The sequence below is a fragment of the Isoptericola sp. NPDC057559 genome, from assembly GCF_042801555.1.
In the GTDB taxonomy this organism is placed as follows: Bacteria; Actinomycetota; Actinomycetes; order Actinomycetales; family Cellulomonadaceae; genus Isoptericola.
The window spans coordinates 256,149-444,461 of sequence record NZ_JBHVFQ010000002.1 but is presented as its reverse complement, the minus strand read 5'-3'; the positions used below and the strand labels follow the sequence as shown (position 1 = coordinate 444,461).

Below are 188,313 nucleotides of genomic sequence, written 5' to 3'. Positions count from 1 at the left end.
CGGTGCTGGTCGACGACGCGGCGGCCTCGCGGCTGCAGCTGGGCGACTACTACCGCCAGACCTTCGCCTCCAAGCCGGACTGGCAGGGCCTGTGACCCGGAGGGCCCGGCCGCACGGCCGGGCCCTCCGTCGTCCGGCCGCCCCTCCGTCGTGAGGCCGGCCGCGGCGCACCCCGCCGCCGCGGCCGCGCGACTCCTTGACCCCGTCGCGACCTGCGGCTACGTTCAGGACGTCAGACATCTGACATCACTTCTCTAGCCCGGCAGTGCCGCCGACGCGACCGCTCGCACCGGTCCGGCGGCCCGCACCCGGGCCCCACCGGAAGGAACGGCATGCTCGGACACCTCCGCAGACCCGGCGCCCTCACGGTCGCCGCCACGCTGGCCCTCGCGATCGGGGGCACCGTCGTCCCCGCGACCACCGCCACGGCACACCACGCGACCCTCGCCCCCGACCACGACGTCGCCGACCCCACGGGCGGCCCCGGCAGCTACCGCGAGGAGCAGCTCGCCACCAACGGCGAGGGCGGCTTCCCCAACTACCGCATCCCCGCGCTGACCGTGACCCCCGGCGGCGACGTCCTCGCCTCGTACGACGGCCGCCCGACGGCGATCGACGCCCCCGGTCCGAACTCGATCCTCCAGCGGCGCTCCACCGACGGCGGCGCCACCTGGGGCGAGCAGGAGGTGGTCGCCGCGGGCCGCACGTCGGCCCCGGTCGAGGGCTTCTCCGACCCGAGCTACGTCGTCGACCGCGAGACCGGCGACGTCTTCAACTTCCACGTGAAGTCGTACGACCAGGGCTTCGGCGGGTCGCGCCCCGGCACCGACCCGGACGACCGCGGCGTGCTGCACGCGAACGTCTCGACCTCCACCGACGACGGGCACACCTGGAGCCACCGCACCATCACCGCGGACGTCACCGCCGACCTCGGCTGGCGCTCCCGCTTCGCCGCGTCGGGCCAGGGCATCCAGCTGCGCTACGGCGAGCACGCCGGGCGGCTGCTGCAGCAGTACACGATCATCGACGCCGCCGGCCAGTTCCGTGCGGTGACCGTCTACTCGGACGACCACGGCGACACCTGGCAGGTCGGCACCCCCGTGGGGACGGGGATGGACGAGAACAAGACCGTCGAGCTGTCCGACGGCCGCGTCATGCTCAACTCGCGCGACTCCGCCCGCTCCGGCTTCCGCAAGGTCGCGTACTCCACGGACGGCGGCGTCACGTACGGCGAGGTGACCGTCGACCGCGAGCTGCCCGACCCCGCCAACAACGCCTCGATCGTCCGCGCCTACCCGAACGCCCCGCAGGGCTCCGACAAGGCCAAGGTGCTGCTGTTCTCGAACGCCGCCTCGCAGAGCTCGCGCTCCAACGGCACGGTCCGCATCAGCCACGACGACGGCGAGACCTGGCCCGAGGCCCGCACGTTCCGGGCCGGCAGCATGTCGTACTCGACCCTCGCGACCCTGCCCGACGGCACCGTGGGGCTGCTCTACGAGCCCGGGGACGGGATCCGGTTCGCCACGTTCGACCTCGACTGGGTGCTGTCGGCGCCGGTCGTCACCCCCGGGGAGATCGACGTCACCGGCGGCACGCTGACGAACCCCCAGGACACCTGGGCCGTGGGCGACACGCTCCGGTTCACCTACACCGTCCGGAACGTGTCCGGGGCGACCACCACCGTGGTGCCGACCGGCAACCTCGCCGGGCTCGACCCCGCCGACGGGGCCCCGAACTGCCGGTGGCGCGGCCTCAGCGGCAACGACCGCTACACCTGCACGTCCGCGCACCACGTGGTCACCGCCGAGGACCTCGCGGCGGGCGGGTTCACGCCCACCACCACGTGGACGTCGACGTCCGGCGAGACCGTCACCACCGTCGACCTCGACGGGCCGCGCGTCGCCTTCCCCGCCCCGGCCTGGGACGCGTCCCGCGCGTACGGCGCGGGCGACGAGGTCGGGTTCGGCGGCTCCACGTGGCGCGCGTCCTGGTGGACGCGCGCCGAGGAGCCGGGCAGCACCACGACCGGCTCGTGGCAGGAGATCGTCGTCGACGACGCCGGCCGCACCGTCTGGACGCCGAGCCGCGTGTTCCACCAGGGCGACGTCGTCACCCACGACGGCGCGGCGTACACCGCGCGCTGGTGGACGCGCGACCAGGAGCCGGGCCGCTCCGGCAGCGGCCCCTGGCAGGCCGCGGACTGACCGGCCACGCGCACGACGAGGGCCCCGGATCCTGGTGGATCCGGGGCCCTCGTCGTCGACCGTCAGGTCAGGGGGTCAGCGCGTCACTCCGCGCCGGCCTGCATCTGGCCCGTCGGGGGCAGGTCGTGCACCGACACGCCGGCCGGGGCGTCGAGCGCCGCCGTCGCGCCGACCGAGACCGGCCCGCGCTCGTGCTCGCTCTTCGGGACCCCGCGGAAGGTGAACTCCCCGAGGATGCCCTCGCCCACGCCGTCGACCAGCACGAGCTCGCCCGACTTGATCTCGCCGAACAGGATCTTCTCGGACAGGGTGTCCTCGATCTCCCGCTGGATCGCCCGCTTGAGCGGACGGGCGCCGAGCACCGGGTCGTAGCCCTTCTCCGCCAGCAGGTGCTTCGCCGCGGGCGTGAGCTCGATGCCCATGTCCCGGTCGCGCATCCGCTTGTTGAGCTTGGCGATCTCCAGGTCGACGATCTCGATGATCTCGTTCTGCGAGAGCTGCGGGAACACCACCACGTCGTCGACGCGGTTGAGGAACTCCGGCCGGAAGTGCTGCTTGAGCTCCTCGTTGACCTTCGCCTTCATGCGCTCGTAGGAGGTCACCAGGTCGCCGCCGGCGTTGAAGCCGGTCTGGACGCCCTTGGCGATGTCCCGCGTGCCGAGGTTCGTGGTCATGATGATCACGGTGTTCTTGAAGTCGACCACCCGGCCCTGCGAGTCGGTCAGGCGACCGTCCTCGAGGACCTGCAGCAGCGAGTTGAAGATGTCCGCGTGGGCCTTCTCGACCTCGTCGAACAGGACCACCGAGAACGGCTTGCGACGCACCTTCTCCGTGAGCTGGCCACCCTCGTCGTAGCCGACGTACCCGGGGGGCGAGCCGAACAGCCGCGACACGGTGTGCTTCTCCGAGAACTCGGACATGTCGAGCTGGATCAGCGCGTCCTCGTCCCCGAAGAGGAACTCGGCGAGCGCCTTGGCCAGCTCGGTCTTACCGACGCCCGTGGGGCCGGCGAAGATGAACGAGCCACCGGGACGCTTCGGGTCCTTGAGGCCGGCACGCGTGCGGCGGATCGCCTGGGACAGCGCCTTGATGGCGGTGTCCTGGCCGATGACGCGCTTGTGCAGCTCGTCCTCCATGTGCAGGAGCTTGGTGGACTCCTCCTCGGTGAGCTTGACGACCGGGATGCCGGTCGACATCGCCAGCACCTCGGCGATGAGCTCGTCGTCGACCTCCGCGACGGAGTCGAGGTCGCCCGACTTCCAGGCCTTCTCCTTGTCGGCGCGCTGGGCGGTGAGCTGCTTCTCCTTGTCCCGCAGCCCGGCGGCCTTCTCGAAGTCCTGCTCGTCGATCGCCGACTCCTTGTCGCGGCGCGCCTCGGCGATCTGCTCGTCGAGGGCCTTGAGCTCCGGCGGCGCCGTCATGCGGCGGATCCGCAGGCGCGCGCCCGCCTCGTCGATCAGGTCGATCGCCTTGTCCGGCAGGTACCGGTCGTTGATGTACCGGTCGGCGAGCTGCGCGGCGGAGACCAGCGCGGAGTCCGTGATGGACACGCGGTGGTGCGCCTCGTAGCGGTCGCGCAGGCCCTTGAGGATCTCGATGGCGTGCTCGAGCGACGGCTCGTTGACCTGGATCGGCTGGAAGCGGCGCTCCAGGGCCGGGTCCTTCTCGACGTACTTGCGGTACTCGTCGAGCGTGGTCGCGCCGATGGTCTGCAGCTCGCCGCGGGCCAGCATCGGCTTGAGGATGCTCGCCGCGTCGATCGCGCCCTCGGCGGCACCCGCCCCGACGAGGGTGTGGATCTCGTCGATGAACAGGATGATGTCGCCGCGCGTGCGGATCTCCTTGAGCACCTTCTTGAGGCGCTCCTCGAAGTCGCCGCGGTAGCGGGAGCCCGCCACCAGGGCGCCGAGGTCCAGCGTGTAGAGCTGCTTGTCCTTCAGCGTCTCGGGCACGTCGCCGCGCACGATGTCCTGGGCGAGGCCCTCGACGACGGCCGTCTTGCCGACGCCCGGCTCGCCGATCAGCACGGGGTTGTTCTTGGTGCGGCGGCTCAGCACCTGCATGACGCGCTCGATCTCCGTCGAGCGGCCGATGACCGGGTCGAGCTTGCCCTCGCGCGCGGCCTGGGTGAGGTTGCGGCCGAACTGGTCGAGGACGGCGGAGCCGGACGGCTGCCCCTCCTGCGGGCCGCCGGCGGCCACGGGCTCCTTGCCCTGGTAGCCGCTCAGCAGCTGGATGACCTGCTGGCGCACCTTGTTCAGGTCGGCGCCCATCTTGGTGAGCACCTGGGCGGCGACACCCTCGCCCTCGCGGATGAGGCCGAGCAGGATGTGCTCGGTGCCGATGTAGTTGTGCCCGAGCTGCAGCGCCTCGCGGAGCGACAGCTCCAGCACCTTCTTGGCGCGCGGCGTGAACGGGATGTGCCCGCTCGGGGCCTGCTGGCCCTCGCCGATGATCTCGGTGACCTGGGTGCGGACGCCGTCGAGCGAGATCCCCAGCGACTCCAGGGCCTTCGCGGCGACGCCCTCACCCTCGTGGATGAGACCGAGCAGGATGTGCTCGGTACCGATGTAGTTGTGGTTGAGCATCCTTGCCTCTTCCTGAGCAAGGACGACCACCCGACGGGCTCGGTCGGTGAATCTCTCGAACATGTGCTGCTCCCTCACGAGCGGCGTTACCTGCACCCCGTCGGAATGACGGCTACAGCCTGACCGCTACGACTCTATGCGCTCCCAACTCGCCGAAGCCCCTCGGTAAGCCCATGTTCGCCAGGGGCGTGACGGCGTGCCACGTTGCCAGCCGCGGGGGGAGCGGTCCACGCTCGGGGAGAGGCGGTCGTCGCCAACCAGGGGGTACCGATGGACGAGATCGAGCAGCAGCCGGGGACGTCGGGGGGCGGGAGCCCGCGGGCCTGGAACGGGGACGACGCCCGCCTGGCGCAGTTCTCCGGGGTCGTGGCCGAGGTCCGCGACCCCCTCACCTGGGGACTCGACCTGGAGGACGAGTCCCTCACCGGGCACGCGGACTCCGACGACCCGACGTGCGAGCGGTTCGTGCGCGCCTACCGGTCCTTCACCGGGGAGGCGCTCGAGGTCGAGACGCTCCGTACCCGGGTGCCGGAGGACGACGTCGAGGACGTCGTGCGCGCGGCGTGCAGCGGCGCCCTCGCGGCCCCGCTGCACGCGGACATCGCCGCACCCGTCGAACCCGACCCGTCGGGCGCCGCGGGCGGCCCCGTCGGCGGGACGCCCGACTTCGCCGACTCCTTCCAGGACTACCGCAGCGCCATGCGCGCCCTGGTCGCCGAGGTCGACGAGGCGCCCCTCGGCACCGGCACGTTCGCCGTCGACGGCGAGGACACCCCGTGCGTGCGCGTCACCGCCCGCGACACCACCGCCGTGTACGTGGCCGCGGCCGACCGCGCCCTCGTGGTCACCGGCCCGGCGGACCTGGTCGACCAGGTGCAGGTCGTGACGCAGCCGGTGGACGACCTGCTCACGGGCGGGCCCGGCCGCGGCCGCGGCAACCAGGACGCGCCGCCGCCCGCGGACGACTGAACCGCGGGCCGACCCGCGGGCCTGCGGCGGCGGCCCTCACGGCGGCCCCCTGCAGGCCCGGGCGGCCGGCCCGGCGGGCGTCACGACGCGGGCGCGTGATCGATGTCCCGGCGCCCCGCCCTGACGTGCGGCGGGGCCCGCCCTATCCTGCAGACGAGGGCGCGTCGTCCGCGACGGGCGGCGCCACGCGACGAGAGAGTCGGGGTGACCGATGCGCGGCATCGTGGTCGGGGTGAACGGGTCGGCCGAGTCGGACGAGGCCCTGGACTGGGCGATGGGCGAGGCCGCGTCGGCCGCCGTGCCCCTGACGGTGGTCATGGTCACCGCGGGCGCGGGCAAGGGCGCCGACGACGCCGCGCACGAGGTGGCGCTCGCGCCGGCGCGCGAGGAGGCGCAGGGGCTGCTCGACGCCGCCCGCGGCCGCACGGGCCTGGAGGTCGACGGGTCCGTCGTCGCCCGGCCGGGGCCCGCGGCCGACGCGCTGCTCGAGCTCGGCGCCGACGCCGACATGCTGGTCCTCGGTCGGCGACGGCGCGGCCGCCTGGGCCGCGCGGTGCTGGGCTCGGTGTCCACGACGGTCGTCGAGCACGCCCGCGTGCCCGTCACCGTGGTGCGGCACGGCGACCCGGCCGGGGAGCCCGAGGACGACGCGGCCGCGGACGGCGGGTCGCCGCGCATCGTCGTGGGCGTCGACACGTCGGCCCCGAGCGTGGCCGCGCTGCGGCACGCGTGCGAGGTCGCAGGGCGCACGGGCGCGTCCGTCGAGGCGATCTTCGCCTGGCAGATCACCACGCTGGCCCCGCTGCCCGGGTCGTGGGGCTGGGCGCCGCCCATCGAGGACTACGAGAAGTTCGCCACCGACTCCCTCGCCGAGGCGGTCCGCGCCGCCGGGGCGACCCTGCCGCCCGAGCGCCTGGTGCGGCGCATCGTGCACGGGCAGGCCGCCAAGCAGCTCGTGCTCGCGGCGCAGGGCGCCGAGCGGCTGGTCGTCGGGGCGCGCGGCCTCGGCGGCTTCGACCGCCTGCTGCTCGGCTCGGTGAGCCGCCAGGTGCTCGACTTCGGCCCCTGCCCCGTCACCGTGGTGCGCGGCTGACGCCCGCCGCCGTCAGGCGAGCGCCTGGTCGAGGTCCGCGACCAGGTCCTCCACGTCCTCGATCCCGACCGAGAGGCGCACGAGGTCGTCCGGGACCTCGAGCGACGTCCCGGCGACCGAGCCGTGCGTCATCCGGCCGGGGTGCTCGACGAGGGACTCCACGCCGCCGAGCGACTCGGCGAGCGTGAAGACCCGCGTCCGCGCGCACACGTCGAGCGCCCTCGCCTCGCTGCCCGCCCGGAACGAGACCATGCCGCCGAAGCCGCGCATCTGCCGGGCGGCGACCTCGTGCCCCGGGTGGGACGCGAGGCCCGGGTAGATCACCGCGGCCACCGCGGGGTGCCCGGCGAGGAAGTCCGCGACCGCGGCCGCGTTCGCCTGGTGGCGGTCCATGCGCACGGCGAGCGTCTTGAGCCCGCGCAGCGTGAGCCAGGCGTCGAACGGGCCCGCGACGGCGCCCGAGGAGTTCTGGTGGAAGCCGACGGCGCCGGCGACGTCCGTGCCCCCCGCGGGCGACTCGAGGCCGCCCGGCAGCACCGCGCCCGCCCCGACGACGAGCGCCCCCCCGACGACGTCGCTGTGCCCGCCGATGTACTTGGTCGTCGAGTGCACGACGACGTCGGCGCCGAGCGCGAGCGGCTGCTGCAGGTACGGGGTGGCGAACGTGTTGTCGACGACGAGGAGCGCGCCCGCCTCCCGCGCGACGCCGGCGAGCGCCGCGAGGTCGCTGACGCCGAGCAGCGGGTTGGTGGGCGTCTCGACCCACAGCACCCGGGTCTCGGGCCGCACCGCGGCGCGGACGGCGGCGACGTCGGTGAGGTCGACAGGCGTGTGCTCGATCCCCCACGGGCCGAAGACCCGGGCGATCAGCCGGTAGGTGCCGCCGTACGCGTCGTCGGGCACGACCACGTGGTCGCCCGGGCGCAGCACCGCGCGCAGGAGCGTGTCCTCGGCGGCCAGGCCCGAGGCGAACGCGAACCCGCGGGCGGGCGCGTCGAGCCCGCCCGACTCCGCCGCGGCGAGCGCCTCCTCGAGCGCGGTCCGCGTGGGGTTGGCCGACCGGGAGTACTCGTACCCGCCGCGCAGGCCGCCCACGCCGTCCTGCTTGTACGTGGAGACCTGGTGGATCGGCGGCACCACGGCGCCCGTGGTCGGGTCCGGGTCCTGGCCGGCGTGGATCGCGCGCGTCGAGAAGCCCGTCGCGGTCCAGTCGGGGTGCTCGCCGCCGTGCTCGCTGCTCGTCGTGGTCACCCGGCCAGCGTACGCACGAGCGTGGTCACCGGCCCGCGACGAACCCGAGGAGGTCGTGCCGCGTGAGGACGCCGACCGGGTCGCCGTCCTCGACGACCAGCAGCGCGTCGTCGTCGTGCAGCGCGGCGCGCACGGCCTCGACCCCCTCGCCGGCGCCGATGAGCGGGAAGCGCGGCTGCATGTGCGCGTCGACGCGGTCCGCGAGGCCCGCGCGGCCGGCGAACACGGCGTCGAGCAGCGCGCGCTCGCTCACGGCGCCCGCGACCTCGCCGATCTTCACCGGCGGCTCGGCCCCGACGACCGGCATCTGCGAGACGCCGTACTCGCGCAGGATCTCGATCGCGTCGCGCACCGTCTCGCTCGGGTGCGTGTGCACGAGGTCGGGCAGGCGCCCGTCCTTCGCGCGCAGGATGTCGCCCGCGGTGACGCCCTGCTCGTCGGGCAGGAAGCCGTACGAGCGCATCCACGTGTCGGAGAAGATCTTCGAGAGGTACCCGCGCCCCCCGTCCGGCAGCAGCACGACGATCACGGCGCGCGCCGCCGCGGCCGCGTCCTCGTCCTCGAGCCGACGCGCGAGGCGCAGCGCCGCCTGGACCGCCATCCCGCACGACCCGCCGACCAGCAGGCCCTCCTCGCGGGCCAGCCGCCGGGTCATGGCGAACGAGTCCGCGTCGGTCACGGCGATGACCTCGTCCGGCACCCGCGGGTCGTAGGCCGCGGGCCAGAAGTCCTCCCCCACGCCCTCGACGAGGTACGGGCGGCCGTCGCCGCCGGAGTAGACCGAGCCGGCGGGGTCCGCTCCGACCACGCGCACCCGGCCGCCGTCGGCCGCCGCGCGGTCCGTCGAGACCTCCTTGAGGTAGCGGCCCGTGCCCGTGATCGTGCCGCCGGTGCCGACGCCCGCGACGAAGTGCGTCACGCGGCCGTCCGTGTCGGCCCACACCTCGGGGCCGGTGGACTCGTAGTGCGACAGGGGCCCGTTCGGGTTGGCGTACTGGTCGGGCTTCCACGCGCCGGGGATCTCCGCGACCAGCCGGTCGGAGACCGAGTAGTAGGAGTCGGGGTGGTCGGGCGGCACGGCGGTGGGCGTCACGACGACGCGCGCGCCGTACGCGCGCAGCACGTCCCGCTTGTCCTCGCTGACCTTGTCCGGGCAGACGAACACGCAGTCGTAGCCCTTGAGCTGCGCGACGAGGGCGAGGCCCACGCCCGTGTTGCCCGACGTCGGCTCGACGATCGTGCCGCCCGGCCGCAGCGCGCCCGAGGCCTCCGCGGCCTCGATCATCTTCAGCGCGATGCGGTCCTTGACGGAGCCGCCGGGGTTCACGTACTCGACCTTGGCGAGGATCGTCGCGCTCAGGCCCTCCGTGACACGGGTCAGCCGGACGAGCGGGGTGTGCCCGACGAGCTCGGAGATGTGCTCCGCGTATCTCATGACCCGATCATGCCCCGGTCCGACGGCTCCGTCACCGCCGGGCGCTCACCAGCGGTCGCGGGCCGTCCCACGGAACGCTGACACCAGCACCCGCACCGCGAGCACGGTCCCGACGAACGCCAGGGCCGCGCCGAGCACGGTGAACCACGACAGCTCGGGCGCGAGCATCGGGCCGCCGTCGGCGACGAGGAGCACGACGGCGCCGACCACCGCGCCCACGGCGACGAGCGTCATGATCACCTGCTGCACGAGCCCGGAGAGGAAGGCGCGGTCGGCGGGGTCGGAGAACGCGCGGACGGTGACCGTGAAGCGCCCCTCCTCGAGGTCGCGGAGCAGGCCGGTCACCCGCCGGGGCAGGCGCTCCAGCTCGGGCGCGAACCCGAGGAGCTGCTGGGTGGCCTTGCGCCGGACGGCCTCGGGCGTCACCAGGCGGGACAGCAGCGGCCGCCCCTGGGTGCGGGCCGCGGCCACGAGGTCGTAGCCGGGGCACAGCAGGTCGAGGGTGCCCTCCAGCGAGGCGAAGGTGCGGAACGCGGCCGCGACCTGCGGCGGCACCGCGATGCCCGCCGACGTCACCAGGCGCACGAGGGCGGCGAAGACGGCCCCGGCGCCGGCCCCCGCGCGGAACCGGAGCACCAGCTGCCCCACGTCCCGCTCCAGCCGACGCGCGTCGAGCCCGGCGGGCGCGTCGAGCAGCTCCAGCAGGGCGTCGGTCGCGGCGATGGCGTCGTCGCCCTCGATCGCCAGCAGCAGCGCGCCGAGGGCGATCCGCTCGGGCTCGCCGAGGCGGCCCACCGAGCCCATGTCGAGCAGCGCCAGTCCGCCGTCGGCCGTGACGAGCACGTTGCCGGGGTGGAGGTCGGCGTGGAAGGTGCCGGCCACCAGGAGCTGCTCGAGCGCGGCGCGCAGCATCCGGTCGGCCAGGTCCGCGCGGGTCGCGTCGTCGAGCGCGGCGAGGAGGTCCTGGGCGCGGCCGACGGGGACGCCGTCGAGCCGCTCCAGGACGAGCAGCGTGTCCCCCGACGGCCCGTCCACCACCTGCGGCACCACGACCAGCGGGCCCGACGACGCGTCGTCGTGCGTCACCACGTCGAGCGCGGCGCGCAGGGCGCGCGTGTTCTCCGCCTCGACCGCGTAGTCCAGCTCCTCGCGCAGCGAGGCGGCGAACCCGTCCGCCAGCGCGACCACGCCGAGCGCGCGACCCCACGCCGTGTCCCGCTCCACGCGGCGGGCGAGGCGGCCCAGGATCGCGAGGTCCACGGCCACCTGCTCGCGCGCGCCGGGGCGCTGCACCTTGACCACGACCTCGCGCCCGTCGAGCAGCCGCGCCGCGTGCACCTGCCCCACGGACGCGGACGCGAGCGGACGCGGGTCGAACGCGGCGAACACCTCGGCCACGGGCCGGCCGAGTCCCGCCTCGACCAGCGGCTCCACCTGCTCCCACGGGGCGGGCGGCACGTCGCTCTGCAGCGTCGCGAGGGTCTCGGTGATCGCGTCGGGCAGCAGGTCGCGGCGGGTGGAGAGCATCTGCCCGAACTTCACGAAGGTGACGCCCGCGTCGGTGAGCGTGTCCCGCAGCCCGACGGCGAGCCGGTGCACGTCCGACCGCGACGCCGTCCCGACGCCGGCCCCGCGCACCCGTCCGAAGGCTCCCCCGAGCCCGTGCCGCACGGCGATCGCCACGACCTGCGCGTACCGGCGCGTCTCGCGGCGGCCCTGCCGCAGCCGCCGCACCGCGCGCCACGGCGTGGGCAGCGTGCCCGTGGGCACCAGCAGCTCCAGCACGAGGAGCACGCACAGCCCCAGCACGAACGCCCACGCGAACACGACGGCGATCGCGACGAACGCGACCCCCGGGTCCACCGCCAGCACGCCGTCGTCGTCCCACCACCCGGCGGCGCGCAGCCCTCCGGTCAGGGCGGCCGACGCGCCCGTGATGGCGACGAGCGACACGAGCGTCGCGCGGATCCACCCGACGGGCGCCCCCATCACGCGCCGCGCCGTCCAGGCCAGCAGCACGAGCATCGCCACCGTCGACACGAACGCGAAGATCCCGCCGACCACCCCGCCTACCGCGTCCATGCCAGCTCCATGGCGCCCACTCTTCCGGACCCGACCCGCCGCCGTCGTGCCGAACAGGCGGTTGCGCGCGTCCTGAGCTCTCAGAACGTGCGCAACCGCCTGCTCGGCGCTCGTCCGCGGGTCAGGCGCGGGTGGCCCAGGCGGCCAGCGTGAGGGCGACGACGTCCTCGGCGAGCGCGGCCGGGAGGTCGGGCCAGCCGCGCCGGGCGACGGAGGCCCGCCAGGCGGCGCCGGCGCCGGTGCCCACCGCGCCCCCGACGGCGCCGGCCAGCCCGGCCGCGACGGTGGAGGCCGCCGTGGCGTGGTGCCGGACGGCGAGCAGCAGCCCGCCGGCGGCGCCGCTCCCGGCGCGGACGTCGGGCCCGGGCGGGTCGAGGCGGCTGGGCGCGGTGGGGAGCTTGTCCCCGACGAGCTCCCCGGCGACGGCGAGGCCGGCGACCAGCCGCAGCACGCCGGCGGGGCGGCGCAGGCCGTGGGTGGGGAGCCGGTGGGCGGGGGCCGGGCCGAGCAGCGGGGCCGCGACGCCGAGCGTCGAGCGCGACCCGGCGGCCAGACCCAGCGCCAGCGCGCGGACGACGAGCGGTGCGGTCATGCGCCCACTGTGGCACCGGCGGGCACGCACCGCGCGCCCGCCGCCCAAGATGCCGAGCAGGCGCTTGCGCACGTTCTGAGCCTCCAGAACGTGCGCAAGCGCCTGCTCGGCGAGGGTGGGTGTCAGCCGGTGACGGCCTGCGGCACGGGGGGAGCGCCGCTCGGCGGGACGTGGCGACGGTCGTCCCGCATGAGGAACCCGGCGATCACGGTCACGACCACGACGACGCCGCTCATGATGAGGTACGACGTCGAGAAGCCGACGGCCTCGTACGACAGGCCGAAGACCCACGAGAAGATGAAGACGCCGACCTGCTTGGCCGTGTTGAAGCCGATCATGTACGCGGTCGCGGAGATCCGGACGTCGAACATCCGGGTGAGGTACTTCATGACCGACACAAGCATGAGGGGCATCTCGAGCGCGGCGAGCAGCCGCCACACGATGAGCAGCTCGGTCGAGGTGAACAGGGCCGAGCCGACCACGCGGACCACGAGGACGAGCGCGAACAGCTGCAGCCCGCGCTTCGCGCCGATCTTGTTGATGACGAACGGCATCGCCACCATGACGGCCGCCTCGAGCAGGATCTGCACGAACACGACGCGGGAGAACAGCACCTGCGGGTCCATGCCGCCGGTGACGTGCTGCCCGAAGTAGATGGCGTACTGCTGGTCGAAGACGTCATAGAGCGCCGCGGTACCGAACATCAGCACCATGAAGCCGACGAACGACCGGTTGCGCAGCAGAAGCTTGAGGGAGTCCTTGCTGACCTTGGGTCGGGAGTCCGCGCCGTCCGGCTCCGCGGCCGCGGACACGTCGGTCGTCGGCGTGCGGGCGACGAAGAGCAGCGCGCCGAGCACGATCGCGGAGAACGTCCCGACCCACCAGATGTTGTCCGGGTTCGCCGCCCAGATGAAGCCGCCGACGAGGGACGCCGTCGCGCCGGCCAGGGAACCGAAGAGCCGCACGTGCCCGTACTCGAACCCGTTGGCGCGCGACGCGCGCTCGTTGAAGGCCTCGACCACGCCGACGCCGGAGTTCAGCACCAGCGAGAGGAAGATGCCGCCGACGACGGCGCCGACCACCTGGTTGAACGCCACGACCGGCGGCAGGACGAACGCGAAGAACGGGCCCATGAGCGCGCCCATGACCACGACGAACGCGAAGAGGTTCTTGCGGAACCCGAGCCGGTCCTGCACGTACCCGTAGAAGGGCTGCAGGCACAGCGCGGTGAGCGCCATCATCGACTGGAGCAGGCCGATGTTGCCCTCGGTCATGCCGAGCTGATCGTTGAGCCACGGGGCGAGGAACGTGAACACGAGCTGCCAGCTCGCGAAGTAGAAGAAGAACAGACCGCCGTAGTTCCAGAACACGATCTTCTTCAGCGACTCCCTCGCCCGGGGGGTGGCGGTCTCGGGCGCCGCGGTGGTGGTGCTCATCAGAAGGCTCCGTCGGCGGGGAGGACCTCGGTGGAGGTGGGGGTCGGGCGGGTGTCGGCCACGGGCGTGCCCCACACGGGGTGGCCGTCGGCGTCGAAGGGCAGCACCTGCGCGCGGGCGTGCCGGTTGGGGTCGCGCAGCGGGTCGCCGACGATCTCGGTGTAGGTCCGCGCGTGGTAGACGAGGACGGCGTCGCCGTCGGGCGTCTCCGTGAACGAGTTGTGGCCCGGTCCGTACTGGCCGGCGGCGGGGTCGGAGACGAAGACGGGCTCGGGGCTCTTGGCCCACGACGCGGGGTCGAGGAGGTCCGCGCCGGCGTCGGCGGTGAGCAGGCCCATCGCGTAGTCGATGCCCGTGGCGGCGCCGGAGTAGGTGAGGAGGACGCGGCCGCCGCGGACGAGGACGGACGGGCCCTCGTTGACCCAGAAGCCCCGGGTCTCCCAGTCGAACTCGGGGTGCGTGAGCTCGACGGCGGGCGTCGCGAGGGTCCACGGGTTCGCCATGCGCGCGATGTAGAGGTTGGAGTGCCCCTTGACGTCGGGGTGCTGCTGCGCCCACACGAGGTACTGCGCGCCGCCCGTCACGAAGCTGGTGGCGTCCAGCGCGAAGGACTCCCAGCCGGTGTCGACCTGGCCGCGCTCCACCCACTCGCCGTCGAACGGGTCGTCGGCGGCGTTCTCGAGGACGAAGACGCGGTGGTTGAAGGTGTCGTCCGTGCCCGGCACGTCCACGGTGACGGACTCGTCCGGCGCGGCGGCGTAGTAGACGTACCACTTCCCGTCGACGCGGTGGATCTCGGGCGCCCAGATCAGGTGCGACTGCGGACCCTCGGCGTGCCGCTCCCAGATGGTGACCTCGTCGGCCGCCTGCAGGTCCTCGAGCCGCTCGGCGCGGCGCAGCACGATGCGGTCGTACCGCGGGTGGGAGCCGGTGAAGTAATAGGTGCCCTGGTGCCGGAGCACGCACGGGTCGGCGCGCTGCAGCACGATCGGGTTGACCGTGACCTGATCCGTCATTGGGTGTCTCATCCTCCGGTGTCCTGCACTGGTCCGGCGTCGGCTCAGCGGGTGCTGCTCCACAGGCGAATGTAAACGATGTAAACGGGCGGTCGCGGTGACGTCCGAGACACCTGCCGGAGGATCGGCGCCATGACCTGGGCGGGGGCGGCGACGATGTGACGAGGCCCACGCCCCGGGCGCGGCCGAGGACGGGTCAGGGCGTGACGACGAGCCCCAGCGCCTCGGCCAGCACCACCGCCTGGGCGGGGTCGACGACGGCGCCCGCCAGCCGCGCCGCGCGCGGGTCCAGCGCCGACAGGTCGCTGCCGCGCAGGACGGCGCCGCTCAGGTCGACGTCGGTCAGCTCCGCGCCCGACAGGTCGACGCCCAGCACCGTCGCCCCGGACAGGCGCGCGCCGTCGAGGTCGGCCTCGCGCATCCGCAGGTTCTCCAGGTGCACGCCCGCGAGCATCGCCCGCCGCAGCGTCACGAAGGACCAGTCCCCCCGCTCCGCGCGCAGCAGGTCGAAGCGGCAGTCGTCGAAGCGGGAGCCCACCAGCTTGCAGCGCTCGAACCGCGCGTCGAACAGGTTGGCGCGGCTGAACGTGCACCCCGTGAACGCGCACTCCGTCCACGCCGAGGCGTTGAACCGCACCCCGCGGAACGTGCACCGGTCGAACGTCGCGCCGGTGGCCGTCACCTCGGTGAGGTCCACCTCGACCAGCTCCACCTCCTGGAGCACCAGGCCGGACAGGTCCCGCCCGTACCAGTCCTCGCCGCGCACGCTGCTGCCCGGCTCGATGCCGCCCGGCTCGATCTCACCCATCCCCCGGACGCTACCGGCGGCTTGCGACACTGGACCCGTGCCATCCACGACGACGCCCCGAGGCCTGGTGCTCACCCCCGGCGCGGGCGCGAGCCGCGACCACCACACGCTGGTCGCGGTGGAGCGCCGGCTCGCGGACGCCGATCCGCCGCTGCCGGTCGAGCGGGTCGACTTCCCGTACCGGCTGGCGGGCAAGCGGATGCCGGACCGCCCGCCGGTCGCGGTCGCGCACCTGCGTGCGGAGGCGGAGCGGTTCGCCGCCGAGCTGGGCGCGGGCACCGACGCGCTGCTGCTGGGCGGCCGGTCGTACGGCGGCCGGATGTGCTCGATGGCGGTGGCGGAGGGTCTGCCCGCCGCCGGGCTCGTGCTGCTGAGCTATCCCCTGCACCCGCCGGGCAAGCCCGAGCGGCTGCGGGTCGAGCACTTCCCGGGGCTCCACGTGCCGGTGCTGTTCGTGTCCGGCGACCGCGACCCGTTCGGCACGCCCGCGGAGCTGGCCGAGCACGCCGCGGCGATCCCCGGCCCCGTCACGACCGTCACCCTCCCCGGCGCGCACGACGTGCGCGGCAAGGACGACGACGTCGCGGCCGCCGTCGCGGACTGGGTCCGCACGCTCTGACGCGCCCTGCTCGCACCCTTCGCGGGTGGCCGGAGAGCGCCCGGGTCGTGACCCAGGTGTCCACCGAAGCGCGTTTTTGTCCGGTTCCGCTCGACCCGACCTCCCCCCTGCCAGCATCGCGGGTGTCCAGACCGTCGTCCGACGGCACATGTGTGCAAGGAGGCCCTCATGTCCACGAGTACCGACAGCCCGCGCGCGCCGCGGCCGCGCGTCGGCCGCCTGCGTCGCCGCCCGGGCGTCGCGCTCCTCGCCGTCGGCGCCCTGGTGGCGCTCGGCGCCTGCAGCGGTGGCGACGGCTCCGCCGGGGGCGACGACGACGTCACGCTCACGTTCGCGTGGTGGGGCGACGCGTCGCGCGCCGAGCGGTACGAGAAGGCGATCGACCTGTACGAGGAGAAGAACCCCCACGTCACGATCCAGTCGTCGTACGCGTCGTTCGCCGACTACTGGACGTCCCGGAACACGGAGGCCGCGAGCGGCAGCCTCCCGGACGTGTTCCAGATGGACGTGTCCTACCTGTCCCAGTACGGCGGCAGCGGGCAGATCGCGGCGCTCGACGACTTCGCCGAGGACGGCACGATCGACATCTCGACGTTCCCGGAGAACGTCATGCCGGCGGCGAAGGTGGACGGCAGGCTCGTCGGCATCCCGACGAGCACCGGCGGCATCGCCAACTTCTTCAGCACGGGGCTGTTCGACGACCTCGGCGTCGACGTCCCCGCCGGCGACCTCACCTGGGACCAGTACGACGACGTCCTGTCGCAGGTCGGCGCGGCCGGCGCGGACCACGACCCGGAGGTGAACGGCTCCACGCAGTACGTGCAGATCCTCTCGGTGTTCGAGATCTGGCTCGCCCAGCACGGCAAGGCCCTCTACACGCCCGACGGCGCCCTGGGCTTCACCGAGGCGGACCTGGCGGAGTGGTGGCAGCGCGCGACGCCGCTGTTCGCCGACGGCGGGTTCGTCGACCCGAAGCGGGCGGAGCAGCTGAACGGCGCCGACGTGCTCGGGGCGGGGGTCACCGCGAGCGAGCTGAGCTTCTACAACTTCCTGGTGCGGTTCTCCGAGGGCAGCGCGGGCGGGGAGTTCGCGATGCTGCTGCCCCCGGCCGACGACACGGCGAACCGCGGGCTCTACCTCAAGCCGTCGCTGGAGCTGTCGATGTCCGCGACCACGGAGCACCCCGAGGAGGCGGCGAGGTTCATCGACTTCATCGCCAACGACCCCGAGGTGAGCAAGGAGTTCGCCCTGTCCCGCGGCGCCCCGATCTCGCAGCCCGCGCTCGACGCCCTCGAGCCGGAGGGGCTCGACAAGCAGATCCTCGACTACTGGGAGCGGCTCGCCGAGGTGGCGGGCGACACGCCCCCGCCCCCGCCCGAGGGCGCCGGCGCCGTCGAGGTCGAGTTCACGCGCATCGCGCAGGACATCGGGTTCGGCACGACGAGCGTCGACGACGGCGTCAAGGAGTTCTTCTCCACCGCACCGGGGATGCTCGGCTGACGACCCGGGCACGCATCGAGCGTGCTGACCTGTTCCTCAAGAGCGCCGCACGAGGCTCAGGTCAGCACGCTCGATGCGTCGTCTCAGCGGCCGCCCGCGGGCCGGTCGGGGTACTCGGCGGGCCTCTTGCCCAGCTCGACGGCGAGCTCGTGGCGGCCGGCGAGGATGTCCGGCCGCTCCTCGTCGCGCTGGCGCAGGGCGTCCGCCTGCAGGTCGGGCGACAGGTGGTCCCAGTAGAGGGTGCCGTCCAGGTGCTGCGCCTCGTGGATGAAGGCGCGCGCCAGGAACCCGCTGCCCGACAGCTGCACGGGGCCGCCGTGCTGGTCCACGCCGCGGACCGTGGCGGCGCCCGGCCGCTCCAGCGGCTCGTACGCGCCGGGCACGGACAGGCAGCCCTCGTCCTCGGTCTCCGGCTCCGCGTCGAGGTCCGTCTCGAGCACCGGGTTCACGACGTGCCCCACGTGCCGGTCGCCCCGCTCGTCGGTGACGTCGTAGACGAACAGCCGGATGCCGACGCCCACCTGCGGGGCCGCGAGGCCCACGCCCTCGGCGTTCTCCATCGTCGCGAACATGTCGTCGATCAGGCGCGCGAGCTCCGGGGTGGAGAACTCCTCGACCGGCCCGGCCGGGGAGTGCAGCACGGGCTCGCCGATCTCGGTGATCCGCAGCACGCGGCCGCGCGCGGCCTCCGGGGCCTGGGCGGGGTACGGGTCCACCGGCTCGCCCAGCAGGTACGTGGTGGGCCGACGACGACCGAAGCTCCAAGCCATGCCGCCGAGGATACCGGCGGGCCACCAGGCGCCCGGCGCCGTACGGACCGCCGCGACGGTGCCGGACTCGTGGTTCTCCCCCATCGGCGTCATACCGCAGGGGGACCCGGCCCGACGACGGATCCGCTCGTGGTCCGACGCGCCCGCTCCCCGCCCGGAGCGAGGGTGGGTGGCATGACACCTCTGCTGAGCGCGCGCGGCCTGACCATGCAGTACCCCGGCGGGGTCACGCCCGCCCTCGACGCGGTGGACCTCGACATCGGCGTGGGCGAGTCCGTCGCCGTCATGGGTGCCTCCGGCTCCGGGAAGACGACGCTGCTGCACTGTCTCGCCGGCATCCTGCGGCCGACGGCCGGCTCCGTGACCTTCGCATCCGCGGGCGGGCCCGTGCGCGTCGAGTCGCTCGACGACGCCGGCCGGTCGCGGCTGCGGCGCGAGGAGCTCGGGTTCGTCTTCCAGCAGGGCCTGCTGCTCGACGAGCTGACCGCGCTGGAGAACGTCGCCGTGGCGCGCATGCTCGGCGGGGTGCCGCGCGCGCAGGCCGAGGCGGAGGCCGCGCAGTGGCTGCACCACCTCGGCCTCGCCGGCCTGGAGCAGCGCCGGCTCGGCGAGCTGTCCGGCGGCCAGGCGCAGCGCGTCGCCATCGCGCGCGCCCAGGTCACCGGGGCGCGCCTGATCTTCGCCGACGAGCCGACCGGCGCGCTCGACTCCGCCACGTCGGTCGAGGTCCTCGACCTGCTGCTGTCCGCCACGCGCGCCGGCCGCACGCTCGTCGTCGTCACGCACGACGCGGACGTCGCCCGCCGCTGCGCCCGCACCGTCGTCCTGCGGGACGGCCGCGTCGTCTCCGACACCGGCGCGGCGCCTGCGCCCGCGGCCCCCGGTACGGCGGACGCCGCCGAGGTCGTGCGATGACCGCCGCCACCGCCCTCCCGGGCTCCCGCTCGACGGGCCCCGTCTCCACCGCCGTCGCGCTCGCGCCGCTGTTCGCGCGGCGCCGCGACGGCGACCGGCTCGCCACCGCCCTCCCCGTGGTGAGCTTCGCCGTCGTCACCGCGCTGCTGCTCCTCGTGCTGGGCGGCGCGCAGGCCTTCTTCGGGTGGGACGACGACCTCGCCTCCACCTACGCCACGCTCGCCGTCATCGCCGTCGTCCTGCTGCTCGTGCCCCTGGCCACCGTCGGCGCGTCCGCGGCGCGGCTCGCCGCCCGCCGGCGCGACGAGCGCCTCGCGTCGCTGCGCCTCCTCGGCGCCACGACCGGCACCATCACGGTCCTCACGGTGCTGGAGGCGGCCGTGACCGCGCTGGTCGGCGCCGTGCTCGGCGTCGTGGTCTACGCCGTGACCGCGCCCCTGGTCGGCCTGCTGCACTTCCGCGGCGAGGCGCTCGGGTCGCAGATGTGGGTGCCCTGGTGGTGGCTCCCCCTGGCCGTGCTCGGCGTCGCGCTGCTGGCCGCCGGGAGCGCCGTCGTCGGCCTGCGGGCGGTCGTCGTGACGCCGCTCGGCGTGCGGACCCGGCAGCGCGCCGGCACCGCGCACTGGGTGCGCGTCGTCGTCGCCGTCGGCGTGCTGCTCATCGGCCTCGTCCTCATGCAGCTCCTCGGCGTGCTCGGCGAGCTGGGCGGCATCGTCGCGGTCGTCGGCACGATGGCGGCGATCTTCGCCGGCATGCTGCTCGCCCTCGACGCCCTCGGGCCGTGGTTCGTGCGGGTGCGAGCCCGCCGGCAGGCCCGCAAGGCCGGCACCGTGCCCCGCCTCCTCGCCGCGCGCATGATCCTCGAGGACCCCAAGGCCGCCTGGCGGCAGGTCAGCGGCGTCGCCATGACGAGCTTCGTGGGCGTGTTCGGCGCCGTCGGCCTGGCCCTCTCGACCATGACCGCCACCGACGAGATGGACGCCGACGAGCGCTGGCTCATGCACGACATCTCGACCGGCGTCCTGGTCACCGTGGCCGGGTCGTTCCTCATGGTGGCGTGCTCGGTGGCCATCAACCAGGCCGCGGCCACGCTCGACCGCGGCGCCGTGCACGTGTCGCTCGACCGGCTCGGCGTGCCGCGCTCCGTGATGAGCGAGGCCTCCCGGCGGGCCGTGATGTCGGCCCTGTGGATGGTGGCGGGCGGCTCCGCCCTCGTCGCGGGCGTGCTGATCTTCCCCCTCGTCGGGATGGCGGTGTTCATCCAGCCGGTCGCCGTGATCACCGCGCTCGCGGTCTTCGCCCTCGGCTTCCTCGCCGTCCGAGGAGCCGCCGCGCTCAGCGCCCGCCTCGTGCCGGGCATCCTCGCCCGGCCCGAGCGCGTGCTCTGACCCGGCCGGGCCTGCGCGGCCGTCAGCCGTCGTGGCCGACGCTCTCCGGCCGCGGCGCGACGCCGGCCGTCTCCGCGCCGTCCTGCAGCGCGAGCGCGAGGATCTCGAGGTCGAGCCACTGCCCGAACTTCGTGCCCACCTCCGGCAGCCGTCCGACGGAACCGAAGCCGAGGGACTCGTGCAGCCGGACGGAGGCGACGTTCCCGGCCTCGATGTCCGCGAGCATCGTGCGGTGGCCCGCGGCGCGGGCGCGGGCCACGAGCTCGACCAGGAGCGCGCGGCCCAGGCCACGCCCCCGGTACCCGTCGGCCACGTAGATCGAGTCCTCGACGGTGTGCCGGTAGCCGGACTTGGCCCGCCACTGCGCGTACGTGGCGTAGCCGGCGACCTCGCCGCCGTCGTCCGCGACGACGACCGGGTTGCCGGCAGCGCGCTGCGCGGCGAACCACGCCGCCCGCTCGCTGCGCGGAACCTCGTCGTCCGTCCAGATCGCGGTGGAGGTGCGGATGGCGTCGTTGTGGATCGTCAGGATGCCGTCCAGGTCGGAGTCGGCGGCGTCACGGAGCAACATGGGCCTATAGTAGCCACCATGTCTACTATCGTATACAGCGACGTCCGATGACGGACGACCTGAGCGGAGCCCTCGCCGGCACGGTGCAGGCCGCCCGCGCCGACCGCGGGCTGACGGTCGCCGCGCTCGCGGAGGCGTCGGGGGTCTCACGCGCGATGATCTCGCGCATCGAGCGCGGCGACGCCCAGCCCACCGCCGCCCTGCTGGGCCGCCTCTCCGCGGCGCTGGGGATGACGCTCTCGGAGCTGGTCGCCCGCGCCGAGGGCGACCCGAGGCGCGTGGCCCGCCGGGCCGAGCAGCCGCGCTGGACGGACTCCGAGACGGGGTACACGCGTCGCGCCGTCTCCCCGCCCGCGAGCACCTCGCTCGAGCTCGTCGAGGTCGACCTGCCCCCCGGTGCGGAGGTGACCTACCCCGCCGAGGCGTTCCGGTTCGTCGACCAGCAGATCTGGGTGCTGGACGGCGCTCTGCGGTTCGTCGAGGGCGACCTGGTGCACGAGCTCGAGGCCGGCGACTGCCTCCAGCTGGGCACGCCGGCCGACTGCACCTTCGTCAACGCGACCCGGAGCCCCTGCCGCTACCTCGTGGTCCTCGCCAAGCTCGCGGCCCCACGACCCCGCTGACGACGGCTCAGGCGGTCTCGCCCGTCTTCTTCCCCGTCTCCCGCTCCCAGGCGTCGAGCTGCTGCGTGAGCGCCCGCGCCAGCTCGAACACCTGCTGCGGGGGGATGCGCACGCGCGACACCACGCGACCCGGCACCACGCGGCCGGTGACCGCCCCCGTGTCCGGGTCGGTCACCGGCTGCGGCGGCTTCGTAGCCGCGACGAAGTCGATGACGAACGACGTCGACGTGTGCCACAGGGACGCGAAGTCCGCGGGGACGCCGCCCTCCAGCTCCGTCGGGACGTCGATCTGGAACTTCACCTCGTTGGCGGCCATGCGGCCACTGTGACCCACGGCGGGGCCCCGGCACCAGCGCCGCCCGGGTCTCGACCCGAGCACGGGACCCCACGGCACAGGTCCTTCGGTCGGCGCGGACCGCCACGAGGCGTCGTTCAGATGGCCGGTTCCGGTTCCGCCGGCAGCGACCAGTGTGCGGCGACCCAGTCCTGCAGGGTGGTCAGCGAGGCGTGCGCCGCGCGCAGCGCGCGGACGTCCGCGCGGAACCCGATCGTGTTGAACCAGTCGAACATCGCACCCACCTCCTCGCTGTGAGCGCGGACCTGCTCGACCGGCTGGGCGACGAAGCGCACCGAGCGACCGGCGGCGCGGGCGAAGACGTCGGCGATCTGCGGGCCGGTGAGCTCGTCACCGGCGATCTCGATGGCGCGGCCCAGGTGGTCGGACGGGGCGTCGAAGGCGTCGGCCGCCAGGGTCCCGATGTCGTCCGGGGTGATCATCTGCAGTCGGGTCCGAGGGTCGAGCGCCATGGTGAAGACGAGCTCTCCGTCGACCCATCGCGGGCCGAGGTGCTCGAAGTTGGTGATGAAGAACGTCGGTCGCAGGATCGTCGCGGGCAGCCCGAGAGCCTCGATGTGGCGTTCGACCTCGCCCTTGGTCGCGAAGTGCTGCACCCGGCCGGGGCGATCGGCGCCGTCGACGGAGCTGAAGACGAGGTGGGCGATCCCGGCGCAAGCAGCCGCCTGCGCGACCGCCTTGCCCTGACGCACCTCGCCGACGAACCCGTCCGGGCCGGTGAACGTCTGCACGCTGAACACGCCGTAGGCCCCGGCCAGGGCCGCGTCCAACGAGGCGTCGTCGTCCAGGTCCCCCCGCACCAGCATCGCCCCGGCCTCCTTCAGCGCGAGCGCCTGCGGCGTGTCCGGGTCGCGGACCAGGGCCCGCACCTCCCAGCCGCGGGAGAGCAGGGCGCGTGCGACGGCACCCCCTTGCCGCCCGGTCGCCCCGGTGACCACCACGACGCGGTTCTCGTGCATGACAGGCTCCTCAACAGCGCAGTCCGGGACTGCCCTCGATGGCCGTCCCCTGAGGCACCCAGCCTGCAACCTCAACTTATCTTCAGGTCCACTCGTCGTGATCGAGATCACGCCGACACGTCGCTGAGCGACGCCGGAGCGGGTGAACTCTCGGTGGTGGCGTCCGACCGGTTCCATCGGTTGACCGGGGCCTACGCAGGTTCGTCGCGCCATCGTCCATCGCTGTTCGGTTGCCGTGGGCTGCCGTACCGCCCAGCCTGGACCAGTACCCATTCTGCGCGGCAGTCGCCGCGCTTGCGCGTGCCTGGGCACAGGGGCCCGGGCACGTTCACGTGCCTCGGACAGGGTCGTTCGGGGCATCGGCACTCACGTGTGATGGGGAGTCACCATGAGATCGGTACGAAGGATGATCGCCGGCGTCGCAGCCGGCGGAACGCTCGCCGCGGCGGGCCTGCTCGCCACGGCCCTACCGGCGCAGGCGGACGAGATCGTGATCGAAGGTTCAGGGCTGTCCGTCGTGATCAGCGACGACGTGCTGGAGCCGGGCCAGACGTTCACCGTCGACGTGACCTACACGAACGACACCGGAGGACCTTTGCGCCTCGGCACCGCCTTCAGCGGCGACCCGACCGACCTGGCGTCGGAGTTCGCCTTCGTGTCGTGCACCGCCTCGGCCGGCGCGACCTGCTCGGGCGGGGCCTCCAACCCCGGAGGCGTGGGCTTCGACCTGGACTTCCCGACCCCCCTGGCGGCCGGTGCGGTGGTCACCGGGTCGTTCGTGTTCGTCGTGGACGACGACGCCCCGGGTGGCCACACGGACACGTTCAGCACCACGGTCCAGAGATGCCCCGCCAACGGGCCGTGCGAGTTCGTGAGCCCCGGCCAAGCGGTCCTCACGATCGCCGAGGCGGAGGCGGACGTCGCCGTGTCCCTCGACGCCACGGCGAGCCTGCTCTCCTCGCGCATCACCTATGACGTGGTGGCCGCCAACACGGGACCGGGCGACGTGGGGTCTGCGACGGTCGTCGTGGACCTGCCGACACAGGTGAGCTCGGTGTCGGGCCTCCCGGCCGGATGCACCTACGCCTCGGCCACGGACGAGGTGACGTGCGCGACCGGTGCGATCGCCGACGGCGACGAGTTCGCCGGATCGTTCAGCGCGACCCTCGGCCTGCTGTCGATCGGCCAGCTGCCGGCCACGGCGACCCGTACCGCGTCGACGCCCACGGATCCGAACCCGGGCAACGACACGGCCGCCGCCGACTGCAGCGTCCTGACCAGCCTGTTGGTCTCCTGCCCCTGACCCGCACGATGGTGCTCGCCCGAGGGCATGACGAAGGCCCCGGATCGTCGAGATCCGGGGCCTTCCGTGTCGGAGCCGCCTATCAGAATCGAACTGATGACCTATTCATTACGAGTGAATCGCTCTACCGACTGAGCTAAGGCGGCGTCGCTGTCGCCCGGCTGCAACCGGATCAACGAGCGCGCCCACAGTACCCGACGCGCCGCGCGCTCTCCAAACCGGTGGGCGGGAAGCGATCTCCCTTCCGCGCGACAGAGTGCGCTGACCTCCGCATACTCGTGCTCAGCAGCCCCGCAGCACCCGTACAGCACCCCTGCCGCACCGCGCGCGCCCGGCGCCGGTCGCCTGGCCGAACATCTGGAGGACGACCATGCACCCCACCCCCGCGCCGCAGACGGTCTCCGTGCCGACAGGCCGAGGCTGGTGGTGGAAGTCGCTGATCCTGGGCGTACTGCTGTGGGCGGTCACCGCGGCCGTCACGTTCAGCACGCAGAACTCCAACCTCATCCCGACGGTCATCCTGCTCGGCAGCTTCCTGGTGCCGTTCACCGTGGTGCTGTTCGTGGTCGAGAAGGCGCACGGGTCGATCGACATCATGCTGCTGCTGGCGGCGTTCTTCTTCGGCGGCATCTTCGGTGTGCTGGGCGCGTCGATCCTGGAGTCGCACCTGTCGCCGTCGTGGTGGATCTACGTGGGTGTCGGCGCGATCGAGGAGGCCGTGAAGATCGCCGTGTTCCTCGTGGTCGGCGCGCGGGTCGCCCAGAAGACCGGCCTCAAGGGCGCGTTCCTCGGCGCGGTGGTCGGCGCCGGGTTCGCGGCGTTCGAGTCGGCGGGCTACGCGTTCAACGCCAGCCTCACCCGCCTGGGCCAGATCGACCTGGACTCCCTGCTCCAGACGGAGGCCGTGCGCGGCCTGCTCACCCCGGTCGGGCACGTGCTGTGGACGGCCATCCTGGGCGCCGCGATCTTCGGCGCCGCCTCCGCGGCGGGGAAGTACCGGTTCACGGGGGGCGTGCTGCTCGCCTACCTGACCGTCGTCGGCCTGCACGCGCTGTGGGACTCGATGGGCTTCCTGTCCGCCTGGCTGGCGATCAAGGTCACCGGCGGCCTGCACTACGAGCTCGCCTACGGCCAGCTGCTGCCGGCGACGGCGGACAGCGCGTCGACGTGGTCCACCGTCTTCTACGTGGTGGGGCTGGTGGTCATCTCCGTGCTCGGCGTCCTCGCCCTGCGGCACTGGGCCCGCAGCCACCAGCCGGCGGCCGTGGAGCACGAGCTCGCCTGACGGCGGCGCCCGCGGGCGTCAGCAAGTCGTGCCGTCCTTCGGGACGTCGCCGTCCACGAGGTACGACTCGACGACGTCCGCCACGCACGGGCGCGACGGCGAGTACGCGGTGTGCCCCTCGCCCTCGTAGGTGACGAGGACGCCGGAGTCCAGCGTCTTCGCCAGGCCCTCCGCCCACGCGTACGGGGTGGCGGGGTCGTTGGTGGTGCCGATGACGACGATCGGCGCCGCGCCCTTCGCGTGGACGTCGAACTCCTTCTTCGCCAGCGGGGCCGGCCAGTCGGCGCACGTCGTGCCGCCGTAGGCGAAGAACTCGCCGACGGTGGGCGCCTTCTTCTCGATCTCCGCCGCCTCGGCACGCATCTCGCCGACGTCCGTGGTGCCGCGGTCGTCGAGGCAGCCGACGGCGCGGAACGCCTCGGAGGAGTTCGACGAGTAGGTGCCGTCCGCGTTCCGGTCGTTGTAGGCGTCGGCGAGGTAGAGCAGCGTGTCGCCCGTCCCGCTGGTGATCGCCTCCGTGAGCGCCTGCGTGAGGACGGGCCAGTTCGCCTGGTTGTACAGGGTCAGGGCGACGCCGTAGAACGCGAGCGTGCGGGTCACGGGGCGGTCGGCGTCGGAGGTGGGCAGCGGGCGCTCGTACGCCTGGTCGAAGAGGGCCTTGATCCGCTGCATGCCGTCGTCCACCGACCCGGGCAGGGGGCAGCCCTTGCCGGCCTGACAGTCGGCCACGTACGCGCGCAGGGCGTTCTCGAAGCCGACGGACTGCCCGGCGGAGATCTCGTCCGAGGAGAGCGTCGTGTCGATGGCGCCGTCCAGCACCAGGCGGCCGGCGCGCCCCGGGAACAGGCCCGCGTAGGTGGCGCCGAGCTGCGTGCCGTACGAGTACCCGAGGTAGTGCAGCTGGTCGTCGCCGAGGACGGCGCGGAGCATGTCCATGTCCCGGGCGGCGCTCTGCGTGTCGACCTGGCCGAGGACGTCACCGGTGTGCTCCGCGCACGCCTCGCCCCACGCGCGGGACTCCGCCTCCATGGCGGCCAGCCCGTCGTCGGTGCTCGGGTCGAAGTCCTTGGCCAGCGACTCGTCCTTGCGCGCGTCGTCGAAGCACGTCACGGGCGTCGAGTCCTGCACGCCCCGCGGGTCGAACCCGACGATGTCGAACGCGTCGCGCAGCTTCTTGCCGAACGTGGAGCCGTCGTTCTCGGCGTCGCTGCGCACGAAGTCGACCCCCGAGGCGCCCGGGCCACCGGGGTTGACCAGCAGCGAGCCCTGCGGGTCCTTGCCGTCGGCGGGGTTGCGCACCAACGCCAGCTCGATGCTGCCCGCGCCCGCGTCGTGCCAGGACAGCGGCGCCGCGGCCGTCGCGCACTGCAGCCCGTTCTTGCAGTCGGTCCACTCGAGCGCCTGCCCGTAGAACTTCTCGAACCCGTCCGGTGCCTGCGACGCCGCGGGGCCCGACGCCGAGCCCGCCGGCGCCTGTTCCTTGGCGGGCGCCGTGCACCCGGCGAGGAGCAGCACCCCCGCCACGAGAGCGGCGGACGCGCGCCGACCGGTCGTGCGGGGTGTGGTCGTGCGGCGGGCGGTCGGGCGGCGCTCGTCGAGGTTCACCCGCCCAACCTACCGTCGCCCCTCGCGTGGTCCGTGCAGGGGTCGGGTCACCCCTTCGGGGCCACCCAGGCGATCGGCCCCGTCTCCCCCTCGGCACCCCGCGGCGCCACCTCGACGGTGCCCCGGTCGCCCAGCCGGACGGTCAGCGGGTCGCCCGCGTCGGCGCCCTCCGGGAGCGCGACGGCGCTGGTCGTGGGCATGTAGTCCATCGTGCACGGCCCGTCGGGCAGCTTCTCGAACGTCACGACGGCCGTCCCGCCGGACGAGTCCCGCTCGCCCTCGGGCTGCGCCAGCAGCGGGCAGGTGCTCGACCCGTAGGTCACGACCAGCAGCACGCCGGGCGTGGGCGACCAGCCGGCGCCGGCCGGGCTGTCCATCGTGCCCTCGGCGCCCTCGGGCAGACCCCGCGCGTGCTCGCCCGGGGCCAGGGCCGCCGGGTCCTCCCCCTGCTCAGGAGACGACTCGGACGCCGACGGCGACGGCTCCGGGGACGACGGCGAGGCCGAGGTCGCCGCGCCGCCCGCGCCCTCGCCGGACGCGCACGCCGTGACGAGGAGGGCGAGCACCCCCGCGGCTCCGGCCAGCAGGAGGCCGCGGGCGGCGCGGCGCGCGAGGGTCGTCATCGGGCGACGGTCTCGCGGGCGTCCTCGAACCGCAACCGCTCCGGCGTCACGGCGGGCGCGGACTTGCGCAGGAAGTCCCGCCGCTTGGCCGCGAACCCGCGGCGGTCGTCGAACAGGTCGCGCGCCATCTCGGCGAGCTCCACCGTGCGGTAGTACGACAGCGGGCGGCGCGGCGCGCGCAGCTGGGCCGTGGCGGCCGCCTCGGCGTGCCCCTCCGGCGTCGCCAGGGCCGCGGCGCGGTCGGCGAGCCAGGCGGCGAACAGGCCGGGGTCGCGCGGCCCGACGGCGTCGACCAGCCCGACGCGCGCGGCCTCCGCGACCGACACGGGCAGCTTGGCGCCGAGCAGCCGGTCGGCGTCGACCTCGCCGAGCCGCGACGCCACGGTCCAGGTGTGCAGCTCGGAGCCGAAGATGCCCATGTCGTAGTACGGGTTGAGCACCACGCCGTCGCGGGCCAGCACGACGTCGGCGCACAGGCCGGCCATCACGCCGCCGGCGCCGGCGTTCGCGGTGAACGCGGCGACGGTGAGCTGGTCGGCGCGGGCGATCGCCTCGCACAGGTCGTCGATGGCCTGGATGTTGGCCCACGCCTCCGCGGCCGGGTCCTCGGCGGCCTCGATGGCGCCCAGGTGGATGCCGTTGGAGAACGCGTGCTCGGTGCCGCGCACCACCAGCACCCGCGTGTCCTCCGTGAGGGCCTTCTCGACCGCGGTGGTCAGGCGGCGGCACTGCTGCGTGTGCATGGCCCCGCTGTACGAGCGGATCGTCAGGTACCCGACGTCGCCGTCGCGCTCGTAGAGGGACTCGGCGAGCGCCTCGGGCGCCGGGTGGAACGGGACGCCGGCGACGTCGAGCACCCAGGCGGCGGGCAGCTTGGTGCCCCGCTTCCGGTCGAGCGTGGCGGCGTACCCGACCCACAGCGTGCCGTCGCCGGTCGCGAGGGCCACCGCGTCCTCGTCGCGGCCCACGACCGTGCCGGGCTCCGCGTCCGGGGAGATCGTCTCCGGGGTCGCGACCGCGTCGAACAGGCAGACCCGCGCGCCGCGCACGGTCGCGGGCGCGCCGGGCGCCCCGTCGGCGGCCGCGACCGTGCGCGCGAGCTCGGCGGCGGGGCGCGTCAGGTCGAGCTCGAACGCGGCGCGGCGCAGCAGGGGCAGCTCGCCCGTGCCGGGCACCTCGGGGTCGAGCTCGGCGGCGGGGACCGGCGGCTCGCCCGCGGCGACCTTCCGCAGCACCTCGTCGACGCACGCCATCGCGGCGTCCGCGACCAGCCCGTTGTAGAGCGCGCTCTTGGCGACCGGCGGCGACGGCATCGCGAAGGTCGACGTCGCCCACACGGGGCCGGCGTCCATCTCCTCCACCGTGGACAGGGCGGTCACGCCCCAGCGCTCGCGCCCCTCGAGGATCGCGTGGTCCAGCGAGGACGGCCCGCGGTCGCCGACCGGCCCGGGGTGGACGACGACGGTGGTCCAGCGCCGCCACACGTCCTCGGGCACGCGGTGCTTGAGGAACGGCGCCAGGATCAGGTCCGGGCCGATCTCCTCGACGCGCGCGACCAGGTCCTCCGGCGCGGAGAAGGCCGGCGCGAGCTCGACGCCGACGTCGTGCCCCCGGTCCGCCAGATGCCCCCACACGCGCTGCGTGAGCCCGTTGAACGCCGAGACGAGCAGCAGGATCCTCATGCCAACCCCCAGTCAGATCGCGGAGGCCACCATGGCCCCCGCCGCGGAACACCTCACAGCATCGGGGGGCGATCAGGCAACTATCGGCCTCGCGCCGAGGCGCCACCGACCGCCCCCGGAGCCGCTCGGGCGGCCTGGGATCAGCCCTGCGGGCGGAGCGCGACGGTCATCGCCTCGAGGGCGAGCAGCGGCGCCACGTTGCCCTCGAGGCGCTCCCGCGCGGTGCCGATCGCGTCCATCCGGCGGATGGTCTGCTCCGGCGTCGAGTCGGCGGCGAGCGCGCGGACGGTCGCGTCGTGCTCGGCGTTCACCAGGTCGACCGCGGCGCCGAGCTGCACCACGAGCACGTCGCGGTACAGGGACAGCAGGTCCACCATCGACCGGTCGAGGACGTCGCGCTGGCGCCGCGTGGCGCGCCGCTTCTGGTCGTCCTCGAGCTGCTTGAGCTGCGAGCGCAGGCGGGGCGGCAGCGTGTCGCCCTCGTGCACGCCGAGCGCGCGCAGCAGCTCCGCCTTCTCGACGGCGTCCCGCTCCGTCGTCGCCGCGACGGCCTCGGCCTTGGCGACGTCCACCAGCTCGCCCGCCGCGAGGACGGCGTCGCCCACCCCGCGGATGCGGCGCGCCACCTCGAGCACGGCGTCGCGGCGCCGGCGGGCGTCCCCGTCGCGCGCGAGCCGGCGCGCCAGCCCGACGTGCGACTGCGCGGCCCGCGCCGCCGTCAGCGCGACCGCCGGGTCGACGCCGTCGCGGCGCACCAGCAGGTCCGCCACGTCCTGGGCGGGCGGCACCCGCAGCACGACGCCCCGGCAGCGGGACCGGATGGTCGGCAGCACGTCCTGGGCGCTCGGGGCGCACAGCACCCAGACGGTGTGCGGCGGCGGCTCCTCGATGGCCTTGAGCAGCACGTTCGTGGTGCGCTCCGCCATGCGGTCCGCGTCCTCGACGACGATGACGCGGTAGCGGCCCGAGGACGGCGTGCGCGACGCCGTCATGATGAGGTCGCGCACCTCGTCGATGGTGATGACCACCTTGTCGGTGGCCACGACGGTGAGGTCCGGGTGCGTGCCGGCGAGCGTCGTCGTGCAGGCGTGGCAGCGGCCGCAGCCGCCGGTCTCGCCGTCGCTGCCCGTGCACTGGAGCGCCGCGGCGAAGGCGCGCGCCGCCACGGAACGGCCGGAGCCGGGCGGCCCGGTGAGCAGCCACGCGTGCGTCATCGCGGACGGGTCGGTGGCGGCGCGGCGCAGCAGGGCGACCGCGTCGGGCTGCCCGACGACGTCGTCCCACACGCTCATGCGCGTCCCTCCCCCGGCTCGGCCGCCTCGTCGGCCTCGGCGACCGCGTCGGAGACGGCCTCCTCGACCACCGGCGTGAGGTCGAGGCGTGCGGCGACGTCCACGCGCACCTGCGCCTGCACGTCGTCGAGCGGCGCGGCCGCGTCCACCACCACCCAGCGCTCGGGGTCGGCCGCCGCGCGGCGCAGGAACGTCTCGCGCGTGCGCCGGTGGAACTCGTCGCCGGCGCGCTCCAGGCGGTCCGGCGCCCCGGACAGGCGGGCGGCGCCGACGACCGGGTCGAGGTCGAGCAGCACGGTGACGTCGGGGAGCAGGTCGCGGGTGGCCCACAGCGACAGCGCCTCGATCTCCTCCTCGGAGAGCTCGCGGCCACCCGCCTGGTACGCCACCGACGAGTCGAGGTATCGGTCGGTCACGACCACCGCGCCGCGCTCCAGCGCCGGCCGCACGACCGTCGCGACGTGGTGGGCGCGGTCCGCCGCGTACAGCAGCGCCTCGCTGCGGGCGTCCATGTCGCCGCCGTGCAGGACGTGCCTGCGCAGCTCGAGGCCGAGCGCCGTGCCGCCCGGCTCGCGCGTCACGACGACCTCCCGGCCCGTCACCTCGTGCAGCCAGTCGCCCAGCAGCCGGACGTGCGTGGTCTTGCCGACGCCGTCGCCGCCCTCGAACGAGACGAAGTACCCGGGTGCGCTGCTCACGCAGACACGGTAGTCGGTGGCGGCGACAACGCGTCGCGCGGGCACCGCGTGACCCACTCCATCCCGGCCCGCCGCGCGACACGGCCGTCGGGGCGCGACGATGGGAGCGACACCGCCCGTCGTACCAGGAGGTCGCATGCCTGCCGAGTCGTCGTCCAGCCAGCCCGTCACCCTCCTCACGGAGGACGCCTGCTGGGACTTCCTGCGCACGCAGAGCCTCGGCCGGCTCGCCACGGCCGTCGGCGGCGAGGCGGAGATCTTCCCCGTGTCCTTCGCCGCGGCGGACGGCGTCGTGTACTTCCGCACCCACCCGGGGACGAAGCTCGTCGAGCTCACGGTGAACTCGCGGGTGGCGTTCGAGGCCGACGAGTGGGGCGAGAGCGTCGCGACGAGCGTCGTGGTGAAGGGCACGGCGCGGATCCTCGAGACCGACGCGGAGCTCGACGCCGCGCGCGCCACCGGCCTGGTCAGCTACCAGGACGACGGCAAGAACGTGTGGGTGAGCATCACGCCGACCGACGTCAGCGGCCGGCGCCTCACGCGCTGAGGCGGCTCACTCGCCCGGGTAGACGACCCCCACCTGGCGGCGCACCTCGTCGAGGGTGTCCATGACCTCCAGCGTGCCGTCCCACGACATGCGCGGGCTCTGGGTCTCCCCCGCCGTGACGCGGCGCGCGACCTCGGCGGCCTGGTACTGCTTGCCCTCGCCGCGGAACCCGTCGTAGGCCCAGGTGGCGCCGTCGTGCCGCTCGACCGTGAACGACGTCGGCGCGTAGAAGGTGCGCGCCACCTCGATGCGCCCCTCGGTCCCGGAGATCACAGCCGTGTTCGCGGTGCGCGACCACAGCGTAGTCGAGAGCGTGGCCTGCACGCCGTCCGGGTAGCCGAGCACCATGCCGACCTGCCCGTCCACGCCGGTCTCGGCGAGCGCCCCGACCGCCGTGACGGTCGTGGGGGCGCCCAGCAGGTCCTGGGCGAACGACACGGGGTAGACGCCGAGGTCCAGCAGCGCTCCGCCGGCCAGGCCGGGGGCGTAGAGGCGGTGCTCGGGCGTGAACGGGAAGTGCTGTCCGTGGTCGGCGATGACGCTCACGACGCGCCCGATCTCGCCGCGTGCGAGGACGCCCCGCAGCGCGGCCACGTGCGGAAGGAAGCGGGTCCACATCGCCTCCATGACGAAGACGCCGGCGTCGCGGGCGGCGTCGAGCACCTCCCGCGCCTGGGCGGCGTCCTGCGTGAACGCCTTCTCCACGAGCACGTGCTTGCCGGCGCGGACCGCGAGCAGCGCGTGCTCGTGGTGGTGGCTGTGCGGCGTCGCCACGTAGACGACGTCGACCTCCGGGTCGGACACGAGCGCCGCGTAGTCGCCGTGCGTCCGCGCGCCGGGCGCGTGCGCGGCGGCGAACGCCTCCGCCTTGGCCACGTCGCGCGACCCCACCGCGACGACCGACGACGCCGTGTGCTGCCGGACCCCGTCGGAGAACGACCCGGCGATGTTGCCGGCGCCCAGCACGCCCCAGCGCACGGCCGGCGCGGTGCGCGGGTCGGGCACCGTCCCCGCGAGGTCGTCGGGGGTGAGGCCGGGCGCGAACGAGGCGGGTGTGACGTCGGTCATGAGCGTCACCGTACCTGCCTCGCCGCGAGGTCGAGGCGAGAGCCCGAGATCGATGTTCCGGACCTCGAGCTCGAACCGCTCACCTCGACCTCGGCCCCGTCGCGGGCTGCGCGCCCTGCGAGGCGGCGACCACCCGGTCGGCGACGTCGCGCACCTGCTCCAGCTCGGGCAGGCTCAGCCCGCTGGCGGCGACGACGGCGGCGGGGACCTGCTCCGCCCGCGCCCGCAGCGCGCGGCCGGCGTCGGTGAGGTGCAGCTCGACGACGCGCGCGTCGCCGCTGGCCCGGCGCCGTTCGAGGAGGCCCTGCCGCTCCAGCCGCTTGAGCAGCGGCGAGAGGGTGCCCGGGTCGAGCAGCAGCCGGGCGGACAGCCCGGTGACGGTGGTGGGGGTGCCCGCTCGGTCGTCCTGCCACAGGCCCAGCATCACCAGGTACTGCGGGTGCGTGAGCCCCATCGGCTCGAGGATCGGCCGGTAGATCGACACCATCGCGCGCGCGGCCGCCGAGAGGGAGAAGCACACCTGGGCCTCGAGGCGCAGGGGGTCGGCGGGCAGGTCCATGCGCACAGCCTACGAGGCGTTTATAGTTGGTGCACCAACAGTTGGACCACCAAGTGATTTCTCGAGGAGTCTCATGGCACGGCGCGCACGTCGCGAGGACGACCGGACCTGGGGGATGAAGGTCACCGAGTTCTTCCTGCCCTTCTTCGGGCCGGCGTCGATCCGGAAGTCCCCACCGGTGCCCCCGACGGAGGAGGACATCGCCCGGGACACCCGGTTGCGGCAGACCCTCGAGCGCGTCACCCGGCCCGACGGGCACGTCTACCTCGTCGAGCGCGAGGACTGAGCGCGAGGACTGAGCGCCAGGAGTGCGCGCCGGCCCCGAGGGCCGCTCATGACGGAGGGGACCGTCCGTGACCGGACGGTCCCCTCTGTCGCGCCGCGGCCGCGCGCTACTTCTTGGCGGTCGACTTCTTCGCCGCGGGCTTCTTCGCCGCGGTCGACTTGGTGGCCGTCGTGCGACGCTTCTTGGCCGGGCCCGCGGCACGCTTCTCGGCCAGCAGCTCGATCGCCCGCTCGGGCGTGATGCTCTCCGGCGTGAGGTCCCGCGGCAGCGTCCGGTTCGTCTCGCCGTCGGTGACGTAGGCGCCGAACCGGCCGTCCTTGACGACGATCGGCTTGCCGCTGGTCGGGTCGTCGCCCAGCTCGCGCAGCGGCGGGGTCGCCGCACGGGCCCCGCGGCCCCGCTTGGGCTCGGCGTAGATCTTCAGCGCCTCGTCCAGCGTGATCGTGAAGAGCTGCTCCTCCGACGCGATGGTCCGCGAGTCCGTGCCCTTCTTGAGGTACGGCCCGTAGCGGCCGTTCTGCGCGGTGATCTCGTCGCCCGACTCCGGGTCGGTGCCCACCACACGCGGCAGCGACAGCAGCTTGAGCGCGTCGTCGAGGGTCACCGTCTCCAGGGACATGTCCTTGAACAGCGACGCCGTCCGGGGCTTCGGCTGCGCCGCCTTCGCGCGCTTCTGGGCCGCGGCCGACAGGCTCGGGTCGATCTCCGGCAGGTCCAGCACCTCGGTGACGAACGGCCCGTACCGGCCCGACTTGGCGATGATCGCGTTGCCCGACACCGGGTCGGTGCCGAGCTGCTTGCCGTCGTCGGCGCCCGCGGCCAGCAGCTCGCGCGCCATGGCGACCGTCAGCTCGTCGGGGGCCACGTCCTCCGGGATCGACGCGCGCGGCGGGCTCTGGCCCTCCTCGACCTCGGCGCCCAGGTCCTCGACGTACGGGCCGTACCGGCCGACGCGCACGCGGATGCCCTCGCCGATCTCGACGGAGTTGATCGCCACCGGGTCGATCTCGCCGAGGTTCTCCACCAGCTCGTGCAGGCCCCAGCCGGTGCTCTCGCCCGAGCCGTCGCCGAAGTAGAAGCGCGTCAGCCAGGCCACGCGGTCCCGGCTGCCCGACGCGATCTGGTCGAGGTCGGCCTCCATCTCGGCCGTGAAGTCGTAGTCCACCAGCCAGCGGAAGTGCTCCTCGAGCAGCTTCACGACGGCGAACGCGAGCCACGTCGGCACCAGCGCCTGGCCCTTGGTGCGCACGTAGCCGCGGTCCTGGACGGTCGAGATCGTCGCGGCGTACGTCGACGGCCGGCCGATGCCCAGCTCCTCGAGCGCCTTGATCAGCGACGCCTCGGTGAAGCGGGCGGGCGGCGTGGTCGAGTGCCCGTCCGCGGCGAGGTCGTCGCCGCGCAGCGCGTCGCCCTCGGCCATGCGGGGCAGGCGCGCGTCCTTGGCCGACGCGGCGCCCTGGTCGCCCTCGGCGACGTCCGTCCCCTCCTCGTACGCGGCGAGGAAGCCGCGGAACGTGATGACGGTGCCCGACGCCGAGAAGACCGCGTCGCGGCCCGCGAGCTCGCCCGCGGCGTCGGCCAGCGGCGCCGCGACGCGCACGGACGCCGTCGACCCCTTGGCGTCGGCCATCTGCGAGGCCACGGTGCGCTTCCAGATCAGCTCGTACAGCTTGAACTGGTCGCCGGAGATCTCGCGGGCCACCTGCGCGGGCGTGCGGAACGAGTCGCCCGCCGGGCGGATCGCCTCGTGCGCCTCCTGGGCGCCCTTGTTCTTGGGGGCGTACAGCCGCGGCGGGCCCGGCACGTACTCCGGGCCGTACAGCTCCGCCGCCTGCCGGCGCGCGGCGTCCGTCGCCTCCGCGGACAGCGACGGCGAGTCGGTCCGCATATAGGTGATGTAGCCGTTCTCGTACAGCCCCTGCGCGGTGCGCATCGTCTGCCGCGAGCTCATGCGCAGCTTGCGGCCCGCCTCCTGCTGCAGCGTCGAGGTGGTGAACGGTGCCGCCGGCTTGCGCGAGTACGGCTTGGTCTCCAGCGAGCGGACCGCGAACGCGGCGTCCGCGAGCCCGGCGACGACGGCGTTCGCCGACGCCTCGTCGAGCTGGACGACGCCGGTGCGGACCTTGAGCCGCCCGCGGTCGTCGAAGTCGCGGCCCGCGGCGACCCGGTCGGCCCCGAGGCCGGTGAGGCGGGCGCGGAACGCCTGCCCCGCGTCGTCGCCCCCGGTGGGCGCGAACTGCCCGGTGACGTCCCAGTAGTCGGCGGGGACGAACGCCATGCGCTCGCGCTCGCGCTCCACGACGAGGCGCGTGGCGACCGACTGCACCCGGCCCGCCGAGAGGCCCTGGCGCACCTTGCGCCACAGCACCGGCGAGACCTCGTAGCCGTACAGGCGGTCGAGGATGCGGCGGGTCTCCTGCGCGTCGACGAGGTCCTCGTCGAGCTCGCGGGTGTTCTCCAGCGCCCGCAGGATCGCCTCGCGGGTGATCTCGTGGAAGACCATCCGCTTGACCGGGACCTTGGGCTTGAGCTCCTGGATGAGGTGCCAGGCGATGGCCTCGCCCTCGCGGTCCTCATCGGTGGCGAGGTAGAGCTCGTCCGCCTCCTTGAGGGCCTTCTTCAGCTCGCGGACCTTCTGCTTCTTGTCCGCGTGGACCTCGTAGTAGGGGTCGAACCCGTTGTCGACGTCGACGGCGAACTTGCCGTACGGGCCCTTCTTCATCTCCGCGGGCAGGTCCCGCGGCTGGGGCAGGTCACGGATGTGCCCGACGCTCGCCTCGACCTCGAAGTCGTCGCCGAGGTAGCCCTGGATCTTGCGAGCCTTGGTGGGCGACTCGACGATCACGAGCTTGCGTGGCTGGGGCATCCGTTCCTGCTTTCCCTGGTGCTGCGGTGCTGGCGGCGATGCTGGGCGGCGGCCCGCCGACCGGTCATGTCACGGTACGACATCCGCTCGTCACTTCCCCGACACGGGCCGTCGGGCGGCACTCTACCGAGACGTGCGGCGAGGCTGCGCGGTGAGCTGGCGCAGCAGGAGGAGCGCGGCGAACGCCGCGGCGGTCACGGCGAGGGCGCCCAGGGCGCCCGCCGCGTAGGCGGTGAGGTCGGGCGAGAGGGGCACCGGGTCCCCGCTGCGCACGAGGCCGACGAGCGTCGCGCCGGAGATCAGGGCCCCGGCCAGCGACCCGAGCAGCAGCAGCCCCGCGACGACGTACGAACCCGGCGCCGAGTACGACTCTCCCCTGCGGCGCAGCTCGTCGGTGGACGACGCCGGCGTGAGGGCGCACACCAGCGCGCCCCACGCGAGCACGACGAGCACCGCGGCCACGACGTCGGACGGGCGGTGCCACTGGCCGACGAGCGTCGAGACGCCCGTCGCCCCCGTGTACGCCGCGCCCAGCAGGGCGACGACGGCACGCCACGCGCGCGGCGTGACGAGCAGCAGCGCGACGGACACCGACGCGGCGACCGTGGTGTGCCCGCTGGGCAGCGTGTTGGGCCCGGTCCAGCCGTCGAGCAGCTCGGGCCGGCCGAGGATCCCGTGCTTGAGCACCTGCGTGGTGATGTTGGCGCCCGCCACGAGGACGACGACCTGCAGCGCGAGCACCCACCGCTTGCGGAGCACGGCGACCAGCACCGCGACCCCGACGCCCGCGACGACGAACGCCACGGACACGACGTCGAGCACGGGCTCGGCCACCTGCCAGAGCCGGCCCTGGCCGTGGGTGGCGCCGAAGAACGCGAGCTCGTCCACCCGCTGCCCCGCCGCCGTGCCGACGAAGAACCGCCACACGAGCCAGACGCCGACCGCCGCGAGCAGCGCGACGACGGCGGCCACGACGCGCGGCGCCGTCCGCGTCCTCGGCTTGGGCCGCTCCCCGCGCCACGCGCCGACCCGGAGGATCGGCGCGCCGACTCCCGCCGTCCCCTGCGAGGGGGTCGGCGGCGTCTGGGGGCGCGTCGCGGTGAGCACGGGACCACGCTACCCACTGCGGTGTGTCGGAAACGTATGCGCGACGTGGGGAGCTCTCCCCGCTCCCGCGCAGGCCTGCACCGCCGGGCCTCCGCGTGAGCGCGTGATCGGTCGGGTTCCTACGGCGCGTGGTGCCTCAGGGTGATCGTGTTGGAGAAGACCGACCGGACGTTGGGGTCCCTGGGGATGTACTCGAGCTTGACGTAGGTCTTTCCCGAAACGGCGTCCGTGATCCCCAGGACGTGCCCGGGCACGCGGATCGTCCGTTTCCCGTCCGTGACCCGCCACGTCCAGTTGGACCAGCAGCCGATCCACCGGTCATCGAAGAGGTGCGAGTCACGCGACCAGACGCACAGTCTGCCCCGCTCCGGAAGCCCCGCGGTGCGGACGGTGACCGTCGCCCCGACCGAGCGGGTCGCGGACCAGTCGTTCGGGAACGAGGTGCGGTTCATGCGGAACGTGACCCGGGGCCGCGCCTGGGCGACCTTCTGAGTCCAGCCGCGCTGCGACCTCTCGAACATGGACGGCCCGACGTACTTGACCACCATGCGGTGCTTCCCCGCGGAGGCCCTCGTCGCCGGGACGTACAGGGACGCCCTCCCTCTCGCGAGCGTGGCGGAGCGCACCTTGTGATCGTTCCACCACAGCTCGACCCGGCCCGTCGGCGTCGCGTCGGGCGACGAAACCGTCACCGCCACCCGGCGCGCCCTGCCGTACGTCCATGTCTTCGCGGTCGACACGGCGACGGACGTGGCGCGAGGACGCACGACGATCGCAGCCGACCACAGCCTCGCGGCGAACTCCAGGGAGCCATCGAACCTGACGACCAGACGCGCCTGGCCCAGGCCGAGCCTGCTCGCGGGCAACCGGAAGGTCGCCCGTCCGTCGACAAGGACGGCCGACGTCAGGGCCTTCTCGCCGGTGCCGAGCGTGACGAACACCCGCCCCGCGGGCGTTCCCAGCGCGGAGGTGACGCGCACCGGCACGACGACGTCCGACCCGTAGCGGACCGAGGACGGCGCCGACGCCTTGAGCGTGACCGGCTTGCTCCTGGCCGACGCCCACCACGCCCAGCTCGACACGACGGAGCCCGCGACCGTCGTGTGCACGAACCGGAGGCGCCCGTGGACCTGCTCCGTCCCGTCGAGACCGAACGTGGCGACACCGTCCACCAGCGGCGCCGACCGCTCGACGCCCCCGCCGAAGTCGACGGCCACCATGCCCTCCCGCGGCTCGTCGGTGCCGTTGAGGTCGAAGCGGAGCTCGTGATCGTCGCCGTAATACCACGACGTCGCGCTCAGGACGGGGGTCGCGGGGTCGGCGACCTCGATCACGACCGATCCCGTCGACCGGACGGGGTACTGCCCGGTGGCCGGATCGACGGCCGAGGACGTGTCGATGTGCTGGACGACGACCGGTTGCTGGCCGGGCCGAATGCGGTCGCTCGGGATCGTGATCGTGGCCCGCCCGTCCGTCAGGGGGGCTCGCCAAAGGGTCGAGATCTGGCCGTCGTCCGACCAGGACACCTCCCCGACGCCCGGCGCGCCGTCCTGGGTCACGCTCACCTCGAGAGTGATGTCCTGCCCCACCCACCAGCGCTGCTCGGTGGGGGTGACGACGATCGTGTCCTCGCCCGCGTCGTCGGCCGCCGCGGGGACCACGAGCCCCGTCGAGACCAGGGCGAGCGTGAGCGCCGCCCCGACCGCCGCCATCCAACGCCGCACTCCAGCGCCCATGCGCCACCGCCCTCTCCGTCGAGACTGCGTGCAACATAGCGGCTGGTCAGAGCCGGGACCAGACCTCGCGGGCCACGTCGTCCCCTCGACCGCGCACACCGGTCTTCACCAACCCCTTGCATACCCCCCGGGGGTAGGTTACGTTCCCCGTCATACCCCGCCGAGGTATCTAGCCCAGCCCTTCAGGCACGGCCGCCACGGCCCGAGCCGGAAACGGAACCTCATGTCCACCACCGCACGCGGCGGGGCTCTCGCGCTCATCGCCGCCGCGCAGTTCATGGTCATCATGGACACCTCGATCATCGGGGTCGCCCTCCCCCGCATCCAGGACGACCTCGGGTTCTCCCAGGGCAACCTCTCCTGGGTCTTCAACGCGTACGTCGTGGCGTTCGGCGGCCTCCTGCTGCTCGGCGGTCGGCTGTCCGACCTGTTCGGCGCGCGGCGGCTCTTCACGCTCGGCTGGGTGGTGCTGCTCGCGGGCTCGGTCCTCGCGGGCGCGGCCGGGTCGGTCGCCGCCGAGCTCACCGGCCGCGCGGTCCAGGGCGTCGGCGCGGCGATGATCGCGCCCGCCGCGCTCACCCTCCTCATGACCGTCTTCGGGTCCAGCCCGCGCGAGCTCACCAGGGCGCTCGCCGTCTACGGCGCCGCGGCCCCCGCCGGTGGCACCGCCGGCGTCTTCCTCGGCGGCCTGATCACGCAGTACCTCAGCTGGCCGTGGGTGTTCTGGCTCAACGTGCCGGTGGCCCTCGCCGTCCTGCTGCTCACCCCGCGCCTGCTCCCCGCCGCCCGCACGGGCGCCTCCGGCTCCGTCGACCTGGTCGGCGCGCTCACCGTCACCGCAGGTCTCGGCGCCCTCGTCTACGGCGTCGTCCGCGCGCCGGAGGTCGGCTGGGCCGCCCCGCAGACCTGGCTGGTGCTGGGCGGGGCCGCGGTGCTCCTGGTCCTGTTCGTCGTGAGCCAGGCCGTGCGGCGCGAGCCCCTGGTGCCGCTGCGCATCTTCCGCACCCCGCGGCTCGGCGCGGCGAACCTCGCCCAGCTGCTGCTCGGCGCCGCGTGGATCCCGATGTGGTTCTTCCTCAACCTCTACCTGCAGCAGGTGCTCGGGTTCGACGCCTTCGCCTCGGGCGCCGCGCTCGTGCCCATGACGGCGCTGATCATGCTCGGCATGGTGGTGCTGGCGCCGCGCGTCATCGCCCGGTTCGGCACCACCGCCACCACCGTGACCGGCCTCGTCCTGCTGGCCGCCGGGCTCGGCTGGCTGGCGCTGGTGCGCCCCGACGGCAGCTACGTCGTCGACGTCCTGCCCGCGACGCTCGTCGCCGCCCTCGGCATGTCCCTGGCGTTCATCCCGTCGCTCGGCACCGCCATCTCCAGCGCGGCGCCGTCCGAGGGCGGGCTGGCCTCCGGCATCGTCAACACGAGCTACCAGGTGGGCTCGGCCCTCGGCCTCGCGGCGATGACGGCCGTCGGCGCCGCGGCCGGCGCGACCGCCCTCGGCGACGTCGTCGCCCTCACCGACGGGTTCTCCGCCGTGTTCGTCGGCGCGGCCGTGATCGCGCTGGTGGGCGCCGTGCTCAGCGCCGTCCTGCTCGGCCGGGACCCGCAGGCGCCCGCCGCCGGCGGGGCGGACGCCGCCGCCACGACGGTCGGGGCGGAGGCACGCTGAGCGCCGTCCCCTTCAAGCACGGGATCCGTGTCGCCACGAGGTCGTTCGGCGATACGGATCCCGTGCTCGAAGGGGTCAGCGGGCGAGCTCCGGCGGCAGGCCGACGCCCGAGCCCGCGGCGACGAGCCCGGCGTCGTGCAGGTGGCACGCGACGCGCCGCTCCTCGCCCGTGCGGGGCGGGCCCAGCACCGGCCGCACGTCCCGGCACACGTCCATCGCGTGCGGGCAGCGCGGCGCGAACGGGCAGCCCGCGCCGAGCCGCTGCAGGTCCGGCGGGGCGCCGGGGATGCCCGACAGCTCGCGGCGCGGGCCGTGCAGCGGCGGGAAGGAGCTCAGCAGCCCCGCGGAGTACGGGTGCCGCGGGCGGCGGTAGACCTCCTGCGCCGTGGCCTCCTCGACGATCTCCCCCGCGTACATGATCGCGATGCGGTCGGCGACCTCCACCAGCAGGGACACGTCGTGGGTGATGAGCACGACGGAGAACCCCAGCCGGTCGCGCAGCTCCATGATCTGCTCGAGGATCTGGCGCTGCATGACGACGTCGAGCGCCGTCGTCGGCTCGTCCATGAGCAGCACCTGCGGCTCCAGGGCGAGCGCCATCGCGATCATCACGCGCTGGCGCATGCCGCCCGACAGCTGGTGCGGGTACGCCCGGAGCCGGTCCGCGGAGATGCCGACCATCTCCAGCAGCTCCGCGGCGCGCGCGTCCAGGTCCCGCGCCGAGAGGCCGGGCCGGTGGGCGCGGATACCGTCGGTGAGCTGGCGCCCGATCCGGAACACCGGGTTGAGCGAGCTCATCGCGCCCTGGAACACGATGGCGACGTCGCGCCAGCGGGCGGCGCGCAGCTGCGCGTCGGTGAGGCCGAGCACGTCGCTGCGCCGCCCCTCACGGTCGGTGAGCCACACCTCGCCGCCCGTGACGAGGCCGGGCGGGGGCAGCAGCCGGGTCGCGGCGTAGGCGAGGGTCGACTTGCCGCAGCCCGACTCCCCCGCCAGCCCCAGCACCTCGCCGCGGTGCAGGGTGAGGTCGACGCCGCGCAGCACGTGCGTCGGGTCGTCGCCGAAGCCGTAGTCCACGCGCAGGTCGCGGATCTCCAGCACGGGCTCGCTCATCGTTCCTCCTCGGTGTGCGGTGCCTGGTGCAGTGCGGTGCGCTCGACGTCGCGCGCCCCGGCTCCCGTCGGCCTCACCACCGGGGTGAAGCCGACGCGCGGGCGGATGCCGCGGCGGCGCAGGGTGCGCGCGTGCATGCCGGTGCTGCGCAGGCGCGGGTTGACCAGCTCGTCGATGCCGAAGTTGATCAGGGTGAGCGCCATGCCCAGCAGGGCGATGCACAGGCCGGCGGGCACGAACCACCACCAGGCGCCGCGCTGCAGCGCCAGGTTGTTCTGCGCCCAGAACAGGATGGTGCCCCAGTTCCACTCGCTCACCGGCGTGATGCCGATGAACGCGAGCGTCACCTGGCTCAGCACGGCGAACGTCACCGTGCCGACGAAGCCCGCGGCGATGATCGCCGTGAGGTTGGGCAGCACCTCGGCCAGGACGATCCGCCAGGTGCGCTCGCCGGTGGCGCGCGCCGCCTCGACGAAGTCCCGCTTGCGCAGGGACAGGGTCTGGGCGCGCAGCACGCGCGCGCCCCACGCCCACCCCGTGACGCCGATGACGAGCGCCACCGTGATGCCGCCCGCGCTGGGCAGCTGGGCCGCGATGATGATGATCAGCGGCAGCTGCGGGATGACGAGGAAGACGTTCGACAGCGCGGACAGCCCCTCGTCGCCGATCCCGCCGACGAACCCGGCGGTGACCCCGACGAGCACGCCGAGCACGGTGGCCCCGAGCCCGGCGACCAGGCCCACGACCAGCACGCCCCGGGTCCCGACGATGATCTGCGACAGGATGTCCCGCCCGGTGTGGTCGGTGCCGAGCCAGTGCGCGCCGGACGGCGGCTGCAGCAGGGCGGTGCTCACCTGGTTCGGGTCGTAGGGCGCGATCCACGGCCCCACGACCGCGAGGATCCCGAAGAACACGAGGATCGCGATGCCGACCAGCGCCTTGGAGTTGCGCAGGAACAGCAGCCGCGGGCGCCGCCCGGGGCGCGCGACGCCGGGGCCGACGTCGTCCGCCCCGGTCGGGGCCGCGACCTCGATCGCGGTGGTTCCGGTGGCCATGTCAGCCCTCCTGCCGGGTGCGGGGGTCGAGCGCCGCGTACGCCAGGTCGGCCACGAGGTTGGCGACCAGCACGGACAGCGTGATGACGAGGAAGCAGCCCTGCATCAGCGGGTAGTCGTGGGTGGAGACGGCCTGGTAGAGCGTGTAGCCGATGCCCTGGTAGCTGAAGACCATCTCCATGACGAGCGTGCCGCCCACGACGAAGCCGAGGGCGAGGGCGAAGCTCGACACCTGCGGCAGGACGGCGTTGCGCGCGGCGTAGCCCACGACGACCGCCCGGGACGAGAGCCCCTTGGCGTGCGCGACGGTGACGAAGTCCTCGCTGGAGACGGTCACCATCATGTTGCGCATCCCGAGGATCCAGCCGGAGACCGACGACACGACGATCGTCAGGGCCGGCAGGGTGCCGTAGTAGATCACCGAGCCGACGAAGTCCCAGCTCAGCGACGGCACCATGCCGCGGTCGTAGCTGCCGTTGGACGGGAACCAGCCGAGGTTGACGGCGAACACGGCGATGGCGATGAGGCCCAGCCAGAAGTACGGCACCGCCGAGAAGAAGGTGGTGATCGGCAGCAGCGAGTCCGCCCAGGTGCCGCGCCGCCAGCCGATGCCGGTGCCCACGGCCGTGCCGAGGAGGAACGCGATGATCGTGGCGATGCCCACCAGGCCGACGGTCCACGGCAGCGCCTGCACGACGATCTCGGAGACCGGGGTCGGGAAGTGGGTGAAGCTCAGCCCCAGGTCGCCGTGCAGCAGCATCTGCCAGTAGTGCACGTACTGGTCCCACAGGGACATGTCCTGGTCGAGCCCGAACAGCACCCGCAGGGACTCCTCCGCGTTCGAGTCGATGCGGCCCTGCATGCGTCCCATGAGGGCGGTGACCGGGTCGCCCGGCAGCAGGCGCGGCACGAAGAAGTTGATGGTGATGGCGGCCCAGGCGGTGAACAGGTAGAAGAGCGCGCGGCGCAGCACGAACCTCATGCGTCCACCCCCGTCGACGTCAGTGCCGGGGCGTCGCCGCGGTCGGCGTACCCCCAGCAGGCGGCCTGCCGCGGCTCGCCCGCCGGCCCGCGGCCGACGTCGAGCAGGGGCGGCGCCTCGGTGCGGCACAGGTCGGTGGCGAACGGGCAGCGCGGGTGGAACCGGCAGCCGCTCGGCGGGGTCACGAGGCTGGGCGGCTCGCCGCGCGCGGCGCCGGCGGGCCGCTCGGTCAGGTCCTCCGGGTCGGGGGCGGACGCCAGGAGCAGCCGCGTGTACGGGTGCTTCGGGTCCTGCGTGACGGACTCGCTGTCCCCCGACTCCACGACCCGCCCGGCGTACATCACCAGCGTGGTGTCGGCGAAGTACCGCGCGGACGCGATGTCGTGGGTGATGTAGAGGATCGCCAGGTGCAGCCGGTCGCGCAGGTCGGCGAGCAGGTTGAGGATCCCGAGCCGGATGGACACGTCGAGCATCGAGATGGGCTCGTCGGCCAGCAGCACCTCGGGGTCCGCCGCGAGCGCCCGGGCGATGGCGATGCGCTGGCGCTGCCCGCCCGACAGCTCGTGCGGGTACTTGTCGACGTACCGCTCGGCGGGCGTGAGGTGCACGCGCTCGAGCAGCTCGGCGAGCGCCTGCTCCAGCTCGGGCCCCCGCAGCCGGCCGCGGTGGATCCGCAGGGCGCGCGTGAGCGTGTACCGCACGGGGTGCACGGGGTTCAGGGACGCGAAGGGGTCCTGGAAGATCATCTGGACCCGGTTGACGTAGCGCCGGAACGCGCGCCGGCCGCGGGCGCGCGCGTCGGCGCCGCCGAGCAGCAGGCGGCCGGCGGTGACGGGCTGCAGCTGGGCGAGCAGGCGCGCGACGGTCGACTTGCCGGAGCCGGACTCGCCGACGAGGGCGACGACGCGGCCGCGGTGCAGCGCGAGGTCCACGCCGTCGACGGCGTGCACGACGGCGCCGCGGCGGGTGCCGCCGCCCTTGACCGGGTAGTGCTTGGTGATCCCGACGGCCTCCAGCGCGGGCGCCCCGGGGTCGGGCTGGGGGGCCTCCCCCGGGGCGCCGGCGGGCGCCCCGGGGGAGGTGGTCTGGGCGGGCATCAGGACGCGGGCTCCAGGTTCATGACGATCTGCGCGGCCTGCACGCCGGTGGGCTGCGGCTGGTTGTACGGGTCGTCCTCGGACGGCCAGCCGGTGTAGTTCAGCGACGAGTACTGCGCGGTGGCCGGGCGCGACCAGATCGGGATGGCCGGCACCTGCTCGACGTAGACCTTCTGGATGGTCTCCAGCGCGGCGGCGCGGGCGGCGTCATCGGTGGCGGCGGCGTAGTCGGCGAACGCCTTCGTCGCGGCGTCGTCCTTGAACCGGCCGAAGTTCCACGTGGCCGGCTCGCCGAGCTTCTTGTACTGCGCGCCGTCGAACTGGTCGGCGTACATGTCCCACGGCGTCGCGCCGCCGTCGGTCCAGTGCAGGGAGGCCTGGAAGTCGCCCGGCGGGATGACGTCGGCGAACCAGCCGTCCTGGTTGACGGGCTTGACGGTGGCGTCGACGCCGAGCTTCGCGGCGGCGTTCTTGATGAGGTCGAGCGCGGTGAGGTAGTCGTTCCAGCCGGCCGGGTTGGTGAGCTCGAAGGTCACCTTCTCGCCGTCGGGGTCGACGAGCTTCTCGCCCTCCCACGTGTAGCCCGCGTCGGTGAGGACGGCCTTGGCGCCGTCCACGTCCACCGTGAGGTCCGTGTCCTTGTAGGTGTCGGAGAGGAACTCCTCGCCGGCGGGCAGCGGCAGGCCGGTGGCGTTCGTCAGCGGCGGGTTCACGCCGGAGGTGGCGACGTCCACCAGCTCCTGGCGGTCGACGACCATGTTGAGCGCCTTGCGGAACGCGACGTCGTCGAACGGCTTCTTCTCGTTGTTGAGGAAGAGCGCGTCGATGCCGAGGCCCGCGGCGGCGTACTGGTGGTAGTGCTCCGGGTCCTGGGCGATGTAGACGTTCTCGTAGTCGGCGATGAACGTCCAGCCCCACTGGGCCTCGCCGGTGGTGAGGGCCGTGGTGAGCGCGTTGTTGTCGTTGTACGACGAGTACCGGATCTCCGGCACCTTGGGCTGGCCGCCCCAGTAGTCGTCGCGCGCGACGACGGTCGCGGCCTGCGGCGTCCACGACTTCAGCGTGTAGGGGCCGGTGCCGACGGGCTCGGTGTTGGTGAACGTCGTCGGGTCGTCGACGTCCTTCCACAGGTGCTCGGGGACCATGAGCAGGTCGTACAGCTTGGACTGGTTGACGTACTGCGGGGCGGTGAACGACACGGTCACGGTGGACCCGTCGGTCTCGACCTTGTCGTACGGCAGCGCGGCGGCGTTGAGGCCGTCGTTGTCGATGCGCAGCTGGATCGAGAAGGCGACGTCCTTCGCGGTGAAGTCCTCGCCGTCGGACCAGGTCACGCCCGAGCGCGGCGTGATGACCGCCTGCGTGTAGTCCTCGTTCCACTCGATCTTGTCGGCCAGCCAGGGCTTCGGCTCCTCCGAGGGCTTGGCCTGGTTGCGCATCATGAGCGGCTCGTAGATGACGAACGCGTAGCCGAGCGAGAGCGCCGACGAGCCGGTGGCGAACGGCGACTGGTTCTCCGTCTGGACGCCGTTGGGCATGCCGACGGTGAGGGTCTCGGTGCCGACCCCGCCGGCCGAGGCGGAGGGGCTTCCGTCGCCGGTGCCGCCGCCGCCGCAGGCTGCGGCCAGCAGGGCGACGACCGCCGCGCCCGCGACCGCCGTGCTGAGCTTGCGGATTCTCACGGTGTGCCTCCTTGCACGTGCCCCGGCGAAGCGGGGCGGTTGGGAATGGGACAGCTGGGTGGGACGTCAGGGGGTGGTGGGGAGCGGCCCGGGCGGGACGTCGACCTCGACGTCCAGCCGCGGGTCGCGCACCGACCGGCTCACGACGAGCCGGTAGGTGCCGGGCGGGGTGGTCCAGCCGCCGGTAGCGGTGTCCCACGTCTGGAGGGCGCGCCGGGGCACGCGCACGTCGGCGGTGGCCCGCTCGCCGGGCGCCGCGTCGACGACGGCGAACCCGCCGAGCCAGCGCACGGGCCGCGCGGGGTCTGCCGCCGCCGTGCCCGCGGGCGGCACGACGTAGACCTGCACGACCTCGCGGCCCGCGCGGACGCCCGTGTTGCGGACGGTCACGCGCACGACGACCTCGCCGGTCCCGCGGTCGTCGTCGGCCGGGACCGGCACGGCGGACTCGTGCTCCCACGTGGTCCAGCCGAGGCCGTGCCCGAACGGGGCGGCCGGCGCGGGCGCGGGGCCGGCGTCGGACCGGCGCTCCCAGGCGCGGTAGCCGACGTCGAGGCGCTCGGCGTAGTCGACGACGCCGCCGACGGGGACGGCGTGCGGCACGGGCACGTCCTCGGCGCTCGCGGGCAGCGTCCACGGGAGGCGGCCGGACGGCTCGGTGGCGCCGGTGAGCACGTCGGCGAGCCCGGTGCCGGCCTCCTGGCCGGGCAGCCAGGCCCACAGCACCGCGGGGGCGTCGTCGTACCAGGGCAGCAGCACGGGGGCGCCGGCGTTGACGACCACCACGGTGCGCGGGTTGGCGGCGAGCACCCGGCGCACCAGCTCGTCCTGGGTGCCGGGCAGCGCCAGGTCGACGCGGTCGTAGCCCTCGGACTCGACCTCGGGCGTGGTGCCCACCACGACCACCGCGACGTCGGCCGCGCGGGCCGCCGTCGCGGCGGCGGCGAGCTCGTCCTCGGCGGACGGGCCGGGCAGCCGGTGCACCAGGGCGCCGCGCACGAAGCGGTCGTAGCCGACGGGGTGCACGACCTGCAGCTCCGCCTCGAGGAGCGCGCCGTCGGCGCCGCCCTCGACCGCGAGCGTCGCGGCGACGGGGTGGTTGTGCGCGGAGGCGAGGATGACGTCCTCCCGCGCCACGACGTCCGCGGCGGAGGCGAGGCGGCCGTCCACGCGCACGCGGTGCACGCCGACGGTGCCGACCCCGAGCTCGTGGGTGCCCGGCTCGTCCGTGCGCACGCGGGCGGTGAGGCGCAGGGTCGCGTCGTCGGGGCCGACGTCGGCGCACCAGCCGTCCCAGGCGGTGCGGGTCTCGGCCCGGCGCACCGTGCCGTCGGCGCCGAGCAGCTCGACCCGGACGCCGGGGGCGCCGGTCACGGGGTCGGTGCAGCGGGACAGGTCCAGCGCGGGCGGGTTGCGCAGCACCCGCGACCCGGCGACGACGTCCACGACGGAGCCCGCGGGGAGGGCGTCGCGCAGGGCGTCCGCGGGGTGGGTGAGGCGGTCGGGCACGACGAACGACGAGCCGCCACCCTGGAAGAACGGCTCCACCGCGTGCGCGCCGAGCAGCGCCACGCGCAGCGGCGCGCCGGCGGGCCCGTCGGCGAGCGGCACCAGGCCGGTGTCGTCCTTGAGCACGACGACCGAGCGCGCGACCAGCTCGCGCAGCAGCGGCACGGCGTCCACGGGGGCGTGGGCGGCGGGCGCGGCGTCGACGCCGGGCAGCGGGAGCCGGCCCACGCGGTGCGCGAGGCGCAGCAGCCGGCGCACCTTGTCGTCGAGGTCGGCGGCGTCGACGGCGCCGGAGCGCACGGCGTCGAGCAGCCCGTCGCCCCAGGGCCCGTCCGGGCCGGGCATCTGCAGGTCGAGGCCGCCGCGGACGGCGGGAGCCACGGACCGCGTGGCCACCCAGTCGCTCACGACGAGCCCGTCGAAGCCCCACTCCTCCTTGAGCACGCCGGTGAGCAGCGGCCGGTGCTCGAGCGCGGGCGCGGCCACCCGGCCGTCGTCCACGCCGCTGTAGGCGCCCATGACGCTCCAGGCGCCCGCCGCGACGAGCCGCTCGAACGGCGCGAGGTACAGCTCGCGCAGGGTGCGCTCGTCCACGCGGGCGAGGTAGCGGGTGCGGTCCGTCTCGGAGTCGTTGGCGACGTAGTGCTTGACGCACATGCCGACCCCGCGCTCCTGCGCCGCGGTGACGAGGGCGACGGCGACCTCGGCGGTGAGGTGCGGGTCCTCGGAGTAGCACTCGAAGTGGCGGCCGCCGACGGGCGTGCGCTGCAGGTTGACCTGCGGCGCCAGCACCATGTCCACGCCGTGGCGACGGGCCTCGGCGGCGAACAGGGCGCCCGCGCGGCGGGCCAGGTCGACGTCCCAGGTGGCCGCGAGCGCCGACGGGGCGGGGAGCATCGCGGACGTCCCGCGGCCTTCCGGGTCGCGGACCCCGACGGGCCCGTCGGACATCACGACCGGCTCGAGGCCCAGGCGCTCCACGGGGGCGGTGGCCCACAGGGACGCGCCGACGACGAGGGCGGTCTTCTCCTCGAGGTGCAGGCGGTCGACCAGCGCGTCGATCGCCCGCTCGACCCGCTCGTCGCCCGCGGGGGCGACGGCGCGCGCGGCGGCGTCGGTGCTGGTGGCTGCGGTCTGCGATGACACGCGGTGGTACTCCTTCGTCCCGGTCGGCGGCCTTCGTGGGCACCGACTGGCGTCAGTGAACCACAGTTACTGACAGGTAAGTAAGTAGACCAAGGTCACAGTATGGTGACGCCATGGCAGACGGCAGCTCCCCGCGACGGACCCGCCCCTCGAAGGCCGAGCGGCGCGAGGAGATCCTCGGCGCGGCGACGCGCGTGTTCGGCTCGAAGGGCTACCACGCGGGGTCGCTCGTCGACGTGGCCGAGCAGGTCGGCATCACGCACGCGGGCGTGCTGCACCACTTCGGCAGCAAGGACAAGCTGCTGTGGGCCGTGCTCGAGTACCGCGACCGGGTGGACGTCGAGCACCTCGAGGGCCAGCACATCCCCGGTGGGCTCGACCTGTTCCGCCACCTCATGACCACCGCGCGGATCAACGCCGACCGGCGCGGCATCGTGCAGGCCTACGCCGTGCTCACCGGCGAGTCCGTGACCGACGGGCACCCCGCCGCCGCCTGGGTCACCGAGCGCTTCGCGGTGCTGCGCGGCGAGATCACCCGGGCCCTCCTGCAGGTGGCGCAGGAGCGGGGCGCCGACCTCGACGAGGCCCGCGCACGGCGCGCCGCGAGCGCCGTCATCGGCGTCATGGACGGGCTCCAGGTGCAGTGGCTGCTCGCGCCCGACGCCGTCGACCTCGCCGAGGACACCGCCTTCGCGATCGAGGCCATCCTCGTGGCCGCGCTCGCCGCTCCGGACGCGCAGCGCGTCGTCGACTGACGCCCTGGGCACGCGCGGTGGGGGCCGGCCGCTCCCGGGTGCACACTGATCCTTCGTGCGCCTCACCCCGTGGCCGCGCCCCCACCGGGCGCACACCACCGCCGCCCCCACGTCCCCGGCGAGCCTGCGCCGCCGGCCGGCGCAGGTGGTCACGCTCGCGTTCCTCGCCACGATCGGCGCCGGGACGGCCCTGCTGAGCCTCCCGATCTCCGCGACGGGGCGCAACGCCGGGTTCGTCGAGGCCCTGTTCACCGCCACGTCCGCGACCTGCGTGACCGGGCTCGCCGTCGTGGACACCGAGCACTTCTGGACGCCGTTCGGCCAGGTCGTGATCCTGCTGCTCATCCAGGTGGGCGGGTTCGGCGTCATGACGCTCGCGTCCCTGCTCGGGCTGCTCCTCACGCGGCGCCTCGGCCTGAGCACCCGCCTGGTGGCCACGGAGACGACCCGCTCGGTCGGCATGGGCGACGTGCGGCGCGTGCTGCTGGGCGTGCTGCGCTTCACCGTGGTCAGCGAGCTCGCCGTGGCCGCGGTCCTCACGGTCCGGTTCGCCACCGGCTACGACGAGCCGCTGGGGCACGCCGCCTGGTCCGGGCTGTTCCACGCCGTCTCGGCGTTCAACAACGCCGGCTTCTCGGTCTACAGCCAGAACCTCGTGCCGTTCGTCGCCGACCCGTGGGTCTGCCTGCCGATCTGCGCGGCGATCATCGTGGGCGGCCTCGGCTTCCCCGTGCTGCTGGAGCTGTGGCGGCTGCACCGCACCCGCCGCGCCGCGGACGGCCCCTCCGACCTGCGGCGCCTGTCCCGCTGGAGCGTGCACACGCGGCTCACCCTGCTCATGACGGCGGTGCTGCTCGTCGTGGGCACCGGGTTCTTCCTCGCCGCCGAGTGGCGCAACCCCGGCACCTTCGGCCCCCTCGACCCGCCCGCCAAGGTGCTGGCCGCGTTCACCCAGGCGGTGATGCCGCGGACCGCGGGGTTCAACTCGGTGGACCTGTCGCAGGCGAACAACGGCACCTGGTTCTTCACCGACATGCTGATGTTCGTCGGCGCCGGCTCCGGCGGCACCGCCGGCGGCATCAAGGTCACCACCTTCGCCGTCCTGGCGGTCGCCATCTGGTCCGAGCTGCGCGGCGACCCCGACGCCACCCTCTTCGACCGGCGGCTCACGCCCGGCACCCAGCGGCAGGCGCTCACGGTGGCGCTCATCGGGGTGGCCGCGGTCGTCGTGCCCACGCTGGCGATCACCCTGTCCACCAGCGCCTTCACCCTCGACCAGGTGCTCTACGAGGTGGTCTCCGCGTTCAGCACCACCGGGCTGTCCACGGGCATCACGGGCGACATGCAGGCCTGGCACCAGCTGGTGCTGGTCGCCCTGATGTTCCTCGGGCGCCTCGGCCCGATCACGCTGGGCACCGGCCTCGCGATGCGCGACCGGCAGCGGCTGTACCGGCGGCCGGGGGCGGCCGTCCTCATCGGCTGACGACCACCTCCGCCGGCGGGTCGGGCCGGGGAGCTCCCCGCCGCGCAGGCTCCGGACGGACCACCGCCCGGGCACCCGATCGCGGGTCCCGGGCGGCGGCTGCCTCGGCGAGCGGGGTCAGCAGTTGGTGCCGGCGTACGTGCCGACGGACTGCGCGGCGTCCGTGAACTCCGAGCCGGTCATCGCGGTCATGGCGTCCTGGAGCTTCGTCATCGAGTCGGCGTCCGTCGGGTTCTTCGCCGCGGCGCCGATGCCGTCCGTCGCGGTGCGGAACGACGTGGTGAGGGTCGCCCAGTCGTCGGCGATCTCCGCCGGGGGCTCGCTGACGCCCTCGAGCGTGGTGGTGAGCTCCTCGAGCTTGTCGACCGTGGGCTGCAGGTCGGACGGGTCGACGTCGCTCATCGCGGACGAGGCGTCGGTGAGGGCCTCCACCGCCGAGCAGACGTCGTCGCCGCCGGCGGCGGCCTCCTCCTGGGGCGTCTCCTGCTCCTCGGCGGCGGTCGCGCCGCCGTCCGTGGAGCCGGTGTCCCCGTCACCCGAGCCGCTGCAGGCGGCCAGGCCGAGGGCGATGAGGGCGCTCGCGGCGATGGCCGAGGCACGGGTCATGGTCTGTCGGTTGCGCATGGCCACCATGGTGACGGACGGGGCCGGATCACGCGCCCCCGGTCCACGGGGAGAACTGCCCATGTGGCACAGCCCACGTCCCGCGAGCTCTCAGCGAGCGTCATCCGCGGGGCGCAGGAAGCCGTCGCGGACCAGCCCACGGACGGCGGGCAGCAGCTCGGCCCGCAGGTCGTCGGCGGGGACGTCGAGCAGCGCGCCGAGGGCCCCGACGATCTGTCCGACGGCGAGCTCGCCGTCGCACACCCCGACGAACGCCGCGAGCCCCGTCGAGGCGTGCACGCCCCGCCCGAGCCCGTCGCCCTGCCGCACCACGACCACGTTCGGGTCCGCCTGGCCCGGGGTGTGGAACCGCTCCTCGGTGACGTCGTCCGCCACCACCAGGTGGGCCCGGCCGAGCGCCTCGTCGTCGCGCGCGGCGAGCCAGTCGTGCGCCGCCAGCGAGGCGGCGACGTGCGCGCCCAGCGGCTGGTGCACCGAACCGGTGTGCTCCTCCAGACGGCGCAGCGTGGGTCGCGCGCCGTCCAGCGGGCGGCGCAGCGTGACGATGCCGAACCCGACGGCTTCGACGTCCCGGCCCGCGAAGTCGTCCAGCCACGCCCCGTACGCGGCCTCCCACGCGGCGGGCTCGCGCTCCGCCGTCGTGCCGCCGTCGCGGATCCACGTCTCGGCGTACTCGGCCGGGTCGAGCACCTCGCGCTGGATCACCCAGCCGTCGAGGCCCGACGCGTCGAGCCACTCGCCCACGCGCTCCTCCCACGGCTCGCCGCGGCGGTGCTCCCAGTTGCCGAGCAGCTGCGCCACGCCGCCGGGGGCGAGCACCTGCCCGACGTCGCGCACCAGGTCGCGCACCAGGTCGTCGCCCGACCGGCCGCCGTCGCGGTACTCGTAGTCGCCCAGCGCCTCGGCGACGGCGCGGCCGGCCGCGCCCGCGTGCGGCGTGATGACGAACGGCGGGTTCGAGACCACGAGGTCGAAGCGGTCGCCCGCCACCGGCTCCAGCATCGAGCCGTGCCGCAGCTCGAGCTCGGTGCCCGCCGACGGAGCGTCGGCGGCGAGGTCGCCAGCAAGGTCGCCGGCAAGGTCGCCGGCGAGGTTGAGCGTGAGGTTGAACCGTGCGAATCCGAGCGCGCGGCGCGACAGGTCCGTGCCCACCACCGCGCGGGCGTGGCGCGCGGCGTGCAGCGCCTGGATGCCGCAGCCGGTGCCGAGGTCGAGCACGCGGCCCACGGGGGTGCGCGCGGTGACCTGCGCGAGCGTCGTGGAGGCGCCGCCCGCGCCCAGGACGTGGTCCGTCGCGAGGCGGCCGCCGGTCGCGAGCTCCGCGAGGTCGCTCGACAGCCACCACGACGCCTCTCCCCCGGCGTCCACGGCCGCGTACGGGCGCAGGTCCACGACGGCGCGCACGGCGTCGCCGGGATCCTCGCCCGCGGCGGACACCAGACCGAGCCGGACCGCGCCCGACGCGCCGAGGCCCGGGAGCGCCCGGTCCAGCTCCGCGCGGGGGACGTCGTCGCCGAGCAGGAACAGCCGGGCGAGCGCCGCCCGCGGGTCGGACCCGGGGGCCACCCGCGCGAGCTCCCGGCGCGCCGGCACCGTCTGCTCGCGGTGCAGCGCCGCGGACGCGACGGCCCCCAGCGCCTCCTCGACGCCGTCCACCGTGTAGCCCGCCGCCGTGAGGTCGCCCCGCAGGACGTCGACCAGCGGGGCGGCGTCGGCGGCCGCGCCCGGCACCGGGGCCGAGGCGCCGGCGCTCATCGGCCCGTGCACGACGTCGAGAGGAACGTGGTGATGTCCTTCGCGGCCGCGGTCGCCTCCGCCGTGTCGTCCGCGGTGATCGCGCCCGCCATCGCCGAGCCGACCGCGTTCGCGTCGTCCTCGTCGACGTCCTCGAACGCCGTCACCGCGCTGCCCAGGTAGTCGGCCATGGTGCCCCACGCCGTCGCGACGTCCTCGGGCGGCTCCTGCTCCCCCATCGCCTTGCCGGCCGTGCGGAAGCTCTGCACCAGGGCGCGCGGGTGGTCCGGGCTGAGGTCCACGAGCGCGCGGTTGGTGGTGGACCACGCCTGCTGCAGCTCGGCGCACCTCTCCGCCTGCGCGGCCGCCGCGTCGTCCGCCGCGTCGTCCTTCGTGCTCGGGGAGGGACGCGACGACCCCGAGCGCGCGGCCTCCCCCTCGACGCCCATGCTCAGGTCGCTCGGGATCGACACCGCCGGCGCGGGCTCCGCCGCCGGCTCCGCGCCACCGTCCCCGCCCTGCCCGCACGCCGCGAGCGCGGCCCCCGTGACGAGCATCCCCGCGACGACGAACGGGAGCTGACGGGGCACGAGGCGGGCGCGGCGCATCCCCCTATCGTGAACCACCGCTCGCGCGCGCGGAAATCCCCCGCGGCGCGTGCCGGCCCGTCAGCCGGCGTCGTCGGCCGGCGCGGTCGTGCCGCAGCCGTCCTTGAGGAACGTCGTGACACGGTTCGAGGCCTGCGTCATCGCCGCCGTGTCCAGCTCCGCGATGGCCGACGCGACCGCCGCCGCGACGTCGCCCTCGTCCGCCGCCTCGACGGTGTCGGCGACCGTGCCGACGTAGTCCGTGACGGTCCGCCAGTCCTCCAGGACGTCGTCCGGGGGCCGCACCCCCGCGAGGGCGTCCCGCGCGCCGACGAACCCGTGCCGCAGCGAGGCCGGGTCGTCCACCGACATCCCCACCTGCAGGCTCGCGGACTGCGACCACGCCGCCTGCACCACCGCGCACTCGTCCGCCGGCCCGTCGGGCAGCGCGACGCCGTCCGGCTCCGTGGGGACGAGGCCCGTCGCGAACCCCGCGCCGAGCCCGGTCATCAGCGCCAGCGCCCCGGCCGCGACGAGCGACGACCGCCGGCGCCACGCCCCCGGCACCGGTCGTGCCAGGGCGCGCGGCACGAGTCGGGGCACGGCACGAGACGGCGTGCGCGACCGCCCGCGAGCTCGTGTCCTGCTGGCCCCCATGGTCGCGAAGGCTACCGCCACAGCCGGCGCGCACGGTACGTCGTCGCAGGTGGGAGGCGGCCGCTTGACCCGCGGCTGACGTTCGGCCAGATTACGCGCGTGACCTCTACCACGCCCGGCCTGTGGGTGCATCCTGAGAATGACCCGCGAGCGACGGGCGTCGACCCGGTCGGCGAGAAGGAGACCCTCTGGGAGTACCTCTGCCGGTACCGGATGACGCTGGTCATGAAGTGCGAGGGCCTCGACGCCGGCCAGCTGGCGCGCCGCTCCGTGCCGCCGTCGTCGCTGTCCCTGCTGGGGCTGGTGCGGCACCTCGCGAACGTCGAGCACCACTGGTTCCGCCGCGTGCTGCAGGGCAGCCCCGACCGCGGGCCGTTCGAGCTCCCCGGCTACCCCGACGTCGACTTCGACGGCGCCCTCCCCGACCCGGCGTGCGTGGACGAGGCCTGGGACGCGTGGCACCGCGCCGTCGAGGCCGCCGACGACTGGTTCGCCGGCGAGGACATGAGCCGCGAGGTCCCGTACGACGGCGGCTCCGTCGAGGCGCGCGACGTGCTGCTGCACGTGCTCGAGGAGTACGCCCGCCACATGGGCCACGTGGACCTGCTGCGCGAGTGCATCGACGGTCGCACCGGCCTCTGACCCGCCCGCCCGCGGGGCCGCGTAGCGTGCCCCTCATGCGGAGCTTCCTCAGCGGCGTCCTCGTCGCCCTGGCCGTCCTCGCGGCGGTGGTCACGGTGCCGGCCCGGTACGTCGAGGGCACGCTGCTGGACACCGACGCCTACGTGGCGGCGACCGCGCCGCTGGCGCACGAGATCACCACGCAGGACGCCGTCGCCGAGGCGCTGACGGACACCGTCGTCGGGCAGATCGACTCGGGCGTGCTGGCGGGGGCGCTGAAGCCCGTGGTCGGCGAGGTGGCGGACGCGTTCGTCCGCTCCGACTCCTTCCCGCCCGCCTGGGAGGCGGCCAGCCGGCAGGGGCACGCCTCGACCGTGGCCGTGCTGCGCGACGAGAGCGCCGTGGTCGACGCCGCCGACGGCGTGGTGACGCTGCCGCTCGACCCGTTCCTGGAGTCGGTCGGGCAGGCGCTGCGCGACCGCGGGCTGCCCGTCCCCGAGGGCTTCGCGTCGACCGGCGCGGACGTCGTCCTGTACGCGTCGCGGGACCTGGCCGCCGCGCAGTCGGCGGTCGCGCTCGTGGAACGCTGGGCGCCGTGGACCCTGCCGGTGACGGTGCTCCTCGCCGTCCTGGCCGTGCTCGCCGCCCGGCCGGGCCGGCGCGTGCGCACGGCGGCGGTCATGGGCGGCCTGGTCGCCGCGGCCATGCTGGTGCTCCTGGTGCTGCTGCCCGAGACGGTGCAGGCGGCGTTCGCCCGGCTCGACGTCGGCGCGTCGGGCCGGCAGGTGCTGGACGACACCGTCGACGCGCTCCTGGTGCCGCTGCGCACCCAGCTGTGGTGGGCGGTCGGCGTCGGCGCGGCGGTGGCCGTCGGGTCCGCGGTGGTCGGCGCGGTGCTGCGCCGCCGACCCGCGCCCGCGGCCTGAGCCCGGCGCCGGGAAATCCGGTTGCGGCCCGGGCGGGTCGGGCGGTCGGATGACCGCATGAGCGACGCCGCGCAGAGACAGTTCCCCGACATGTGGGTGGACCCCGAGGACGACCCCCGCGAGCAGTGGGCCGACCCGGTGGGCGAGCTGCAGACCCACTGGTTCTACCTCAAGGCCTACCGCAGCACCCTGGAGATGAAGTGCGAGGGGCTCGACGCCGACCAGCTCGCGCGCCGCTCGGTGCCGCCCTCCACCCTCTCCCTGCTCGGCCTGGTGCGACACCTGGCGAAGGTGGAGCACACCTGGTTCCGCCGGCGGCTGCAGGGTCAGCCCGACCTGGCGCCCCTGTACACCAGCCCCGACGCGCCCGACGCGGACTTCGACGGGGCCGTCGCCGACCCGGCCGTCGTCGAGGAGGCGTGGGCCACGTGGCGACGCGAGACGGCGGCCGCCGACGCCTGGCTCGCCACCCAGACCGACGCCGACATGGGCCGCACCGTGGAGCGCGAGGGCGAGCAGCTCTCGGTGCGGGACGTCCTCGAGCACCTGGTCGAGGAGTACGCCCGTCACGCCGGGCACGCCGACCTGCTGCGCGAGTGCATCGACGGCCGCACCGGCCAGTAGCACCGCCCGGCCGCACGACGACGGCGCGGGGCCCGGGAGCGACCCCGGGACCCGCGCCGTCGCTGTGTGGGAGGACTACGCCGCCGGGACGCTCGCCGCCTCGTCCGCCTGCTCGCGGTCGACGCGCGCGGCGCGCAGGCGGGACATGATCACGGCGCCGAAGGCGACGGCCGCGGCGGCCAGGGCGATGACGATGCGCAGCACCTGGTTCGCGTCCGTCGGCACGCTCATCATGACGACGGCGGGCGCGATGAGCACGGACACCAGGTTCATCACCTTGATGAGCGGGTTGATCGCGGGGCCGGCGGTGTCCTTGAAGGGGTCTCCGACGGTGTCGCCGATGACGGTGGCGGCGTGCGCCTCGGAGCCCTTGCCGCCGAACGCGCCGTCCTCGACGATCTTCTTGGCGTTGTCCCACGCGCCGCCGGAGTTGGCGAGGAACACGGCCATCAGCACGCCCGCGCCGATCGCGCCGGCGAGGAACCCGGCGAGCGGGCCGACGCCCAGGCCGAATCCGACGGCGATGGGCGCGAACGCGGCGAGCAGGCCGGGCGTCGCGAGCTCGCGCAGCGAGTCGCGGGTGCAGATGTCGACGACGCGGCCGTACTCGGGCCGCTCCTCGTACGTCATGATCCCGGGGTGCTCGCGGAACTGGCGGCGCACCTCGAAGACGATGGCGCCGGCGGCGCGGGTCACGGCGTCGATCGCGAGCCCGGAGAACAGGAACACGGTGGCGGCGCCGAGGATCACCCCCACCAGGGTGACCGGCGAGACGATCTCGAAGCTCAGCATCGCGGGCACCAGGCCGGCGCCCATCTCCTTCACGTCGGCGAGCGCGCCCGTCACGGCGTCCGCGTACGAGCCGAACAGCGCGGTGGCGGCGAGGACGGCCGTCGCGATCGCGATGCCCTTCGTGATGGCCTTGGTCGTGTTCCCGACGGCGTCGAGGTCGGTGAGGATCTGCGCGGCCTCCTCGTCGACGTCGCCCGACATCTCGGCGATGCCCTGCGCGTTGTCGCTCACGGGGCCGAAGGTGTCCATCGCGACGATGACGCCCACCGTGGTGAGCAGGCCGCAGCCCGCGAGGGCCACGAGGAAGAGGGAGAGCCAGATCGAGCCGCCGGCGAGGAGGAAGACTCCGCAGATCGCGGCGGCGATGACGCCCGCGGTGTACACGGCCGACTCGAAGCCGACCCCGATGCCCGACAGCACGACCGTGGCCGCGCCGGTGCGCGACGTCGCCGCGACGTGCAGCGTCGGCTTCGACGTCGTGCCCGTGAAGTAGCCCGTGATCCACAGGATGACGCCCGCGAGGACGACGCCGATCGCGACGGCCAGGGACGCGACCACGCGCGGGTCCGCGGTGACGTCGCCGATGTCGGCGGTGCCGGCGAGCTCCGAGAACGACGACGGCAGGTAGACGAACGCGGCGACGGCGGCCAGCAGGGCGCCGACGACGGCGGAGATGTAGAAGCCGCGGTTGATCGCGGCGAGCCCGTTCTCGCTGCCGCGGACTCGGGTGACGAGCACGCCGAGCAGCGCGACGAACGCGCCGATCGCGGTGACGATCAGGGGGAAGACGAGGCCCTGCTCGCCCATCACCGCCTTGCCGAGGATGAGGGCGGCGACGAGCGTCACCGCGTACGACTCGAAGAGGTCCGCGGCCATGCCCGCGCAGTCGCCCACGTTGTCGCCCACGTTGTCGGCGATGGTCGCGGCGTTGCGGGGGTCGTCCTCGGGGATGCCCTGCTCGACCTTGCCCACCAGGTCGGCGCCGACGTCGGCCGCCTTCGTGAAGATGCCGCCGCCGACGCGCATGAACATGGCGAGCAGCGCGGCGCCGAAACCGAAGCCCTCGAGGACCGCCGGAGCCTCGGTGCGGTAGACGAGGACCACGAGCGCGGCACCCAGCAGGCCCAGCCCCACGACGGACATGCCGACGACGCCGCCGGTGCGGAACGCGATCCGGGCCCCGTCGGCCCTCCCGTCCGGGCGCGTCGCGGCGGCCGCGACGCGCACGTTGGCGCGCACGGCGAGCCACATGCCGAGGTAGCCGATGGCGGCGGAGAACCCCGCGCCGACGAGGAACGCGATCGACCTCCCCACCCGGACCCCGCCGTCGCCCGGCAGGAGGAAGAGCAGCGCGAACACCACGACGGCGAACAGCGCGAGGGTGCGGAACTGGCGGTTCAGGTAGGCCGACGCGCCCTCCTGGACGGCCCGCCCGATCTCCTGCATGCCGGACGTCCCCTCGGGGGCGGCGAGCACCTGTCTGCGCAGGGCTGCCGCGCAGACCAGGGCGGCCAGACCGATCACCCCGATCACGGCGACGATGGTGATGCTGCTGGATCCGAACGTGAGCATCCGTCCTCCTTGACGTGCTTCCTCGACCCGACGGGGAGCGGCGGTGACCGCCCGTCGGTAAGGTCCCGCCGTCGCCGTTGACGGCGGGATGCGGGGAGTCTACCCACATGTGACGGCCGTCACGAACCGCCGTGACATCCTGACCCAACGGTTCGCGCCCCCCGACCGTCCGAGTGGGTGAGGACGGCACAAGGAGGGGCCATGAGCCGCTGGGAGGACGAGCTCGCGGAGCTCGCACGGGCACGAGGACGGGCCCTGGTGGGCTACGCGTACGTGCTGTGCGGGGACCAGCGGCTCGCGGAGGACCTGGTGCAGGACGCGCTGGTCAAGGTGTTCGCCCGGCTGCGCCGCGGCGCCGCCGACCGACCCGGGGTGCACGCGCTGGACGGGGGCGGGACCAGCGAGGCGTACGTGCGGCGCGCGATCCTCACCCTCTTCCTCGACGAGCACCGGCGGACGCGGCGCTGGACGTCGGCGCGCCACCTGGTGGCGACCGACGACCGTGTCCGCGGGGCGGCGTCGGGCGCGACGGCGCGGGCCGACGTCGCCGCGGCGCTCGGGCGGCTGACCCCCCGCGAGCGGGCGTGCGTCGTCCTGCGCTACTTCGAGGACCTCACCGTGCCGCAGGTGGCCGACACGCTCGGCCTGGCGCAGGGGACGGTCAAGCGCTACCTCTTCGACGCGACGGCGACCCTCCGCGACGTGCTGCGGGTGGACGCCGACGGCGCGGCCGCGCTCACGGGGACGACGGGGACGGGGGCCGGGCGATGACCACGAACCACGCACGGGACGACTGGGCGGACGGCCGCACCGACGAGGCGCTGCGCCGCGGGCTGGACACGCTGGCGGGCGCCGGGGCGCAGGCGTCGGCCCTGGACGCCGCGCTCGGGGACGTCCGCCGGCGCGTGCGGCGCCGCCGCACCGTCAAGCAGGCCGGGATCGGCGCGACCACGCTCGCCCTCGCCGGCGCGCTGGCGCTCGGCGGGGCGGCGCTGCTGCCCGACCCGCCCCGGCCGTTGCCGGGGCCGGCGACCACCCCGACGCCGACGCCGTCGGCCTCGCCCACGCCGTCCGACGGAGCCGCGCGGGACGCCCGGGGCACCGCCGGTGCCCGCGCCGTCGACACCATCCAGCCCGGGCACCAGCCGGGCTGGCTCGACGGGACGGACCTCTCGTGCGGCATGGCGGAGCGCGACGTCCCCGACAGCCCGGCCGGCTACCGGCTCGTCCTCGACGACCCCGACGACCCCCGGCTCGGCGGCGCGGTAGCGGACGGCGACGGCGCCACCATCACCCTGCCCGCACGGTTCACCCGCGACGCGGGCACCCCCGCGGGCACCGTGCTGCTCGGGCCCAGCCTGGTCTGGGCGCAGGACGGGCGCGTCGTCGACCTGGGGATCGACCGCACGGAGGAGCCGCTCACGCTGTCGACCGGGGAGACCTCGCGGGACGCCGAGGACTACGCGACCTCGACCTGCGACCCGGGCGGGATCGCCGAGGGCACCACGGCCTACCCGAACCGCCTGCCCGACGGCGACTACCACGTGCGGGCCTTCGCGGTGGTGTGGTCGCCGGAGCACGGGTCGACGGTCGTGACGTCGCCCAGGTGGCGGCGCGTCGTCCTCGACGACGACGGCGCGCGGCTCTCCTCGGCCGCGGACCGGGTGTCGGCGGAGGGCGAGTGCTCGGCGACCGGTCTGGACGTCCTGGACCCGGACCTGACGGACGTCCCGGAGCCGGCGCGCACCACCGTCGCCACGATGTTCACGGCGGCGCTGTCCTGCGACGACGAGACGCTCATCGCCCTCGCGGAGGCGTCGGGCCGGGTCGGCGAGAACTGGGACGGACGGTCGCCGCGCGAGCTCCTCGAGCTGCCCGCCGCCGAGCGCGACGAGGACGTCTACGCCGTCCTCGCGCGGCTGCTGTCGGAGACGAGGCCGTGCATCGGGGAGGTCTCGCACCTCGGGGGCCTCGAGGAGCTCTACGCCTGGCCCCGCATGGCCCAGCCCTGCGAGGCCGCGGCACCCGACTGGCAGGACGCGGTCGACGCCGGCGCCCTCACCGCCCAGGAGTCCGCGGACATGCAGGCGGCCGACGGCGGGCCCGCCTACGAGGGCTGGCGGCTCACGGTCGACGGCCAGGGCCGGTGGACGCAGCTCGTCGACGGCTACCTCGGGCCGCCGCGGGACTGACCGGTCCGGGGCGACGGCGGCCGGCGCGCGGCCAGGGGCCGCGTGGGAGGATGACGGTCATGCCCGACGTCGTCCCCGCAGCTGCCCGCGCCCACACCGAGGACCTCGGCGCATTCGTCGCCGCCTCGCCCTCGTCGTACCACGCCGCCGAGGAGGTGGCGCGCCGCGCGGAGGCGGCCGGGTACGTCCGGCTCGACGAGACCGCCGCCTGGGACGTGGCGCCCGGCGGCCGGTACGTCGTCGTCCGCGACGGCTCGGCGATCGCGTTCGCGCTGCCGCCGACGGCCGGCCCGACGACGCCGTTCACCATCCTCGGCACGCACACCGACTCCACGGGGTTCAAGCTCAAGCCGAAGCCCACGACCGGGCGCGACGGCTGGGTGCAGGCCGGCGTCGAGGTCTACGGCGGCCCGCTGCTGAACTCGTGGCTCGACCGCGAGGTGGAGCTCGCCGGCCGCCTCGTCACCGCCGACGGCGCCGAGCACCTGGTGCGCACCGGCCCGGTCGCGCGCATCCCGCAGCTCGCGATCCACCTGGACCGCTCCGCGAACGAGGGCCTGACCCTCGACAAGCAGCGCCACACGCAGCCCGTCGTGGGCCTCGGCGACGTGTCGCAGGCCGACGTGCTGGCCGAGCTCGCCGCGGCCGCGGGCGACGGCGTCGACGCCGCGGACGTGCTGGGCTACGACGTGGTGCTCGCCGAGACGCAGCCGGCGCGCGCCTTCGGCATCGGCGCCACCCTGTGGGCCTCGCCCCGCCTGGACAACCAGCTCTCCACGCACGCCGCGATCACCGCCCTGCTCGGCACCTCCCCGGAGGACCTGGCCGGGATCGGCGTGGTCGCCGCCTTCGACCACGAGGAGATCGGCTCGGGCTCGCGCTCCGGCGCGGCCGGCCCGTTCCTGGAGGACGTGCTGCGACGCGTGTGCGCCGGCCTCGGCGCGTCGGAGGACGAGCGGGCGCGCGCGTTCGCGGCCTCGCTGTGCGTGTCGTCCGACGTCGGGCACGCCGTGCACCCGAACTACCCCGAGCGGCACGACCCGGCCAACCACCCGCACGCCGGCGGCGGCCCGATCCTCAAGATCAACGCCAACCAGCGCTACGCGACGGACGCCCACGGGGCCGCCCGCTGGCAGGCCGCGTGCGCGGCGGCCGAGGTGCCGAGCCAGGAGTTCGTCTCCAACAACACCGTCCCCTGCGGCTCGACGACCGGACCGATCACGGCGACCCGCCTCGGCATCCGCGTGGTCGACGTGGGCGCCGCCATCCTGTCGATGCACTCGGCGCGCGAGCTCACCGCCGTCGTCGACCCGTGGTTCCTGTCGCGGGCCATGGGCGCCGTCCTCGCCGGCTGACCGTGCGCCGGGCGGCGGTCGGCCGCCCGGCGCGAGCGCCGTCAGCGGGCGCGCAGGATCGTCAGCACCCGTGACCTCGACGTGTCCCGGACCGTTGTGGATGTCCCGAGATAGACGGCGCGCACCGTGTGCTTGCCGGGCGCGACGCCCGCGGGAAGCGTCGCCCGCGCCCTGCCGACGTCGCCCGCGGTCAGACGGACCGTCGCCACAGTCCGCCCGTCGACCTGCACCGCCACGCGGCCGCGCACCGTGACGTCGGACGGAGACGCGACGGTGACGACGACCTTCGCGCGGGCCGGCCGACGCACCCGGTCGTCCACGAGCCGCACCGAGGCGGTCGCCACGGCCTTGCGCACCGTCACCGGCCGCTCCACGCGGCGGGAGGCCACGGTGGACGACCCCAGATACCGCACGGACAGGGTCCGCGACCCCACGGGGAGCGACTTCCCGCCGACGCGGACCGTGGCCCAGCCGTCCCTGAGCGTGGCCGAACCGACCTTCGACGAACCGCGGTACACCACCACGGGCCCGGTCGGCGTCACCCCCGACGCGGCGACGTGGACCCGCAGAGAGTGGCCCTGCCCGTACCGCCACGGCGTCCCGACGACGGACACCGAGGCCGTCGGCGTGGCCCTGCCGACCGTGACCGGCAGGGTGGTCGTGCCGGCCGCCACCGTCGACGACCCGAGGTACTTCACGGTGAGCTGGCTCGACCCCACCGGGATCGCGCGGCCACTGACGGACACGCTCGCCACGCCCCGGGACACCGTCGCCGACCCGACCTTCGAGGATCCCCGATAGACCTCGACCACGCCGGCGGTCGTGACGCCCGGCGCCGCGACCCGGACCGCGACCGTGTGCGCACGCCCATAGGTCCATGCACCGCCCGGCGCGGTCGCGGACACCTGGGGAGGGACGACGACGGCGAGCCGCCCGGTCCATGTCTTGCGGTCGAAGTACGGTGGCGCGCCACGGTCGGTGGGGTCGAACCGCACCTCCAGGGCGTGGCTGCCCGGCGACAGCGGGGAGGTCGGCACGACGACGCGCACCGGCCCGTCGCCCGTCGCCCACCCGTCGTCCACGACGCTGCCGTCGACCAGGACGGTGTAGGCACCATCGAGGGGGCCGCCCCGTGACGAGGCGGCCCAGACGACCAGCTCGAGCTCCGTACCCCGGACGACACGCCAGTCGGGGTCCGACGGCGTGACGACGAGGTTCACCGGGATGCCCCGGACCGTCGCCCGCGCACGCAGGCTCGTCGCGGCCGTCGGGTTCTCCTCCCTGGGTTCCCAGGACACCACGTAGTCGTAGTCGCCGGGCGGCAGCGGCGCCGTGTCGATGTCGACGACGGCCTCCCGCACGCCGTCGAGCTCCGCCACGCCCAGCACGACGTCGTCGTCCGTGTACCCGAGCTCGGCGTCGTCCTGCCCGACGATCGCCCGGAGCACGAGCCCTCCCACCGGGACCGTGTCGTCCTCGACCCCCAGCCGCACCGTGAGAGCGGTCCGGTCACCGCGGCGCCACTCGGCGGGCCCGTCGACCTCGAGGGTGGTGACGGCCTTGGGCAGCACCTCGACGTCGACCTCCGCCCAGGACGCCCTCGTGACCGGGCTGACGTACGCCACCAGCAACCGTCGAGGTCCCGGCAAGGTCTGCACCGAGGGGTCGAACGTCGGGAAGTCGACGTGCGCGGCCCCGCCGGAGATCGCCGTCGTGCACGTCGGTTCGGCCCACCCTTCGACCTCCTTGACGCAGAGCCGCCCGTCCGGCGCAGGCTCTCCGCCGAGCGTGACGTGGACGTCGATTCCGATGTCGCTCCCGTGCCGGACGGCGGCTGGTGCCTCTGCGGTGACGTCGGCGGCGGAGAGCGGCCCACGCCAGATGCCATAAGTGCGCCCGTCAGCCTGCTCGGCCACGGCGGCAAATCCCAGGTTCCCTCCCGGGAGGCCCGGGAGCGCGAGCTGTGCGCCCCACTGGAGCACCGTCCCGTCGTCGAGCACGACGACGGCGGTCTCGTCACCGGCGGAGAGCCCGACGACCGTCCGGTCGCCGTGCGGCTGCAGGGGGTCGCCCAGGCCGTCACCGAGGCTGACGACGCGGCCCCGCGCCGTGACGGCGAGCGCGTACCGGCCTCCCGCGTCCGTGCCGACGAACTCGTCCCCCGCCTCCGGGACGATCACCCGGGCGGCGGACTCGCCGTCGTAGCCACAGGTCACGACCGCCCCGTCCGAACGGAGCGCCGACCATGCCGACCCTCGCGCGCTGACCGTCGCGTACGCCGTGCCAGGTTCGGGCTGCCAGGCCGGCGCGCACGCGAGGAGGTCGCCGTGCTCGGGCTTGGCGAAGCCGACGAGGCGACCGTCTCCGCGAACCGCGTACTGCACGTCGTCGCCTGCGGTCACGCCGACGAACCCCGAACCGTCCGGGTCGGCGGGCAGGATCTGGTCCCACTCCCAATAGTTCGACACGAGCGCGCCGGTGCTCGTCACACCGAATGCGCCGCCACGGCGGTTGGCCGCGACCTGCACCAAAGTCGCCTCCTGAGGAACACCGTGCAAGAGGTTGGTCGCCCACGAGGAGCTGCTGTCGAGCTGCGCGACCGTCCCGCTCGCGCGCACAGTCCCGACGTGACCGTACGAGCCGAAGAGGGCGACGTCGTCGTCGCCCTCCGGGGCCTCCGGCATGAACTCCGGGTACGCCGCCGGCTCGGTCGACATCGCGTACGACGGGCCGACGGGGTCGAAGGGGCCGAGCTGGGCGACGCTTCCTCCGCGAGCCACCGGAACCCCGTCGGGGACGAAGCCGGACACCGCCGGTTCGGCATCCGCACCCGCGGCGAGTTTCGGCGTGGCGGTGGCTCCGGGCGCCAGGGTGAGGACGAGCGCGGTCGACACGAGGCCGATGACAAGAGCCCGGGAGCGCCGGCCGTGGAACGGGTGGAGGGACGTGCGCATCGACTCTTGGCTCCTCGGTCATCCGCCAGGACGATCGGAAGATACCGGGCACAGCCGACTCACAGCAATGGTCCCGGGGGCACCCACCGGACCTTCGCCTCGCCCCCCGCGCCAGCGCCGCGCACGACCGGGGCCGCAGGCTCCGCGGTCGGGCTCAGCGGAGGCCGAGCTTGCGCGTGCAGGCGGGCCACTGGCCCCAGCCCGCGCGGTCCTGCAGGATCTGCGCGCGCTTGGTCTGCTCGGCGCGGCCGTGGCGGTGCGGCAGGCCCTTGCCGCCGACGGCGCGCCAGGTGCGGCCCGTGAACTGGTAGAGGCCGTAGTACCCGTTGCCGGTGTTGGCGCGCGGGTTGCCGCCCGACTCGCAGCGGCCGAGCTGGCCCCACACGTTGCGCGTCGTGAGACGGGTGGCGGCGACCCAGCCCGTGCGGCCACCGGGCACGCGCACCTTGACGCGGTTGACGTCGCGGCCGGTGGTGCGGGCCAGGAGCTTCACGGTGGTGCCGAGGCGCACGTGCCTGACCACCTTCGAGCGGCCGCTCATGTCCTTGCGGACGGCGACCAGCTTCTTGGTGTAGCGGGTGCCGGCCACGTCCCGGAGCGGCACCGACGTGAGCGCGGACTTCGCCGCCCAGCCGACGCGCCCCGAGGGGGTGCGGACCTTGAGGCGGTACCGGCCACGCTCGAGGACGCGCACCTTGGTGCCGTCGTCGGGCCGGGCGACCGTGCGGGACCTGCTCGACGGCGTCGTCGTCAACCGCGCCCGGTCCGCCTTGACCCAGCGGGCGCCGAGCCCGCTGGTCGTGGCGGCGGCGGTCGTGGTGGTGGCGGTCGCGGGAGCGGCCGCGGCGGGCACCACGAGGGCGGAGGTGACGAGCGCGCCGGCGACTGCGGCCACGACGGAGCGTCGCGAGGTGGATCGAGGCATGCGTACCAGGGAACGGTGTCACGATCGGATAACAAAGCCGGTCCGGGAATGGTCACACCCTCTTCACCGGATGCCGATGCCATTCCCGATCAAACGTTGAGGTGCCGCGCCTTCCGCGCGAATTCGTCTTTGGCGGACATGCCCGACCCGGCCCCTCCCCGGCCCCGGACCCCCGGCCCTCCGGGCCCTGCCCGCGCGGTGCGAGACTGTCGCCCGTGCCCGCCGACCCCACCCCCGCGTCCGAGCAGCACCCGCTGCTCGACGTGCTCACCGCGCGCGGCGCGCGGGCGGACCGGCTGACGCACGTGCGCACCTTCCCGGCCCGGGAGGGTGTCACCGCCGACTGGCCCACCTGGGCCGACCCGGGCGTGGTCGACGGCTACCGTGCACTCGGCGTCGCGCGGCCGTGGGCGCACCAGGTCGAGGCCGCCGACGCCGCCTGGGCCGGGCGGCACGTCGCGCTCGCCACGTCGACCGGGTCCGGCAAGTCCCTCGCGTTCTGGCTGCCCGCCCTCACGGCGGTGCGCGGACCCGCCCCCGCCACCGTGCTGTACCTCTCCCCCACCAAGGCGCTCGCCGCCGACCAGCTCGTCGGCCTCGAGCGCCTCGTCAGGGCGATGCCCGACGGCGCCCCGCGCCCCCGTGTCGCGACGTGCGACGGCGACACCCCCACCGACGAGCGTCGCTGGGTGACCGAGCACGCCGACGTCGTGCTCACCAATCCCGACTTCCTGCACTTCTCGATGCTGCCCGGCCACCGCCGCTGGGCCCGGCTGCTGCGGGGGCTGCGCTACGTCGTCGTCGACGAGGGGCACGCGTACCGCGGCGTCTTCGGCGCGCACGTGTCGCTCGTGCTGCGGCGGCTCGCCCGCCTCGCCGCCCACTACCGCCCCTCGGACCGGCTGGCCCCGGCGGGCACCACGGCCTCCGCGGGCCCGGTGTTCGTCGTCGCGAGCGCCACGACGGCCGAGCCGGCGGTGAGCACCGCGCGGCTGGCCGGCGTCCCGCTCGACGACGTCGTGGCCGTCACGGCCGACTCCTCGCCCGCGGGACGTCGCACGTTCGCGCTGTGGCAGCCGCCGGAGGTGGCCGGCTTCGAGCGCTCCCGTGCCTCGGGCGAGGCGCCCACGCACGAGGACGACCCGTGGGCCCTGCCCGACCCGCTGGACCCGACGCACACCGAGCAGGAGGCCGACGCCGTCCTCACGCCGCGGGGTGCCGCCGCGCACCCGCGCCGGTCGGCGACGGCGGAGACCGCGGACCTGCTCGCCGACCTCACCGCCTCCGGCGCCCGCACGCTCGCCTTCACCCGGTCCCGGCGCGGGGCCGAGTCGGTGGCGCAGCAGGCCCGCGACCACCTGCGGCCGGTCGCGACCGACCTCGGCGCGCGCGTGGCCAGCTACCGCGGCGGGTACCTGCCCGAGGAGCGGCGAGCCCTCGAGGAGGCCCTGCGCACGGGCGAGCTGCGCGGGCTGGCCACCACCAACGCGCTCGAGCTCGGCGTCGACATCTCGGGGCTCGACGCCGTGCTGGTGGCCGGCTGGCCCGGGACCCGCGTCTCGCTGTGGCAGCAGGCGGGGCGCGCCGGGCGTGCCGGGGCCGAGGGGCTGGTCGCGTTCGTCGCGCGCGAGGACCCGCTGGACACCTACCTCGTGACGCACCCCGAGGCCGTGTTCGACGCCGCCCTCGAGGCCACCGTGTTCGACCCGTCGAACCCGCACGTGCTCGCCCCGCAGCTGTGCGCCGCCGCCCAGGAGGTGCCGCTGCGCGCCGAGGACCTCTCCGCGTTCGGCGACCCCGACGCGGTGCGCGAGGTGCTCGACGTGCTGGTCGCGCGCGGCGCCCTGCGCCGCCGCCCGTCCGGCTGGTACTGGACGCACGCGCAGCCCGCGTCGGGGATGGCGGACCTGCGCGGCTCCGGCGGGCGGCCCGTCCGCGTCGTGGAGGCGACCACCGGGCGGCTGCTCGGCACCGTGGATGCCGGGTCGGCGGACGGGCAGGTGCACGACGGCGCGGTGTACGTGCACCAGGGCGCGACGTTCGTCGTGGACCACCTGGACCTGGAGGACCACGTGGCGCTCGTGGTGCGCAAGGACGTGGAGCACGGCACGTGGTCGCGCGAGGTCATGGAGATCGCGATCGACGACGAGGGTCACCGGCCGGTCGAGGGCCGCGACTGGGGTCCCGTGCGCTGGGGCCTCGGCCCCGTGGAGGTGACGAGCCAGGTGGTGAGCTTCCAGCGCCGCCGCCTGCCCGACATGCAGGTGCTCGGCACCGAGCCGCTCGACCTGCCGTCCCGGACGCTGGCCACCACCGCCGTCTGGTGGTCGGTGCCCGAGTTCGTGCTGCGCGCGGCGGGCGTCTCCCCCGACGAGGCGCCGGGTGCGCTCCACGCCGCGGAGCACGCGTCGATCGGGCTGCTGCCGCTGCTCGCCACCTGCGACCGGTGGGACCTGGGCGGCGTGTCCACCGAGCTGCACCCCGACACGGGCGAGGCCACGGTGTTCGTGTACGACGCGTACCCGGGCGGGGCCGGCTTCGCCGAGCGGGGCTACGCGCTCGGCGCCCGCTGGCTGGCGGCCACGCGTGACGCGATCGTCGCCTGCTCGTGCGCCGACGGCTGCCCCGCCTGCGTCCAGTCGCCCAAGTGCGGCAGCGACAACGCCCCCCTCGACAAGGCCGCCGCCGTGCGCCTGCTCGACGCCGTCCTGTCGCACGCCCCGGAGGCCGCCACCGCCTGACCGTCGGTGACCGGGCGACGACGAGGTGCGCGGGCCCGAGGCCGGAGGCGACAAAGAGGGGACCGGCGGTTTGTGCGCCACCACGCTCGCGCCCGGGCCGGCGGAACCTACCATCGTGAGGTGACTACTCAGATCGACCTCGCCGAACGCCGCAGTTCCCGCGAGGAGACGCGCGTGGACCCCGCCAACGCCCGTTCGTGGCTGTTGCTGTCGGCCCTGCGCGACGACATGTTCGACTCCGCCCAGCTCTCCCGGGCGGACCAGGTCATCCTCGACTGCGAGGACGCCGTCGACGACAGCCGCAAGGACGAGGCGCGTCAGAAGGTGCTCGACTGGTTCGCCGGCGGCGGACGCGCGTGGGTGCGCATCAACGAGCGCGGCTCGGGCGCCTGGGCAGACGACGTGCGCCTCCTGCGCGACGCGTCCGGCCTGTCCGGCGTGATGCTCGCCAAGACCGAGTCCCCGGACCAGGTGATCGACACCGTGCAGCGCCTCGGCGGGAACGTGCCCGTCATCCCGCTGGTGGAGTCCGCGCTCGGCATCGAGGACTCCGTGAGCATCGCGCGCGCGCCCGGCGCCTTCCGCCTGGCCTTCGGGTCCGGCGACTACCGTCGCGACACGGGCACCGCCAACGAGTCGCTCGCGATGGCGTACCCGCGCTCGCGCCTCGTCACCGCCAGCCGCATCGGCGGGCTGCCCGGCCCGATCGACGGCCCGACCGTCGGCACCAGCCACGCCCTGCTGCGCGAGCAGTCCGCCGACGGCGTGGCGCTCGGCCTGACCGGCAAGCTCTGCCTGGACCTCGAGACCCCGGCCGTCATCAACGAGTCGTTCAGCCCGTCGTCCGCGGACGTCGCCTGGGCGATCGACTTCCTGGCCGACTTCGAGGCGTCCGGGTCCGTGATCCGCGACGGCTCGGACAAGCCGCGCCTGGCCCGCGCCCGCAAGATCAGCGAGCGCGCCGCGCTGTTCAACGTCAACCCCTCCTGACGTCCCGCGGGCCGCTCCCGCCGCTCCATCCGGACGCGCCGACCCCGCCGCGCCTGCCCGGACCACCACGGTCCGCGCAGGCGCGACGGACCCGCCCGTGCCGACCGGAGGCCGCGGGCCGGCCCGCGCACCCGCGACCGCGTGGCCGAGGGCGCGGGACCACGGCCCCGCCGCCGGCCCGAGCGGAGCCCGCACGACCCGCACGCCGAGCGTGCCGGCGTCCTCCGGGACGCACGCCACCAGCTCGCCGCCGTTGCGACGCACCGCCTCGGCGGCCGTCGCGCAGGGGTCGGCACCCTGCCGCCACGCCGTCGCCCCCGCCAGGGCGGCGAGGTCCGCCGCCGCCTGGGCCGAGCCCCGCGCACGCTGCGCGGATCCCAGGGCCCCGACGGCGAGCGCCAGCAGCACCAGCACCGCGGCGACCGCGAGCACCAGCACCGTGCCCGCGCCACGGTCGCCGCCGCCCGCCTGCCTCACGGCTCCACCCAGGCGGTCGCGTCCCCCGACGCCCGCACCGGCGCCCCGGCGAACCACCCGCCGACCACCGGCCGCGTGACCGTCACGCGCACCCAGGCGCCGTCGCGGGACACGGTCACGGCGGCCTCCCCGCCGCCCACCTGGGCGACCGCCTGCCGCGCCGTGGCGTCGTCCTCCCCGATCGCGTAGGCGCGAGCTCCCGCCCGGGCCGCGTCCAGGGCACGCATCTGTGCCGTGGACGCGGCCGCGAGGCTGAGCACCGCGACCAGGAGGAGCACCACGACCGGCAGCCCGACGGCGAGCTCCGCCGTCACCGCGCCCCGCTGCCCATCGCGTCGAGGCCGGCCGCCGCCCCGAGGGTGGTCCTCGCCGCGCTGCCGTCTCTCGCTGGGTGCGTCCGCCGACCCCTCGACACCGGGGCGGTGCCCGGGTGCCCGGGCGGTCCGAGCGTCCGGGCCGGCTCCTGACCTGCGGTGCCGCGTCATCAGATCGACAGCGCCGAGCTGATGATGCCTTCCAGCAGGCCCTTCACCATGCCGCTCTTGAGCACCGCGATGAGCAGGCCGGCGAACCCGACCGCTGCCACCGTGGCGACGGCGTACTCGGCGGTGGCCAGCCCGGCCTCCGGGTCGAGCTGCCCGCCACCCGGGGGCCCGCCGGCGTGCTGCGCGGCCCCCTCGTGCCCGGCCCGCTCGTGCCCGGTGCTCTCGCGCCGGGGGCTCTCGTCCTCGGTGTTCCCGTGGTCGTCCCTCATGTCTCCTCCGTGATCTCTCGATGGCCGGCCGGGATCCCCCGGCCGGTCGTGACGCGCGAGCCCGGGTGGGCAGGCGCGGTGGCCCGGGCGTTCCGGGTCGTCGGTGCTGGTCGCGGTCACCCGGACAGCAGGTCGAGGCCGAGCGCCAGGAGCACGGGCACGAGGCCGATCAGCACGAATGCGGGCAGGAAGCAGGCTCCGAGCGGCAGCACGAGACGCACCGCCAGCCGGGCCGCCGCGGTCCGGGCGGCCGAGCGGCGCGCGTGCAGCAGCTCCTCGCCCGCCGCCCGCAGCGCGCCGGACGGTGACGCGCCGTCGGTCCACGCCCCGCGCAGCGCGCGGGGCACCGGCCCGAGCCGGTCGGGCGCGCGCCGCCACGCACTCTCCCAGTCGGCTCCGAGCCGCAACGCGTCGGCGGCGGCCCGCAGCCCCGCCGCGTCCGGGGTCCCTCCCGAGGCCTCGTCGAGCGCCGCCCCGGTCGCGTCGAGGGCGCGCGGCACGCCTGCCCCGGAGCGCAGCGCGGCGCCCAGCAGCTCGAGCAGCACGGGAACGTCCACCGGCGCACCCCGCGGCCCGCGCTCGTCCTCCGCGGGACGACGATCGGTGGGCAGCCGCGACGCCCGCCGCCGGGTGGCCGCTGCGGCGACCCACCAGGGCAGGGAACCGACCAGCACCAGCGCGGCGACGGCCCAGGCCGCACCGGTGGACGTCCCGGCGGCCAGCAGCCCGGTCACGCCGCCGCCTCCCCGGCGGAGCGGGCGGCGGCGACGAGCCGGCCGGTCCAGGCCCGTCCGGCCGCGAGGAGCAGCAGCCCGAGGCAGACGGCCGCGGTCCCGGCACCGCCGTCGAAGGCCGTGGCGAGCGGGTCGGCTCCCAGGGCCCACCCGAGCAGCGCGCCCAGCAGGGGCAGCCCGGTCAGCACCCGGGCCGTCGCACGAGGACCGGCCAACGAGGCCTCCCGCTCGGCGCGCGCCTCCGCCTCGGCGACCAGCGCGCCCGACACCGCGTCGAGCACGGCGGCCAGCGGGGCCCCGACGTCGCGGGCGAGCACGGCGCCCGCGACCACCGACCGGGCGTGGCCGTCGCCGCCGACCACGGGTGCCAACGCCGTGGCGTCCGGCACCCCGGTGGCGTCCACCGGCACGCCGAGAGCGCGCGACCAGGCGGCCGCCGGCGGTGCCCCGGCGCGCAGCAGGGCGATCACCTGCGCCACGGCGACCCGCACCGCCTCCGCTCCGACCACCGGGCCACGACGGTGTCGCAGCAGGCCGGACCCGCGCGCCGCCCGCACCGTGACGTCCGTCCGCGTGAGCGACGTCGCCCGTCGCCCGCACGGAGCGAGCAGGAGCCAGGCCGCGAGCGCCACCCACCACCCGACGGCCAGGCCGGGATCGGCACCGGCCCCCGGCGTCACGGCGCCCACCGCGCGACCAGCTCGTCCCAGGCCTTGTCCGTCCGAGGCGTCGTGCCGGGCTCCCAGGCGGCCGCGCGCCTCACGACGAGCCGCCCGTCGGCGCCGCGACCCACCACGCCGATCTCCGCGAGGTGGCGGTTGCCGCCACGGCGCCGCAGGTGCAGCACGACGTCCAGCGCGGCCGCCGCCTGCGCGGCCACGGCGTCCCGGGGCATCCCGGCGAGGGCCGCGAGCGCCTCGAGCCGGGCGGGCACGTGCTCGACGGCGTTGGCGTGCACGGTGGCCATGCCACCGTCGTGGCCGGTGTTCATCGCCAGGAGCAGCTCGCGCACCTCGGCACCGCGGCACTCCCCGACGACGATCCGGTCGGGCCGCATCCGCAGGGCGCCCCGCACCAGCTCTGTGAGTGTGACCTCGCCGACGCCCTCGACGTTCGGGCGCCGGGCCGCGAGGGAGACCACGTGCCGGTGCCGGGGCGCGAGCTCGCGCGCCTCCTCGACCACGAGCACGCGCTCGTCGGGCGGCACGAGGGACAGCAGCGCGGCGAGCAGCGTCGTCTTCCCGGTGCCGGTGCCACCGGTCACGAGCAGGTTCGCCCGCCCGGTCACGAGGGCACCGAGCAGCCCCTCCCAGTGCGGCGGCAACCCACCGCCGGCCACGAGGGTCCGCACGGAGTGCGCCGCCTGCCGCAGCACCCGGAGCGCGATCACCGCACCGGCGGGGGCGACGGGCTCGACGACGGCGTGCAGGCGCGTGCCGTCGGGCATCCTCGCGTCGACGGTGGGCGCGGCGTCGTCGAGGCGTTGCCCCGCGACCGCCGCCATGCGCACGGCGAGCGCCCGCACGGCGTCCGGGGTGCCCAGGTCGAGGTCCGTCCGGTCCAGGCCGGCGCCTCGGTCCACCCAGACGTCGCGCGGACCGTTGACGAGCACGTCGGAGACGTCCGGGGCGTCGAGCAGCTCCTGCAGCGGCCCCGCCCCGGTGAGCTCGGCCCGCGCCGCGCGGGTGAGGTCGCTCAGCGCGGCGGAGCCGAAGACGCGGCCCGTGGCCCGCAGCGCCGCGCGCACCGCCTCGTCGTCGACCGCGGTGCCGGCCGCGCCCACGCGGGCCCGCACGTCGTCGAGCAGGGCCCGGTCGACGAGCGGGAGGCCGGCCGTCACGACGCCCCCGCCAGCGCCGCGACGAGCGACGCGGCGGCCCGTCCGAGCGGCGACCGGCGGCCGACGGGCGGCCCGTCCCCGCGGTCGACCGCGGCGGGCAGCCGCCCGTCACGACGGACCGTGACCGCGACCCGCAGACCCAGGGCCTCCTCCAGCGCCCCGGCGTCGACACGGCCGGGGGCGGGTCCTCGGGCGACGAGCCACGGCTCGGGCGCGCCGAGGTCGGCCAGCTGGGCGCGCGCCGCGAGCGCCCCGGACACGCCGGGTGCGCTGCACGGGGTCACCAGGAGCACCGCGTCCGCGGCGGCCACGAGCATGCGGGTGCCGGCGGTCCACGCGGCAGGACGGGGGAGGTCGAGCACCACCGTCTCGCCGCCGCGCAGCAGCCCGGTGCAGACGTCCACGACCACGGCGTCGTCGGGACGCACGGGCTGCAGGCGGGCCCCGGAGAGCACGGGCACCGACCGCCAGCGCGGCAGGGCGGCGACCAGCCCGACACCGTCGACGTCGCCGCGGGCGGCGGCGAGCTCGGGCCACCTGGCACCGGCCTCCTGCTCGATGCCCAGCAGGACGTCCGCGCCGGGGCCGGGGAGGTCGAGGTCGACCAGCACGGCACCTTCCCCGTCGCGGCGCAGCGCCTGCGCGAGGGCTGCCGCCAGGACGCTCGTCCCGGCGCCGCCGCACGCACCGAGGACGGCGACCGTCCGCCGTCCTCGGCCTGTCGCCCACGGTCCCCGGGCGGCGGGCCAGCGGGCCGACCCGCCGACGGGTCCGGGCACTCCCGGCGGGGCGCCTCGCGGGACCGTGGCGGGCGCGGGAGCCGCGGCCACTCCGGGGCCGGGCAGCGTGCTGGTGGGTGCGTCGTCCATGCGCCCAGGCTGGGCCGGCCGCGGCGCCGGCCACGGCGTCGCGCCGTGATCTGTGGACGGCCGCCTCCTGGGGACGGCCTCCCGCCCGCGTCAGACCGCGGCGGCGTCCTCGGCCGCGTCCTTGGCCGCCGCGGCGACGGCCCGGCCGGCGACGCCGTCGGCGGCGGCGACCTCCCCGCCCTCGGCTACGACCGCGTCCCCGGTCCCGTCCCGGCGCGCCCGCTCCCGCTCCGCGCGCAGCGCGGGCAGGAAGCACAGGACGCCGAGCACGCTGAACCCGCCGCCGAGCATCATCGCGAGCGGCGTCGACCAGCTCTGCGCCACCCAGCCCAGCGCGGGCGAGGCGACGGCGTACGAGGCGAACGCCAGCATCGAGGCCATGGACAGCACCGTGGAGCGGTTCTCGCGCCGCGCCTCGCGGTGCAGCAGGGCGTTGTAGGACGGCCCCGAGCTCCCGTGCAGGCCGTAGGTGACGAGGTAGGCGACCACCAGCATCGCCGGGCCGCCGGCGAGCCCCATCCAGACGGCGCCGAGCCCGTTGAGGACCCGGGACGCCATGGCCGTGCGCGCCACGCCGAACCGGCGGGACGCCAGCCCGCACAGTGCCGCACCCAGGGCGAACGTCCCCCACCCGACGGAGGCGACCGGGCCCATGACGGCACCGGCCTGCGCCTCGCCCCCGAGCAGCTCGGACAGGCGCACCGGCTGCAGCGACTCGAAGACGACCATCGCGGTGGACGCGAACAGCTCCACGAGCAGCAGGCCGCGCAGCACGCGGTTGTCGCGGGCCAGCCGCAGGCCCGACGCGATGCTCGCCGGCGCCTCTCGGGCCGAGTCGGCGACGTTCCGCAGCGCGGCGCGCCAGCGTCGGCGCGGCCCCGTCGGGCCCGGGGCGGCGCCACCGGTGCGCCGCGGCGCCTCGCGCACCAGCAGCGCGACCATCACGAGGTGGGCCACGGCGAGCACGCAGTACGCCGCGTACGGCAGCGCGAGCGCCGACCACGCCGTCAGCGGGTGCCACCAGACCAGGCCGCCGGAGACGAGCGCGCCGAGCGCGATCGAGACCCCGAGCACCGTGCCCTGGTGGGCGAGCGTGCGGTCGACGTCGGCCCCGGGGTGCTCGGCGTGCACGGCGTCGACGAACCAGGCCTCGAGCGGACCGGAGTCCAGCGCACGGAACAGGCCCATGAGGGCCGCGGCGGCGAAGAACGCCCAGAGCGACTGCGCCAGGAGGAACGTCGTGGCGGCCAGCACCTGCGCGACGGCGGACGCGACGAGCATCGGCCGTCGTCCGACCGCGTCGGCGGTACCGCCGGTGGGCAGCTCGAGCGCGAACACCACCAGCCCGGTGACCGACGCGAGCGTGAGGGTCTGGCCGACGGTCAGGCCGCGCTCGATGGGCAGCAGCGTCGTGATCGACACGACGAGGCCGACGGGGAACCACCGGGTGGCCGTGAGGAGGAGGAAGACCTTCTGCGGGCTCATGACTCGTCCTCGCCCTCGGCATCGGCCGCGCCCTCGGTCTCGGCCGCGCCCCCGGTCTCGGCGGCGGTCTCGGCGGCGGGGACGTCGTCGGGGGCGAGGGGGAACAGGAAGCGCCACAGGTGCAGGCGCCGGGCACGGGGGTCGCCGGCGCCGATGTGCAGGTACTTGTTCACGACGGCCTCGAGCTCGTCGGACAAGGCCCGCGCCTGCTCGGGCGTGACGTCCACCCAGGTGTCCGTCATCCCGGCGACGTCGGTCCACTCCCTCGGCCAACTGTCCGCGACGTCGAGCCAGTGCGCGTAGTTGGTGTCGAACTGGCGGTGGTAGTCCCGCACCAGCCAGCCGAGCGCGGTCTGTGCGTCCTCGTCGCCGCCGAAGTCGGAGTCGGTCCAGCCGTGGCTCTCCGTGGCCGCCTGCCAGAGCCGCTCCTTGCCGCGCCCCTCCCCGGTGTCGGTGACGAGGCCGACGGACTCCATCTTGCGGAGGTGGTAGCTGGTGGCGCCGGTGTTGGTCGACAGCTCGGCGGCGAGCGCCGTGGCCGACGACGGCCCCTCCCGGCGCAGCGCGCCGAGCAGGCGGGACCGCAGGGGGTGGGCGAGCACCTTGGCGGCCTCGGCGGTGAGCTCGAGGTGGGTGTACGGGCGTTCCGGCGTCTCGTCCATGCGTGCACAATAAGCATGCACAACTCTTCTGCACAAGAGTTGTGCACAGAAATTGTGCATGGACAGCCGGTCGAGGGGTCCGACCCTCCGGCTAGGCTCTGGGCCGTGACCGACCAGGGACCGGACCCGCGCGAGACGTCACCGTCGAGGACGGCGACACCGCGGTCGCGCGTCGCCGCGTTCTTCGACCTCGACAAGACGATCATCGCGACGAGCTCGTCGGCCGCGTTCTCCAAGCCCTTCTACGCCGGGGGCCTCATCACCCGCGGCGACGTGCTGCGCAGCGCCTACGCGCACCTCCTCTACTACGCGGGCAACGCCGACGCCGACCAGACCGAGCGGATGCGCAAGCACCTGTCCGAGCTCGCGACCGGCTGGGAGGTGAGCAAGGTGCAGCAGATCGTCGCCGAGACGGTGCACGAGCTCATCGACCCCTACGTCTACGCCGAGGCCGTGGACCTCATCGCCGAGCACCACGAGCTGGGGCACGACGTGGTCATCGTCTCCGCGTCCGGGGCCGAGCTCGTCGAGCCCATCGCCACGGTGCTCGGCGCCGACCACGTCATCGCGACGCGGATGGCGGTCGAGGACGGCCGCTACACCGGCGAGATCGAGTTCTACGCGTACGGCGAGCAGAAGGCCGAGGCCGTCGAGCGGCTCGCCGCCGAGCGCGGGTACGACCTCGAGCGCAGCTACGCCTACTCCGACTCCGTCACCGACGCGCCGATGCTGGCCACCGTCGGGCACGGGTTCGCCGTCAACCCGGACAAGACGCTGCGCCGCGTCGCCGCCGAGAACGGCTGGGGCGTGCTCACCTTCTCCCGCCCCGTGGCGCTCCGCTCGGCCCTCCGGCCGCCCGCCGTCGCCCTCGCCGCGGGGGGCGTCGCGGCCGCGGGCGTGGCCGCCTGGCTGCTCCGCCGCTGGTGGGTGCGCCGCCGCGCCTGACCGCTTGCGCCCCCGCACGGGGTGACGTTCCATGGATGAAGACAGCCGGACGCAGGACCCACGCACAGGAAGTCCACGGTTGAGGACCCACTCGGTGGGAACGGCCCCACCCAGTGATCGGATCAAGCGCCTGATACCCGCGTCCGGGCTGGCGGGCACGGCGCTCGGTCGGACTCGACTCCCGGGCGCCGTCCTCGTGTCCGCTCAGACCTCTCGGCCGTGCCACTCCGCGGCAAGGATCCCGTACGTGTAGCCGTCGACCCACCCGAGCTCGTCGTGCCACGAGTCCTGGACACCGTGCTGCTCGCGCCGCATGCCCACCTTCTCCATCACGCGCCACGAGGCCGCGTTCGCGGCGAAGCAGCCGGCCGTGACACGGTGCAGGCCCAGCTCGGCGAACGCGACCTCGAGCAGACCGCGCGCGATCGCGGTGGCGACGCCGCGGCCCGCGTACGACGGGTCGACCAGGTAGCCGAGCGACCCCTCCGCGCCGCGCCAGACGTCGCCCTGCGACTGCCCCATCCCGTCGCTCACGGACAGCGAGCCCGTCCCGACGACGACGCCGTCCAGGTCGGCGACGGCGCCGTGGTCGGTCGGGTCGTCCACGGACGCGAGCCACGACGCGCGGAACCGGTCCGGGTCCACCTGCGTCCGCAGCAGCCAGCGGGTCACGTCCGGCCGGTTGCGCCAGCCGAGCACCTGGTCCAGGTCCGCGGACGTGGGCGGGCGCAGCACGATCGGGCCGGACCGCCGCGGCCACGTCACCTCAGGGGTCGTCATGGTGCACGTCTACCAGGCCGGACGCCGGCGGCCCTACCGAATATCGCCCGGAGGACGCCGGAGGCCGGGCGCCCGGCAGACCCGTTTTGCGAGGAGTGCGGCCGAACCGTGGGACGACGTGACCCGGGTCACCAGCGAGGTCTAGACTCCCGACGGCGAGGCCCCGCGGGCCCGTCGTCCCCGGCCACGACGTGTCGTGCCGGCGGACCGCACCAGAGACGATGCGCACCGGAGGTAAGCGTGCCAGAGAACGAGACCACCGCCCCCAGCCTCGAGAACCTGCTGCACGAGACGCGAGCGTTCCCGCCGAGCCCCGCGTTCGCAGCGGCGGCGAACGCCCAGCCGTCCCTGTACGAGGAGGCGAAGGCCGACCGGCTCGGGTTCTGGGCCGACCAGGCGCGGGAGCTCGTCACCTGGTCGACGCCGTTCACCCAGACGCTCGACTGGTCCGGGGCGCCGGTGGCGCGGTGGTTCGCCGACGGCAAGCTCAACGCCGCGTACAACGCGGTGGACCGGCACGTCGAGGCCGGGCGGGGCGACCGCGTCGCCCTCCACTTCGAGGGCGAGCCGGGCGACACCCGCACCGTCACGTACGCCGACCTGCAGGCCGAGGTGTCCCGCGCCGCCAACGCGCTCACCGCCCTCGGCGTCGGCAAGGGCGACCGTGTCGTCGTCTACCTGCCGATGCTCGTCGAGTCGGTCGTCGCGATGCTCGCCTGCGCCCGCATCGGCGCCCCGCACTCCGTGGTCTTCGGCGGCTTCTCCGCCGACGCGCTGCGCAGCCGCATCGCCGACGCCGAGGCGAAGGTGGTCATCACGGCCGACGGCGGCTTCCGTCGCGGCGCCCCGTCCGCCCTCAAGCCCGCCGTCGACGAGGCGCTCGCGCCCAAGGACGGCGAGCCCGCCACCACCGTCCAGCACGTGCTCGTCGTGCGCCGCACCGAGCAGGACGTCGAGTGGACCGACGGCCGCGACGTCTGGTGGCACGACGCCCTGGAGCAGGCCGACCCGGTCCACGAGCCGGTCGAGGTGGACGCGGAGCACCCGCTGTTCATCCTGTACACGTCGGGCACCACGGGGAAGCCGAAGGGCATCCTGCACACCACGGGCGGCTACCTGACGCAGGCGGCGTACACCCACAGGAACGTCTTCGACCTCAAGGCCGAGAGCGACGTCTACTGGTGCACCGCCGACATCGGCTGGGTCACGGGGCACACGTACGTCGTGTACGGCCCGTTGACCAACGGCGCCACCCAGGTGATCTACGAGGGCACCCCGGACACCCCGCACCGCGGCCGCTGGTGGGAGCTCGTCGAGAAGTACAAGGTCTCGATCCTGTACACCGCGCCCACCGCCATCCGCACCTGCATGAAGTGGGGCGAGGACATCCCCGGCGGCTTCGACCTGTCGAGCCTGCGCGTGCTCGGCTCGGTGGGCGAGCCCATCAACCCCGAGGCCTGGATGTGGTACCGCCGCGTCATCGGCGGCGACACCGCGCCCATCGTCGACACCTGGTGGCAGACCGAGACGGGCGCCATCATGATCAGCCCGCTGCCCGGAGTCACCGCGACGAAGCCCGGCTCGGCGCAGGTCGCGCTGCCCGGCGTCGTGGCCGACGTCGTGGACGACGAGGCGCACTCCGTGCCGGACGGCGGCGGCGGGTACCTGGTGCTGTCGGAGCCGTGGCCGTCCATGCTGCGCGGCATCTGGGGCGACCTGCAGCGCTTCAAGGACACCTACTGGTCCCGGTTCGAGGGCCTCTACTTCGCCGGCGACGGCGCGAAGAAGGACGAGGACGGCGACATCTGGCTGCTGGGCCGCGTGGACGACGTCATGAACGTCTCCGGCCACCGCCTGTCCACCACGGAGATCGAGTCCGCCCTCGTCTCGCACGACGTCGTGGCCGAGGCCGCCGTCGTGGGCGCCAACGACGAGACCACCGGCCAGGCCGTGGTCGCGTTCGTCATCCTGCGCGGCGAGCACGCCGACCGCGGCGCGACCCCCGAGGGCGCGGCCGAGGTGCAGGAGGAGCTGCGCGCGCACGTCGCCAAGGAGATCGGCCCGATCGCCAAGCCGCGCCGGATCCTCGTCGTCCCGGAGCTGCCCAAGACCCGGTCCGGCAAGATCATGCGCCGCCTGCTGCGCGACGTCGCCGAGAACCGCACCGTCGGCGACGCGACCACCCTCGCCGACTCGTCGGTGATGGACCTCATCGCTGCGGGCCTCTCGTCGGCCAAGCCCGGCTCGGAGGACTGACTCCCCCAGCGCACGACGCGGCGGCCGGGACCTTCGGGTCCCGGCCGCCGCGTCGTTCCCCGACCGGGTCAGAGACCGGACGCCGTCCCCTCGCTCGACGTCCCGCTGCCGTCCTGCTGCCCGGGCAGCCGACCGCCGGGGAACGAGCCCCGGTCGTCGGGCTGGAAGCTGCCGGGCCCTGCGTCGCGCCCGCCCCAGGTGGCCGCGCCCGCGCCCACCAGGGCGCCGAGCAGCAGCGCGATCCCGGCGACGACCGCCACGACCGGTGTCGTCCACAGGCGGCGCGAGCGCGCCGGAAGGTGCTGCTGCCCCGCCGGGAACCCGCGCGGGTCGGCCGGCGGCGGCGCGTACTGCTGCGCCCCGTATCCGGGGCCGGGGTACCCCGGCTGCGGGGACACCGGCCCGGGAGCCGGCGCCGGGCCGGGTCCGGGGCCGGCGGGGGACGGGGTGCGGGTGTCCTGGCTCATCGCTGTCTCCTCGAGGATGCGTGCCGGTCGGGACGACAGGACACCAGGCTTCCCCGGGACCGACCTGTGGCCGGCCTGGGACGACGCTGGCACGGACGTCGACCCGGTCCCCGACTCCGATCCTCGCCCCCCGATCCCCGCCCCCGACGGGACCGACCCGGCGAACCTCGGCGACAATGGGCCCGTGCCCCTGACGCCCTCGCTCTCCTTCGGCCCCCTCGACCCCGCCGCGCAGGACGCCGTGCGCGCGCTCGCCACGGCGGCGGAGCAGCACGACGGCGTCGCGCCGCTGTCGGAGCAGCCGCTGCTGCGGCTGGGCACCGACGCGGACTGGCTGACCCACGTCGTCGCGCAGGACGGCGACGGCGCGACGGTCGGCTACGCCCAGGTCGACCGCGGCGGCGACGACGCGAGCGCGGAGCTGGTCGTGCACCCGGACCACCGCCGCGCGGGCGTGGGCAGCGTGCTGCTGCGCACGGCGGAGCGCGACGCGCGCCTGCCGATGTTCTCGGGCGCGCCGGGCCAGCGCGGCAAGCCGCTGCGCGTGTGGGCGCACGGGGACCTCCCGGCGGCGCGGGGGCTCGCGGCCGCGCGCGGCTACGAGGTCGCCCGTGAGCTGCTGGTGCTGGCCCGCACGCTCGGCCCCGAGGACGCCGCCCGCGACCTGCCCGACCTGCCGGGACTCACGTGGCGCACGGTGCGCCCGGGGGCCGACGACGAGGCGTGGGTGCGCCTGAACGCGCGCGCCTTCGCGGACCACCCCGAGCAGGGACGACTCACCGTCGACGACCTGCACGACCGGCAGCGCGAGCCGTGGTTCGACCCCGAGGGCTTCTTCCTCGTCGAGGACGCTGGCGCGCCCGACGCCGCCCCGCTCGGGTTCCTGTGGACCAAGGTGGAGACCGGCCCGCTCGACGACGGAGGCGGCACGGGCGAGGGCCGCACCGGCGAGATCTATGCCGTCGGCGTCTCCCCCGACGCGCAGGGCCGTGGCCTGGGCCGCGCGCTCACCGCCGTCGGGCTGCGTCACCTGGCCCGCGTCGGCTGCGACCGCGCCGTGCTGTACGTGGACGGCGACAACGCGGCCGCGCTGGCCACGTACGCGGGAGCGGGCTTCGAGCGGGCGGCGGCGGACGTCCAGTACGCGCGCCCCGCCGCCCCGGACGCGGCGTAGCCCACCCGCCCGGCCCGGCGCCCGGCACGCCGGACCTTCCCCGAGCAGCCACGATGCGGACGCCCGGTCCCTGCGGCACCCGCTGGACACCCGCCGTTCACTCCACGGTGTCAGGATGGGGGGCATGACAGCGTCGCGCCCCCGACCGCCCCGGACCCGCGACGGTCGGGGCCGGTACTCCCCCACCTCGTCGGACGCCGCCGTCGCGGCCGCCGAGGTGACGGACAGCCGCCCGCGGGCCACCGCCGTCGCGCCGTCGCGCCCGATGGACCCGCAGCTCGCCGCCCACATCGCCGAGCACATCGCGGAGGAGCCCGAGGCCGACGGCGCCGCCCGGGCGACGGCGGTCGAGCCCCTGCCCGACGACCGGTTCGCCGAGCGCGAGCTGAGCTGGCTGGCGTTCAACGAGCGGGTGCTGGAGCTCGCGGAGGACACGGCGCTGCCGCTGCTGGAGCGCGCACGGTTCCTCGCGATCTTCGCGTCCAACCTGGACGAGTTCTTCATGGTGCGGGTGGCGGGCCTGAAGCGCCGCATCGCCACCGGTATCGCGGTCACCGCGGCGTCGGGCATGAGCCCCCGCCAGGTGCTGGAGGCCATCGGCGACGCGTCCCACCAGCTGATGGAGCGGCACGCGGAGGTGTTTCGTTCCGACGTGCAGCCCGCGCTCGACGCCGAGGGCATCACGATCGTGCACTGGGACGAGCTGGAGGTGCGCGAGCAGGAGCGCCTGCACAAGTTCTTCCGCAAGCAGATCTTCCCGGTGCTGACGCCGCTGGCGGTGGACCCGGCGCACCCGTTCCCCTACATCTCGGGGCTGTCGCTCAACCTGGCCGTCGTCGTCGCGAACCCGCTGACGGGCAAGGAGCACTTCGCGCGGGTCAAGGTGCCGCCGCTCCTGCCGCGCTTCATCGCCGTCGACGACCGCGGGCGCCCGTCCGCGCCGACGCCCACCCAGGGCGGCGGCACGCAGACGTCGTTCGTGCCGCTGGAGGAGGTCATCGCCCAGCACCTCGACCACCTCTTCCCGGGGATGGAGGTGCGCGAGAGCCACACGTTCCGCGTCACGCGCAACGAGGACGTGGAGGTCGAGGAGGACGACGCCGAGAACCTCCTGCAGGCGATGGAGAAGGAGCTGCTGCGCCGCCGGTTCGGTCCGCCCGTGCGGCTGGAGCTGGCGCTCGGGATCTCGCCGCGCATCCGCGAGCTGCTGGTCCGCGAGCTCGGGGTGGCGGACGAGGAGGTGTACGAGCTGCCCGCGCCGCTCGACCTCACCGGCCTCAACGTCATCGCCGACATCGAGCGCTCGTCGCTGCACTACCCGCCGTTCGTCCCCACGACGCACCGTCAGCTCGCTGAGGTGGAGTCCGCGACGCCGCGGGACGTCTTCGCCGCGATCCGCGAGCGAGACGTCCTGCTGCACCACCCGTACGACTCGTTCTCCACGTCCGTGCAGACGTTCCTCGAGCAGGCCGCGGCCGACCCGGCGGTGCTGGCGATCAAGCAGACGCTGTACCGCACGTCGGGCGACTCCCCCATCGTCGACGCCCTGATCGACGCCGCCGAGGCGGGCAAGCAGGTGCTGGCGCTGGTCGAGATCAAGGCGCGGTTCGACGAGCAGGCCAACATCTCCTGGGCGCGCAAGCTCGAGGAGGCGGGCGTGCACGTGGTGTACGGGATCGTCGGCCTCAAGACGCACAGCAAGCTGTCCCTCGTCGTGCGCCAGGAGGCCGACGGGCTGCGGCGCTACTGCCACATCGGCACGGGCAACTACCACCCGAAGACGGCCCGGATGTACACGGACCACGGCCTGCTCACGTGCGACCGCGACGTCGGCCAGGACCTCACGCGCCTGTTCAACCAGCTCTCCGGGTACGCGCCGCAGTCGCGCTTCCACCGGCTGCTGGTGGCACCGCGCACGGTGCGCTCCGGCCTCATCGAGCGCATCGAGCGCGAGGCGGCGTCCGCCCGCGCCGGGCACGAGGCGTGGGTGCGGATCAAGGTGAACTCCGCGGTGGACGAGGCGACGATCGACGCGCTCTACCGCGCCTCGCAGGCCGGCGTGCACGTCGACCTGGTGGTGCGCGGCATCTGCGCGCTGCGTCCCGGCGTGCCGGGCCTGAGCGAGAACGTCCGCGTCCGGTCGATCCTGGGCCGCTTCCTGGAGCACTCGCGCATCTACGCGTTCGCGAACTCCGCGGGCCCGGCGATCGGCGAGGGCCCGGAGTCCGGCCCCGAGGTGTACATCGGCTCGGCGGACCTCATGCACCGCAACCTCGACCGCCGCGTCGAGGCGCTGGTGCGGATCACGGACGAGGGCCAGGTCGCGGAGCTGCTGGAGCTCATGGACCGCTCGATGTCGGACCTCACGTCGACGTGGCACCTGCAGCCCGACGACACCTGGGTGCGGCACAGCGTCGGCCCCGACGGCGAGCCGCTGGAGGACCTGCAGGCGAGCCTCGTCGACCGCCACCGTCGCCGGCCCGAGAGGACCCGGTGAGGGCGGCGGGGGTGCGCCGGTCGGCGGGCGTGGCGGCGTCGCCGCTCGTGAACAGGCTGGGGGCCACGTCGGTGGAGCACGCTCCCGTCATCGAGTCGGCGGGCGCCCTCGTGTGGCGCGAGCGGGAGGGGCGGCTGCAGGTGCAGCTCGTGCACCGGCCCCGCTACGACGACTGGTCGTGGCCCAAGGGCAAGCTCGAGCCGGGCGAGGCGCTCAACACCGCCGCGGCGCGCGAGGTCGCGGAGGAGACGGGAAAGCCGGTGGTGCTCGGGGTGCCGCTGCCAGGCCTGCAGTACCTGACCCCCGAGGGCCGGGTGAAGCGGGTGCACTACTGGGCGGCCCGGCGGGCGTCGCGCGCCGACGACGGGGCGGCGCTGACGGCCCGCTACCCGGTGCAGCCGCCGACGCGGGACGAGGTGGACCGCAAGGCGTGGCTCGACGTCGACGCGGCGGCGGCACGGCTGACCCGCGAGGCCGACCGCGGCCCGCTCGAGGCGCTCGTCCAGGCGCACGCGCAGGGCCGGCTCGCCACCCACGCCGTCGTCATCGTGCGGCACGGCAAGGCGCTGGCGCGCGGGGGCTGGCACGGCCCCGAGCAGGACCGCCCGCTGACCCCGACCGGCCACGCCCAGGGCGCCGCGCTCGTGCCGGTGCTCGCGGCGTACGGGGTGACGTCGGTGGTCTCGAGCCGCTGGGAGCGCTGCGCGGCGACGATCGAGCCCTACGTCCGCGGGTCGCACGCCCGGCCGGAGCTGAGCGAGCAGCTCGGCGAGGCGGAGCACGAGCGGTCCCCGGCCCGCGTCGCGGCGACCGTGCGCGACCTGCTGGAGTCCGGCCGGTCGTCGGTGCTGTGCACGCACCGGCCGGTGCTGCCGACGGTGCTGGACGTGCTCGGCCAGCACTCGCGCCGCGCCGTGGCGAACGTGCTGCCCTCCCGCGACCCGTTCCTGGAGCCCGGCGACCTGCTCGTGGCGCACGTCGCCGTCACCGGCAAGGGGCCGCGCGTCGTCGCCGTCGAGAAGGTCACGCCCCCCGTGTACTGACGACCGGGCGACCGGCCGGCCGGTCGCCCGGCGTCAGCCGAGCACGGGGTGCAGCAGCAGGGTCGTCAGTGCCGCGACGAGGGCGGCGGCGGGGATGGTGAGCACCCAGGCGACGCCGATGTTCTTGGCCACGCCCCAGCGCACCGCGGACAGCCGGCGCGTGGCGCCGACGCCCATGATCGCCGAGGTGATCGTGTGCGTCGTCGAGACGGGGGCGTGCAGGATGAACGCGTTGGCGTACAGCACCAGGGCCGACACGGACTCGGCGACGAAGCCGCGGGCCGGGTCGAGCTCGATGATGCGCCGGCCGAGCGTGCGCATGATGCGCCAGCCGCCGGACGCCGTGCCGAGCGAGATCGCGGTGGCCGCGGCGAGCTTGACCCACAGCGGGATGCCCCCGTCGGGGTCCGCCCAGCCGACCGTGAGCAGCGCCATGAAGATGACGCCCATGGTCTTCTGCGCGTCCTGCAGGCCGTGGCCGAGGGCCATCGCGGCTGCCGACGCGGTCTGCGCCAGGCGGAACCGGCGGGTGACGCGCGACGGGGCCGCGTTCCGGAAGATCCACAGCACCGCGACCATGACGAAGTAGGCGCCGACGAAGCCGATGAGGGGCGAGAAGACCATCGGCAGCACGACCTTGTCGACGATCGCCTGCCCGTAGATCGGCAGGCCCGCCGCGAGCCCGGCGCCCACGAGGCCGCCGATGAGCGAGTGCGTGGACGACGAGGGCAGCCCGAACCACCAGGTGATGAGGTTCCACACGATGGCGCCCACGAGCGCGCACAGGACCACGGTGAGGGCCGTGTGGTTGCTGGCGTCCTGCAGGTCGACGATCGACGTCGCGATGGTCTCGGCGACCTCGGTGCCCAGCAGCGCGCCGACGAAGTTCATGACCGCGGCCATGAGCAGGGCGACGCGCGGCGTGAGCGCGCGGGTCGAGACCGAGGTGGCGATCGCGTTGGCCGCGTCATGGAAGCCGTTGGTGTAGTCGAAGCCGAGCGCGAGCGCGACGACGAGGACGACCAGCGCCACCTCCACGGTCAGGACTCCTTGAGGGCGATGGTCTCGACCATGTTCGCGACCCGCTCGAAGGCGTCGGCGCCCTCCTCGAGCATGTCGACGATCTCCTTGAGCTTGATGAGCAGCACCGGGTCGGTGGTGTCGTCGAAGAGCTGTGCGATGAGCTCGCGGTGCAGCTTGTCGCCCTGGTTCTCCAGCCGGTTGATCTCGACCCAGTAGTCGGAGAGCTGGTCCATGGAGCGCAGGCGGGGCATGGCCTCGGCGGTGAGCTCGGCGCAGCGCTGCAGCACCTGCACCTGCTCCGACACGCGCAGCGGCAGCTCGTCGACCTTGTACAGGACGATGAGGTCGCCGGCCTCCTCCATGGCGTCCATGCAGTCGTCGAGCGCGGACGCCAGGCCGTAGATGTCGTCCCGGTCGAACGGGGTGACGAACGTCTGGTTCAGCCGTCGCATGATCGAGTGCGTGGCGTCGTCGGCGATGTGCTCGGCCTCGTTGAGCCGACGGACGATCCCTTCCCGCTCCTGCCGTGACGCCCCGAGCAGCTCCGCCAGGAGCGAGGCCCCCGTGACGTTGTGCTGCGCGAGCGTCGCCAGCATGTCGAAATAGGTCGTGTCGCGCGGTGTCAGGCGCAGGCGCACGTGTGGCTCCCGGATCGAGGACGCTGAGACTCTCACAGACTAGAGGTGGCCATCCTGGCGCGACCAGTTGAACGCGCGCTGAACGATTCCACCTACTGGCTGCAGGAAGCTCGGGTGAGGTGCGACGCCGGACCGGGAGCGCCTCTCGGCGCGTGGCCGCTCGAAGCGGCTGAAGATGGAGCCCGGGGCTACCGCGGCCCGACGTCGCGCGAACATCGTAAGCCCCGCCGTCCCCGCGCTCCGAACACGCAGGTCACACCCCGAAGGATCAGCCGAGCGTGCCCGCCCGCCAGGACGACGCGGCCCGCTCCAGCTCCTCCGCGGTCCGCACGAGGTCGGCGGCCCCTCGGGTCATCCGCGTGGCGCCGTCCGGGTCGGCCACCTCGCGCGCGTCGGCGTCGAAGGCCGCGCCCGTCGCGAGGATCCGGCAGAACGAGGCGGCGCGTTCGAGCGCCACGGCCAGGTCGCCGGCGAAGACGCCCGACAGGACGTCGTCCGCGAGCGCCCGCAGGTCGTCGGGCGCGGGCGGGCGCGGCACTCCCGCCACGACCTCGTGCACGGGCGCCACGTCGACGCCCAGCCGGTAGCGCAGCCCGACGGTGCGCGGGTCACGACGCACCCACTCGCGCAGCACGTACAGCCGCCACAGCGCGCCGGGCAGGGACGCGGGCGCCGCCTCGGACCACAGGGCGGCGACGACGTCGAGCCCCTCCCGCTCGACGAGGCGCACGAGGCGGTCCACGACGACCGGGTCCTCGGCGGCGCGCGCCCGGTGCACGACGGCGCGGGCGGTGGTGTGGGCGACCTCGTCCCGCAGCGCCGGGTCGAGGTCGCCCGGGATCTGCTCCGCGGTCTGGGGGTCGAGCATGGCGGGTCGGCGGTGCCTGCGCGGCTCGGGTGCGTCGTTCACCGGTCCAGTCTCACCCCGCGCCGGCCGGGGTCGCGTCCCACCTGCTCAGCGCGCCGACAGAGCGACCCCGACCTAGCATCGAGAGAAAGTTCTGCCGAGCGAACCGAGGACGATCATGACGAGCCCAGCACCTGGTTCCGCGGCGCACAGCGCCCATCGCAAGGCCACGGCACTCGCCTTCGCGGCGGCCGTCGGTGGCTTCCTCTTCGGCTTCGACTCGTCGGTGATCAACGGCGCCGTCGACGCGATCCAGGGGCAGTTCGACCTCAACTCCACCGTGACGGGCCTGGTCGTGGCGATCGCCCTGCTCGGCTGCGCGCTGGGCGCCTGGTCGGGCGGCAAGCTGGCCGACCGGTGGGGCCGCACGCACGTCATGGTGCTGGGCGCCGTGCTGTTCTTCGTGTCGTCGATCCTGTCGGCGATCGCGTGGAGCGCGTGGGACCTGGCGGTCTGGCGCTTCATGGCCGGCGTCGGCATCGGCATCGCCTCGGTGATCGCGCCCGCGTACATCGCGGAGATCGCGCCGGCCGTCATGCGCGGGCGCCTCGGCTCGCTGCAGCAGCTCGCGATCACGGTCGGTATCTTCGCGGCCCTCCTGTCGGACCAGATCCTGGCGACGGCGGCGGGCAGCGCGGCGAACGAGCTGTGGTTCGGCTGGGAGGCGTGGCGCTGGATGTTCCTCGTCGCGGTCGTCCCCGCGGCGGTGTACGGGATCCTCGCGATGCGGATGCCGGAGTCGCCACGCTATCTGGTGACGAAGGACCGGGACGACGAGGCACGTGCGGTCCTCGCGTCGGTGCTCGGCCCGGACGAGCATCCCGACGACCGGATCTCGGAGATCCGCCGGTCGATCGCCACCGACGAGAAGAACGCGGAGCTCGGCTCCCTCAAGGGCGACCGTTTCGGGCTGAAGCCGATCGTCTGGGTCGGCATCGTCATGGCGATCTTCCAGCAGTTCGTCGGGATCAACGTGATCTTCTACTACTCGACGACGCTGTGGCAGTCAGTGGGCTTCGACGAGTCGCAGGCCTTCCTGGTCTCGACGATCACGTCGGTGACCAACGTCGCGGTCACGTTCATCGCCATCGCCCTCATCGACAAGGTGGGGCGGCGCCCGCTGCTCCTCATCGGCTCGGCGGGCATGGCGGTGTCGCTGGGCCTGATGGCGCTGGCGTTCACGCAGTCGACCGGCAGCGGCGACTCCCTCACCCTCGGGGCCCCCTGGAACGGCATGGCGCTGGTGGCGGCGAACGCGTTCGTCGTGTTCTTCGGCGCCACCTGGGGCCCGCTGATGTGGGTCCTGCTGGGCGAGATGTTCCCCAACCGCATCCGCGCCGCCGCGCTGGGCGTGGGCGCGGCAGCGAACTGGATCGCGAACTTCGCGATCACGCTGACGTTCCCGCCGATGCTCGCGTCGTTCGGGCCGTCGATCCCCTATCTGATGTACGCCGTCTTCGCGGTGCTGTCGTTCTTCTTCGTCCTGGGCAAGATCCCCGAGACGAAGGGCGTCGAGCTCGAGGACATGGCGGGCGAGGCGTACAAGCGCGCCTGAGCCCAGGCCTGACGGCACGACACCGACGGCGGCCCGTCGCGTCCCCCCGGACGCGGCGGGCCGTCGTCGCCCCCCGGCTCCGACGCTCCGACCTGGACACTTGCTTGCTGCAAGCACTGCGCGTATGTTTGCACTCTGCAATCAGTCGGCCCGTCGGGCCGCACCGCTCCGGCCCCTCGGCCCCGAGCACCCCTCGTTCCTCTCACAAAGGCCCTGCCATGCCTGTTGCCCGCACCGCGGCCCGCGAGCTCGTGGAGACGCTCGAAGAGCTCTCCCGCGCCCAGCGCGAGGCCGCCATGCGCGTGGCGCGCGACCTGGACCTCCCCCGCGCCGGGCTCGGCGCGCTGCACATGCTCACGCGGTGCGGGCGCGTCCAGCTCACCGACGTCGCCGCCAAGCTCCGCGTCGACGTCTCCGTCGCGAGCCGCCAGGTCAGCGCCCTCGTCGACGCCGGCCTCGTCCTCCGCACGGTGGACGACGACGACCGGCGCGTGCGCTACCTCGCCCTGACGGACGCCGGCCGCGAGTTCGCGGAGGCGTCCTTCCGCCGCATCGACGACCTCGTCTCCGAGGCCTTCTCCGACTGGTCGGACGAAGACCTCGCCGAGGCCACCTCCCGGATCCGCAGCGTCGCGGCCGCCCTCACCACGACCCACGACCGCGCCCAGGCGCAGGAGGAGATCCCCGCCCGATGAGTCAGTCCCCCAGCCCGGTGCCCGCAGCGCCGGACCTGTCCGCCCCGCCGGCCCCCGCGATGAGCCGCCGCGAGGTGCTCGAGGCCCTCTCGGGCATCCTCCTCGGCGTCTTCGTGTCCCTCCTCGGGTCGACGATCGTCTCGACGTCGCTGCCCAAGATCGTGAGCGAGCTCGGCGGCTCCCAGCACTCCTACACGTGGGTCGTCACGGCCATGCTGCTGACGATGACGATCTCGACCCCCCTGTGGGGCAAGCTCGCCGACCTCACGAACCGCAAGAGCCTCATGCAGATCGCCCTGGCGATCACGGTCGTCTCGGCCGCCGCGGCCGGCTTCTCGCAGAACATCGAGATGCTCATCGGCTTCCGCGCCCTGCAGGGCATCGGCGCCGGCGGCCTCACCGCCCTCGCGACGGTCCTCATGGCCGACATCATCAGCCCGCGCGAGCGCGGCAAGTACATGGGCCTCATGGGTGGCGTCATGGCGGTCGGCCAGATCGGCGGCCCGCTGCTCGGCGGCGTGCTCACCGACTCGTTCGGCTGGCGCTGGTGCTTCTTCGTCGCCGTCCCGTTCGCCATCGTGGCCTTCGTCGTCCTGCAGAAGACGCTGCACCTGCCCACGCGCGACCAGCGCGCCGTGAAGATCGACTACGCGGGCGCCGTGCTCATCGCCGTCGCCGTCGCGCTGCTGCTGCTGTGGGTCACCTTCGCGGGCGACCAGTTCGAGTGGGCCTCCTGGCAGACCGCCGCCATGGTCGGCGGCGCCGTCGTGGCGCTCGTCGCCGCCGGCTTCGTGGAGCGCGCCGCGGCGGAGCCGATCATCCCGCTGCACCTGTTCAAGAACCGCACGTTCGTGCTCGCCGTGATCGCGTCCGCCTCCGTCGGCGTCGCCATGTTCGGCACCGCCGTGTTCCTCAGCCAGTACTTCCAGCTGGCCCGCGGCAAGACGCCCACCGAGTCCGGCCTGCTCACCATCCCGATGGTGGTCGGCACGATGCTCGCCGGCATCGTCCTGGGCCGCATCATCTCCAAGACCGGCCGGTACAAGGCGATCATGGTGGGCGGCGCCGTCCTGCTGACCGCCTCCCTGTACGGCCTGTCGACCATCGAGGTGGACACGAGCTTCGTGCTCATCTCGGTGTTCCTGCTCGGCCTGGGCCTGTCGGTCGGCGCGCTGATGCAGAACCTGGTGCTGGCCACGCAGAACACGCTCGACGTGCACGAGATGGGCGCCGGCACCTCCGGCGTCGCGTTCTTCCGCTCCCTCGGCGGCGCGATCGGCGTCTCGGCCCTGGGCGCGGTGATGGCCTCGCACATCAAGTCGGACCTGGTGACCGGTCTCGCGAAGCTCGGCATCCCTGCCGACGCCATGGGTGCCGGCTCGGGCGCGGTGCCCGACCTGGCCGCGCTGCCGGTACCGGTGCAGTCCGTCGTCGAGAGCGCCTACTCGGACGGCATCACGACGATCTTCCTGTACGCCGTGCCGATGGCGGTCATCTCGCTGATCGCCGTGCTGTTCATGAAGGAGATCCCGCTGGGCCAGCGCTCCGGCATCGAGCAGGTGCTCGACGAGGAGAAGGACGCCCCCGAGGCCGTCACGGAGCCGGCGGCGCCCGTCGCCGAGCGGGCCTGACACCTGCGAAACACCCGGACGGGGCCGATTTCACCCGCTGCGGCCCCGTCCGGGCGCAACTTCCCCCGGTGGCGACGTTCCCGTTTGCCTCGGCGAAGCCTCATGATGGGCGCATGCACGACGTAGCCGCACCGTCACCGCCAGACCCGGTCACCGACCCGTTCGGTGCTCTCGAACGAGAGATCCGGGTGCTGATCCGTCGCGCCCAGTCGTCCGCGGCCCAGACCGCCCGGCGGGTGCATCCTGAGCTCGAGGCGTCGGCGTACCCGATCCTCGCGCACATCGACTCCCATCCTGGGATCCGTGGCTCCGACCTCGCCGCCCACTTCGGCGTCGGGCGGGCCACGGTCTCTCGACAGCTGAGCCGGCTCGTGGACCTCGGCCTCGTGCACCGCGAGGTCGACCCCGAGGACACCCGCGGCCAGCGCATCACCCTGACCGCCGACGGCGCACAGCGGTTCGCCCGTGCACGCGACCGTCGCATCGAGATGTACAAGGACGCGTTCGGCGACTGGGACGAGGCCGACGTCTCACAGCTCGCCACGCTGCTGCACCGCTACTCGGAGGACTTCGTCCGCTGGCGGGACGCACGCTCCTGACGCTGCCACCGCCGGCGGCGGGGCAGACGAACGGCGAGGACCCGGACCGGGTCCTCGCCGTTTCTCGTCCCCGCGGCCGCCGTCAGACGACGAGCCGCGCACGCAGCGCGTCGAGCGTGGCTGCGTCGCCGCCGTGCGCCAGGAACCAGCCCTGCGCGCCGCCGTCGTGCTCGGCGAGCCGGCCCAGCACCGCCTCGATGGCCCACCCCGGGGCGGTCACGAGCTCCGGGGGCAGCTTCGCCAGCAGGTGGGCGTCCGGGACCGCGAGGTTGGCCGTCACCGCCGCGCGCACCATCACGTCGCGCATGTGGGGCCCGGTGCGCTCGTAGTCCGCGACGATCGCCTCCCGGTCGACGTCGAGCAGCGCCAGCACCAGCGCGACCGTGACCCCCGTGCGGTCCTTGCCCGCCGTGCAGTGCACGAGGACGGGCTCGTCGCCCGTGGCGATCAGCCGCACCGCCTCGACCAGGTGGCCGGCGCCGGGCTCGTCGAGCATCGACACGTAGAGGTCGCCCAGGGCGGGGACCACCACGGGCCCGCCGGACGCCGCCACCGCCGTGCCGTTCAGCACCGGCAGGGGCACGACGCGCGCGACGGACGACAGCGGGTGCGCCTCCCCGTTCTCCCCGGGGTCGCGCAGGTCGAGCACGGTGCGCGGGGGCCAGGCGACGCCCTCGGGGGCGCGGTCGCCGGACCGCGGCGCGTCGGAACGCAGCAGCGCCCCGGGCCGGAGGCCCGGGGCGGCGGTCGCGACGTCGCGCAGGTTGACCAGGTGGTCGGGGACGGACGACGCGGCGGAGACGGCGGCGAGCGCTGCGTCGAGGCCGAGGTCGGCGTCGGTCGGGGTCGCGGCGGGCACGGGCTCGGTCACCTGCTCGACCCTAGACCCGACCCACCAGGTGCGCTGCGGCGGGGATCGCGACCAGTCCTCGTCGCGAGGACGGGCCGCGGTCACACCCACGGCGGCCGGACGATCAGCCCTCGGCAGCCTCGAACGTCAGGCTCAGCGAGTTCATGCAGAACCGGTCGCCGGTGGGCGTCTGCGGCGCGTCGTCGAAGACGTGCCCCAGGTGCGAGCCGCAGCGCGCGCAGCGCACCTCGGTGCGGACCATGCCGTGCGACCGGTCCTCCAGCAGCTCCACGCTCTCGCCGGCGAGCGGCGTGTAGAACGACGGCCAGCCGCAGTGCGAGTCGAACTTGGTCTCGCTGCGGAAGAGCTCGTGGCCGCAGGCACGACAGCGGTACACGCCGACGCGCTTCTCGTCGAGCAGCTCACCGGTCCAGGGCCGCTCGGTGCCCGCCTGCCGCAGGACGGCGAACTCCTGGGGGGAGAGCTCCACCTGCCACTGCTCGTCGGACTTGGTGACTTCGTACGTCATCTGACACCTCCGTCGTCGTCAACCCGGGCCGTGCCGTCGGTGTTCCGCCCGGGCCGTCAGGCCTGCGGCGCGGAGCCGCCGTGGCCCCGGCCGCGGCCGCCGCGACGACGGCGACGGGCCGGAGCGGAGCCGTCCGCTCGGACGGCAGCCGGAGCGCCCCCCGACGCACCGTGCGACTGCGAGCGCTGGCCGCGCCCGCCCTGCGCCTGACCACCCTGCGCCTGACCCGCCTGGGACCGGCCGCCCTGGGCCGAGCCACCCTGCGGGCGTCCGCCGCGGGACTGACCGCCCTGGCCGCCCTGCGCGGGACGGCCGGAGCCCTTGCGGCGCTGCGGCGCGGGCGCCGCCGGAGCGGGCGGCGCCACGTACGGCGCGACCTCGCCCACGAGGGCGGTGACGGTGGCGTCGCCCGGCGCGACCTGCTGCGGGCGGGCGGTGATCTTCGCCTTGCGCGTGAGGTCGCGGACGTCGCCGCGCTGCTCGGGGAGCATCACGGTGACGACGTCGCCGACGGAGCCCGCGCGGGCCGTCCGGCCGGAGCGGTGCAGGTACGCCTTGTGCTCCGCCGGCGGGTCCACGTGCACGACGAGCTCGACGTCGTCGACGTGGATCCCGCGCGCCGCGATGTCGGTGGCGACCAGCACCTTGACGTCGCCGGACGAGAACGCCGCGAGGTTCCGCTCGCGCGCGCCCTGACCGAGGTTGCCGTGCAGGTCGACGGCGGGCACGCCCGCGCCGGTGAGCTGCTTGGCGAGCTTCTTCGCCTGGTGCTTCGTCCGGGTGAACAGGACGCGGCGGCCGGTGCCCGACGCGAGCGCGTGCACCACGTCCTTCTTCGCGTCGGCGTCCGCGACGGCGAGGATGTGGTGGGTCATCTGGGGCGGCGGGGCGGCGGCCTCGTCGACCGAGTGCGTCACGGGGTTCTTGAGGTAGCGCTTGACCAGCACGTCGACGCCGTTGTCGAGCGTCGCGGAGAACAGCAGGCGCTGGCCGCGCACCGGGGTGCGGTCCATGATCCGCTTCACGCCGGGCAGGAAGCCCAGGTCGGCCATGTGGTCCGCCTCGTCGAGCACGGTGATCTCGACCTCGTCGAGGGTGAGGTGCTTCTGGCCGAGCAGGTCCTCGAGCCGGCCGGGGCAGGCGATGAGGACGTCGACGCCCGCGTTCAGGGCGGTCACCTGACGGGACTGGGCGACGCCGCCGAAGACGGTGGTCGTCACGAGGCCGAGGGCCTTCGCCAGCGGCTCCATCGTGGCGTTGATCTGGTTGGCGAGCTCACGCGTCGGGCACAGCACGAGGGCGCGCGGGCGCCCCGGACGACGACGGGGGCGGCCGGCGGCCACGGCCTGCGCGGCCGACGTCGCGAGCCGCGTCACGACGGGCAGCGAGAACGCCAGGGTCTTGCCCGACCCGGTGCGGCCGCGGCCGAGCACGTCGGTGCCGGCGAGCGTGTCGTTCAGCGACGCCGTCTGGATGGGGAACGGGGTGGTGATGCCCTGCTCCGTGAGCTCACGGACGACAGGGGTGGGCAGGCCGAAGTCGGCAAAGGTAGTCAAGAAGAAGGGCCTCTCGGGCTGGGACGTCGGAGACGTCGAGGGTCGGGGTCCGCCGCACGCAATCCGGGGGGATCTCCACGACGCGGGGCGCGCGGACGCGCAGCCACCACCAGCATTGTCGCACGTCCCGCCGTGGGCTCCTCGGCGGTCGCCCAGCCGGGCGTGGTGGAATGACCGGCGTGGACGACTTCCTCGCCGGCGTCACCGACGTGCTGACGCAGATCTGGACGGCCGCCACCACGCCGGTGCCGCCCCCGCCCCAGGCCGTGGTGCTGTCGGCCGGGCTGGTCGCGCTCGCCGTCGTGCTCGTCACCCCCGTGTGGCGGGTGGCACGGCACGTCGTGACGATCGCGCACGAGGGCGCGCACGCCGTGGCCGCGATGGTCACCGGGCGGCGGCTGGACGCGATCCGCCTGCACTCCGACACGTCGGGGCTGACGGTCTCCGCCGGGCGCCCCCGCGGCTTCGGCATGATCGTCACGGCGTTCGCCGGCTACGTGGGGCCGGGCCTCACCGGGCTGGGCGCCGCGTGGCTGCTCCGGCACGGCTACGCCGTCGGGCTGCTGTGGCTGCTGGTGCTGCTGCTCGCCCTCCTGCTGCTGAAGATCCGCAACTGGTTCGGGCTCTGGTCGATCCTCGTGAGCGGCGCCGCGCTCGTCGCGGTCTCGTGGTGGCTCGACGCGGCCACGCAGGCCGCCGTCGCGTACGCCGTGACATGGTTCCTGCTGCTCGGCTCCGTGCGCCCGGTCCTGGAGCTGCAGGCCCAGCGCACCCGCGGCCGCGCCCGCCGGTCGGACGCCGACCAGCTCGCGGCGCTCACCCACACCACCGGGATCCTGTGGGTGGTGGTCTTCCTGCTCGTCACCGTGGGCTGCCTGCTGCTCGGCGCGACCTGGATCGTCGAGCCCGCGACCTGACCGTCACATCCGCGCGTACCGCGCACGGGCGAACGAGTACACGCCGTAGGCGGCGATCCCCACGCCCGTGACGATCAGCAGCGCGGTGCCGAAGGGCTGGTCGCGGATGGTCCGGAGCGCGTCGTCGAGGCCGCCCGCCTTCTGCGGGTCCGCGGTGACGGCGGCCGCCACGAACAGCCCGCCGACGACGGCGAGGGCGACGCCCTTGGCCGCGTAGCCCACCTGCCCCAGCCGCACCACGGCCTGACCGACCGCCCCGCCGCCGGTCCCCCGCAGGTCGTCGAGGAACGTCCGGCGCCACCCCTTCACGACGTGGAACACGCCCACGCCGACGACGACGCCGCCGACCGCCGCGACGAGCCAGCGCCCTGCGGGGGCGGCCAGCAGGTCCGCGGTGATGCCCTCCTCGGAGCTCCCGCCGCCCGACGCCCCGGTCGCGACGCCGACCGCCGTGCCCGCCAGCACCCCGTAGAGCACCGCCTTGGCGCCGGCCTTGACCCGCGAGCCGACCTGCTTCGCCGTGTCGGCCCCGGGGACGCCCACCAGCGCCTCGGTGAGCTGCCACAGCGCGAGCGCGGCGAAGCCCGCCGCCGTGAGCCACAGGAGCAGGGCGCCGCCGGGCGCCGCCGCGAGCTCCTTCAGGGCCCCCTGCTGGTCGGCGCTCCCGCCCGACGAGCCGAGCGCGAGCCGGACGGCGAGCCAGCCAAGCAGCAGGTGCAGCACCCCCGAGGCGACGTAGCCGCCGCGGGCGAGGCCTCGCAGGACGGGGCTGCGGTTCGCCCTCCGCGGGGCGTCTGCGGGGGACATGGACGGGGTCGACGGCACGGGTGGTCACCTTCCTCCGCGCCGCACGGGGTCGCGGCGCGGGTCACACCATGGCGCACCGGGGTGCCCGCGCGCCATCCGGCCAGGGCGACCGGGCGCGGACGCACGACGGCCGGGCACGAGGTCGTCCCTCGTGCCCGGCCGTCGTCGTCGGACGGTGTCGCCTCGCCGTCACCCGACGGGTCGGAGGTCCCGTCCCGGGGTCACGCCTGCGGCGTGAGAACGAATCCCGGGCCCTGAGCCGCCGGGTCGGTGTCGAGCGTGAGGGTGTCGAGGGCCGGTGCGGCCTCCGCCTCGACGAAGACGTGCGTGCCGCCCTCCTCGTCGACCACCTGGTCGTCGGGCTGCGGCGCGGGGACGAGCGCGAGCTCGAAGTTGCCGGGCTGTCCGGCAGACTGCGCGATCCGCAGGCCACCCTCGTCGGGCACCCCCGCCTGCTGGGCGAGGTCCTCGACGGCGGTACGGGCGTTGTCGGTCACGGTGAGCATGGGAGCTCCTCTCGTCGGTCCTGGCGAACCCGTCCACCGAAACAGGGTCGGGGTGCTCGGCGCAACGCTGAGACGCGATCGGGACGAGATCTCCCGATGGGTGAGACCTGGCGTGACAGGCCCGTCGTGCGATGGATAGGTTGCCCTCCGTGACCTGATCGTGACCTTCTGGGCGGCGCCGCCACGACCTCCGCACGGCCGGCGGCACGACCCGGAGCCGCTCCCGCGTACGCTGTCCGCAGCCGGCGACCGACCCTCGGGCGGACGGCGGCGGGCCTCTAGCTCAATCGGCAGAGCAGCGGACTTTTAATCCGCGGGTTGTGGGTTCGATCCCCACGGGGCCCACCCGACAGCACCGTCCGAAGGAGCACCGTGCCCGCCCAGGACCTCGTCGTCGTCGCCCACCGCGGCGCCTCCGCCGACGCCCCGCAGAACACGCTCGCTGCGTTCGCCGCGGCGGACGACGCCGGGGCCCGGATGATCGAGATCGACGTGCACCTCAGCGCCGACGGCGTCCCGGTCGTGATCCACGACGGCACCGTCGACGCCACGACCGACGGCGCCGGCGAGGTGCGCGGCCACACCGTGGCCGAGCTGCAGGCGTTCGACGCGGGCTCCTGGTTCGGACCCGAGTTCGCCGGGCAGCGCATCCCGACCCTGGCGGAGGTGCTCGACCTGGTCGCGGCGCGGCCGGGTCTCGACGTCCTCTGCGAGTACAAGGGCGCCTGGACGGCCGAGGACGTGGCCGTGACGATGCGCGTGGTCGCCGGGTCCGGGCTGACGGGCCGCCTGATGGTGCAGGGGTTCGACCCCACGACGGTCGCCGCCCTGCGGGACGTCGCGCCGCAGGTGCCCCGGTCGCTGCTCCTCGAGCACCCCCGTGCCGACCTGGCGGAGCTCCTCGACGAGCTCGGCGCGGCGGCCGTCAGCCCGGGCGCGGCGCTCCTCGCGGAGGACCCGGCGCTCGTACCCGCCGCCCACGCCGCCGGACGCCAGGTCTTCGGGTGGACCGCCAACGACGAGGCCACGTGGGAGGCGCTGCTGGACGCCGGCGTCGACGGCATCATCACCGACCGCCCCGCTGCGCTGCGCGGCTGGCTCGACGCGGCGGCGGTCCCGACCTCCCGCTGACGCCCCGCCGCGCACCCGGTGCGGCTCAGCGGCGCGGTGCGTGCAGCCAGCCGGTGAGCCGGCCGGTGACCCACGGCAGCACCCAGAGCGACATGATCGGGGTGAGCACGAGGGTCGACACGAGCACCCGCGGCACCACGTGCAGGTCCGCGAAGGACGGCACGAGCCAGCCCATCAGCGCGGTGAACGCGAGGTTGACCGGGAAGAAGCCCAGCCAGATGGCCACGGACTGCTTCCAGCGCGGCGGGGCCGCGAGGAGCGGCGGGCCGGCGGGCTCGTCCTGGCGCACGGGCGGGTCGAACCACCCTTCGATCCCGGTCCGCTTCTCCACCCGGCGCTCCTCGACCAGCCCCTCCCCGGCGGCGAGCCAGCGACGCCGCTCGTCCGACCCCTCCCAGGCGTCGAGCCGCGTCGCGTCGGCGAAGCGGTAGAGCATGATCCAGTCGGCCGCGCCCTCGGAGGCGCGGATCCAGCCGGAGCCGAGGAAGCCGTCCCACCGGTTGGCGAGGCGGACGCCGGACTGCACCCACGCGGTGACCTCGGGGACACGGTCGGGGCTGACGGCGCGGTGGACCGCGACGGTCACGGGTGCGGAGCTCATCGGAGCATCCTGAGGCGTGCCGCCCGACGACGAGCGCGGCGGGCGTCCGGGCGGGACGCCCCGTCCCAGCATCCGGATCGCTCCCACGGCAGAGTGCCGATCGCCCCGGGATGTCCGGGTCTTCACATCGCGTCCGCCCGGTCCGCACGGGACTTCTGTTGATTGGTCAACCAAATCGCCCGGGGCACCCCACGGCGGCCCCCACGATGGGATGAGCCCCGAACCAAGGACCACACCACGTGACCCAGCATGCCCTGCAGGACGACGCGCCCGCGCCCACGCAGCACCCCCGGCGCCGCGACATCCACCACCCCGACCGTCCCCGACGCGCCGACAACGCCCGACGCACCGCCACCACCGACGCCCCCCACAGGCGGCGTCGGGCGGTGCGCGCCGGCGTGCCCGTCGCGCTCGCCGTCGTGGCCCTGTCCACCGGCGTGGCCACCGGCCTGACCCAGGCGTCCGGCGAGACCCGCACCGCGGCGTCGACCACGCCCGCGGCGAGCTCCGTGGGCCGCATCGGCACCGGCGCCTTCGGCACCGAGCCCGTCAGCGGCGCCGCGGCCATCACGCACCCCACCCTGACCGGGGCGTCCGCCGCGACGGCCGGCGCCGTCGACGCGACCACGGCGTCCCAGGCCGCCGACGAGGCGGCCCCCGAGCGCTCGAAGGCGCCCTCCGGCGGCGACGACGCGCTGTCCGCCGCCCAGGCGGCACTGACCCGCGCCGACCAGCTGACGACCGACACGCGGGGCGTCCCCCGCGCCGAGCGCCGCTCCGTGGCCAAGAGCGCGAAGCACCTGCGCGCCCTCGTCGCGGACCGGTCCGACGCCGAGGCGGCGTCGCGCGCCGGCGAGCGGACCTCGCTCGAGGTCCGCGACAAGGACGCGGCGGACGTCGCCGAGGCGACGGAGGCGCTCACCGACCTGCTCGACGACACCGACGCGAGCGCCGTCAGCATCGAGCCCGCGCCGGCGACGCCCGCCGAGATCCTCCACGCCCAGGCCGCGTCGGCCCGCAAGGCGGCCCCCACCCTCAAGAAGCACGCGGACGACACCGACGGGTACGAGAACGGGCGCATCCCGTCCGCCGACCTCGCCGAGCTGTCGTTCGCGAAGGGCGAGACGCTCCGCGCCGACGCCGCCGAGCAGCTCGAGCGGCTCGACGTCGCGTACCGGGCCCGCTTCGGCACGCACCTGGAGATCCGCGACTCCTACCGCTCCTACGAGTCGCAGGTGTCGGTCAAGGCGAGCCGCGGCTACTTCGCCGCGGTGCCCGGGTACTCGGACCACGGCTGGGGCATCGCCGTCGACCTCAACGGCGGAGTGCAGGAGTACTCCAGCGCGCAGCACCAGTGGCTGGTCGCGAACGCCGGGAAGTTCGGCTGGCACAACCCCGCCTGGGCCCAGGCCGACGGCCGCAAGCCCGAGGCGTGGCACTGGGAGTACAGCCCCCTCTGACCGGGCCTGCCACGGGCGGACACCGACCGGACCCACGGCGCGCCCCGGCGCGCCGTGGGTCCGGTCGTGTCCGCTCAGTCCCAGCCGAGGGCGTGCAGCCGCTCGTCGTCGATCCCGAAGTGGTGTGCGATCTCGTGCACCACGGTGATCGCGACCTCCTCCACCACGTCCTCGCGCGTGTCGCAGATGGCGAGGGTGGGGTTCCGGTAGACGGTGATGCGGTCCGGCAGCGATCCGGCGGCCCAGTGCAGGTCGCGCTCGGTGAGCGGCACGCCCTCGTACAGCCCCAGGAGCTCCGGGTCGTCGGCGGGGGCGTCGTCCTCGACCAGGACGACCACGTTGTCCATCATGGCCGCCAGGTCGGCCGGCACCTGGTCGAGGCCGTCCCGGACCGCGTCCTCGAACTCCTCGCGCGTCATCTCCACCACGGTCCCATCCTCGCCCACGGCGCGGGCGGCCCAGGTCCGGTGCCTGGGTATGCTTGCCGGGTCCAGCCCCCATCGTCTAGCGGCCTAGGACCCCGCCCTTTCACGGCGGTAGCACGGGTTCGAATCCCGTTGGGGGTACGTCAGCGGGACACCGGCCACGCCGGTAGCCCGCGAAACAGGGCGTTCTTGCTGGTCAGCGGACGATTTCAAGATCCCGCCGACCATGGGGTACGCTTCTTCTCGGCTCGAAACGAGCTTCCAGGCGCGGAGATTTCTCCTCGCCATGGCCCTGTAGCGCAGTTGGTTAGCGCGCCGCCCTGTCACGGCGGAGGTCGCGGGTTCAAGTCCCGTCAGGGTCGCGCATGATGCGCCCGGTTCGTCGGAAACGGCGCCCGGGCGTTCGTGTCCAGGCTCTGTAGCTCAGTTGGTAGAGCGTTCGACTGAAAATCGAAAGGTCACCGGATCGACGCCGGTCGGAGCCACCACCGAAACCCCCGCGCCCCACGGCGCGGGGGTTTCGTCGTTCCGGCGGACGCCGGGAACCGCAAGGCTCACCCCCCTCGATCCGGCCGGTCGAATTGCCTGGACCAGCAGGGACGGGTTGAGTGGGACCGCACGGACGATCACCTCACGCAGGATCGGAGCAGTCGATGACGGACTGGGACGACGGACGCACGCCGCCCGCCGAGCAGCCGCCCTCCATGGGGCGGCTCGTGGAGCAGCTGTCGGAACAGGCCACGCGGCTCGTGCGCGCCGAGGTGGCGCTCGCCAAGGCCGAGATGGCAGAGAAGGCCAAGCGGTCCGGGATCGGGATCGGCCTCATCGTGGCCGCCCTCGTCATCGTGCTGTACGCGGTGGGCGTCCTCATCTGGGCGGGGATCACCGGCCTCGCCACCGCGTGGCCGCTGTGGCTCTCGGCCCTGACGGTCGGCGTCGCCATGCTGCTCGTGGCGGGCATCGCCGTGGCGATCGCCGTCGGCCAGCTCAAGAAGGCCGCGCGCCGGCCCGAGACGATCGACCGCGTGAAGGAAGACGTGGAGACGCTGAAGAAGGGGGTGCGCCGGTGACCGAGTCCACGACGCCCGAGAACAGGACCCCGGCGCCCACCACCCGGGAGCTCGAGGACGAGGTCGCCCGCACCCGCGCGGAGCTGACCGAGACCCTCGACCAGCTCGCGACCCGCCTGTCCCCCGCCTACCAGGCGAACCAGCTCGCGAAGGCCACCAAGCAGGCGGCGTCCGACGCCGGCGCGTTCGTGACCGGTGGCGGGCTTCCTGACGGCGCGCCCCGCCGTCGGCGCAACGCGCAGGTGCTGCTCGGGGCGGCCGCCGCGGGCCTGGCGCTGGTCGTGATCGTCGTCGTCCGCGCCCGGCGCCGCTGAGCGGTCCCCTCCGGCCGGCTCCCCGGCCGTCCTTACTTGTCCGGCGTCGCCTCCTCGGAGGCGGCGCCGAGCAGCGCGCGCACCTCCGACTCCTTGTAGCGACGGTGCCCACCGAGGGTGCGGATCGACGAGAGCTTCCCCGCCTTCGCCCAGCGGGTCACGGTCTTCGGATCGACGCGGAAGAGGCTGGCCACCTCGGCAGGCGTCAGCAGAACCTCGGAGTCTCCGTGGAGCGACATCCCCTGCACCTCCTGGTGCGCGACCGGCCCGGGCGGCGCCCGGTGTGCGGACACGGTCTCGCTCATCCATTGTGTGCAGAAAGCGGGATTGAGGCGACTTGGGAGCTGGATGAAATCGTCCGGATCGTCCAGTCCTGGCCCGAGATGTGCGTTCCGTCCCGTTCTGGAGGCCGTGACGCCCCGCGACGGACCGGAAGGTGCACCGATCGGTCTCGTGACCTGAGACACCATCTGCGCGAGATCACCCGCTCCGACGTCGACTGATGCGAACGGCACGTGTCGCGGAGTGGAGGGAATGGCGCGCGAGCATGTACCGTTGGGATCTGAACAGACTACTTACGCACGGGGCCGCCGTCACGGACGGCGCAAGCCCCGCTCCTACGTTGAGGGGGTCTCAGCCATGGGCCGCGGCCGTCAGAAGGCAAAGCAGACTAAGGTCGCTCGCGAGCTGAAGTACTACAGCCCCGAGACGAACTACCACGCGCTCGAGCAGGAGCTCAGGAGCAGCGAGGGAAGTCGCACGGATGTCGCCACGGAGGACCGTTCCTCCCCCGACGACGACGAGTACGACAACCGATACAACGCCTGGAACGACGAGCGCTGAGTCGTCAGCGTCAGGCTCCCGCCTCGACGGGAATCTGCGTCGCACGAAACGAAGGGCCGGACGGCAGCTGCCGTCCGGCCCTTCGTCCGTGCGGGGGAGGCCGGACCTCCCCCGCCCTGCGGATCGTCAGCGGTAGTCGCCGGTCATCCTGACGGCCCCGCCGTGCACGCCCTTGGTCCCCGCGACCAGGTCCTCGGCCGGGGCGGCCGGGTCCAGGTCCGCCACCGAGCCGAGCACCCAGGCGGGCACGCCGCGCGCGGCCAGCGTCGCCAGCGCCGCGTCCACGCCGTCGGCGCCGACGACGGCCACCATGCCGACACCGAGGTTGAGCGTGTTCTCCAGGTCGTGGCGCGGCACCGAGCCGAGGTCGCGCATCGTGCGGAAGACGGGCGGCACCTCCCACGACGAGCGGTCGACCGTGGCCACCGTGCCCTCGGGCAGGACGCGCGCGAGGTTCGCCGCGAGCCCGCCGCCGGTCACGTGCGTGAACGCGTGCACCCGGGCGGCCGGGTCCTCGGCGAGCGCGAGCACGTCGCGCGCGTAGACGCGCGTGGGCTCCAGCAGCTCCTCGCCCAGGGTGCGGCCGAACTCCTCGACGTGCCGGTCCAACGTCCAGCCCGCGTGCTTCACGACCGCCCGCACCAGCGAGTAGCCGTTGGAGTGCAGGCCGCTCGATCCCATCGCGACCAGCACGTCTCCCGCGCGCACCCGGTCGGGGCCGAGCACGGCGTCCGCCTCGACGATGCCCGTCGCCGCGCCGGCGACGTCGTACTCGTCGGGCTCCAGGAGGCCCGGGTGCTCGGCCGTCTCGCCGCCCACGAGGGCCGTGCCGGCCACCTCGCAGGCCTGCGCGATGCCGCGCACGATGTCGGCGACGCGCTCCGGGACCACCTTGCCGGTGGCGATGTAGTCCGTCATGAACAGCGGCTCGGCGCCGACCACGACGATGTCGTCCACGACCATGCCGACGAGGTCGAAGCCGATGGTGTCGTGCTTGTCGAGCGCCTGGGCGATCGCGACCTTGGTGCCGACGCCGTCGGTCGACGTGGCGAGCAGCGGCTTGCGGTACTCGCGGATCGCCGACAGGTCGAAGAGCCCGGCGAACCCGCCCACCCCGCCGAGGACGGCGGGACCGTGCGTGCGCCGCACCGCGTCCTTCATCAGCTCGACGGCCTTGTCGCCGGCCTCGGTGTCGACGCCCGCGGCGGCGTAGGTCAGGGGTTCGTTCGTCACGTGTGGCTCACCGTTCGTCGGCTGTGTCAGTCGGCTGTGTGTCGGTCGACGGTCAGGGATGGTCGAGGGCGGTGGACGCACCGGCGCCCACGGAGACCTGCCGGAGCCCGTCCTCGGGGGCTCCGAGGGGCAGCTCGGCCTGCTCCAGCAGGTGCTTGCCGAGCTGGTCGGCGGTGGGGAGCTCGATCGGGTACTTGCCCGTGAAGCAGGCCGCGCACAGCTGGGAGGCGGGCTGCTCGGTGGCCTCGATCATGCCCTCGAGCGAGATGTAGCCGAGGGAGTCGGCACCCAGGGTCTGCCCGATCTCGTCCGGCGTCAGCCCGTTGGCGATGAGCTCGGCGCGCGAGGCGAAGTCGATGCCGTAGAAGCACGGCCACTTCACCGGCGGGGACGAGATGCGCACGTGCACCTCGGCGGCGCCGGCCTCGCGGAGCATCCGCACCAGGGCGCGCTGCGTGTTGCCGCGCACGATCGAGTCGTCGACGACGACGAGGCGCTTGCCGCGGATGACCTCACGGAGGGGGTTCAGCTTGAGCCGGATGCCGAGCTGCCGCAGCGTGTCGGACGGCTGGATGAACGTGCGGCCCACGTAGGCGTTCTTCGTCAGGCCCTGGCCGAACGGGATGCCCGACTCGGCGGCGTAGCCGACGGCGGCCGGCGTGCCGGACTCGGGCGTCGGGATGACGAGGTCGGCCTCGACCGGGTGCTCGCGGGCCAGCGCGCGGCCCATCGCGACGCGCGACGCGTGCACGGATCGGCCGTTGATCGTGTTGTCGGGGCGGGCCAGGTACACGTACTCGAACACGCAGCCGGCGCGCTCCGGCTCGGCGAAGCGGTCGGAGTGCAGGCCGTCGGCGTCGATCGTGATGAGCTCGCCCGGCTCGACATCGCGCACGTACGACGCGCCGACGATGTCGAGGGCGGGGGTCTCCGACGCGACCACCCAGCCGCGCTGGAGGCGGCCCAGGACCAGCGGGCGCACGCCCTGCGGGTCACGCGCGGCGTAGAGGGTGCCCTCGTCCATGAAGACGAGGGAGAAGGCACCCCGCAGGCGCGGGAGCACCTCGAGCGCCGTCTGCGCAAGGGTGTGGTCGGCGTCGCCCGCGAGCAGCGCCGTGATGAGCGCCGTGTCGGTGGTGTTGCCGCGCGCGAGCTCGCCGCGCCGCTGCGCGCCGTAGCGCTCGGCCACGAGGTTGACGAGCTCGGCGGAGTTGGTGAGGTTGCCGTTGTGCCCGAGGGCGACGGTGCCGCCCGCCGTCGCGCCGAGCGTCGGCTGGGCGTTCTCCCAGGTCACGCCACCCGTGGTGGAGTACCGGCAGTGGCCGACGGCGAGGTGTCCGGTGAGGGCGTCGAGCGCCGTCTCGTCGAAGACCTGGGACACGAGTCCCATGTCCTTGTAGACGAGGATCTGCTCACCGTTGCTGGTCGCGATGCCCGCGGACTCCTGTCCGCGGTGCTGCAGCGCGTACAGGCCGAAATAGGCGAGCTTGGCGACCTCCTCACCGGGGGCCCAGACCCCGAAGACGCCGCACGCGTCCTGGGGGCCCTTCTCGCCGGGCATGAGGTCATGGTTCAGGCGGCCGTCAGGGCGCAAGGGCATGGTCCGAGTATCCCACAGGAGCCCGGGCGGCCGACCTGCGTGGACGGGTCGCCGGACGGGCCGGCGGAGGAGTCAGCGCCGGCGCAGGCTGCGCCGGTCGGAGATCACCGCGACGAGGCCCGCGACCCCGAGGCCGAGCGCGATGCCGCCCAGCACCGTCACCGACACGTAGACGCCCGGCTTCATCAGGGTCTCGGCGGAGCCGGAGACGTCGATGAGCCAGGTCGAGAAGATCAGGCCGACGACGGCGCCGACCAGCGCACCCACCCAGAGGAAGACGGGGTACTTGGGCGCGCGGCGCACCCGGTCCGGGTCGACGAGCAGCGTCACGTCCTGCGGCTCCTCGCTCGCGGGGGCCCCCGTCGTGGAGGCCTCCGTCGCGCCGTCGTCCGTGGCCGCGGCGTCCGCCGGGGAGGCGTGGTCCGCGGGCGCGTCGGCGGGTGCCGGACCGTCCGCGGCGTGCTGCGGTGCGGGGGTGGGGCCGACCTCGCCGGGCGCGGACCCGGCCGTCGTCGCGCCGTCGTTCTCGGGGCCGTCGGGGGCGGAGCTGCTCACCCCACGAGCCTAAGTCACCGGGTGGGGCCCGCCGGCACACCGTCGGCGCCCGGCGGGCACGGACGGCCCGCCGTACGGTCGACGAGGGCGCGACCAGCGCCGTCGTCGAGAGAGGGGAAGCATCGTGGGCATCTCCGGCATCATCAGCGCGATCGTCATCGGCGCGATCATCGGCGCCCTGGGGCGGCTGGTCGTCCGCGGTCGGCAGAACATCTCGATCCTGGTGACGATCCTCGTCGGGATCGTCGCGGCCCTGCTGGGCACGTGGGTCGCGAGCCTGTTCGGGGTCGAGGACACCGGCGGCATCGACTGGCTGGAGGTGGTCTTCCAGATCGTGCTGGCCGCGGTGGGCGTCTCCCTCGTCGCGGGCATGGGCAGCCGCAAGCAGCAGCCCTGACGACGACGGCCGGGCCGGTCGGACCACGTGGGTGGTCCGACCGGCCCGGCCGTAGTCCGTGCGGAGCGGGTCAGGCGGCGCCGAGGTCCTTCCACGGGCCGTACGCCGACGCGCCGGGCTCGTCGGTGCGGCTGTACCACCGCGCCTCCCAGCGGTGCCCGTCGTGGACCACGACGTCACCCTTGCCGTACACCCAGGTGCGGGTCCAGGCCGGGAACGTCCCGTCGGCGGTCACGACGGGAGCGCCGACCTCCGCCCAGGGCCCGTAGAGCGAGGCACCGGGCCGGTCGCCGCGCGACCACCAGAGCGCCTCGAACAGGCCGCCGCCGAAGGCGACCCGGTCGCCCTTGGTGTACGTGGCCTTCGCGGACCAGGCGGGCGCGGCCGGCGCGAGGTCGAGCCCCACGAGCAGCGGGTCGTGGTCCGACGACCGGAACGGCGACTCGTCGTAGAGGATCGTCGCGTTGTAGTTGTAACGGCTGTACTCGTTCGCCACCGGCTCGTACGCGTTGATGTTCCAGATGTCCGTGCCGGTCACCCGGTCGACCAGGCCGGGCGACGCGAGCGCGTGGTCGAGCGAGCCGACCGCGCCGTCGAACGCGTACGTGTACTCGCCGGTGGTGGGGCCGAGGTCCGTGTAGCCGGCGTCGGTGAGCACCAGGACCGGGTCCTCCTGCTCGTACGAGTTGAGGTCGCCCACGAGCAGCACCGCGTCGGTGCCGGTGTCGCCGGCCACGTCGTCGGCGAAGGCGACCAGCGCCGTCGCCTGCCGCACGCGCGACTCGTTCGAGGCGCCCTGGCCGTCGCCCGTGTCCTTGTCGCCCGGCCACGGTCCGGCCGACCCCTTCGACTTGAAGTGGTTGGCGATGACCACGACGTCGTCGCCCGGGTCGGCGTCGACCCCGCCCGCCGGCTGGAACACCTGCGCGAGCGGCTGGCGCGCGTTGCCGAACGCCACGGGGTCGTCGAGGATCCGCGAGGAGCCCACGGGCTCCGCGCCGGCCGTGCGGTAGACGAACGCCGTCCGGATGACGTCCTCGCTGGCGGGCAGCTCCGCCGGCGAACCGACGTACGCCCAGGTGCCGGCGCCGTCGTGCGCGTTGAGCGCGTCGACGAGGTCGGAGAGCGCCTGGTCGCGGTCCTTGCCGAAGGTCGCGGAGTTCTCGATCTCCTCGAGCGACACGACGTCGGCGCCCAGCGCGGAGATCGCGGCGACGATCTTGGTCTGCTGACGCTGCAGGTCGTCCGCCTGTGCGGCGCCGCGGGCGTCGCACCCGTCGCGCACGGTGACGGGGTCGCCGGCGCGGTCGGTGTAGTACCGGCAGCCGGTGAGCTGGTCGCCGGTCGTCGTGAAGTAGTTGAGCACGTTGAACGTGCCTACCTGGAGCGTGCCGCCCACGGCCTCGGGCGTCGCCTCGCGCGTGTCCTCGAACGTGGCCGGCTGCACCGCGTCGGCCACGTCGGGGGTGAGCCGGTGCTGCGGCTGCAGCCCCCAGGCGTCGAAGCGGAAGTCGAGGACCACCGGGCGCGTGAACGTCACGGCGGCGCCGACCCGCACCGGGTCGCCGCCCGTCAGCCAGGGCAGCGGCTGGCCGGAGTTGGCGGCCGAGCTGTAGTTGGTGGACGAGCCGTCGTCGAGGAGGAGGGCGCGGGCCGCGTTGTCCTCGGCCTGCTCCTTCGCCTCGGGCGACCCGGGCCGCCCGACCGTCGTCGGCTGCACCAGCGGCGAGCTGCCGGCCGCGAGGCCGACGGTGCCGTAGAAGTTGGTGTCGTAGTTGTCGGTGACGGTGAAGTCGCCCTGCGGCGCGAGCAGCATGCCCTCGAGCGCCTCGCGCTCGGCCTCCGTGGCGGGCCAGGTCGTGGCCAGGGGCTCCACCGAGGCGGGCTCGTCGAGCACCGTCCACGCGTCGGCGCTGACCTCCGTCAGGCCGGAGTACTCGCTGACCTTGCCCGTGACCTCGACGTGGTCGCCGATCTCGAGCTGCTGCGCGGCCGCGCGGGAGTAGACGAACACGGCGTCGGACGCGCCGGGGGTCGGGTCGTCGGCGGGGTCGCCGCCGGTGCCCGCGGTCTGCAGGTACAGGCCGTCGAAGCCGCCCGTGGCGTAGGTCGCGGTGACGACCCCGGTGGTCGTCACGGTCTTCCCGGCCAGCGGCGAGGTCGCGCCGGTGCCCTGGATCTCCGCGATCGTCGCGTCCTCGCCCGGGCCCGGGTCGGTGCCCGGGTCCGTGCCGCTCGCGGCCGGGGTCGGCGCACCCGCCGCGAAGTCCGCCGCGTTGTCGGCGGTGTGCGCGTGGGCGCGGCGCGCGACGGACGTCGCGTTCGTCGTGGCGGGCGCCGGGCCGGAGCCGGCCCAGGCGTTCGCGGTCGTGCCCCAGCCCACGAGGTCCACGACGTCGGCGGCGGTGGCGCAGTCCGCCCCGGCGCACGACAGCCGGTCGGTGCTGCGCACGAGGGCGACCTTGGCCCCCGTGCCGGACATCGCGATCATGCCGGTGACGTCGGGCGTGGGCAGCGCGGGCAGCGCGGTGTTCGCGCCCAGGGCCTGCGCGACGAGGTACGAGCCGCGGGCGGGGATCTCGCCGCGCAGCGCGGTCTGCGCGCCGTTGGCCCAGGCGCCGGTGGCCGACGCGTACTGCACCGACCACCCGTCGAGGGAGACGGGCTGGTCCGTCGGGTTGTACAGCTCGACGAAGTCCTGGTTGAACGGTGCGCCGCTGTTGCCGCCGCCGCCGTAGACCTCGTCGATGACGACGGGCGCGTCGGGCGAGACGGCGGCCGACGCGGGCGCCGCGAGCGCGGCTCCGGCGGGGAGGACGAGCGCGGCCGTCACGGCGGCCGCGAGCGGTCCTCGGCGGCGGGCGGAACGGGGTGGGGTCACGGTGGCTCCTTTGCGGCGGACGTGCGGGTGACGTCACCCAAGCAGGACCGTGTGAACCACGGTTGAACCCCAGGTCACCGGACGTCGTCGTCCGAGGACCCGGCGGAGGTACCTGCCCGGTGCCGCCGAACGTAGCGGACGCAGCCGAGACCCGCTATCCCGCGCGCGACGACCGCGTCAGCGCCGGGGGCGTGCCGCCTGCAATGGCAGCAGCGCGGACAGGTCGGCACGCTCCCCGGACGCGCTCACCCGCCCCGCCCCGAGCGCGTCGTCCCAGGTCAGTCGCCCCGTGGCCAGGCCGAGCCACGTGTCGACGTCGGTCTCCACCACGTTGGGCGGCGTCCCCCGCGTGTGCCGCGGCCCGGCGACGGCCTGCACCGCACCTGCGGGCGGCACGCGCACCTCCACCGAGTTCCCCGGCGCGACGTCGGCGAGCTCCTCCAGCGTGAACCGCACCGCGGTGGTCACCACCGGGCGCGAGGAGTCGCCCTCCAGCCACGCCGCCACGGCCGCGCGCCCCGCGGCAGGGTCGGTCCGTCGTCGAGCAGGCACGCCAGCACCCTATGCCTCGGCGCCGCCTCGTCCCGGCCGTCCACGCCTCCCCTCCGGCACGGCGTGGTCGTCCCCCGTCCTGCGACCGGTACGAGGGCGCGGCCCGACCGGGACCGCGCCCTCGTACCGGCCCAGCGCCATGCCGGGGCGGAGACCCGGTCCGCACAGACGTGGGATGAGGTGACAGCGAAGCGCGGGTCGGCGAGTGCTTCGCGCGGACGTATCCCTCCCGAAGTGGAGGGCGCCCTGGCGCCCGTGAACGCGTCCGCGCGAAGCAGTCGCCGACCCGCGCGGAAGCCCCCCACCCACCGACCCGTGCGACGCAGTCGCCGCGATGCACTCGCCGACCCGCGCAGAAACCACCACGCGGACCAGCGCTCAGGAAGCGGCGAGCTCCGCCCGCACCTCTTCCCGGAGCCGCCCGTGCCGAGAGGGCTCGGGAGCGGCGGCGAGCAGCGTCTTCGTGTAGTCGTGCTGCGGGTTGAGGATGACCTCGTCGGACGGCCCCCGCTCCACGATGTCCCCCCGGTACATGACGATGATCTCGTCGCTGAAGTGCCGGGCGGTCGCGAGGTCGTGGGTGATGTACAGGACGCCGAGGTCCTCCTCGCGCTGCAGCCGCGCGAGGAGGTTGAGCACCCCGAGCCGGATGGACACGTCGAGCATGGAGACCGGCTCGTCGGCGACCAGGAACCGCGCGCCGGGCGCGAGGGCCCGGGCGATGGCGACGCGCTGCCGCTGCCCGCCGGACATCTCGTGCGGCCGCTTCACCGCGTAGATCTCGGCCGGCGTGAGGTTGACGCGCTCCAGCAGCTCGTGGACAGCGGGCTCGAGCCCGGCCCCGGAGGCGACGCCGTGCAGCCGCAGCGGCCGTTCCAGGTGGTGGGCCACCGTGTGGTACGGGTTGAGCGACGCGAACGGGTCCTGGAACACCATCTGCACCTGGTGCCGGTAGGACGCCAGCCCCCTGCCCCGCCGCAGGACGGGGGTGCCGTCGAGCAGGATCTCCCCGGTGGTCGGGGTCTCGAGCTGGGAGATCATCTTGGCGACGGTCGACTTGCCGGAGCCGGACTCCCCCACGAGCGCGATCGTCTTGCCCGGCTCGAGGGTGAACGACACGTCGTTCACCGCCCGCAGCCTGGTGCTGCGGGCGCCGTTGCGGACCTTGAACTCCTTGACGAGATGGCGGACCTCGAGGCTGCTCATGACGCCTCCCCCTCGGCGGCGTCCTGCGAGACGCCGGTGCGGACGAACGAACCACGGTCACCCGTGAGGCTCGGGAACGACTTCAGCAGCTGGCGCGTGTACGGGTGCTGGGCCCGGGCGTAGATGGACTCGGACGTGTCGAGCTCGACGATCTCGCCCGCCCGCATGACGGCGATGCGGTCGCTGATCTCGAGCAGCAGCGGCAGGTCGTGGGTGATGAACACGACGGCGAAGTTGAACCGCTCGCGGAGCCGCATGATCTCGCGGAGGATGCCGCGCTGCACGACGACGTCGAGCGCCGTCGTCGGCTCGTCCATGATCATGACCTGCGGGTTGAGCGCCATGGCCATGGCGATCATGACGCGCTGGCGCATGCCGCCGGAGAGCTCGTGGGCGAAGCTGTCGAGCCGCGACGGGTCGACGCCGACGAGGTCGAGGAGCTCGGCGGAACGCTCGGCCCGTTCCTTCTTGCCCATCTGCGGCCGGTGGGTGGTGAGCACGTCGCCGAGCTGCTTGCGGATGCTGATCACCGGGTTGAGCGAGTTCATCGCGCCCTGGAACACCATGGAGACCTTGTCCCAGCGGAACGCCCGGAGCGAGTCGCCGCCGAGGCCGACGACGTCGATGTCCGTGCCGTTCGCGTCGTGGAACGTCACCTCGCCGGAGCGCAGGATCGCCGGCGGCTTGAGGAGCCGGTTGAGGCCGTAGGCGAGCGTCGTCTTGCCGCAGCCGGACTCGCCGGCCAGGCCGAGGATCTCGCCGCGGTGCAGCGTCAGCGAGACGTCCCGGACGGCGTGGACGGGCGGGTCGACCTCGTACTCGATCGACACGTGCCGGGCCGTGAGGACGGGGTCGAGGCCGGCCACGTGCTCGGCGTGGGACGCGGAGCTCAGCGGGCCCGTGGTGGTGGCGGTGGTCATACGTCGACCCTCTCCTTCTGGCCGGACGAGTCCTGCGGGTCGGTCGGGGCCTCGTCGGCCACGGGGTCGGCGGCCGGGGTGGGCGCCGCCGAGGCGCGGCCGAGCTTGTCGCGGCCGGACCTGCGGGCCTCGCGGACGCTCTTGGCGGCGGCCGGGGCGAGACGCAGCTTCGGGTTGACGATCTCGTCGATGGCGAAGTTGACCAGCGACAGGCCCGTGCCGAAGAGGGCGATCATCAGGCCCGGCGGGACGAACCACCACCAGGCGCCGCGCGAGAGCGCGCTGCCGCCCTGCGCCTCGTTGAGCATGGTGCCCCAGGTGATCTGGCCGTTGGGCCCGAGGCCCAGGTAGGACAGGCCGGCCTCGCCGAGGATCGACAGGATGATGGCGAAGAGGAACTGCGACGCCAGCAGGGGCAGCAGGTTGGGCAGCACCTCGACGAGGAGGATCCGCGGGGTCTTCTCGCCGGCCACGCGGGCCGCCGAGACGTAGTCGCGCACGCGCAGCGACCGGGCCTGCGAGCGCAGCACGACGGCCCCGCCGGCCCAGCCGGTCACGCCGAGGATCAGGGCCACCAGCAGCGTGCTGCGCACCTGGAGGTAGCTGGCGATCACGATCATCAGCGGCAGGCCGGGGATGACGATCATGATGTTGGTGATCAGCGAGAGGACCTCGTCGGTCCAGCCGCGCATGTACCCGGCGATGACGCCGAAAAGGAGCGCCAGCACGATGGCGATGAGCCCCGCGGTCACGCCGACCGTCAGCGAGCCGCGCGCACCCTCGGCGAGCTGGGCGAGGACGTCGTAGCCGAGGCTCGTGGTGCCGAGCCAGTGGCCCGGCTGCGGCGGCAGCATCGGGTCGTTGGCGGAGCTGTGCGGGTCCTGCGTGACGAACGGGCCGAGGACCGCGAAGAGCACGATCGCCCCGATGAGGACGAGCCCGGCGACGAGCTTGCCCGACATCGAGGGCATCACCTGGCGGAGCGCGGACTTCTTGACCGGCGCGGTGGCGGGCGACGAGGTGTCGGGGGTCGGGGTGTCAGTCATTGTGCCGCGTCCTCGGGTCCAGGAAGCCGTAGATGAGGTCCATGAGGAACAGCGCCGCGAGGACCGCGAGCGTGATGACGAGGAAGACCCCCTGCATCAGCGCGTAGTCGTTGTTGCGCACCGCCGTGATCATGAGCTTGCCGACGCCGGGGTAGGTGAAGACCTGCTCCATGACGAGCGAGCCGGCGACGACGAAACCGAGGGAGACGCCGAACCCGGCGAGCGACGGCAGGGCCGCGTTCCGCATCGCGTACGTGGTGAACACCCGGCGGGGCCGCAGGCCCTTGGCCTCGGCGGTGGTGACGTAGTCCTCCGACAGCGTCGAGACCATCATGTTGCGCATCCCGAGCAGCCAGCCGCCGACCGACGAGACGACGATCGTCACCGCCGGGAGGAACGCGTGGTAGAGCACGGAGCCGACGAAGGCCCAGCTCCACTCGGGGCCGTTGAAGTGGAAGACGTCGTACGCGCCGATGATCGGGAACCACTGCAGGTTCACGGCGAACACGAAGATGAGGACCAGGGCCACCCAGAAGTACGGCAGCGACTGCAGCATCGTGGTGCTGGGGACGAGGCTGTCCACCCACGTGCCGCGCTTCCAGCCGGCGAACGCGCCGAGCCCGATGCCGAGCACGAACGAGATGATCGTGGCGGTGCCCACCAGGCCGAGGGTCCACGGGATCGCGTCCCCGATGAGCTCGGTGACGGGCGTCGGGAAGTTGGTGATGGAGACGCCGAGGTTGCCCGTGAGGACGTTCTTCCAGTACGTGAGGTACTGCTCCCACAGGGACTGGTTCTCGGCGGCGCCGAGGAGGAGCCGGATGCTGTTCTCCGTGCCCGCCGGGATGCCCCCGGCGCGCTGCAGCTTGGCCATGAGGATGTCGAACGGGTCACCCGGCAGCAGGCGCGGGATGAAGAAGTTCAGCGAGATCGCGGCCCACAGCGTGATCGCGTAGAAGGCGATCCGCCTCAGGTAGAACTTCATGGGGTCGGGCCGCCCTTCGGGTTCGCGGGCATGCGGCTCCTCCTCGGTTGGTGCGTCACGTCGTCGTGGTGCTGGTCGTACCGGGCGCGGGTGCGCCGGACCGGGTGACCGGCGGGCCGCGGGGCCCGCCGGTCACCCGGTCTCGTGGGTCGGCTACTCGACGCCGCCGAGCTTGCCGAGGATGACGCCCGAGGACGGGCCCTGCCACGACGGCGGGAACATGTACATGTCGTCGTCCGTGGGCCAGCCGGCGTAGGCCGTCGTGTTGAAGAACGTCTGCGACGCGTTCACGACGAGCGGGATGTACGGCAGGTCCTCGACGATGTGCTCCTGGACGGTGGCGTAGGCGGCCTTCTTGGCGGCCTCGTCGTTCGTCTGGGAGGCGGCCTGGACGGCCGCGTCCACGTCGTCGTTGTCGTACCGGGAGAAGTTCCACTCGCCGGGCTCGAGGGCCTTGCCGACCTTCTGGGTGTAGTCGCCGGTGAACCACTCGCGGTAGATCTGGAACGGGTCGGCGATCGAGGTGCCGACGACGCCGCCCATGATGAGCTCGAACTCGCCGGACACGCGGGCGTCGGCGAACTCGTTCCACGAGATCGTGGACGCGGTGACCTTGATGCCGGCGGCCTTGGCCTGCTCCTCGATCAGCTTGGCGGCGCTGTTGTAGTCCGTCCAGCCGTCGACCGACGTGAGCGTCAGGTCGATGGCCTTGCCGTCCTTGCCGTAGAAGCCCTTGTCGTCCTTGGTGTAGCCGGCGTCCTCGAGGATCGTCGCGGCGGCGGCGGCGTCCGCGGTCTGCGGCGACTCCTTGGGCATGCCGTCGGCGATCCACTTGTCGTCGCGGCCGAGCAGGGCGAACGTCGGCGAGATCTCCTTGGCGAGGCCGACGAAGGCCTTGTCGTTGATCGCCTTGCGGTCGATCGCGACGTTGAGGGCCTGGCGGACGGCGACGTCCGTCTGGTCGCCCTCGCAGCCGAGGTCGACGTTGGCGCAGGTGTACAGCACGGTTGGGTCGACCGGCGTGTTCACGTAGCCGTAGGCGCCGCTGGCGGTGACGCGCTCGGGGTCGGGCACGAACATGGTCGACCAGTCGATCTGGCCGGTGGTGAGCAGGTCCTCGGCCGACTGGTTGGCGTCGATGCCGACGTACCGCAGGGACGCGACCTTGGGCGCGCCGCCCCAGTAGTTCGGGTTGGCCTTGGCGGTGTAGGCCGCGTTCGAGGTGGAGTCCACCGTGTACGGGCCGGTGCCGACCGGCTTCTCGGCGTTGGCCCAGGCGACGAGGCCCTCGAGCGCGTTGCCCTCGGCGTCCTTGCCGGAGTCCTTCTCGTGCTCGGCGAAGACGTGCTCCGGCACGATGTAGGTGCTGCCGAGGATGGCGAACTCGTTGGCGAACGCGGGGTCGGCGAACGAGAAGACGACGGTCGAGTCGTCCTTGGCGACGGCGTCCTCGAGGTAGACGGGCTTGGCCGTGGCGTTGGTGAAGGAGTAGACGACGTCGTCGGCGGTGAACGCCTCGCCGTCGTTCCACTGCACGCCCTGGCGGAGCGTGACCGTCAGCTCGGTGCCGTCCTCGTTCCACTCGTAGGACTCGGCCAGCATCGGCGTCGGGTCCACGTCCTGGAGCTTGTTGAAGGCGAACAGCGTCTCGTAGATGCCGCCGTTGGCCAGGTGGAGGACGCCCACGGCGTAGGGGTTGAAGTTGGCCGTGATCGGGGTCTGGGAGCCGGCCCAGATCACGAGCTCGCGGTCGGTGGCCTTGCCCTCGGCGGCGGGCGCGTTCGTCGAGCCCCCGTCCTTGTTGGCGTCGGCGTCGCCACCGGAGCACCCGGCGGCCAGGAGAGTCACGCTCGTGAGGGCAGCGGCCGCCATCAGCCACCGGCCTCGCGTCGTACGTCGGTTCATCGTGGGTCCTTCCGGTCGGCGACGCGTCCTCGCGCCGCGGTGGTACCGCAATGGCCGTAGGGCAGGAACCTTAACGAATAGATGCCGGTGCTCCGCTAGAGGTTGAATCGTTATAAGGCAGGAGTGTTATCAAAACGTCACCTCGGGTGCCGCGGCACCGGGGGACGGCTCGCCCTCACGTCTCGGACCGCTGTCTCGTCGGGAGGGTGGACCCCGGAGGACAGGAGACGACCACCATGACCGCGACACAGGAGCACACCGCGGAGATCCGGCGACGGCTCGGCTCGATCGCCGTCGCGCTGCGCGCCAAGGACCTCGACGCGCTGCGCGAGGTCTACGCGGCCGACGTCGTGTCGTTCGACGTCGAGCCGCCGCTGCAGCACGTCGGGATCGACGCGAAGCTACGGAATTGGGTGCGGGTGTTCGACACCTTCGCCACCGTCGACTACGAGCTGCGCGACCTCACGCTCACCGTCGACGACCGCGTCGCCTTCGGGCACGCGTTCGGCCGCCTCAGCGGCACCCTCGCCGACGGCACGGCCGTGCCCGGCATGTGGGTGCGCGGGACGTTCGGCCTGCGCCGCGACGGCGACCGCTGGGTGATCGCGCACGACCAGGTCTCGGTGCCGCTCGACGTCCGCACGGGCGCCGGGATCACCGACCTCGAGCCCTGACCGCGCGGCGCGGCGCCCGCGACCGCTCAGGGCAGGGTGAACAGCACCCGTCGCTCGGGGACGGACGCCGCGGCGAGCGTCGCGCGGACCCGCTCGCCGAGGGGCAGGTCGGCGCCGTCGACGCGCGCTCGCACGGCGGGCTCGGTCAGCATCACCTCGCCGCGCTGCACCCCGCCCTCGGCCTCGTCCTTGGCCGGCCCGCGGACGTCCACGACGACGCCGTCGAACCCCTCGCCCTCGCGGCCCGCCAGCAGGGCGGCCTCGATGATGTCGACGCTGCCCCGTTCGAAGGCGCCGGCGGTGCGGGACGCCGCCGCCATGGTCTCGGGCAGGGCGGGCAGCGCCTCCGCCACCCAGGCGGGGACCTCGCGGCCCGCGCCGTGCGCGAGGCACACCTCGGTGGCGTAGCGGTCGGCGAGCCGCCGCAGCGGCGCGGTGACGTGGGCGTACTCGGCGGCGATCGCCGCGTGCCGCGCGTCGGCCGGGAGCGCCACCGGCGCACCGCCGTCCGGCCCGGGAACCCCGAACGCCAGGTAGCCCGCGCCACGGAAGAGCGACGTCGCCTCGGCGAGGAAGGCCGCGTGGGCCGGGCGGCGCGACTCCAGGGCGGGCACGAGCTGCGCGTAGGAGACGTCGGCGGACCAGTCGATGCCCAGCGCGGCCGCGGTGCGGCGCAGGCGCGCGACGTCGCGGTCGTCGGCGGGCGGCAGCGTGCGGAACAGGCCGACGCCGGCCTCGCGCATCATCGCCGCGGCGGCGATCCCGGTGAGCAGCGAGATCTGGGCGTTCCAGCCCTCCACGGGCAGCGTGCGGCGCAGCTCCAGGGCGAAGGTCCCGCCGTCCTGCGACACGATCTCCTGCTCCGGCACCTCGAGGGACACCCCGCCGCGGTCGCGCTCGCGCGCCTGACGCAGCCGCCCGACGTCGGCCAGCAGCGCGAGCGACTCGGACGCGGTGCCGGCGTCGAGGTGCGCCTGGGCCTCGCCGTAGGTGAGGCGAGCGCGCGAGCGGACCGTCGCGCGCGTCACGGAGGCGCTGGTGATCTCGCCGTCCGCGTCCAGCCCGATCGTCCACAGGACGGCCGGGCGGTCCTCGTCGGGCAGCAGGCTCGCGGCCCCCTCGGACAGGACGGTCGGGTGCAGGGGCGTGCGGACGTCCGGGCCGTAGACCGTGGTGCCGCGGCGGTGGGCCTCGGCGTCGAGCGCGCCCCCCGGAGCCACGAAGGCGGCGACGTCGGCGATGGCGTACCGCACGATGTAGCCGCGTCCCGACGACGCGACGTGCACCGCCTGGTCGAGGTCCATCGAGCCGGGCGGGTCGATGGTCACGAGCTCGACGTCGCGCCGGTCCTGCCGCGCCTGGACGCCGTCGACCGCCGACCCGCCGCTCTTCGCTGACTCCTCGGCCTCGTCGCGGACGGCCGCGGGGAACATCGCGGGCAGCCCGACCTCCGCGCGGAGGGCGGCGAGGGCGTCCGCGACCTCGGCCGGGCCGGCATGGGCGAGATGGAGCTGACGCGTCGGCACGGCTCGACGGTAACGGCGGGCCGTCCTGGCCGCGCGCGGAGGGTGCGTGGCGTGCGTCCCGTTTTCGACAGGCTCCGCCGCGGCCAGATATCTTGATGTCAAACAATCTCTCGTCCATCACTGCCCTGCCTAGGGAGCATCGCCGCATGACCACCGAGTCCCGGCCCGAGGCCGCCACGATCATCTACACCCACACCGACGAGGCGCCGCTGCTCGCGACGTACTCGTTCCTCCCGATCGTCGAGGCGTACGCCGCCCAGGCCGGGGTCACGCTCGAGACGCGCGACATCTCCCTCGCCGGTCGCATCCTGGCCCAGTTCCCGGAGCGCCTGAGCGACGACCAGCGCATCGGCGACGCCCTCGCCGAGCTGGGCGCGCTGGCCACCACCCCCGAGGCCAACATCATCAAGCTGCCGAACATCTCGGCCTCCCAGCCGCAGCTCAAGGCCGCGATCGCGGAGCTGCAGGGCCAGGGCTACGACATCCCCGACTACCCCGAGGACCCGCAGACCGACGCGGACAAGGACGTGCGCGCCCGGTACGACAAGGTCAAGGGCTCGGCCGTCAACCCGGTGCTGCGCGAGGGCAACTCGGACCGCCGCGCCCCCGCCTCGGTGAAGAACTACGCCAAGGCGCACCCGCACCGCATGGGCGCCTGGTCGCCCGACTCCAGGACGAGCGTCGCGACGATGAGCTCCGGCGACTTCTTCTCCCACGAGAAGTCGGTCGTGATCCCCGCCGACGACACCCTGACCATCCGTCTGGTCACGCCGGCCGGCACCTTCGTCCTCAAGGACGGCCTCAAGGTCGAGGCGGGCGAGGTCGTCGACGCGACGTTCATGTCCGTCGCGGCGCTGAACACCTTCCTCGCCGAGCAGGTCGCGCGCGCCAAGGCCGAGGGCGTGCTGTTCTCCGCGCACCTCAAGGCCACGATGATGAAGGTCTCCGACCCGATCATCTTCGGCCACGTCGTGCAGGCCTTCTTCCCGGCCCTCTTCGAGAAGTACGGCGACCAGCTCAAGGCCGCGGGCATCTCCCCCAACGACGGCCTCGGCGGCCTGCTGGCCGCCGTCGACACGCTGCCCGACGGCGCGGCCATCAAGGCCGCCGTCGAGCAGGGCCTCGCCGACGGGCCGGCGCTCGCCATGGTCGACTCCGACCGCGGCATCACCAACCTGCACGTGCCGTCCGACGTCATCATCGACGCCTCCATGCCCGCGATGATCCGCGGCGGCGGCCACATGTGGGGCCCGGACGGCAAGGAGCACGACACCCTCGCCGTCATCCCCGACTCCTCGTACGCCGGTGTCTACCAGACCGTCATCGACGACTGCCGCGTCAACGGCGCCCTCGACCCGGCCACGATGGGCTCCGTGCCCAACGTGGGCCTCATGGCCAAGAAGGCCGAGGAGTACGGCTCGCACGACAAGACGTTCGAGATCCCGGCCGACGGCACCGTCGAGGTCGTGGACGCGGCCGGCGACGTGCTGCTGAGCCACGACGTGCAGGCCGGCGACGTGTGGCGCGCGTGCACCACCAAGGACGTCGCCATCCGCGACTGGGTCAAGCTCGCCGTGAACCGCGCCCGCGCCACCGGCTCCCCCGCCGTGTTCTGGCTCGACGCGCAGCGCGCCCACGACGCGCAGCTCATCGCCAAGGTCGAGGAGTACCTGGGCGACCACGACACCGACGGCCTCGACATCCACGTGATGGCGCCGGCCGAGGCGACGGCGTTCTCGCTCGCGCGGATCCGCCAGGGCCTCGACACCATCTCGGTGACGGGCAACGTGCTGCGCGACTACAACACGGACCTGTTCCCCATCCTCGAGCTGGGCACCTCGGCCAAGATGCTCTCGGTCGTGCCGCTGATGAACGGCGGCGGGCTCTTCGAGACCGGCGCCGGCGGCTCCGCCCCGAAGCACGTGCAGCAGCTGCTCGCGGAGAACTACCTGCGCTGGGACTCGCTCGGCGAGTTCTTCGCGCTGGCCGCGTCGTTCGAGCACCTGGCCACGGCCACCGGCAACGCGCGCGCCCAGGTGCTCGCGGACACCCTCGACCGCGCCACGGGCACGTTCCTCGACCAGGACAAGTCCCCGACGCGCCGCGTCGGCGGGATCGACAACCGCGGCTCGCACTTCTACCTGGCGCTGTACTGGGCCCAGGAGCTCGCCGCGCAGTCGGACGACGCCGAGCTGGCCGCCGCGTTCGGCCCGCTGGCCGCGTCGCTCGCCGAGCAGGAGCAGACGATCGTCGAGGAGCTCGTCGGCGTGCAGGGCTCGCCCGCCGACATCGGCGGCTACTACCGCCCCGACGCGGTCAAGGCCGCCGCGGTGATGCGCCCGTCCGCCACGTTCAACACGGCGCTCGAGGCCCTCTGACCCCGAGCACCTGACGCCGGGGCCCTGGCCCCCGCGAGGTGGTCAGCAGGGGCGGTCCGCATCCGTGCGGGCCGCCCCTTCGCGCCTCCTCGGCATCTCACCAGGACCAGCCGCGGGAGCTGAGCTCCAGCTCCTCGCGCAGCCGCTCGGCGGACTCGGCGCGCTCGCCGGCACGCCGCGGCACGTCGACGACGCCCAGCCCGGCCAGGCGGCACGCCTCGCGCAGCAGCGCGTCGTAGGCCTCCTGGGCCGCGCGGGCGTGGTGGGCGCGGGCGTAGACCTGCGGGTCGTCGTCGATGGCGCGCAGCTCGCGGGCCAGCTCCCCCAGGCGCACCTGGACGGTGAGGGTGAGCAGCGGGTCGGCGACGGCCGGGCGGCGCCGGCGCGACCGCCGCGCGACGGCCTCGCGGTGCGCGCGCGAGCGCAGCCACGACCGGGCGGCGACCGTCGCGAACGCCACGACCGCCGCCGTCACCAGCGCCAGCTGCCACGTCATCGGAGCACCACCTCCGCACCCTTTTTCAGCCTATGCCGGGCGCGGCGCGCACGCGACAATCGGCGACATGCCAGCGCATCGGCCCCTCCTGGCGACGGTCGTCGCGGTGGTCGCGCTGCTCCTGGCGGCCTGCGGCTCCCGGGTGCCGCCGCCGGCGGCGGAGCGGGCGTCGTCGCAGCCGGTGGTGCTCGCGGCCGCCGAGGCGGTGCCGGCGGGCGCGACCGGCAGCGTCGACGTCGGGGGGCGCCCCGTCCAGGTCCACGTGCCGCCCGGGTACGACCCCGCGCGCCCGGCCCCGCTCGTCGTCGTCCTGCACGGCTTCGGCTCCGGCACCGCGCGCGTGGACGCCGCCCTCGGGCTCCGCGACGAGGCTCTCGCGCGCGGCGTGCTCTACGCCCTCCCCGAGGGCACCGAGGGGCCCGACGGGCGCCGCTTCTGGAACGCGAGCGACGCCTGCTGCGGCGCGGACCGCGGCGGCGTGGACGACTCCGCCTACCTCGCGCTGGTGATCCGCACGCTCGAGGCCTCCTACGCCGTGGACCCCGGCCGGGTCGCCGTCGTCGGGTACTCGAACGGTGGGTTCATGGCGTACCGCACGGCGTGCGACCACGCCGACCTCGTGGCGGTCGCGGTGTCGCTCGCGGGCGCGATGCCGGCCGACGACCGCGCCTGCCGTCCCTCGCGCGCGGTGAGCGTCGTCCAGGCGCACGGCACCGCCGACACCGTCATCCGCGCGGGCGGCGGGGTCCGCGACGGGCACGCGTACCCGGCGGCGGCGGAGTCCGCCGCCGCCTGGGCCCGCCTCGACGACTGCGACCCGACGCCCACCTCCGCCGCCGGGCGCGACCTCGACGGCGCGATCCCCGGCCCCGAGACCACGGTGACGACGTGGGCCCGATGCTCGGGCGGCACGTCGGTCGAGCTGTGGTCGATCGCGGGCGCCGGCCACGCCCCCACGCTCACCGGGGCGTTCGCGACGACGGTGCTCGACCTCGTGACGCGCGAGCGCTGAGCCGTCCGCCCACCCGTCCGCCCACCCGTCCGCGGACGACCAAGGTTCGCCTGGCCTTGCTGGCGCGGCACGGGAAGGCTCTCTAACCTGGAATGGTTCAAGAGAGCGATCGTCAACGGAAGCGAGGTTCACCCATGACCACTCCCACGATGAAGCGCAGCACCCCCCGGGCCGAGGCGTCCGACAAGCTCCGCGCCCACCTGCAGCGCGTGCTCGTCGCGCTGGTCGACCTGCACGTCCAGGGCAAGCAGGCCCACTGGAACGTCACGGGCCGCGGGTTCCGCGACCTGCACCTCCAGCTGGACGAGCTGGTCGACGTCGCCCGCGAGCACAGCGACACCGTCGCCGAGCGGCTCCGCGCCCTCCAGGCCGTGCCGGACGGGCGCACGGAGACCGTCGCCACCACGACGGACCTGTCCCCGTACCTCGCCGGCCTCGTGTCCGTCGAGGACACCGTCGACGCGATCGTCGAGCGCGTGGCGCAGACCGTCGAGGTCGCGCGCGAGGTGCACGACGACGTCGACGCCGAGGACCCGACGACGGCCGACCTGCTGCACGAGATCATCACCGACCTCGAGAAGCAGGCGTGGATGATCTCGTCGGAGAACCACGAGGTCTGAGCCGGCCCGCGGGCGACCGCCCGGCCCCGCTCACGACGACGGCGCGTCCCCGCCCGGGGACGCGCCGTCGTCGTACGTCGGGGCTCGCGCCGGTCAGATCACGCCGAAGGCGATCATCGCGTCGGCCACCTTGGTGAAGCCCGCGATGTTGGCGCCCACGACGTAGTCGCCGGGGGCGTCGTACTCGTCCGCCGTGGCGAGGCAGCTGTCGTGGATGTTGGTCATGATCTCCGCGAGGCGCGACTCGGTGTGCTCGAAGCTCCACGAGTCGCGGGACGCGTTCTGCTGCATCTCCAGCGCCGAGGTGGCCACGCCGCCGGCGTTGGCCGCCTTGCCCGGGCCGAACAGCACGCCGGCGTCGCGCAGGAGCCCCACCGCCTCGGGCGTCGTGGGCATGTTGGCGCCCTCCGCGACGGCGCGCACGCCGTTGGCGACGAGCTGCTTGGCGTCCGCCTCGGTGAGCTCGTTCTGCGTGGCGCACGGCAGCGCGACGTCGGTGGGGACGTCCCAGATGCTGCCGTCGGTCACGAGGCGCGCGCCCTGGCGACGCTCCACGTAGTCCGCGACGCGGCCGCGCTCCACCTCCTTGATCTCCTTGAGGAGGTCGAGGTCGATGCCCGCCTCGTCGACGACGTAGCCGGAGGAGTCGGAGAACGTCACGACGCGGCCGCCGAGCTGCGTCGCCTTCTCGGCCGCGTAGATCGCCACGTTGCCGGAGCCGGAGACCGAGACGCGCCGGCCGTCGAGGCTCTCGCCCTGCGTGCCGAGCATGCTCTGCGCGAAGAGGACCGCGCCGTAGCCGGTGGCCTCGCGCCGCACGAGCGAGCCGCCCCAGGTGAGGCCCTTGCCGGTGAGCACGCCGGACTCGTAGCGGTTGGTGATCCGCTTGTACTGGCCGAACAGGTAGCCGACCTCGCGGGCGCCCACGCCGATGTCGCCCGCCGGCACGTCCGTGTACTCGCCGATGTGGCGGTACAGCTCGGTCATGAACGACTGGCAGAACCGCATGACCTCGCCGTCGGAGCGGCCGCGCGGGTCGAAGTCGGAGCCACCCTTGCCGCCGCCGATGGGCAGCCCGGTCAGCGCGTTCTTGAAGATCTGCTCGAAGCCGAGGAACTTCACGATCCCCAGGTACACCGAGGGGTGGAAGCGCAGGCCGCCCTTGTACGGGCCGAGGGCCGAGTTGTACTCGACGCGGAAGCCGCGGTTGATCCGCACGCGGCCGGTGTCGTCGACCCACGGCACGCGGAAGATGATCTGCCGCTCGGGCTCGCAGATGCGCTCGAGGACCGCGGCCTCCACGTACTGCGGGTTCTTGCGCAGCACCGGACCCAGCGACTCGAAGACCTCACGCACGGCCTGGTGGAACTCCACCTCGCCGGGATTGCGGCGCAGCACCTCGGCGAACACAGGCTGCAGACGGTCTTCCATCGGGGCTCCTCCCGGTCGGTGGGGACGCGCCCGCGGGCCCGGGAGGGGCGGCACGGCACACGCACGTCCCTCGCAGGGTAGTCGACCGGCGAGACGTCATCTCACGCGGCGAGACGCGCTGGCCCGCACTCCGGCGTCCCCGCAGGAGATCTCTCCCGTCGACCGGGCCGGTGACACGAGAGATCACGCCGCCGAAGGCCGCCGACGGCGAAAGCCCCACCGTGGCGGACCTCTCAACGACCGTGGGCGCGCGGGGGTGCGACCCCGGTCGGGACCGCACCCCACGCGCGCCCACGGCGCTCCGTGCTCAGCCGAAGATGCGCGGCAGCGTGCCCTCGTGCGCCTCGCGGGCCTCGTCCAGCGGCACCGTGAAGGTCTCGCCGTCGAAGCCGCCGGCGACCACCAGCGCGTCGCCGGCGGTGCGGCCGAGCCGCAGCACGGGGACGCCGGCGGCCTCGGCCACCGCGACCAGCTCGGGCTCGTGCTCCGTGTCCACGGCCACCAGGGCACGCGCGGTGGACTCGCTGAACAGCGCGGCGAACGGCGAGACGCCGTCGCGGCCGGTGACGCCGTCGAGCGCGACGTCCGCGCCGACGCCGTAGCGCAGCGACGCCTCGACCAGGCCCTGGGCGAGGCCGCCCTCGGACAGGTCGTGCGCGGCGGCGACGAGGCCCTGCTCGCGGGCGGCGACCAGCGCGGACGCCAGCGCCTTCTCCGCGGCGAGGTCCACGCGCGGCGGCAGGCCGCCCAGGTGCCCGTGCTCGACGTCGGCCCACGCGGAGCCGTCGAGCTCGTCGGCCGTGCGGCCCAGCAGCAGGATCGACAGTCCCTCTTCGCGCCAGCCGGACGGGACGGCGGTGCGCACGTCGTCGATCACGCCGAGGACGCCGACGACCGGCGTCGGGTGGATCGACGAGTCGATCTGGCCCGGCTCGCCCGTGCCGTTGTAGAGCGACACGTTGCCGCCGGTGACCGGGACGCCCAGCTCCTGGCAGGCGTCCGCGAGGCCCTCGATCGCCTCGACGAGCTGCCACATCGAGTCCGGGTGCTCCGGCGAGCCGAAGTTGAGGCAGTCCGTCACGGCGAGCGGCGTGGCGCCGGCCGTCGCGACGTTGCGGTACGCCTCCGCGAGGGCGAGCTGCGCGCCCGTGCGAGGGTCGAGCTTGCCGTAGCGGCCGTTCGCGTCGGTCGCGAGGGCGACGCCGCGGCCCGTGGCCTCGTCGACGCGGACCACGCCGCCGTCGTCGGGCTGGGCGAGCGCCGTGTTGCCCTGCACGAAGCGGTCGTACTGGTCGGTGACCCACGCCTTGGAGGCGAGGTTGGGCGACGCGAGCAGGCGCAGCGCCGTGGCGCGCAGCTCGTCGGCCGACGTCGGACGCGCCAGGCCGGCCGCCACCGTGGTGTCGGCCTGCAGGCCGTCCTGCCACGCCGGGCGGTCGTAGGGGCGCTCGTAGACCGGGCCCTCGTGCGCGACCGTCCGCGGGTCGACGTCCACGATCCGCTGGCCGTGGTGGTCGATGGTGAGGCGGCCGGAGTCGTTGACCTCGCCGATCACGGCGGTCTCGACGTCCCACTTGCCGGTGATCGCGAGGAACTGCTCGAGCTTCTCCGGCGTGACCACCGCCATCATGCGCTCCTGCGACTCCGACATGAGGATCTCGCCGGCGTTGAGCGTGGGGTCGCGCAGCAGCACGTCGTCGAGCCAGACGTGCATGCCGCCGTCGCCGTTGGAGGCCAGCTCGCTCGTGGCGCAGGAGATGCCCGCGGCGCCGAGGTCCTGGATGCCCTCCACGACCTTCGCGGCGTAGAGCTCCAGGCAGCACTCGATGAGCACCTTCTCCATGAAGGGGTCGCCCACCTGCACGCTCGGCCGCTTGGCCGGCACGCCGTCCTCGAAGGTCTCCGAGGCGAGGATGGAGGCTCCGCCGATGCCGTCGCCGCCCGTGCGGGCGCCGAACAGGACCACCTTGTTGCCCACGCCCGTGGCGTTGGCGAGGTGGATGTCCTCGTGGCGCAGCACGCCGAGGCACAGCGCGTTGACGAGCGGGTTGCCCTGGTAGGAGCCGTCGAAGACGAGCTCGCCGCCGATGTTGGGCAGGCCGAGGCTGTTGCCGTAGCCGCCGACGCCGCTGACGACGCCGTGCACGACGCGGGCCGTGTCGGGGTGGTCGACGGCACCGAAGCGCAGCTGGTCCATGACCGCCACCGGGCGCGCGCCCATCGAGATGATGTCGCGGACGATGCCGCCCACGCCGGTCGCGGCGCCCTGGTACGGCTCGACGAACGACGGGTGGTTGTGCGACTCGACCTTGAAGGTCACCGCCCAGCCGTCGCCGACGTCGACGACGCCGGCGTTCTCGCCGATGCCGACGAGCAGGTGCTCCTTCATCTCCTCGGTGACGCGCTCACCGAACTTCTTCAGGTGCACCTTGGACGACTTGTACGAGCAGTGCTCGGACCACATCACGGAGTACATGGCGAGCTCGGCCGCGGTGGGGCGGCGCCCGAGCAGGTCGCGGATGCGCTGGTACTCGTCCGGCTTGAGCCCGAGCTCCGCGAACGGCTGCGCCTCGTCGGGCGTGGACGCGGCGAGCTCGACGGTGTCGAGCTGCGGGCGGGGGGCGGACACGGCTTCAGCGCTGTCGGCAGCGGCGGTCATCAACTTCCCTCGGGTCGCACGAGTACAAGCACGGGTGGCCGGAATGCTCCGGGTGCTCGGACCGGGTGATCGCCGCACCGCCTCGCGGTGCCGGTATCCGGCATCGGTCCGGGCGGGGGGCGCCACACGGCGCACCACCAGTCTACCGGCGCCCGCGGGCCCTCCCGACGGCACCGCTAGGGTGCCCGCATGAGCGCCCCGACGCGGCACGACCCGCGGCGGCCCGAGCCCCCGGAGCACGTGGGCCCGGCCGACCTCCTCGCCTTCTGCTGCGAGCTCGCCCTGCTCGCGCTCCTGGCCGTGTCCGGCTGGCGCCTCGGTGCCGCCGTCGGGGGCGGCGCGGGGTCCGTCGTGGCCTCCGTCGTCCTGCTCGTCGCGCTCCCGGCCGCGGCCGTGGCGGTGTGGGGCCGGTGGCTGGCGCGCACCACGCGCCACCGGCTTCGCCAGCCCTGGCGGCTCGTCGTGCAGGCCACGCTCTTCGTGGCGGCCGGCGCGCTCGCCGCCGCCGCGGGCCTGCCCGCCTGGGGCGCGGGGGTCGCCGTCGTCGGCGTCGTGGCGTTCGCGCTGACGCGCGAGGCCTGACCGCCCTCCTCCTCCCGCGCCGGGCAGGATGGGCTCCATGCCGATCCTGCCGACCGACCGCGACCCCCGGCTGATCACGGTGCGGCGGGGCGGGTCCCTCACCGACGACCACCACCGGATGCTGGCCGCGTGGGCCGTGGCCTGCGCCGACCACGTGCTGCCGCTGTTCGAGCGGGAGGCTCCCGACGACCCGCGCCCGCGCGACGCGCTCGACGTCGCGCGCGGCTGGATCCGCGGCGAGGTGCCGATGCGCGAGGCGCACCGCACCGCCTTCGTCGCGAACGCGGCCGGCAAGGGGCGTCCCGACCCGGCGCGGTTCGCCGCCCTCGCGGCGGGGCAGGCGGTCGCCGTCGCGCACGTCGCCGCGCACGACCTGGGTGCCGCCGCCTACGCGATCCGGGCCGCGAGCGCCGCGGCCCCCGCCGACGAGGCGGAGGCCGCGCGCCTCGCCGAGCGCGACTGGCAGCGGGAGCAGGTGCCGGCGGAGCTGCTCGCCCTCGTCCTGGACGACCAGCGGGCGCGCAGCGCGATCTGCTGGGACGTCTTCGACGACTGACGACGGCGCCCCGACCTGCCCGGCCGGCCCGTCAGCCCTTGACGGCCCCCGACGCGAGCCCTGCCACGTAGTACCGCTGCAGCGCCACGTACAGCACGACGCACGGGATCATCGCGACCACCGACCCGGCGGCCAGGAGCCCGAAGTCCACCTGGCCGTACGCGCCCTGCTGCAGGTTCACCAGCGACACCGGCAGCGTGTAGAGGGACGAGTCGGTGAGGAACGTCAGCGCGCCGAGGAACTCGGTCCACGACGCGAGGAACGCGTACAGCGCGGCGGTCGCCGCGCCCGGCACGACGAGCGGGCGCAGCACCGACACGATCATGCGCACGGTGCCCGCGCCGTCGACGTGGGCCGAGTCCTCGATCTCGCCGGGCACGGACTCGAACGCGTTGCGCATGACGAACACGCAGAACGGCAGGTTCACGGTCGTGTAGAAGAGCACGAGGCCGAACAGGCTGTCCGTGAGCCGCATCGCGTTCATCTGCAGGTACAGCGGGGTGAGGATGGCCTGGAACGGCACCATCAGCGTGACGAGCACCAGGCCGAACAGCAGCCCCCGGCCGCGGAAGCCGAACTTGGCGAACCCGTAGCCGGCGAGCGTCGCCAGGACGGCGGTGAGCACCGCCGTCGAGACCGACACGACCACCGAGTTCACGATGCCGCGCCAGATCTCCGGCTGGTCGAGGATGAGCCGGAAGTTGACCCACGACAGGTCGAGGAACCGCCCGTCGGGTGCCGCGACGACGACGTCGCCCGGCTGCCCGGCCCGGACGAGGGCGAGCACCAGCGGCACCACGAAGACGAGCGCCGCGAGGATCCCGCCGACCGCGTAGAGCGTGCGGCGCACGCGGGTGTCGCGCTCGGGGCCCGACGGCCGGGTGGCACCGGAGGACGGCCCGCGCCCGGTGGCGGCGCCCCCGGCGGGGCCGGGGAGGTCGGCCGTGGGGGCCGTGCCCGTGAGGCTTGCCGTGCCAGCCATGTCAGCTCCTCTCCCGCAGCAGCCAGAACTGCGCCGCGGTGACCAGTCCGGTGATGACGACCAGGACGAGCGACATCGCGGTCGCCGCCCCCAGCTGCAGCTGCACGAAGGCCCGCCGGTAGATCGCCATCACCACGGTGGTGGTGTCGGAGCCGGGGCCGCCCTGGGTCAGGATGTAGAACTGCGTGAACGCGAGCAGCGACCCGATGACCGACAGCACGACGGTCATGGCGATGGTGCGCCGCAGCATGGGGACGGTGATCGAGCGCTCCCGGACCCACCAGGACGCGCCGTCCAGCTCGGCCGACTCGTAGACCTCGCGAGGGATGCCCTGCATCCCGGACATGAGCAGCACCATGGTCAGGCCCGACACCGCCCAGATCACCATGACGCACAGCAGCCCGGTGGCGAGCGGCCCGTCGACGAGCCACGCCGTCGTGCCGTCGGTGATCCCGAGGGCCTTGAGCACCACGTTCACCATGCCGCTGTTGGGCTGCGCCTCGAGCAGCATGAGGAAGCTCAGCGTGGTGAGGCCGACGACGTACGGGACGAAGAAGATCGTCCGCAGCACGGTGGCGCCGCGGCGGTTGGACCGCACGACGACCGCGAGCGTGTAGCCGAGCGCGAGGATCGGCAGCGTGACGATCGCGGTGTACAGCAGCGTGTACCCGACGGCGCGCCAGAAGGTGGGGTCGGTGAGCACGGACGCGTAATTCTCCAGGCCGACGAAGCGCCACGGCCCGATGAGCGGCAGGTTCGTGAAGGAGATCCCGACGGCGGAGACCAGCGGCACCAGCACGAACACGACGACGAACGCGACGGCAGGTGCGACGAGCAGCAGGCCGGTGCGGGCGGGGTGCGTGAGGGTGCCGTGCCGCCGGGCGGACCGGCGGGCCGCTCCGGGTCGGCCCGCGGCGGTGGGCGGGGCGACGGCCGGGGCGCTCATGCCTGGGCCTGCCGCAGGATGCGGTCGTACGTGGTCTGGGCCTCGTCCATGGCGGCGTCGACCTCCCCGTCGAAGACGGCCCGGCGGAACATGCGCAGCCAGGGTCCGTCCTGCTGGTTGTAGATGAGGTTGTAGGCGAGCGTGGTGGGGGCGTACCCGGAGTCGAGCGCCTTCAGCGTCGGCGTGACGAGCGGGTGGTCGGCCTCGAACCCGGGCGTCACGACGTCGGAGCGGATCGGCGAGTAGAACCCGTCGGGCATCCGCGCCTGCTGCTCCAGCGCGACGGCGAACCGGACGAGCTCGGCGGCCCCCTCCGGGTTCTTCCCGCCCGCGGGCATGCACAGGTTGTCGCCGCCGTCGAAGAACGCGCGGCCGCCGTCCGGCCCGGGCAGCAGCACGACCTGGCTCCGCTCGAGCAGCTCGGGCGAGGCGTTGGGCGCGACGACCCCGTACCCGGCGGGGAACATCCCGAGCCGGCCGGCCACGTAGTCGGCGGACCAGCGCGACGCGTCGTCGGCGAAGCAGCCGGGCGGCACCAGCTTCTCGTCCCAGAGCGTGCGCTCGAGGTCGAGGGTGCGGCGCAGCGCGTCGTTCCCGGCGACGTTCCCGCGCTGGTCCCCGACGTCCCCCGCGATGAGGTCCGTGCCCGTGGCCCACACGTGCGGCTGCACGGTGAACCCGAGCGCACCGGAGGCGTTGCCCGGGTACGACCAGGCGTACGTGTCGTCGTCGAGCGCGGCGATCGCGCGGGCCGCCTCGAGGATGCCGTCGAACGACGCCGTGTGCTCGGCGACGTCCACGCCCGCCCGGTCGAACAGCTCGGTGTTGCAGAACAGCACCGAGAAGTCCCCCAGGAACGGCACGCCGTAGTGCCGGCCGTCCTTGGTGGCCAGCGCCAGGTGGCCCGGGCTCAGCGCGTCGCCGAGGCCGAGGTCCTCGACGAGCGGTGTGAGGTCGGTGAGCACGTCGCGGAACGCGAACATCGTCGAGTAGATGTCGTCGATGTCGATGACGTCGGGCACCCGCCCGCCGCGGATGGCGGTGGCGAGCTTGGTCACGTACTGCCCGCCCTGGATCGGTGTGAGCCGGACCCGGACGCGGTCCTGCGCCGCGTGGAACGCGTCCACCACGGCCTGCACCCCGTTGATCGTGTCCGAGCGGCACCACATCTCGACCGTGCCGCGGGCCCCGTCCCCGAACCCGGGGGCCCCGACGTCGACGGCGGCGACCTGGCCCGCGCACCCGGCCAGTCCCACACCGGCGGCCGTGGCGCCGCCCGCGCCGAGCAGCGCGAGCAGCTGCCGTCTGGTGAGCTCCATCGCTCTCCTCCTCCGCGCCCGCGGGCGCCGCGTCTGCGTCCCGCGGGCGGCGGTGCCCGCGGGGGGCGGGGCGCCCGGTGGCCGGGCGCCCCGCGCGAGGTGCTGCCGGTCAGGCCACGGGGACCCAGACCCGCATGGCCTGCGGGCCGCGGTTGGCCCACAGGTGGTACGGGATCGCCCGCAGCGTCACCGTGCCGGCGGCGGCCGGGGCCGGCGCCGACGCCGCCCGGTAGGGGCCGTCCCCCGCGGCGGTCGCGGGCCGGCCCTGCACCGTGCCCGTGGCGGTCACGACGACCACCTCGCCCAGCAGGTCGGGCCGCTCCTCCTCGCCGAGCGGGCCGGCGACGTCGATCCGCACGTCGTCCACGACGGCACCCGGGTCCTGGTCGTCCTGCTCCAGGGCGTACACGAGCGGGCCGCGCTCGACGGCGACGCAGCCGCGCACGTCGTCGACCCGCGGGTCGGCCGCGGTGAGGCGGGGCGTCACGGGCAGCTCGAGCACGACGGCGTCGCCCGCCGCGAGAGGGCGGCCCACCCTCGCGTAGGCACCCGCCCCGACCGGGGCCCCGTCGAGCGTGGCGCCCTCGGCCCAGCCGGGCACGCGCAGCGCGAGGCCCGCGCCCGCGGGCGCCTCCTCGACGTGCAGGGTCACGCGCCCCTGGTGCGGGTACCGCGTCTCGACGCGCACGCGCAGCGTGCCGCCGGGCAGCGCGGCCGCGATCGTGCCGGGCGCGTACTGGTGCACCTGGAGCGCGTCGTCGGCCACCGTGGCGAGGTAGCCCTCGAGGCTGGACAGCGTCCGCATGATGTTGGGCGGGCAGCAGGCGCAGCCGAACCACGGGCGGCGGCCCGCCGCGGGGTTCCGCTCCTCCTCCGCGTGGGCGCCCGTGCGCACCTGGAGCGGGTTGACGTAGAAGTACTCGGTGCCGCCCAGCGACAGGCCCGCGAGGAAGCCGTTGAGCAGCATCCGCTCGATCTGGTCCGCGTAGCGCACGTCGCCCGTCGCGAGCAGCAGGCGCCACGCCCACTGCACGCCGCCGATGGCGGCGCACGTCTCCGCGTAGGCCCGGTCGTTCGGCAGCTCGTGCGGGTCGCCGAACGACTCGCCGTCCCAGCGGGAGCCGAGCCCGCCGGTGAGGTACTGCTTCCCGTCGACCATCGCCGCGTACTGCCGCTCGAGCGCCGCGAGGAGCTCGCGGTCCCCCGTCTCCACGGCGACGTCGGTGGCGCCGGCGCCGAGGTAGACGGCGCGCACGGCGTGTCCCTCGACCGTGGTCGCCTCGCGGACGCGCACGCGGTCGGAGAAGTAGGTGGGCTGCTTGCCGTGGCCCGCGATGATCCCGGTGCCACGGGCCTCGACGAACCAGCGCGCCAGCTCGAGGTAGGCGGCGGTGCCCGTCTCCCGGTAGAGCTCCACGAGGGCCGACTCGACGACCGGGTGGCCGTCGACCTCGCGCAGCCGCCCCGGCCCGTCCCCGAACGTCTCGACGAGGTGGTCGGCGAGGCGGACCGCGACGTCGAGGAGCTCGCGCCGCCCGGTCGCGCGCACCTGCGCCACCGCGGCCTGGAACAGGTGGCCGGCGCAGTAGTGCTCGTGGCTCCACGGCAGGTCCGAGTAGCGCGGCACGTCGCGCAGCTGCGGCACGGAGTCGAGGTAGCCGTCCGGAGCCTGGGCGCCCGCGACGGCGCGGGTCACCTCCAGGATGTCGGCGAGCAGCGCCTCGTCGGGCTCGCGCCCGTACTCCCACGCCGCCGCCTCGAGCCACTTGTGCACGTCGGAGTCCGCGAAGACCGGCCCGGTCGCCTCGCCCTCGGCGAGCCCCGCCGCGACCTCCAGGTTGCGCAGGTTCCCGTACTCGCGCAGGTGCCCCAGGCCCTCGGGCACGGACGCCGCGCGGTTGACCCGCAGGCGGTGCCCCCAGAGCCCGCCGTCGACGGTCGCGCTGCCGGGCGGCAGCGGACGCAGGGCCGCGATCGCCGCCGCGGTGGGCTCGGCCGGCCCGCGGTCGGTCCTGAACGTCGTCGTCGTCATGCGCCTCTCCCTCGAGGAAGGAAACTAGGAATCCGTTTTCCTTACCGTAGGGAGAGACACCGAAGCCGTCAACCACCATCTTCACAGGCGATATCGCGTACCATCGACCCGTCCGCCCGCCGTGGGGCGGAACATCAGGAAACTTCGAGGAGGTCCTATGGCGGAGGCTCCGGGCGTCGTGCGGATCACCGACGTGGCCGCACTGGCGGGGGTGTCCCCCAGCACCGTCTCGAAAGCCCTCAACGACACCGGCTCGCTGCGGCCCGCGACGCGCGCCCGCGTCCGCGAGGCCGCCGAGCGGCTGGGGTTCGTGCCGGACGCGCAGGCCCGGTCCCTCTCGGCGCGGCGGAGCTTCACCGTCGGCCTGCTGAGCACGGACTCCGCCGGGCGCTTCTCGCTGCCCGTGGTGCTCGGCGCGGAGAACGCCCTCGTCGGCGGGCGGATCTCCGCCCTCCTCGCCACCGCCCGGCACGACCCCGTGCGCGAGCAGCACCACGTGCGCAGCCTCGTCGCGCGCCGCGTCGACGGGATCATCGTCACCGGCCGCACCACCGACTCCCGGCCGCCCATCCAGGTGCCGATGCCCGTGGTCTACGCCTACTCGCCGTCGCAGGACCCGCAGGACGCCTCCGTCGTCCCGGACGACACCGCCGGGATGGCCGCGCTCGCCGCGCACCTCGTCTCCCTCGGCCGGCGCCGGGTCGCGTACGTCGGGGGGCGCGGCGACCAGGCCGCGTCGACGCTGCGGCACGCGGCCCTCTCCGCCGCGCTCGGGGAGCACGGCGCCCAGCTCGTCGGCGAGCCGCTGTTCGGCGAGTGGTCCGAGCGGTGGGGCCGGCTCGCCGTCGACCTCGTGCTCGGCGACCACCGCCCCGGGGACCCGCTCCCGGTCGACGCGCTCGTCTTCGCCTCCGACCAGCTCGCCCGCGGCGGCTGCGACCGGCTCCGCGACCGCGGCGTGCGCGTGCCCGAGGACGTCGCCGTCACCGGCTACGACGACTGGGACGTCATGGCCCTCGCCAGCCGGCCGCCGCTCACCACCGTGGACCCGCAGCTCGACCGGCTCGGCCAGCGGGCCGCCGAGCTGCTGCTCGCGGCCATCGACGGCCGCCCCGCGCACGGCACGGAGCTCTCGCCACCGCGGCTCGTCGTCCGGGCCTCGACGACCGGCGACGCGTGACCTCCGCCGACCCCGCCGTTCCTGCCGGTCAGGGACGCACGGCCGCCGCGGGGTCGAGGGCGGTCGCCGCCGCTGCCGCGGCCCCGAGGAGCAGCCCCACCCGCGTGTGCGGGAGCACCAGCCCCCGCTCGCGCCAGCGCTCGCCGCGGCGGTAGGCCCACTTCTCCGCCGCCACCGCGACGACCGCCGCCACCACGACGGCGGCACCCACGGCGACACCCACGACGGCCGGGTCCGGCAGCGGGTCGGCCCCGTCGAGGCCTCCGTCGCCGACCAGCACGTTGTCGTCCCGCTCGGTGTCCTCGACGGCACCGTCGACGACCGGCGCCGCGCCGGGCCCCTCGAGGTCACGCAGCTCGTCGCGCACCTCCCGGACCCCGTCGAGCGCGGACCGGCCCTCCTGGGTCACGGCCATGCCGAGGGCGACCCCGCCCGCCAGCACCCCGGCCTTCGTGAGGGCACGCGCCCATCGGGGACCGACGACGTCCGGCACGGCGTACCAGGCCAGGGTCGTGAGGCCCGTGATCGCGACGCTGCGGGCGTCGATCCGTCGGCTGTCGGCCGGCGTCTCCATGGGTCACCTCCGGGTGAGGGGCTGAAAGTCCTGAGCGTCCCGAGGTCGTCGGACCGCACCCGGGACAACGCCCAGGGCCGAGGGCGAGTTCCTGTACCCCCCGACGGCCGATCCGGGACCTGCGGAGATGACCTCGGCTTGACCATTCTGCCCGCATCTTTGACCCAGGTCACGACCAGGTGACGCTTCTCCGTGAGCCAGGCCACGACGACCGTCCGGACCGCCAAGGGTTTTGTCTTTTACCACAAGGTGGTTTGATTCGCTCGTGGAACTGCTTCGAACCTTCACCCCGGGCGCCTTCGCGTACGGGCTGGCGTCCTGGTCGTGGCTGGGGGTCCACGGCAAGACGCCCCGATTCACGACCGTCTTCGGCGACGTCTTCCTCGAGTCCCTGGAGGGGTGGTGGTTCCTCGACACGATCGAGGGGTCGCTCGAGCTCCGGTGGTCCACCGCGGTCGAGATGTACACCGAGCTCGACTCACCCGACGGGCGCGCCGACCTCCTCCTCGAGGACCTCTGCCGGGACGCCCTCGACGCGGGCACGGTCCCGCGCGCGGACGAGGTGCTCGCCTTCTCGCCGCACCCCGCGCTCGGTGGCCGGCTGCACGTCGACTTCGTGGCTCCCGTCCGGTTCGAGCTCGCGCTGCGACTGACCGGCGAGATGCACCACCAGCTGCGCTCGTCGCTCGACGCCACGCCGTCGCCCCTCCTGCTCGGGCACGCCGACGCGCCGCACCCGGTCCCCGTGCCGGCGCCCGCGCTCGACTGGCAGCGCATGCCTGGACGGCGACCGTGACGCACCTGTGACCTGCCCGGTCCGCCCAGCGGATGCACGAGCGCCGTACCTGTCGTCTCCTGGGAGAGGCACGGATGAGGCGGACCGTGGGAGGTAGGCATGAGACGGGTGCTCGTCGTCGGGCTCGTCGTAGGAGTCGCGGACGGAGCCCTGCTGGGCGCGTCGGCGGCGCTGGGCTGGACGTGGGTGGCGTGGGCCGCCCTGCTGCTCGGGCTCGGGGGCGCCGCGCTGGTGGCCCTGGCCGTCCCGCCGCCGCGCGTCTCGCGCCCGGCCACCGTGACCCTCGGGCTGCCGCTGCGTGACGAGCAGGCCGCCGAGGCGCCCGTGCTCGTCGAGGTTCCTGCCGAGGTCGCCGTCGCCGCCCCGGCCGACGCTCCCGCGGCGGCGCCCGCCGAGGACGCCCCCGCCGCCGTCGGGCAGTACCCGCAGCCGGTGCGAGCCGCCGGGGAGCCGACGCCCGCCGCCGCCTGACGCACCCGCGCGCACGACGACGCCGCTGGGGCCCGGCGAGACATCGTCTCGCCGGGCCCCAGCGGCGTTCGCGCGACCGACGTCAGGAGCGCTTCTGCTTCTTGAGCGCCTTCTCGCTGATCGGCGCGGTGCCGTCGGCACGCTGCTGCGCGTAGTAGGCGCGCGCCTCGTCCTGCCGCTCCGCCTCGATGCCCGACGCGATGACGGCCCGCAGGTGCTCCGGCCCGTAGCCCCACGCGTCCACCAGGTCGACGGCGTGCGGGCGCAGGCGGTCGAGCAGGCGGTCGACGTACGACGTCACCGTGCGCGCACGCTGCACGGACAGGCGCCCGTTGAGCAGGTACCAGGCGAGGTTGCGCTCGATGAGCGTGAGCCCGAAGACGTCGCGCACCCACGTCATGACGCGGCGGGTGCCGGCGTCCTCGACCTGCTCGAGCGCGTCGGTGAACGCCGACCACCGCAGCAGGTCCGCGTGCGCCCGGGCGGCCTCGACGAGCTGCACCTGGTTCTCGTCGAAGATCCGCGCGGCGGTGACCGGGTCGGCCTTCTGCGCGGGACGCAGGGCCATGGCGACGTCCTCGACGATCGTCGCGACGCGGTCGGCCAGCAGCTCGCGCTGGGTCTCGGCGTCGCGCAGGTGTCCGGCGGCACGGCGCGGGTCGCCGACGTCGGCGATCGCCTGGCCGGCCCGGCGCAGGCCGGTGCGGTGCAGGGCGGCGTCCGCGGCCCGGTCGACGACGAACCGGGCGATGCCGGCCGGCGTCGACGTCGCGCCCTTGAGCGCCTTCGCGTAGTCGCCCACGAGGCGCTTCGCCACGAGCTGCAGCAGCACCGTGTTGTCGCCCTCGAACGTGGCGTACACGTCCATGTCGTGGTGCAGGCTCGTGATGCGGTTCTCGGTGATGAAGCCGGCACCGCCGCAGGCGACGCGCGCCTCCTGAAGGGTCTCGAGGACGAACGTCGTCGACGTCGCCTTGAGCGCCGCCGCCATCGTCTCGAGGTCCTCGCGGTGCTCCGGGGTGTCCTTCTCGCCGGAGAACACGTCGTCGAACAGGTCGAGCAGGCGGTCGTGCGCGAAGTGCGTCGCGTACGTCTCCGCGATGCGCGGGAAGAGGCGGCGGCGGTGGGTCGCGTAGTCCAGCAGCACCGTCTCCTCGATCGGCGACGCCGACGTGAACTGCCGGCGCTCGGCGCCGTACTTCACGGCGATGGCCAGGCCGAGCTTGGACGCCGTCGACGCCGCGCCGTCCAGCGACACGCGGCCCTGCACGAGCGAGCCGAGCATCGTGAAGAAGCGCCGCCCGGGGCTGTCGATCGACGACGAGTACGTGCCGTCCGCGGCGACCGCGCCGTAGCGGGCCAGCAGGTCGGAGCGCGGGATGCGCACGTGGTCGAAGGCGAGGCGCCCGTTGTCCACACCGCGCAGACCGCCCTTGAGGCCGTCGTCGTGCCCGCTGATCCCCGGCAGGAACTCCATCGTCTCCGGGTCGCGCACCGGCACGTAGAAGCAGTGCACGCCGTGGTTGACGCCGTTCGTGATCAGCTGCGCGAAGACGGTCGCCGCCGTGGCGTGCACGGCCGCGTTGCCGAGGAACTCCTTCCACGCCGCGCGGAACGGCGTGTGGATCTCGAACTCCTCCGTCTCGGGGTCGTACGTGGCCGTCGTGGCCACCGACGCGACGTCCGAGCCGTGCCCGATCTCCGTCATCGCGAACGCGCCCGGCACGGTCAGGTCCATGGCGCCCGGCAGCAGGCGGTCCTGCTGCTCCGGGGTGCCCAGGTGCAGGATCGCCGAGCCGAACAGGCCCCACTGGACGCCCGCCTTGATCTGCAGCGACGGGTCGGCGACGGCGAGCTCCTCGAAGCCCGCCAGGTTCGCGCCCGGGGAGTCCGCCCCGCCGAGGCGCGTCGGGTAGCCGAGCCACACCTGGTGCTTCGGGTCGGTCGCGAGCAGCTTCATCTGCTCGAGCACGCGCTCGCGGTGCTCCGCCATCGACAGCGACTCGTCCTTCCAGAAGGTCGGGTCGGTCGAGCGGGCACGGGCGTGCCGGCGCCACTCCGGCCACCGGCCGAGCAGCTGCTCGGACAGGCCGGCGACGTCGACGCGCGCGGTCGCCTTGGCTGAGGACGGCGCGGGGGCGGACGCGCCGGCGGTGGCGTGCGTCGTCGCGGGGCGGTCGGACGTCGTGGTCATCGGTTCTCCTGCGGTTGTGCGGGGTCGGAGGTCAGGGAGGTCTGGGGAGGCGTCGGGCCCTCGTGGTGGAGGACGCCGACGGGGCCGGTCCACAGCCAGAGCGTCACCTGCTCGGTGAGCTCTTCCCGGGTGAGGCGTCCGGGGCCCTCGTGGCCCAGCCACCACTCGCCGGCGCCGCGCACGAAGCCGACGGCGCCCGCGGCCCACGCGGCGGCGAGGCCGGGCGCCACCTGGACGGCCCGGGCGAACGGCTCGGCCACCAGCTCGATGACGGAGTCGAGGTATGCGCCGAGCGCCTCGACCTGCCCGGTGCCGGCGGCTCCCGGCGCGGGCTCGTTGCCGCCGATGGCGGTGCGCGTCACGAACCAGTAGACGTTGGGCGAGTGCTCGATCATCTCGAGGTAGACGCGGACCATCGCGCGCAGCGCGGCGTGCGGGGTGGGCGCTGCCTCGGCGGCCTCGCGGAGGGCGTCGTGCATCGTCGCGACGACGTGCGCGGACACGGCGAGGCGCAGTCCTGCCTTGTCGTCGAAGTACCGGTAGACGATCGACTTCGACGTGCCCGCCTCGGACGCGATCTCGTCCATCGAGACCCCGGGCCCGCCGCGGTGCACCGCCTTGCGCGCGGCGTTCACGAGCTGCGCCCGCCGCGCGGCACGATGATCGTCCCAGCGCGTCGAACGACCGTCGAGGGCCGATCGAGAATCCTGGTTCGAGCGGGCGTCGAGCTGCTCTGCGGCCGTCATCGGCCGCACCTTGTGACTCGTCTCACGAGACTGAGAGTATCAGGTACTGTGAGTCCTACCTGACCGACGGAGTGAAGGAACTACCCCTGTGGCTACACGCAAGCCGTCCGGCACCTCCCGGACCACCGCCCGCGCCGCGAGCTCGTCCGCCCCCGCCGGCGTGCGTGACGCCGTGATCGTGGGCGGCAACCGCATCCCGTTCTCCCGGGCCGGCAAGAAGTACGCCGACGCCTCCAACCAGGAGATGTTCACCGCCGCGCTCGAAGGTCTCGTCGCCCGCTACGGCCTCCAGGGCGAGCGCATCGGCGAGGTCGTGGGCGGCGCCGTCCTCAAGCACTCGCGCGACTTCAACCTCGTGCGCGAGTCCGTGCTCGGCTCCTCGCTGTCCCCGCAGACGCCCGCCTTCGACCTGCAGCAGGCGTGCGCCACGGGCCTCGAGGCCGCCATCACGGTGGCGAACAAGATCCGCCTCGGACAGATCGAGTCCGGTATCGCCGGCGGCACCGACACCATCTCCGACGCACCCGTCGCCGTGAGCGAGGGGCTGCGCCGCGCGCTGCTCGACGCCTCGCACGCCAAGACGCTGCAGGCGCGCCTCAAGGCGTTCGCGAAGATCCGCCCGTCCGACCTCAAGCCGCTCACCCCGGCCACGGACGAGCCCCGCACCGGGCTGTCGATGGGCGAGCACCAGGCGATCACCACCGCGCGCTGGGGCATCTCCCGCACCGCGCAGGACGAGGTCGCGCTCGCCAGCCACCAGCACCTCGCCGCCGCCTGGGACGCCGGGTTCTTCGACGACCTCGTCACGCCGTTCCGCGGCCTGACCCGCGACGACAACATGCGCGCCGACACCTCGATGGAGAAGCTCTCCGGTCTCAAGCCGGTCTTCGGGCGCGGCCTCGCGGAGCCCGCCGAGCCCACCATGACGGCCGGCAACTCCACCCCCCTCACGGACGGCGCCTCGACCGTGCTGCTCGCCTCGGCGGACTGGGCCGCGGAGCGCGACCTGCCGGTGCTCGCCCGCCTCGTCGACGCCGAGACCGCCGCCGTCGACTTCGTGCACGGCCACGACGGCCTGCTCATGGCGCCGGTGCACGCGGTGCCCCGCCTGCTCGCCCGCAACGGCCTCACCCTCGGCGACTTCGACTTCTTCGAGATCCACGAGGCGTTCGCGTCGACCGTCCTCACGACGCTCGCCGCCTGGGAGGACGCCGACTACTGCAAGGCGGAGCTCGGCCTCGACGAACCGCTCGGCAGCATCGACCGCGACAAGCTCAACGTGAACGGTTCCTCGCTCGCCGCGGGCCACCCGTTCGCGGCCACCGGCGGGCGCATCCTCGCCACGGCGGCGAAGCTGGTGGCGGCGAAGGCGGCCGAGACCGGCGAGCCCGCCCGTGCCCTGATCTCCATCTGCGCCGCGGGCGGCCTCGGTGCCACCGCCGTCGTCGAGTCCGTCTGAGCGGAGAAGGAACGAGATGACCGACTCCTACACCCGTGCCGTCAACAGCGGCTTCACCAAGACGCTCGCCAAGAAGCTGGGCCTCCCCCGCCCCGCCGTCCTGCGGCGGTTCCGCGCGGGCGACCCGCTGACCGTCGGGCCCGTGCTCGTCGTCTCCGACGCCGCCTCCACCGGCGACGCGGACACCCTCGCCAAGGAGCTGCTGGGCTGGGGCCTCGACGTGCGCCGCCAGCCCACCGACGACGCCCGCTGGGGCGCCGTCCTCCTCGTGCTCACCGAGGCCGCCCGGCCCACCGACGTCTCCGAGGCCGTCCTCGCCGTCGGGTCCGTGCTGCGCCGGCTCGCCGGCAACGGCCGCGTGATCACGGTCTCGCGCGAGGCCGCCGCCGGCGACGCCCCCGCCCTCGCCGCAGCCCGCAACGGCGTGGACGGCTTCCTGCGCTCCCTGGCCAAGGAGCTGCGCGCCGGCGCCACCGGCAACGGCATCGTGCTCACCGACGGCGCCGCCGTCGACGCCGCCTCCACCCTGGCGACGCTGCACTTCTTCCTGTCCGCCCGCTCCGCGTACGTGGACGGGCAGCTGCTGCCGGTCGGGCCGGCGGACGCCGACCTCCCCGCCGACTGGGACCACCCGCTGGCCGGGAAGGTCGCCGTCGTCACCGGCGCGGCCCGCGGCATCGGAGCGGCGATCGCGAGGACGCTGGCCCGCGACGGCGCCACCGTCGTCTGCGTGGACGTCCCCGCCGCCGGCGAGGGCCTGGCCCGCACCGCCAACGCCGTGGGCGGCACGGCGCTGCAGCTCGACGTGACCGCCGAGGACGCGGGCCGCCGCATCCTCGAGCACGCGCGCACCCGCCACGGCGGGCTCGACGTCGTCGTGCACAACGCCGGGATCCTGCGCGACAAGCTGCTGGCCAACATGAAGCCCGCCCAGTGGGACTCGGTCATCGCCGTGAACCTCGAGGCGCAGCTGCGGATCAACGACCAGCTGCTCGGCCTCGACGGGGGCGAGGGCGTCGACGGCCTGCGGATCGTGTCGCTCGCGTCGACGTCCGGCATCGCCGGCAACAAGGGGCAGACCAACTACGGGTTCTCCAAGGCAGGCGTCATCGGGCACACGCGCGCCACCGCCCCGCTCGTCGCCGCGCGCGGCGGCACCGCGAACGCCGTGGCGCCGGGCTTCATCGAGACCGAGATGACGGCGTCGATCCCGTTCGCCACCCGCGAGGTCGCGCGCCGCGTCTCCTCGCTGCAGCAGGGCGGGCAGCCGGTGGACGTCGCCGAGGCGATCGCCTTCCTCTGCTCCCCCGCGGCCGCGGGCGTCAACGGTCAGGTGCTGCGCGTGTGCGGGCAGAACCTGGTGGGGCGGTGACGGCGGCCGCGCCGGCCACCAGCGCCGGCGAGCCGCTGCGCGTCGAGACGCTGCCGACCCTCCCCGGGCTCGGCGGCCTGTACGCGCGCGGCGCCGCCGCGTCCGGACGGATCGCCGCCGGCCGCGCGATGCCGGGGCTGCCCGTCATCGGCCAGGGCCGGACCGGCGAGGGGGACGGCGAGGAGCCGCCCCTCACGCTGCCCGACGTCGCCTACCGCGTCTCCGGGGTGCCGACGGCCGACGTCGCCCACCACCTGCACGACTACCAGCGGCTGCTGCACGAGCCGGTCACCGACGTGCTGCCCGCGGGCTACCTGCACGTGCTCGCGTTCCCGCTGGCGACGGCGGTCATGGTGCGCGGCGACTTCCCGCTGCCGCTGCTCGGCATGGTGCACCTCGCGAACGACGTCGTCGTGCGGGGTCCCGTGGTGCTCGGCGACGTGCTCGAGGTGCGCGCGTGGTCGGAGAACCTGCGCCCGCACAAGCGCGGCGTCCAGGTGGACCTCGTCGCCGAGGTGCGCCGACAGGACGATCCGGCCGGCCCGGCCGTGTGGCGCGGTGTGTCGACGTACCTCGCCAAGGGGTTCCACCTGCCGTGGACCGCGGAGGCGGACGCCTCCGACGCCGCGGCGGCCGAGCCCGAGGACGGCGAGGAGCGCGCGCCGGCCGGCACGTGGACGCCCCCGCTGCCCACCGGCCGCTGGGCGCTCGGTCCGGGCACCGGCCGCGCGTACGGCGCGGTCTCCGGCGACCGGAACCCGATCCACCTGTCGGCCCTGTCCGCCAAGGCGTTCGGGTTCCCCCGCGCCATCGCGCACGGCATGTACACCGCCGCCCGCGCGCTGGCCGACGTCGGGCACGCTCGCGGGGACGCCTACCGGTGGACGGTCGAGTTCGCCTCGCCGGTGCTGCTGCCCGGCACCGTCGACGTGGCCGTGACGCCGGAGCCCGAGGCCCCCGGCTTCGCGTACGTCGGCTGGAACGGCGGCCGCGGCCGCCAGCACTTCCGCGGCACCGTCACCCCGCTCTGACCGGGCTCCGCCCGCCTGCCGAACAGGCAGCCGACACCGTGATCGCACCCGAGATTGCGCGATCACGGTGTCAACTGCCTGTTCGGCGGCGGAGGCGTGCGGCAGGATCGGCGCATGGCGACTCTCGGCTGCATCCTCGCGCCCTACGGCAACCCGCCCTCGCGGTTCGTCCCGTTCGCCCGCACCGCCGAGGCCGCCGGCCTCGACGAGGTGTGGCTGTGGGAGGACTGCTTCCTCGAGTCCGGCCCGAGCGCCGCGGCCGCGATGCTGGCCGCCACGGAGCGGCTGTCCGTGGGGATCGGCGTCATGCCGCTGCCGCTGCGGAACGTGGCCCTCACGGCGATGGAGACCGCGACCATCGACGGGATGTTCCCGGGCCGCTTCGTGCCGGGCGTCGGGCACGGCGTGCAGGACTGGATGGGGCAGGTCGGGGCGCGCGTGGGCTCGCCGCTGACGCTGATGCGCGAGCAGGTCGGCGCCCTGCGGGCCCTGCTCGCCGGCGAGCGCGTCACCACCTCCGGCCGGTACGTCACGCTCGACAACGTCGCCCTCGACTGGCCGCCCACCGTCGCGCCCCTCGTGGTCGCGGCCGCGAAGGGGCCCAGGACGCTGCGCCTGGTGGGCGAGGTCGCCCAGGGCGTCGTCATCGACGGCGACGCCGGCGTCTCCGGGGCCCGCCAGGCGGTCGCGCTGGTGGACGAGGGGCGCGCCGCCGCCGGCCTGCCCCCGGTCGCGGAGTCCGCGCCCGAGGGCGAGCACCCGTTCCGGACGGTCGCCTTCGCGCAGGTGGCCACCGGCGCAGGCGCGGCCGACCGGCTGCGCCGCTCCCTGGCCCGCTGGGACGTCGACGCCGGGTCCGACGACGTCCTCGGAGACCACGCCACCTGGGGCTCCGCCGAGGAGGTCGCCGACGGCCTGCGCCGCTTCGTCGACCTCGGCGTCACGACCGTCGTCGCGCAGCCGACCCTCGACGAGCCCGACCTGGACGGCTTCGCCGCGTTCCTCGGCGAGGAGGTCGCGCCGCTGCTGCGGTAGGCGTCAGCCCGCGGTGCGCGGGATCGTGCGGGTCCAGCGCCGCTCGAAGACCACCTCGTCGCCGTCGCGCGCGACCACCTCGTTCTCGGTGACGAACGCGTGCTCGTCGCAGGTGATCTCCGACCGGGTGACGACGCTCGCGTCCCAGCCGCCCGGCAGGCCCGCCGGCAGCGGGTCGCCGGGGGCGCGCCGCAGCCGCACGGTCCAGTCCGAGCGGGTCCTGGCACTCGTCGCGTCCGGGCCGATCCAGTACCGCTCCAGCGCGTCCTCGGTGAACTCGAGGCCGTCCGGGTAGGTGCGGGTGCCGCCGTAGCGCGGGTCCACCTCGAGCAGCCACGCCCCCTCGGCGACGTCGCGCACCACGCGGCGCTCGGGCCGGGCCTCGTCCGCGTCGCCGAAGACCACCCCCAGCGGCGGCGTCTGCTCCGGCTCCTCGAAGGCCACGGGCGGGTGCGCGGCGGCGCGGTCGTGCACCGGCAGCTCGACGGCGCCGTCGCCCACCGCGACGGCCAGCACCGCGCCGCCCGGCTGCGGCCACACCCACGGCCAGTAGGCGGACGACACCGCGAGCCGCAGCCGGTGCCCCGGCGCCAGCGCGTACCCGGTGCCGGTGAGCTCGAACGACACCTCCTCCGTGGCGCCCGGCGTCCACGACGTCACGCGGTCCCGACCGCGGCGCGCCGACAGGTTGAGCACGCCGCGCGTGACCAGGGTGGACGCACCGTCCGGGCCGACGTCGCACAGCCGCGCCACGACCTGACCCTTCGACCCCGAGCAGGTCAGGCGCAGGCGGACCCGGGCGCGGCCGAGGATCTCCAGCGGCTCGTCGAGGGGCGCGGAGTCGAAGCAGAGGGAGCGGCCGTCCTCCTCGCGCTGGTCCGGGGGCAGGTCGCCGGCGTTGCCGAACGGGAAGAACCGGCCGGCGTCCACCCCCGTGTGCGAGGGCGAGTCCACCAGCCACGACGTCGGCACCGGGTGGCCGCCCGCGAGCGCCTCCACCGTCGGGGCCGTGGTGCGCAGGGCCGCGGCGGGCACGTCGTCGTCCCGTCCGGCGGCGAGCGGCAGCTCGCGCACGGCCACGTGCGGCGACGGCCACGACGGCTCGCCCACCCACCGGCCGGGCAGCTCGTCGTAGACCGTGGCGGGCGGCACCGACTCGCTCACCCAGGCGCGCAGGGGCGGGTCGTCGAGGACGCCCCGGTCGGCGCCCTTGAGCCAGTGGTCCCACCAGCGCAGCGTCTCCTGCAGGAAGCCGATGGCGGGGCCCGGCGGCAGGCCGCGGTCCGGGTACTGGTGCGACCACGGGCCGAGGATGCCGCGCACCGGGGCGCGCAGCGCGCCGTCGTCGCCCGCCGCGGCGAGCCGCAGCACGGTGTCGCGGTACGGGTCGTTCCAGCCGCCGACGGCGAGGACCGCGGCCGAGATCGCGGAGTAGTCCTCGATGACGCTGCCGTGGCGCCAGTAGTCGTCGCGCGTCTGGTGCGCGAGCCACGTGTGCACGAACGGCTCGGTGTGCTCCAGCCGGTCGAGCCACTGCTCGCGCCACCCCTCGCCGACGTACGCCGGGTCCGGCGGCCGGGAGCAGAACGCGAGCATCGTGGCCGCCCAGGCGTGCATGTCGACGGCGAGCACGGAGCCGCCCGTGTAGTGCACGTCGTTGTCGTACCGGTCGTCGGTGGAGCACACGGTGACGATCGCCTTGAGCGGCTCCGGGGCGAGGGCGGCGACCTGCAGCGAGTTGAAGCCGCCCCAGGAGATGCCGAACATCCCGACCGACCCGTCGCACCAGTCCTGCGCGGCCAGCCACTCGACCACGGCCACGCCGTCCGCGAGCTCGGTGGGCGAGTACTCGTCGTCCTGGTGCCCGTCGCTGTTGCCGCTGCCGCGGATGTCGACCCGCACCGACGCGTACCCGTGGCCGGCGTAGTACGGGTGCCGCTGGGCGTCGCGCGGCGCGGTCCAGTCGGACAGCCGGTAGGGCAGGTACTCGAGGATCGCCGGGACCGGCGCCGGGTCGACCGGCCGCCAGACCCGCGCGGCGAGGCGGGTGCCGTCGGCCAGCGGGATCCAGAGGTCCTCGACGCGGGTCTCGTGGGGCAGGTCGGTGACGTATCGCATGGTGCCTCCGGGGAGCGCTCAGTGGACGGGGTGCATGGTGCGCTTCATCCACGGCGACAGGGCGAGGACGACGATCGCGACCACCACCGGCACGGCACCGTTCACGGCGAAGTAGACGCCGTCGGGCACCTCGCCGTAGAACCGGACCGTCTGCGCCTGGATGCCGTTGGCCAGCGCGATCGACAGGAACCACACCGCCATCGACTGGCTGGAGAACGCGGCGGGGGCGAGCTTGGTCGTGGCGGACAGGCCGGTGGTCTGCAGCAGCACGTCGCCGAGGCCCAGCAGCGTCAGGGAGACCAGCAGCCACCAGACGGCGATGCGCCAGTCGCCGGACTGCCCGCTCACCGCCGGCACGAGGACCAGGTAGGACAGGCCGCCGAGGAGGGCCCCGAACGCGACCTTCTTGGACGCGTGCGGCTGCCGCGGCCCCAGCCACGTCCACAGCGCCGCGACGAGCGGCGCGACCAGCACCTCCGCGGCACCGAGGTAGGAGCTGAACCAGGCCGACGGCACGTCCCAGCCGAAGATGGTGCGCTCCACGTGGTCCTCGGCCAGCAGGATGAGCACGGAGTACGCCTGGAACAGCACGAAGTTGAAGGCGACGGACGCGAGCCACAGCACGAGGAACGGCCGCAGCCGCCCCCGCTCGGCGCCGGTGACCCGCGGGCTGCGGAACATCACCGTGAAGTAGACGACGGGAGCGACCATCGCGATCACGGTCAGGGCGTCCACGATGCCGTCGACGTCCAGCCGCCCGAGCAGCGCCAGCACCACCAGCACGACCACGACGAGGGCGCCCGCGCCGACGAGGATCCAGCGCATCCGCCGGGCGGCGTCGGGCGGCAGCGGCGCCTCGGCCCCGCGCCCGTACCCCGGGATGCGACGGCGGCCCGCGACGTACTGGATCAGCCCGGCCGTCATGCCGATCGCGGCGGCCGAGAAGCCCCAGTGCCACCCGATCTCCGCGCCCAGCCAGCCCGTCACCAGCGGGCCGAAGAACGCGCCCACGTTGATGCCCATGTAGTAGAGCGCGAAGCCGGCGTCGCGGCGGTCGTCGTCGGTGGAGTACAGCTTGCCGACCAGCGTCGACACGTTCGGCTTGAGCAGGCCGGTGCCGAGGCTGATGAGGACCAGGCCGGCCCACGTGGACGCCTCGGCGGGGATCGCCATCGTGTAGTGGCCGGCGGCGATGAGGATGCCGCCCCACAGGACGCTCCGGTACGAGCCGAGCACCCGGTCGGCCACCCAGCCGCCGCCCACCGACACGAGGTAGACCATCGTGCCGTAGCCCGCCGCGATCGACGCCGCGTTGCCCGACTCCATGGCCAGGCCGCCGTCGGCCACCGTCGCGGTGAAGTACAGGACGAGGATCGCCTGCATCCCGAGGAACGAGAACCGCTCCCACACCTCGAGGCCGAACAGCGTCGACAGGCCACGGGGGTGGCCGAAGAATCCCCGGTCGTCCCGCTCGTCGGGGCCCGGGGCGGGATCGGCCGTGGCGGCGTCCTCGGTGGTCACCCGTCCAGGCTCCCACCACTGCTCGCCGCCGACCTGTCGAGCACCCGTCCGGTCAGCGCGCCAGGCGCTCCAGGAGGCCGGCGCGGACGGCGGGCCACTCGTCGTCGACGATCGAGAAGTACGCGGTGTCCCCCACCGTGCCGTCGGCGGCGACGCGATGCTTGCGCAGCACGCCCTCCGGCTTCGCCCCGAGCCGCTGGATGGCCGCGCACGACCGGGCGTTGCGGGAGTCGGCGCGCAGCGCGACGCGGCGCAGCCCCCACTCCTCGAACGCGTGCCGCAGCAGCAGGAGCTTGCACGCCGGGTTCGTGGTGCCGCCCCACCAGCCGCGACCGTAGAACGTGGTGCCGATCTCGACGCGGCCCGCGGCCCGGTCGTAGAAGCGGGTGGACCCGCGGACGGTCCCGTCGGCGCCGACGACCGCGAACGCCGTCGTGCCCGGCGTGGTGACGCCCGACACGATCCACGCCTCGAGGTCCGCGACAGTCACGGGGACGGGCGACGTCATGCCGAACCAGAGGTCGGCGTCGACGAGGGGGAACAGCGCCGCGGCGTGCCGCGGCTCGAGGGGTTCGAGGCGCACGCCGTGGCCGGCGAGGACGAGGTCGTGGGTCACGGGACCATCCTCGCCGACGACGGGCGCGGGCCGATGGGTAGCGTGCAGACATGGACGAGCTGCACGAGATGACCGCCACCCGGCTGCGCGACCTGCTGCGCGCGGGAGAGCTCACCCCGACGGAGGTGGCCGACCATTTCCTGGCCCGGATCGAGCGCGCCAACCCGGACCTGGGGGCGTTCGTCACCGTCACGCCGGACGCCGCCCGCGCGCGGGCGGCGGGCCTCGAGCGCGACGGCGCGCACGGCCGCGCCGTCCTGTGGGGGCTGCCGGGCGGGGACAAGGACCTGTGGATGCGCGCCGGCGTGCCCGCCGGGTTCGGCTCCCGCGCGTTCGCGGGCGACGACGCCGTCGTGCCGCCCGTGAGCGACGAGATCGTCGAGGTCCTCGACGCCGCCGGCATGGTCAGCCTCGGCCGCACGACGGCGCCCGAGCTCGGCTTCCCCGCCTACACGGAGCCGCTCGCCGGGCCGGTGGCCCGCAACCCGTGGGACCCCTCCCTCGGGGCGGGCGGGTCGAGCGGCGGCGCCGCGGTGGCCGTCGCGGCGGGCCTGCTGCCGTGCGCGGCCGGGTCGGACGGCGGCGGCTCGGTGCGCATCCCCGCGGCGGCGTGCGGCGTCGTCGGGCTCAAGCCCAGCCGCGGCCTGGTGCCGGCCGGGTCCGGGCAGGAGTCCCTGGGCGGCCTGGTCGTCAACGGCCCCCTCGCCCGCACGACAGAGGACGCCGCGCTGCTGCTCGAGGGCATGCTCACCTGGACTCCCGACGGCCGCGTCGCCCACCCGCTGACGCTGCGGGCGCCGTCCGCCCGCGCCGGCGACTACCTGGCCGCGGCGCGCCGGGGCGAGGTGGCAGGCAGCGGCGGCGAGGACGTGCGCGGGCGGTTCCGCGTCGGCGTCACGACCGACTCGGCGTGGGACGACTTCTACGCCATCACGACGTCCGACGCCGCACGGGCCGCGCTGGACGCGGGCGTCGCCGCGCTCGCCGGGCTCGGGCACGAGATCGAGGGCCTGGCGCTCGAGCCGGACCCGGCGTACGGCCCCGCCTTCCGCACCCTGTGGATGGCGGGCGCCTCGGCCGTGCCCCTCGACGACCCCGAGCGCCTCGACCGGCTCGAGCCGCTCACCCGCTGGCTGATCGGGCGCGGCCGCGAGGTGCCCGCGCGGCAGGTCGCGGAGGCGCTGCGCGCGCTCACCGCCTTCGAGCGCCGCCTCGTGGCGCAGGTGTCGCGGTTCGACGCCGTCGTCACGCCGGCGCTCGCGCTGACGCCGCGGCCCGTCGGCTGGTTCGACGCCGAGGACCCGGAGCGCAACTTCGAGCAGCAGTGCCAGTACACGCCGTGGACGTCGATGCTCAACGTGGCGGGCCTGCCCGCGATCACCGTGCCGACCCGCTGGACCGACGACGGCCTGCCGATGGGCGTGCAGGTGATCGGCCGTCCCGGGGGCGAGCCGACCCTCCTCGCGCTCGCCGCGCAGCTCGAGGACCGGCTGCGCTGGCCGGATCGGCGCCCGCCGGCCTGGTGACAGCCCGGTCCGCGCCCACCCCTTCCCTTCGCGCGCCGTCCGCGCTACGGTACCCCAGAGGGGTATATACCCCTCTGGGGTACACAAGGGAGTGAACGCCATGCCGGAGTCCGAAGCAGCATCGTTCGAGGCAGCACCGCAGGCAGCACGACTCGACACGACCACCGAGGGCGGCGCCCGCGGGACGCCCGCGACCACGCGCTGGTGGGTCAACGCCCTGTGGATCGTCGTGGGGATCGTCTCCGGCCTGGGCATCGTCCTCGGCCTGGGCGCCGAGGGGGAGGCGGCCGGCGGCTCCCCCGCCGAGACCACCACCGCCGCCGTGCCGGCCACCGCCGTCGGCGTCGCCGCGGTCTGCTACCTCGCGGCCGCCGCCACCGGCCGCCGCTGGGTGGGCTGGGCGATGGTCCCGGTGGCCAGCGTCCTGCCGTTCCTCGAGTACGCCGGCGTGCCGCGCTGGGCGTCGTTCGGGGTCGTCGGCCTGGCCTTCCTGGTCTACGGGCTCGCCCGCCGCCGCCCGACCACCCTCGCGCAGGCCGTCGCGATGGCCGCGTACTACGGGGTCGCGATCGCCGCGGTGGCGATGCCGCCGCGCGTCGGGCTCGTCGTCGCGGCCGTGGCCCTCGCCGCGCACGTCGCGTGGGACCTGGTGCACTACCGCCGCGACGTCGTCGTGCACCGCTCCCTCGCCGTGTGGTGCATCGGGCTCGACCTCACCGTCGCCGCGCTCTGCGTGGCGTTCGCGGTCGCCGCCTGACGCCGCGGCCCACGGGCTGAGACGCCCGGGTGCGAGCGTGCGGACGGCCGCCTACGTTCGGTTCCTGAGGTTGTTCGTCCGACGGAAGGAGCCCCGATGGGACTGGGTGACAAGGCCAAGCACCTCGCCGAGGAGGCCGAGGGCAAGGTCAAGGAAGCAGCGGGCAAGCTCACCGACGACGAGAAGAAAGAGGCCGAGGGCAAGGCCCAGCAGGCCAGCGCGAACCTCAAGCAGGCGGGGGACGACGCGAAGGACGCGTTCAAGGGCTGACCGACTGCGGACGACGGGGTGCCACCAGCACGGTGGCACCCCGTCGTCGTTCCCGGGCCCTCGGCGCGCCCCGGACCGTCAGAGGTCGTCGGGCAGGCAGCCGAAGGCCTCGTCCGCGCCGAGCGCGGCGGTGGCGAGCAGCCCCTCGAGGCCGGAGCCGTCGGGCACGGGGCGCGGGTCGTCGACCACGACCCACAGGCCGTCCACCACGTCGTACTGCGCCTGCGGCCCCGCGGTGACGAGCGCGCCGACGGCGGCGACGAGCCGCTCGACCTCCTCGCCCGCGGTCCCCAGGCCCACCGACGCGCGCACGGCGCCGGCGTCGAAGCCGAGCCGCCCGAGCAGCGGGTGCGCGCAGAACCGGCCGTCGCGCACGCCGATGCCGTGCTCGGCCGACAGGTACGCGGCGACAAGGCCCGGGTCGTAGCCGGTGACGGTGAACGTCACGACGCCCACGGGGTCGACGGCGTCGTCCCACACGTGCACGACCTCGACGCGGTCGAGGGCGCCCAGCCCCTCCACGAGCCGGTGGCGCAGGGCGTCCTCGTGCTCGACGGCGGAGCGCGCGTCCAGCGCGGCGAGCTCGTCGCACGCGGCCGCGAGCGCCACCGCGCCGATGACGTTGGGCGAGCCTGCCTCGTGCCGGGCGGGGCCCTCGTGCCAGTCGGTGCTCGTGGTGCGCACGCGGCGCACGGCGCCGCCGCCCGCGAGGTAGGGAGTGCCGGCGTCGAGCCAGTCGCGCCGCCCGACCAGGGCGCCCGCGCCGAACGGGGCGTACGTCTTGTGCCCGGAGAAGGCGACGTAGTCGACGCCGGTGCCCGCGAGGGAGAAGCGGCGGTGCGGCACGAGCTGCGCGCCGTCGAGCACGACCCGCGCGCCCGCGCCGTGGGCCGCGGCGACCACGTCGGCCACCGGCAGCGCCTCGCCCGTCACGTTGGAGGCGCCGGTGAGCGCGAGGAGGGCGTAGGGGCGGCCGGTGGCGACCCCCGCGGCCAGCTCCTCCTCGATCTCCGCCAGCGTGGCCGACACGGACGGCCCGCCGGTCACGACCGTGGCGTCGGTGACGCGCTGCCAGGGCAGCAGGTTGGCGTGGTGCTCGATGTCGAGCACGAGGACGCGACCCGGCTCGCCCGTCACCGGGTCGGCGGGCACGCAGCCCGCGAGCAGGTTGAGCGAGTCGGTGGTGTTGCGGGTGACGATCGTCAGGTCGTCCTCGCGGGCGCCGACGAACGCGCCGATCGTGCGGCGGGCGGTCTCGTAGAGCGCCGTCGAGACCTGCGACAGGTAGCCGGCGCCGCGGTGCACGCTGGCGTACAGCGGCAGGACGCGCGCGACGCGGTCGGCGACGGCCTGCAGCGCGGGGGCCGACGCCGCGACGTCGAGGTTGGCGTACGGCACCCGGCGGCCGTCCACGAGCGGGACGAGCGTGTCCGCGCCGACGACGGGCAGGACGGGCGCGACGTCGTGCACGGGCGGGGCGGTGGGCGCGGCGTCCGGCAGGACGGCGGGCGCGGTGGCGAGAGTGGTCATGCGTGGTCCTCCTCGGTCGTGCCGGGGAGGTGGCTCCCCGCGCTTGCCCGCGCGCCGGACGGCGCGGGGGCCAGGTCGTCACCCGGGGCACCCCGCCGCGAGAGGAGGGTTGCCGGCCAGCGAGCCGGGGCTTCGCGCTGGCACTCATGACCTGCGGACCATCGTGCGGGGGCACCACGACCCCGTCAAGCGGGGCCCCCGGAGTTCTCACGATGCGGTCGCGTGAGAGGCTGACGGCATGCCCAGCCGGACCACCCCGCCCCCAGGCGCGCCCCCGGGGGACCTCGTCGGAGAGGTGGCCCACGCGCTCGACGCCGGCGACGCCCAGGGCGCCCGGCACGCGGCCCGCGCCGCGGCCGGCGACGAGGCGGCCGACGTGCTCGACCTGCTCGCGCACCGCGCCGCCGGCGGCTCCGCGCTCGCCACGGAGCTGCTGGTGGAGCAGCTGGACGAGTCCGGCGTCGTGCAGCGGTTCGTGCGCAGCTCGCTGCTCGACGAGGCGGCCGTCGACGACGTCGGCCAGGACGTCCTCATCTCCGTGGCCACGTCGGTCCGGTCGTTCGCGGGCGGGTCGCGGGTCACGACGTGGGTGCACGGCATCGTCCGCCACCGGGTGGTGGACCACCTGCGCCGGCAGCGGGCCACCACGACGCTGCCCGACGACGACGTCGGCCCGTCCGAGCGGATGAGCTCCCTGCTCGCGACCCGCGCCACGGTGCGCGACGCGCTCGCCGCGCTGCCCGAGCTCTACCGCGAGCCCGTCACGCTGCGGGACATCGAGGGCCTGCCGTACGCCGACGTCGCCGAGCGCCTCGGGCGCAGCGTCGGCACGGTGAAGTCCCAGATCTCCCGGGGCCGCGCCCTCGTGGCGGCGGCGCTCGGGGGCGTGCCCTGATGGCCGGGGCCGGCGCGAACGAGCGGCTCCTCGGCCGGTACCGGGTGGGCGAGGTGATCGGCGCAGGGTCGTTCGCCACCGTGCACCGCGCCGTCGACGAACGGCTCGACGACGTCGTCGTGGTCAAGGTCCTCGCGGAGAACCACAGCCTGAACCCGGAGATCCGCGAGCGGTTCATCGCCGAGGGCCGCGCGCTGCGCCGGGTGGCGAGCCCGCACGTGGTGGCCGTGCACGACATCGGCGAGAGCGACCGCCAGCAGCCGTACCTGGTGCTGGAGCACGCGGACCGCGGCACGCTGGCGCAGCGCGTCGGCGCGCTGCGCGCCGACGGGTGGACCGCGACGCCGGCCGACGTGCTCGCCGTCGCCCGCGGGCTCGCCGCGGCGGTCGAGGCCGTGCACGCCGCGCAGCTCGTGCACCGCGACCTCAGCCCCGGCAACGTGCTGCTGCGCACCAGCCCGGACGGCGCCGGCGACGGCGCCGCCTCGTCCGTCGTGCGGGCCGACGAGCGGCTCGTCGTGGCCGACCTCGGCATGTGCAAGGACCTGGCGCTCAGCTCCGGGCTGACCGTCGCGGGCGGGACGGAGGGCTTCCGGCCACCCGAGCAGGACGGCCCCGGCACCGTCGACACGCGCGCCGACCTGTGGGCGATGTCCGCCCTGGTCACCTGGCTCACCGAGGGCGCCTCGCCGCCCCGCGCCCTCACGACCGCGCTGGGCCGCAGCCTCGCCGGCTCCCCCGCCAGGCGGCACCCCGACGCGGCCGCCTGGCTGGCCGACGTCGAGCGCGCCCTCGACCCGGCGCACGGCACGGGCACGGGCACGCCCGCGGGACGTGGGCGCCGCCGCCCCGCGCGCGCCGTCGTCGCCGCCGTGGCGGGTGCCGCGCTCGGTCTCGGCGCCGGCGTCGGCGGCACGCTCTGGCTGGACGACCACCCGTCGTCGGCCTCGGGCGGGGCCAGCGTGTCGATCTCCGGTCCGGCGACGGCGACGGTCGGGACGCCGGTGACGCTCACGGCGGACGTCGCCGGCGCCGCGCACTGGGTCTGGACGCTCCCCAACGGCGCCTACGCGACGGACGAGGAGACCGTGGAGCTCACCGCCAACCGGGCCGGCTCCGCGGAGGTCGTGCTGGACGCCCGCGCCCCCGACGGGACGCCGATCACCGCCGTCCACCGCCTCGAGGTCGCCGCCGGGTCGTGACCCTCCGGGGCCCCGACGGCGAGGCCGGCAGGAACCGATCCGGGTCCGCGTGCAACCTTTCGTCCGTCGCCTCCGACTCACGGGTGTCAGCAGCGATCCCGCTGACCCCATCGACAGGAGACACCATGCGACACCTTCCCCGCCGACTCACGCCGATCGCCCTCGCCGGCCTGCTCGCCCTGGGTGCCTGCGCGGCCCCGGGCCCGGACGCCGGGTTCGACGACGCGGGGGCCCCGGCAACGGGCGCGCAGGCGCAGGTCAGGACGGGTTCGAAGGCCGAGCCGAAGGCGTCGGCGAAGGCGTCGGCGAAGGCGTCGGCGAAGGCGTCGGCGAAGGCGTCGGCGAAGGCGTCGGCGAAGGCGTCGGCGAAGGCGTCGGTGAAGGCGTCGGCGAAGGACGCGTCGGCGTACACGGTGCGCTACTCCGACGGCTACAAGACCGTCATCACCCTCGACCGCACGCAGGTGGAGAAGCTCACCGGCACCGACCTCGCCGCGGGCGTCGCCGGCGCGGAGCGTGCGCTCGCCGAGCGCGACACCTGGTCGGGCGCCGACACGAAGGAGCACGCCGGCGTCGTCGTCGACGCCGCCGACCGCGAGTCCGACCGCATCGACCGCGTCCTCGGCACGATGGCCGACGGCCGCGACGTCGAGCTGCGGCTGTACGTCGCGCACCACCAGCACGCCCACGTCGCGCACTTCGGCGAGGACGACGACTGAGCGGCTCCCGCCCCGCGCACGCCGCGGCATGTATCCGGCCCGGCGGCCGGCACTCCCTGACAGGCACGTCCCGAACGACCTCACCGACAGGACAGATCATGCGAATCTCCCCCCTGCGACTGGCCCCCCTGGCCGTCGTGAGCCTGCTCGCCCTCGCCGCCTGCTCCCCGGGCGACGCCGCCGGGTTCGACGACGCCGGCGCCACCGCCCAGGTCACGGACGGCGCGACGACGTCGCCCGCCGCGGACGGGGAGGACGACGCGGACCCGGCCTCGAACGACTCGACCACGGGATCGGGCGAGGGATCGGGCGAGGGATCGGGCGGGGGCTCGGGCCGACCCGGCGTCGACTTCCCCGACCCCGACGACGTGATCGCGGACGCCACCTTCACCGTCCCGGGGACCGAGGACAAGAAGGTCCGCATCGGCGTCGAGTCCGTCGTGGTCTCCGGGCGCACGACGGAGCTGCGGCTCGTCATGACCCCCGAGTTCGACGACGGCGGCCAGCCCGCGTCGTTCTACGACGCCACCGGGGAGGCCCCCGCCCTCACCCTCATCGACCGCGAGAACCTCAAGGAGTACAGCGTGCTCGAGGCCGACGGGGGCGGCCGGTGGTACCGGTCCGACCCCGTCTTCACGACGGCTCTGCCCGGCCAGTCCGTCGGCTACCAGGCGTTCTTCGCGGCGCCCGAGGACGACATCACCGCCGTCGACGTCAAGCTCGCCGACTCGATGCCGGTGTTCGAGGACGTCCCGCTGACCTTCGAGGACTGAGCCGATGCGACCCCACCTGCCCACCCGACACCCCTGGCGCGCGCTCGCCGCGGCCGCAGCCGTCCTGACGGGCCTGGGCGCCGCCGCACCGGCCGCCGTCGCCGCCGACGACGACCCGGCGGGCGGCTACGCCTGGCCCGCCATCGGCGCGCTCGACCTCGGCGACCCGTCGCAGGAGAACATGGTCCGGTCGGTCACCGAGTACGTGACCGAGGGCTCCGTCCTCTCCGTCGACGACACGACGACGGACGGCGCCGAGACCGTCGTGACGCTGTCGTCGGACATCCTGTTCGACCCCAGCGAGTCCGCGCTGTCGAAGGCGGCGAGGGCCAAGGTCGCGGACCTCGTCCAGGACGTGCCCGAGGGCGCCACCGTCTCGGTCGACGGCCACACCGACTCCGTCGACTCCGACGCGTTCAACCAGAAGCTGTCGGAGCGGCGGGCGAAGGCCGTGGCCGGCGCGGTCAAGGCCGCGCGCGGCGACCTGAGGCTCGAGGTCCACGGGTACGGCGAGTCCCGGCTCGAGGCCTCCGAGACCGGCGACGCCCAGGCCGTGGCCGACGCCCGCGCGCAGAACCGGCGCGTCGAGCTCCGCTACGGCGGCTGACGACCGCGGCCCGTCGGCCGCACCCCCCGGGAGGGCGGGCACCCCGTGCGGGCGCCCGCCCTCCGGCGCACGGCCGTTCGCTTCGCGAGACGCATGACCACCACGCGGACGGCTGTCGTACGATCGCCACGACCATCCCGAGCGGCCGAGTGACGTGGCACGTCGACGCCGCAGCAACCCGCGGGCCGGTCGTCGTCCTCGTGGCGGCGGACGGTCCGGACGAGGGTGCTACCGCCACGACCGATGGGAGGAACGCGATGACGCCCCAGATCGACCCCCGCCCCGCCGACGGCTACGCCGGCGACCTCACACCGCAGCAGGCGTGGGACCTGCTCGCCACCGACCCCGCCGCCGTCCTCGTCGACGTGCGCACCGAGGGCGAGTGGCGCGCGATCGGCGTGCCCGACACGTCCGCCGCGGGCAAGCGCCCCGTCTTCGTCGAGTGGGTCCAGGCGGGCGGGCGCCCCAACGCCGGCTTCCTCGCCGACCTGGCCGGCGCCGGCGTGACCGCCGACGCCCCGGTCGTCTTCCTGTGCCGCTCCGGCCAGCGCTCGATCGGCGCCGCACGCCTCGCGACGTCCGCCGGGCTCGGGCCGGCGTACAACATCCTCGAGGGCTTCGAGGGCGGGCCCGGCTTCGACGGCGTCCGCGACCGCGAGGGCTGGAAGGTGCGCGGGCTGCCCTGGGGCACCTACGCCGACGACACCGACGACGCGGCGGAGGCCCGCGCGTGAGCGCCGGGAACCGGGACATCCCCACCGGCCCGGCAGCCGACGACGTCGTCCACGGCGGCTCGGGCCGCGGGCCCCTGCCCGCCACCGCCCGCCCGGCGACGCTCGCCGTCCGCGGGGGCCACCGGCGCTCGGAGTACCAGGAGACGTCCGAGGCGCTGTTCCTCACGCAGGGCTACACCTACGACACGGCGGCCGACGCCGAGGCGTCGTTCCACGGCGACCTGTCGCGGTTCGTGTACTCCCGGTACGGCAACCCGACCGTGCACACGTTCGAGGAGCGGCTGCGGCTGCTCGAGGGCGCGGAGGCCTGCTACGCGACGGCGTCCGGCATGTCGGCGGTCTTCACGACGCTCGCCGCGCTCGTCTCCAGCGGTTCCCGCATCGTCTCGGCGCGGGCGCTGTTCGGCTCCACGAACGTCATCTACGAGGAGATCCTCGCCAAGTGGGGCGTGCGGGTCGACTACGTGGACGGCCACGTGCTGTCGCAGTGGGAGGAGGCGCTGGCGACCCCCGCCGACGTCGTCTTCTTCGAGTCCCCGTCCAACCCGATGCAGGACCTGGTGGACGTGCGGCGCGTGGCCGAGCTGGCGCACGCCGCCGGCGCGCAGGTGGTGGTGGACAACGTGTTCGCCACCCCGGTCCTGCAGCAGCCGCTGACGCTCGGCGCCGACATCGTCGTCTACTCCGCCACCAAGCACATCGACGGCCAGGGCCGGGTGCTGGGCGGCGCCATCCTGGGCCCGAAGGAGTTCCTCGAGGGCCCCGTCCAGACGTTCATCCGCAACACCGGGCCGTCGCTCAGCCCCTTCAACGCCTGGGTGCTCGCCAAGGGCCTCGAGACGCTCGACCTGCGCGTCCGCGCGCAGAACGCCGCCGCGCTCCAGATCGCGACCGCGCTGGAGGGCCTCGACGCGATCGCCGCCGTGCGCTACCCGTACCTGCCGTCGCACCCGCAGCACGAGCTGGCGCTGTCGCAGCAGTCCGGCGGCGGCACCGTCGTGACGTTCGACCTCGCGGTGCCCGAGGGCACCGACCCCGAGGCCGCGAAGAAGCGCACGTTCGCCTTTCTCGACGCGCTGCAGATCGTCGACATCTCGAACAACCTCGGCGACGCGAAGTCGATCGTCACCCACCCCGCCACGACGACGCACCGCAAGCTCGGCCCCGAGGGCCGCGCCAAGGTCGGCATCGCCGAGACGACGGTGCGGCTGTCGATCGGGCTGGAGGACCCGCGGGACATCCTCGAGGACGTCGAGCAGGCGCTGCGCGCCTGACGTCGCCCTGTCGGAGGCGCCTGCCAGGATCGGGCCCTGCCCCGCGGACGACCTGGAGGACCCATGGGCTCGATGCACGACTTCGACTTCCTCGTCGGCTCGTGGCGGGTGCGCCATCGCCGTCGCGGGGACGCCCTGAACCCGGCGGGCCCCTCGGACACCTGGACCGAGTTCGAGACCGAGGCCACGGTCGGCCACATCCTCGACGGTCTCGGGAACGCCGACGACACGACGGGCACCCTTCCGGACGGGACGCGGTTCAGCGGGCACAGCCTGCGCCTCTACGACCCGTCGCGGGACCTGTGGCGGATCTGGTGGGCGTCGACCGGCAACCCGGGCGAGCTGGACCCGCCGGTCGAGGGGCGGTTCACGGACGGCACGGGCACCTTCGTCGGCCCGTTCGAGCACGACGGCCGGACGCTGCTCGCGCGCTTCCACTGGCTCGACACGGCCTCCGAGCACCCCCGGTGGGAGCAGGACTTCTCGTTCGACGGCGGCGACAGCTGGGCGCCCGTCAACTGGGTCATGACGCACACGCGGCTGCGCTGAGCCTGGCCGCCCGCGGAATTCGCTGGCCGGCCGCACGGGCGGTGCCTACCGTCGGACCGTGCCCGACGCGATCTTCGACGACCCCACGCTGGCCCGGCTGTACGACCCGCTCGACCCGGACCGCAGCGACCTCGACGCGTACCTGGCCCTCGCCCGCGAGCTGGGCGCGCGCCGGGTGCTCGACGTCGGCTGCGGCACCGGCACGTTCGGGGTCCTGCTCGCGGCGGAGGGGGTCGACGTCGTGGGCGTGGACCCGGCGCGCGCGTCGCTGGACGTCGCGCGGGGCAAGCCCGGCGCCGACCGCGTGCGCTGGCTGCACGGCGACGCCACCACCCTGCCGCCGCTGGAGGTGGACCTCGCCACCATGACGGCGAACGTGGCGCAGGTGTTCGTCACCGACGACGACTGGGCCGCGACCCTGCGGGGCGTCCGCGCCGCGCTGGCGCCGGGCGGGCGCCTGGTCTTCGAGACCCGCGACCCGGCCCGGCGGTACTGGGAGCGCTGGACGCGCGAGCACACGCACGCCCGCACCGACGTGCCCGGGTTCGGCGTCGTCGAGAGCTGGACCGACCTCCTCGAGGTGTCCCTGCCGCTCGTGACCTTCCGCGGCACGTTCGTGCTGCCCGACGGCCGCGTGCTGCACTCCGACTCCACGCTGCGCTTCCGGGGGCACGACGAGCTCACGGCGTCTCTGGACGACGGAGGCTTCGTCGTCGAGCAGGTCCGCGACGCCCCCGACCGGCCCGGCCTGGAGTGGGTGTTCGTCGCGCGAGCGGTCGAGCGCGGCTGACGGCTCTCAGCGCGCCGTGCGGACGACCATCTTCCCGGTGTTGGCGCCGCGCATCATGTCGACGAACGCCTGCGGGGCGTTCTCGATGCCGTCGACGACGGTCTCGTCGTAGGCGATCTTGCCGTCCGCGAACCAGCCGGTCATGAGCTCGCCGAACGCGGGCGCGTGGTCCAGGTAGCCCGCGAGCGTGAAGCCCTTGAGCATGAGCCCGCGGGTGATGAGGTTCGCCATGTTGTCCGGACCGGGCATCCGGTCGGTGGTGTTGTAGCCGGCGATGGCGCCGCACAGCGCCACGCGGCCGCCGTCGTTCATCACGTCGAGGGCCGCGGTGAGGTGGTCGCCGCCGACGTTGTCGAAGAAGACGTCGACACCGTCGGGCACGAGGCCGGGGAGCTGCTCCCGCACGGGAGCGTCCTTGTAGTTCAGTGCCGCGTCGTAGCCGTACTTCGACGTGAGCAGCTCGACCTTCTCGGGCGACCCGGCCGAGCCGACGACCCGGCCCGCGCCCAGCAGCCGCGCGATCTGGCCCGCGGCGGTGCCGACGGCGCCCGCGGCGCCCGAGACGAAGACGGTGTCGCCCGGCTTCATGCCCGCGATCGCGGTGAGCCCGACGTACCCGGTGAGGCCCGTCATGCCGAGGATGCCCAGGTGCAGCGACAGGGGCACGCCCGGCAGCTCCGGCACGACGCGGAAGCCGCGCGCGTCCTCCTGGACGACGTCGCGCCAGCCGTGCTGGTGCAGCACCACCGCGCCGACCGGGACGTCGTCCGACGCGGACCCGACGACGCGGCCGATCGCGCCGCCCGTCATGGTCTCCCCGAGCGCGAACGGCGGGGTGTAGCTCTTCACGTCGTTCATGCGCCCGCGCATGTACGGGTCGACGGAGACGAACTCGTTGGCCACGCGGACCTGGCCGGGCTCCAGGTCGCCGTACGTGACCTGGACGGTGCGGAAGTCGTCCGGCGTGGGCCACCCGGTGGGGCGGGCGGCGAGCTGGACCTGGGTGGAGACGATCGAGGACATGCGGGGTGGAGCCTTCTTCCGGTGCGGGTGGTGACGGGCGGCGCGCCGGTCAGAGCGCGAGGCCGACGACGAGGACGACGACGGCGAGCAGCGGCACGGTGCCCTGCTTGACGGCCGCGCCGCGCTTGCCGGGCGAGGACAGGAACAGGACGAGGGCCGCGGCGAGCATGCTCCCCGTGCCGGCGAGGACGAGGGCCGCGCCGGCCCCCGTGGTCCCGGCGGCGACGAGCACGATGCCGATCGCGGTCACGACGGCGAGGAACAGGTTGTAGAAGCCCTGGTTGAACGCCAGCTCCCGGGTCGCGACGGCCTCCTGCTCGGTGGTGCCGAAGGTGGCCCGCGCCCGGGGCGTGGTCCACGCGAGCGACTCGAGCCAGAAGATGTAGACGTGGAGCGCGGCGGCGACTCCCGCCAGGACCAGTCCCGTGGCGACCATCGGTTGCTCCCTGCATGCCTGCCGGCGCCTCGGCGCCCGGTCGTTTATGGAACGTACGGTTCACAACATAGAGTTGGACCGACCGTTCCACAAACCGGGAGGCACGATGGGCAGGGCGCAAGGGTTCGAGACCGGGCACGTGGTCCGCGCCGCCCGCGAGGTCTTCTGGCGCGAGGGCTACGCGGAGGCGTCCGTCCCCGCCCTCGAGCGGGCCACCGGCCTGAACCGGTCGAGCATCTACCACGCCTTCGGCTCCAAGCGCGGGCTCTTCGACGCCGCCGTGCAGAGCTACCTCGACGAGATCGTGCGGCCCCGCCTCGGCCCGCTCGTCGCCGACGACGTGGCCCCGGGGGCGCTCGTCACCTACCTCACGGGCCTGCGCGCGGCGCTCGCCCGCGCCGACGAGGTCCAGGGCACCTCGGGCTGCCTGCTCGTCAACACGTCGAGCTCGCCGATCGCCCGCGACGACGCCGTCCGCCAGACCGTCGCCGACTACCGCGCCGAGCTGCACGACGCCCTCGCCCGCGGGGTCGCGGCCGCCCTCCCCGACGCCTCGGCGAGCGAGGCCGGGCGGCTGGCCGACGTGTGCACGGCCCTCGTGATCAGCGCGTTCACCCTCGTGCGGGTCGACCCGCCCAGCGCCCTGCACTGCCTGGACACCGCCGTCGCGCTGCTCGAGGACGCGCGCCGCTGACCCGTGGCATGCTCGTGCCGCGGCGGACGCGCTCGACGGCGACGCGGGGCCGCAGCATCCCGGGAGGACGCCGATGAGCACGACCCTGCGGCACGAGACGATGGAGCTGCCGGTGGCGGCGGTCGGCGCGGAGGGCCCGTTCCCCCCGCTCGAGCCGGAGAAGGTGCCCCACCAGCCCCCGGACCGCACCACGGTCCCCGCCGACATCGCCGACCGGGTGGAGGCGGCGGCCCCGCCGTGGGTGTTCCCGTACCACCCGCAGTCGGACTACGGCCGCGACCGCACGCCCGGCCGCCTCGACGTCGTCGTGCTGGAGAACGCGCACCTGCGGGCGACGGTGGTGCCGGGGCTCGGGGGCCGGATCTGGTCGCTCGTCGACGTCCCCACCGGCGCCGACCTCGTGTACGCGAACCGGGTGCTGCAGCCCGCGAACCTGGCCCTGCGCGACGCGTGGTTCGCCGGCGGGGTCGAGTTCAACGTCGGCACGCGCGGGCACTCCCCCACGACGTGCTCCCCGCTGCACGCGGCCGTGGTGGCCGGTCCGGACGGCGCGCCCGGCCTGCGGATGTGGGAGTACGAGCGGGTGCGCGGCGTCGTCGTGCAGATCGACGTCCACCTGGGCCACGACGCGACGATGCTGGCGGTGCACGTGCGCGTGACCAACCCCGGCGACGTGCCGGTGCCGATGTACTGGTGGACCAACATCGCGGTGCCGGAGGAGGACGACACGCGCGTCTTCGCGGCGGCGCGCGACGTGTACCTCTCCGACTACACCACCGGGCTCACGGGGATCACGGCGCCGTGGCGCGGCGACGTGGACATCACCCGGCCGGGCCGTCACGCCGACGCGGCGGACTACTTCGTCGACTGCCGGGGCGTCGACGTGCCGTGGGTGCTGGCCGTGGACCCGGCGGGTACCGGGCTGCTGCACGCCAGCACCCCGCGGCTGTCGGCCTGCAAGCTGTTCTGCTGGGGCTCCGGCCGCGGGTCGCGGCACTGGCAGGAATGGCTCTCCCCCGAGGGCGGCCGGTACGCCGAGATCCAGGCGGGCCTCGCCACCACCCAGTTCGAGTACCTCGAGCTGGGCGCGCGCGAGGAGTGGTCCTGGACCGAGGTGCTCGGGCGGGTCGACCTGGGCCCGGTGCCGGCGACCACCGGCCCCGAGGACGGGCTCGCCCGGGCCGGCGCCGCGGCGTCGGCCCGCGTGCCCGCCGCGGACCTCGCGGCGCTCGACGCCGAGCTGGCGCGGGTCGCCCGCCAGGCGCCCGGCGAGACCGTCGCCGTCGGCTCCGGCTGGGGGCACGTGGAGGCGCTGCTCCGCGGCCCCGCGGGCTGGGTCGACGAGACGGCGACGCCGTTCCCCGACGTCGCCGACGGCCCGCACCGCCCCTGGCAGGGCCTCGTGACCGACGGCACCGCCCCGGCCGACGTCGACGCCCGCGCGCACGTGCGGGGCGGTCACTGGGCCGACCTGCTGGCGGACGCAGCCCACGACGGCGACGCGTTCGCGCTCTACCACCTGGGTGTCCTCGAGCTCGTCGACGGGGACCCGGACACGGCCGGACGCCACCTGCGCGCGTCGCTGGACGCCGCGCCGAGCGCCGCCGCGCACCGCGCCCTCGCGCACGTCGCGCTGCGGCGGGGCGACACCGACGCCGCGGTCCGGGAGCTCGACGCCGCCCTCGCCCTCGCCGGCCCGGGCTCCGTCGAGCGTCCCGCCCTCGTGCTGGAAGCCCTGCGCCGCCTGCTCGACTCCGGGCGGCACGACCGCGCGCTCCAGCTCGCGCGCGCCGCGTCGGCGGAGCCGCCCGCGCAGGCCACCGCGTCCGAGCGCGCCCGGTTCAGGCTCGCGGAGGTCGAGGCGCTGCTCGGCCTGGACGACCGCGCCTCCGCCCGCCACGTCCTCGAGACCGGCGACGTCGTCCCCGCCAACCTGCGCGAGGGCGAGTCGCTCGTCGCCGCGCTCTGGGAGCGCGCGGCCGGCGGCGCAGCCCTGCCCGAGCGGCTCGACTTCTCGATGCACGGGTCGTCGGAGGGGCGTGCCGCGGTGTCCTGAGTGTCCTGAGTGTCCTGAGTGTCCTGAGGTCGGCCGCGGCGCTATGTTCCGGTCATGTCGACGGAGACGGTCCGGACCCCACCGCGCCGACGGCCGCGCGCGGGCTGGTGGGTGACGCTCGCCGTCGTCGCCGCGGTGGTCGTGACGGGCGTGGCGCAGGTCTTCCCGCTGCCCCGGACCGCGGACGTCGCGGTGCCGCCGCCCGATGCCACCGCCGAGGACGTCGTGCGCGCCTACCTGACCGCCGTGGACGCGCACGACTGCGCCACCGCGCAGGAGCTCACGGCTCCCCCGTTCGCGACGACCACCGAGACCATGTGCCACGACGCCGCGAGCCTGGAGATCACCGATCTCGAGACCGTCGGCACGGGCGCCGTGAACGCGGGGTTCGACGTCGACTGGCGTTTCTTCGCCGACGACGGCTCGATCCCCGAGGGCGGGTACTGGTGGACCTACTTCCTCACCCGCGACGCCGACGGGTGGCGCATCACGGACGCCGGGAACGGCTGACCCGGGACGTCACGCCCCCGGCACGACGAGGCCGGAGTCGTACGCCCACACGACGAGCTGCACGCGGTCGCGGGCGCCCGTCTTGGTCATGATCCGGCTCAGGTGCGACTTCACGGTGCTGGGCTCCAGGAACAGGGCCGCCGCGATCTCCGCGTTGGACGACCCGCGGCACAGCAGCGCGACGATCTCCCGCTCGCGCCCGGTGAGCAGGCCCGCGGCCGCCTCGTCCGGCGCGACGGGGCCGCGGCGGCGCGCGAACTCGTCGATGACGCGGCGGGTGAGCGTCTGGTCCACGAGGCCGTCCCCGGCCGCGACGCGGCGCACGGCGTCGACGAGCACGTCGGGCTCGGCGTCCTTGAGGAGGAAGCCGGACGCGCCGGCCTCGAGGGCGCCGAACACGTAGTCGTCGAGGTCGAAGGTGCTGACCACGAGCACCGGCACGGGGTCGGCGACGCCCGGGCCCGCGAGCTCTCGGGTCGCGGTGATGCCGTCGCCGCCGGGCATCCGGACGTCCATGCACACGACGTCCGGCCGCTCGCGGCGGGCCACGCGGACGGCGTCCGCGCCGTTCGACGCCTCGCCCACCACCTCCAGGCCCTCGCTCTCGAGGATGACGGTGAACCCGGCGCGCACCACGGCCTGGTCGTCGACCAGCACGACGCGCGTCACCGGGCACCCTGCCCGGCCCGAGAGGCCCCCGTCGTCACGCCCTCCGGGCGCGGCACGGTGAGCCGCACCTGCCAGCCGCCCCCGGAGGTACGCCGCGCCGAGAGCCGGCCGCCCACGAGCTCCGCGCGCTCCGTCATGCCGATGACGCCGTGCCCGGGGACCTCGTCGTCGACCTGCGTCGCCGCCGACGAGGGGTCGCCGCGGCCGTTGCGCACGGTGAGCTCCATCGCGTCCTCGTCGTAGGTCGTCTCGACGTCGACGGCGCTGCCCGGCGCGTGGCGGCGGGCGTTGGCCAGCGACTCCTGCAGCACCCGGTACACGGTGAGCTGCGCCGTCGGCGGCAGCTCGAAGGGCTCGCCGCGGCGCGTCTCCTGGACGCGCGTGCCCGTGCTGCGGGCGAGGTCGAGCAGGGCGGGTACGTCCGCCAGCGTGGGCTGCGGGGCCGACGGCGCGTCCTCGCCGCGGTCCCCGGTGTCGCGCAGGATGCCGACGACGAGGCGCAGGTTCTCGAGCGTCTCGCGGCCCTGCGCGCGGATCCAGCGCAGCGACTCCCGCGCCCGTTCCGGGTCACCGTCGACGAGCCGTTCCGCGGCGGCGGCCTGCACGACGATGCCCGACAGGTGGTGCGCCGCGACGTCGTGCAGCTCGCGGGCCATGCGGCCGCGCTCGGCGAGGACCGCCTGCGCCGCGAGCGCCTCGCGCTCGCGCTCGGCCTGCGCCACGCGCGCCCGCAGCTCCGCCAGCAGCTCCCGCCGCGTGCCGACGTACGCCCCGACGAGGGCGGCGCCCACGTACGTGACCAGCGCGGACACGAGGCCGCCCCACAGCTGCGTGCCCACGGGGACGCCCAGCTCGGCGGCCGTCGCGGGGCCGCCGAGCACGAACCCGAGCAGCACCTGCGCGACGGCGGTGCCCGCCGCCGCGCCCAGGGCCGGGCGGCGCGGGGCGTAGACACCCGCCGAATAGGCCGCCACCAGGGCCGCAGGCCCCTGGAAGCTCACGAACGGCGGCAGCAGCGGCACCAGCACGAGCTGGCCCAGCAGCGTCAGCGCCAGGCAGAGCACGGGCCACCGGCGGCGCAGCGTCAGCGCCATCGACTGCCCGACCAGGACGACGCACGTCGCCACCGTCGCGCCGGTGCTCATCGCGCCGACCGACGCGGACGCCCCGAACGTCTCCCCGAGGCCCGACGACACGACCCGCAGCACGGCGAGGAACAGCGCGACGGACAGCACCGCGACGACGCCTCCGAGCAGCGCGTCCCGGCCCGTGGCCGTCCGGACGCCCAGGGCGTCGAGCCGCCGTCGCAGCGCGTCGAGCACGGGTCCTCCGTCGGTGTCGTGGGGTCGGTCGGGTGTGGTCGCGGGGCGCGTGCCGCCCGGCACACGGTACGACGTCCGTGCGCCGGGCGGGGAGGTGTCCGTGCAGGTCACGCCAGGTCAGGCGGTGTGATGCGTCACGCCAGGTCACGGCGTCGGAACACCGCTCCGGCGGTGACCAGCAGCACGGCCGCCCAGGCGAGCAGCCCCGCCAGCGCCGCCGCGACCCCGACGCCCGCCCCGGCGTCGGTGGTCGCGCCGAACAGCTGGGCCGCGCCCTGCCCCGCCGACGCGAGGGAGCCGAGGGTGATCGGCAGCCACGACGTCGCCGTCGTCGCGCCGCCCGTGAGGACGAGCGCGGCGGCCTGCACCATCGGTTCCACGAGGGCCAGCGCCACGACCACGACGACCGCCGCGACCTGCCCCCGCACGAGGGTACCGACGGCGAGCCCCAGCCACGAGAGCAGGACGAGGACTGCCAGGCCGCGGGCCCACACGCCGAGCGCCTCCACCGGGCCGATCGCCAGGCTCGCGCCCGGCGTCGTCGCGACGGCCAGCACCAGGCCGACCGCCGTCACCAGCGCCAGCGCCACGCCGATGGCGAGCGCCGCCACCGCCGTCGCGCCCGCCTTGCCGGCGAGGACCCGCAGCCGGTCCGGGACCGCGAGGGCCGTCGGCACGATGCCCCCGGTGCGGAAGTCGGCCGTGGCCGCGAGCGCCCCGAGCAGCAGCAGGCACAGCGCGGTGACGCCGCTCGATCCGGACCCGGCCGGCCCGTTGCCCAGGAGGTCGAGCAGGCCGCGCTGGGCGGCGGCGGTGCCGAGGTCGGTGGCGGAGGCGAGCCCGGACAGGAGCTCGCTCGTGTCCGCCGGGGACATCTGGGCCCCGACGTGGAACCCCGCGTCCGACCCGCTCAGCGCCTCCAGGGTGCGCAGGGTGCGCGGCAGCACGAGCGTGAGGACCTGGGTGAGCACCATGCCCGCGACCGCGACGGCCGCGACGACCCACGGGGTCCGGGTGGAGCGGAGCTTGAGCAGCTCGGCCCTGAACACGGCGAGGGACATCAGCGCACTCCTTCGGTGGCGGCGGTGAGGTCGAGGTACACGTCCTCGAGGCTCCGGTCGGTGACGAGCTCGGCCAGCGGCCCCGCGGCGACGACGCGGCCCTGGCCGACGACGACCAGGTCGTCGGCCACCTGCGCGACCTCGCCGAGCACGTGGCTGGCCAGCAGCACGGTGCCGCCGTCCTCGGCGAACGCGCGCAGCAGCTCGCGCAGCCAGCGCATGCCGGCGGGGTCGAGGCCGTTGGCGGGCTCGTCGAGGACGAGCACGCGGGGCCGGCCGAGCAGCGCGGCGGCGATGCCGAGGCGCTGCCGCATCCCCAGGGAGTAGGTGCGCACGCGGCGGTCGGCGGCCGGCGTCATGCCGACGGCGGCGAGCACCTCGTCGACCCGGCCCGGGGGCAGCCGCGACGCCGTGGCCAGGACCCGCAGGTGGTTGCGGCCCGTGCGTCCGGGGTGCAGGCCGCCCGCGTCGAGCAACGCGCCGACCTCCTGCGCCGGGTGCTCCAGCTCGGCGTACCGGCGGCCGTCGAACGTCGCCGTGCCCGAGCTCGCCCGTGCCAGGCCCAGCAGCACCTGCAGCGTCGTGCTCTTGCCCGCGCCGTTGGGGCCCAGCAGGCCCAGCACGCGGCCCGGCTGTGCCGTGAAGCTCACGTCGTGCACGGCCTCGAAGCCGCGATAGGACTTGTGCAGCCCCTCGATCCGGATGGTGGTCATCCGTCCCTCCCTCGTCGTCCCGGCGCCCCGGTCGTCCGGAGCCCTGTGCCGATACCCCGAGCCTTCCCGGGACCGGGTGGGCGGGTCTTGGGGCGGAGGGCGGAACCTGCGTTGCGCCTTTCGGGGGAGGTGGTGCGGGTCAGGCCCCTGCGAAGAGGCGGTCGAGGTGCTGGTCGATCGCCGCCAGCGCGGCCGGGGGCTCGACGACGCCGAGCTCGAGCAGCGGGGAGAACCCGGTCAGCGCCAGGACCAGATCGGTCTCGATGCCCGGGTCCCGGTCCGGGGCGATCTGGCCCTGCGCGACCGCATCACGGACGAGACGCTCGACCATGGCCCTGCCGTCGCGGAGCCCGAGGCCCGCCTGCCGGCGCAGCGCCGGGTCGTGCAGGGCCTCCAGGACGTACGCGGCGCTCATGCGGCTCGACGCCCGCGCGTCGGGGTGCAGGGGCAGCATCTCGACGAGCACCAGGCGCAGCACGTCCCGCGGGTGCGGGGGCTGGTCGAGCGCGGCCAGCCCCCGCGCGACCCGGTCGGCGGTGCGCTCGGCGGCGGACTCCATCGCGAAGGTCAGCATCGCCGTGCGGGACGCGAAGTAGTGCTGCAGCTGCCCCAGCGAGACGCCCGCCTCGCGGGCGACCTCGCGGAGGGTGGCCCTGGACCAGCCGTGCTGGTCGACGACGCGCCACAGCGCGTGGGCGATCGCCTCGCGCCGTTCCTGGTGGTCCACCTGCTTCGGCATCCTGCTCCTCCCCCGGGTGTCGTGCGCTCGATACAATACAGTTGACTTGGAACAGGACAGGACGGGAGACACGATGAGCGACGAGCACCCGCCGGCCCCGTTCTTCAACCCGTACGCGGTCGCCATCGACGACGAGGTGGCGATCGCGCTGCTCGCCGAGATGCACGTCCGGAAGGCGATCGAACGCGGCGAGTTCGACAACCTGCCCGGCAGCGGCAAGCCGCTCGACCTGCGGGACCTGCACGACCCGGACTGGTGGCTGAAGGCCTTCATGCGGCGCGAGAAGCTCGTCGTGCTGCCGCCCTCCATCCAGCTCCGCAAGGACGACGCCGAGCTGGACGGGCGCCTCGACGAGCTGTGGAGCGAGGACGACGTGCGCCAGGAGGTCGAGGAGTTCAACGAGCGGGTCCTGCGTGGTCGCTACCAGCCCCCGGCCGGGCCGCCGCTGGTCACCATGCCGCGCGACGTCGACGCGACCGTCGCCGCGTGGGCGGAGCGTCGTGCGGCGCGGGCCGCGCAGGCGCGGGAGCGGCGTCAGACCGAGGCGCCGGACGACGACGGTCGCCGCCGTCGACGCGCTCGTCGGCGACGCCGCTGACCGGCGCCGAGGCGGTCAGGGGAGCCGCCGCGGGGCCGCGGCCCCGTCGGGGGCGACCACGCCGAGCTCCGAGCGCCAGGAGGAGGCCTCGGCATCCTCGACCCTGAAGACGAAGATCTGGTCCGTCGCGATACCTGTGGATGACCGACTGCCCGTGTCGGCGCAGGCCCGTAACCTGGCCGACGTGCTGCACGTCCACCGGTCCGAGCGCTCCGACGCGCTGGTCTCTCCCCTCGCCGACGTGCTCGCCGCGCCGCCGGACGACCCGTTCACGCCCGACGTCGTCGCCGTGCCCACGCGCGGCATCGAGCGGTGGCTGGCGCAGCGGCTCTCGCACCGGCTCGGGGTGGACGGCCCGTCGGGCGCGGGGGTGTGCGCCAACGTGGACTTCTCGTCGCCGTCGCGCCTGGTGGCGTCCGCCGTGACTGCGGTGACGGGCGTCGAGCACGACGACGACCCGTGGCGCCGCTCGCGCCTCGTGTGGCCGGTGCTGGAGACGGTCGACGCGTCGCTGGACGAGGCGTGGGCGGCCCCGCTCGCCCGGTACGTCGGGGAGGACGGTGACGGCGTCCGACGCTCGCGCCGGCTCGCCCTGGCGCAGCGGGTGGCCGACCTGTTCTCCGCGTACGCCCAGCAGCGCCCGGACCTGCTCGCGCGCTGGCTCGACGGCGCGGACGACGACGGCGCGGGCGCGCCCGTCCCCGACGACCTCGCCTGGCAGCCCCGGTTGTGGCGCCGCGTGCGCGAGCGTGTGGACGCGCCCGGCCCGGCGGAGGTGCTCGCCGAGGCCGTCGCCGCGCTGCGCGCGGACCCGGGCGCCGTCGACCTCCCCGCCCGGATCTCCGTCTTCGGCCCCACCCGCCTGCCCGAGGACCAGCGCCGCGTGCTGCGTGCGCTCGCCCTGCACCGCGACGTGCACCTCTGGCTGCCGCACCCCTCCCCCGCGCTGTGGGACGCGGTCGGGGAGCTCGCTGCCGGGGGCGCGGTCACCGGCCCGCGTCGCGACGACGTGCCGCCGGCCGCCCGGCACGCGCTGCTCGCGTCCACCGCGCGCGACTCCGTCGAGCTGCAGCTGCGGCTGTCGGGCGCGCTCGACGCCCCCGACGACGAGACCCCCGAGCTCCACGTCACGCATCACGCCGCGCCGCCCCCGCCCGCCACGCTGCTCGGCGCGCTCCAGGGGGCGCTGCGCGCGGACGATCCCGATGCCGCGCCCCACGACGTCGACCCCGCGGACCGCAGCGTCCAGGTGCACGCCTGCCACGGGCGCGCGCGCCAGGTGGAGGTGCTGCGCGAGGTGCTCACCGGGCTGTTCGCCGCCGACCCGACGCTGGAGCCGCGCGACGTCATCGTCATGTGCCCCGACGTGGAGTCGTTCGCGCCGCTGGTCACGGCGACGTTCGGCGCCGCGCCCGACGGCGTCACGCAGGTGCACCCGGGGCAGCGGCTGCGCGTCAGCCTGGCCGACCGCGGGCCGGGCGTCGTCAACCCCGTGCTCGGCGTGCTCGCCACGCTCCTGCGCCTGGCCGACGGGCGCGTCACCGCCTCCGAGGTCCTCGACCTCGCCGCCACGGAGCCCGTGCGACGCCGCTTCCGGCTGTCCGACGACGACCTCGACCGCTGGCGCACCTGGGCCGTCGAGGTGGGCGTGCGCTGGGGCGAGGACGGCACGCGGCGGGCCCGCTTCGGCATCGACCCGCGCGTGCGCCAGGGGACCTGGGACGCCGCCCTGGACCGGGTGCTGCTGGGCGTGGCGATGGCCGAGGAGGACTCGCGCTTCGTGGGCCCGGCGCTGCCGCTGGACGACATCGGCTCCACCGACGTGGACGTCGCGGGCCGGTTCGCGGAGCTGGTGGCACGGCTGACCGGGCTGCTCGCCGACCTCGACGGCACCCACCCGCTGGAGCACTGGCTCGACACGCTCGACCGGGCCGTCACCCTGCTCACCGACCCCGCCCCGGACGACGCCTGGCAGTCCGTGCAGGCACGCCGGGTGCTCGGCGACGTGCGGGCGGCCGGGGCCGGGCGCCCCGCCGCGACCTCGGGCGGCGGGCTGCGGCTCGAGGACGTGCGCGCCCTCCTCGCCGACCGGCTCGCCGGCCGCCCCACGCGCGCCGGCTTCCGCACCGGCGCGCTCACCGTCTGCTCGCTGGAGCCGATGCGCGCCGTCCCGCACCGGGTGGTGTGCCTGCTCGGCATGGAGGACGGCGCGTTCCCCCGCTCGGCCACGCCCGACGGCGACGACCTGCTCGCCCGCGGCGCGTGCCTCGGCGAGCGCGACCGGCGCAGCGAGGACCGGCAGATCTTCCTCGACGCCCTCACCGCCGCGCGCGAGCACCTGGTGGTGCTGCACTCCGGCGCCGACGAGCGCACCGGCGCCGACCGGCCGCCCGCCGTGCCCGTCGCCGAGCTGCTCGACGCGATCGACCGGGTCGGTACCACCGCGGACGGCGGGCCGGCCCGGCGGCAGGTCGTCGTGCGGCACCCCTTGCAGGTGGTGGGCGAGCGCAACTTCGAGGCCCGCGCGCTCGGCACCCCCGGGCCGTTCAGCTTCGACCAGGCCGCGTTCCGCGGCGCGGCCGCCGGGCGCGGCGAGCGCGTCGAGCCGGGCCTCCTCGTGCCCGAGCCGCTCGCGCTCGACGCCGCCGCACCCTCCGAGGTCGACCTCGACGACCTGGTCGCGATGCTCGAGCACCCCGTGCGCTGGTTCCTGCGGACCACGCTCGACGTGCGGATCGCGCAGGACGAGGACGAGGTGGACGACCGACTGCCCCTGGCCATGCCGCCCCTGGCCGCGTGGGGCGCCGGCGACCGCATCCTCACCGCCGTGCTCGGCGGCACCGACCCCGGCCGGGCCTTCCAGGCGGAGTGGCGGCGCGGCCAGGCGCCGCCTCGCGAGCTCGGACGCACGTCCCTGCGCGACGTCGTCGCGCGCGTGCAGCCCGTGGAGGTCATGGCCCGGCAGGTGCGCGCCGACCAGGCCGCACGCGCCGTCGACGTCGCCGCCGCCCTGCCCTCCGGGGTGCTCGTCACCGGCACGGTCCCGGGCGTGCACGGCGGCCGGGTGGTGCGCGCCGAGTACTCCAAGCTGGGGCCGAAGCACCGGCTGCGCGCCTGGGTGCAGACCCTCGCGCTCGCCGCGTCCGACGGCGACGGCGGCCTCCCCGAGGGCGAGCGGTGGCACGCGGGCACCGTCGGACGGGCCCCCGGCCGCGGCGCCAAGGCCGCGTGGAGCCTGATCCAGGCCCCGGACACGTCCGACGCCGCACGCCTCCTCGACGACCTCGTGGCGCTGCGGGCCGAAGCGGCCCGGGCGCCGCTGCCCCTGCCGCCCGACGCGGCGCACGCCTACGCCACCACCCGCGCCGGCGGCACCGGCGACCCCGGCCAGGCGACCAGCGAGGCCCGCTACACCTGGACCGGCGGCTTCGAGAAGACCGATCCGTACCACCTCATGGTCTGGGGGGACGGCGCGTCGTTCGACGCGATCGCCGGCACCCCGGACGACCTCGACCGGCGACGGTTCCCCGACGAGCCGTCCCGCCTGGGCGCGCTCGCCCGGCGGGTGTGGGACCCGTTGCTGGCGCACGAGCAGAAGGGCACCTCATGACGGCGGGGATCGGCACCGACGCGGTCGACGGGCTGGCGGGCACGCCCGACCGCCCGGTCTTCGACGTCTGCGGCCCGCTGCCGGACGGCACCACCGTGCTCGAGGCGAGCGCCGGCACCGGCAAGACGTTCACCATCGCGGCGCTCGCGACGCGGTTCGTGGCCGAGGGCCGCGCCGAGCTGCGCGAGCTCATGCTCGTGACGTTCGGCCGCGCCGCCACGTCCGAGCTGCGAGACCGCGTGCGCGAGCGCCTGGTGAGCGCCGAGCGCGCGCTGCGCGGCCCGGACCCGGCGACGCACCCGGACCCGGTGGTGGCGCTCCTGGCCGACGTCGACGCCGCCGAGCTGGACCGCCGCCGGTCCCGGCTCACGGCCGCGCTGTCCCAGCTGGACGCCGCGACGATCACCACGACGCACGGCTTCTGCCAGCAGATGCTCACCTCGCTCGGCATCGCCGCGGACGTCGACCCGGCGGCCACGTTCGTCGCGGACGTCGCCGACCTGGTGCGCGAGGTGTCCGACGACCTGTACGTGCGCCGCTTCGCGGACGAGGCTCACCCCGCGCTCACCCCGCCCATGGCCGCCGACCTGGGCCGCGCCGCCGTCAGCGACCACCAGGCCGTGGTCGCGCCGGCGGAGCCAGCCGGCGGCGCGCCGTCAACCCAGGGCGCGCTGCGCCAGGCGGTCGCCCTGGAGACCCGCACCGAGACCCTGCGGCGCAAGCGTGCGCAGCACCTCCTGGACTACGACGACCTGCTCGTCATGCTGCGCGACGCCCTCGTCGACCCCGTGCACGGGCCGACCGCGGCGGCCCGCGTGCGGGCGCGCTACCGCGTGGTGATGGTCGACGAGTTCCAGGACACCGACCCCGTGCAGTGGGAGATCCTGCGCACCGCGTTCCACGGTCACCGCACCCTCGTGCTCATCGGCGACCCCAAGCAGGCGATCTACGCCTTCCGCGGCGCCGACGTCGTGGCGTACCTCGACGCGCAGCGCGACGCGACGGCCGTCGCCACGCTCGGCACCAGCTGGCGCAGCGACGAGCCGCTGCTGCGCGCCCTGGACACGGTGCTGGGCGGGGCGGCACTGGGCGACGAGCGGATCGTCGTGCGGCCGGTGGAGGCCGCGCACCGCGGCTCGCGGTTCGACGGCGGCGCGCCCCTGCGACTGCGGCAGGTGACGCGCGCCGCGCTGCAGATGTCCCCCGGCGAGACGCCGCCCGTCGGCCCGCCGCGCCAGCTCGTGGCGCGCGACGTCGCGGCGGACATCGCCGCCCGGCTCGGGCGCGACCGGCTGCTCGACGGCGCCGACGACGGGACCGGCGCCGAGGGCGCCACCTGGCGCCCGCTCGAACCGCGCGACGTCGCGGTGCTGACGCGCACCAACGTCCAGGCCGAGACGGTCCGGTCCGAGCTCATGAAGCGCGGGGTGCCGGCCGTCGTCTCCGGGCTGTCGAGCGTCTTCGCCACCCCGTCCGCGCGCGACTGGCTGACGCTCCTCGCCGCGCTGGAGCAGCCGGGCGCGCACGGCCGGGCGGCCGCGCTCGCGCTCACGCCGTTCGTCGGCTGGGACGCGGAACGACTGGCGACGGCCGACGACGCGGCGCACGACGCGCTCGCCGACACCGTGCGCCGCTGGTCGCGGCTGCTGTGGGCGCGCGGGGTCGCGGCGCTGCAGGAGGCGGTGACGCGCGAGGGCCTGGCGGAGCGGCTGATGCGCACCAGCACCGGCGAGCGCCACCTCACCGACCTGCGGCACGTGGGCGAGGTGCTGCACGTCGCCGCCGTGACCGAGGGGCTGGGCGCGTCGGCGCTGACCGCGTGGCTGCGTCGCCGCATCCGCGAGGCCGCGCAGGACTACGACGAGGAGCGCAGCCGCCGCCTGGAGACGGACGCCGCGGCGGTGCAGGTCGTCACCGTGCACGCGAGCAAGGGGCTCGAGTTCGGCGTCGTCTACGTGCCGTTCGCGTGGGACCGGTTCGAGCCGCGCCAGCCCGAGGTGCTGCGCTTCCACGCCGGTGACGGGCGCCGCATCCTGCACGTGGGCGGCCCCGGCTCGTTCGGGTACGACGCGGCCCTGGAGCGGCACCGCCGCGAGGAGGGCGGCGAGGACCTGCGCCTGCTGTACGTGGCCCTGACGCGGGCCCGGCACCAGGTCGTCGCGCACTGGGCTCCGTCGAAGGCCAACACCTCCAAGGGCGGGCTGACGCGCGTCGTGCTGGGTGAGCGCACGCTCGGCGGCGAGCCCGCGCCGCACGCGTCCCAGCAGGCGATGCGCGACGACGCGGTGCGCGCCGCTTTCGGTGCGCTGGCCGGCCGTTCCGGCGGCACCGTCTCCGCCGAGGAGGTGCCCGCCGAGCCGTCGACCGAGCGCTGGCGCCCGCCCGCGGAGCACGAGCCCTCCCTCGACGTCGCCCACCTCGACCGCCTTCCCGACCAGACGTGGCGGCGCGCGTCGTACTCCGCGCTCACCGCGGCGGCCCACACCGGGCGACCGGGCGGGCTCGCCCCCACGGCGGCCGCCGGGCCCGCGTCCGGCGGGGTGGAGTCCGAGCCGGAGGGCGGCGGGGTGCAGGACGAGCCGGCCGACGCCGCGCCCACGGCAGTGAGGCCGGGCGACCCCTCCGCCCCGGGTGCCGTCGACGCACCGGGCGCCGACCTGCCCTCGCCGATGTCCGGGCTGCCCGCCGGGACGGGGTTCGGCACGCTCGTGCACGAGGTCCTCGAGTACGCGGACACCGCCGCACCCGACCTCGACGCCGAGCTGCTCGCCCGCTGCGCCGCCGCCGCGACCTCCCGGGTGCCCGGCACCGACCCGGCGGAGCTCGCCGCCGCCCTGGGCGTCGTCGCACGCACGCCGCTCGGGCCGCTCGCGGCCGGCCGCACCCTCGCAGAGGTCACCCCGCGCGACCGGCTCGCCGAGCTCGAGTTCGAGCTGCCGCTCGCCGGCGGTGACGGTGACGCCGCCTCGCAGGGGAGGACGTCGGAGGGCGCCGGCCTGACCGACATCGCTGCTCTGCTCGGCCGCTACCTCGGCGACGACGACGTGTTCGCCGCCTACCCCGCCGCGCTGGCGGAGCTCGCGGAGGCGGACCCGGGCGCGCGCCCGCTCCGCGGCTACCTCACGGGGTCCATCGACATGGTGCTGCGCGTCCCGGGCGACGACGGCGCCCCGCGGTTCCTCGTCGTCGACTACAAGACCAACCGCCTCGGCGTCCCCGACGCCCCGCTGACGGCGTACGACTACCGCCCCGAGGCCACGGTCGACGCCATGCTGCACGCCCACTACCCGCTGCAGCTCGTGCTGTACCTCGTGGCGCTGCACCGCTACCTGGCCTGGCGGCTGCCCGGCTACGACCCGGAGGTGCACCTCGGCGGCGGGCTCTACCTGTTCGTGCGCGGCATGTGCGGGCCGGGCACGCCCACCGGGCCCGACGGCGCACCCCACGGCGTCGTGTCCTGGGTGCCGCCGCGCGGGCTGGTGCCCGCCCTGTCCGCGCTGCTCGACGGAGGCGACGCATGACCGACACCGCCACGCTGCCCGGCGGCCCGGCCGAGTCCGCCGGCGACGTCCGCGTCGCCGCCGCGGCCCCCGGCCTGCTGCGGGAGTTCAACGCCGCCGGGCTGGTGGCGGCCACGGACGTGCACGTCGCGACCCGGCTCGGCCGGCTCACCGGCGAGGAGGACGCCACGGTGCTGCTCGCCGTCGCCCTCGCCGTCCGCGCCCTGCGCGGCGGGTCCGTGTGCGTGCGGCTGGACGACCCCGACGAGCTGGCGGCGCTCGCGCTGCCCGAGGACGCCGACCGGGGCGACGCGCTCGCCGACAACCCGGCCGCCGCTCCCCCGCCCTGGCCGGAGCACGCCGCGTGGGTGCACGCGATCGAGGCGAGCCCCGCCGTGGCCGTCGGCGCCGGCGAGCCCGTGGACCGCCCCGCCCGCTGGGTCGGCGGCCGCCTGTACCTCGACCGCTACTGGCGCGACGAGCTCACCGTGCGGCGCCTGGTCGACGCCCGCCTGCAGGCGGCACCCCTGGTCCCCGCCGGCACCGACCGGCTCGAGGGGGCGCTCGCCCGCCTGTTCCCCGCCGCGGGCGACGTCCGCCAGCGCCTCGCCGCCGCGCACGCCGCAGGCCGCCGCCTCACCGTGCTCACGGGCGGGCCCGGCACCGGCAAGACCACCACGGTCGCGCGGCTGCTCGCCGTGCTGCAGGACGTCGCCGGCGAGGATCCGACCGGAGGACCTCCCCTGCGGGTCGCGCTCGCCGCGCCGACCGGCAAGGCGGCCGCGCGGCTGCAGGAGGCGGTGCGCGAGGTGGTGGGCGCCCTCCCGCCGGAGGACCGCGAGCGGACCGGGCGCCCCGACGCGACCACCGTCCACCGGCTGCTCGGGTATCGCAGCGCCACCCGCTTCCGCCACCACGCGGGGCACCACCTGCCGCACGACGTCGTCGTGGTGGACGAGACGTCGATGGTGCCGCTGTCGCTCATGGCGCGGCTGCTCGAGGCGCTGCGCCCGGACGCCCGGCTCGTCCTCGTCGGGGACCCCGACCAGCTCGCGTCCGTCGAGGCCGGAGCCGTGCTGGGCGACCTCGTCGCCCGCCCGCCGGTGGTCGGCACGCTGGGCGAGCACCTCACCACCGCCACGCCGGCCGAGCCCGCCACGCCCGCCACGCCCGCCACGCCGGCCGAGCCGGCCGAGCCGGCCGAGCCCGCCGAGCCCACGGGCGGTGCGGAGGACGACCGCCGCTCCCTCGCCAACGGCGTCGTGCGGCTGGTGACCGTGCATCGCCAGGGCTCCGACTCCGCGATCCTGCCGCTGGCCGCGGCGATCCGCGACGGCGACGCCGACGCCGTGCTCGACGTCCTGCGCGCGGGCGACGGCGGTGTCGAGCTGGTCGAGGCCGACACGGAGCGCCTCGACGAGCACGCCGTGGCAGGTCTGCACCACGACGCGGTCGACGCCGGGCGGCGGCTGGTCGCGGCGGCGCGCGCCGGGGACGCGGCGGGCGCCCTGGACGCGCTGTCCGCGCACCGCGTGATGGTCGCGCACCGCCGCGGGCCGGTCGGCGTCGCCCGCTGGGCGGCGCAGGTGGAGGCGTGGGTCGAGGACGCGACCGCCGACGGCGCGCTGCCCGCCGCCCCGGGGACGCCGTGGGTCGTGGGCCGGCCGCTGCTGGTCACGACCAACGACGCCGACGTGGGCCTGTACAACGGCGACACCGGGGTGCTCGTGGCCGAGGGTGACGGCGTCGTCGCCGCCTTCGGCGACCCGCGGGACCCGCTGCGCGTGCGCACCCACCGGCTGCCGCCGGTCGAGACCGTGCACGCCATGACGGTGCACCGGGCGCAGGGCAGCCAGTTCCGCCGCGTGTCCCTCGTGCTGCCCCCGCCCACCTCGCCCCTGCTCACCCGCGAGCTGCTGTACACGGCGGTCACGCGCGCGCAGGAGTTCGTGCGCGTCGTGGGCACCGCGGAGGCCGTGCGGGCCGCCGTCGCGCACCCCGTCCGCCGCGCGAGCGGTCTCCGCGACCCCCTCCCCTGACGCGCCCGCCGCCGTGAGGGTGGTCTGGGGGACGTCGCGCGGGCGGGGTGCGCCCGAGATCACGCTCGCGCCGCCGGCAGTCACGGAATAGGAGCCCGGCCCGCGAGGGTTGTCCCAGGCGATGAACGCCGACGCCTCGACCCCCGCGCCCACCTCCCCCCGGCTGTCCGTGCTGGACCTCGTCCCGGTCCGCACCGGCCAGTCCAGCCCCCAGGCGCTGGCCGCCTCCCTCGCGCTGGTGCGGCGGGCGGACGAGCTGGGGTTCGAGCGGTACTGGTTCGCCGAGCACCACAACATGCCCGCCGTGGCCGCGTCGACGCCGCCCGTGATGATCGCGGCGGCGGCCGCCGTCACGGAGCGCATCCGCGTCGGCTCCGGCGGCGTCATGCTGCCCAACCACGCGCCCCTCGTCGTGGCCGAGCAGTTCGCCGCCCTCGAGGCGCTCGCGCCGGGCCGCGTCGACCTCGGCATCGGGCGGGCGCCCGGCTCGGACCCCGTGGTCACGGCGCTGCTGCGGCAGTCGGGCCCGACCTCGGACGTCGAACGGTTCCCGCAGCACGTGCGCGACATCCTCGCCCTGATGAGCCCCGACGGCGCCGCGCTGCGCCTCGGCGACGGCAACATCTACGACGTCCACGCCACGCCCGCCGCCGACGGCACGCCGACGGTGTGGCTGCTCGGCTCCAGCGACTACTCCGCCCGTCTGGCCGCGGAGCTGGGGCTGCCGTACGTCTTCGCGAACCACTTCTCGGGCGCGGGCGTCGACCAGGTGCTCGCCCTGTACCGCGACAACTACCGGCCCAGCGCCGCCCACCCGGAGCCGCAGACGTTCCTCACGGTGAACGTCGTCGTCGCGCCCACCGCCGTCGAGGCGCACGAGCGCGCGCTGCCCCAGCTGCGCTCGATGGCACGCCTGCGCACCGGCAAGCCGATGGGCCGCGCGGAGACCGTCGAGCAGGCCGCCGCCGAGCCGCTCGACCCGATGGCGGAGCAGATCATTGCCGACATGCGCGCCCGCTGGGTGGTCGGCGAGCCGCACCAGGCCGCGGCCCAGCTCCGCGACCTGGCCACGCGGCACGGCGTGGACGAGGTCATGGTCGTGCCCGTCGCCGGCACCTACGAGTCCGAGCCCCTGGACGCGACCCCCGGCCGCGTCCGGACCCTCGAGCTGCTCGCCGAGGCCCTCTCCGCCTGACGCCCGCGTCAGACGACGGCCGGCGCCGACGCGACCTCGGCGCGGAACACCTCGTCCGCGCGAGCGCGCGCCTCGACGAGGTCGACCGCCGGGGCCATGTCGTCGAAGGCACCGGCACGGTCGAGCTCGGCGTCGACGAACCGCTCCAGCACGGCGGGCGGCGTCGCGACGCCGAGCTCGCGGGTCACGGCCTTGAGCGCGACGACGTCGGCGACGGGGGAGCGCACGCCGGCCGGGAGCGAGCTCTCCGCGACGAGGGTCGGCAGGTCCATCGGCGGGGTGCGGGCCTCGGGGTGGTCCGCCAGCCAGCGCAGGGCGACGGCCGGGCGCAGGGCGTAGAGGAACCGCTTGAGCGAGCCCCCGCCCAGCCGCTGCTGCCGGGCCACGTGGAGGTAGTGCCGGCCCACCGCGCCACGGTCCACGACCTCGTCGGCGAGGGCCAGCAGCCGGTCCTGGAACCCGGCGTCGCCGCGGTAGACGATCGGCGAGCGCAGCCACTCGATCGCGGTGACGTTCCCCTTGACCAGCAGGCGCACGGCCTTGGCGAGGTCCCATCCGTTCACGTCGAGGACGGCGTCGAGCGGCGTCTCGATCACGTCCCTTGCCGGCCAGAGCGACAGGTACCGCTCGGGAGACCGCAGGTAGAGGAACCGGCAGTCGTAGTCGCTGTCCGGGGACGGGAAGCCCCACGCGCGGCTCCCGGACTCGATCGCCCAGGGGATGCGGACCTGGTCGGTCGCCGCGACGCCGTCGAGGCGAGCGTCGATCGCCGCGACGACGGCGCGGTCCAGGGAGGCGGGGACGGCACGCATCGGGCCACCGTAGGCGCGGTCCGCCCCGACGTCCCGCCTTTTCCGCGCCGGGCCGCCGAGGGCCTCGACTACCGTGGTCCGGCAGGTCAGACCCGACGTCGCACGAGAGGCGAACCCCATGACCGACGTGACGGTGGTCCGCGCGGACAACCCCGGCCCGATGACGCTGGACGGCACGCGCTCGTACGTGCTGCGGGCGCCGGGCTCGGCGTCGTGCGTGGTGGTGGACCCGGGCCCGGACGTCGAGGGGCACCTGGCCACGCTCGCCGGCGCCGGACCCGTGGAGGTGGTGCTGGTGACGCACCGGCACGCGGACCACACGGCCGGGTCGGCGCGGCTGCACGAGCTCACCGGCGCGCCGGTCCGCGCGGCCGACCCGGCGCACTGCCACGGCGGCGAGCCCCTGCGCGGCGGCGAGCGGATCGACGCCGCGGGGCTGCGCCTGGACGTCCTCGCCACCCCCGGACACACCGCGGACTCGGTGTCGTTCGTCGTGACGGGACCCGACGACGTGCCGGTCGTGCTCACCGGCGACACCGTGCTGGGCCGCGGCACCACCGTGATCGCGGAGCCGGACGGCTCCCTGCGCGACTACCTCGCCAGCCTCGACGTGCTGGAGCGCGCGGGCGACGGCCGGGTGGGCCTGCCCGGCCACGGCCCCGCCCTCGACGACCTGGGCGAGGCCGTGCGCGCCTACCGCGCCCACCGCCTGGAGCGCCTGGACCAGGTCCGGGCCGCCCTGGCGGGGCTGGGCCGCGACCCGAGCACCGACGACGACCTCGCGGACGCCGTCGTCGCGCAGGTCTACGCCGACGTGGACCCGTCCGTGCGGCGCGCGGCGCGGCAGTCGGTGGTGGCGCAGCTGGCGTACCTGGCCGACGCGCCCGCCTGACCCCGGCACACCCCGGAGGGGGCCCGAGGGCCCGGGGGCGCGTGTCGGCGGCCCACGGCACGATGGCGGGATGACGGTCACCCCCGCCCCCCGCCCGGAAGCCCGCCCCGCCGTCCGGCTCGGCGTCGCCTTCGTCCCCACGATGGCGCCCGAGTCGCTGCGCGGCCTCGCCACGGCCGTGGAGGCCGCCGGCCTGGACGACCTGTGGGTGTGGGAGGACTGCTTCAAGCAGAGCGGCGTCGCGTCCGCGGCGGCCGCGCTCGGGTGGACGGAGCACGTGCGGGTCGGGATCGGCCTCATGCCGGCGCCGCTGCGCAGCACCGCGGTCACCGCGATGGAGGTCGCCACGCTCGCGCGCATGTTCCCCGGCCGGTTCGTCCCCGCCGTCGGGCACGGGGTGCAGGCGTGGATGGGGCAGGCCGGCGTCCGGGTGGACTCGCCGCTGACGCTGCTGCGCGAGCACACCGAGGCGCTGCGCCTGCTGCTCGCCGGCGAGGAGGTCACGACCTCGGGCCGCTACGTGCACCTCGACCGCGTGCGCCTGGACTGGCCCGCGCCGCAGGTCCCGCTCGTGCTGGGCGGCGTCGGGCCGCGCTCGCTGGCCCTCGCGGGCGAGCTGGGCGACGGCGTGATCCTCGCCAACGCACTCACCCCCGACGACGTGCGCGCCGCCGCCGAGGCCGCCACGGCCGCGGCGAGCCCGGTGGGCCGGCCCGTGCCCGAGGTGTACGCGACGCTCATCGCCGCCACCGGCGACAAGGCCCAGGAACGCCTGGACGCCGAGCTGCCCCTGTGGGGCGCGGAACCCGGCCGCGGCATCGGGGCCGCCGGCGACGCCCGCGCCATCGCCGACGCCGTGCTCCGGCTCGCGGCGGCCGGGGCGTCCGCGGTCGCCGTGCAGCCCACGGCGGACGAGCCGGACCTCGCCGGCCTCGTCGAGCTGCTGGGCCGCGAGGTGCGCCCGCTGCTCGAGCACGCCTGACCACGCCCCGCGCCACGACCGACCACCCGCGACCGACCACCCGCGACGGAGCACCACCCGACGGAACACCGACGAAGGAGCAGTCATGGACTGGAAGATCGAGCTCATCCACGTGCCCGTGAGCGACGTGGACCGCGCCAAGGAGTTCTACGAGCGCGTGGGCTTCCACGCGGACCACGACCAGCGCGTCAACGAGGACCTGCGGTTCGTGCAGATGACGCCGCCCGGCTCGGCGTGCTCCATCGCCTTCGGCGAGGGCCTCGGCGGCGGGCTGGCGCCCGGTCAGCTCGACGCGATCCAGGTGGTGGTGCCGGACGCCGACGCGGCCCTGGAGCACCTGCGGGGCGTGGGCGTCGAGGCGCAGGGCGTGGACGACCAGCCGTGGGGCCGGTTCGTCACGTTCGCCGACCCGGACGGGAACTCCTGGACGCTGCAGCAGCTGCCGGCGTGGTCCGCCGGCGCCGCGGGCTGAGCCCGCGGCGGCCGGCCGCGACGGTCAGAGCCGCTTGCCGTAGCAGCGCTGCTGCTCGGAGCCCACGTGGTCGCCGAAGGAGTCGATCGGCTCGTACCCGATCGCCTCGTACAGGCACATCGCCTCGGGCTGGGCGGTACCGGTCTCGAGCACGAAGCGGCGGAAGCCGACCTGGCGGGCGGCGCGCTCCAGCTCGGCCATGAGCCGGCGCGCGATGCCGTGCCCGCGGGCGTCGGCGTCCACGAACACCCGCTTGACCTCGCCGGTGGCGGCGGGGTGCATGGCGCCCTGGCCGCGGCGGTCGTCCGTGCCGGACACGTCCCGCACGGCCGCCGTGCCGACCGCGCGCTCCCCCACCCGGGCGACCAGGGTGACGACGATCGACCGCGGGTCGATGGCGGGCGCGGGGTCGACGCCGCCGTAGCGGACGGACATCTCGGCCTCCTGCGCGGCCCGCAGGCCCGCGGCGGCCGGGTCGTCCCACTCGACGACCTCGACGGTCAGGTCGTCGGGGCGGGCCTCCGGCAGCGTGGCGGTCGCGGTCATGCCCGGACGAGGGCGGCGAGCACCGACGTGAAGAAGCCGAGCCCGTCCGTGCCGCTGCGCGGGCCGTCCTCGCCGTCCGGTCCGAAACCGGCCTCGACGGCGTGCTCGGGGTGCGGCATGAGGCCGACCACGTTGCCGCGCGCGTTGGTGATGCCCGCGATGTCGCGGCGCGAGCCGTTCGGGTTCCAGCCCTGGTAGCGGAACACGACGCGGCCCTCGCCCTCGAGCTCGTCGAGGGTGTGCTCGTCGGCGACGAACTGCCCGTCCTGGTTCTTCAGCGGGATGGTGATCCGCTGGCCGCGCTCGTAGCGGTTGGTCCAGGCCGTCGCCGTGTTCTCGACGGTCAGCACCTGCTCGCGGCACACGAAGTGCAGGTGGTCGTTCTTGACCATCGAGCCGGGCAGCAGGTGCGCCTCGGTCAGCACCTGGAAGCCGTTGCAGATGCCGAGCACGGGCATGCCGCCCTTGGCGGCGTCCACGACGGCGTCCATCGCGGGCGCGAAGCGCGAGATGGCGCCGGCGCGCAGGTAGTCGCCGTAGGAGAACCCGCCGGGCAGGACGACGGCGTCGACGCCGTGCAGGTCGCCGTCCGCGTGCCACAGGGAGACCGGCTCGCCGCCCGCGAGCCGCACCGCCCTGGAGGCGTCGCGGTCGTCGAGCGTGCCCGGGAACGTGATGACGCCGATGCGCGCGGCGTCGAGGGCGGGCGCGGTCATCAGGCGACGACCTCGGCGGAGGCGTCGGCGACGCGCACGACGTCCTCGATGACGGGGTTCGACAGCAGCGTCTCGGCGGCCTGCTGCGCGGCGGCGAGGACCTCGGGGGTCACCTCGCCGTCGACCTCGAGCTCGAACCGCTTGCCCTGACGCACCCCGCTGAACTGGGTGAATCCGAGGCGGGGCAGCGCCCCGACGACGGCCTTGCCCTGGGGGTCCAGGATCTCGGGCTTCGGCATGACCTCGACGACGACGCGTCCCACGGGTGCTCCTTGGATCGTGACCGGGTAGTCAGATGGCCGCCGCTCCGGGAGCCCGGCACGAGCGGCGCCGCGGGGGGACGCGCGTGAGAGCGGGAGCACGACGGCGAGATTCCGCGACGAGTCTACCGTCGGCACGCTAGCCTCGGGACGCCGCGGAACGCTGCCGGACGCCGGCGCCGCCGACCCCGCGAGTCCCGACTCCCGCAACGATCCCGAGGAAGCATGTCCGCACCCACTCCGCCGCCCTCCGGCGGCAGCGCCCCCGACCCGTACTCGACCCCCGACGCGGGCTCGTCCGCCCCCGCACCGGAGGGCACGCCGCAGCCCTACGCGGAACCCGGCGCGCAGGCCCCGTACTCCCAGTCGCCGTACTCCCAGGCGCCCTACGCCCAGCCCGGGGCGCAGGCCCCGTACGACCCGTCCGCCCCGGCGACGCCGTACGGCGGGCAGCCCCCGTACGGCTACGCCCCGCCCCGCAAGACCGACGGCGTGTCGATCGCTGCGCTGGTCACCGGCATCCTCGGCATGGCCCTCATCCCGCTCGGCCTCGGCATCGCCGGCGTCGTGCGGACCAAGGACC

At 74.8% G+C, this 188,313-nt stretch carries 168 protein-coding genes, 5 tRNA genes, 2 pseudogenes and 1 riboswitch (1 of these 176 cut by a window edge); of the genes and pseudogenes, 81 read left to right on the top strand and 94 right to left on the bottom strand.

Going from position 1 to position 188,313, the window contains the following annotated elements:
- Both ACFU5J_RS05020 and ACFU5J_RS05015 read left to right on the top strand, forming a co-directional pair.
- Window positions 1-95, top strand: a pseudogene (locus ACFU5J_RS05020) (glucosamine-6-phosphate deaminase); the annotation flags it as partial.
- Window positions 96-332: 237 nt separating this feature from the next.
- Entirely contained in the window at window positions 333-2,204 is a 1,872-nt protein-coding gene (locus tag ACFU5J_RS05015) for an exo-alpha-sialidase (RefSeq protein ID WP_430578023.1), read from the top strand.
- Between the two features lie 83 nt (window positions 2,205-2,287).
- Here the strand turns inward: ACFU5J_RS05015 and ACFU5J_RS05010 are convergent, their stop codons facing one another.
- Entirely contained in the window at window positions 2,288-4,855 is a 2,568-nt protein-coding gene (locus ACFU5J_RS05010) for an ATP-dependent Clp protease ATP-binding subunit (protein ID WP_430574279.1), read from the bottom strand.
- Between the two features lie 207 nt (window positions 4,856-5,062).
- On the opposite strand from ACFU5J_RS05010, the gene ACFU5J_RS05005 reads away from it, so the two are divergent.
- Window positions 5,063-5,761 carry a hypothetical protein gene (locus ACFU5J_RS05005; protein ID WP_430578022.1) on the top strand — a complete coding sequence of 233 codons (699 nt, stop codon included), beginning with the start codon at window positions 5,063-5,065 and terminating at the stop codon, window positions 5,759-5,761.
- Window positions 5,762-5,972: 211 nt separating this feature from the next.
- Entirely contained in the window at window positions 5,973-6,854 is an 882-nt protein-coding gene (locus ACFU5J_RS05000; protein WP_430574277.1) for a universal stress protein, read from the top strand.
- Between the two features lie 12 nt (window positions 6,855-6,866).
- Here ACFU5J_RS05000 and ACFU5J_RS04995 read toward each other — a convergent pair whose 3' ends face one another.
- The 7 genes from ACFU5J_RS04995 to ACFU5J_RS04965 form a co-directional block, all read right to left on the bottom strand.
- Complete coding sequence (locus ACFU5J_RS04995; protein ID WP_430574276.1) at window positions 6,867-8,105, bottom strand: cystathionine gamma-synthase; 1,239 nt, start codon at window positions 8,103-8,105, stop codon at window positions 6,867-6,869.
- Window positions 8,106-8,130: 25 nt separating this feature from the next.
- Window positions 8,131-9,540: a cystathionine beta-synthase gene (locus tag ACFU5J_RS04990; protein WP_430578021.1), complete on the bottom strand. Its 1,410-nt coding sequence runs from the start codon at window positions 9,538-9,540 to the stop codon at window positions 8,131-8,133.
- Window positions 9,541-9,585: 45 nt separating this feature from the next.
- Window positions 9,586-11,622, bottom strand: a complete 2,037-nt coding sequence (locus tag ACFU5J_RS04985; RefSeq protein ID WP_430578020.1) for an ABC1 kinase family protein — start codon at window positions 11,620-11,622, stop codon at window positions 9,586-9,588.
- A 121-nt stretch (window positions 11,623-11,743) separates the two neighbouring features.
- Window positions 11,744-12,214 carry a hypothetical protein gene (locus ACFU5J_RS04980; RefSeq protein ID WP_430574273.1) on the bottom strand — a complete coding sequence of 157 codons (471 nt, stop codon included), beginning with the start codon at window positions 12,212-12,214 and terminating at the stop codon, window positions 11,744-11,746.
- Between the two features lie 122 nt (window positions 12,215-12,336).
- Entirely contained in the window at window positions 12,337-13,650 is a 1,314-nt protein-coding gene (locus ACFU5J_RS04975; RefSeq protein ID WP_430578019.1) for an oligosaccharide MFS transporter, read from the bottom strand.
- Window positions 13,650-14,666 carry a family 43 glycosylhydrolase gene (locus ACFU5J_RS04970; RefSeq protein WP_430574271.1) on the bottom strand — a complete coding sequence of 339 codons (1,017 nt, stop codon included), beginning with the start codon at window positions 14,664-14,666 and terminating at the stop codon, window positions 13,650-13,652. The genes ACFU5J_RS04975 and ACFU5J_RS04970 overlap by 1 nt, the downstream gene beginning before the upstream one ends.
- Before the next feature lie 196 nt (window positions 14,667-14,862).
- Window positions 14,863-15,474, bottom strand: a complete 612-nt coding sequence (locus ACFU5J_RS04965; protein WP_430578018.1) for a pentapeptide repeat-containing protein — start codon at window positions 15,472-15,474, stop codon at window positions 14,863-14,865.
- A 37-nt stretch (window positions 15,475-15,511) separates the two neighbouring features.
- Here ACFU5J_RS04965 and ACFU5J_RS04960 point away from each other — a divergent pair, with 37 nt between their 5' ends.
- Window positions 15,512-16,093, top strand: a complete 582-nt coding sequence (locus ACFU5J_RS04960) for an alpha/beta family hydrolase (RefSeq protein ID WP_430574269.1) — start codon at window positions 15,512-15,514, stop codon at window positions 16,091-16,093.
- A 168-nt stretch (window positions 16,094-16,261) separates the two neighbouring features.
- On the top strand, window positions 16,262-17,593 hold the full coding sequence (locus ACFU5J_RS04955; protein ID WP_430578017.1) for an ABC transporter substrate-binding protein: 1,332 nt from the start codon (window positions 16,262-16,264) through the stop codon (window positions 17,591-17,593).
- 83 nt (window positions 17,594-17,676) lie between these two features.
- On the opposite strand, the gene def is transcribed toward ACFU5J_RS04955, so the two are convergent.
- Window positions 17,677-18,363 (bottom strand): peptide deformylase, encoded by a 687-nt coding sequence (gene def, locus ACFU5J_RS04950; RefSeq protein ID WP_430578016.1) that lies wholly within the window; start codon window positions 18,361-18,363, stop codon window positions 17,677-17,679.
- A gap of 174 nt (window positions 18,364-18,537) precedes the next feature.
- On the opposite strand from def, the gene ACFU5J_RS04945 reads away from it, so the two are divergent.
- Both ACFU5J_RS04945 and ACFU5J_RS04940 read left to right on the top strand, forming a co-directional pair.
- On the top strand, window positions 18,538-19,278 hold the full coding sequence (locus ACFU5J_RS04945; protein ID WP_430574266.1) for an ABC transporter ATP-binding protein: 741 nt from the start codon (window positions 18,538-18,540) through the stop codon (window positions 19,276-19,278).
- Window positions 19,275-20,666: an FtsX-like permease family protein gene (locus ACFU5J_RS04940; RefSeq protein ID WP_430578015.1), complete on the top strand. Its 1,392-nt coding sequence runs from the start codon at window positions 19,275-19,277 to the stop codon at window positions 20,664-20,666. Before ACFU5J_RS04945 ends, ACFU5J_RS04940 begins: the two co-directional genes overlap by 4 nt.
- A gap of 22 nt (window positions 20,667-20,688) precedes the next feature.
- Here the strand turns inward: ACFU5J_RS04940 and ACFU5J_RS04935 are convergent, their stop codons facing one another.
- On the bottom strand, window positions 20,689-21,237 hold the full coding sequence (locus ACFU5J_RS04935; protein ID WP_430578014.1) for a GNAT family N-acetyltransferase: 549 nt from the start codon (window positions 21,235-21,237) through the stop codon (window positions 20,689-20,691).
- A gap of 47 nt (window positions 21,238-21,284) precedes the next feature.
- Between ACFU5J_RS04935 and ACFU5J_RS04930 the strand changes: the two genes are divergently transcribed.
- A complete protein-coding gene (locus tag ACFU5J_RS04930) occupies window positions 21,285-21,860 on the top strand; it encodes a helix-turn-helix domain-containing protein (protein ID WP_430574263.1) in 576 nt (191 codons plus the stop codon).
- A 7-nt stretch (window positions 21,861-21,867) separates the two neighbouring features.
- Here ACFU5J_RS04930 and ACFU5J_RS04925 read toward each other — a convergent pair whose 3' ends face one another.
- Window positions 21,868-22,176, bottom strand: a complete 309-nt coding sequence (locus ACFU5J_RS04925) for a DUF3467 domain-containing protein (protein ID WP_430574262.1) — start codon at window positions 22,174-22,176, stop codon at window positions 21,868-21,870.
- A gap of 116 nt (window positions 22,177-22,292) precedes the next feature.
- Entirely contained in the window at window positions 22,293-23,174 is an 882-nt protein-coding gene (locus ACFU5J_RS04920) for an NmrA/HSCARG family protein (RefSeq protein ID WP_430578013.1), read from the bottom strand.
- A gap of 388 nt (window positions 23,175-23,562) precedes the next feature.
- On the opposite strand from ACFU5J_RS04920, the gene ACFU5J_RS04915 reads away from it, so the two are divergent.
- Window positions 23,563-24,477: a hypothetical protein gene (locus ACFU5J_RS04915; RefSeq protein WP_430578012.1), complete on the top strand. Its 915-nt coding sequence runs from the start codon at window positions 23,563-23,565 to the stop codon at window positions 24,475-24,477.
- Window positions 24,478-24,550: 73 nt separating this feature from the next.
- On the opposite strand, the gene ACFU5J_RS04910 is transcribed toward ACFU5J_RS04915, so the two are convergent.
- Window positions 24,551-24,623: transfer RNA gene (locus ACFU5J_RS04910), tRNA-Thr, on the bottom strand.
- A gap of 224 nt (window positions 24,624-24,847) precedes the next feature.
- Between ACFU5J_RS04910 and ACFU5J_RS04905 the strand changes: the two genes are divergently transcribed.
- Entirely contained in the window at window positions 24,848-25,762 is a 915-nt protein-coding gene (locus ACFU5J_RS04905) for a PrsW family intramembrane metalloprotease (RefSeq protein ID WP_430574259.1), read from the top strand.
- Between the two features lie 18 nt (window positions 25,763-25,780).
- Here ACFU5J_RS04905 and ACFU5J_RS04900 read toward each other — a convergent pair whose 3' ends face one another.
- The 5 genes from ACFU5J_RS04900 to tmk form a co-directional block, all read right to left on the bottom strand.
- Window positions 25,781-27,367, bottom strand: a complete 1,587-nt coding sequence (locus ACFU5J_RS04900; protein ID WP_430578011.1) for an alpha/beta hydrolase — start codon at window positions 27,365-27,367, stop codon at window positions 25,781-25,783.
- A 47-nt stretch (window positions 27,368-27,414) separates the two neighbouring features.
- Window positions 27,415-27,990, bottom strand: coding sequence for a hypothetical protein (locus tag ACFU5J_RS04895; protein WP_430578010.1), 576 nt, complete (start codon window positions 27,988-27,990; stop codon window positions 27,415-27,417).
- Window positions 27,987-29,672, bottom strand: coding sequence for an enoyl-CoA hydratase-related protein (locus ACFU5J_RS04890; protein ID WP_430578009.1), 1,686 nt, complete (start codon window positions 29,670-29,672; stop codon window positions 27,987-27,989). Before ACFU5J_RS04890 ends, ACFU5J_RS04895 begins: the two co-directional genes overlap by 4 nt.
- 140 nt (window positions 29,673-29,812) lie before the next feature.
- Entirely contained in the window at window positions 29,813-30,964 is a 1,152-nt protein-coding gene (locus tag ACFU5J_RS04885; RefSeq protein WP_430574255.1) for a DNA polymerase III subunit delta', read from the bottom strand.
- Window positions 30,961-31,662, bottom strand: coding sequence for a dTMP kinase (tmk, locus tag ACFU5J_RS04880; protein ID WP_430574254.1), 702 nt, complete (start codon window positions 31,660-31,662; stop codon window positions 30,961-30,963). Before tmk ends, ACFU5J_RS04885 begins: the two co-directional genes overlap by 4 nt.
- 136 nt (window positions 31,663-31,798) lie before the next feature.
- On the opposite strand from tmk, the gene ACFU5J_RS04875 reads away from it, so the two are divergent.
- On the top strand, window positions 31,799-32,209 hold the full coding sequence (locus tag ACFU5J_RS04875; RefSeq protein WP_430574253.1) for a pyridoxamine 5'-phosphate oxidase family protein: 411 nt from the start codon (window positions 31,799-31,801) through the stop codon (window positions 32,207-32,209).
- 6 nt (window positions 32,210-32,215) lie between these two features.
- Here ACFU5J_RS04875 and ACFU5J_RS04870 read toward each other — a convergent pair whose 3' ends face one another.
- Window positions 32,216-33,277 (bottom strand): Gfo/Idh/MocA family protein, encoded by a 1,062-nt coding sequence (locus tag ACFU5J_RS04870; protein ID WP_430578008.1) that lies wholly within the window; start codon window positions 33,275-33,277, stop codon window positions 32,216-32,218.
- A gap of 79 nt (window positions 33,278-33,356) precedes the next feature.
- A complete protein-coding gene (locus ACFU5J_RS04865; protein ID WP_430578007.1) occupies window positions 33,357-33,836 on the bottom strand; it encodes a MarR family winged helix-turn-helix transcriptional regulator in 480 nt (159 codons plus the stop codon).
- 73 nt (window positions 33,837-33,909) lie between these two features.
- On the opposite strand from ACFU5J_RS04865, the gene ACFU5J_RS04860 reads away from it, so the two are divergent.
- Complete coding sequence (locus ACFU5J_RS04860) at window positions 33,910-34,122, top strand: hypothetical protein (protein WP_430574250.1); 213 nt, start codon at window positions 33,910-33,912, stop codon at window positions 34,120-34,122.
- 106 nt (window positions 34,123-34,228) lie between these two features.
- On the opposite strand, the gene topA is transcribed toward ACFU5J_RS04860, so the two are convergent.
- The 3 genes from topA to ACFU5J_RS04845 all read right to left on the bottom strand — a co-directional run bounded on the left by topA (window position 34,229) and on the right by ACFU5J_RS04845 (window position 39,831).
- On the bottom strand, window positions 34,229-36,988 hold the full coding sequence (topA, locus tag ACFU5J_RS04855; protein ID WP_430574249.1) for a type I DNA topoisomerase: 2,760 nt from the start codon (window positions 36,986-36,988) through the stop codon (window positions 34,229-34,231).
- A gap of 123 nt (window positions 36,989-37,111) precedes the next feature.
- Window positions 37,112-38,095, bottom strand: a complete 984-nt coding sequence (locus tag ACFU5J_RS04850) for a phosphatase PAP2 family protein (RefSeq protein ID WP_430578006.1) — start codon at window positions 38,093-38,095, stop codon at window positions 37,112-37,114.
- A gap of 119 nt (window positions 38,096-38,214) precedes the next feature.
- Window positions 38,215-39,831, bottom strand: a complete 1,617-nt coding sequence (locus ACFU5J_RS04845) for a hypothetical protein (RefSeq protein ID WP_430578005.1) — start codon at window positions 39,829-39,831, stop codon at window positions 38,215-38,217.
- Between the two features lie 223 nt (window positions 39,832-40,054).
- Here ACFU5J_RS04845 and ACFU5J_RS04840 point away from each other — a divergent pair, with 223 nt between their 5' ends.
- Window positions 40,055-41,497, top strand: a complete 1,443-nt coding sequence (locus tag ACFU5J_RS04840; protein WP_430578004.1) for an MFS transporter — start codon at window positions 40,055-40,057, stop codon at window positions 41,495-41,497.
- A 75-nt stretch (window positions 41,498-41,572) separates the two neighbouring features.
- On the opposite strand, the gene ACFU5J_RS04835 is transcribed toward ACFU5J_RS04840, so the two are convergent.
- From ACFU5J_RS04835 to ACFU5J_RS04810, 6 genes are all read right to left on the bottom strand, one after another.
- Window positions 41,573-42,610: an ABC transporter ATP-binding protein gene (locus ACFU5J_RS04835; protein ID WP_430578003.1), complete on the bottom strand. Its 1,038-nt coding sequence runs from the start codon at window positions 42,608-42,610 to the stop codon at window positions 41,573-41,575.
- The gene (locus ACFU5J_RS04830; protein WP_430578002.1) at window positions 42,607-43,665 is read right to left on the bottom strand and encodes an ABC transporter permease; all 1,059 of its coding nucleotides are present in this window, start codon (window positions 43,663-43,665) and stop codon (window positions 42,607-42,609) included. The genes ACFU5J_RS04835 and ACFU5J_RS04830 overlap by 4 nt, the downstream gene beginning before the upstream one ends.
- A gap of 1 nt (window position 43,666) precedes the next feature.
- A complete protein-coding gene (locus tag ACFU5J_RS04825; RefSeq protein ID WP_430574243.1) occupies window positions 43,667-44,647 on the bottom strand; it encodes an ABC transporter permease in 981 nt (326 codons plus the stop codon).
- Window positions 44,644-45,744 (bottom strand): ABC transporter ATP-binding protein, encoded by a 1,101-nt coding sequence (locus ACFU5J_RS04820; protein ID WP_430578001.1) that lies wholly within the window; start codon window positions 45,742-45,744, stop codon window positions 44,644-44,646. Before ACFU5J_RS04820 ends, ACFU5J_RS04825 begins: the two co-directional genes overlap by 4 nt.
- Window positions 45,744-47,426, bottom strand: a complete 1,683-nt coding sequence (locus ACFU5J_RS04815) for an ABC transporter substrate-binding protein (RefSeq protein WP_430578000.1) — start codon at window positions 47,424-47,426, stop codon at window positions 45,744-45,746. Before ACFU5J_RS04815 ends, ACFU5J_RS04820 begins: the two co-directional genes overlap by 1 nt.
- Before the next feature lie 66 nt (window positions 47,427-47,492).
- Entirely contained in the window at window positions 47,493-50,081 is a 2,589-nt protein-coding gene (locus tag ACFU5J_RS04810; protein ID WP_430577999.1) for a beta-glucosidase, read from the bottom strand.
- A 113-nt stretch (window positions 50,082-50,194) separates the two neighbouring features.
- On the opposite strand from ACFU5J_RS04810, the gene ACFU5J_RS04805 reads away from it, so the two are divergent.
- Together ACFU5J_RS04805 and ACFU5J_RS04800 are read left to right on the top strand one after the other, a co-directional pair.
- Window positions 50,195-50,836 carry a TetR/AcrR family transcriptional regulator gene (locus ACFU5J_RS04805; protein WP_430577998.1) on the top strand — a complete coding sequence of 214 codons (642 nt, stop codon included), beginning with the start codon at window positions 50,195-50,197 and terminating at the stop codon, window positions 50,834-50,836.
- Window positions 50,837-50,891: 55 nt separating this feature from the next.
- Window positions 50,892-52,319: a TrkH family potassium uptake protein gene (locus ACFU5J_RS04800; protein WP_430577997.1), complete on the top strand. Its 1,428-nt coding sequence runs from the start codon at window positions 50,892-50,894 to the stop codon at window positions 52,317-52,319.
- Between the two features lie 117 nt (window positions 52,320-52,436).
- On the opposite strand, the gene ACFU5J_RS04795 is transcribed toward ACFU5J_RS04800, so the two are convergent.
- From ACFU5J_RS04795 to ACFU5J_RS04780, 4 genes are all read right to left on the bottom strand, one after another.
- Window positions 52,437-52,943, bottom strand: coding sequence for a hypothetical protein (locus tag ACFU5J_RS04795; protein WP_430574237.1), 507 nt, complete (start codon window positions 52,941-52,943; stop codon window positions 52,437-52,439).
- 90 nt (window positions 52,944-53,033) lie between these two features.
- Entirely contained in the window at window positions 53,034-54,698 is a 1,665-nt protein-coding gene (locus ACFU5J_RS04790; protein ID WP_430577996.1) for a methyltransferase, read from the bottom strand.
- Window positions 54,695-55,285 carry a hypothetical protein gene (locus ACFU5J_RS04785; RefSeq protein WP_430574235.1) on the bottom strand — a complete coding sequence of 197 codons (591 nt, stop codon included), beginning with the start codon at window positions 55,283-55,285 and terminating at the stop codon, window positions 54,695-54,697. Before ACFU5J_RS04785 ends, ACFU5J_RS04790 begins: the two co-directional genes overlap by 4 nt.
- Before the next feature lie 60 nt (window positions 55,286-55,345).
- A complete protein-coding gene (locus tag ACFU5J_RS04780) occupies window positions 55,346-55,867 on the bottom strand; it encodes a hypothetical protein (protein ID WP_430574234.1) in 522 nt (173 codons plus the stop codon).
- Between the two features lie 153 nt (window positions 55,868-56,020).
- Here ACFU5J_RS04780 and ACFU5J_RS04775 point away from each other — a divergent pair, with 153 nt between their 5' ends.
- Genes ACFU5J_RS04775 through ACFU5J_RS04765 form a run of 3 tightly spaced genes read left to right on the top strand, consistent with a single transcriptional unit; the run spans window position 56,021 to window position 58,092 of the window.
- A complete protein-coding gene (locus tag ACFU5J_RS04775; RefSeq protein ID WP_430574233.1) occupies window positions 56,021-56,563 on the top strand; it encodes a DinB family protein in 543 nt (180 codons plus the stop codon).
- 35 nt (window positions 56,564-56,598) lie between these two features.
- Entirely contained in the window at window positions 56,599-57,468 is an 870-nt protein-coding gene (locus ACFU5J_RS04770) for a hypothetical protein (protein ID WP_430577995.1), read from the top strand.
- 57 nt (window positions 57,469-57,525) lie between these two features.
- Window positions 57,526-58,092 (top strand): DinB family protein, encoded by a 567-nt coding sequence (locus ACFU5J_RS04765; RefSeq protein WP_430574231.1) that lies wholly within the window; start codon window positions 57,526-57,528, stop codon window positions 58,090-58,092.
- Between the two features lie 75 nt (window positions 58,093-58,167).
- Here ACFU5J_RS04765 and ACFU5J_RS04760 read toward each other — a convergent pair whose 3' ends face one another.
- Window positions 58,168-60,456 carry a sodium-translocating pyrophosphatase gene (locus ACFU5J_RS04760; RefSeq protein ID WP_430577994.1) on the bottom strand — a complete coding sequence of 763 codons (2,289 nt, stop codon included), beginning with the start codon at window positions 60,454-60,456 and terminating at the stop codon, window positions 58,168-58,170.
- A 201-nt stretch (window positions 60,457-60,657) separates the two neighbouring features.
- Here ACFU5J_RS04760 and ACFU5J_RS04755 point away from each other — a divergent pair, with 201 nt between their 5' ends.
- From ACFU5J_RS04755 to ACFU5J_RS04745, 3 genes are read left to right on the top strand one after another with little or no spacing between them, the layout of a single operon-like run.
- A complete protein-coding gene (locus ACFU5J_RS04755) occupies window positions 60,658-61,227 on the top strand; it encodes a sigma-70 family RNA polymerase sigma factor (protein ID WP_430577993.1) in 570 nt (189 codons plus the stop codon).
- The gene (locus ACFU5J_RS04750; RefSeq protein ID WP_430577992.1) at window positions 61,224-62,648 is read left to right on the top strand and encodes a hypothetical protein; all 1,425 of its coding nucleotides are present in this window, start codon (window positions 61,224-61,226) and stop codon (window positions 62,646-62,648) included. The genes ACFU5J_RS04755 and ACFU5J_RS04750 overlap by 4 nt, the downstream gene beginning before the upstream one ends.
- Window positions 62,649-62,707: 59 nt before the next feature.
- Window positions 62,708-64,003: a M18 family aminopeptidase gene (locus tag ACFU5J_RS04745; RefSeq protein ID WP_430577991.1), complete on the top strand. Its 1,296-nt coding sequence runs from the start codon at window positions 62,708-62,710 to the stop codon at window positions 64,001-64,003.
- 41 nt (window positions 64,004-64,044) lie between these two features.
- On the opposite strand, the gene ACFU5J_RS04740 is transcribed toward ACFU5J_RS04745, so the two are convergent.
- Window positions 64,045-66,957 (bottom strand): Ig-like domain repeat protein, encoded by a 2,913-nt coding sequence (locus tag ACFU5J_RS04740; protein ID WP_430577990.1) that lies wholly within the window; start codon window positions 66,955-66,957, stop codon window positions 64,045-64,047.
- A gap of 154 nt (window positions 66,958-67,111) precedes the next feature.
- Window positions 67,112-67,882, bottom strand: coding sequence for a transglycosylase family protein (locus ACFU5J_RS04735; RefSeq protein WP_430577989.1), 771 nt, complete (start codon window positions 67,880-67,882; stop codon window positions 67,112-67,114).
- A 215-nt stretch (window positions 67,883-68,097) separates the two neighbouring features.
- On the opposite strand from ACFU5J_RS04735, the gene ACFU5J_RS04730 reads away from it, so the two are divergent.
- Window positions 68,098-70,623: a DEAD/DEAH box helicase gene (locus ACFU5J_RS04730; protein ID WP_430577988.1), complete on the top strand. Its 2,526-nt coding sequence runs from the start codon at window positions 68,098-68,100 to the stop codon at window positions 70,621-70,623.
- A gap of 120 nt (window positions 70,624-70,743) precedes the next feature.
- Window positions 70,744-71,613, top strand: a complete 870-nt coding sequence (locus ACFU5J_RS04725) for an HpcH/HpaI aldolase/citrate lyase family protein (protein WP_430577987.1) — start codon at window positions 70,744-70,746, stop codon at window positions 71,611-71,613.
- Window positions 71,614-71,787: 174 nt separating this feature from the next.
- On the opposite strand, the pseudogene ACFU5J_RS04720 reads toward ACFU5J_RS04725, so the two are convergent.
- From ACFU5J_RS04720 to ACFU5J_RS04680, 9 genes and pseudogenes are all read right to left on the bottom strand, one after another.
- Window positions 71,788-72,021 (bottom strand): annotated as a pseudogene (locus ACFU5J_RS04720) (Rv3654c family TadE-like protein); the annotation flags it as partial.
- 65 nt (window positions 72,022-72,086) lie between these two features.
- The gene (locus tag ACFU5J_RS04715; protein WP_430577986.1) at window positions 72,087-72,404 is read right to left on the bottom strand and encodes a TadE family type IV pilus minor pilin; all 318 of its coding nucleotides are present in this window, start codon (window positions 72,402-72,404) and stop codon (window positions 72,087-72,089) included.
- A gap of 170 nt (window positions 72,405-72,574) precedes the next feature.
- Window positions 72,575-72,844 carry a DUF4244 domain-containing protein gene (locus ACFU5J_RS04710; protein ID WP_430574221.1) on the bottom strand — a complete coding sequence of 90 codons (270 nt, stop codon included), beginning with the start codon at window positions 72,842-72,844 and terminating at the stop codon, window positions 72,575-72,577.
- A gap of 116 nt (window positions 72,845-72,960) precedes the next feature.
- Window positions 72,961-73,578 carry a type II secretion system F family protein gene (locus ACFU5J_RS04705; protein ID WP_430577985.1) on the bottom strand — a complete coding sequence of 206 codons (618 nt, stop codon included), beginning with the start codon at window positions 73,576-73,578 and terminating at the stop codon, window positions 72,961-72,963.
- Complete coding sequence (locus ACFU5J_RS04700; protein ID WP_430577984.1) at window positions 73,575-74,258, bottom strand: hypothetical protein; 684 nt, start codon at window positions 74,256-74,258, stop codon at window positions 73,575-73,577. The genes ACFU5J_RS04705 and ACFU5J_RS04700 overlap by 4 nt, the downstream gene beginning before the upstream one ends.
- Window positions 74,255-75,418: a TadA family conjugal transfer-associated ATPase gene (locus tag ACFU5J_RS04695; RefSeq protein ID WP_430577983.1), complete on the bottom strand. Its 1,164-nt coding sequence runs from the start codon at window positions 75,416-75,418 to the stop codon at window positions 74,255-74,257. The genes ACFU5J_RS04700 and ACFU5J_RS04695 overlap by 4 nt, the downstream gene beginning before the upstream one ends.
- Window positions 75,415-76,287: a P-loop NTPase gene (locus ACFU5J_RS04690; protein WP_430574217.1), complete on the bottom strand. Its 873-nt coding sequence runs from the start codon at window positions 76,285-76,287 to the stop codon at window positions 75,415-75,417. Before ACFU5J_RS04690 ends, ACFU5J_RS04695 begins: the two co-directional genes overlap by 4 nt.
- A 90-nt stretch (window positions 76,288-76,377) precedes the next feature.
- Window positions 76,378-77,772, bottom strand: a complete 1,395-nt coding sequence (locus tag ACFU5J_RS04685; RefSeq protein WP_430577982.1) for an MFS transporter — start codon at window positions 77,770-77,772, stop codon at window positions 76,378-76,380.
- On the bottom strand, window positions 77,769-78,434 hold the full coding sequence (locus ACFU5J_RS04680; RefSeq protein WP_430577981.1) for a winged helix-turn-helix domain-containing protein: 666 nt from the start codon (window positions 78,432-78,434) through the stop codon (window positions 77,769-77,771). The genes ACFU5J_RS04685 and ACFU5J_RS04680 overlap by 4 nt, the downstream gene beginning before the upstream one ends.
- 105 nt (window positions 78,435-78,539) lie before the next feature.
- Between ACFU5J_RS04680 and ACFU5J_RS04675 the strand changes: the two genes are divergently transcribed.
- Window positions 78,540-79,379, top strand: coding sequence for an HAD family hydrolase (locus ACFU5J_RS04675; protein ID WP_430577980.1), 840 nt, complete (start codon window positions 78,540-78,542; stop codon window positions 79,377-79,379).
- A gap of 204 nt (window positions 79,380-79,583) precedes the next feature.
- Here the strand turns inward: ACFU5J_RS04675 and ACFU5J_RS04670 are convergent, their stop codons facing one another.
- Window positions 79,584-80,159 (bottom strand): GNAT family N-acetyltransferase, encoded by a 576-nt coding sequence (locus tag ACFU5J_RS04670; protein WP_430574213.1) that lies wholly within the window; start codon window positions 80,157-80,159, stop codon window positions 79,584-79,586.
- 240 nt (window positions 80,160-80,399) lie between these two features.
- On the opposite strand from ACFU5J_RS04670, the gene acs reads away from it, so the two are divergent.
- On the top strand, window positions 80,400-82,415 hold the full coding sequence (gene acs / locus ACFU5J_RS04665) for an acetate--CoA ligase (protein ID WP_430574212.1): 2,016 nt from the start codon (window positions 80,400-80,402) through the stop codon (window positions 82,413-82,415).
- 68 nt (window positions 82,416-82,483) lie between these two features.
- On the opposite strand, the gene ACFU5J_RS04660 is transcribed toward acs, so the two are convergent.
- The gene (locus ACFU5J_RS04660; RefSeq protein WP_430574211.1) at window positions 82,484-82,882 is read right to left on the bottom strand and encodes a hypothetical protein; all 399 of its coding nucleotides are present in this window, start codon (window positions 82,880-82,882) and stop codon (window positions 82,484-82,486) included.
- Between the two features lie 184 nt (window positions 82,883-83,066).
- Between ACFU5J_RS04660 and mshD the strand changes: the two genes are divergently transcribed.
- The 3 genes from mshD (at window position 83,067) to ACFU5J_RS04645 (ending at window position 87,596) form a co-directional block, all read left to right on the top strand.
- Window positions 83,067-84,056, top strand: a complete 990-nt coding sequence (mshD, locus tag ACFU5J_RS04655) for a mycothiol synthase (protein WP_430577979.1) — start codon at window positions 83,067-83,069, stop codon at window positions 84,054-84,056.
- 115 nt (window positions 84,057-84,171) lie between these two features.
- Window positions 84,172-86,553 carry an RNA degradosome polyphosphate kinase gene (locus ACFU5J_RS04650; protein WP_430574209.1) on the top strand — a complete coding sequence of 794 codons (2,382 nt, stop codon included), beginning with the start codon at window positions 84,172-84,174 and terminating at the stop codon, window positions 86,551-86,553.
- Window positions 86,554-86,624: 71 nt separating this feature from the next.
- Window positions 86,625-87,596, top strand: a complete 972-nt coding sequence (locus ACFU5J_RS04645; RefSeq protein WP_430574208.1) for an NUDIX domain-containing protein — start codon at window positions 86,625-86,627, stop codon at window positions 87,594-87,596.
- 33 nt (window positions 87,597-87,629) lie between these two features.
- Here the strand turns inward: ACFU5J_RS04645 and ACFU5J_RS04640 are convergent, their stop codons facing one another.
- The 3 genes from ACFU5J_RS04640 to ACFU5J_RS04630 form a co-directional block, all read right to left on the bottom strand.
- Entirely contained in the window at window positions 87,630-88,634 is a 1,005-nt protein-coding gene (locus tag ACFU5J_RS04640) for an anion permease (RefSeq protein WP_430574207.1), read from the bottom strand.
- Between the two features lie 2 nt (window positions 88,635-88,636).
- A complete protein-coding gene (locus ACFU5J_RS04635; RefSeq protein WP_430552112.1) occupies window positions 88,637-89,257 on the bottom strand; it encodes a DUF47 domain-containing protein in 621 nt (206 codons plus the stop codon).
- A gap of 268 nt (window positions 89,258-89,525) precedes the next feature.
- Complete coding sequence (locus tag ACFU5J_RS04630) at window positions 89,526-90,125, bottom strand: hypothetical protein (RefSeq protein ID WP_430575343.1); 600 nt, start codon at window positions 90,123-90,125, stop codon at window positions 89,526-89,528.
- A gap of 157 nt (window positions 90,126-90,282) precedes the next feature.
- Here ACFU5J_RS04630 and ACFU5J_RS04625 point away from each other — a divergent pair, with 157 nt between their 5' ends.
- The 4 genes from ACFU5J_RS04625 (at window position 90,283) to ACFU5J_RS04610 (ending at window position 94,644) form a co-directional block, all read left to right on the top strand.
- A complete protein-coding gene (locus tag ACFU5J_RS04625) occupies window positions 90,283-91,719 on the top strand; it encodes a sugar porter family MFS transporter (protein ID WP_430577978.1) in 1,437 nt (478 codons plus the stop codon).
- A gap of 218 nt (window positions 91,720-91,937) precedes the next feature.
- Complete coding sequence (locus ACFU5J_RS04620; protein WP_430574205.1) at window positions 91,938-92,414, top strand: MarR family winged helix-turn-helix transcriptional regulator; 477 nt, start codon at window positions 91,938-91,940, stop codon at window positions 92,412-92,414.
- On the top strand, window positions 92,411-94,045 hold the full coding sequence (locus tag ACFU5J_RS04615; RefSeq protein ID WP_430574204.1) for an MDR family MFS transporter: 1,635 nt from the start codon (window positions 92,411-92,413) through the stop codon (window positions 94,043-94,045). The genes ACFU5J_RS04620 and ACFU5J_RS04615 overlap by 4 nt, the downstream gene beginning before the upstream one ends.
- A 113-nt stretch (window positions 94,046-94,158) precedes the next feature.
- Window positions 94,159-94,644, top strand: coding sequence for a MarR family winged helix-turn-helix transcriptional regulator (locus ACFU5J_RS04610; protein ID WP_430577977.1), 486 nt, complete (start codon window positions 94,159-94,161; stop codon window positions 94,642-94,644).
- 82 nt (window positions 94,645-94,726) lie between these two features.
- On the opposite strand, the gene ACFU5J_RS04605 is transcribed toward ACFU5J_RS04610, so the two are convergent.
- From ACFU5J_RS04605 to ACFU5J_RS04595, 3 genes are all read right to left on the bottom strand, one after another.
- Window positions 94,727-95,515: a tyrosine-protein phosphatase gene (locus ACFU5J_RS04605; protein ID WP_430577976.1), complete on the bottom strand. Its 789-nt coding sequence runs from the start codon at window positions 95,513-95,515 to the stop codon at window positions 94,727-94,729.
- A 103-nt stretch (window positions 95,516-95,618) separates the two neighbouring features.
- Complete coding sequence (gene msrB, locus ACFU5J_RS04600) at window positions 95,619-96,023, bottom strand: peptide-methionine (R)-S-oxide reductase MsrB (protein WP_430574201.1); 405 nt, start codon at window positions 96,021-96,023, stop codon at window positions 95,619-95,621.
- A 56-nt stretch (window positions 96,024-96,079) separates the two neighbouring features.
- Complete coding sequence (locus tag ACFU5J_RS04595; RefSeq protein WP_430577975.1) at window positions 96,080-97,579, bottom strand: DEAD/DEAH box helicase; 1,500 nt, start codon at window positions 97,577-97,579, stop codon at window positions 96,080-96,082.
- 170 nt (window positions 97,580-97,749) lie between these two features.
- Here ACFU5J_RS04595 and ACFU5J_RS04590 point away from each other — a divergent pair, with 170 nt between their 5' ends.
- Window positions 97,750-98,496, top strand: coding sequence for a M50 family metallopeptidase (locus tag ACFU5J_RS04590; RefSeq protein ID WP_430577974.1), 747 nt, complete (start codon window positions 97,750-97,752; stop codon window positions 98,494-98,496).
- A gap of 3 nt (window positions 98,497-98,499) precedes the next feature.
- On the opposite strand, the gene ACFU5J_RS04585 is transcribed toward ACFU5J_RS04590, so the two are convergent.
- On the bottom strand, window positions 98,500-99,321 hold the full coding sequence (locus ACFU5J_RS04585) for a DUF1206 domain-containing protein (RefSeq protein ID WP_430577973.1): 822 nt from the start codon (window positions 99,319-99,321) through the stop codon (window positions 98,500-98,502).
- 203 nt (window positions 99,322-99,524) lie between these two features.
- Window positions 99,525-99,809, bottom strand: coding sequence for an iron-sulfur cluster biosynthesis family protein (locus tag ACFU5J_RS04580; RefSeq protein WP_380245280.1), 285 nt, complete (start codon window positions 99,807-99,809; stop codon window positions 99,525-99,527).
- Window positions 99,810-100,081: 272 nt separating this feature from the next.
- On the opposite strand from ACFU5J_RS04580, the gene ACFU5J_RS04575 reads away from it, so the two are divergent.
- Together ACFU5J_RS04575 and ACFU5J_RS04570 are read left to right on the top strand one after the other, a co-directional pair.
- Window positions 100,082-100,154, top strand: a tRNA-Lys gene (locus tag ACFU5J_RS04575).
- A 27-nt stretch (window positions 100,155-100,181) separates the two neighbouring features.
- Window positions 100,182-100,940, top strand: a complete 759-nt coding sequence (locus ACFU5J_RS04570) for a glycerophosphodiester phosphodiesterase (protein ID WP_430577972.1) — start codon at window positions 100,182-100,184, stop codon at window positions 100,938-100,940.
- Between the two features lie 25 nt (window positions 100,941-100,965).
- Here the strand turns inward: ACFU5J_RS04570 and ACFU5J_RS04565 are convergent, their stop codons facing one another.
- Window positions 100,966-101,541 (bottom strand): antibiotic biosynthesis monooxygenase, encoded by a 576-nt coding sequence (locus tag ACFU5J_RS04565; protein WP_430574196.1) that lies wholly within the window; start codon window positions 101,539-101,541, stop codon window positions 100,966-100,968.
- Window positions 101,542-101,780: 239 nt separating this feature from the next.
- Here ACFU5J_RS04565 and ACFU5J_RS04560 point away from each other — a divergent pair, with 239 nt between their 5' ends.
- The gene (locus ACFU5J_RS04560; RefSeq protein ID WP_430577971.1) at window positions 101,781-103,001 is read left to right on the top strand and encodes a D-alanyl-D-alanine carboxypeptidase family protein; all 1,221 of its coding nucleotides are present in this window, start codon (window positions 101,781-101,783) and stop codon (window positions 102,999-103,001) included.
- Between the two features lie 74 nt (window positions 103,002-103,075).
- Here the strand turns inward: ACFU5J_RS04560 and ACFU5J_RS04555 are convergent, their stop codons facing one another.
- Complete coding sequence (locus ACFU5J_RS04555; RefSeq protein ID WP_430578027.1) at window positions 103,076-103,420, bottom strand: metallopeptidase family protein; 345 nt, start codon at window positions 103,418-103,420, stop codon at window positions 103,076-103,078.
- 74 nt (window positions 103,421-103,494) lie between these two features.
- Here ACFU5J_RS04555 and ACFU5J_RS04550 point away from each other — a divergent pair.
- The 5 genes from ACFU5J_RS04550 to ACFU5J_RS04530 all read left to right on the top strand — a co-directional run bounded on the left by ACFU5J_RS04550 (window position 103,495) and on the right by ACFU5J_RS04530 (window position 104,810).
- A tRNA-Glu gene (locus tag ACFU5J_RS04550) sits at window positions 103,495-103,567 on the top strand.
- Between the two features lie 147 nt (window positions 103,568-103,714).
- Window positions 103,715-103,788, top strand: a tRNA-Asp gene (locus tag ACFU5J_RS04545).
- 50 nt (window positions 103,789-103,838) lie between these two features.
- Window positions 103,839-103,914: transfer RNA gene (locus ACFU5J_RS04540), tRNA-Phe, on the top strand.
- Window positions 103,915-104,079: 165 nt separating this feature from the next.
- Window positions 104,080-104,496, top strand: coding sequence for a phage holin family protein (locus ACFU5J_RS04535; protein ID WP_430574194.1), 417 nt, complete (start codon window positions 104,080-104,082; stop codon window positions 104,494-104,496).
- Window positions 104,493-104,810 carry a DUF3618 domain-containing protein gene (locus ACFU5J_RS04530; protein ID WP_430574193.1) on the top strand — a complete coding sequence of 106 codons (318 nt, stop codon included), beginning with the start codon at window positions 104,493-104,495 and terminating at the stop codon, window positions 104,808-104,810. Before ACFU5J_RS04535 ends, ACFU5J_RS04530 begins: the two co-directional genes overlap by 4 nt.
- 32 nt (window positions 104,811-104,842) lie before the next feature.
- Here ACFU5J_RS04530 and ACFU5J_RS04525 read toward each other — a convergent pair whose 3' ends face one another.
- Window positions 104,843-105,049 (bottom strand): BldC family transcriptional regulator, encoded by a 207-nt coding sequence (locus ACFU5J_RS04525; protein ID WP_079575713.1) that lies wholly within the window; start codon window positions 105,047-105,049, stop codon window positions 104,843-104,845.
- Window positions 105,050-105,449: 400 nt separating this feature from the next.
- On the opposite strand from ACFU5J_RS04525, the gene ACFU5J_RS04520 reads away from it, so the two are divergent.
- A complete protein-coding gene (locus ACFU5J_RS04520; protein ID WP_430574192.1) occupies window positions 105,450-105,653 on the top strand; it encodes a DUF3073 domain-containing protein in 204 nt (67 codons plus the stop codon).
- 126 nt (window positions 105,654-105,779) lie between these two features.
- On the opposite strand, the gene purM is transcribed toward ACFU5J_RS04520, so the two are convergent.
- The 3 genes from purM to ACFU5J_RS04505 all read right to left on the bottom strand — a co-directional run bounded on the left by purM (window position 105,780) and on the right by ACFU5J_RS04505 (window position 109,041).
- Entirely contained in the window at window positions 105,780-106,886 is a 1,107-nt protein-coding gene (gene purM, locus ACFU5J_RS04515; protein WP_430574191.1) for a phosphoribosylformylglycinamidine cyclo-ligase, read from the bottom strand.
- A gap of 52 nt (window positions 106,887-106,938) precedes the next feature.
- Window positions 106,939-108,486, bottom strand: coding sequence for an amidophosphoribosyltransferase (purF, locus tag ACFU5J_RS04510; protein WP_430574190.1), 1,548 nt, complete (start codon window positions 108,484-108,486; stop codon window positions 106,939-106,941).
- 72 nt (window positions 108,487-108,558) lie between these two features.
- Window positions 108,559-109,041 carry a hypothetical protein gene (locus ACFU5J_RS04505; protein WP_430574189.1) on the bottom strand — a complete coding sequence of 161 codons (483 nt, stop codon included), beginning with the start codon at window positions 109,039-109,041 and terminating at the stop codon, window positions 108,559-108,561.
- A gap of 124 nt (window positions 109,042-109,165) precedes the next feature.
- On the opposite strand from ACFU5J_RS04505, the gene ACFU5J_RS04500 reads away from it, so the two are divergent.
- Window positions 109,166-109,438, top strand: coding sequence for a GlsB/YeaQ/YmgE family stress response membrane protein (locus tag ACFU5J_RS04500; RefSeq protein ID WP_430577970.1), 273 nt, complete (start codon window positions 109,166-109,168; stop codon window positions 109,436-109,438).
- A 70-nt stretch (window positions 109,439-109,508) separates the two neighbouring features.
- Here ACFU5J_RS04500 and ACFU5J_RS04495 read toward each other — a convergent pair whose 3' ends face one another.
- From ACFU5J_RS04495 to ACFU5J_RS04465, 7 genes are all read right to left on the bottom strand, one after another.
- Complete coding sequence (locus ACFU5J_RS04495; protein ID WP_430577969.1) at window positions 109,509-112,319, bottom strand: ExeM/NucH family extracellular endonuclease; 2,811 nt, start codon at window positions 112,317-112,319, stop codon at window positions 109,509-109,511.
- A gap of 177 nt (window positions 112,320-112,496) precedes the next feature.
- Window positions 112,497-112,871 carry a sterol carrier family protein gene (locus tag ACFU5J_RS04490; protein ID WP_430574186.1) on the bottom strand — a complete coding sequence of 125 codons (375 nt, stop codon included), beginning with the start codon at window positions 112,869-112,871 and terminating at the stop codon, window positions 112,497-112,499.
- Between the two features lie 378 nt (window positions 112,872-113,249).
- Window positions 113,250-114,077, bottom strand: coding sequence for an ABC transporter ATP-binding protein (locus ACFU5J_RS04485; RefSeq protein WP_430574185.1), 828 nt, complete (start codon window positions 114,075-114,077; stop codon window positions 113,250-113,252).
- A complete protein-coding gene (locus ACFU5J_RS04480) occupies window positions 114,074-114,997 on the bottom strand; it encodes an ABC transporter ATP-binding protein (protein WP_430574184.1) in 924 nt (307 codons plus the stop codon). Before ACFU5J_RS04480 ends, ACFU5J_RS04485 begins: the two co-directional genes overlap by 4 nt.
- Entirely contained in the window at window positions 114,994-116,043 is a 1,050-nt protein-coding gene (locus ACFU5J_RS04475) for an ABC transporter permease (RefSeq protein ID WP_430577968.1), read from the bottom strand. Before ACFU5J_RS04475 ends, ACFU5J_RS04480 begins: the two co-directional genes overlap by 4 nt.
- The gene (locus ACFU5J_RS04470; RefSeq protein ID WP_430574182.1) at window positions 116,036-117,028 is read right to left on the bottom strand and encodes an ABC transporter permease; all 993 of its coding nucleotides are present in this window, start codon (window positions 117,026-117,028) and stop codon (window positions 116,036-116,038) included. The genes ACFU5J_RS04475 and ACFU5J_RS04470 overlap by 8 nt, the downstream gene beginning before the upstream one ends.
- 153 nt (window positions 117,029-117,181) lie before the next feature.
- Window positions 117,182-118,933 (bottom strand): ABC transporter substrate-binding protein, encoded by a 1,752-nt coding sequence (locus tag ACFU5J_RS04465; RefSeq protein ID WP_430577967.1) that lies wholly within the window; start codon window positions 118,931-118,933, stop codon window positions 117,182-117,184.
- Window positions 118,934-119,169: 236 nt separating this feature from the next.
- On the opposite strand from ACFU5J_RS04465, the gene ACFU5J_RS04460 reads away from it, so the two are divergent.
- Window positions 119,170-119,607: a YybH family protein gene (locus tag ACFU5J_RS04460; RefSeq protein ID WP_430577966.1), complete on the top strand. Its 438-nt coding sequence runs from the start codon at window positions 119,170-119,172 to the stop codon at window positions 119,605-119,607.
- A 26-nt stretch (window positions 119,608-119,633) separates the two neighbouring features.
- Here the strand turns inward: ACFU5J_RS04460 and ACFU5J_RS04455 are convergent, their stop codons facing one another.
- Window positions 119,634-121,133 (bottom strand): RNB domain-containing ribonuclease, encoded by a 1,500-nt coding sequence (locus ACFU5J_RS04455; RefSeq protein WP_430577965.1) that lies wholly within the window; start codon window positions 121,131-121,133, stop codon window positions 119,634-119,636.
- Between the two features lie 146 nt (window positions 121,134-121,279).
- Here ACFU5J_RS04455 and ACFU5J_RS04450 point away from each other — a divergent pair, with 146 nt between their 5' ends.
- On the top strand, window positions 121,280-123,511 hold the full coding sequence (locus tag ACFU5J_RS04450; RefSeq protein ID WP_430577964.1) for an NADP-dependent isocitrate dehydrogenase: 2,232 nt from the start codon (window positions 121,280-121,282) through the stop codon (window positions 123,509-123,511).
- A 97-nt stretch (window positions 123,512-123,608) separates the two neighbouring features.
- Here ACFU5J_RS04450 and ACFU5J_RS04445 read toward each other — a convergent pair whose 3' ends face one another.
- Window positions 123,609-124,007: a hypothetical protein gene (locus ACFU5J_RS04445; RefSeq protein ID WP_430577963.1), complete on the bottom strand. Its 399-nt coding sequence runs from the start codon at window positions 124,005-124,007 to the stop codon at window positions 123,609-123,611.
- 67 nt (window positions 124,008-124,074) lie between these two features.
- On the opposite strand from ACFU5J_RS04445, the gene ACFU5J_RS04440 reads away from it, so the two are divergent.
- Together ACFU5J_RS04440 and ACFU5J_RS04435 are read left to right on the top strand one after the other, a co-directional pair.
- Window positions 124,075-125,019 (top strand): alpha/beta hydrolase family esterase, encoded by a 945-nt coding sequence (locus ACFU5J_RS04440; protein WP_430577962.1) that lies wholly within the window; start codon window positions 124,075-124,077, stop codon window positions 125,017-125,019.
- Window positions 125,020-125,153: 134 nt separating this feature from the next.
- A complete protein-coding gene (locus ACFU5J_RS04435) occupies window positions 125,154-125,639 on the top strand; it encodes a Dps family protein (RefSeq protein WP_430577961.1) in 486 nt (161 codons plus the stop codon).
- Window positions 125,640-125,732: 93 nt separating this feature from the next.
- Here ACFU5J_RS04435 and gdhA read toward each other — a convergent pair whose 3' ends face one another.
- Both gdhA and purL read right to left on the bottom strand, forming a co-directional pair.
- Window positions 125,733-127,070, bottom strand: coding sequence for an NADP-specific glutamate dehydrogenase (gene gdhA, locus ACFU5J_RS04430; protein ID WP_430574174.1), 1,338 nt, complete (start codon window positions 127,068-127,070; stop codon window positions 125,733-125,735).
- A gap of 307 nt (window positions 127,071-127,377) precedes the next feature.
- Window positions 127,378-129,729, bottom strand: coding sequence for a phosphoribosylformylglycinamidine synthase subunit PurL (purL, locus tag ACFU5J_RS04425; protein WP_430574173.1), 2,352 nt, complete (start codon window positions 129,727-129,729; stop codon window positions 127,378-127,380).
- A 189-nt stretch (window positions 129,730-129,918) separates the two neighbouring features.
- Here purL and ACFU5J_RS04420 point away from each other — a divergent pair, with 189 nt between their 5' ends.
- Entirely contained in the window at window positions 129,919-130,311 is a 393-nt protein-coding gene (locus ACFU5J_RS04420; protein ID WP_430577960.1) for a DUF2568 domain-containing protein, read from the top strand.
- Between the two features lie 37 nt (window positions 130,312-130,348).
- Complete coding sequence (locus tag ACFU5J_RS04415; RefSeq protein WP_430574171.1) at window positions 130,349-130,867, top strand: putative immunity protein; 519 nt, start codon at window positions 130,349-130,351, stop codon at window positions 130,865-130,867.
- A gap of 31 nt (window positions 130,868-130,898) precedes the next feature.
- Here the strand turns inward: ACFU5J_RS04415 and ACFU5J_RS04410 are convergent, their stop codons facing one another.
- The 4 genes from ACFU5J_RS04410 to ACFU5J_RS04395 all read right to left on the bottom strand — a co-directional run bounded on the left by ACFU5J_RS04410 (window position 130,899) and on the right by ACFU5J_RS04395 (window position 136,146).
- Window positions 130,899-131,849, bottom strand: coding sequence for a carbohydrate ABC transporter permease (locus ACFU5J_RS04410; RefSeq protein WP_430577959.1), 951 nt, complete (start codon window positions 131,847-131,849; stop codon window positions 130,899-130,901).
- A 1-nt stretch (window position 131,850) separates the two neighbouring features.
- The gene (locus ACFU5J_RS04405) at window positions 131,851-132,795 is read right to left on the bottom strand and encodes a carbohydrate ABC transporter permease (RefSeq protein ID WP_430577958.1); all 945 of its coding nucleotides are present in this window, start codon (window positions 132,793-132,795) and stop codon (window positions 131,851-131,853) included.
- Window positions 132,792-134,114 carry an ABC transporter substrate-binding protein gene (locus ACFU5J_RS04400; RefSeq protein WP_430574168.1) on the bottom strand — a complete coding sequence of 441 codons (1,323 nt, stop codon included), beginning with the start codon at window positions 134,112-134,114 and terminating at the stop codon, window positions 132,792-132,794. The genes ACFU5J_RS04405 and ACFU5J_RS04400 overlap by 4 nt, the downstream gene beginning before the upstream one ends.
- Before the next feature lie 109 nt (window positions 134,115-134,223).
- Window positions 134,224-136,146 (bottom strand): glycoside hydrolase family 127 protein, encoded by a 1,923-nt coding sequence (locus ACFU5J_RS04395; protein ID WP_430577957.1) that lies wholly within the window; start codon window positions 136,144-136,146, stop codon window positions 134,224-134,226.
- Window positions 136,147-136,303: 157 nt separating this feature from the next.
- On the opposite strand from ACFU5J_RS04395, the gene ACFU5J_RS04390 reads away from it, so the two are divergent.
- Window positions 136,304-137,326: a LacI family DNA-binding transcriptional regulator gene (locus tag ACFU5J_RS04390; protein WP_430577956.1), complete on the top strand. Its 1,023-nt coding sequence runs from the start codon at window positions 136,304-136,306 to the stop codon at window positions 137,324-137,326.
- Window positions 137,327-137,354: 28 nt separating this feature from the next.
- Here the strand turns inward: ACFU5J_RS04390 and ACFU5J_RS04385 are convergent, their stop codons facing one another.
- The gene (locus ACFU5J_RS04385) at window positions 137,355-137,900 is read right to left on the bottom strand and encodes a hypothetical protein (RefSeq protein ID WP_430577955.1); all 546 of its coding nucleotides are present in this window, start codon (window positions 137,898-137,900) and stop codon (window positions 137,355-137,357) included.
- 265 nt (window positions 137,901-138,165) lie between these two features.
- Between ACFU5J_RS04385 and ACFU5J_RS04380 the strand changes: the two genes are divergently transcribed.
- Both ACFU5J_RS04380 and ACFU5J_RS04375 read left to right on the top strand, forming a co-directional pair.
- Entirely contained in the window at window positions 138,166-138,696 is a 531-nt protein-coding gene (locus tag ACFU5J_RS04380) for a hypothetical protein (RefSeq protein WP_430577954.1), read from the top strand.
- A 99-nt stretch (window positions 138,697-138,795) separates the two neighbouring features.
- Window positions 138,796-139,167, top strand: a complete 372-nt coding sequence (locus ACFU5J_RS04375) for a hypothetical protein (RefSeq protein ID WP_430574163.1) — start codon at window positions 138,796-138,798, stop codon at window positions 139,165-139,167.
- 82 nt (window positions 139,168-139,249) lie between these two features.
- On the opposite strand, the gene ACFU5J_RS04370 is transcribed toward ACFU5J_RS04375, so the two are convergent.
- A complete protein-coding gene (locus ACFU5J_RS04370; RefSeq protein ID WP_430574162.1) occupies window positions 139,250-141,361 on the bottom strand; it encodes an acyl-CoA dehydrogenase in 2,112 nt (703 codons plus the stop codon).
- On the bottom strand, window positions 141,358-142,107 hold the full coding sequence (locus ACFU5J_RS04365; protein ID WP_430577953.1) for a TetR/AcrR family transcriptional regulator: 750 nt from the start codon (window positions 142,105-142,107) through the stop codon (window positions 141,358-141,360). Before ACFU5J_RS04365 ends, ACFU5J_RS04370 begins: the two co-directional genes overlap by 4 nt.
- A gap of 88 nt (window positions 142,108-142,195) precedes the next feature.
- On the opposite strand from ACFU5J_RS04365, the gene ACFU5J_RS04360 reads away from it, so the two are divergent.
- The 4 genes from ACFU5J_RS04360 (at window position 142,196) to ACFU5J_RS04345 (ending at window position 147,004) form a co-directional block, all read left to right on the top strand.
- Window positions 142,196-143,566: an acetyl-CoA C-acetyltransferase gene (locus ACFU5J_RS04360; RefSeq protein WP_430577952.1), complete on the top strand. Its 1,371-nt coding sequence runs from the start codon at window positions 142,196-142,198 to the stop codon at window positions 143,564-143,566.
- A 16-nt stretch (window positions 143,567-143,582) separates the two neighbouring features.
- Complete coding sequence (locus ACFU5J_RS04355) at window positions 143,583-144,938, top strand: 3-oxoacyl-ACP reductase (RefSeq protein ID WP_430574159.1); 1,356 nt, start codon at window positions 143,583-143,585, stop codon at window positions 144,936-144,938.
- Window positions 144,935-145,969: a MaoC family dehydratase gene (locus ACFU5J_RS04350; RefSeq protein WP_430577951.1), complete on the top strand. Its 1,035-nt coding sequence runs from the start codon at window positions 144,935-144,937 to the stop codon at window positions 145,967-145,969. Before ACFU5J_RS04355 ends, ACFU5J_RS04350 begins: the two co-directional genes overlap by 4 nt.
- Before the next feature lie 114 nt (window positions 145,970-146,083).
- Window positions 146,084-147,004 (top strand): LLM class flavin-dependent oxidoreductase, encoded by a 921-nt coding sequence (locus ACFU5J_RS04345; protein WP_430577950.1) that lies wholly within the window; start codon window positions 146,084-146,086, stop codon window positions 147,002-147,004.
- A gap of 3 nt (window positions 147,005-147,007) precedes the next feature.
- On the opposite strand, the gene ACFU5J_RS04340 is transcribed toward ACFU5J_RS04345, so the two are convergent.
- From ACFU5J_RS04340 to ACFU5J_RS04330, 3 genes are read right to left on the bottom strand one after another with little or no spacing between them, the layout of a single operon-like run.
- Window positions 147,008-149,122 (bottom strand): CocE/NonD family hydrolase, encoded by a 2,115-nt coding sequence (locus tag ACFU5J_RS04340; protein ID WP_430577949.1) that lies wholly within the window; start codon window positions 149,120-149,122, stop codon window positions 147,008-147,010.
- An 18-nt stretch (window positions 149,123-149,140) separates the two neighbouring features.
- Window positions 149,141-150,643, bottom strand: a complete 1,503-nt coding sequence (locus ACFU5J_RS04335; protein ID WP_430577948.1) for a peptide MFS transporter — start codon at window positions 150,641-150,643, stop codon at window positions 149,141-149,143.
- A 52-nt stretch (window positions 150,644-150,695) separates the two neighbouring features.
- Complete coding sequence (locus ACFU5J_RS04330; protein ID WP_430577947.1) at window positions 150,696-151,259, bottom strand: GNAT family N-acetyltransferase; 564 nt, start codon at window positions 151,257-151,259, stop codon at window positions 150,696-150,698.
- A gap of 50 nt (window positions 151,260-151,309) precedes the next feature.
- On the opposite strand from ACFU5J_RS04330, the gene ACFU5J_RS04325 reads away from it, so the two are divergent.
- From ACFU5J_RS04325 to ACFU5J_RS04315, 3 genes are all read left to right on the top strand, one after another.
- A complete protein-coding gene (locus ACFU5J_RS04325) occupies window positions 151,310-152,785 on the top strand; it encodes an amidase (RefSeq protein ID WP_430577946.1) in 1,476 nt (491 codons plus the stop codon).
- Between the two features lie 100 nt (window positions 152,786-152,885).
- Window positions 152,886-153,542, top strand: coding sequence for a hypothetical protein (locus tag ACFU5J_RS04320; protein ID WP_430577945.1), 657 nt, complete (start codon window positions 152,886-152,888; stop codon window positions 153,540-153,542).
- Window positions 153,543-153,638: 96 nt separating this feature from the next.
- Complete coding sequence (locus ACFU5J_RS04315) at window positions 153,639-153,812, top strand: CsbD family protein (protein ID WP_380327194.1); 174 nt, start codon at window positions 153,639-153,641, stop codon at window positions 153,810-153,812.
- Window positions 153,813-153,890: 78 nt separating this feature from the next.
- Here the strand turns inward: ACFU5J_RS04315 and ACFU5J_RS04310 are convergent, their stop codons facing one another.
- Window positions 153,891-155,342 (bottom strand): aminotransferase class V-fold PLP-dependent enzyme, encoded by a 1,452-nt coding sequence (locus ACFU5J_RS04310; protein WP_430574151.1) that lies wholly within the window; start codon window positions 155,340-155,342, stop codon window positions 153,891-153,893.
- A gap of 34 nt (window positions 155,343-155,376) precedes the next feature.
- A riboswitch (SAM riboswitch) is annotated at window positions 155,377-155,494 on the bottom strand.
- 86 nt (window positions 155,495-155,580) lie between these two features.
- Here ACFU5J_RS04310 and ACFU5J_RS04305 point away from each other — a divergent pair.
- The 9 genes from ACFU5J_RS04305 to ACFU5J_RS04265 all read left to right on the top strand — a co-directional run bounded on the left by ACFU5J_RS04305 (window position 155,581) and on the right by ACFU5J_RS04265 (window position 162,885).
- Entirely contained in the window at window positions 155,581-156,237 is a 657-nt protein-coding gene (locus ACFU5J_RS04305) for an RNA polymerase sigma factor (RefSeq protein WP_430574150.1), read from the top strand.
- The gene (locus tag ACFU5J_RS04300; RefSeq protein ID WP_430577944.1) at window positions 156,237-157,439 is read left to right on the top strand and encodes a protein kinase; all 1,203 of its coding nucleotides are present in this window, start codon (window positions 156,237-156,239) and stop codon (window positions 157,437-157,439) included. Before ACFU5J_RS04305 ends, ACFU5J_RS04300 begins: the two co-directional genes overlap by 1 nt.
- Window positions 157,440-157,564: 125 nt before the next feature.
- Window positions 157,565-158,158 (top strand): hypothetical protein, encoded by a 594-nt coding sequence (locus tag ACFU5J_RS04295; protein WP_430577943.1) that lies wholly within the window; start codon window positions 157,565-157,567, stop codon window positions 158,156-158,158.
- Window positions 158,159-158,256: 98 nt separating this feature from the next.
- Window positions 158,257-158,931, top strand: coding sequence for a hypothetical protein (locus ACFU5J_RS04290; RefSeq protein WP_430577942.1), 675 nt, complete (start codon window positions 158,257-158,259; stop codon window positions 158,929-158,931).
- A gap of 4 nt (window positions 158,932-158,935) precedes the next feature.
- Complete coding sequence (locus ACFU5J_RS04285) at window positions 158,936-159,538, top strand: OmpA family protein (protein WP_430577941.1); 603 nt, start codon at window positions 158,936-158,938, stop codon at window positions 159,536-159,538.
- A gap of 257 nt (window positions 159,539-159,795) precedes the next feature.
- The gene (locus ACFU5J_RS04280) at window positions 159,796-160,272 is read left to right on the top strand and encodes a rhodanese-like domain-containing protein (RefSeq protein WP_430574145.1); all 477 of its coding nucleotides are present in this window, start codon (window positions 159,796-159,798) and stop codon (window positions 160,270-160,272) included.
- 74 nt (window positions 160,273-160,346) lie between these two features.
- Entirely contained in the window at window positions 160,347-161,546 is a 1,200-nt protein-coding gene (locus ACFU5J_RS04275) for an O-succinylhomoserine sulfhydrylase (RefSeq protein ID WP_430578026.1), read from the top strand.
- 63 nt (window positions 161,547-161,609) lie between these two features.
- A complete protein-coding gene (locus ACFU5J_RS04270; protein ID WP_430577940.1) occupies window positions 161,610-162,095 on the top strand; it encodes a hypothetical protein in 486 nt (161 codons plus the stop codon).
- Window positions 162,096-162,153: 58 nt separating this feature from the next.
- On the top strand, window positions 162,154-162,885 hold the full coding sequence (locus ACFU5J_RS04265; protein WP_430577939.1) for a class I SAM-dependent DNA methyltransferase: 732 nt from the start codon (window positions 162,154-162,156) through the stop codon (window positions 162,883-162,885).
- 6 nt (window positions 162,886-162,891) lie between these two features.
- On the opposite strand, the gene ACFU5J_RS04260 is transcribed toward ACFU5J_RS04265, so the two are convergent.
- Together ACFU5J_RS04260 and ACFU5J_RS04255 are read right to left on the bottom strand one after the other, a co-directional pair.
- Complete coding sequence (locus tag ACFU5J_RS04260; RefSeq protein WP_430577938.1) at window positions 162,892-163,908, bottom strand: NADP-dependent oxidoreductase; 1,017 nt, start codon at window positions 163,906-163,908, stop codon at window positions 162,892-162,894.
- Window positions 163,909-163,957: 49 nt separating this feature from the next.
- Window positions 163,958-164,344: a DUF1304 domain-containing protein gene (locus ACFU5J_RS04255; protein WP_430577937.1), complete on the bottom strand. Its 387-nt coding sequence runs from the start codon at window positions 164,342-164,344 to the stop codon at window positions 163,958-163,960.
- 106 nt (window positions 164,345-164,450) lie between these two features.
- Between ACFU5J_RS04255 and ACFU5J_RS04250 the strand changes: the two genes are divergently transcribed.
- The 3 genes from ACFU5J_RS04250 to ACFU5J_RS04240 all read left to right on the top strand — a co-directional run bounded on the left by ACFU5J_RS04250 (window position 164,451) and on the right by ACFU5J_RS04240 (window position 167,604).
- Window positions 164,451-165,038: a TetR/AcrR family transcriptional regulator gene (locus ACFU5J_RS04250; RefSeq protein WP_430574140.1), complete on the top strand. Its 588-nt coding sequence runs from the start codon at window positions 164,451-164,453 to the stop codon at window positions 165,036-165,038.
- Between the two features lie 73 nt (window positions 165,039-165,111).
- Complete coding sequence (locus ACFU5J_RS04245; protein ID WP_430577936.1) at window positions 165,112-167,094, top strand: DUF5107 domain-containing protein; 1,983 nt, start codon at window positions 165,112-165,114, stop codon at window positions 167,092-167,094.
- Window positions 167,095-167,148: 54 nt separating this feature from the next.
- A complete protein-coding gene (locus ACFU5J_RS04240) occupies window positions 167,149-167,604 on the top strand; it encodes a hypothetical protein (protein ID WP_430577935.1) in 456 nt (151 codons plus the stop codon).
- A gap of 9 nt (window positions 167,605-167,613) precedes the next feature.
- Here the strand turns inward: ACFU5J_RS04240 and ACFU5J_RS04235 are convergent, their stop codons facing one another.
- The 5 genes from ACFU5J_RS04235 to ACFU5J_RS04215 all read right to left on the bottom strand — a co-directional run bounded on the left by ACFU5J_RS04235 (window position 167,614) and on the right by ACFU5J_RS04215 (window position 172,108).
- Window positions 167,614-168,273, bottom strand: a complete 660-nt coding sequence (locus ACFU5J_RS04235; protein ID WP_430574137.1) for a response regulator — start codon at window positions 168,271-168,273, stop codon at window positions 167,614-167,616.
- Window positions 168,270-169,595: a sensor histidine kinase gene (locus ACFU5J_RS04230; protein WP_430577934.1), complete on the bottom strand. Its 1,326-nt coding sequence runs from the start codon at window positions 169,593-169,595 to the stop codon at window positions 168,270-168,272. Before ACFU5J_RS04230 ends, ACFU5J_RS04235 begins: the two co-directional genes overlap by 4 nt.
- A 134-nt stretch (window positions 169,596-169,729) precedes the next feature.
- Window positions 169,730-170,656: a hypothetical protein gene (locus ACFU5J_RS04225; protein ID WP_430577933.1), complete on the bottom strand. Its 927-nt coding sequence runs from the start codon at window positions 170,654-170,656 to the stop codon at window positions 169,730-169,732.
- Window positions 170,656-171,369: an ABC transporter ATP-binding protein gene (locus tag ACFU5J_RS04220; protein ID WP_430574134.1), complete on the bottom strand. Its 714-nt coding sequence runs from the start codon at window positions 171,367-171,369 to the stop codon at window positions 170,656-170,658. Before ACFU5J_RS04220 ends, ACFU5J_RS04225 begins: the two co-directional genes overlap by 1 nt.
- Before the next feature lie 139 nt (window positions 171,370-171,508).
- A complete protein-coding gene (locus ACFU5J_RS04215; protein ID WP_430577932.1) occupies window positions 171,509-172,108 on the bottom strand; it encodes a TetR/AcrR family transcriptional regulator in 600 nt (199 codons plus the stop codon).
- A gap of 73 nt (window positions 172,109-172,181) precedes the next feature.
- Between ACFU5J_RS04215 and ACFU5J_RS04210 the strand changes: the two genes are divergently transcribed.
- From ACFU5J_RS04210 to ACFU5J_RS04190, 5 genes are all read left to right on the top strand, one after another.
- The gene (locus tag ACFU5J_RS04210; protein WP_430577931.1) at window positions 172,182-172,706 is read left to right on the top strand and encodes a DUF1992 domain-containing protein; all 525 of its coding nucleotides are present in this window, start codon (window positions 172,182-172,184) and stop codon (window positions 172,704-172,706) included.
- A gap of 184 nt (window positions 172,707-172,890) precedes the next feature.
- Window positions 172,891-176,316 (top strand): exodeoxyribonuclease V subunit gamma, encoded by a 3,426-nt coding sequence (recC, locus tag ACFU5J_RS04205; RefSeq protein ID WP_430577930.1) that lies wholly within the window; start codon window positions 172,891-172,893, stop codon window positions 176,314-176,316.
- The gene (locus ACFU5J_RS04200) at window positions 176,313-179,837 is read left to right on the top strand and encodes a UvrD-helicase domain-containing protein (RefSeq protein ID WP_430577929.1); all 3,525 of its coding nucleotides are present in this window, start codon (window positions 176,313-176,315) and stop codon (window positions 179,835-179,837) included. The genes recC and ACFU5J_RS04200 overlap by 4 nt, the downstream gene beginning before the upstream one ends.
- Complete coding sequence (gene recD / locus ACFU5J_RS04195; RefSeq protein ID WP_430577928.1) at window positions 179,834-181,855, top strand: exodeoxyribonuclease V subunit alpha; 2,022 nt, start codon at window positions 179,834-179,836, stop codon at window positions 181,853-181,855. The genes ACFU5J_RS04200 and recD overlap by 4 nt, the downstream gene beginning before the upstream one ends.
- A 121-nt stretch (window positions 181,856-181,976) precedes the next feature.
- On the top strand, window positions 181,977-183,050 hold the full coding sequence (locus ACFU5J_RS04190) for an LLM class flavin-dependent oxidoreductase (RefSeq protein ID WP_430574128.1): 1,074 nt from the start codon (window positions 181,977-181,979) through the stop codon (window positions 183,048-183,050).
- A gap of 8 nt (window positions 183,051-183,058) precedes the next feature.
- On the opposite strand, the gene ACFU5J_RS04185 is transcribed toward ACFU5J_RS04190, so the two are convergent.
- Window positions 183,059-183,862: a DNA polymerase beta superfamily protein gene (locus ACFU5J_RS04185; protein ID WP_430577927.1), complete on the bottom strand. Its 804-nt coding sequence runs from the start codon at window positions 183,860-183,862 to the stop codon at window positions 183,059-183,061.
- Window positions 183,863-183,980: 118 nt separating this feature from the next.
- Here ACFU5J_RS04185 and ACFU5J_RS04180 point away from each other — a divergent pair, with 118 nt between their 5' ends.
- From ACFU5J_RS04180 to ACFU5J_RS04170, 3 genes are all read left to right on the top strand, one after another.
- Window positions 183,981-184,754, top strand: coding sequence for an MBL fold metallo-hydrolase (locus ACFU5J_RS04180; RefSeq protein ID WP_430577926.1), 774 nt, complete (start codon window positions 183,981-183,983; stop codon window positions 184,752-184,754).
- Window positions 184,755-184,824: 70 nt separating this feature from the next.
- Window positions 184,825-185,736 (top strand): LLM class flavin-dependent oxidoreductase, encoded by a 912-nt coding sequence (locus ACFU5J_RS04175; RefSeq protein WP_430577925.1) that lies wholly within the window; start codon window positions 184,825-184,827, stop codon window positions 185,734-185,736.
- 85 nt (window positions 185,737-185,821) lie between these two features.
- On the top strand, window positions 185,822-186,208 hold the full coding sequence (locus ACFU5J_RS04170) for a VOC family protein (RefSeq protein ID WP_430574124.1): 387 nt from the start codon (window positions 185,822-185,824) through the stop codon (window positions 186,206-186,208).
- Window positions 186,209-186,232: 24 nt separating this feature from the next.
- On the opposite strand, the gene ACFU5J_RS04165 is transcribed toward ACFU5J_RS04170, so the two are convergent.
- Genes ACFU5J_RS04165 through purS form a run of 3 tightly spaced genes read right to left on the bottom strand, consistent with a single transcriptional unit; the run spans window position 186,233 to window position 187,733 of the window.
- Window positions 186,233-186,754: a GNAT family N-acetyltransferase gene (locus ACFU5J_RS04165; RefSeq protein ID WP_430577924.1), complete on the bottom strand. Its 522-nt coding sequence runs from the start codon at window positions 186,752-186,754 to the stop codon at window positions 186,233-186,235.
- Complete coding sequence (purQ, locus tag ACFU5J_RS04160) at window positions 186,751-187,470, bottom strand: phosphoribosylformylglycinamidine synthase subunit PurQ (protein ID WP_430577923.1); 720 nt, start codon at window positions 187,468-187,470, stop codon at window positions 186,751-186,753. The genes ACFU5J_RS04165 and purQ overlap by 4 nt, the downstream gene beginning before the upstream one ends.
- Entirely contained in the window at window positions 187,470-187,733 is a 264-nt protein-coding gene (gene purS / locus ACFU5J_RS04155) for a phosphoribosylformylglycinamidine synthase subunit PurS (RefSeq protein ID WP_430574121.1), read from the bottom strand. The genes purQ and purS overlap by 1 nt, the downstream gene beginning before the upstream one ends.
- A 222-nt stretch (window positions 187,734-187,955) precedes the next feature.
- Between purS and ACFU5J_RS04150 the strand changes: the two genes are divergently transcribed.
- Window positions 187,956-188,313 carry the beginning of a septum formation family protein gene (locus ACFU5J_RS04150; RefSeq protein ID WP_430577922.1) on the top strand. Its footprint extends 518 nt past the window's final position, so only the first 358 of its 876 coding nucleotides appear in the window; it begins with the start codon at window positions 187,956-187,958; the stop codon falls past the right edge of the window.

Bases quoted from the DNA above. Each gene is read 5' to 3' on its own strand.
- ACFU5J_RS05015 (WP_430578023.1), top strand. From the start codon at position 333: ATGCTCGGACACCTCCGCAGACCCGGCGCCCTCACGGTCGCCGCCACG.
- ACFU5J_RS05010 (WP_430574279.1), bottom strand. From the start codon at position 4,855: ATGTTCGAGAGATTCACCGACCGAGCCCGTCGGGTGGTCGTCCTTGCT.
- ACFU5J_RS05005 (WP_430578022.1), top strand. From the start codon at position 5,063: ATGGACGAGATCGAGCAGCAGCCGGGGACGTCGGGGGGCGGGAGCCCG.
- ACFU5J_RS05000 (WP_430574277.1), top strand. From the start codon at position 5,973: ATGCGCGGCATCGTGGTCGGGGTGAACGGGTCGGCCGAGTCGGACGAG.
- ACFU5J_RS04990 (WP_430578021.1), bottom strand. From the start codon at position 9,540: ATGAGATACGCGGAGCACATCTCCGAGCTCGTCGGGCACACCCCGCTC.
- ACFU5J_RS04985 (WP_430578020.1), bottom strand. From the start codon at position 11,622: ATGGACGCGGTAGGCGGGGTGGTCGGCGGGATCTTCGCGTTCGTGTCG.
- ACFU5J_RS04980 (WP_430574273.1), bottom strand. From the start codon at position 12,214: ATGACCGCACCGCTCGTCGTCCGCGCGCTGGCGCTGGGTCTGGCCGCC.
- ACFU5J_RS04975 (WP_430578019.1), bottom strand. From the start codon at position 13,650: ATGAGCACCACCACCGCGGCGCCCGAGACCGCCACCCCCCGGGCGAGG.
- ACFU5J_RS04970 (WP_430574271.1), bottom strand. From the start codon at position 14,666: ATGACGGATCAGGTCACGGTCAACCCGATCGTGCTGCAGCGCGCCGAC.
- ACFU5J_RS04965 (WP_430578018.1), bottom strand. From the start codon at position 15,474: ATGGGTGAGATCGAGCCGGGCGGCATCGAGCCGGGCAGCAGCGTGCGC.
- ACFU5J_RS04955 (WP_430578017.1), top strand. From the start codon at position 16,262: ATGTCCACGAGTACCGACAGCCCGCGCGCGCCGCGGCCGCGCGTCGGC.
- def (WP_430578016.1), bottom strand. From the start codon at position 18,363: ATGGCTTGGAGCTTCGGTCGTCGTCGGCCCACCACGTACCTGCTGGGC.
- ACFU5J_RS04945 (WP_430574266.1), top strand. From the start codon at position 18,538: ATGACACCTCTGCTGAGCGCGCGCGGCCTGACCATGCAGTACCCCGGC.
- ACFU5J_RS04940 (WP_430578015.1), top strand. From the start codon at position 19,275: ATGACCGCCGCCACCGCCCTCCCGGGCTCCCGCTCGACGGGCCCCGTC.
- ACFU5J_RS04935 (WP_430578014.1), bottom strand. From the start codon at position 21,237: ATGTTGCTCCGTGACGCCGCCGACTCCGACCTGGACGGCATCCTGACG.
- ACFU5J_RS04930 (WP_430574263.1), top strand. From the start codon at position 21,285: ATGACGGACGACCTGAGCGGAGCCCTCGCCGGCACGGTGCAGGCCGCC.
- ACFU5J_RS04925 (WP_430574262.1), bottom strand. From the start codon at position 22,176: ATGGCCGCCAACGAGGTGAAGTTCCAGATCGACGTCCCGACGGAGCTG.
- ACFU5J_RS04920 (WP_430578013.1), bottom strand. From the start codon at position 23,174: ATGCACGAGAACCGCGTCGTGGTGGTCACCGGGGCGACCGGGCGGCAA.
- ACFU5J_RS04915 (WP_430578012.1), top strand. From the start codon at position 23,563: ATGAGATCGGTACGAAGGATGATCGCCGGCGTCGCAGCCGGCGGAACG.
- ACFU5J_RS04905 (WP_430574259.1), top strand. From the start codon at position 24,848: ATGCACCCCACCCCCGCGCCGCAGACGGTCTCCGTGCCGACAGGCCGA.
- ACFU5J_RS04895 (WP_430578010.1), bottom strand. From the start codon at position 27,990: ATGACGACCCTCGCGCGCCGCGCCGCCCGCGGCCTCCTGCTGGCCGGA.
- ACFU5J_RS04890 (WP_430578009.1), bottom strand. From the start codon at position 29,672: ATGAGGATCCTGCTGCTCGTCTCGGCGTTCAACGGGCTCACGCAGCGC.
- ACFU5J_RS04885 (WP_430574255.1), bottom strand. From the start codon at position 30,964: ATGAGCGTGTGGGACGACGTCGTCGGGCAGCCCGACGCGGTCGCCCTG.
- ACFU5J_RS04875 (WP_430574253.1), top strand. From the start codon at position 31,799: ATGCCTGCCGAGTCGTCGTCCAGCCAGCCCGTCACCCTCCTCACGGAG.
- ACFU5J_RS04870 (WP_430578008.1), bottom strand. From the start codon at position 33,277: ATGACCGACGTCACACCCGCCTCGTTCGCGCCCGGCCTCACCCCCGAC.
- ACFU5J_RS04865 (WP_430578007.1), bottom strand. From the start codon at position 33,836: ATGGACCTGCCCGCCGACCCCCTGCGCCTCGAGGCCCAGGTGTGCTTC.
- ACFU5J_RS04860 (WP_430574250.1), top strand. From the start codon at position 33,910: ATGGCACGGCGCGCACGTCGCGAGGACGACCGGACCTGGGGGATGAAG.
- topA (WP_430574249.1), bottom strand. From the start codon at position 36,988: ATGCCCCAGCCACGCAAGCTCGTGATCGTCGAGTCGCCCACCAAGGCT.
- ACFU5J_RS04845 (WP_430578005.1), bottom strand. From the start codon at position 39,831: ATGGGCGCTGGAGTGCGGCGTTGGATGGCGGCGGTCGGGGCGGCGCTC.
- ACFU5J_RS04840 (WP_430578004.1), top strand. From the start codon at position 40,055: ATGTCCACCACCGCACGCGGCGGGGCTCTCGCGCTCATCGCCGCCGCG.
- ACFU5J_RS04835 (WP_430578003.1), bottom strand. From the start codon at position 42,610: ATGAGCGAGCCCGTGCTGGAGATCCGCGACCTGCGCGTGGACTACGGC.
- ACFU5J_RS04830 (WP_430578002.1), bottom strand. From the start codon at position 43,665: ATGGCCACCGGAACCACCGCGATCGAGGTCGCGGCCCCGACCGGGGCG.
- ACFU5J_RS04825 (WP_430574243.1), bottom strand. From the start codon at position 44,647: ATGAGGTTCGTGCTGCGCCGCGCGCTCTTCTACCTGTTCACCGCCTGG.
- ACFU5J_RS04820 (WP_430578001.1), bottom strand. From the start codon at position 45,744: ATGCCCGCCCAGACCACCTCCCCCGGGGCGCCCGCCGGCGCCCCGGGG.
- ACFU5J_RS04805 (WP_430577998.1), top strand. From the start codon at position 50,195: ATGGCAGACGGCAGCTCCCCGCGACGGACCCGCCCCTCGAAGGCCGAG.
- ACFU5J_RS04795 (WP_430574237.1), bottom strand. From the start codon at position 52,943: ATGCGCAACCGACAGACCATGACCCGTGCCTCGGCCATCGCCGCGAGC.
- ACFU5J_RS04790 (WP_430577996.1), bottom strand. From the start codon at position 54,698: ATGAGCGCCGGCGCCTCGGCCCCGGTGCCGGGCGCGGCCGCCGACGCC.
- ACFU5J_RS04785 (WP_430574235.1), bottom strand. From the start codon at position 55,285: ATGCGCCGCGCCCGCCTCGTGCCCCGTCAGCTCCCGTTCGTCGTCGCG.
- ACFU5J_RS04770 (WP_430577995.1), top strand. From the start codon at position 56,599: ATGCGGAGCTTCCTCAGCGGCGTCCTCGTCGCCCTGGCCGTCCTCGCG.
- ACFU5J_RS04765 (WP_430574231.1), top strand. From the start codon at position 57,526: ATGAGCGACGCCGCGCAGAGACAGTTCCCCGACATGTGGGTGGACCCC.
- ACFU5J_RS04760 (WP_430577994.1), bottom strand. From the start codon at position 60,456: ATGCTCACGTTCGGATCCAGCAGCATCACCATCGTCGCCGTGATCGGG.
- ACFU5J_RS04755 (WP_430577993.1), top strand. From the start codon at position 60,658: ATGAGCCGCTGGGAGGACGAGCTCGCGGAGCTCGCACGGGCACGAGGA.
- ACFU5J_RS04750 (WP_430577992.1), top strand. From the start codon at position 61,224: ATGACCACGAACCACGCACGGGACGACTGGGCGGACGGCCGCACCGAC.
- ACFU5J_RS04745 (WP_430577991.1), top strand. From the start codon at position 62,708: ATGCCCGACGTCGTCCCCGCAGCTGCCCGCGCCCACACCGAGGACCTC.
- ACFU5J_RS04740 (WP_430577990.1), bottom strand. From the start codon at position 66,957: ATGCGCACGTCCCTCCACCCGTTCCACGGCCGGCGCTCCCGGGCTCTT.
- ACFU5J_RS04735 (WP_430577989.1), bottom strand. From the start codon at position 67,882: ATGCCTCGATCCACCTCGCGACGCTCCGTCGTGGCCGCAGTCGCCGGC.
- ACFU5J_RS04710 (WP_430574221.1), bottom strand. From the start codon at position 72,844: ATGAGGGACGACCACGGGAACACCGAGGACGAGAGCCCCCGGCGCGAG.
- ACFU5J_RS04690 (WP_430574217.1), bottom strand. From the start codon at position 76,287: ATGGACGACGCACCCACCAGCACGCTGCCCGGCCCCGGAGTGGCCGCG.
- ACFU5J_RS04685 (WP_430577982.1), bottom strand. From the start codon at position 77,772: ATGAGCCCGCAGAAGGTCTTCCTCCTCCTCACGGCCACCCGGTGGTTC.
- ACFU5J_RS04680 (WP_430577981.1), bottom strand. From the start codon at position 78,434: ATGGACGAGACGCCGGAACGCCCGTACACCCACCTCGAGCTCACCGCC.
- ACFU5J_RS04670 (WP_430574213.1), bottom strand. From the start codon at position 80,159: ATGACGACCCCTGAGGTGACGTGGCCGCGGCGGTCCGGCCCGATCGTG.
- ACFU5J_RS04660 (WP_430574211.1), bottom strand. From the start codon at position 82,882: ATGAGCCAGGACACCCGCACCCCGTCCCCCGCCGGCCCCGGACCCGGC.
- ACFU5J_RS04650 (WP_430574209.1), top strand. From the start codon at position 84,172: ATGGGGGGCATGACAGCGTCGCGCCCCCGACCGCCCCGGACCCGCGAC.
- ACFU5J_RS04630 (WP_430575343.1), bottom strand. From the start codon at position 90,125: ATGCTCGACCCCCAGACCGCGGAGCAGATCCCGGGCGACCTCGACCCG.
- ACFU5J_RS04625 (WP_430577978.1), top strand. From the start codon at position 90,283: ATGACGAGCCCAGCACCTGGTTCCGCGGCGCACAGCGCCCATCGCAAG.
- ACFU5J_RS04620 (WP_430574205.1), top strand. From the start codon at position 91,938: ATGCCTGTTGCCCGCACCGCGGCCCGCGAGCTCGTGGAGACGCTCGAA.
- ACFU5J_RS04615 (WP_430574204.1), top strand. From the start codon at position 92,411: ATGAGTCAGTCCCCCAGCCCGGTGCCCGCAGCGCCGGACCTGTCCGCC.
- ACFU5J_RS04610 (WP_430577977.1), top strand. From the start codon at position 94,159: ATGCACGACGTAGCCGCACCGTCACCGCCAGACCCGGTCACCGACCCG.
- msrB (WP_430574201.1), bottom strand. From the start codon at position 96,023: ATGACGTACGAAGTCACCAAGTCCGACGAGCAGTGGCAGGTGGAGCTC.
- ACFU5J_RS04590 (WP_430577974.1), top strand. From the start codon at position 97,750: ATGACCGGCGTGGACGACTTCCTCGCCGGCGTCACCGACGTGCTGACG.
- ACFU5J_RS04580 (WP_380245280.1), bottom strand. From the start codon at position 99,809: ATGCTCACCGTGACCGACAACGCCCGTACCGCCGTCGAGGACCTCGCC.
- ACFU5J_RS04565 (WP_430574196.1), bottom strand. From the start codon at position 101,541: ATGAGCTCCGCACCCGTGACCGTCGCGGTCCACCGCGCCGTCAGCCCC.
- ACFU5J_RS04555 (WP_430578027.1), bottom strand. From the start codon at position 103,420: ATGACGCGCGAGGAGTTCGAGGACGCGGTCCGGGACGGCCTCGACCAG.
- ACFU5J_RS04535 (WP_430574194.1), top strand. From the start codon at position 104,080: ATGACGGACTGGGACGACGGACGCACGCCGCCCGCCGAGCAGCCGCCC.
- ACFU5J_RS04525 (WP_079575713.1), bottom strand. From the start codon at position 105,049: ATGTCGCTCCACGGAGACTCCGAGGTTCTGCTGACGCCTGCCGAGGTG.
- ACFU5J_RS04520 (WP_430574192.1), top strand. From the start codon at position 105,450: ATGGGCCGCGGCCGTCAGAAGGCAAAGCAGACTAAGGTCGCTCGCGAG.
- purF (WP_430574190.1), bottom strand. From the start codon at position 108,486: ATGCCCTTGCGCCCTGACGGCCGCCTGAACCATGACCTCATGCCCGGC.
- ACFU5J_RS04485 (WP_430574185.1), bottom strand. From the start codon at position 114,077: ATGAGCAGCCTCGAGGTCCGCCATCTCGTCAAGGAGTTCAAGGTCCGC.
- ACFU5J_RS04480 (WP_430574184.1), bottom strand. From the start codon at position 114,997: ATGACCACCGCCACCACCACGGGCCCGCTGAGCTCCGCGTCCCACGCC.
- ACFU5J_RS04475 (WP_430577968.1), bottom strand. From the start codon at position 116,043: ATGACTGACACCCCGACCCCCGACACCTCGTCGCCCGCCACCGCGCCG.
- ACFU5J_RS04470 (WP_430574182.1), bottom strand. From the start codon at position 117,028: ATGAAGTTCTACCTGAGGCGGATCGCCTTCTACGCGATCACGCTGTGG.
- ACFU5J_RS04465 (WP_430577967.1), bottom strand. From the start codon at position 118,933: ATGAACCGACGTACGACGCGAGGCCGGTGGCTGATGGCGGCCGCTGCC.
- ACFU5J_RS04460 (WP_430577966.1), top strand. From the start codon at position 119,170: ATGACCGCGACACAGGAGCACACCGCGGAGATCCGGCGACGGCTCGGC.
- ACFU5J_RS04450 (WP_430577964.1), top strand. From the start codon at position 121,280: ATGACCACCGAGTCCCGGCCCGAGGCCGCCACGATCATCTACACCCAC.
- ACFU5J_RS04445 (WP_430577963.1), bottom strand. From the start codon at position 124,007: ATGACGTGGCAGCTGGCGCTGGTGACGGCGGCGGTCGTGGCGTTCGCG.
- ACFU5J_RS04440 (WP_430577962.1), top strand. From the start codon at position 124,075: ATGCCAGCGCATCGGCCCCTCCTGGCGACGGTCGTCGCGGTGGTCGCG.
- ACFU5J_RS04435 (WP_430577961.1), top strand. From the start codon at position 125,154: ATGACCACTCCCACGATGAAGCGCAGCACCCCCCGGGCCGAGGCGTCC.
- gdhA (WP_430574174.1), bottom strand. From the start codon at position 127,070: ATGGAAGACCGTCTGCAGCCTGTGTTCGCCGAGGTGCTGCGCCGCAAT.
- purL (WP_430574173.1), bottom strand. From the start codon at position 129,729: ATGACCGCCGCTGCCGACAGCGCTGAAGCCGTGTCCGCCCCCCGCCCG.
- ACFU5J_RS04420 (WP_430577960.1), top strand. From the start codon at position 129,919: ATGAGCGCCCCGACGCGGCACGACCCGCGGCGGCCCGAGCCCCCGGAG.
- ACFU5J_RS04415 (WP_430574171.1), top strand. From the start codon at position 130,349: ATGCCGATCCTGCCGACCGACCGCGACCCCCGGCTGATCACGGTGCGG.
- ACFU5J_RS04410 (WP_430577959.1), bottom strand. From the start codon at position 131,849: ATGGCTGGCACGGCAAGCCTCACGGGCACGGCCCCCACGGCCGACCTC.
- ACFU5J_RS04405 (WP_430577958.1), bottom strand. From the start codon at position 132,795: ATGAGCGCCCCGGCCGTCGCCCCGCCCACCGCCGCGGGCCGACCCGGA.
- ACFU5J_RS04400 (WP_430574168.1), bottom strand. From the start codon at position 134,114: ATGGAGCTCACCAGACGGCAGCTGCTCGCGCTGCTCGGCGCGGGCGGC.
- ACFU5J_RS04395 (WP_430577957.1), bottom strand. From the start codon at position 136,146: ATGACGACGACGACGTTCAGGACCGACCGCGGGCCGGCCGAGCCCACC.
- ACFU5J_RS04390 (WP_430577956.1), top strand. From the start codon at position 136,304: ATGGCGGAGGCTCCGGGCGTCGTGCGGATCACCGACGTGGCCGCACTG.
- ACFU5J_RS04385 (WP_430577955.1), bottom strand. From the start codon at position 137,900: ATGGAGACGCCGGCCGACAGCCGACGGATCGACGCCCGCAGCGTCGCG.
- ACFU5J_RS04375 (WP_430574163.1), top strand. From the start codon at position 138,796: ATGAGACGGGTGCTCGTCGTCGGGCTCGTCGTAGGAGTCGCGGACGGA.
- ACFU5J_RS04370 (WP_430574162.1), bottom strand. From the start codon at position 141,361: ATGACCACGACGTCCGACCGCCCCGCGACGACGCACGCCACCGCCGGC.
- ACFU5J_RS04365 (WP_430577953.1), bottom strand. From the start codon at position 142,107: ATGACGGCCGCAGAGCAGCTCGACGCCCGCTCGAACCAGGATTCTCGA.
- ACFU5J_RS04355 (WP_430574159.1), top strand. From the start codon at position 143,583: ATGACCGACTCCTACACCCGTGCCGTCAACAGCGGCTTCACCAAGACG.
- ACFU5J_RS04345 (WP_430577950.1), top strand. From the start codon at position 146,084: ATGGCGACTCTCGGCTGCATCCTCGCGCCCTACGGCAACCCGCCCTCG.
- ACFU5J_RS04340 (WP_430577949.1), bottom strand. From the start codon at position 149,122: ATGCGATACGTCACCGACCTGCCCCACGAGACCCGCGTCGAGGACCTC.
- ACFU5J_RS04325 (WP_430577946.1), top strand. From the start codon at position 151,310: ATGGACGAGCTGCACGAGATGACCGCCACCCGGCTGCGCGACCTGCTG.
- ACFU5J_RS04320 (WP_430577945.1), top strand. From the start codon at position 152,886: ATGCCGGAGTCCGAAGCAGCATCGTTCGAGGCAGCACCGCAGGCAGCA.
- ACFU5J_RS04315 (WP_380327194.1), top strand. From the start codon at position 153,639: ATGGGACTGGGTGACAAGGCCAAGCACCTCGCCGAGGAGGCCGAGGGC.
- ACFU5J_RS04310 (WP_430574151.1), bottom strand. From the start codon at position 155,342: ATGACCACTCTCGCCACCGCGCCCGCCGTCCTGCCGGACGCCGCGCCC.
- ACFU5J_RS04305 (WP_430574150.1), top strand. From the start codon at position 155,581: ATGCCCAGCCGGACCACCCCGCCCCCAGGCGCGCCCCCGGGGGACCTC.
- ACFU5J_RS04300 (WP_430577944.1), top strand. From the start codon at position 156,237: ATGGCCGGGGCCGGCGCGAACGAGCGGCTCCTCGGCCGGTACCGGGTG.
- ACFU5J_RS04295 (WP_430577943.1), top strand. From the start codon at position 157,565: ATGCGACACCTTCCCCGCCGACTCACGCCGATCGCCCTCGCCGGCCTG.
- ACFU5J_RS04290 (WP_430577942.1), top strand. From the start codon at position 158,257: ATGCGAATCTCCCCCCTGCGACTGGCCCCCCTGGCCGTCGTGAGCCTG.
- ACFU5J_RS04285 (WP_430577941.1), top strand. From the start codon at position 158,936: ATGCGACCCCACCTGCCCACCCGACACCCCTGGCGCGCGCTCGCCGCG.
- ACFU5J_RS04280 (WP_430574145.1), top strand. From the start codon at position 159,796: ATGACGCCCCAGATCGACCCCCGCCCCGCCGACGGCTACGCCGGCGAC.
- ACFU5J_RS04270 (WP_430577940.1), top strand. From the start codon at position 161,610: ATGGGCTCGATGCACGACTTCGACTTCCTCGTCGGCTCGTGGCGGGTG.
- ACFU5J_RS04260 (WP_430577938.1), bottom strand. From the start codon at position 163,908: ATGTCCTCGATCGTCTCCACCCAGGTCCAGCTCGCCGCCCGCCCCACC.
- ACFU5J_RS04255 (WP_430577937.1), bottom strand. From the start codon at position 164,344: ATGGTCGCCACGGGACTGGTCCTGGCGGGAGTCGCCGCCGCGCTCCAC.
- ACFU5J_RS04250 (WP_430574140.1), top strand. From the start codon at position 164,451: ATGGGCAGGGCGCAAGGGTTCGAGACCGGGCACGTGGTCCGCGCCGCC.
- ACFU5J_RS04245 (WP_430577936.1), top strand. From the start codon at position 165,112: ATGAGCACGACCCTGCGGCACGAGACGATGGAGCTGCCGGTGGCGGCG.
- ACFU5J_RS04240 (WP_430577935.1), top strand. From the start codon at position 167,149: ATGTCGACGGAGACGGTCCGGACCCCACCGCGCCGACGGCCGCGCGCG.
- ACFU5J_RS04225 (WP_430577933.1), bottom strand. From the start codon at position 170,656: ATGTCCCTCGCCGTGTTCAGGGCCGAGCTGCTCAAGCTCCGCTCCACC.
- ACFU5J_RS04220 (WP_430574134.1), bottom strand. From the start codon at position 171,369: ATGACCACCATCCGGATCGAGGGGCTGCACAAGTCCTATCGCGGCTTC.
- ACFU5J_RS04215 (WP_430577932.1), bottom strand. From the start codon at position 172,108: ATGCCGAAGCAGGTGGACCACCAGGAACGGCGCGAGGCGATCGCCCAC.
- ACFU5J_RS04210 (WP_430577931.1), top strand. From the start codon at position 172,182: ATGAGCGACGAGCACCCGCCGGCCCCGTTCTTCAACCCGTACGCGGTC.
- ACFU5J_RS04200 (WP_430577929.1), top strand. From the start codon at position 176,313: ATGACGGCGGGGATCGGCACCGACGCGGTCGACGGGCTGGCGGGCACG.
- recD (WP_430577928.1), top strand. From the start codon at position 179,834: ATGACCGACACCGCCACGCTGCCCGGCGGCCCGGCCGAGTCCGCCGGC.
- ACFU5J_RS04190 (WP_430574128.1), top strand. From the start codon at position 181,977: ATGAACGCCGACGCCTCGACCCCCGCGCCCACCTCCCCCCGGCTGTCC.
- ACFU5J_RS04185 (WP_430577927.1), bottom strand. From the start codon at position 183,862: ATGCGTGCCGTCCCCGCCTCCCTGGACCGCGCCGTCGTCGCGGCGATC.
- ACFU5J_RS04180 (WP_430577926.1), top strand. From the start codon at position 183,981: ATGACCGACGTGACGGTGGTCCGCGCGGACAACCCCGGCCCGATGACG.
- ACFU5J_RS04175 (WP_430577925.1), top strand. From the start codon at position 184,825: ATGACGGTCACCCCCGCCCCCCGCCCGGAAGCCCGCCCCGCCGTCCGG.
- ACFU5J_RS04170 (WP_430574124.1), top strand. From the start codon at position 185,822: ATGGACTGGAAGATCGAGCTCATCCACGTGCCCGTGAGCGACGTGGAC.
- ACFU5J_RS04165 (WP_430577924.1), bottom strand. From the start codon at position 186,754: ATGACCGCGACCGCCACGCTGCCGGAGGCCCGCCCCGACGACCTGACC.
- purQ (WP_430577923.1), bottom strand. From the start codon at position 187,470: ATGACCGCGCCCGCCCTCGACGCCGCGCGCATCGGCGTCATCACGTTC.